The organism is Sphingobium sp. BYY-5 (genome assembly GCF_022758885.1).
GTDB lineage: Bacteria > Pseudomonadota > Alphaproteobacteria > Sphingomonadales > Sphingomonadaceae > Sphingobium.
The window spans coordinates 460,753-691,438 of sequence record NZ_JALEBH010000002.1; the positions used below are offsets into that span (position 1 = coordinate 460,753).

At 61.6% G+C, this 230,686-nt stretch carries 184 protein-coding genes, 9 pseudogenes, 2 riboswitches and 2 other annotated features (2 of these 197 running past the window's edge); of the genes and pseudogenes, 97 read left to right on the forward strand and 96 right to left on the reverse strand.

Going from position 1 to position 230,686, the window contains the following annotated elements; all coding sequences use genetic code 11:
* The 3 genes from MOK15_RS18140 to MOK15_RS18150 form a co-directional block, all read left to right on the forward strand.
* A protein-coding gene (locus MOK15_RS18140; protein WP_242933122.1) for an acyl-CoA dehydrogenase family protein crosses the window boundary here: on the forward strand, positions 1–1,014 show its 3' portion. 180 nt of this gene lie to the left of the window's left edge; 1,014 of the gene's 1,194 nt are visible here — the last part of the coding sequence; its start codon lies beyond the left edge, outside the window; the stop codon is at positions 1,012–1,014.
* The gene (locus MOK15_RS18145; protein WP_242933123.1) at positions 1,011–1,973 is read left to right on the forward strand and encodes an acyl-CoA dehydrogenase family protein; all 963 of its coding nucleotides are present in this window, start codon (positions 1,011–1,013) and stop codon (positions 1,971–1,973) included. Before MOK15_RS18140 ends, MOK15_RS18145 begins: the two co-directional genes overlap by 4 nt.
* Positions 1,974–2,093: 120 nt before the next feature.
* Positions 2,094–4,109, forward strand: coding sequence for a PKD domain-containing protein (locus MOK15_RS18150; RefSeq protein ID WP_242933124.1), 2,016 nt, complete (start codon positions 2,094–2,096; stop codon positions 4,107–4,109).
* Position 4,110: 1 nt separating this feature from the next.
* Here the strand turns inward: MOK15_RS18150 and MOK15_RS18155 are convergent, their stop codons facing one another.
* Positions 4,111–5,124, reverse strand: a complete 1,014-nt coding sequence (locus MOK15_RS18155) for an aldo/keto reductase (RefSeq protein ID WP_242933125.1) — start codon at positions 5,122–5,124, stop codon at positions 4,111–4,113.
* Between the two features lie 184 nt (positions 5,125–5,308).
* On the opposite strand from MOK15_RS18155, the gene MOK15_RS18160 reads away from it, so the two are divergent.
* Complete coding sequence (locus tag MOK15_RS18160; protein ID WP_242933126.1) at positions 5,309–6,181, forward strand: Rossmann-like and DUF2520 domain-containing protein; 873 nt, start codon at positions 5,309–5,311, stop codon at positions 6,179–6,181.
* 52 nt (positions 6,182–6,233) lie between these two features.
* Here MOK15_RS18160 and MOK15_RS18165 read toward each other — a convergent pair whose 3' ends face one another.
* Positions 6,234–7,220: a transketolase C-terminal domain-containing protein gene (locus MOK15_RS18165; RefSeq protein ID WP_242933127.1), complete on the reverse strand. Its 987-nt coding sequence runs from the start codon at positions 7,218–7,220 to the stop codon at positions 6,234–6,236.
* Positions 7,217–8,212 carry a thiamine pyrophosphate-dependent dehydrogenase E1 component subunit alpha gene (locus MOK15_RS18170; RefSeq protein WP_242933128.1) on the reverse strand — a complete coding sequence of 332 codons (996 nt, stop codon included), beginning with the start codon at positions 8,210–8,212 and terminating at the stop codon, positions 7,217–7,219. Before MOK15_RS18170 ends, MOK15_RS18165 begins: the two co-directional genes overlap by 4 nt.
* A gap of 215 nt (positions 8,213–8,427) precedes the next feature.
* Between MOK15_RS18170 and MOK15_RS18175 the strand changes: the two genes are divergently transcribed.
* Complete coding sequence (locus MOK15_RS18175) at positions 8,428–8,706, forward strand: hypothetical protein (protein WP_242933129.1); 279 nt, start codon at positions 8,428–8,430, stop codon at positions 8,704–8,706.
* On the opposite strand, the gene MOK15_RS18180 is transcribed toward MOK15_RS18175, so the two are convergent.
* Entirely contained in the window at positions 8,697–10,382 is a 1,686-nt protein-coding gene (locus MOK15_RS18180) for an FAD-dependent oxidoreductase (RefSeq protein WP_242933130.1), read from the reverse strand. The genes MOK15_RS18175 and MOK15_RS18180 overlap by 10 nt on opposite strands.
* A gap of 147 nt (positions 10,383–10,529) precedes the next feature.
* On the opposite strand from MOK15_RS18180, the gene MOK15_RS18185 reads away from it, so the two are divergent.
* Complete coding sequence (locus MOK15_RS18185) at positions 10,530–11,330, forward strand: enoyl-CoA hydratase-related protein (protein WP_242933131.1); 801 nt, start codon at positions 10,530–10,532, stop codon at positions 11,328–11,330.
* Between the two features lie 12 nt (positions 11,331–11,342).
* On the opposite strand, the gene MOK15_RS18190 is transcribed toward MOK15_RS18185, so the two are convergent.
* The 7 genes from MOK15_RS18190 to MOK15_RS18220 all read right to left on the reverse strand — a co-directional run bounded on the left by MOK15_RS18190 (position 11,343) and on the right by MOK15_RS18220 (position 18,497).
* Complete coding sequence (locus tag MOK15_RS18190) at positions 11,343–12,446, reverse strand: Gfo/Idh/MocA family oxidoreductase (protein WP_242933132.1); 1,104 nt, start codon at positions 12,444–12,446, stop codon at positions 11,343–11,345.
* Positions 12,447–12,448: 2 nt separating this feature from the next.
* The gene (locus tag MOK15_RS18195; protein ID WP_242933781.1) at positions 12,449–12,679 is read right to left on the reverse strand and encodes a lipoyl domain-containing protein; all 231 of its coding nucleotides are present in this window, start codon (positions 12,677–12,679) and stop codon (positions 12,449–12,451) included.
* Between the two features lie 115 nt (positions 12,680–12,794).
* Positions 12,795–13,448 carry a carboxymuconolactone decarboxylase family protein gene (locus MOK15_RS18200; protein ID WP_242933133.1) on the reverse strand — a complete coding sequence of 218 codons (654 nt, stop codon included), beginning with the start codon at positions 13,446–13,448 and terminating at the stop codon, positions 12,795–12,797.
* 33 nt (positions 13,449–13,481) lie between these two features.
* Complete coding sequence (locus MOK15_RS18205; RefSeq protein WP_242933134.1) at positions 13,482–14,816, reverse strand: MFS transporter; 1,335 nt, start codon at positions 14,814–14,816, stop codon at positions 13,482–13,484.
* Positions 14,817–14,854: 38 nt separating this feature from the next.
* A complete protein-coding gene (locus tag MOK15_RS18210; RefSeq protein ID WP_242933135.1) occupies positions 14,855–15,610 on the reverse strand; it encodes an SDR family NAD(P)-dependent oxidoreductase in 756 nt (251 codons plus the stop codon).
* A gap of 77 nt (positions 15,611–15,687) precedes the next feature.
* Complete coding sequence (locus tag MOK15_RS18215; protein WP_242933136.1) at positions 15,688–17,115, reverse strand: acyl-CoA reductase; 1,428 nt, start codon at positions 17,113–17,115, stop codon at positions 15,688–15,690.
* Complete coding sequence (locus MOK15_RS18220; protein ID WP_242933137.1) at positions 17,112–18,497, reverse strand: hypothetical protein; 1,386 nt, start codon at positions 18,495–18,497, stop codon at positions 17,112–17,114. Before MOK15_RS18220 ends, MOK15_RS18215 begins: the two co-directional genes overlap by 4 nt.
* A 69-nt stretch (positions 18,498–18,566) precedes the next feature.
* Between MOK15_RS18220 and MOK15_RS18225 the strand changes: the two genes are divergently transcribed.
* Entirely contained in the window at positions 18,567–19,214 is a 648-nt protein-coding gene (locus MOK15_RS18225) for a TetR/AcrR family transcriptional regulator (protein WP_242933138.1), read from the forward strand.
* 91 nt (positions 19,215–19,305) lie between these two features.
* Positions 19,306–20,169 carry an SDR family NAD(P)-dependent oxidoreductase gene (locus tag MOK15_RS18230; RefSeq protein ID WP_242933139.1) on the forward strand — a complete coding sequence of 288 codons (864 nt, stop codon included), beginning with the start codon at positions 19,306–19,308 and terminating at the stop codon, positions 20,167–20,169.
* Here MOK15_RS18230 and MOK15_RS18235 read toward each other — a convergent pair.
* The 3 genes from MOK15_RS18235 to MOK15_RS18245 form a co-directional block, all read right to left on the reverse strand.
* The gene (locus tag MOK15_RS18235) at positions 20,163–21,206 is read right to left on the reverse strand and encodes a dihydrodipicolinate reductase (protein WP_242933140.1); all 1,044 of its coding nucleotides are present in this window, start codon (positions 21,204–21,206) and stop codon (positions 20,163–20,165) included. The genes MOK15_RS18230 and MOK15_RS18235 overlap by 7 nt on opposite strands.
* Positions 21,207–21,231: 25 nt before the next feature.
* Entirely contained in the window at positions 21,232–23,418 is a 2,187-nt protein-coding gene (locus MOK15_RS18240) for a TonB-dependent receptor (RefSeq protein ID WP_242933141.1), read from the reverse strand.
* Positions 23,419–23,546: 128 nt separating this feature from the next.
* On the reverse strand, positions 23,547–25,184 hold the full coding sequence (locus MOK15_RS18245) for an MFS transporter (RefSeq protein WP_242933142.1): 1,638 nt from the start codon (positions 25,182–25,184) through the stop codon (positions 23,547–23,549).
* Positions 25,185–25,346: 162 nt separating this feature from the next.
* On the opposite strand from MOK15_RS18245, the gene MOK15_RS18250 reads away from it, so the two are divergent.
* Both MOK15_RS18250 and MOK15_RS18255 read left to right on the forward strand, forming a co-directional pair.
* Positions 25,347–26,603, forward strand: a complete 1,257-nt coding sequence (locus MOK15_RS18250; RefSeq protein WP_242933143.1) for an acetyl-CoA C-acetyltransferase — start codon at positions 25,347–25,349, stop codon at positions 26,601–26,603.
* Between the two features lie 85 nt (positions 26,604–26,688).
* Entirely contained in the window at positions 26,689–27,153 is a 465-nt protein-coding gene (locus MOK15_RS18255; protein WP_242933144.1) for a MarR family winged helix-turn-helix transcriptional regulator, read from the forward strand.
* Between the two features lie 65 nt (positions 27,154–27,218).
* On the opposite strand, the gene MOK15_RS18260 is transcribed toward MOK15_RS18255, so the two are convergent.
* Positions 27,219–27,521, reverse strand: a complete 303-nt coding sequence (locus MOK15_RS18260) for a hypothetical protein (protein WP_242933145.1) — start codon at positions 27,519–27,521, stop codon at positions 27,219–27,221.
* A gap of 179 nt (positions 27,522–27,700) precedes the next feature.
* Positions 27,701–28,492 (reverse strand): SDR family oxidoreductase, encoded by a 792-nt coding sequence (locus MOK15_RS18265; RefSeq protein ID WP_242933146.1) that lies wholly within the window; start codon positions 28,490–28,492, stop codon positions 27,701–27,703.
* 219 nt (positions 28,493–28,711) lie between these two features.
* On the opposite strand from MOK15_RS18265, the gene MOK15_RS18270 reads away from it, so the two are divergent.
* From MOK15_RS18270 to MOK15_RS18290, 5 genes are read left to right on the forward strand one after another with little or no spacing between them, the layout of a single operon-like run.
* Entirely contained in the window at positions 28,712–29,941 is a 1,230-nt protein-coding gene (locus MOK15_RS18270) for a CoA transferase (protein ID WP_242933147.1), read from the forward strand.
* Between the two features lie 36 nt (positions 29,942–29,977).
* Positions 29,978–30,268, forward strand: a complete 291-nt coding sequence (locus tag MOK15_RS18275) for a hypothetical protein (RefSeq protein ID WP_242933148.1) — start codon at positions 29,978–29,980, stop codon at positions 30,266–30,268.
* A 10-nt stretch (positions 30,269–30,278) separates the two neighbouring features.
* Positions 30,279–31,775 (forward strand): fatty acid--CoA ligase family protein, encoded by a 1,497-nt coding sequence (locus MOK15_RS18280; protein ID WP_242933149.1) that lies wholly within the window; start codon positions 30,279–30,281, stop codon positions 31,773–31,775.
* A 1-nt stretch (position 31,776) separates the two neighbouring features.
* Positions 31,777–32,946 (forward strand): CoA transferase, encoded by a 1,170-nt coding sequence (locus tag MOK15_RS18285; protein ID WP_242933150.1) that lies wholly within the window; start codon positions 31,777–31,779, stop codon positions 32,944–32,946.
* Entirely contained in the window at positions 32,940–34,331 is a 1,392-nt protein-coding gene (locus tag MOK15_RS18290; protein ID WP_242933151.1) for an amidohydrolase family protein, read from the forward strand. Before MOK15_RS18285 ends, MOK15_RS18290 begins: the two co-directional genes overlap by 7 nt.
* Here the strand turns inward: MOK15_RS18290 and MOK15_RS18295 are convergent.
* Entirely contained in the window at positions 34,293–35,237 is a 945-nt protein-coding gene (locus tag MOK15_RS18295) for an enoyl-CoA hydratase/isomerase family protein (RefSeq protein WP_242933152.1), read from the reverse strand. The two genes, MOK15_RS18290 and MOK15_RS18295, sit on opposite strands and share 39 nt — an antisense overlap.
* Before the next feature lie 125 nt (positions 35,238–35,362).
* On the opposite strand from MOK15_RS18295, the gene MOK15_RS18300 reads away from it, so the two are divergent.
* The 3 genes from MOK15_RS18300 to MOK15_RS18310 all read left to right on the forward strand — a co-directional run bounded on the left by MOK15_RS18300 (position 35,363) and on the right by MOK15_RS18310 (position 39,038).
* Positions 35,363–36,841, forward strand: coding sequence for a fatty acid--CoA ligase family protein (locus MOK15_RS18300; RefSeq protein ID WP_242933153.1), 1,479 nt, complete (start codon positions 35,363–35,365; stop codon positions 36,839–36,841).
* Between the two features lie 105 nt (positions 36,842–36,946).
* On the forward strand, positions 36,947–37,771 hold the full coding sequence (locus MOK15_RS18305; protein ID WP_242933154.1) for a helix-turn-helix domain-containing protein: 825 nt from the start codon (positions 36,947–36,949) through the stop codon (positions 37,769–37,771).
* Positions 37,764–39,038, forward strand: a complete 1,275-nt coding sequence (locus MOK15_RS18310) for an amidohydrolase family protein (RefSeq protein WP_242933155.1) — start codon at positions 37,764–37,766, stop codon at positions 39,036–39,038. Before MOK15_RS18305 ends, MOK15_RS18310 begins: the two co-directional genes overlap by 8 nt.
* A 45-nt stretch (positions 39,039–39,083) precedes the next feature.
* Here the strand turns inward: MOK15_RS18310 and MOK15_RS18315 are convergent, their stop codons facing one another.
* Genes MOK15_RS18315 through MOK15_RS18325 form a run of 3 tightly spaced genes read right to left on the reverse strand, consistent with a single transcriptional unit; the run spans position 39,084 to position 41,404 of the window.
* The gene (locus MOK15_RS18315; RefSeq protein ID WP_242933156.1) at positions 39,084–39,830 is read right to left on the reverse strand and encodes a DUF2889 domain-containing protein; all 747 of its coding nucleotides are present in this window, start codon (positions 39,828–39,830) and stop codon (positions 39,084–39,086) included.
* Between the two features lie 5 nt (positions 39,831–39,835).
* Entirely contained in the window at positions 39,836–40,996 is a 1,161-nt protein-coding gene (locus MOK15_RS18320) for a thiolase family protein (protein WP_242933157.1), read from the reverse strand.
* Between the two features lie 3 nt (positions 40,997–40,999).
* On the reverse strand, positions 41,000–41,404 hold the full coding sequence (locus MOK15_RS18325; protein WP_242933158.1) for an OB-fold domain-containing protein: 405 nt from the start codon (positions 41,402–41,404) through the stop codon (positions 41,000–41,002).
* 456 nt (positions 41,405–41,860) lie between these two features.
* Here MOK15_RS18325 and MOK15_RS18330 point away from each other — a divergent pair, with 456 nt between their 5' ends.
* From MOK15_RS18330 to MOK15_RS18340, 3 genes are read left to right on the forward strand one after another with little or no spacing between them, the layout of a single operon-like run.
* The gene (locus tag MOK15_RS18330; RefSeq protein ID WP_242933159.1) at positions 41,861–42,688 is read left to right on the forward strand and encodes a coniferyl-alcohol dehydrogenase; all 828 of its coding nucleotides are present in this window, start codon (positions 41,861–41,863) and stop codon (positions 42,686–42,688) included.
* Positions 42,689–42,704: 16 nt separating this feature from the next.
* Positions 42,705–44,915 (forward strand): acyl-CoA dehydrogenase, encoded by a 2,211-nt coding sequence (locus MOK15_RS18335; RefSeq protein ID WP_242933160.1) that lies wholly within the window; start codon positions 42,705–42,707, stop codon positions 44,913–44,915.
* Positions 44,916–44,925: 10 nt separating this feature from the next.
* Positions 44,926–45,726, forward strand: a complete 801-nt coding sequence (locus MOK15_RS18340; protein WP_242933161.1) for an enoyl-CoA hydratase/isomerase family protein — start codon at positions 44,926–44,928, stop codon at positions 45,724–45,726.
* Between the two features lie 27 nt (positions 45,727–45,753).
* Here the strand turns inward: MOK15_RS18340 and MOK15_RS18345 are convergent, their stop codons facing one another.
* Entirely contained in the window at positions 45,754–47,748 is a 1,995-nt protein-coding gene (locus MOK15_RS18345) for a M13 family metallopeptidase (RefSeq protein WP_242933162.1), read from the reverse strand.
* Between the two features lie 131 nt (positions 47,749–47,879).
* Between MOK15_RS18345 and MOK15_RS18350 the strand changes: the two genes are divergently transcribed.
* From MOK15_RS18350 to MOK15_RS18390, 9 genes are all read left to right on the forward strand, one after another.
* Complete coding sequence (locus MOK15_RS18350; protein ID WP_242933163.1) at positions 47,880–48,389, forward strand: hypothetical protein; 510 nt, start codon at positions 47,880–47,882, stop codon at positions 48,387–48,389.
* A gap of 144 nt (positions 48,390–48,533) precedes the next feature.
* Positions 48,534–48,956, forward strand: a complete 423-nt coding sequence (locus MOK15_RS18355) for a hypothetical protein (protein WP_242933164.1) — start codon at positions 48,534–48,536, stop codon at positions 48,954–48,956.
* Positions 48,953–49,681 carry an ATP-binding cassette domain-containing protein gene (locus tag MOK15_RS18360; RefSeq protein WP_242933165.1) on the forward strand — a complete coding sequence of 243 codons (729 nt, stop codon included), beginning with the start codon at positions 48,953–48,955 and terminating at the stop codon, positions 49,679–49,681. Before MOK15_RS18355 ends, MOK15_RS18360 begins: the two co-directional genes overlap by 4 nt.
* Entirely contained in the window at positions 49,681–50,349 is a 669-nt protein-coding gene (locus tag MOK15_RS18365; RefSeq protein WP_242933166.1) for a methionine ABC transporter permease, read from the forward strand. The genes MOK15_RS18360 and MOK15_RS18365 overlap by 1 nt, the downstream gene beginning before the upstream one ends.
* 8 nt (positions 50,350–50,357) lie before the next feature.
* The gene (locus tag MOK15_RS18370; RefSeq protein WP_242933167.1) at positions 50,358–51,158 is read left to right on the forward strand and encodes a MetQ/NlpA family ABC transporter substrate-binding protein; all 801 of its coding nucleotides are present in this window, start codon (positions 50,358–50,360) and stop codon (positions 51,156–51,158) included.
* Positions 51,159–51,356: 198 nt separating this feature from the next.
* A complete protein-coding gene (locus MOK15_RS18375; RefSeq protein WP_242933168.1) occupies positions 51,357–52,073 on the forward strand; it encodes a TetR/AcrR family transcriptional regulator in 717 nt (238 codons plus the stop codon).
* Positions 52,074–52,194: 121 nt separating this feature from the next.
* The gene (locus MOK15_RS18380) at positions 52,195–55,017 is read left to right on the forward strand and encodes a TonB-dependent receptor (RefSeq protein WP_242933169.1); all 2,823 of its coding nucleotides are present in this window, start codon (positions 52,195–52,197) and stop codon (positions 55,015–55,017) included.
* A 36-nt stretch (positions 55,018–55,053) separates the two neighbouring features.
* On the forward strand, positions 55,054–56,595 hold the full coding sequence (locus MOK15_RS18385; protein ID WP_242933170.1) for a hypothetical protein: 1,542 nt from the start codon (positions 55,054–55,056) through the stop codon (positions 56,593–56,595).
* Positions 56,596–56,680: 85 nt separating this feature from the next.
* Positions 56,681–58,252: a long-chain-fatty-acid--CoA ligase gene (locus tag MOK15_RS18390; protein WP_242933171.1), complete on the forward strand. Its 1,572-nt coding sequence runs from the start codon at positions 56,681–56,683 to the stop codon at positions 58,250–58,252.
* A gap of 77 nt (positions 58,253–58,329) precedes the next feature.
* On the opposite strand, the gene MOK15_RS18395 is transcribed toward MOK15_RS18390, so the two are convergent.
* Positions 58,330–61,677, reverse strand: coding sequence for a glycosyl hydrolase (locus tag MOK15_RS18395; protein WP_278254321.1), 3,348 nt, complete (start codon positions 61,675–61,677; stop codon positions 58,330–58,332).
* Between the two features lie 251 nt (positions 61,678–61,928).
* Between MOK15_RS18395 and MOK15_RS18400 the strand changes: the two genes are divergently transcribed.
* Together MOK15_RS18400 and MOK15_RS18405 are read left to right on the forward strand one after the other, a co-directional pair.
* Positions 61,929–64,364: a TonB-dependent receptor gene (locus tag MOK15_RS18400; RefSeq protein ID WP_242933173.1), complete on the forward strand. Its 2,436-nt coding sequence runs from the start codon at positions 61,929–61,931 to the stop codon at positions 64,362–64,364.
* Positions 64,365–64,390: 26 nt separating this feature from the next.
* Positions 64,391–64,702 carry a hypothetical protein gene (locus tag MOK15_RS18405; RefSeq protein ID WP_242933174.1) on the forward strand — a complete coding sequence of 104 codons (312 nt, stop codon included), beginning with the start codon at positions 64,391–64,393 and terminating at the stop codon, positions 64,700–64,702.
* A 90-nt stretch (positions 64,703–64,792) separates the two neighbouring features.
* Here MOK15_RS18405 and MOK15_RS18410 read toward each other — a convergent pair whose 3' ends face one another.
* Positions 64,793–65,110, reverse strand: a complete 318-nt coding sequence (locus tag MOK15_RS18410) for a 2Fe-2S iron-sulfur cluster-binding protein (RefSeq protein ID WP_242933175.1) — start codon at positions 65,108–65,110, stop codon at positions 64,793–64,795.
* 238 nt (positions 65,111–65,348) lie between these two features.
* Between MOK15_RS18410 and MOK15_RS18415 the strand changes: the two genes are divergently transcribed.
* The 4 genes from MOK15_RS18415 (at position 65,349) to MOK15_RS18430 (ending at position 69,912) form a co-directional block, all read left to right on the forward strand.
* Positions 65,349–66,011, forward strand: coding sequence for a TetR/AcrR family transcriptional regulator (locus MOK15_RS18415; protein ID WP_242933176.1), 663 nt, complete (start codon positions 65,349–65,351; stop codon positions 66,009–66,011).
* 358 nt (positions 66,012–66,369) lie between these two features.
* Positions 66,370–67,941 (forward strand): cytochrome P450, encoded by a 1,572-nt coding sequence (locus MOK15_RS18420; protein ID WP_242933177.1) that lies wholly within the window; start codon positions 66,370–66,372, stop codon positions 67,939–67,941.
* A 49-nt stretch (positions 67,942–67,990) separates the two neighbouring features.
* Positions 67,991–68,743 carry an SDR family NAD(P)-dependent oxidoreductase gene (locus tag MOK15_RS18425; protein WP_242933178.1) on the forward strand — a complete coding sequence of 251 codons (753 nt, stop codon included), beginning with the start codon at positions 67,991–67,993 and terminating at the stop codon, positions 68,741–68,743.
* On the forward strand, positions 68,662–69,912 hold the full coding sequence (locus tag MOK15_RS18430; RefSeq protein ID WP_242933179.1) for a dihydrodipicolinate reductase: 1,251 nt from the start codon (positions 68,662–68,664) through the stop codon (positions 69,910–69,912). The genes MOK15_RS18425 and MOK15_RS18430 overlap by 82 nt, the downstream gene beginning before the upstream one ends.
* A 47-nt stretch (positions 69,913–69,959) precedes the next feature.
* Here MOK15_RS18430 and MOK15_RS18435 read toward each other — a convergent pair whose 3' ends face one another.
* Positions 69,960–70,772 (reverse strand): SDR family oxidoreductase, encoded by an 813-nt coding sequence (locus tag MOK15_RS18435; RefSeq protein ID WP_242933180.1) that lies wholly within the window; start codon positions 70,770–70,772, stop codon positions 69,960–69,962.
* 299 nt (positions 70,773–71,071) lie between these two features.
* On the opposite strand from MOK15_RS18435, the gene MOK15_RS18440 reads away from it, so the two are divergent.
* Positions 71,072–73,192: a TonB-dependent receptor gene (locus MOK15_RS18440; protein WP_242933181.1), complete on the forward strand. Its 2,121-nt coding sequence runs from the start codon at positions 71,072–71,074 to the stop codon at positions 73,190–73,192.
* A gap of 28 nt (positions 73,193–73,220) precedes the next feature.
* Here MOK15_RS18440 and cobF read toward each other — a convergent pair whose 3' ends face one another.
* The 5 genes from cobF to cbiE are packed head-to-tail and all read right to left on the reverse strand — an operon-like array spanning position 73,221 to position 77,650.
* Entirely contained in the window at positions 73,221–73,988 is a 768-nt protein-coding gene (gene cobF / locus MOK15_RS18445; protein ID WP_242933182.1) for a precorrin-6A synthase (deacetylating), read from the reverse strand.
* Complete coding sequence (locus tag MOK15_RS18450; protein WP_242933183.1) at positions 73,985–75,298, reverse strand: cobyrinate a,c-diamide synthase; 1,314 nt, start codon at positions 75,296–75,298, stop codon at positions 73,985–73,987. Before MOK15_RS18450 ends, cobF begins: the two co-directional genes overlap by 4 nt.
* Positions 75,295–76,080: a precorrin-4 C(11)-methyltransferase gene (gene cobM / locus MOK15_RS18455; RefSeq protein ID WP_242933184.1), complete on the reverse strand. Its 786-nt coding sequence runs from the start codon at positions 76,078–76,080 to the stop codon at positions 75,295–75,297. The genes MOK15_RS18450 and cobM overlap by 4 nt, the downstream gene beginning before the upstream one ends.
* Complete coding sequence (locus MOK15_RS18460; RefSeq protein WP_242933782.1) at positions 76,077–76,445, reverse strand: cobalamin biosynthesis protein; 369 nt, start codon at positions 76,443–76,445, stop codon at positions 76,077–76,079. Before MOK15_RS18460 ends, cobM begins: the two co-directional genes overlap by 4 nt.
* Positions 76,442–77,650, reverse strand: coding sequence for a precorrin-6y C5,15-methyltransferase (decarboxylating) subunit CbiE (gene cbiE / locus MOK15_RS18465; protein WP_242933783.1), 1,209 nt, complete (start codon positions 77,648–77,650; stop codon positions 76,442–76,444). Before cbiE ends, MOK15_RS18460 begins: the two co-directional genes overlap by 4 nt.
* Between cbiE and MOK15_RS18470 the strand changes: the two genes are divergently transcribed.
* Positions 77,649–78,428: a cobalt-precorrin-6A reductase gene (locus tag MOK15_RS18470; RefSeq protein WP_242933185.1), complete on the forward strand. Its 780-nt coding sequence runs from the start codon at positions 77,649–77,651 to the stop codon at positions 78,426–78,428. The genes cbiE and MOK15_RS18470 overlap by 2 nt on opposite strands.
* Here the strand turns inward: MOK15_RS18470 and cobJ are convergent.
* The 9 genes from cobJ to MOK15_RS18515 all read right to left on the reverse strand — a co-directional run bounded on the left by cobJ (position 78,392) and on the right by MOK15_RS18515 (position 89,412).
* Positions 78,392–79,153: a precorrin-3B C(17)-methyltransferase gene (cobJ, locus tag MOK15_RS18475; protein WP_242933186.1), complete on the reverse strand. Its 762-nt coding sequence runs from the start codon at positions 79,151–79,153 to the stop codon at positions 78,392–78,394. The two genes, MOK15_RS18470 and cobJ, sit on opposite strands and share 37 nt — an antisense overlap.
* Positions 79,150–79,887, reverse strand: a complete 738-nt coding sequence (gene cobI, locus MOK15_RS18480) for a precorrin-2 C(20)-methyltransferase (RefSeq protein ID WP_242933187.1) — start codon at positions 79,885–79,887, stop codon at positions 79,150–79,152. Before cobI ends, cobJ begins: the two co-directional genes overlap by 4 nt.
* Positions 79,884–80,513: a precorrin-8X methylmutase gene (locus MOK15_RS18485; protein WP_242933188.1), complete on the reverse strand. Its 630-nt coding sequence runs from the start codon at positions 80,511–80,513 to the stop codon at positions 79,884–79,886. Before MOK15_RS18485 ends, cobI begins: the two co-directional genes overlap by 4 nt.
* Complete coding sequence (locus tag MOK15_RS18490) at positions 80,513–81,607, reverse strand: cobalamin biosynthesis protein CobG (protein WP_242933784.1); 1,095 nt, start codon at positions 81,605–81,607, stop codon at positions 80,513–80,515. The genes MOK15_RS18485 and MOK15_RS18490 overlap by 1 nt, the downstream gene beginning before the upstream one ends.
* A 247-nt stretch (positions 81,608–81,854) precedes the next feature.
* Positions 81,855–82,076, reverse strand: a riboswitch (cobalamin riboswitch).
* A 30-nt stretch (positions 82,077–82,106) separates the two neighbouring features.
* On the reverse strand, positions 82,107–83,696 hold the full coding sequence (locus MOK15_RS18495) for a PepSY domain-containing protein (protein ID WP_242933189.1): 1,590 nt from the start codon (positions 83,694–83,696) through the stop codon (positions 82,107–82,109).
* Positions 83,683–85,800, reverse strand: coding sequence for a TonB-dependent receptor (locus tag MOK15_RS18500; RefSeq protein ID WP_242933190.1), 2,118 nt, complete (start codon positions 85,798–85,800; stop codon positions 83,683–83,685). Before MOK15_RS18500 ends, MOK15_RS18495 begins: the two co-directional genes overlap by 14 nt.
* A 180-nt stretch (positions 85,801–85,980) precedes the next feature.
* A riboswitch (cobalamin riboswitch) is annotated at positions 85,981–86,229 on the reverse strand.
* A 258-nt stretch (positions 86,230–86,487) separates the two neighbouring features.
* Positions 86,488–87,117, reverse strand: coding sequence for a DedA family protein (locus MOK15_RS18505; protein WP_242933191.1), 630 nt, complete (start codon positions 87,115–87,117; stop codon positions 86,488–86,490).
* A gap of 172 nt (positions 87,118–87,289) precedes the next feature.
* On the reverse strand, positions 87,290–88,666 hold the full coding sequence (locus MOK15_RS18510; protein WP_242933192.1) for a HAMP domain-containing sensor histidine kinase: 1,377 nt from the start codon (positions 88,664–88,666) through the stop codon (positions 87,290–87,292).
* Positions 88,663–89,412: a response regulator transcription factor gene (locus MOK15_RS18515; protein ID WP_347567233.1), complete on the reverse strand. Its 750-nt coding sequence runs from the start codon at positions 89,410–89,412 to the stop codon at positions 88,663–88,665. The genes MOK15_RS18510 and MOK15_RS18515 overlap by 4 nt, the downstream gene beginning before the upstream one ends.
* A 165-nt stretch (positions 89,413–89,577) precedes the next feature.
* Here MOK15_RS18515 and MOK15_RS18520 point away from each other — a divergent pair, with 165 nt between their 5' ends.
* From MOK15_RS18520 to MOK15_RS18535, 4 genes are read left to right on the forward strand one after another with little or no spacing between them, the layout of a single operon-like run.
* The gene (locus MOK15_RS18520; protein WP_242933194.1) at positions 89,578–90,324 is read left to right on the forward strand and encodes a hypothetical protein; all 747 of its coding nucleotides are present in this window, start codon (positions 89,578–89,580) and stop codon (positions 90,322–90,324) included.
* A gap of 11 nt (positions 90,325–90,335) precedes the next feature.
* Positions 90,336–91,040 carry a nucleoside triphosphate hydrolase gene (locus tag MOK15_RS18525; protein ID WP_242933195.1) on the forward strand — a complete coding sequence of 235 codons (705 nt, stop codon included), beginning with the start codon at positions 90,336–90,338 and terminating at the stop codon, positions 91,038–91,040.
* 14 nt (positions 91,041–91,054) lie between these two features.
* A complete protein-coding gene (locus MOK15_RS18530) occupies positions 91,055–92,392 on the forward strand; it encodes a lipopolysaccharide biosynthesis protein (RefSeq protein WP_242933196.1) in 1,338 nt (445 codons plus the stop codon).
* Positions 92,389–93,231 (forward strand): hypothetical protein, encoded by an 843-nt coding sequence (locus MOK15_RS18535; RefSeq protein ID WP_242933197.1) that lies wholly within the window; start codon positions 92,389–92,391, stop codon positions 93,229–93,231. Before MOK15_RS18530 ends, MOK15_RS18535 begins: the two co-directional genes overlap by 4 nt.
* Before the next feature lie 75 nt (positions 93,232–93,306).
* Here the strand turns inward: MOK15_RS18535 and MOK15_RS18540 are convergent, their stop codons facing one another.
* Together MOK15_RS18540 and MOK15_RS18545 are read right to left on the reverse strand one after the other, a co-directional pair.
* The gene (locus MOK15_RS18540; RefSeq protein WP_242933198.1) at positions 93,307–95,403 is read right to left on the reverse strand and encodes an acylase; all 2,097 of its coding nucleotides are present in this window, start codon (positions 95,401–95,403) and stop codon (positions 93,307–93,309) included.
* 73 nt (positions 95,404–95,476) lie between these two features.
* Positions 95,477–98,311 carry a TonB-dependent receptor gene (locus tag MOK15_RS18545; protein ID WP_242933199.1) on the reverse strand — a complete coding sequence of 945 codons (2,835 nt, stop codon included), beginning with the start codon at positions 98,309–98,311 and terminating at the stop codon, positions 95,477–95,479.
* 190 nt (positions 98,312–98,501) lie between these two features.
* On the opposite strand from MOK15_RS18545, the gene MOK15_RS18550 reads away from it, so the two are divergent.
* The 4 genes from MOK15_RS18550 to MOK15_RS18565 are packed head-to-tail and all read left to right on the forward strand — an operon-like array spanning position 98,502 to position 102,915.
* A complete protein-coding gene (locus MOK15_RS18550) occupies positions 98,502–99,095 on the forward strand; it encodes an RNA polymerase sigma factor (RefSeq protein WP_242933200.1) in 594 nt (197 codons plus the stop codon).
* Entirely contained in the window at positions 99,025–100,053 is a 1,029-nt protein-coding gene (locus MOK15_RS18555) for a FecR domain-containing protein (RefSeq protein WP_242933201.1), read from the forward strand. The genes MOK15_RS18550 and MOK15_RS18555 overlap by 71 nt, the downstream gene beginning before the upstream one ends.
* 32 nt (positions 100,054–100,085) lie before the next feature.
* Positions 100,086–101,387, forward strand: coding sequence for an MFS transporter (locus MOK15_RS18560; RefSeq protein WP_242933202.1), 1,302 nt, complete (start codon positions 100,086–100,088; stop codon positions 101,385–101,387).
* Positions 101,388–101,406: 19 nt separating this feature from the next.
* On the forward strand, positions 101,407–102,915 hold the full coding sequence (locus MOK15_RS18565; RefSeq protein WP_242933203.1) for a CRTAC1 family protein: 1,509 nt from the start codon (positions 101,407–101,409) through the stop codon (positions 102,913–102,915).
* Positions 102,916–103,024: 109 nt separating this feature from the next.
* Here the strand turns inward: MOK15_RS18565 and MOK15_RS18570 are convergent, their stop codons facing one another.
* Together MOK15_RS18570 and MOK15_RS18575 are read right to left on the reverse strand one after the other, a co-directional pair.
* Entirely contained in the window at positions 103,025–105,415 is a 2,391-nt protein-coding gene (locus MOK15_RS18570; protein ID WP_242933204.1) for a glycoside hydrolase family 2 TIM barrel-domain containing protein, read from the reverse strand.
* A 247-nt stretch (positions 105,416–105,662) separates the two neighbouring features.
* Positions 105,663–105,995, reverse strand: a complete 333-nt coding sequence (locus tag MOK15_RS18575) for a helix-turn-helix domain-containing protein (protein WP_278254322.1) — start codon at positions 105,993–105,995, stop codon at positions 105,663–105,665.
* A gap of 156 nt (positions 105,996–106,151) precedes the next feature.
* Between MOK15_RS18575 and MOK15_RS18580 the strand changes: the two genes are divergently transcribed.
* Both MOK15_RS18580 and MOK15_RS18585 read left to right on the forward strand, forming a co-directional pair.
* Positions 106,152–106,571 carry a DoxX family protein gene (locus MOK15_RS18580; protein ID WP_242933205.1) on the forward strand — a complete coding sequence of 140 codons (420 nt, stop codon included), beginning with the start codon at positions 106,152–106,154 and terminating at the stop codon, positions 106,569–106,571.
* Between the two features lie 2 nt (positions 106,572–106,573).
* Positions 106,574–107,314 (forward strand): SDR family oxidoreductase, encoded by a 741-nt coding sequence (locus MOK15_RS18585; protein WP_242933206.1) that lies wholly within the window; start codon positions 106,574–106,576, stop codon positions 107,312–107,314.
* A 101-nt stretch (positions 107,315–107,415) separates the two neighbouring features.
* Here the strand turns inward: MOK15_RS18585 and MOK15_RS18590 are convergent, their stop codons facing one another.
* Complete coding sequence (locus tag MOK15_RS18590; RefSeq protein WP_242933207.1) at positions 107,416–108,291, reverse strand: AraC family transcriptional regulator; 876 nt, start codon at positions 108,289–108,291, stop codon at positions 107,416–107,418.
* Positions 108,292–108,458: 167 nt separating this feature from the next.
* Between MOK15_RS18590 and MOK15_RS18595 the strand changes: the two genes are divergently transcribed.
* The 4 genes from MOK15_RS18595 to MOK15_RS18610 are packed head-to-tail and all read left to right on the forward strand — an operon-like array spanning position 108,459 to position 112,519.
* Entirely contained in the window at positions 108,459–109,526 is a 1,068-nt protein-coding gene (locus MOK15_RS18595; RefSeq protein ID WP_242933208.1) for a phosphotransferase family protein, read from the forward strand.
* A 45-nt stretch (positions 109,527–109,571) separates the two neighbouring features.
* Positions 109,572–110,876: an acyl-CoA dehydrogenase family protein gene (locus MOK15_RS18600; protein ID WP_242933209.1), complete on the forward strand. Its 1,305-nt coding sequence runs from the start codon at positions 109,572–109,574 to the stop codon at positions 110,874–110,876.
* A 39-nt stretch (positions 110,877–110,915) separates the two neighbouring features.
* Positions 110,916–111,701, forward strand: a complete 786-nt coding sequence (locus tag MOK15_RS18605) for an SDR family oxidoreductase (protein WP_242933210.1) — start codon at positions 110,916–110,918, stop codon at positions 111,699–111,701.
* Between the two features lie 50 nt (positions 111,702–111,751).
* A complete protein-coding gene (locus tag MOK15_RS18610) occupies positions 111,752–112,519 on the forward strand; it encodes a glucose 1-dehydrogenase (RefSeq protein WP_242933211.1) in 768 nt (255 codons plus the stop codon).
* 54 nt (positions 112,520–112,573) lie between these two features.
* Here the strand turns inward: MOK15_RS18610 and MOK15_RS18615 are convergent, their stop codons facing one another.
* The 3 genes from MOK15_RS18615 to MOK15_RS18625 form a co-directional block, all read right to left on the reverse strand.
* Positions 112,574–113,539, reverse strand: coding sequence for a histidine kinase (locus MOK15_RS18615; protein ID WP_242933212.1), 966 nt, complete (start codon positions 113,537–113,539; stop codon positions 112,574–112,576).
* 333 nt (positions 113,540–113,872) lie between these two features.
* Positions 113,873–115,690 carry a cupin-like domain-containing protein gene (locus MOK15_RS18620; protein WP_242933213.1) on the reverse strand — a complete coding sequence of 606 codons (1,818 nt, stop codon included), beginning with the start codon at positions 115,688–115,690 and terminating at the stop codon, positions 113,873–113,875.
* 67 nt (positions 115,691–115,757) lie between these two features.
* Positions 115,758–119,063: an autotransporter outer membrane beta-barrel domain-containing protein gene (locus MOK15_RS18625; RefSeq protein WP_242933214.1), complete on the reverse strand. Its 3,306-nt coding sequence runs from the start codon at positions 119,061–119,063 to the stop codon at positions 115,758–115,760.
* A 397-nt stretch (positions 119,064–119,460) separates the two neighbouring features.
* On the opposite strand from MOK15_RS18625, the gene MOK15_RS18630 reads away from it, so the two are divergent.
* Positions 119,461–120,549 carry a histidine kinase gene (locus tag MOK15_RS18630; protein WP_242933215.1) on the forward strand — a complete coding sequence of 363 codons (1,089 nt, stop codon included), beginning with the start codon at positions 119,461–119,463 and terminating at the stop codon, positions 120,547–120,549.
* The gene (locus tag MOK15_RS18635) at positions 120,546–121,334 is read left to right on the forward strand and encodes a LytTR family DNA-binding domain-containing protein (protein WP_242933216.1); all 789 of its coding nucleotides are present in this window, start codon (positions 120,546–120,548) and stop codon (positions 121,332–121,334) included. The genes MOK15_RS18630 and MOK15_RS18635 overlap by 4 nt, the downstream gene beginning before the upstream one ends.
* Positions 121,335–121,423: 89 nt before the next feature.
* Here MOK15_RS18635 and MOK15_RS18640 read toward each other — a convergent pair whose 3' ends face one another.
* The 3 genes from MOK15_RS18640 to MOK15_RS18650 are packed head-to-tail and all read right to left on the reverse strand — an operon-like array spanning position 121,424 to position 126,323.
* Positions 121,424–122,635: a histidine-type phosphatase gene (locus MOK15_RS18640; RefSeq protein ID WP_242933217.1), complete on the reverse strand. Its 1,212-nt coding sequence runs from the start codon at positions 122,633–122,635 to the stop codon at positions 121,424–121,426.
* Positions 122,632–123,735: a Ca2+-dependent phosphoinositide-specific phospholipase C gene (locus MOK15_RS18645; protein WP_242933218.1), complete on the reverse strand. Its 1,104-nt coding sequence runs from the start codon at positions 123,733–123,735 to the stop codon at positions 122,632–122,634. The genes MOK15_RS18640 and MOK15_RS18645 overlap by 4 nt, the downstream gene beginning before the upstream one ends.
* The gene (locus tag MOK15_RS18650; RefSeq protein ID WP_242933219.1) at positions 123,735–126,323 is read right to left on the reverse strand and encodes a TonB-dependent receptor; all 2,589 of its coding nucleotides are present in this window, start codon (positions 126,321–126,323) and stop codon (positions 123,735–123,737) included. The genes MOK15_RS18645 and MOK15_RS18650 overlap by 1 nt, the downstream gene beginning before the upstream one ends.
* 504 nt (positions 126,324–126,827) lie before the next feature.
* Between MOK15_RS18650 and MOK15_RS18655 the strand changes: the two genes are divergently transcribed.
* Both MOK15_RS18655 and MOK15_RS18660 read left to right on the forward strand, forming a co-directional pair.
* Positions 126,828–127,670, forward strand: coding sequence for a hypothetical protein (locus tag MOK15_RS18655; RefSeq protein ID WP_242933220.1), 843 nt, complete (start codon positions 126,828–126,830; stop codon positions 127,668–127,670).
* 188 nt (positions 127,671–127,858) lie between these two features.
* Positions 127,859–127,999 (forward strand): annotated as a pseudogene (locus MOK15_RS18660) (IS110 family transposase); the annotation flags it as partial.
* Between the two features lie 218 nt (positions 128,000–128,217).
* Here MOK15_RS18660 and MOK15_RS18665 read toward each other — a convergent pair.
* Both MOK15_RS18665 and MOK15_RS18670 read right to left on the reverse strand, forming a co-directional pair.
* Positions 128,218–129,446, reverse strand: a protein-coding gene (locus MOK15_RS18665; protein WP_242931456.1) for an IS3 family transposase whose coding sequence is annotated in 2 segments (ribosomal slippage) — positions 128,218–129,158 and positions 129,158–129,446 — 1,230 coding nt in all. Because the reading frame shifts where the segments join, the coding sequence is not laid out codon by codon here.
* Positions 129,051–129,165, reverse strand: a sequence feature (AL1L pseudoknot). (Overlaps the previous gene by 115 nt.)
* A 68-nt stretch (positions 129,447–129,514) precedes the next feature.
* A pseudogene (locus tag MOK15_RS18670) lies at positions 129,515–129,868 on the reverse strand (transposase); the annotation flags it as partial.
* An 83-nt stretch (positions 129,869–129,951) separates the two neighbouring features.
* Here MOK15_RS18670 and MOK15_RS18675 point away from each other — a divergent pair.
* From MOK15_RS18675 to bktB, 4 genes and pseudogenes are all read left to right on the forward strand, one after another.
* Positions 129,952–130,224 (forward strand): annotated as a pseudogene (locus tag MOK15_RS18675) (tyrosine-type recombinase/integrase); the annotation flags it as partial.
* Positions 130,225–130,746: 522 nt separating this feature from the next.
* Positions 130,747–133,041, forward strand: coding sequence for a TonB-dependent receptor (locus MOK15_RS18680; RefSeq protein ID WP_242933221.1), 2,295 nt, complete (start codon positions 130,747–130,749; stop codon positions 133,039–133,041).
* 137 nt (positions 133,042–133,178) lie between these two features.
* Positions 133,179–134,813, forward strand: coding sequence for an NAD(P)/FAD-dependent oxidoreductase (locus MOK15_RS18685; protein WP_242933222.1), 1,635 nt, complete (start codon positions 133,179–133,181; stop codon positions 134,811–134,813).
* 97 nt (positions 134,814–134,910) lie between these two features.
* On the forward strand, positions 134,911–136,092 hold the full coding sequence (gene bktB, locus MOK15_RS18690) for a beta-ketothiolase BktB (RefSeq protein ID WP_242933223.1): 1,182 nt from the start codon (positions 134,911–134,913) through the stop codon (positions 136,090–136,092).
* A gap of 37 nt (positions 136,093–136,129) precedes the next feature.
* Here bktB and MOK15_RS18695 read toward each other — a convergent pair whose 3' ends face one another.
* The 3 genes from MOK15_RS18695 to MOK15_RS18705 all read right to left on the reverse strand — a co-directional run bounded on the left by MOK15_RS18695 (position 136,130) and on the right by MOK15_RS18705 (position 138,539).
* Positions 136,130–136,900 carry an SDR family NAD(P)-dependent oxidoreductase gene (locus MOK15_RS18695; RefSeq protein WP_242933224.1) on the reverse strand — a complete coding sequence of 257 codons (771 nt, stop codon included), beginning with the start codon at positions 136,898–136,900 and terminating at the stop codon, positions 136,130–136,132.
* Positions 136,901–136,999: 99 nt separating this feature from the next.
* On the reverse strand, positions 137,000–137,854 hold the full coding sequence (locus MOK15_RS18700) for an enoyl-CoA hydratase-related protein (protein ID WP_347567245.1): 855 nt from the start codon (positions 137,852–137,854) through the stop codon (positions 137,000–137,002).
* Positions 137,793–138,539: a glucose 1-dehydrogenase gene (locus MOK15_RS18705; protein WP_242933225.1), complete on the reverse strand. Its 747-nt coding sequence runs from the start codon at positions 138,537–138,539 to the stop codon at positions 137,793–137,795. The genes MOK15_RS18700 and MOK15_RS18705 overlap by 62 nt, the downstream gene beginning before the upstream one ends.
* 343 nt (positions 138,540–138,882) lie before the next feature.
* Here MOK15_RS18705 and MOK15_RS18710 point away from each other — a divergent pair, with 343 nt between their 5' ends.
* From MOK15_RS18710 to MOK15_RS18725, 4 genes are read left to right on the forward strand one after another with little or no spacing between them, the layout of a single operon-like run.
* Positions 138,883–139,965 carry a zinc-binding dehydrogenase gene (locus MOK15_RS18710; RefSeq protein ID WP_242933787.1) on the forward strand — a complete coding sequence of 361 codons (1,083 nt, stop codon included), beginning with the start codon at positions 138,883–138,885 and terminating at the stop codon, positions 139,963–139,965.
* A gap of 13 nt (positions 139,966–139,978) precedes the next feature.
* The gene (locus tag MOK15_RS18715; protein ID WP_242933226.1) at positions 139,979–141,232 is read left to right on the forward strand and encodes a cytochrome P450; all 1,254 of its coding nucleotides are present in this window, start codon (positions 139,979–139,981) and stop codon (positions 141,230–141,232) included.
* 7 nt (positions 141,233–141,239) lie between these two features.
* Entirely contained in the window at positions 141,240–141,731 is a 492-nt protein-coding gene (locus tag MOK15_RS18720) for a flavin reductase family protein (RefSeq protein ID WP_242933227.1), read from the forward strand.
* A gap of 35 nt (positions 141,732–141,766) precedes the next feature.
* Positions 141,767–142,084 (forward strand): 2Fe-2S iron-sulfur cluster-binding protein, encoded by a 318-nt coding sequence (locus MOK15_RS18725; protein ID WP_242933228.1) that lies wholly within the window; start codon positions 141,767–141,769, stop codon positions 142,082–142,084.
* A 55-nt stretch (positions 142,085–142,139) separates the two neighbouring features.
* Here MOK15_RS18725 and ribB read toward each other — a convergent pair whose 3' ends face one another.
* Together ribB and MOK15_RS18735 are read right to left on the reverse strand one after the other, a co-directional pair.
* A complete protein-coding gene (ribB, locus tag MOK15_RS18730; protein WP_242933229.1) occupies positions 142,140–143,276 on the reverse strand; it encodes a 3,4-dihydroxy-2-butanone-4-phosphate synthase in 1,137 nt (378 codons plus the stop codon).
* A 31-nt stretch (positions 143,277–143,307) separates the two neighbouring features.
* A complete protein-coding gene (locus tag MOK15_RS18735; protein ID WP_242933230.1) occupies positions 143,308–144,993 on the reverse strand; it encodes a class I adenylate-forming enzyme family protein in 1,686 nt (561 codons plus the stop codon).
* 291 nt (positions 144,994–145,284) lie between these two features.
* On the opposite strand from MOK15_RS18735, the gene MOK15_RS18740 reads away from it, so the two are divergent.
* From MOK15_RS18740 to MOK15_RS18755, 4 genes are read left to right on the forward strand one after another with little or no spacing between them, the layout of a single operon-like run.
* Positions 145,285–146,397 (forward strand): LLM class flavin-dependent oxidoreductase, encoded by a 1,113-nt coding sequence (locus tag MOK15_RS18740; RefSeq protein WP_242933231.1) that lies wholly within the window; start codon positions 145,285–145,287, stop codon positions 146,395–146,397.
* Positions 146,398–146,450: 53 nt separating this feature from the next.
* Positions 146,451–147,308, forward strand: coding sequence for a crotonase/enoyl-CoA hydratase family protein (locus MOK15_RS18745; RefSeq protein WP_242933232.1), 858 nt, complete (start codon positions 146,451–146,453; stop codon positions 147,306–147,308).
* 19 nt (positions 147,309–147,327) lie between these two features.
* Positions 147,328–148,263 carry an SMP-30/gluconolactonase/LRE family protein gene (locus MOK15_RS18750; RefSeq protein ID WP_242933233.1) on the forward strand — a complete coding sequence of 312 codons (936 nt, stop codon included), beginning with the start codon at positions 147,328–147,330 and terminating at the stop codon, positions 148,261–148,263.
* 56 nt (positions 148,264–148,319) lie between these two features.
* Positions 148,320–148,913 carry a TetR/AcrR family transcriptional regulator gene (locus MOK15_RS18755; protein WP_242933234.1) on the forward strand — a complete coding sequence of 198 codons (594 nt, stop codon included), beginning with the start codon at positions 148,320–148,322 and terminating at the stop codon, positions 148,911–148,913.
* Positions 148,914–148,962: 49 nt separating this feature from the next.
* Here the strand turns inward: MOK15_RS18755 and MOK15_RS18760 are convergent, their stop codons facing one another.
* Entirely contained in the window at positions 148,963–150,102 is a 1,140-nt protein-coding gene (locus MOK15_RS18760) for an LLM class flavin-dependent oxidoreductase (RefSeq protein ID WP_242933235.1), read from the reverse strand.
* Between the two features lie 322 nt (positions 150,103–150,424).
* On the opposite strand from MOK15_RS18760, the gene MOK15_RS18765 reads away from it, so the two are divergent.
* Positions 150,425–151,105: a TetR/AcrR family transcriptional regulator gene (locus MOK15_RS18765; protein WP_242933236.1), complete on the forward strand. Its 681-nt coding sequence runs from the start codon at positions 150,425–150,427 to the stop codon at positions 151,103–151,105.
* 323 nt (positions 151,106–151,428) lie between these two features.
* Here MOK15_RS18765 and MOK15_RS18770 read toward each other — a convergent pair.
* Positions 151,429–151,572: pseudogene (locus MOK15_RS18770) on the reverse strand (IS30 family transposase); the annotation flags it as partial.
* Between the two features lie 195 nt (positions 151,573–151,767).
* Between MOK15_RS18770 and poxB the strand changes: the two are divergent.
* The gene (gene poxB, locus MOK15_RS18775; protein WP_242933237.1) at positions 151,768–153,516 is read left to right on the forward strand and encodes a ubiquinone-dependent pyruvate dehydrogenase; all 1,749 of its coding nucleotides are present in this window, start codon (positions 151,768–151,770) and stop codon (positions 153,514–153,516) included.
* A 187-nt stretch (positions 153,517–153,703) separates the two neighbouring features.
* Here the strand turns inward: poxB and rutA are convergent, their stop codons facing one another.
* From rutA to MOK15_RS18810, 7 genes and pseudogenes are all read right to left on the reverse strand, one after another.
* A complete protein-coding gene (gene rutA, locus MOK15_RS18780) occupies positions 153,704–154,771 on the reverse strand; it encodes a pyrimidine utilization protein A (RefSeq protein WP_242933238.1) in 1,068 nt (355 codons plus the stop codon).
* A gap of 5 nt (positions 154,772–154,776) precedes the next feature.
* Positions 154,777–155,559, reverse strand: a complete 783-nt coding sequence (rutD, locus tag MOK15_RS18785) for a pyrimidine utilization protein D (protein ID WP_242933239.1) — start codon at positions 155,557–155,559, stop codon at positions 154,777–154,779.
* Positions 155,552–155,935, reverse strand: a complete 384-nt coding sequence (rutC, locus tag MOK15_RS18790) for a pyrimidine utilization protein C (protein ID WP_242933788.1) — start codon at positions 155,933–155,935, stop codon at positions 155,552–155,554. The genes rutD and rutC overlap by 8 nt, the downstream gene beginning before the upstream one ends.
* Positions 155,935–156,669, reverse strand: a complete 735-nt coding sequence (gene rutB, locus MOK15_RS18795; RefSeq protein ID WP_242933240.1) for a pyrimidine utilization protein B — start codon at positions 156,667–156,669, stop codon at positions 155,935–155,937. The genes rutC and rutB overlap by 1 nt, the downstream gene beginning before the upstream one ends.
* A gap of 99 nt (positions 156,670–156,768) precedes the next feature.
* A pseudogene (locus MOK15_RS18800) lies at positions 156,769–156,960 on the reverse strand (Ku protein); the annotation flags it as partial.
* A 249-nt stretch (positions 156,961–157,209) separates the two neighbouring features.
* A complete protein-coding gene (locus tag MOK15_RS18805) occupies positions 157,210–158,643 on the reverse strand; it encodes a PAS domain S-box protein (RefSeq protein ID WP_242933241.1) in 1,434 nt (477 codons plus the stop codon).
* Between the two features lie 401 nt (positions 158,644–159,044).
* On the reverse strand, positions 159,045–161,132 hold the full coding sequence (locus MOK15_RS18810; RefSeq protein WP_242933242.1) for a catalase: 2,088 nt from the start codon (positions 161,130–161,132) through the stop codon (positions 159,045–159,047).
* A 433-nt stretch (positions 161,133–161,565) separates the two neighbouring features.
* Here MOK15_RS18810 and MOK15_RS18820 point away from each other — a divergent pair.
* The 5 genes and pseudogenes from MOK15_RS18820 to MOK15_RS18840 all read left to right on the forward strand — a co-directional run.
* Positions 161,566–161,745, forward strand: a pseudogene (locus MOK15_RS18820) (transposase); the annotation flags it as partial.
* Between the two features lie 238 nt (positions 161,746–161,983).
* Positions 161,984–164,956, forward strand: a complete 2,973-nt coding sequence (locus MOK15_RS18825) for a TonB-dependent receptor (protein ID WP_242933244.1) — start codon at positions 161,984–161,986, stop codon at positions 164,954–164,956.
* Positions 164,957–165,017: 61 nt separating this feature from the next.
* On the forward strand, positions 165,018–167,510 hold the full coding sequence (locus tag MOK15_RS18830; protein WP_242933245.1) for a zinc-dependent metalloprotease: 2,493 nt from the start codon (positions 165,018–165,020) through the stop codon (positions 167,508–167,510).
* A 21-nt stretch (positions 167,511–167,531) separates the two neighbouring features.
* A complete protein-coding gene (locus MOK15_RS18835) occupies positions 167,532–169,334 on the forward strand; it encodes an amidohydrolase family protein (RefSeq protein ID WP_242933246.1) in 1,803 nt (600 codons plus the stop codon).
* Positions 169,335–169,412: 78 nt separating this feature from the next.
* On the forward strand, positions 169,413–172,169 hold the full coding sequence (locus tag MOK15_RS18840) for a M14 family metallopeptidase (protein WP_242933247.1): 2,757 nt from the start codon (positions 169,413–169,415) through the stop codon (positions 172,167–172,169).
* Between the two features lie 42 nt (positions 172,170–172,211).
* Here the strand turns inward: MOK15_RS18840 and MOK15_RS18845 are convergent, their stop codons facing one another.
* The 5 genes from MOK15_RS18845 to MOK15_RS18865 form a co-directional block, all read right to left on the reverse strand.
* Entirely contained in the window at positions 172,212–173,276 is a 1,065-nt protein-coding gene (locus tag MOK15_RS18845) for a FecR domain-containing protein (RefSeq protein WP_242933248.1), read from the reverse strand.
* A gap of 12 nt (positions 173,277–173,288) precedes the next feature.
* A complete protein-coding gene (locus MOK15_RS18850; protein WP_242933249.1) occupies positions 173,289–173,777 on the reverse strand; it encodes an RNA polymerase sigma factor in 489 nt (162 codons plus the stop codon).
* 58 nt (positions 173,778–173,835) lie between these two features.
* On the reverse strand, positions 173,836–176,205 hold the full coding sequence (locus MOK15_RS18855) for a TonB-dependent receptor (RefSeq protein ID WP_242933250.1): 2,370 nt from the start codon (positions 176,203–176,205) through the stop codon (positions 173,836–173,838).
* A gap of 560 nt (positions 176,206–176,765) precedes the next feature.
* Positions 176,766–177,635: an OmpA family protein gene (locus tag MOK15_RS18860; RefSeq protein ID WP_242933251.1), complete on the reverse strand. Its 870-nt coding sequence runs from the start codon at positions 177,633–177,635 to the stop codon at positions 176,766–176,768.
* 139 nt (positions 177,636–177,774) lie between these two features.
* Positions 177,775–177,915: a hypothetical protein gene (locus MOK15_RS18865; protein ID WP_242933252.1), complete on the reverse strand. Its 141-nt coding sequence runs from the start codon at positions 177,913–177,915 to the stop codon at positions 177,775–177,777.
* A 436-nt stretch (positions 177,916–178,351) separates the two neighbouring features.
* Here MOK15_RS18865 and MOK15_RS18870 point away from each other — a divergent pair, with 436 nt between their 5' ends.
* The 8 genes from MOK15_RS18870 (at position 178,352) to MOK15_RS18905 (ending at position 183,276) form a co-directional block, all read left to right on the forward strand.
* The gene (locus tag MOK15_RS18870) at positions 178,352–178,600 is read left to right on the forward strand and encodes a type II toxin-antitoxin system ParD family antitoxin (RefSeq protein ID WP_242933253.1); all 249 of its coding nucleotides are present in this window, start codon (positions 178,352–178,354) and stop codon (positions 178,598–178,600) included.
* Positions 178,597–178,902 carry a type II toxin-antitoxin system RelE/ParE family toxin gene (locus MOK15_RS18875; RefSeq protein WP_242933254.1) on the forward strand — a complete coding sequence of 102 codons (306 nt, stop codon included), beginning with the start codon at positions 178,597–178,599 and terminating at the stop codon, positions 178,900–178,902. Before MOK15_RS18870 ends, MOK15_RS18875 begins: the two co-directional genes overlap by 4 nt.
* 287 nt (positions 178,903–179,189) lie before the next feature.
* Complete coding sequence (locus tag MOK15_RS18880) at positions 179,190–179,519, forward strand: metalloregulator ArsR/SmtB family transcription factor (RefSeq protein ID WP_242933255.1); 330 nt, start codon at positions 179,190–179,192, stop codon at positions 179,517–179,519.
* A gap of 10 nt (positions 179,520–179,529) precedes the next feature.
* Entirely contained in the window at positions 179,530–179,943 is a 414-nt protein-coding gene (gene arsC / locus MOK15_RS18885) for an arsenate reductase (glutaredoxin) (protein WP_242933256.1), read from the forward strand.
* A complete protein-coding gene (locus MOK15_RS18890; protein WP_242933257.1) occupies positions 179,940–180,476 on the forward strand; it encodes a GNAT family N-acetyltransferase in 537 nt (178 codons plus the stop codon). The genes arsC and MOK15_RS18890 overlap by 4 nt, the downstream gene beginning before the upstream one ends.
* A 5-nt stretch (positions 180,477–180,481) precedes the next feature.
* A complete protein-coding gene (arsB, locus tag MOK15_RS18895) occupies positions 180,482–181,510 on the forward strand; it encodes an ACR3 family arsenite efflux transporter (protein ID WP_242933258.1) in 1,029 nt (342 codons plus the stop codon).
* Positions 181,507–182,253: an arsenical resistance protein ArsH gene (gene arsH, locus MOK15_RS18900; protein ID WP_242933259.1), complete on the forward strand. Its 747-nt coding sequence runs from the start codon at positions 181,507–181,509 to the stop codon at positions 182,251–182,253. The genes arsB and arsH overlap by 4 nt, the downstream gene beginning before the upstream one ends.
* Before the next feature lie 432 nt (positions 182,254–182,685).
* The gene (locus tag MOK15_RS18905) at positions 182,686–183,276 is read left to right on the forward strand and encodes a hypothetical protein (protein WP_242933260.1); all 591 of its coding nucleotides are present in this window, start codon (positions 182,686–182,688) and stop codon (positions 183,274–183,276) included.
* A 163-nt stretch (positions 183,277–183,439) separates the two neighbouring features.
* Here MOK15_RS18905 and MOK15_RS18910 read toward each other — a convergent pair.
* Positions 183,440–183,652, reverse strand: a pseudogene (locus MOK15_RS18910) (alpha/beta fold hydrolase); the annotation flags it as partial.
* A 328-nt stretch (positions 183,653–183,980) separates the two neighbouring features.
* On the opposite strand from MOK15_RS18910, the pseudogene MOK15_RS18915 reads away from it, so the two are divergent.
* Positions 183,981–185,219, forward strand: a pseudogene (locus MOK15_RS18915) (MFS transporter); the annotation flags it as partial.
* A gap of 56 nt (positions 185,220–185,275) precedes the next feature.
* Here the strand turns inward: MOK15_RS18915 and MOK15_RS22030 are convergent.
* Genes MOK15_RS22030 through MOK15_RS18925 form a run of 3 tightly spaced genes read right to left on the reverse strand, consistent with a single transcriptional unit; the run spans position 185,276 to position 189,917 of the window.
* Positions 185,276–186,253, reverse strand: coding sequence for a nuclease (locus MOK15_RS22030; RefSeq protein ID WP_347567234.1), 978 nt, complete (start codon positions 186,251–186,253; stop codon positions 185,276–185,278).
* Between the two features lie 14 nt (positions 186,254–186,267).
* Complete coding sequence (locus MOK15_RS18920) at positions 186,268–187,425, reverse strand: YdcF family protein (protein WP_242933262.1); 1,158 nt, start codon at positions 187,423–187,425, stop codon at positions 186,268–186,270.
* An 11-nt stretch (positions 187,426–187,436) separates the two neighbouring features.
* On the reverse strand, positions 187,437–189,917 hold the full coding sequence (locus tag MOK15_RS18925) for a TonB-dependent receptor (RefSeq protein WP_242933263.1): 2,481 nt from the start codon (positions 189,915–189,917) through the stop codon (positions 187,437–187,439).
* A 128-nt stretch (positions 189,918–190,045) separates the two neighbouring features.
* Here MOK15_RS18925 and MOK15_RS18930 point away from each other — a divergent pair, with 128 nt between their 5' ends.
* Positions 190,046–191,158 (forward strand): ROK family transcriptional regulator, encoded by a 1,113-nt coding sequence (locus MOK15_RS18930; RefSeq protein WP_242933264.1) that lies wholly within the window; start codon positions 190,046–190,048, stop codon positions 191,156–191,158.
* Positions 191,159–191,174: 16 nt separating this feature from the next.
* On the opposite strand, the gene MOK15_RS18935 is transcribed toward MOK15_RS18930, so the two are convergent.
* The 7 genes from MOK15_RS18935 to MOK15_RS18965 all read right to left on the reverse strand — a co-directional run bounded on the left by MOK15_RS18935 (position 191,175) and on the right by MOK15_RS18965 (position 201,145).
* The gene (locus MOK15_RS18935) at positions 191,175–192,296 is read right to left on the reverse strand and encodes an alkaline phosphatase (RefSeq protein WP_242933265.1); all 1,122 of its coding nucleotides are present in this window, start codon (positions 192,294–192,296) and stop codon (positions 191,175–191,177) included.
* Positions 192,297–192,310: 14 nt separating this feature from the next.
* Entirely contained in the window at positions 192,311–195,196 is a 2,886-nt protein-coding gene (locus tag MOK15_RS18940; RefSeq protein ID WP_242933266.1) for a TonB-dependent receptor, read from the reverse strand.
* 87 nt (positions 195,197–195,283) lie between these two features.
* Complete coding sequence (locus tag MOK15_RS18945; protein WP_242933267.1) at positions 195,284–196,195, reverse strand: FecR domain-containing protein; 912 nt, start codon at positions 196,193–196,195, stop codon at positions 195,284–195,286.
* An 8-nt stretch (positions 196,196–196,203) separates the two neighbouring features.
* Positions 196,204–196,713 (reverse strand): sigma-70 family RNA polymerase sigma factor, encoded by a 510-nt coding sequence (locus MOK15_RS18950; protein ID WP_242933268.1) that lies wholly within the window; start codon positions 196,711–196,713, stop codon positions 196,204–196,206.
* A 90-nt stretch (positions 196,714–196,803) separates the two neighbouring features.
* Positions 196,804–198,303, reverse strand: coding sequence for a PepSY-associated TM helix domain-containing protein (locus MOK15_RS18955; RefSeq protein ID WP_242933269.1), 1,500 nt, complete (start codon positions 198,301–198,303; stop codon positions 196,804–196,806).
* Positions 198,300–198,866 carry a hypothetical protein gene (locus MOK15_RS18960; RefSeq protein ID WP_278254325.1) on the reverse strand — a complete coding sequence of 189 codons (567 nt, stop codon included), beginning with the start codon at positions 198,864–198,866 and terminating at the stop codon, positions 198,300–198,302. Before MOK15_RS18960 ends, MOK15_RS18955 begins: the two co-directional genes overlap by 4 nt.
* On the reverse strand, positions 198,860–201,145 hold the full coding sequence (locus MOK15_RS18965) for a TonB-dependent receptor (protein ID WP_242933270.1): 2,286 nt from the start codon (positions 201,143–201,145) through the stop codon (positions 198,860–198,862). The genes MOK15_RS18960 and MOK15_RS18965 overlap by 7 nt, the downstream gene beginning before the upstream one ends.
* Here MOK15_RS18965 and MOK15_RS18970 point away from each other — a divergent pair.
* Together MOK15_RS18970 and MOK15_RS18975 are read left to right on the forward strand one after the other, a co-directional pair.
* Positions 201,108–202,334, forward strand: a complete 1,227-nt coding sequence (locus tag MOK15_RS18970) for an LLM class flavin-dependent oxidoreductase (protein ID WP_242933271.1) — start codon at positions 201,108–201,110, stop codon at positions 202,332–202,334. The genes MOK15_RS18965 and MOK15_RS18970 overlap by 38 nt on opposite strands.
* Before the next feature lie 411 nt (positions 202,335–202,745).
* Positions 202,746–203,459: an autoinducer binding domain-containing protein gene (locus tag MOK15_RS18975; protein ID WP_242933272.1), complete on the forward strand. Its 714-nt coding sequence runs from the start codon at positions 202,746–202,748 to the stop codon at positions 203,457–203,459.
* Here the strand turns inward: MOK15_RS18975 and MOK15_RS18980 are convergent.
* The 9 genes from MOK15_RS18980 to MOK15_RS19020 form a co-directional block, all read right to left on the reverse strand.
* Positions 203,434–204,765, reverse strand: a complete 1,332-nt coding sequence (locus tag MOK15_RS18980) for a glycosyltransferase (protein WP_242933273.1) — start codon at positions 204,763–204,765, stop codon at positions 203,434–203,436. The two genes, MOK15_RS18975 and MOK15_RS18980, sit on opposite strands and share 26 nt — an antisense overlap.
* Before the next feature lie 21 nt (positions 204,766–204,786).
* Positions 204,787–208,809 (reverse strand): amino acid adenylation domain-containing protein, encoded by a 4,023-nt coding sequence (locus MOK15_RS18985; protein ID WP_242933274.1) that lies wholly within the window; start codon positions 208,807–208,809, stop codon positions 204,787–204,789.
* A gap of 42 nt (positions 208,810–208,851) precedes the next feature.
* Positions 208,852–209,031, reverse strand: a complete 180-nt coding sequence (locus MOK15_RS18990; protein ID WP_242933275.1) for a hypothetical protein — start codon at positions 209,029–209,031, stop codon at positions 208,852–208,854.
* Positions 209,032–209,066: 35 nt separating this feature from the next.
* Entirely contained in the window at positions 209,067–209,693 is a 627-nt protein-coding gene (locus MOK15_RS18995; RefSeq protein ID WP_242933276.1) for an acyl-homoserine-lactone synthase, read from the reverse strand.
* A gap of 441 nt (positions 209,694–210,134) precedes the next feature.
* Positions 210,135–212,330, reverse strand: a complete 2,196-nt coding sequence (locus MOK15_RS19000) for a molybdopterin cofactor-binding domain-containing protein (protein WP_242933277.1) — start codon at positions 212,328–212,330, stop codon at positions 210,135–210,137.
* Positions 212,331–212,355: 25 nt separating this feature from the next.
* The gene (locus MOK15_RS19005) at positions 212,356–213,042 is read right to left on the reverse strand and encodes an Isoquinoline 1-oxidoreductase subunit (protein WP_242933278.1); all 687 of its coding nucleotides are present in this window, start codon (positions 213,040–213,042) and stop codon (positions 212,356–212,358) included.
* Positions 213,039–213,512 carry a (2Fe-2S)-binding protein gene (locus tag MOK15_RS19010; protein WP_242933279.1) on the reverse strand — a complete coding sequence of 158 codons (474 nt, stop codon included), beginning with the start codon at positions 213,510–213,512 and terminating at the stop codon, positions 213,039–213,041. Before MOK15_RS19010 ends, MOK15_RS19005 begins: the two co-directional genes overlap by 4 nt.
* Before the next feature lie 84 nt (positions 213,513–213,596).
* Positions 213,597–214,394, reverse strand: coding sequence for a MipA/OmpV family protein (locus MOK15_RS19015; protein ID WP_242933280.1), 798 nt, complete (start codon positions 214,392–214,394; stop codon positions 213,597–213,599).
* Positions 214,395–214,509: 115 nt separating this feature from the next.
* Entirely contained in the window at positions 214,510–215,784 is a 1,275-nt protein-coding gene (locus tag MOK15_RS19020; RefSeq protein WP_242933281.1) for an MFS transporter, read from the reverse strand.
* 27 nt (positions 215,785–215,811) lie between these two features.
* Between MOK15_RS19020 and MOK15_RS19025 the strand changes: the two genes are divergently transcribed.
* The 3 genes from MOK15_RS19025 (at position 215,812) to MOK15_RS19035 (ending at position 218,069) form a co-directional block, all read left to right on the forward strand.
* A complete protein-coding gene (locus MOK15_RS19025) occupies positions 215,812–215,967 on the forward strand; it encodes a hypothetical protein (protein WP_242933282.1) in 156 nt (51 codons plus the stop codon).
* Between the two features lie 34 nt (positions 215,968–216,001).
* Positions 216,002–216,937: an AraC family transcriptional regulator gene (locus MOK15_RS19030; RefSeq protein ID WP_242933283.1), complete on the forward strand. Its 936-nt coding sequence runs from the start codon at positions 216,002–216,004 to the stop codon at positions 216,935–216,937.
* Positions 216,938–217,133: 196 nt separating this feature from the next.
* The gene (locus tag MOK15_RS19035; protein WP_242933284.1) at positions 217,134–218,069 is read left to right on the forward strand and encodes an SDR family oxidoreductase; all 936 of its coding nucleotides are present in this window, start codon (positions 217,134–217,136) and stop codon (positions 218,067–218,069) included.
* A 56-nt stretch (positions 218,070–218,125) separates the two neighbouring features.
* Here MOK15_RS19035 and MOK15_RS19040 read toward each other — a convergent pair whose 3' ends face one another.
* The 3 genes from MOK15_RS19040 to MOK15_RS19050 all read right to left on the reverse strand — a co-directional run bounded on the left by MOK15_RS19040 (position 218,126) and on the right by MOK15_RS19050 (position 220,346).
* Positions 218,126–218,941, reverse strand: coding sequence for an NAD(P)-dependent oxidoreductase (locus MOK15_RS19040; protein ID WP_242933285.1), 816 nt, complete (start codon positions 218,939–218,941; stop codon positions 218,126–218,128).
* Positions 218,938–219,402 carry a MarR family transcriptional regulator gene (locus MOK15_RS19045; protein ID WP_242933286.1) on the reverse strand — a complete coding sequence of 155 codons (465 nt, stop codon included), beginning with the start codon at positions 219,400–219,402 and terminating at the stop codon, positions 218,938–218,940. The genes MOK15_RS19040 and MOK15_RS19045 overlap by 4 nt, the downstream gene beginning before the upstream one ends.
* A gap of 125 nt (positions 219,403–219,527) precedes the next feature.
* Complete coding sequence (locus tag MOK15_RS19050) at positions 219,528–220,346, reverse strand: helix-turn-helix transcriptional regulator (protein WP_242933287.1); 819 nt, start codon at positions 220,344–220,346, stop codon at positions 219,528–219,530.
* 98 nt (positions 220,347–220,444) lie between these two features.
* Here MOK15_RS19050 and MOK15_RS19055 point away from each other — a divergent pair, with 98 nt between their 5' ends.
* The gene (locus tag MOK15_RS19055; protein WP_242933288.1) at positions 220,445–221,347 is read left to right on the forward strand and encodes an SDR family oxidoreductase; all 903 of its coding nucleotides are present in this window, start codon (positions 220,445–220,447) and stop codon (positions 221,345–221,347) included.
* Positions 221,348–221,424: 77 nt separating this feature from the next.
* Here the strand turns inward: MOK15_RS19055 and MOK15_RS19060 are convergent.
* Positions 221,425–222,660: pseudogene (locus MOK15_RS19060) on the reverse strand (IS3 family transposase).
* Positions 222,265–222,379 (reverse strand) — a sequence feature (AL1L pseudoknot). (Overlaps the previous pseudogene by 115 nt.)
* Positions 222,661–222,904: 244 nt before the next feature.
* Here MOK15_RS19060 and MOK15_RS19065 point away from each other — a divergent pair.
* The 3 genes from MOK15_RS19065 to MOK15_RS19075 all read left to right on the forward strand — a co-directional run bounded on the left by MOK15_RS19065 (position 222,905) and on the right by MOK15_RS19075 (position 224,013).
* Positions 222,905–223,072, forward strand: a complete 168-nt coding sequence (locus tag MOK15_RS19065) for a hypothetical protein (protein WP_242933289.1) — start codon at positions 222,905–222,907, stop codon at positions 223,070–223,072.
* A 306-nt stretch (positions 223,073–223,378) separates the two neighbouring features.
* Entirely contained in the window at positions 223,379–223,675 is a 297-nt protein-coding gene (locus MOK15_RS19070; RefSeq protein WP_242933290.1) for a nucleotidyltransferase domain-containing protein, read from the forward strand.
* Between the two features lie 20 nt (positions 223,676–223,695).
* On the forward strand, positions 223,696–224,013 hold the full coding sequence (locus MOK15_RS19075) for a HepT-like ribonuclease domain-containing protein (protein WP_242933291.1): 318 nt from the start codon (positions 223,696–223,698) through the stop codon (positions 224,011–224,013).
* Positions 224,014–224,302: 289 nt separating this feature from the next.
* Here MOK15_RS19075 and MOK15_RS19085 read toward each other — a convergent pair whose 3' ends face one another.
* Positions 224,303–225,751: an IS4 family transposase gene (locus tag MOK15_RS19085; protein ID WP_242933292.1), complete on the reverse strand. Its 1,449-nt coding sequence runs from the start codon at positions 225,749–225,751 to the stop codon at positions 224,303–224,305.
* A gap of 236 nt (positions 225,752–225,987) precedes the next feature.
* Positions 225,988–227,445, reverse strand: a complete 1,458-nt coding sequence (locus MOK15_RS19090; protein ID WP_242933293.1) for an efflux transporter outer membrane subunit — start codon at positions 227,443–227,445, stop codon at positions 225,988–225,990.
* A 90-nt stretch (positions 227,446–227,535) separates the two neighbouring features.
* Between MOK15_RS19090 and MOK15_RS19095 the strand changes: the two genes are divergently transcribed.
* From MOK15_RS19095 to MOK15_RS19105, 3 genes are all read left to right on the forward strand, one after another.
* Positions 227,536–228,147, forward strand: a complete 612-nt coding sequence (locus MOK15_RS19095; RefSeq protein ID WP_242933294.1) for a TetR/AcrR family transcriptional regulator — start codon at positions 227,536–227,538, stop codon at positions 228,145–228,147.
* Between the two features lie 185 nt (positions 228,148–228,332).
* Complete coding sequence (locus tag MOK15_RS19100) at positions 228,333–229,310, forward strand: efflux RND transporter periplasmic adaptor subunit (RefSeq protein ID WP_242933790.1); 978 nt, start codon at positions 228,333–228,335, stop codon at positions 229,308–229,310.
* Positions 229,307–230,686 carry the 5' portion of an efflux RND transporter permease subunit gene (locus MOK15_RS19105; protein ID WP_242933295.1) on the forward strand. It continues 1,758 nt past the right edge of the window, so 1,380 of the gene's 3,138 nt are visible here — the first part of the coding sequence; it begins with the start codon at positions 229,307–229,309; the stop codon falls past the right edge of the window. The genes MOK15_RS19100 and MOK15_RS19105 overlap by 4 nt, the downstream gene beginning before the upstream one ends.

Consider the following 230,686-nt stretch of genomic DNA (forward strand, 5'->3'; position numbering starts at 1 on the left):
GGCAGCGGTCGCGGGCTGGCCGAGCAGAAGATCATCTATGAGGAATTTGCGCGGGCCGACACGCCACGCCTCCTCTTGTCCTTCATGTCGACCTATCATGCCGCCTCCACCCTGTTCGAATGGGGCAGCGACGCCCAGCAACTGCGTTACATCCCTCGCATCCTGGAGGGCGAAATCTGGTGTCAGGGCTTTTCCGAGCCCAATGCCGGCTCGGACCTTGCGGCCCTGCGCACACGCGCAGAACGGCGTGGCGACGTCTATGTGGTGAACGGACAGAAACTCTGGTCGACCATGGGCCAGTTCGCCGACAAATGCCTGTTGCTGGTGCGGACCAGCAGTGCAGGCGCGAAGCAGGCGGGCCTCACCTATCTGCTCCTGGATCTGAAGGCGCCAGGCATCACGGTACGGCCGATCCACCAGATCCATGGCGACGAGGAATTCGCCGAACTGTTCCTCGACAATGTCGAAATACCGGTGGGGGACAGGTTGGGCGAGGAAGGCCAGGGCTGGGCCGTCGCGCAATCGACCTTGGCTTCCGAACGGGGCCTGACCCTGCTGGAACTGAGCGCCCGGATGCGCGGCGCCCTGTGGCGGATCGCCGACCTCATCCGCGCCGCAGACCGGCAGGAGGATGCCGGCCTATTGCGTGATTTCGGCCAACTGGCAACGCGCGTGGACGCCACCTGCGCCGTGGCGGACCAGTTCTTGGCCAACCGTATCGCGGGCGAGGAGCGAATCGGCGACGCATCGATCGTCAAACTCGCCTATGCCCGCACGCTGCGCGCGTTCACCGACCTGGGCGTGCGGATCGGCGGGATCGGCGCGCAATATCATACCCCGATCACTTATGGCGGCGGCATGGAAACGGGCAACTGGATGGCCGATTTCATGAACAGCTATGCCTGGACCATCGCGGGCGGCAGCGATGAGGTGCAGCGAAACATCATCGCCGAGCGGCTTCTGGGTATGCCACGCGAACCGAAAAGCTGGGTGCTCAAGGAACAGGACGCATGAGCATGACCCGCGCCGAGCTGCAGGACGCCGCCGATCGCGCTTTCGCACCCGACGAGTTGGCGCCGGATGCCACGCAGAGCTGGAACCGGATCGCCGAGATGGGCTGGCTGATGATGGCGGTCCCGGAAGAACAAGGCGGCCTTGGGCTGGGGCTGGAGGCTGTGGGGGTCGTTCATCAGGCGCTCGGCCGCGCACTGGTGCCTGGCCCTGCTATTGCCCAGATGCTGGTGATCGAGGCGCTGAGCGCGAGTGGACGAGAGGACTTGCTGGCAAGCGCGATGGCTGGCGAGGTGATGACCGCATCGCTGGCGGAGGGATCGACCGCCATACCCGACGCCGACCGGGCAAGCCATGTGCTGTTGGTGGACGACACGCGCATCCGCCTGCTTCCAATCGAATCCTGCGCGATCACGACACGGCCGACCTGGGATCAAACCCGGCGGTTATTTGATGTCATAGCCGGCGAGGATGGCGCAATCCTGTTGGCCGAAGGAAGGTCAGCGGCCATTCTGGCTGACCGGATCATCGCCCTGCGAAGCCTGGCCATGGCCGCCGATTGTCTTGGCGGAGCCGGTGCCGTGCTGGCCCTGACCATCGACTATCTACAGACGCGGCAACAGTTCGACCGCCCTCTGGCCCTGTTCCAGGCGCTGAAACATCGCGTCGCGGACATGAAGACGGTCCTGGCGGCGGCCGACGCTCTGTTTTGGGCACGGGCGAATGATCCGACGGCCGATCGCACGGCAGCGGGAGCACTCAAAGTACATGCCGCAGGTGTTTATCGCCTGATAGCCGAGGAAGCGATACAGCTTCACGGCGGGATCGGCCTTACCATCGAGCATCCCTGCCACCTCTTTCTGAAGCGCTCGATGCTGAACGCCGCATTGGGCGGGGATGCCGATCATTGGAACGAGCAAAGAGGGCGGCAGGCGATGGTCGCAATGGCGCCCCTGTCCTGAGGGACGAGGAGAAGGTGGGACATGAAGAGCTTGGCGACGGTTGCGACTCTTGCGACATTATCCCTGCTGCTTGCGGCACCGGCGAACGCCGGTCCTGCACCTGATCGAACCGCTACCCCCATGACCGAAGATCCACTCTTCACCAAACCCTATATCGACAAAGACGAATGGCGCGACACACCCGTCCGCCACCGCTACGTTCATGGCGGCTTCACAGGCACGGATACGCGCTTTTCCTTCTATTTCCCGGAACAGGCCCGCTATCAGGGGCGCTTCTTCCAGCATATTACCCCCGTTCCCGACAGCGAGAACAACGCCCAGCTTCCTGGTGAAACCGAAGAAGACAAGATCGGTTTTGCGATCGCGTCGGGCGCCTATTTCGTCGAAACCAACGGCGGTGGTCGCAATCAAGTGGGGATGCCGGGCAAAGCCGTCGATCCGACCATCACCGCCTGGCGCGCCAATGCGGCGGCGGCCCGCTATTCGCGGGTGGTGGCGCAGCAGCTATATGGCGGCAAGCGGCCTTATGGCTATGCCTATGGCGGCAGCGGCGGCGGTTTTCGCACGATCGGATCGATCGAGAATAGCGACGGGGTCTGGGACGGGGTGGTGCCCTATGTGATCGGATCGACCATGGCGATCCCGAACATGTTCACCGTGCGTATGCATGCCATGCGCATATTGAAGAACAAATTCCCGCAAATCATCGATGCGGTGGAGCCGGGCGGCAACGGCGCCCCCTATGCCGGCCTGAACGCCCGCGAGGCCGATGCCCTGCGTGAAGTGACGCGCATGGGTTTCCCGATGCCATCCTGGTTCGGCTACCGGACCATGGGCATCCACGGCTTTGCCGCCCTTTATCAGGGCGTGGTTATGGCCGACCCGACATATTTCACTGATTTCTGGACGAAGACCGGCTATCTGGGCTTTGACGCACCACAGACATTCGACGGCGCGCGATTGCAGCACAAGACCAGCATCGCAACGCCGATCAGCGCGGCCGAAGCGGCGAGAATGGGATTGGAAACCAGCGTCATCGACGGCCGCAAGGATGGCGGCGTCGACAATGCCTTTGCCGCGCTGCAGGGCGAAGAAGCGCAGCATATCGTCGCCTATCGCCTGTCCAGCACACCACCCAAGGTCGATTTCCTTGGAGGCGACCTGATTATCGACTCTGGCGCGGGTCAAGGCCAGCGGCTGGCGCTGAGCCGGATCGAAGGCGACATCGCCATATTGGGCGTGGCCGATCCCGTCCTGGCAGGTAGCCTCAAGCCAGGCGATGCCGTGGAAGTCGACAACAGCAATTTCCTGGCCGTCCAGACCTATCACCGCCATCAGGTGCCGGGGCCGGACTTTCCCGTGTGGGATCAGTTTCGCAAACCGAATGGTCAACCTCTCTATCCGCAACGACCGGCGATCATCGGGCCATTTTTTGTCCAGGCTACCGCCGGATCGCAAATGACAGGCCGTTTCAAGGGCAAGATGATTATCGTCGAAAATCTGTGGGACCGGGAGGCCATGCCCTGGCAGGCGGACTGGTACAGACAGCGGATCGCGGCGCATCTGGGCGCGGCGACGGACGATCATGTACGGCTTTGGTATACCGATCATGCCCTGCATGGCGATAACAGCAAGCAGGAGGACCCGACCCGCACTGTCAGCTATCTCGGCGTGCTGCAGCAAGCCTTGCGCGATCTGGCGGCATGGGTGGAAAAGGACGTGGCGCCTCCCGCAAGCACGGCCTATCGCGTCGCCGACGGTCAGGTCATCGTCCCTGCCGGGGCGACCGCACGCAAGGGCATTCAGCCGGTCGTGACGATGACTGTCGATGGGGACGCCAAGGCAATCGCAAAGCCGGGTAAGAAAATCGGTTTCGCCGCGACGATTGCCGTCCCACCCGATGCCGGAAAGATCGTGTCGGCGGAGTGGGATTTCGATGGCGACGGTCAATTCCCGGTCAAAGCCACTCTACCGGATGGGCCAGCGCAGACCGTTCACCTCACCGCCTATCATGGCTTTCCCAAACCGGGCATCTACTTCCCGACGTTGCGGGTCGCGTCACAACGCGATGGCGACACGGCTACGCCCTTTGCCCGCATCCAGAATCTGGGGCGTGTCCGCGTCGTCGTGCAATAAGCTATTCCAGCGGTTCGCCCGGCCAGGTTTCCGTATCCACCTGCGCCTGGGCCGTCTTGGGATAGCGCGGTCCAGAAACCGCCTCGAAGGTCAGGAGGGTATCGACCGCCGCCAATGTCTCAACGGACAGAGGAAGCGTGAGCGTCGCCAGATTCTCATTCAGATGAACCTCGCTGGTCGTCCCCGGAATGACAACGATATTGGCGCGGCGCGACAAGACCCAGGCCAGACTCAGTTGCGCCATCGTACAGCCCGCTTGATCCGCGATCGTCTTGAACTGCGCAGCCAGTTCCAGATTGCGTTCGAGGTGCGGCGACTGGAACCGGGGCATCGTCGCGCGAATATCGCCTTCAGGCACGCCGTCCGGACCGACGCCCCCCGCAAACACACCGCGGGCAACCGGCGAGAAGGCGACGAAACCGACGCCCAGTTCAACGCAGGCGTCCAGCACGGCGACTTCCGCATTGCGCGTCCAGGGCGAATATTCGGTCTGCATTGCGGCGATGGGATGAACCGCATGGGCGCGTCGCAACGTCTTCGCCGACATTTCCGACAGGCCGATCGCACCGATCTTGCCGGCTTCGACCGCACGCACCAGCGCGCCGACCGACTCCTCGATCGGGACATTGGGATCGAGCCGGTGGAGATAATAGAGGTCGATATGCTCGACGTTCAACCGCCGCAGCGAACCCTCCAGCGTCGCGGCGATGGCCTGCGGCGAACCATCCAAACCGCGCTGACCACCCTTCCCGCCCAGCACGCATTTGCTGGCCAGCACAAATTCGTCGCGCCTCCCCATGAGGGTGTGGCCGAGAAGTTCCTCATTGGCGCCAAAGCCATAGAGCGCGGCGGTGTCGAAAAAATCCACGCCCTGGTCGAGCGCATGAAGCAGCAATTTTTTGGCCTGACGCGGTTCGGGACGCGGCAGATAAGCATGGCTCAGGTTCATGCAGCCCAGGCCGATGGGAGACACGGTGAAAGGACCGATATTACGGGGCGACGGCGAGACAGTCATAGGGGATGATGATCCTGTTTCTGGTCGAGGGGCAGGGAGTGTTCCGCCATAGCGAGGCTTGTCCCGCCGTGCCAGCCATGATGCGCAAGAGCGGCTATAGTTGATGTCTGCCGATTGACGTCAAGGTCATGATAGGCCTGCTTCGTCCATGGTGCATGTCCGGCGGATCGGATAAGGCAGCGTCATGAGCAGCAACCAACCCTATCATCGGATCGGTATCGTCGGTACGGGACGGGTGGCCAGCGCCATGGCATTGGGATTGCAGAGTTATTCGACCAGGCCCGCTATGCTCTGGGGCAGAAATACGACGACTCTTGAGGTAGCCGCCGACCGGATCGGCGACGTTGCGGCGACCACCGATCTGCGCACCATCATCGCGAGTTGCGACTTGATCGCCATTGCCGTTGCCGACGATGCGATTGCGCAGATTGTGGCTGACATGGCCCGCTTCTCACCGCGCGACGACAGGCCTTTCATCTTCCATGTCAGCGGACGCAGCGGCGCAACATTACTGGACCCTTTGCGCGACCGGGGCGCGCTCACCGCCGCGATCCACCCCGTCATGACGTTTACCGGCAACCCACGAACCGAAGTAGCACGCATGATAGGCGCGCATTTCGCGATTACCGGTTCCAGTAAACAGGCGAGCCTGGAAGCGGCCAGGCTCGTTCAACTACTTGGCGGTATCCCGACTCCCATCGCGGAGGAACATCGCGCAGTTTATCATGCGGGTCTCTGCCATGCTGCCAATCATCTCGTCACACTCATCGACGGAGCCTGCCAGGCGCTGACAATGGCAGGCGTCGGCGATCCCCATGCCCTGCTCGCTCCCCTGGTCAGGGCGACATTGGACAACAGCCTGGAGAAAGGCTTTGCCGCCCTTTCCGGCCCGATGCTGAGGGGCGATGGCGAAACCATCGCCAATCATCTGGCCGCGCTGGCCAAGGATTGCCCGCAATTATTGCCGGCCTATCGTGCCATGGCGATGGCCACGCTCGATCGGCTGGAACAGCCGGGCGATCAATCCTTATCAGCCATCCGGCAAATATTAGGCTGACCTGGACGGGAAAGACATGTCCGCCACCTACGCTACAGGCGGCAGACCCTCGTCAGACCATAAGACCCTTGATCGCCTCAACCACCCGTTCGGGCGAGACGATATAAGCGTCCTCCAGCACCTTGGCGAAGGGGACTGGCGAATAGGGTGCGCCCAGGCGACGAACAGGCGCCTTCAACTGACCGAACAATTCTTCCGCCACGGTCGAGGCGATCTCCGCGCCGGGACCGAAACTGCGCACCGCCTCATGCGCGACGAGCAGGCGGCCCGTCTTGGCAACAGATGCCAGCACGGCTTCCTTGTCCCAGGGCGACACGGTGCGCAAATCGACCAACTCGACCGAAATGCCGGCTTCGGCCAATGGCTGCAACGCCTGCTGGCAACGGATGATCTGCGATGACCAGGAGACGATGGTGACATCCGTTCCCTCCTGCACGATGCGCGCCTTGCCGAGGGGAATTGGTCCCTGATCGTCCGCAACCTCGCCCGGAATGAACAGGGAACCTGCGGATTCGATGAAGATACAGGGATCGGGATCCTGAATACAGGACAGCAGCAACCCCTTATAGTCCGCCGGGCTGGATGGCGCGACGACCTTGATCCCCGCACTATGCGCGAACCATCCTTCCAGATGGTCGGCATGTTGGCCCGCCGTCTGCCAACCGGCGCCGGTCAAGGTGCGGATGGTGATCGGCACCGTGCTCTGCCCGCCCGACATGAAGCGCAGCTTGGCCGCATGGTTGAAGATCATGTCCATGGCGACGGTGGTGAAGTTCATCAGCATGATTTCCGCCACCGGCTTGTAACCGCTGAGCGCCGCGCCGATGGCCGCACCGATGATCGCCTGCTCGGAAATCGGCGTGGACTTCACCCGATCGTCACCGAAGCGGGTCGATAGTCCCGCAGTGGCGCCAGTGACGCCGCCGCCTTCGCGATCGGCTACATCCTCGCCCAGCACCAGCACCTTGTCATCTTCGGCCATGGCCTGCACCAGGGCGGCATTGACGGCCTGGAGAGCATTCATCTTCTGCGCGCTCATGCGGCAATCTCCTGAGCAAAGACATCGCGGCGCAGTTCGTCGAGCGATGGCGGCGGACTGGCGAGGCCAAATTCCTGCGCATCCTCGATTTCCGCTTCAATCTCTGCCTGCAGCGCCGCCAGCGTGGCTTCGGTCGCATGTCCCTGAGCGATCAGCCACGCCTTGAAGGCTGGTAGCGGGTCCTTCTCGATCGCCGCCGCCTTTTCCTCTTTGGTCATATATTTATCGTCGTCGCCCAGCACATGGCCAAGAAAGCGGAAGGTCTTGCATTCCAACAGCGTTGGCCCTTCGCCATCCCGCGCGCGGGTGATGGCTTCATGCGCGGCGGTATACATGGCGAGCGGATCATTGCCGTCGACGGTATGGCCGGGCATTCCATAGCCGATCGCACGCTTGGCGATGAAATCGACCGACGTGCCATTTTCATAGCGCGTATGTTCGGCAAAGCCGTTATTCTGGCAGACGAAGATCACCGGCAGCTTCCAGACGGACGCCAGATTGAGCGATTCATGGAAGGCGCCGATATTCGACGCGCCATCGCCGAAATAGGCAACAGTCACCCGCTTGCTGCCGTCCAGCTTGGCCGCCCAGGCAAGCCCGTTCGCGATCGGCATGGAGGAACCGACGATCCCGGTCGTCACCATGACCCCGGTTTCGGGATGGGTGAGGTGCATCGGCCCGCCCTTGCCCTTGCAGGTGCCATCGACACGCCCGGCAATCTCCGCCCAGAGCGGGCGCAACGGCATATCCTTGGCCACCATGTCATGGATGCCGCGATAGATGGTGCAGATCTTGTCGTCCGCATTGAGCAGAGACGAGATGGCCGAAGGAATGACTTCCTGCCCCCGCGCCGAATAATAGGGCATGACAAGCCGCCCCAGGCGGATGGTCTTGCGGATCGCATCGTCGTTGCGCTCGATACGGATCATGCGCCGGTAGATATCGACCAGCACTTCTGGGCTTAGCGCCGCGGCGTTGCTCAGCTCTGCCATGATGTCCTCAAATGACCAATAGATTTGCCCTGCATTGGCCCTGACGAGATCATGGTCAACTCGCCGGGGCGATATGTGGGCGGGGTCATCCGACAGCCCCTGCAAGTCCGGGGACCAGCCCGTCCCGCAGCCGGGAACTTCGCCCCGCCGATATGCACGATATGGCCTTGCATCGATCGCCCGGCGGCCCATGCTGACGCGAAAGGGATGGTGGAATGAACAAGAAGAAGGACAATGTACGCGCGGCGACGGAGCGCGTGCTGCAACTGGAATCCGAACTGGAGGCCGAGGGCACGGCCACGACGGGCGACGATCCGATGATCGCCATGCGCGCAGCGCTGCATGATTGGGTCGATACGGTGGTCGCAGTGGTTGCATCCCCCGGTGTCGGCCGGGTCACGTTGATCCATGATGATGGCAGCGAGTCCCGGATCGCGTCACCCGACCTGCCGTTCCGCCTTTCCCGGCCCGCGCGCTTCGACGATCAGGGCTGATTGCCAAGCCCCGCCGCATGGCGCGCGGCGATATAGCCAAACGTCATGGAGGGGCCGATGCTCGCGCCCGCACCGGGATAGACATTGCCCATGGGCGACGCCGTCGAAACACCCGTGGCATAGAGGCCGTCAATCGGGCTGCCGTCGGCACGCACCACCCGGCTGTGCCTGTCGGTGACGGCACCGCCATAAGTGGATACGTCGCCCGGAACGACATTGACGGCATAGAAGGGCGCCTTTTCGATCCTGCCCAGCGCCTTGTTCGGGCCATGATAGGGATCGCCGAGCCAAGCGTCATAGGCCCGTTCTCCCCTGTGGAAATCCTCGTCCACGCCCTTGTCGACAAAGCCGTTCCAGCGATCGACGGTGGACCGCAACGTCGCCGGATCGACATCGATCAGGGCTGCCAGTTCCTCAATCCCGTTTGCCTGCTTCAGATAGCCTTCCCGCGTCCAGGCGTCCGGCTTGCCGCGACCGGGCATTGTCCCGCCGAGCATGTATTGATCGATATAGTCGGCATCGAAGATCGCCCAGCTAGGCACGGCCGGCACGGTCTGATTGCGCTTCAGCATGGTTTCGCAGAATAGTTCGTAGGAACCGCCCTCATTCATGTAGCGCACGCCCGACTGATCGACGAGGATCGCGTGGGGCTTGCCGGTAATGCTCTGCGCGGGCGGTACGGGGAACATTCTTTCCCAGCCCGGCACCAGGGTGCATTGATAGCCGACCATCTGATCCATTTGCGCCAGCACGCCGCCGATGCGTTCCATCTCGACATGCATGTCGCCCATGTCGCTCTCATTGGTTTGCGACCAGTCCGCCCGCGTACCGGGAAGATAGCGGTCGCGCATCGCCTGATTGCGGGCAAAGCCGCCCGCGTTCACCAGCACACCGAGCCGAGCGCCGATCCGCCAGGGCCGACCATCCCGGTGCGTGAGGACACCGGTGACGCGATCATCCTCCACCATCAGGCCCGAAACGGGGGTTTCGAGCCGGATGTCAGCCCCGGCCGCCAGCGCAGCCTTGAGCATCCGCCCCTGCAACGCCGCGCCGGCCGACACGATCTTCTTCCCTGTCAGGCGTGCGCCAATGGTGCGCAACGCGACCTTCGCGAACATGGCACGGCCCAGCCAACTCTTCTTATAATAGGGCAGCTTCATCCCCTCATCCAGCCGAGCGGGAACCGGCAGGAAACCGGGGCGCAGCTTTTCGCGCCATTCGCCCAGTTCATTGGTGTCGAACAACTGGGCCACGACGCAGCGCGTCGTCGCGCAGCCGCCCGGCAATTCGTCATAATAATCGGGCCAGACATCCGCGGCACGCTCCAGCTTCACGCCCTTGCCAACCAGAAAGTCGATCATGCGCGGCGCTTCGTCGACATAGGCGCGGCGTTTTTCCGGCGTCGATCCAGGCGCTTCGCCAGAATCCGTGGCCACCACGGCATCGAGATAGGCAATGGCCGCTTCACGGCTATCCTCGTCGCCCGCTGCTTTCATGAAGCGGTTGCCGGGTATCCACATGACCCCGCCCGACTTGGCGGTGGTGCCGCCCGCCCAACGCGATTTTTCGAGGATGACGACCGATCTGCCGGCATCGCGCATGACCAACGCCGAACTCATCGACCCGGCGCCATTGCCCACAATCACCCAGTCGAACGTCTCGTCAAAGCCGGCCATGCTGCGCTCTCCCTTGTCTATTGCTGAAGCTATAGCGCGATGGGGCGGGATGGCATCCCGCGCGACGGCGGCCGGCGGCGCTTATCGCCCCGGCGACGTTGGCGGTCATGCAATGCGTGATAAAGGGAGCGGTCAGGAGAGAATATCATGCCCCAAACACTGCCCTCCTTCCAGGCGATCCTGCTCGAAAGGCGCGGGCGGCTTCTGGTGGTGACGCTCAATCGGCCGGAAGCCCTCAATGCGGTGAACCTGACGCTGCATGACGAACTGCCTGAGGCTCTTATCTTTGCCGGTATCGATCCCGATTCCGATGTCATTCTCCTCACGGGCGCTGGGCGGGCTTTTTCCGCTGGGGGCGATATTGCCCATATGGAGCATAATGCCGCCCATCCCCACCTGTTCGATCATGAAGCGCGGCAGGCCAAGCGGATCGTCACCGCGCTGCTCGATATCGAAAAGCCGATGGTGTGCCGGATGAACGGCCATGCCATCGGCCTGGGCGCCTCGATCGCACTGCTGTGCGATGTCATCTTCGCGGCGGAAGGCGCGAAGATCGGCGATCCCCATGTCGGGATCGGGCTGGTGGCGGGCGATGGCGGCGCGGTCATCTGGGCGCAGCGCATTGGCCTGGCCAAGGCGAAGGAATATCTGCTCACCGGCGAACTGCTGGACGCACGCCGGGCGGCGGGCATCGGCCTGATCAATCATTGCGTGGCGGCCGCCGACCTGGACAGCGAAGTGGACAGCTTCTGCACAAAATTGCTGGCTGGCGCGCCGCAGGCAATCCGCTGGACCAAGCTGCTGACCAATATGGAATTGAAGCGGATCGCGGGCGCAGTGATGGAGGCAGGCATTGCCTATGAAACGCTGAGCGTGCGCAGCGCCGACCATCGCGAAGGGATTGCGGCATTGAAGGAAAAAAGACCGCCGCGCTTTACCGGGCGATAGGCGCGCGGAAGGTCAAACAATCTCCGCGACGGAAACCCAGCGCCGCTGCGCGCTCGATATCCTTATGGCTTCCTGAAGTCGTTCGATTTCGATCGCTTCCGCAAAATCGGGTGCGCCCGTGCCATGGCCATGAATGGCTTCGACCATGGCTTGCATGGACAAGGCCATCGGGAAACTGGGCTGCGGCTCGGACTGCCAGTCCAGCGCAATGCCGGGCACGGTCCGGAATGGGGCGGGGATCGTAACATCTTCCAGCTTACCCCCAATCTGCCCGGCGCGCAGCACGCAGTCACGCGCCGTGGGAAAGGTCGGAGAGGAAGCCACCAGCCGCCCTTTGCCGCCGAATACGTCGATGACCCAGCCGTCATGCAGAGCCATGCTCCAACTGATCTGCATTTGGAGGACCAGCCCGCTTTCGAAACGGAGGAGGACATTGGCAAGATCGTTGGTTTCCGGCATGATGCCGTCTCCCTCCGGGAAGGTCCATTGCTTCAATATCTGACGATCGTCCGCGACGAGTTCGGTGATCGGACCGAACAGATGGCGCAGCATATAGAGCGCATGGCTGCCATTGTTCCGTACCGCCGACACCCCCTGCCCCGCTTGCGCGAACCAGTTATAGGGAAATTGCCGGTTCGGCGCGTTGAACAGCGACAGGTTGAAATGGCAGGTGCCGCCCAACGGAGCGCCGATATGGCCGGCCGCCAGCATCGCCTTCATCTGCCGGTGCGCGGGTAGCCATTGGGCGAAGGCGTCGACGACGCCGATACTGCCCGTCCCGCGCCACGCCGCGTCGATCGCCTTGGCCCCGGCCCAGTCGGGCGCATGGGGGCTGGCATTGTAGATATGCTTGCCATGGGCGAGCGCAGCCAGAACCATGGGCAAACGAACGCTGGGCCGGGTGCCGAGATCGACGATGTCGATATCGGGATCGGCGCACATCTGCTCGGCATTCCAGAAGGCGCGCGGCAGTCCCAGCCGATCCGCAGCAGCGCGCGCGCTTTCCTCGCGCGACGTGGAGATGGCCGCCACTTCCACCCCGGCTATAGCGCGCCAGGCGGGAAGATGCGCGAAGGCGCCCCAGGCGGCACTGACGATGCCGACGCGCAGGGACATGGTTATTCGATGGTGCCGAGGATGGTCCCAACCTCATAGGTCTCGCCCGGCGCAGCGATGATGCGCAGCGTTCCGCTGGCGGGCGCCTCCACTTCATTGGCCGACTTGTCGGCTTCCAGCAGGAAAAGCGGCTGGCCCTCCGCGACCTGCGCGCCATCCTCCACCAGCCATTCGGCAATCTGGGCCTCGGTCATCGAAAAGCCGATTTTGGGCAGCAGGATATCGGTGGCCACGTTCAGTCCCTCTCGCAATGCGGTGTCGTCTGGCTTCTTCATGCCCGTGGCGAGGCGCCGGCGGCAATGCGCGACAGGGCCGCCCGGGCCGATATCGTCGCCACGATCGGGCGTTTCAGTAACCGCGACTGTCCGTCCAATCCTCGGTCTCGCCGGGCTTGTAGGTCTTCCCCGGCGTCTTGCCCGATGCCGTGCGGAGATCGAAGCCGATCGGGTCCGCGCCGCCCTCTATCCCAACGCCAAAGGCGGAGAGCGCCCAACTGGTCATGACATAGTGACCGATCGAGAAGACCAGATCCATTTTCTGCCTTGTGTCGAAATGGCCGTCCAGCGCGGCCCAGGTCGGATCGGCGATCGTGCCGTCGCGCAGAAGCTCATCGACCGATCGCAGGACTGCATTATCGGCCTCATCCCAGTTTCCGCCTTGCGGATAATCGCGGATTGCCGCGATATCTTCCAGCGTCAGGCCTGCGTTGAGTGCATAGCCGACATGATTATGCCATTCATAGGCGGACTTCACCAACCAAGCGACACGCAGGATCAGCAGTTCCAGATGGCGCACAGACAGCGTGTTGGACATCAACAGATGCCGACCCCAGATATTATAGACCTTCCCCAGATCGGGGTGGTTTGCCATCACCATCAGGACATTGGTCTTCGATCCCTCTTCCCAGGCATTGGGTTCACCCCAATAGGAAAAGACTTCGCGGGCATCGTCTGTCCATTCCGCGCGCGGCAAGGGCAGGATGCGGGGCGTGATCTGGGACATCAGGAAACCTCCTTGAGCGCGTTGCACGATGGATCAGTGCATCGCCGGTTTGGGGGCCGGACCATCCCATCCACCCGCCGCCTTGAAGTCGGCGCGGCAGTGGCGGCTGGCGATCCAGGCCAGGATCGTGCTGGGAATGCCGACCAGTAGCGCCCAGCGCATGGCCATGCCGAGCGACTGTTCGCCATAGACGGGACGCAGGAGGTCGCTGAGCCAGCCGACCAGCACCGGTCCGCCGCCCAGCCCTACCACCTGGATCGACACCATCAATATAGCGATGGCCGTGGCGCGCGAGCGGGACGGCACCAGTCCCGCCACCACCGCCATCAACGGCGCCGCCGACAGGCCGCCGATGAGCATGTTGAGGCCATAGAGGGGGAATACCCGATCACCGGGGCCGGTTAGGATCATCCAGCCTATGCCGGTGGCCAACGCGCCGCTCAGCATCAGCATCCAGATATACCAACGCATATCGCGCCGGCCGAGAAAGTCGGCCAGCGGCCCGCCGATCGTATGGCCGATCGCCGATCCGAAGAAGAGTGCTCCACCCATCTGCAACCCGGCCTGACTGGCAGGCATACCATGGGTGCGCTCAACAAAGGCGGGCGCCCAACTGATGAAGCCCATGGTCAGCAAGGCGTTGAGCGAAGCGGCCAGGATCAGCGGCGGCAAGGTCCGGATCGCAAGCAGTTCGCGCGCAGTCTGGAGAAAGGAAACAGGCGGCCCCTTCTCCAACGGCGCACCGTCAGCGAGTCCGGGCCGGGTGTCGCGCAGCGTAAGCCACACGATCGGCGCCAGAACGAACCCCGGAATGCTCGCGAAGATCAGCGTGTTGCGCCAGCCATATTCCTGAACCGCCAGGCCACCTATGGCTGGCCCCAGAAAGGTGCCGAGCGAGGCGCCGAGAAGGAAAATGGACAGAGCCGTGGCGCGTTGCCGGATCGGAAAGAGATCGGCCACCCAGGCCTGTGACGGCGGAGTGAAACCTCCTTCGCCGAGGCCAATCCCCGCCCGCCCGATCAACAGCACCCAAAAGCTCTTGGCCGCGCCGCAGACGATGACCGCGATACTCCAGACGGTGGCGGCGATGGCGACGATCTTGCGCTTCGACCAGCGGTCGGCAAGGCGCGCCAGGGGGATGATCGCCAAGATGTAGACGATAGCGATAATCATGTCCTTGGCCATGCCGATCGCCGCGTCGGACAGGCCCAGTTCGCGGCGGATCGGTTCGACCATCACCACCATCAGATACCGTTCGCCCTGCACCGAAGCGGACACCAGCACCATGATGAACAGGAACCAGGACCGATAGGCCATGCCCGGCAACTGGTCCGTGGCGACGGGTGAACGCGGTTCGCAGTCGGCCATGGATAGTCCTCACCTGTTGGAGTCGGCCTTGCCTGGCCTTACATCGCCGCCGTATCAGCGGTCGGGCGGATCAAGATTTGCGACACGTTCGCGCGTGCAGGCAATGAGGCGATGAAAAGGATCGCTTGCGCGATGTCGTCCGGCTGCATCGCGCTGTCCTTGCCGACATGATGCTCCATCGCCTGGCGCATGGCGGGATCGCTGATGCCGCCCGCCACCTCCGTCGCCGTCGCGCCGGGTTCGACGATGGCGACGCGGATGCCGGCACCGCCCACTTCCTGCCGCAGGCTTTCGGTCAGGCCGGTAAGCCCGAACTTGCTGGTGGAATAGGGGCCAAACAGTCCGGCGGCGCGCCGTCCGGCCGTCGATGAGATATTGATGATATCGCCGCCGCCCTGCACCTTCATCGGCCCGATGGCGGCCTTGCAGGTATAGAGGGTGCCGAGCAAGTTGATGTCGATCACGCGCCGCCATTCATCGAGCGACAGGCTTTCCACCCCGCCCGACTGGATGACGCCCGCGGAATTGACGAGAATATCGATACGACCAAACTGGTCGACGGTATCGGCCACGGCCAGGCTCGCTTCCGCTTCGACGGCCACATCGCCCGGCAAGGCAATCGCCTGCCCTCCCATAGCATGGATGTGATCGACCAGCCTGCCAAGGCGGTCGACACGCCGCGCCGACAGGGCGACCGACGCTCCGGCGGCGGCCAGCGCAAGCGCCGCCGCCTCGCCGATCCCCGACGACGCGCCCGTCACCAGCGCAACCTTGCCCGCAAGACTGCCCGCCATATCCGCTCCTCCTATTCTTGTGCGGCGATGATCGCCCGGCGACGGCTCGCCACACAAGACGGATGGGCAAATATCGCTCAGGCGTCCTCGTCGCTCATCCAGCGGACCAGATGCTGCATCGGGAACATGCCGTCATGCGTGCCGCCCGCGACATGCTTGGCCGCTCCGCCAAGCCGCACCACCCGCTGCGCGCCCGCATTGGCCAGCCGGTCGCGCAGGGCGCGCTTGCGCTCGGGCGGGTAGATACCGATCGTCTGGGTCGCCACATTCACATGACGCACGGCATCCTCCAGCGACGCGACATGCACGACATTGGCGGTCTTGTTGCTGGGGTGGAAGTCGACCGGCTCATTCGTCAGGATGACGAGGCCCCGGCCATCGGGCTTCCCCCAAATCCTGCAGTCGTCCCCCATCAGTTGCAGCATCTCTATCTCGTCGCGGACATCCATCGGGAGCGGCTGCGCCACCGCCGACGCGGTTTCCCGATCCACGCCAAGCCTTTCCTGCAACCGCGCGCAAAAGGCTTCGATCCCCGCACGATCGCCCTCGACGAACAGGAAGCGGCTGGCAAGGCACGCTTCTTGGTTCATCGTCGCGACATCGATCGCCGCCGCTTCCGCCACCTGCCCGATAACCTCCGGCGACATGAAGCCTTCGAGGCCGATCATGGAGATCGACGTCTTGGGATCGAAGGACACCATCTGCAGGCCAGGCCCGATATATTGGATGACGTTGCGAATGGCATCGCCGCCGCCCCAAGCGACGATCTTGTCGAAATATTGGGGGCGGTAGAGCGTTCCTTCGATCCGTGCGTCGCCGCCGCGCCAGTAGACCGCCGACATGGATCGAACGACCGGATGGTTCGGGTCGACATCGGCCATGGTGCGCAGCATGGCGACACAGGTGAAGGGATCGCTCGACGGCATCTTGAAGAGGTTGACCGCCTTCACCAGCGCGCCCTGCGCGATGGAAGAGATACAACCCGTCGGCGAATTGCCCGCCAACATATGCACCATCCGCGTCGGGAAGACGCGCAGCGCCCCGCGATTGCCATGGGCATCGGCGCGCTCCACCCATCCGTCCAGCGCGGCGGGATGCAGGAAACTCGTCTCTATGCTGCTCATCAGGCCATCGCGGGTCAGGAAATGCCGGGCGCGGCGGAAAAGATTTTCGACCACGCGGCGCGGCAACGGATTGACCTTGACCGTATGTTCGAGCGCCTGGGCAAGATAGGGATTGGTCTCGAAATCCATCCGCTGCCCCGCCTCGACCAGGAAATCGACGATCTCCGTGGTCGGCACGTCATAGAGCGGCGGCAGTTCCGAACGCGGCGTCACCAGCGCGTTGAGGTCGATCGCCGGCGTGGCGAAGTCCACGCCCAGGTCGCGCGAGCGATGCCGGACCGCATCGTCCTCGACCAGTCGCCCGCGCACGAAATGATCAACCTTGATGGGTTCGACGGCCGTGTCGCCTTCCAACGGCAGCTTCTTTTCCAGGACGGTCATGCCACACCTCGCACATAGGCATCGACCGTGCCCGCACAGCCGATCTTGTCGTCGCCTTCCATATCCGCGAAGCGGACGATCGTGTCGCTAATCGACGGCCCAGCATTGCCGCAGGCACAGGGCCGGTAATCCAGGGAAACCCTGTCGCCAGTAATGACGCCGCCCCAGCGGCCATCGAGCGACAGGTCGAAGAACGCGGCGCGCCCTTCCACCTCGCCATCGCAACTATGCTCGATCAGCGCATCGCCTTCCTTGTTGAGGATCATCGGCACGATCCAGGGCGGTACATGATAGCGACCGCCGCCCGGACATTTGGGCATACCGCTGTTCAGTTCCTGCATGGAATAATTCTGGAAATGCCGCCCTTCGGGAATATTGAACGTCTCATGCACGAACTGCTGATAATCATCGGGCAGTTGCGCGCGCTTCAATCCCCCTCCGATATAGATGCAGTTGTCCGGGTTGAAATCCTTGGCTGAATAGCCGCGTTCCCGAACTTCTTTTGCGACATGGTAGAGCGCGTTCCACATGCCAGCGATATAGAGCTTGTCGGCGCGATGCTCGATCATCGCGTCCGCCGCCACATGCCCGGCGCGATCCATCGCATCCTGCCGCACGCGCGATGTTTCTTCCAGCTCGGCGATGTCGCCGGGCAATGCCGTCCCTTCCGCGATCGCCTTCCGCAAAACGACCATGCGGGTCAACGACCCGACGGTGATCGGCGGAACCGGATAGTGAAACATCTCCTTGTCGGGATCGCCGAACGCCTCGCGCTGCGCCTGCCCGATAATCTCGTTCCTGGGCACTTTCGCCACCGGCGCGAGGCCCATGATACGACGGTCACGGGCCGGCTGTACTCCCGATCCCCAGGCGAAGACATTGACGGTATCGATCTTCGACCAGTCCATATCCTTTTGTGAGGCGATCAACATCGCCGACTTGCCGGTCGTGCCGCTGGAGCAGGAGACATAGTGGCCCGCGGCCTGGAGCCGATCGATCCAGTCATCCACATCCGTGATATTATCCAGATCAACCTCAGTCACTGGATAGGCCGAGATGGTGTTGAGCCATTGGGTCAACTTGTCCCAGCGTTCCTGCATCAGCCAGACTTCGGGATAGCTTTTATAGGCCGTGTGCGGAAAGAGCAGCTTCACCGCGTCGTCCAACGATCGCACCGCGTCGATGCCCGCCTCCCGCGCCCGGTGGCCCAGCAGGCGGATGCTGTCCTTACGCTCCTGGAAACGCTCGTCGAGGGCCGCGATTTGCACCGCGCGCAACTCTTCATACGGCATGTTGAACCTGTAGTCCAAACTGACGAGTCCGGTCAGGCGATCGGCCTGCACACCCATATCCTGCTCCTTGCCTTGGGATCGTTGGCGCATTAATAGCACCTAATACGTTTCATTATGCATGATTCGCAAAAACCGGCAAGGGCCATAATGATGCTGGTCATGAACAGCTTCTCATCGCAGCGCGCCGGTCGCGCAGGACGCCCCACCCGCGAGCAGGCGCAGGCGCGCCAAGGCGAACTACTCAACGTTGCGCTCGACATGTTCCTCGACAGGGGATTCGAATTGACAACGATGGAGGGCATCGCCGCCGCCGTCGGCATGACCAAGCGGACCATCTATGCGCGCTACCCGGAAAAATCGGCCCTATTTCTGGCGGCCGTGACGCGCGCGATCGAGCGCACGGCAACGGCGCCGGACGACTTACGCGCGGCGGAAAGCACGGACATCGAAACCACCCTGATCGCCGTGGCGCGGCTCCGCATCGCCGATCTTTCGACGCCCGAAGGGGTGCGCCTGCGGCGTATCGTCACAACGGAATCCTATCGGTTCCCCGAATTATTGATGCTGTCCTACGACCGGGGCGCGCGACCGATGGCGGAATATCTAGCCGATCTGCTCCGGCGTCACGATAGCGCCGGGGCGATTTGCGTGGAGCGGCCGGACATGGCAGCCAGTCTGTTCATGACCATGGTGCTCGGCGGGCCGGTGCGGCTGATCGCGTCACCGCAGGCCATGAGTCCGATGGAAGTCGACGAATGGGTGCAAGCCGCGGTGCGCCTGTTCCTGAACGGCGTAAAAACAAGATGATGGACAGGAGGCGAGGATGGGATCGGCCTATTGGGGCGAGCCTGTTCCTGACATTGGGGCGCGGCCCCCACAATATGGAGGTCATACGCCTATGAGCGAGCGCCAGAAGGTGGCCGTAGTCACGGGAGCGAGCGCCGGCATCGGCAAGGAAGCGGCGCGCGCACTGCTGGCCAAGGGATGGAGGGTGATTGGCGTCGGCCGCGATCCGGTGCGCTGTGCGGAAACCGAAAAGACGCTGTCGGCCACACCCGGCACGAACTTTCATATGATCCGGGCGGACATGATGCTGCTGTCGGAAACAGCACGGGTCGCACAGGAAATTGCCGCGCTGGCGCCTGAAATCGACGCGCTGCTCAACAATGCCGGTGGTGTTCATGCCGAGCGGATCATCACGCCGGAGGGGAATGAGGCAACCTTCGTTTCCAACCATCTTACGCCCTTCCTGTTGACGCAAAAACTGATGCCGCAGTTGCAAGCAGCGGCAACACGACAAGGAACGGGCGCCGTCCGAATCGTCGCGACATCATCGACGGGACATGAGCATTGCGACGGGATGCGCTGGAACGACCTGACCTTCACCGACGATTTTGTGGGCGGCGCGGCCTACTGCCACGCGAAACTGGCCAACATCCTCTTCACCCGCGAATTGGCGCGGCGAACGAGCGGCACCGGCATCGTCGCCCACGCCATGCATCCGGGGGTCGTGGCCAGCAATTTCGCGACCCACTGCGATGCACCGATGCGCGCCTATATGGAATCGATCGCCGATAGCGCCCTGTCACCGCGCGAGGCCGCCGACACGCTGGTCTGGCTGGCGAGCACAGAGGAGCCGGGCCGGTCGAGCGGACTGTATTTCCATCAGCGCACCGCCATCATGCCATCGACGGCCGCACAGGATGATGCCGCCGCCGCCCGGCTCTGGACCGTCAGCGAGCAGTTGGTGGCGGGCTACTGAAAACGCGCAATGACCTGGGGCAGGTCGGCCGTGGTGCGGATGCCCGGCGGAGCCTCGCACAGGGCCGCCACGGCATTGACGGCGCGATGCGCGGTCAGGCCCGGCGTGAAGGCGGCATAATCCTCCGGCGCGACGGGAAAGGAAATCGCCACGTCGAGCGGCGTGTCGCCTTCCACCAACATGTGCCAGCCCGAAGGCCTTAGCGCCCAGTCGGTCCGATCAATCTCCCGTCCGCAATACCAGTTGGCGCGAAAGCGAAGCGCGGCTCTGCCGCTCCTCAGGCCGGATACCGTGATCCGCTGCGCCGCCACGGTGCCGACGGGAACCGTGCCGGCCGCGATCCCGATATCCCGCGTGGCGATACCAAATTCCCCCATCGCCTCCCATTCGTCGATGGCGACGCCCGTCGCGGCGGCCAATTGTGCGAGCGATCCGGCGAAATCCTGCTTCACATGCGCGATCTGGCCGGGATCGAAGGATTGCGGCGCGCGGCCGAAACCCATGATATCGAACAGCAGCGCCGGTGAATTGCGGCTGGAGAGATCCGCATATTCGTCGATCGTCAGGCAATCGAGCCGCCGCGAAAGCGACAAAAGCGGCAGGGGCAACGCCTCCGTCACGAAGCCGGGACTGGAGCCTGTGCTATAGATGGAGCTTTTGCCGGCTCGACAGGCCGTCTCGATCCGGTCGCGCACTGTCGGCGCCATGCTCGGCGGGTGATGAAAATCGCCGCGCGTGGTCACGACATTCTTGCCGGATTCCAGCAGGCGGCACAATTCGTCCAGATCGGTGCCCTGCCGCATATAGAGGACGCAATCGGCCGGCGTATCGATCAAATCGTCGATCGACCGGGTCGCCAAAATGCCGCAGGGCGGCAAGCCTGCGAGCGTGCCCGCATCCTGACCGGCCTTGACATCCGAGCTGACCCATAGGCCGACCAGCTCCAGTTGTGGATGCTCGATCACCGTGCGCAACGCGCGCGCGCCGACATTGCCGGTCGCCCATTGAATGACACGATAGCGCCTGCCGCCGGTCATCACCCTCTCCTTCCGTCTTTTACCGTCAGAATTTCGTGCTGGCCTGCACTCCCCAGGTCGCGGGCGCACTCCAGACATTGCCGACGCCGAAATTATTATACTGGACCTGGGTCCGATATCGGTTGTTGGTCACATTGTCGCCGAAGACGGCGAGCGATATCCGGTCGCTGGGATCGGTCCATTCCGCGCGCAAGGCCAGCACTTCATACCCCTTTTGCGGGAATTGCGTGCCGGAAGGACCAAAGTAGAATTTCGACGTGTAATAGAGGTTGCCGGACAGGGCCAGCGATCCGCCGGCCAAGGCAAGCGTGTAGCGAGCGCCGACATTGCCGGTGAATTCCGGCGTGCGCTGCATCGGCACATCGCGCAACTGCGTCGGGATCACCAGGAAGGAAACTCCCTGTGCCGCGCAGGACGGCAAGGTGCAGCGGGTATAGACAGGCGCATCGACGAAATTGGTATAGCGGCCATGGGTGTAGGCCGCGCCCAGATTGACCTGGAAACGGTCGGTCAGGCGATAGGCCAACTGTCCTTCAAGCCCATATATTTCCGACGAGGCGGCGTTGATGATCTGGGCCGAGGGCGGATTGCCGCGATAGAGCGACACCTGCAGATTCTTGTAATCATAATAATAAGCCGACAGGTCGAAGGAGAGGCGCCGATCGTCGAATTTGAAGCCGACCTCATAGGCGTCGATATCTTCCGGCGCCACGCGGTTCCCCGTATTGCCCCCGACATCGAGGATGCCCGCCTTGTAGCCTTTTGAATAAGAAGCGTAGACGCTGGATTCCTCGCTGGGCTTGAAGCGCAGCACGGCGCGCGGCGTCACCTTGTCCCCCTTGAGCACCGGCACATAAGTGCGCACGCCTGAGAAGGGGACGATATAGTAAGGATCGCGCACTTCGTCATGGCTGTAGCGCGCGCCGACCGTCAGGAAGAGCCTGTCGGCGAGCGTATAGGTCGCATCGGCGAAGGCGGCATAGGAACGGGTGTCCGTACCCGATCCGCCCATCGCGATGCTGGCCAGCGGATCGGCAGCGCTGGGCTGGCCAAGGCGCGTACCCCAATGGTCCCTGTTGCGGAAATAGAAGAGACCCGCTGTCCATTGCAGCCGGCCGCCGGGTTTCGACGTCAGCAACAATTCCTGCGAGAACGTCTTGCTGCTGACTGGAATGTGCAACAGGAAAATCGGCGCGGCCGTATGGTCGAGATCCTCCACGATCAACGAGCGTTCGTCGCGATACTGGGTGTAGGAGGCGAGATCGGCAAAGCCCAGATCCGCCTTCAGGGTCGCCTGGACGACATCATTGTTCGATCGGAACACGGAAGGGCCGGACGTGGCGACCTCGTTCGGATCGGTTGCGTAGAAGCTGGATGGCAAGTTGGTGCCTGCGCCGCCAATATCCTTGCCGACATAGATGTTCGTGTTCATCAACGTCGGATCATTGGTGTCGCTATGCACGTAGCGCAGCAGCAGCGAGACCGCGTCGCTGAAATCGAACTTCAAACCCGTGCGCAGCGACCAGTTGCGATAGCGGCCGTCATTGTCGCTGCCAGTGGTGATGTTGTGGACGAAGCCGTCGCCACGCCGGAACATGGCTTCGACGTCCGCTGACACATTCTCCACCACGCCGAATGTGGCATAGCTCTGGAGGCCGATGGAATCGAACCGGCCATAGCTGACGCGAAACTCGCCATGGGCATCGGATGTGGGTTCGGCCGTGGTCAACAGGATCGCGCCGCCCGTGGTGTTGCGACCGAATAATGTGCCCTGCGGCCCCTTGAGCACCTGCACGCCGCGCAGGCTCATCAACTGAAAGTCGGCCGCCAGCGGATTGGGTGAATAAAAGCCGTCGATATAGATGCCGACATTGGCCCCGCCGCCCGAACTGGCGACGGCCGTCCCGACGCCACGAATGGTGGGCTGCACGAAGGTCGCGGCACTGTCGAACCGCAACGCCGGCGTCACATTGGCGATGTCCGACAGTTGATTGGCGCCCGCGCTGGTCAACTGGTCGCTGTTGATCGAGGTGATGCTGATCGGCACGTCGCGCGACAGTTCCGCGCGGCGCTGGGCAGTGACGACGATCAGATCGGACGCTTGCTCGGCGGCGGCATCGCTGTTTTGTGCGTGGGCTGCCTGCGGCAAGGCAGGCAGCATCAGGGCAAGCGCCAGTCGCGATGCCATGACCTGATATGTATGAACCCTCATAGTCACCTCCCCAGGGCGATGCACTGATTACCCCAGCGCTCACCAGTCATGTAGGATGGTGATATGTGATCCCGCCCCCATTTTCTGGAACCAGCCCGATTCTATCGCCCCCGCGTTACAGCGCCCGTTCAAGGGCCGATATAGCCCAGCCCTTCCTGCCGTGGATCGGGAGAGTCCGACCGCCAGCGCACCGATCCGAATGGCCGCTCCAACCTTCGCCGCACCCGCAATCCGCCCGGACTCCGATTGAAGGATCCTGCCCTGGACTGAACAGCTTTGTCAGCCTGAGTGAAGCGTTCGCGCATGTGAAGATAATCGCCCCAGGTCGGGCATTGATAGCGTTCGGTCCAGAGTGCCGGATCGGCGATGTCGCGCGCAATCGACCAGTTGAACCCGCCGTTGCGCAATCGGGTGCGTTGCACCTCCAGCATCGTTCCGTAGAAATCGCGGGCGCGGGCCGGATCGACATCATAGTCGATTTCTATGATGACCGGACCGGATCGGCGGGTCAGCGCCAACCCGACCTCCGGCTCATTGCCCAGAATGAAAGGTTCGACATCCGTCTCATCCAGCGCAGGCAGCGGGAACAGCCAGCCGATCAGCGGCATCACAGCCATTGCCACCCCCGACAGATACAAGGCCATGTCGACTGACAGGCGCACTGCGACCGCGCCCCATAGAGCCGCGCCGATCGCTATACCGCCCGTCAGCGCCGAGGAAAAAAGCGACAGCGCCCGGGCAGTCACCCAACGCGGCGCCGAAAGCTGCACAGATACGTTGAAAAGCGCGATGGTAAGGATGTTGGCGCCGCCCGCCAGCGCCAGCGCGAAACAGGTCAGCGGCAGGGCTCGACTGGCCCCCGCGAGCGCGAGCGCACCGCCACCCAGCAGCGACAGGACAGCCGTGATCCCCTGCGTTCCAAAGTGATCGCGCAGGGGACCAACGAGCAACGCACCTGCAACCGCGCCGACACCGCTGGCGCCCAGCAGCAATCCGTAAATGGCCGCATCCCCCCCGAGCAGGGTCTTCGCGATCAAGGGAGCCAAGGCCGCCGCCGACGCGCCTGCCAGGCCGAACAGAAAGGCACGCACCAGTACAATCCGGATCGGCGCGGCATGTAACGCATAGCGAATGCCCGAGACGATAGCTCTGTGCATTTGCTCGGGCGGCAACCGGGAAGGCAGCGGCGTCCGCCGCCACAGGAAGAAGGTCAACAAAAGCGGCAGATAGCAGAAGGCGTTGACGGCAAAAGCCGCCTGCGCACCGGCCGCCAGTACGATCGCTCCACCAAGCGCCGGCCCGAAGCTACGCGCGACATTATAGCTGATCGTGCCGAGCGCGATCGCCGCGGGAAGATGCGCCGCCCCCACCTGTTCGGTGATCGAGGATTGCCAGGCCGGCGAATAGAGCGCCACGCCGGACCCGATCAGGAAGCAGAAGGCCAGGATGAGCCAAGGCGTCGCGTGACCCGCGCTGCTGAGCAGCGTCAGCAGTGTGGCGCTGGCGGCGGAGAAGGCGAGACCGGTCATGGCGATCCGGCGGCGGTCGAACATATCGGCAAGCGCGCCGGCGGGCACGGCCACCAGCATCAGCGGCGCCATCAATGCGGTCTGGACCAGCGCCACCATCCCGGCAGACGGCGTCAGCCGCACCATTTCCCATGCTGCGCCCACGCCCAGGATCAGTTGACCGAAATTAGACAGCAGACTGGCCGTCCAGATGCGCCGAAAGACTGGTTCGCGCAGCGGCGCGAAGCTGCCTGCCATATTCTTCTCCTTCCGCGCCATCCTTGTGCCCGCGGCCCGTCCAGCGTCCATCCCAAGGACGCGCCCTCCTGCATCAATCGCCCGCGCGATAGGCTTGACGGTGGCCCCGCGCCTCCGATCCATGCGATAGCCGAACCAAGACAGAAGCATGGGAGATGAGCTTTGGCCGATGCCTTCATCATAGACGCCGTCCGTACGCCCCGCAGCATCGGCAAGGTCGGCAAGGGCGCACTTTCGCACATGCATCCCCAGCACATCGCCGCGAGCGTGCTCCGCGCGATCAAGGACCGTAATGCACTGGACACTGCCGATGTCGATGATGTGATCTGGGGCACGAGCGCCCAGATGGGCCTGCAGGGCGGCGACATGGGCCGGATGGCGGCGCTTGACGCGGGTTATGATATCCGGGCGTCGGGCGTCACGCTCGACCGTTTCTGCGGCAGCGGCCTGACCGCCACCAACCTCGCCGCCGGGCAGATCATGGCCGGCATGGAAGATGTGGTCGTGGCGGGCGGGACCGAGATGATGTCGCACGTCAATGCCTATGGCCAGTCGCTCCGGGAGGCCGGGATCAAGTCCGTTGGCGGCCTTGGCACGGGCAATCTGCGACTGCAGGCCAGGCACCCACAGTCGAACCAGGGCGTCGCGGCCGACGCCATCGCGGCCATGGAGGGGATTACGCGCGCGGAACTGGACGCCTATGGCGCGGAGAGTCAGCGCCGCGCTGCCGTCGCGATCGCGGAGGGCCGGTTTGCACGATCGACCGTACCGGTATTGGATGATGACGGCGCGGTGATCCTGGACCGCGAGGAATATCCGCGGCCAGGGACGACGGCCGAGCAACTGGCAGACCTCAAACCCGCCTTCGCCGCCTTCATCGACATGCCTTCAAGGCCTGAGGGACCGACATTCCGCCAGCTCATCAACCAAAAATACCCGGACCTGGCGATCGAACCGCTACATCATGCCGGCACCTCTTCGGGCGTGGTCGACGGGGCGGCGGCGATCCTGCTGGCATCGGGCGACTATGCCCGGCGCAGAGGGTTGAAACCCCGCGCCCGCATCGTCGCGACCGCCAATATGGGGGATTGTCCGACGCTGATGCTCAATGGTCCGGTCCCCGCAGCGCACAAGGCGCTGGCTAAGGCTGGCCTGACCAAGGACGATATCGACGTCTGGGAAGTGAATGAGGCCTTTGCCGTCGTCACCGAAAAATTCATCCGCGACATGAAGATCGATCGAACGAGGCTCAACCCCAATGGCGGCGCCATCGCGCTCGGCCATCCGATCGGGGCGACCGGCGCCGTGCTGATCGGAACCGCTCTGGACGAACTGGAGCGAAGCGGAGGACGCTATGGCCTCATCACTATGTGTGCCGCAGGTGGCATGGCTCCAGCGATCATCATCGAACGTGTCTGAACGACACAAGCCACAAATCCCCGACTGCGCTTTGCAGGACGAGCTTTCTTTCGTTTCGCCGCGATGGCGCTATGCTGCGCGCACAATGGCAAAACCGATCGACGACCTGCTGGCCGAAGACCCAACCGCCCTGATGCGCAATGCGTCACTCAAGCTGACGGTGATCGCGCGGCAATTGCGCGCGCATTTCGATCAGAGCGTGGCCCTATTGGACGTGACGCGATCGCAATGGACGGTGATCGCGGCGGTTGCCCGTTATCCTGGATCGACGCAACGCACGATTGCCAGCATGTTGGAAATTGCCGAAGCTTCCGCTGGCAGGCTGATCGACCGGTTGTGCGCTGACGGCCTGCTCGAACGACGCGCCAAGGATGACGACCGTCGTGCCCATGCCGTTTATCTGACCGACGCGGGCCAGGCGATCACGTCCAAGCTGGCAGGGATCGCGCGGGCCAATGAGGACGTCGCTTTCGCCGGCTTCGACCATGGCGACCTGCTGCGCTTCAACGCGCTGCTGGACACCATCTCCGAGAATATCTCAAAGAGCTGAAGCGAGACGCGAGAAAGGGCCGCCTTCCTGCGAAGGCGACCCTTTCTCCATTCGTGCGGAAAAGATCAGTGCGCGGCCAGCAGGTCCCGCTTGGAAAGGCTGGTCGTCAGCTTGCCGTCGGCAGCGGTCAGGCTTGCCGCCGGGACCGAGACCATCTTTCCGTTGAGGATGATCTGCGCCGCACCATCCTGACCGATGCGATATACGGCCGCCAGACGATCCCCTGCGGCGGTATAGAGCATCTTGCCCTTGTAATCTGCAGCGCTGAGCGATGCATTGGCAAGCTGCACTGTATCGTCAGCAAAAGCCGGAGCGGCAAGGGCCACGGAGAGCGGAACGATCAGCGCGAATTTGGCGAAACGGGTCATAACGGGCCTCTTTAAGAAAATGAGATCGACTCACTTAACACTAACCTAGGTTAGCTATTACTCCTTTAATGTCAAGCTAGCTTAGTATTATTTTTCGCACCTGCGAGACCGCAGGAGCGAAATAAAAAGGGCGCCTCGAACAACGAGACGCCCCTATCGGAGTGGCGAGATGAGCAGCGTCAGCGCGGAGGAAAGCGGATCGCACCGTCAATGCGGAAAGTCTGGGCATTCACATAGCTGTTGCGCGCAATTTCCATGACCAGGCTGGCAAACTCCTCCGGCTTGCCCAGCCGCCGGGGGAAAGGCACGCTGTTGTTGAGGCTTTCGTACATTGCGGGATTCATATCCTTGAACCGCAACATGGGCGGCGTGGCGAAGATGCCCGGCATCACGGCGTTAACCCGGATGCCCAGTTCCATCAGGTCGCGCGCCATCGGTAGCACCATGCCGTTGACCCCGGCCTTGAGCGATCCGTAGGCAACCTGCCCCACCTGACCATCCTGCGCCGCCGCGCTGGACGTGAGGATGATAGTGCCGCGCTCTTCATCTTCCAGCGGATCGAGCGCGGCCATGCCAAGGGCGGCGATCGACACCATGCGGTAGGTGGCGACCAGCACGCCATCGGCTGACAGCGCATAATCCTCGGTCGACAGCCGCTTGAAACCGCCCGTTTCCTTGTCCCGGCTGACGGTCTTCCCCCCCTTGGACACAACCGCGCAATGAACCAGAATGCGTTCCTGACCATGAGCGGCACGCGCCTTTTCGAAGCCGGCCAATGCGCTGTCCTCGGAAAGGATATCAACCTTGCAGAAAAGCGCTCCGACCTCCGCCGCCACGGCCTCACCCTGGCTTTCATTGATGTCGAAAATCGCGACCTGCACGCCGAGCGCGCGCAGCGCCTTTACCGTGGCAAGGCCCAGGCCAGACGCCCCACCCGTCACAATGGCAGAAAGCGAAGAGTCGATGTTCATGGCAGTCCTCCGGGATCCTTGCGCCCTTGCTATCGACCCGCCTCCTCCCCTTCTCAATCCCCCGTTCCCTATATCGTGGCGGCGTTGAGGGCTGCTGGCCCATCGCGCTAGCGATAGCCCGCGTCCGGCTGGCCTTCGGCTCTTGCGGCCACCGCCGCAGCTTCTACCCTTTTCCACGACCATGCCGGTTCGTGCGGCGAATGAGGGGATAGGGGTAAGATGACCCAGGTGATGCAAGGTATGCGCGTGCTGGAAGTGGCGCAGTTCACCTATGTTCCGGCTGCGGGCGCAATTCTGGCGGATTGGGGCGCAGACGTCATCAAGGTGGAGCATCCCGTGCGGGGCGATACGCAGCGTGGCTTCCTCAATATGGGTGGCGTGACGCTCGATCCGCTACGCCACACGCTGTTCGAGCATCCCAACCGGGGCAAACGCAGCGTCGGCATCGACTTGTCGAGCGCAGAAGGGCAGGAAGTGCTCTACGAGCTTGCCAGGACGGCCGACGTGTTCCTGACCAACTATCTTCCCCAGGTCAGGCAGAAGAACCGGTTCGATGTCGAACATATCCGCGCGGTCAATCCGAACATCATCTATGCCCGCGGGAGCGCGCTTGGCAACAAGGGGCCGGAACGCGAGGTCGGTGGCTTCGACGGCACATGCTTCTGGTCGCGCAGCGGCATTGCCTATGCGATGTCGCCCGAAGCCTTGCCCGGCCCGCTGACCCAGGGCATCCCCGCTTTCGGGGATTCGATCGGCGGCATGTTCATCGCGGGGGGAATTTCCGGCGCGCTCTATCATCGCGAAAAGACGGGCGAGGCCGTGGAACTGGATGTGTCGCTGCTGAGCGCCGCCTGGTGGGCGTCGGGCGCGCAGATTTCGCAGATCATGGAAACTGGCGTCGTCACCCGCAATGGTATGCCGGCGTCGGGAGGGTCGCTCCGCAACCCCTTCATGGGCAATTTCCACACCTCCGACGGCGGCACGATCAACCTGTGCATGGTGAGCCCGACGGGCTTGATCCGCGACACGTTCGAGCATGTCGGCGCGCCCGAAGCCGCCAACGACCCGCGTTTTCAGGATGTCCATGCGCTGATCGAAAATGCCGGCGCGGCGAGCGACATCTTGGTCAAGGCTTTCGCGCAAAAGCCCTTCGCCTACTGGCGGGAGCATTTGAAGACGCTGAAGGGCCAATGGGCGCCGATCCAGAGTTTCGCCGATCTGTTGACCGATGATCAAGCGCTGGCCAATGACATGATCGTCGAGGTCGAAGGCGCCGATGGCAGCGGCAAACCGCTAAAGCTGGTTCGCGGTCCCGTTCAGTTCGACGGTCAGCCGTTGGAAACTACGCGCGCACCTCAAGCGTCGGAACATACCGAACTCGTGCTCATGGAAATGGGCGTCGAATGGGATCGGATCGAACAATGGAAGGCCAGTGGCGCCATTGCCTGAAAAGGCAAGATGCTACGGTGAGGAAGGCAGATAGCAATGAAACCCGGAACGAAACTGAAGAGCGCGGTCTGTGACACCGAAGTCATGGTGATCCGCAGCGGCGAGGGCACGATCGAATGTGGCGGCGCGCCCATGGGTGAAGCCAAGGCCGAACCGCAAGGGGCACCAAACACGGATTTTTCCGCCGGTACTTTGATGGGCAAGCGTTATGTCGATACCGCTGGCACGTTCGAACTGCTGTGCATCAAGCCCGGCAAGGGATCGCTTTCGGTCGATGGGGTGGCGCTGAGCACCAAGGACGCCAAACCCCTGCCCGCTTCGGATTGACACGCATCCCATGAATATCGCCCTGTTCCTTGAAATGGCTGCGGACGCTGCGCCCGACCGGGTCGGCCTGGTATGCGATGGCAAGCGTTGGACCTATGCGGAGCTATTGGCCGGCGCACGCGGCGCGGCGGCGTTGATCCGCGCGAGCGGCTGCACCCATGTCGCCCTGCTCGACGAAAGCAGTGAGGCGGCGGCCATGGCGCTATTTGGCGCGGCCCTCGCCGGCATAGCCTATGTGCCGCTCAACTATCGTCTGGCCGACGCGGACCTGGCCGCCCTGCTCGACCGGATCAGTCCGGCGCTGATCGTGGGCGATGTCGACCGTGTCCGACGACTTAGCCCATCCCAGACAAACCAACCGCTCGATCGCACCGCCTTCGTTGCCGAAGCGCTGGCGCGCGCTGCCGATCCGGCAGTCGATGCCGACACTAGCGAGGACGTCGCCATCCAGCTTTTCACCAGCGGCACGACCGCCGCGCCGAAGGCGGCGATCTTGCGCCACGCAAATCTGCTGTCCTACATATTGGGTACGGTTGAGTTCGGCGCCGCGCCCGAAGAGGATGCCGCTTTGGTCAGCGTGCCTCCCTATCATATCGCGGGCATCGCAGCGTTGCTCAGTTCCGTCTACGCCATGCGGCGCATCCTGCTGCTCCCCGCCTTCGAACCCAAGGGGTGGCTGGACCTCGCCGCGATCGAGCAGGCAAGCAACGCCTTCGTCGTGCCAACCATGCTCGCCCGGATCATCGACGCGATGGACAAGGGCCATCGCCCCGATCTTTCCCGCCTGCGCGCCATCGCCTATGGTGGCGGCAAGATGCCGACCGAACTGATCCACCAGGCGCTGGACCTGTTCCCGGAGACGGGTTTCACCAATGCCTATGGGCTGACCGAAACCAGCTCGACCGTCGCACTGCTTGGCCCCGATGAACATCGTGCCGCCCATGGATCGAATGATCCGGCCGTGCGCGCGCGGCTGGGGTCGGTCGGGCGGCCGCTGCCGACGGTCGAGATCGAGATACGCGACGAGGAAGGCCATGTCCTGCCCGCCGGCAGCGCCGGCGAAATCTACGTCCGGGGCGACCAGGTGTCGGGCGAATATCGCGAACGCAGCGCATTGGACGCGCAGGGTTGGTTTCCCACGCGCGACGCGGGTTATCTGGACGCGGAAGGCTATCTCTTCCTGTCGGGCCGGGCCGACGATGTCATCGTGCGCGGTGGCGAGAATATCTCACCGGGGGAGATCGAGGATGTCGTCATCGCACATCCCGCCGTTGCCGAAGCTGCGGCTGTCGCCATCCCGTCGCATGAATGGGGCGAAGCGGTCGGCCTGATCGTCGTTCCCCGCTCCGGCCATGCGGCGCCATCGGACGAGGAGCTGAAGCAGATGGTGCGGGCGCGGCTGCGCTCCTCCCGTGTGCCGGAACGGGTGCTGTTCGCCGACGCCCTGCCCTATAATGAGATGGGCAAATTGCTGCGGCGGGAGATCAAGAAACTCTTCCTCGTCTGACATGGCCGGTCCACGCGCCCTTCCCCTCTCCCATTGGGCTGAGGCGGAGCTGCGCTCGATCGAGCGGCTGGGCGGCGGGACGGCCCTTTCTTCCCTGACGGCCACACAATTGATGGGAGAGCGAGCTGCACTCAACGGCTTTCGCATTCCTGGCCGCATCTCGGCCGGGGGCGGATGTCGGCTCTATGATACGCTGGACATGCCTGTCGCGCTGACCCTCGCGCGGCCCGATGACCGCGCGATGCTGCCCGCCTTGTTCGGAGAGAGCGGGATCGACGGAGGGGATGACGCGCAGTTGATCGCTGCCTTTGCCGCCCGGCGGAGCGAAGAGATGGTCGCGCAAGGCCGGTTGCTGGGCCTGGCCATTGCGCGAATTGGCGAAACGCCGGTCAGCCCCGTCTGCGCCATCACTGCGGAAGGAGAGATAAAGGCACGAACGGCGCCACCGCTTGTCATCGACCTGTCGGCGCTCTGGGCCGGGCCGCTAGCGGCGCATCTCGTCGGCCTGTGTGGCGCGCGCGTCATCAAGGTGGAGAGCCACACCCGGCCCGACCGGATGCGGGAAGGCGATCCCGCGCTCTTTGCCCGGCTGAACCAGGGTAAGGCCAATATCGCGCTGGACCTGCGCCATGGCGTCGACCGGGCGGCGCTGATCGCATTGATAAGCCGGGCCGATCTGGTGATCGAGTCGGCGCGGCCGCGCGCGCTCCGGCAATTGGGGATCGATGCCGATGCGCTGGTCCGCGCGGTGCCGGGGCTGGTCTGGATGACGATCACCGGCCATGGAACGAGCGGGGAAGCGGCCCATTGGATCGGCTTCGGCGATGATTGCAGCGTTACGGGCGGCTTGAGCAGCGCGCTTCTCGATGCCGGTGGGTCGGTTGGCTTCGGCGGCGACGCCTGTGCCGATCCGTTGATCGGCATCCGTGCCGCGCATCTGGCGCTGGCGCGGCTGCGCGATGGACGGGGCGCACGCATGATCCTGTCGATGAGCGCTATCATCGCCCATGCGCTGGCCAGCGAGACGCGGCGGGACGAAGACGCGCTGATGGCCGACCTGCGGTCCTGGAGCATGGCTGGCGGATCGTCTTTCCCAACGGTCGAACCCAGGCCATTCGGCGCGGTCGCCGCTCTGGGGCAGGACAATGAAGCCTGGCTCACGTCATGCTGATCCGTCGGGCCGAGATTGACGGGCATCTGGCCGATATACGCATCGCAAATGGGCGGATCGCGGCTATCGGGCTGCTTGAGCCAGATCCTGACGAGCAAGTGATCGAGGCGGGTGGAGGCGCGTTGCTGCCCGGACTGCACGACCATCATATCCATTGCGCCGCGCTGGCAGTCGCGCGCAACTCCATCGCCTGCGGGCCGCCGGAGGTGAGGGACGAAGAGGATCTCGCACGGATATTGGCGCAACCGGGAGCCGGCTGGCTGCGCGGCGTGGGCTATCATGAAAGCGTTGCCGGCATGTTGGACGCCGCGACGCTCGATCGCTGGACGGGCGATCGTCCGGTGCGGATACAGCATCGTTCCGGGCGCATGTGGTTCCTCAACAGCGCGGCGCTGGACCGTTTATTGTCTACAACCTCCCCGCCGGAGGGAATGGAGCGCAACGGCGGACGCTGGACGGGACGCCTGTTCGATGCGGATGCCTGGCTGCGTTCCGCGCTGGGCGGCACGCCGCCGGAGCTGGCAGCCGTGAGCGCGGAGCTGGCCTCGCTGGGGATAATCGGCATCACCGACATGTCGCCGGCCAATGACAGACGCATGGCGGCGCATTTCGCGGCGGAACAGGACGCCGAGCGCCTGATCCAGCGCATCGTGCTGGCCGGAACGCTGGCCCTGTCGGACACGCCGCCGCCTGCCGCCGTGACGATCGGCCCCGCCAAGCTGCATCTGCACGAACATCAACTGCCCGATTTCGACGCCTGCGTGGCCTTTCTGCGCAACGCGCATGAGCGGGGTCGCAATGCCGCCATCCACTGCACCACGGAGGTTGAGCTGGTGTTCGCGCTGGCGGCGCTGGAAGAGGCTGGCGTACAACAAGGCGGACGCATCGAACATGCCGGCATCACGCCCGACATATTGCTGGCGCGGATGGCCGATCTGGGCATCCGCGTCGTCAGCCAGCCGCATTTCATCGCCGAGCGTGGCGATCAATATCTTGCCGATGTCGATCCACGGGAGAGGTTGCTCCTCTACCGCCTTGCCGCCTTCCGTCGGATGGGCATCACGCTGGCGGCCGGCAGTGACGCGCCCTATGGCCGTCCCGATCCCTGGGCCTCCATGCGGGCTGCCGTATCGCGCCAAACCGCAAGCGGCATTTACGTAGGCGAGGATGAAGCCCTGACGCCGGAGGACGCGCGCGATCTGTTCCTGGCCGATCCGATGGAGTTGGATCGCATCCGCCGGATAACGAAAGGCGCGCCGGCAGACCTCTGCCTGCTCGATCGCAATTGGGCACAGGCCCGTGCGCGGCTGGATGCCAACGATGTGCGGACGACCATCATTGCCGGATCAGTCGTCTATAATCGCGTCGACAAGACCCCAATCTAGCGCCGTCCGCGCACCGATCCGCTTGCCCGACAGCATCATCAGGGCCGCACGCTGCCGACCGATCCGGCGGGCGACCGAAATACAGCCCCCCGCTCCCGGCAATATGCCCATGGCAAGTTCGGGCAACTGGAACCAGGCGAAGCGACTGGCGGTCAGCCGGGCGGCGAAGGCCGCCATCTCCAGCCCCGATCCCACGCAGGCGCCCTGCACATGCGCTTCCAGCCGATCCGCGCATTGTGCGATGGAATGGGCGGGCAATGCCGCCATGCGGATGGCATGGGCGGTAGCGGGATCGCGCGTCGTACCAAATTCGGCCAGGTCGGCCCCCAACGAGAAGCTTCGTCCTTCCGCGCGCAACCGGATATGCGCGACGTCCCTGTCCAGCGCGGCCAGATCGAAAATCTCCCGCAACGCATCGCGCATCGGACGGTCAATCGCATTGTCCGCATGGGGACGGGCCAGACAGATGTCGAGACGGTCATCGTCGCGTACAGCATGAACCGCGCCTGGAGAATGGAGCTGTGGCTTTCCCTGCATTACCAGCCAGGCCGAATGGCCAGCGCTGCCTTGAAGCAGCCCATAGGCCATGGATTCCGCAACCAGCGCCGCATCTATCGCCATGGTTTCGGTCAGACGCAGTAGCTGCACCAGAATGGCGGCAGCGTGCGGCTGGGCTTCGATCGCCGTAACGAGCGCGTCCAGCGACACCGGCGGTTCGACCAGCAGGTCGCAGCGTGACGCATGGGGATGGGCGCGGTCGCCGATACCGATTAACGGACAGGCAGGCAGATGCCATTCCGCATCGTCCGCCACGCCATCAAGATCGATGACTGCCAGCACCGCGCCGTCATGCTGAGACGGAAAGACGAGCGTCAGCGGATCGATGCGGGCGAACGGGTTGGCCATCGAGCCAATGTAGAGCGTAGCGAGCGCGAGGCCAAAAGCCAGTCCTCACTCATCGCCCAAGCGTTGCCCTTTACCGTTGGCGCGGACGAAACAACGACACAATATCCGGATGGGAGGAGAGATGCATGAGCTTGCAGGAGCGAAGCGCCAAAGCATTGCTGCATGATCCGGCACGACCGGCGATCGAATATGAAGGGCGCTGGCATGATTGGGGTGCGGTCGCCCGGACCGCCCGCGCCTTGCAGGCGGCGCTTTCAGCCGGTGGCGTTCGCGATGGCGCGCCCATCGCTTTCGTGCCCCGCAATCGTCCCGAAGCGCTGGCCGCCCTGCTCGGACTTGTCGCGCAAGGACGGACGATCCGCATGATCTATGCCTTCCAGGCTCCAGTCGGCATTGCTCGGAACCTGGCGGAGCGGGAAGCGGCAGCCCTTGTCGCTTCTGCAGAGGATTTGGCCCCGGAGGTTCTGGAAGCGGCAGCGCATAGGGAGATGGCAGTGGTTGCGCTGGACGGGATGGCGGTTCGCCTCCTGCAACCCGCGGGCGCCCCTGGATGCAAGCCTGGATCGACTGAACCACAGATCGAGATATTGACCAGCGGCACCACCGGCCCACCCAAATCCTTCGCCCTGCCGTACAGCTTGCTGGAAACCCATTTCCTGGGCAGCCCCCTGACGGAACGGGAGGGGGAGGATGCACGCACTGCTCCGCCCTTCCTGCTTTATTTCCCGATCGGCAATATCTCCGGCCTCTATTCGACGCTGCCCATGCTGATCCGCGGCCAGCGCATGGTGCTGCTCGAACGCTTCACCTTGCCGGCCTGGCGCCAGTATCTCAACCGTTACCGTCCGACCCATGCAGGCCTGCCGCCTTCCTACATCCGGGCCGTGCTCGATGCGCAGGTCCCGGTCGAGGAACTGGCGTCGCTACGCACAATCGGCACGGGCGCGGCGCCGCTCGATTCCGATGTGCAGCAAGCGTTCGAAGCGCGTTACGCCATCCCCATCCTGCTGTCCTATGGCGCAACGGAATTTGCCGGACCGGTCGCGATGATGACGCCGGCCCTGCACGCGGAGTGGGGCGAAAGGAAGCGCGGTACGGTCGGGCGCGCGATGCCCGGCGCACAGCTACGGATCGTGGATGCGGAAAGTGGCTCGATCATGCCTTTCGACAGCCCTGGCCTGCTGGAGGTGATTTCGCCCCGGATCGGGCCGGGCTGGATTCGCACATCGGATGTCGCGCGAATCGACAAGGATGGCTTTCTATTCCTGATGGGCCGGGCGGATGGTGCAATCATGCGTGGCGGTTTCAAGCTGCTGCCCGAAGCGATCGAACGGGTTTTGATGCAGCATCCCGATATTGCCGAAGCCGCCGTCACGGGCATCGATGACGACCGCCTGGGACAAGTTCCGGCCGCAGCGATTCGCCTGGCGCCAGGAGTGTCCCCACCCGACCTTGCCATGCTGGAGGCGCACGTCCGCGCCCATCTGCTTGCGCCCCATGTGCCGGCCAAATGGCTGTTCTGCGAGGAGTTTCCGCGCACGCCCTCGCTCAAGACAGATCGTCAGGCGCTCCGTCGACTCTTTCTGGAGGAGGTTATTATATAATTGAAATAGATAGATATTTCTCAAATAAACGAGAGTATCTCATTTTTTATTGACAGCTTCTCCGCGTTAGTGAACAACTATGTTCATAAACCGAAGGAGAGGACCATGGCTCAAGTCGAGTCCAACAAGGCTAAGATCGCGAAGCGCGTCATCGAAGTGCTAGAATTCTTCGATGAAAATCATCCGCAGGCCACGGTGATGGACATTGTCCGTCGTTTTGACCGACCCCAGTCCAGCACGTCCGAATTGCTGTCGAGCCTGGTCGATCTGGGCCTTCTGCATAAGGACCCTTGCTCGCGTTCCTATTCCCCCACGCCGCGTGCCGCGATGCTGGCAGCAGCCGTCCAGCCGCGACTGGTGCGTGACGGCGTTCTGACGGGACTGATCGACCGGTTGTCGGCCCAGACGGGTCTGGGCGTTGCCGTGTTCGGCATGGTCGGGCTGAAGGTTCAGGTGTTCAACTGGCGCGCCGGCAAGCGCAGCTTCCGCACCGCCGGGCCGGGCTTTTGCGGTGGACAGCAGGATTATCTGTCCGATTCCGCAGCGGGCTGGCTGATGCTGTCGACCGTGACCGAACCGCGCCGGGGCGGCATGATCCGTCGGCTCAACGCCGAGGCAAGCGAGGATCGCAAGTTCGCAACCGTCGATATGGTCGCGCAGATCCAGCGCTGCCGTGACGAGGGTCATGCAAGCGGCAGGGCCGGGTTCGGATCGCTCGCCGACGTGACGGCAGTGCTGCTGCCCAACATGCCCGAAAGTCAGCCTCTGGCGATCGGCTTCGTTTATGAACCGTCGGACCAGATCGATGCCGATAACCTGCTGGTGACGCTCCGGGACGCCGTGCGCCGTTGTGTCGAAGAGCCTGCACCGGCATCGGTGTCCGCCCTGTTCGATGCCCGCCAGCCGCAGTTCGAGGTCAGCCATGGCTGAGGTGAAGGACAACGACAAGGAACTCGCGCAAGCCGCGCGCAAATATTGGTCGGCTGAAGGTTATACGGCCGGCGGGGTGATCCGCGAAGTCGACTATGCATCGCAATCGGGTGGGCTGCACCCCTCGCTCGCGGGCATCAAGATCGTCGATACCGACACGCATATTACCGAGGCGCCTGACCTGTTCACGTCCCGCGCGTCCGCCAAATACAAGGCGAAGGTGCCTTATGTGAAGCTGGATGCCGACGGGGTCGAGCGCTGGTATGTGGGTGATCGCAATTTCGGATCGATGGGTGGCAATGTCATCCGTGCGGACAATAACAAGCTGCTCGGCCGCCTTGCCTTCCCCAAGCTGGCGCAGGCGCACCCCGGCGGCCATCTCATCAAGGAACGGTTGCAGGCGATGGACGATATGGGCGTCCATGCCCAGATCGGCTTCCAGAATTCGGGCGTGACCCAGGCGGGATCGCTGATGTCGCTGGGCGATCCCGATCTCGCCCTCGCCATCATCCAGATCTACAATGATGCTTCGGCTGAATATCAGCAGGAGTCGGGCGACCGCATCTTCAACATGGCGCATCTCCCCTTCTGGGATCAGAAGGCGCTGGAAACGGAGGCGCGGCGTTGCGTGGACATGGGCCTGAAAGGCTTCGTTCTGCCCGACACGCCTGAGCGCGTGGGTGTGCCGAGCTTCATGCACGATTATTGGACGCCGTTCCTGGAAATGTGCGAAGCCACGGGGATGCCGCTCAACTTCCACCTCAATGCGGCGATCGACCCCAATACGCTGACCTGGGAAGGGTTTGGTTTCGAACAGACTTTGGCAGTCGTCGCGACCATGTTCTCGATCGGCAACGCGGCGACATTGGGCAACTGGATGGTGTCGGGCCGGTTGGATCAGCATCCCAAGCTCAAGATCGGCCTGATCGAAAGCGGCGCTGGTTGGGTTCCGTTCGCCATCGAAGCGCTGGAACATCAGTTCGACGAGATGCTGCCCAGCAAGAAGGGCCTGTTGAACAAGCGGCCGAAGGAATATTTCCGCGACCATTTCTGGGTCACATTCTGGTTCGAGAAGGTGGCGCCCAAGCTGCTGCTGGAAACGATCGGCGTCGACAAGGTCATGTTCGAAACCGACTTCCCACACCCGACGTCCCTCTATCCTGGCGTCCAGGAGCATGTCGTCGATGTCCTGGGCGGCTATGATTTTGGAGTGAAGAAGAAGGTTTTGCAGACCAACGCCACCGGTCTCTACAACCTACCCTTCTGATCGAAATCCGGAGCGCTCCCGCCTTGCTGCGGGAGCGCTTCTTCCTCAACCTTCCGATGGACGAGGTTGATAGGTTGCGCCATCGAAATGGTCGAGCGGCTCCATCTGCGCTGCGCTGAAATCGATCACGCGCCCAACCCGCAGGGCGTTCACGGCATTTTCTGGCTGAAACGTGAAACAGTTGGGCGGCACCCGGCTGGCGGTGGACTGGCGTTCCATGGGGATCAGCCGGCCATTGGCGAGGATGGTCCCCCATTGGAGAAGCCGCGCGGCTTCCCGTTGCGGTTCGTCGAGCGCATCGATCCAGCCCCGCAATTTCATCAGCGAGAAATCCGCGATTTCGACGGGTTCAGTCATGACATGGCCGCGATGCGCAATCTGAAGGATCGGAATGCCATCGCGTCGAATCTCCGCCACGGCCAGGCCATCGACCGGATCACAAGCCAGAATCTCATAGCGGGTCGGGGCGATATCGCCGGCATGGGCCGCCGCCAGCAGCACCAGATCATGCAGATGCGTGCAGTTGGCCTTTTTCTCGCCTCGCCCCGCAATGTCGCCCGGCGCCACGCCGGTAAAGGTCGCCTGCAACACAGCGGGAGCACCCGGACAACTGGTCCAGGGCACGCGCTCCATGACCGAGTCCACGGCGGACACGACCGCGCCGTCATGATGCAGGGTGACGGCCATGCTGTGATAATCATCCTCGACGGCGGCAGTCACCTGCCCGGCCGTGGGCGTCACCAGGAAGCGACGGCGAAAGCCTGGCAGCACATCGAGCATGGCGCTATCCATCGCTCCTAATCCTTCGCCAGCAACAGCGCGGCCGCCATCGGCCCGCCACCGGAAGTGGCGACCGCGACCCTGGGATCGCCGGCAATCTGCCGCGCCCCGCCCTCTCCGCGAAGCTGTACCACGGCCTCATAAGCGAAGCCGAACCCGTGCAGACGCCCCCAGCCGAGCTGCCCGCCCCCGGTATTCATCGGCAATTCGCCGTCCAGGGCGATACGCTTGCCCCCCTCCAGGAACTGGCCACCTTCACCGATGCCGCAAAAGCCCAGCCCTTCCAGCCAGGTGATCGGCTGGAAGGCGAAGCCGTCATAGAGTTGGACGGTATCCACATCCTTGGCCGCATAGTCCGTGTTGGCCCAAAGGTCGCGGCCGGTGGGATAGGCGCCAGCCCATTCCGCCTGATCCCAGCTATAGCGTTCGACCGACCCGGCGCTTGCGGCAATGCGGACCGGCACGGCTTTCACTTCATCCAGCGCATCGCCGGCGGAGACAATGATAACCGTGGATGCATCGGTGAACCGGTCACAATCATAGAGGCAAAAGGGTGTGCTGATCAGACGCGTAGCCATGTAACGATCCATCGTCAGCGGCTCGCGGACGATCGCGCGGGGATTGCGGGCGGCATTGGCATGATCGTTAAGCGCGACCTGCGCCAATTGCTCGCGGGTCAGGCCATATCGCTTCATGTGACGCATCGCGAACTGCGCCGTCCAGTTCGCTGCGGAAAAGGCGCCGAAGGGGGACACCCATTGCGAGCTGCCCGAAACATCCTTGCGCCGTTCCAGCGGCGGAAATTCTTCCGGCCGGGCAAGGGCGGCCGCTTCATATACGGTACGAAAACAGAGGACATGGCGGGCCAGGCCTGCCTTCACCGCATTTGCGGCCTCCGTAATGGCCCCCAACTGCGCGGTCGCTTCGGCAGCCCCGATATGCCATCTGGTCTTCAGGCCGAGCACTTCGATCAGATCGTCGGCACTGACCGGCGAGAAGCCGAGGAAGCTCTGCATCTTGCCCGGATAGGTGGCGACACCATCGATTTGATCGAGCGTGAGACCGGCATCGGCAACCGCTTCGCGAACCGCATCGACCGTTAAGCCGAGGGGCGATCGGGTGAGACGCACGCCGACTTCGGACATGCCGATGCCGCTGATATAGGCTTCGCGCGCCATGGCTCAGTCAACCTTCTCGAACAGGGGATACCAGATGCCGTCCTGCTCCTCAAAAAGGACATGGACCCGATCATCAATGTCGACCGTATCGACCGGACAGTTGACGATGTTGGTCGTCAGATAGACCCCCGCCGCATCGTCCAGCCTTACCCGCGCGATGACGAACGGCACCTCCATATCCTTTGCCCAGGCCTGATGGTTCACCGTATAGGTGTCGACCGTGCCGGTGCCGGCTACCGCATGGGGGGCGACATTCTCCGATTGGCAATGACGACAGATTTCGCGTGGCGGATGCGTGAACTGACCGCAATCGCCACATCGGGTGATATGGAGCCGTCCTTCCGCTCCGCCAGTCCAGAAGGCGCGATTATCGCTATCGAGCCGGGGGCGGGAACGCTGCCACGCCATGTCAGTCGGCCCGGATTAGGGTGAGGCTTTCCAGCCCGATCACCGGGGCGGGCTTTGACACGACGGGGCTGAGGGCGGCATGAACCATGATGTTTCCGGTAATCCTGCTTGTTGTTTTGGCCGGTGTCGCCTGCCCGGCGAAGGAACGCAAACGGCTTGGCGCGACGCCGTCGAGATACCGCAGGGACGATTGCCACAAACGCCCGTCCTCTTGCGTATCGTGGCGGCGATTGAGCGCAGAGGCGAGTTGATCGCCATCCCAATCTCCTTTCTAAGGATGGCAAGTATCGCTGGAGAGGCGCCATGAAATCCGCATCGACGGGGCGGCGTGCGCGGACAATGTCCGTTGCCCGGTCGCACCCCTATCCGGGACGAATGATCCGCGCCGAAGAGGATGATGGCGTCATTGACGGGCGAGCGGCGGCCAAAGCCTGAAAAAACTTATTGGAGACCGGGATGAGCGACATGTTGGGCTATAAGGGCAAGCGGGTAATCGTGAGCGGCTGCTTCTCCGGCATGGGGGAAGCAACGGCGAAGTTGCTGCTTGATCTGGGCGCCGAGGTGCATGGTCTCGATTATAAGGACAGCAGCCTGCCGCTCGCCTCCTTCCACAATGTCGACCTGCGCGACCCAGCCTCGATCGACGCGGCCGTGGCGGGCATCGGCGGCAAGGTCGACGCGCTCTTCAACTGCGCGGGCCTGCCGCAGTCCTTCCCGCCCATGGATGTCATTAAGGTGAATTTCATCGGCCTGCGCCACCTGACCGAGCAGGTGCTGCCTCTGATGAGAGCGGGCGGCGCGATCGCGAGCATCGCGTCCACGGGCGGCCTCGGCTGGAGCCGCCGCATTCCCACCAATATGGAATTCGTCACGACCAAAGGTTTCGGCCCGGCCATCGCCTGGTGCGAGGCGAATATGGAAACGGTTCGGGAAGGCTACAGCTTCTCCAAGGAAAATGTGATCGTGTGGACCCAATATATGGGCGCACATCTCATCAAGCAGGGCATCCGTATCAACTGCACCCTGCCCTCGCCCACCCAGACGCCGATGATGGCCGCTTTCGAGGCGACATCGGGCAAGGAGGTGGTGGCCGCCGCCGCTGAACCGATGGGACGTTATTCCACGCCGGAAGAACAGGCCGCCGGCCTGATCCTCATCAACAGCGACCTAGCGAGTATCGTCAACGGTGTCGTCTTCCCGGTCGACGGCGGCTTCATGGGTGGGGTGGCGACAGGTCAGGTCGACCTCAGCGTCATGATGCGCCGCGCCGCGCCTGCGCAATAAGCCGGAGCATCGCGATATGAATTTCGACCTGACCGACGATCAGGAGATGATGCGGGACATGTTCGCCCGTTTCCTGGATGAACAGAGCAGCATGGCGCGCGTGCGCGCTGCGGCCCCGTCCGGCTTCGATCCCACTTTGTGGCAGGGACTGGCCGATCTGGGCGCGCTGTCGATCCGGGTGCCGGAAGAGGCGGGCGGCCTGGGACTGGGCCTGTTCGACGCCGCGCTGTTGATGGAGGAGGCAGGCCGTACGCTGGCCTCCGGTCCGCTGGCGGAAGCTCTGGTCAGTGCGCGCCTTCTGGCGCAACTGGGGGGCGACCACGCTGCCGGCTTGCTGGACCAGGTGATGACGGGCAAGGCCATCGCCAGCCTCGCCTTTGAAGATGTGGCGGTTCAGCCGGTGCAATGGATCGGCGGCGGGCAGGTGGCGCAGGCGGTGATCGCGCGGCGCGGCGCGGACATCATCCTGGTCGAGGTGCCAGAGGAAGCGCGCAGGGTCGAAGAAAATCTGGCGTCCACGCCACTGGCCGAGATCGACCTGGGCGTCCTGCCCCATGTCATGCTGGCAAGGGGAGAAGGCGCGCGGACGATCTTCGCGCAGGGCGTGGAGGAATGGAAGCTGCTGATCGCCGCCGGCCTTGCCGGGATCGGGCGGCAGGCGCTCAAACTCGCGGCTGCCTATGCCTGCGAACGCAAGCAGTTCGACCAGTATATCGGCCAGTTCCAGGGCATTTCCCATCCGCTCGCGGATCTGCTTTGCGACGTCGATGGCGGCAAGCTCCTGGTATGGAAGGCGATCCGCGACCTCGCCGATGGCCAGCCGCAGGCCGGCGCGGCCATATCCATCGCCGCCTGGTGGAATACCGACGCCGCGGCCCGCGCCGTGGCGCAGGCGCTGCACACATTCGGAGGCTATGGCCTCACTACCGAATATGACATCTTCCTCTTCAACCTGCGCGCCAAGGCATGGCCGCTGTTGCTGGGCGACCCCCAGCGCCTGATCGAGGAAGCGGGCCGTCGGCTCTATGGCGGCGAAGACGCCGCGCTGCCGGAGGCGGGCGGCGTGCCGATCGACTTCGATCTTGGACCGGACGCGCGGATCATCACGCAGGAGATCAACGATTTCTTCGCCGCTCACGTCACGCCGGACATGCGCGAGACGTTCCATTATAGCTGGGAAGGCTATAATCCCGCATTGAACCGCAAGCTGGCGGCGCAGAATCTCCTCTATCTGGGGTTGCCGGCCGATGTCGGCGGGCGTGGCTTGTCCGCCTATGAGAAGACGGCGGCAATGGATGCATTCGAAGCGCAGGGATATAATAATCCCGCCGCCAATGTGACCCAGATGGTGGCGCTCATCATCCATCGCTTCGGCAGCGAAGAGTTGAAGAACGCCATATTGCCGGAGATCATGGGTGGCGAGGTGATCTGTTCGCTGGGCTATTCGGAGCCGGGATCGGGTTCCGACGTCTTCGCTGCGCAATGCCGCGCAACGCAGGAGCCGGACGGCAGTTGGCGGATCGACGGCACCAAGATGTTCACCAGTGGCGCCAATCTGGCCACCTATGTCCTGATGCTGTGCCGCACCAACCCGAATGTGCCCAAGCACAAGGGCCTCACCATGTTCATCGTGCCGTTGAAGGCCGATGGGGTCACGATCCAGCCCGTCCACACTTTCCAGGATGAGCGGACCAACATCACTTTCTATGATGGCGTACGCATTGCCGACAGTTGGCGGCTGGGTGATGTCGATGGCGGCGTCCGCACGATGAGCGCCAGTCTGGAACTGGAACATGGCGGAGGCTTTGCGAAATATCAGCGCGCAATGCTGCAAGCCGCGGAAAGCCTGTGTCACGAGATTCAACGCAATGGCCGGTCGTTGGTCGAGGATACCGGCGCTCAGGTCCGTCTGGCGCGGACCACCGCCAATCTTTGGGTGTCGGAGCTTATCACGTACCGGTCGCAATGGGCGATCGCCGAGAAGAAACCCAACCATGCCTATGGCCCCATGGCCAAGATGTTCAGTTCCGAGAAGTTCCAGAGCGACGCGCGCGATCTGCTGGATCTGACGGCCCCATTGTCGCTATCAAAGCGCAGAGGCCCGGCCGCCGAGATCAACCAATTTTATCGCCACGCGCAGGGAGCAACCATTTATGGCGGGACAAGCGAAGTCCATCGCAGCATGATCGCCGAGCGTGCGCTGGGTCTGCCGCGTACGCGCGCCTGAGGATCATGCCATGAGCGAAGCACCGCATCTGTTGACCCAGGAGCAGGACGGCATCCTGATCGTCACGCTCAACCGGCCGGACAAGCTCAACGCCCTGTCCGGCGAAACCATGGCGCTGTTCGAAACCGCCCTGTTGCGCTTTCGCGACACGCCCGACCTGCGGGTCATGCTGGTTCGCGCGACCGGACGCTATTTTTCCGCCGGCGCCGACCTCAAGAGCGGTGATGCGCCAGCCTATCCGCGCACGCCGACCGGCATCCGCGAAAATCACCGCCTCAACCTCCATGGGATGCACCGCATCTATGACGAGATGGAGCATATCGAAAAACCGATCGTCTGCGCCATCCATGCAACCTGCGTTGGCGGCGGGCTGGAAATGGCGCTGTCCTGCGATTTCCGGCTGGCGGCGAAGAACGCGGCCTTTTCCTTTCCCGAAGGGCTGTTCGGTGTATTGCCAGCCTCCAACGGTGTCAGCCGATTGACGCGCATCTGCGGTCCGCATTGGGCGCGGTGGCTCATCATGGGCAACCAGAAGGCCGACGCCGATCGCGCTCTCATCATGGGGCTGGTCCATGACGTACTGCCGGACGAGGAGTTTGATGAGGCGGCGCTCGCCTTCTGCCAGCACCTTACCCGGCAGAATCCTGAACAGATGGGCGCGGCCAAGATCGCCATCGAACTGGCCAATGAGGTCGGTCCCTCCATGGGCCGGCATGTCGAGCGGATGGCGAACAGCGCCTTGATGCTCAACCCCGCGTATCTGGAAGGCATGGAACGCTATGTGAAGGGTGTCGGCGGGAAGAAGACATAGGGATTGCCGCCTTCATCCTCCGCGCGATTACCAAATTGCAGCGCGTTGATCTTCGGCAAGGAACATGGGATCGCCTGGCTTGACGGCAAAAGCGGCATAAAAGGCCGGCAGATGCACAACGATGCCATTCACGCGATAGCGTTCAGGGGGGTGCGGGTTTGTCTTGATGAGTGACAGCATGGCTTCGTCGCGCCGCTTGCCCATATAGCTTTGCGCATAGCCGAGGAAGAAACGCTGCGCGCCGGTCAACCCGTCGATGACCGGCGGCGTACGTCCCTGTAGAGTCCTGAGATAGGCCTGCCAAGCGATGGAAAGGCCCGCCAGGTCCGCGATATTCTCGGACAGCACCAGCCGGCCATCGACATGCTCGCCGGGCAAGGGTTCGAACCCGTCAAACTGCCGCACCAGCAACGCCGTTCGCGCGGCATATCGGACATGATCGGCCGGAGTCCACCAATCGCGCAAATTGCCCGCCGCATCGAACCGGCTGCCACGATTGTCAAAGCCGTGGCTCATTTCATGCCCGATCGTCGCACCCGTCGATCCGTAATTGAAGGCATCATCCGCTTCAGGATCGAACAATGGCGGCTGGAGAATGGCTGCGGGAAAGGCGATTTCATTGGTCTGTGGCGAATAATAGGCGTCGGGCGTCGACACCGTCATCTGCCACTCTTCCCGATCGACGAGCGCCCCGACGCGGCGATGCTGGCGGTCATAGTCGAACTGCTGCGCCCGGAGTATATTGCCGATCAGGTCATCCGGTCGGATGGTCAGGGCGGAATAGTCGCGCCAACCCTTGGGATAGCCGATTTTCACGTTCATGGCGGCCAGTTTGGCGAGGGCCTGCACCTTGGTCGCCGGGTCCATCCAATCGAGCGCCTGAATATGATCGCGATAGGCCGCGAACAAATTATCGACCAGCAGATCGGCATTCGCCTTGGCCTGCGGCGAAAAATAACGCGCGACATAGAGCTTGCCCGTTGCTTCACCGAGCAGGCGGTCGATGAGTTCGCATCCGCGTTTCCAGCGTTCGGCTTGCGCCTTCGTTCCGCGCAGCACGGCTTCATTGAACGCGAAATCCTCCGCTGCAAAACGCGCGGGCAGATAGCGCGCCGTTCCCGCGATGAGCAGGTAACGGAAATAGGCTTTCCAGGTTTCGAGCGGCACCGTCTCGGTCAGCCCGGCAACGCCGGCAAGATAGTCGGGTTGCCGCGCAATAGAGCGCGCCGACGCGGCAGGAGGCAGGCTCGAAGCGGCGAAATAGGCGACCCAATCGAACCGAGGCGCCAATAGATTCAGTTCGGCAAGCAATTTGGGATTATAGGTCTTGTCCGGATCGCGACGATCGACGGGAATCCATTGCAACCGGGCAATCGCAGTTTCCAGCGACAGGATGGCGTCGGCATGGCGCGGTGCGGCCACGTCCCCGGCCAGGGAGAGCATCGCCTCGACATGGGCGCGATATTTTGCGCGCTTATCCACATAAGTGGCCCCATCGCTGAGATAATAATCCTTGCCCGGCAAACCCAGATCATTCTGCGACAGCCACAAGGCATAATGTTGCGCGTCCCGCGCATCCGGCGCGACATAGGTGGAGATCGGCACGATCATCCCGATACGATCCAACCGCCCCATGATCGACGCCAGCTCATGCCTGTTGCTGATCGCATCGATCCGCGCCAGTTCAGGCTGGAGAGGCCTGATACCCGCCCGTTCGATACGGCTTTCATCCATGAAGCTTGCATAGAGCGCCCCTACCTTCCGCGCCTCCGGATCACCTGCGGTGCGCGCCGCTTCGGCAATGGCGCGCAGGCGCGATCGCGACTGGTCGATCATGATCTGCTGCACGCCATAGCTGGATCGGTCGGCCGGGATCGGAACCGTGCGGAGCCAACCGCCATTGGCATAGTCGAACAAATCGGCCCGTGGCGATACCGAAGGGTCCATGTTTTGCAGGATCACACCGCTATGGGATCGCGGCGGTTCCGCAGAGGCGACCATTGCCGATGTCAGAAAAGTCATGCCTATCCAGGCCATGTATGGCTTGCCGAAACGCCTCTTCCCTGCTCGGTTGCGTGAATGCATGGCCGCTCTCCAAATAGTCCGATTCGGACTATCAGAAGTCGAACGAAATGCAAGTCGGGAGGACGGGATTGCTGACGGAACTTGAAGGCGCGATATTGTCGGATATTCTCTATCGTGGCCGCGACACCGCGTTCCGCGTGCGCCGCGCCTTTGCGGATTCGCCCTCGCTCGAATGGAAAGGCAGCGCCGGCGCCGTCTATTCGGCAATCCAGCGCCTGGAGCGTAACGGGCTGGTGCTCGCCATACCCATCGGTGACGCGCGGTCGACGAAACGCCTGTCCGTGACCGATCACGGCCGGACTGCCTTACTCGAATGGGCTTGCGATCCCACCCGCTCCGCCAGCGTCGGCGCCGATCCGTTCCGGCTTCGCGCCGGAATCTGGCTGATGCTGCCCCCCGATCAGCGGCTGGAGGTCATCGCGCGGATCAAGGTGGAAGTGGCAGCGAGCATTACGGCACTGACCGTCTATTCACGCCTGAATGACGCCATCGAACGCGCCAGTGTCGATCTCAGCCTGCGCCTCCAGCATGCACGTCTGGAATGGCTGAGCGCGCTGGCAGAGGAGACGGCTGGGTAGTGACTGAGAGTTGATCTTGCCAGGCGTCAGACGATGACCTTCAACCTTGATAGCCGGGTGGTCAACGATCCGCAGGCCGCGCAGCGCTGACTCATGCAGACCTGACAAGCGGATATGACGCACCCGTCGCCAATCACTACTTGATTGGTTGATAATTCCGTCTACCGTCTCGCCATCGTGATGGACCTTGCTATTCCATATGGACATTCGCGCCTGTTTGCTCGGCTGGAAGCCGGGGGTGATCTCGATCCGGTCGTGTCGCGCGCCCACACAGCCTATCGCAAAACAAAGATATTGAAGGCGAACAGCGCCATCCGCTTTCCATCCGTGGCCAAAACCAATATCGGCGGCGTGAGGCTGCCGGGCGTTCGATTGATGCACGAATGCAGGTTTGCATCAGATGGTGGACATCGCGGTCTGCACTCTGATCTGAAGGGCATATCCGAACGGTTGAAGGAAAGGATCGCCGTCTATAAGGCAGCGAGCCTTGCTCGGCTCCTTCTTCGGACGGGCCTTCAAGCAGAAAAGATGAAGCGCGTCGCGGCGCAGGTGACAGGCATAGCATGATCGAACTACAATCCATATCAAAGCGCTTCCCTGATGGAACGGCGGCGCTCATCGACATCAGCCTGTCGATCCCGCGCGGATCGATCTACGGTATCATCGGTCGGTCCGGTGCCGGCAAATCCACCTTGCTGCGCCTCATCAACGGCCTGGAACGGCCGAGCGCAGGCGAGGTCGTCGTCGATGAGGCACCGCTCTCCACGCTTGATGCCACGGGCCTGCGGCGCCTGCGCCAGCGGATCGGCATGATATTCCAATCCTTCGGCCTGCTGGCCAATCGCAACATCGCCGACAATGTCGCGCTGCCCCTGGAACTGGCGGGCGTACCCAAGGCGGAACGCACGGCGCGCTGCGCCGAGTTGCTTGCTCGCGTGGGGATAGCCGACAAAGCCGACATCTATCCTGCCCACCTGTCCGGTGGACAGCGGCAGCGCGTGGGGATCGCTCGCGCGTTGGCCACCCGGCCGGACATATTATTATGCGACGAGGCGACCAGCGCGCTTGACCCGCAGACAACCCGATCGGTCCTGGCGCTGCTCGCCGACCTTAACCGGGAAATGAACCTGACCATCGTTCTCATCACCCATGAGATGGAGGTGGTACGGGCGATCTGCGACCATGTTGCGGTGCTCGACCAAGCTCGGCTGATTGAAGCGGGACGGGCGGACACCGTCCTGTCGGGATCACGCGAACAGGCGACCCTCGCCCTTTTGGGGGAGGAGCGGTGATGCAGGATGGTTTCTTCCAGAATATCTACTGGCCCGATATCGCCCAGGCTACGCTCGACACCCTGCTGATGCTGGGCTGCTCGTTGCTGCTGACGCTGCTCCTGGGCATACCCCTGGGCGTGCTGCTGTTCCTGACCGATCGAGGGCAGATCAGCGAGAGTCCCATAGCCAACCGGCTGCTGGGGCTGTTCGTCAACATCCTGCGCTCCATTCCCTTCGTCATTCTGCTGATCGTGATGATTCCGCTGACCCTGCTTGTCATAGGCACGTCCCTGGGTGTCTCCGGCGCCATTCCACCCCTCGTCGCGGGCGCCGCCCCTTTCTATGCCCGCCTGGTCGAAACCGCGTTGCGCGATGTTCCGCGCGCTACGATCGAGGCAGCGCAGGCCATGGGCGCAACACGATTACAGATCATCATCAAGGTGCTTCTGCCCGAAGCGCTGTCGGGCCTGCTATCCGGCGCCACCATCACCGCCATTGCCCTCGTCTCCTTCACCGCCATGGCGGGCGTCGTTGGCGCGGGGGGGCTGGGCGATCTGGCAATCCGCTACGGCTATCAACGTTTCCAGGCCGATGTCATGCTGGTGACGGTCGTGCTGTTGGTACTTCTCGTCCAGCTCATTCAATGGTCCGGCGACTGGCTGGCCCGCCGAACCGATCATCGTTAGGATATGTCATGAAGTCGCGTACGCTCCTCCTGTTTTCCGCCCTGCTCCTGGCCGCCTGCAGCGGCAAAGATCAGCAAGCGCAATCCGATCCCGGTACGTTGAGCGTTGCTGCGACCGCCGTGCCCCATGCCGAGATATTGGAGCATGTCAAACCGCTGCTGGAGAAGGAGGGGTTGAAGCTCAATATTCGCGTCTTCAACGATTATGTGCAACCCAATCTCCAGGTTGACCAAGGCAAGATCGACGTCAGCTATTTCGAGACTGGTCCCTATCTCGACGAATATAACAAAGCGCAACATAGCGATCTGCAAAAGATCGCGGGTATTCATATCGAGCCGTTGGGCGCCTATTCGCGCAAGTGGAAGAGTATCGCCGACCTGCCGGTTGGAGCGATCGTCGCCATCCCCAACGAGCCGAGCAATGGCGGGCGCGCCCTGCTGCTGTTGCAGAAGATGGGCCTCATCCAACTGAAGAATCCGGCCAATCCGCTCTCGATTCTGCATGATGTGACAAGCAACCCCAGGAAGATCGTCTTCCGCGAGCTGGAATCGGCCACGCTGCCGCGCACATTGGGCGAAGTGGACCTGGCCCTCATCAATACCAACTATGCGCTCGACGCCAAACTCAACCCGGTGCGCGACGCGCTGGCGATGGAGGATGGCAAGTCGCCCTATGTCAATTTCGTGGTCGGCAAGCCCGGCAGCGAAAAGGATTCGCGCGTTCAGAAGCTCGTCACCGCGCTCAAGAGTGACGACGTAAAGCGCTTCATGGCGGAAAAATATAAGGGCGCGGTACTGCCCGTCTTCTGAGTGCCGCCCGGCCAAAAGTGCGCCTGTACAAGCAAAGCGGGTTACAGGCGCACGGATAGGAGCTTGACTCCCCGGCCATTAAATTCTCTTTCCAGAAAAGAAATGGATAGCGCCCCGATTGGGGCCATGCACCGGCGCTTCCTCTCCGTGGGATGGGTTGCCCGTCGTGCAGCCCGCCATAATGCGAAAGAGTGCGACGTGAAGAGCAAGCAGAAAGAGAAGAAGCCCTCTGCAACCCGCCGGCCCAATGCCGAGCGACGGGAAGAATCCATGACCCTGATCCTCGATCATGCGGAGGCCGAGTTCGCATCGAAGGGCTATAATGGAACCACCCTGGCCAGCGTGGCTGCGATTGCAGGCGTCGACACCGCCCTCATGCGTTATTATTTCGGGGACAAGGAACAGCTCTTTGCCGCCGTCTTCCGTCGGCGAGGACCGCTGGTCAATGCCGCGCGGCTAAGGGCGCTGAACGATTATCGGACGCTTCATGGCAATGACGGTACGTTGGAAGGACTCATCGATGCCTTCGTACGTCCGGGTTTCGAATTCGCCATGCTTGGCGAAGGACATCGCAACTATGCTGCGATCGTCGCCTATGTGAACAGTTCGAAAGGGGCGATGCATTCGCTGATGTCGGAGGTCTTTGACGAGGTTTCCAACGTCCTGATCGACGATATGCAACGCCTGATGCCCGATGTCCCGCGCGAGACGCTATATTGGGGATATCATTTCCTGACGGGCGCCTTCACCTTCTCGCTGGGCCAGACCGGCCGTATCGATCGAATCTCCGACGGAGAAGTTCGGTCGTCCGACTTTGCGGGCATTGTGGATCGCTTGCCGACCTTTGTCGCTGCTGGAATCCGCGCGCTATGCGCCCTTCCTTCCCCCGGAGAGCGGCCGACCAAAGCGCATTGAATATATTTCTTTTCTAAGAAAGAAGTATATTGACTTGAATCGATAGCAGGCAGACATTCGGCGTCAGGAGAAGGACGGGCGACGGTAAAAAGCCGCAGGCCCGCAACTGAAAGGGCGGCGAATGATTCGTGAAATTCTGCTCGCATCGGCATGTCTGGCTGCGCTGAATGCGGAACCGGCTGTCGCACAGGAGGGGCGCGCCCGGGAAACGGCTGACGCCATACCAGAACCCTCGCAGGGCGAAGCGGCAACAGACAGCAACGTCATCGTGGTCACGGGATCGCGCGCGATACGGGACGGGTCTCAGGCACCGACCCCGGTCACGGTGGTCGCGGCCGAAGCGCTGACCAAGGCGCAGCCGGGCCTTATGGGTGAAGCGCTCAACCAGCTTCCCGCCTTTCGCGGTTCCACCCGGCCATCGGGAGGGTTTACCGGTGCGACGGGGCCGGGGACAGGCAGCTATCTGAACCTGCGCAATCTGGGGCCGCAGCGCACCCTGGTGCTGGTGGATGGCCGCCGCGCAGCGCCATCCGCGCGCGATGGTTCGTCTGACATCAATCTGCTGCCGCAGGACCTGATAAAGCGTGTCGACGTCGTTACCGGGGGCGCTTCCGCCGCCTATGGTTCCGATGCCGTGGCAGGGGTGGTGAACTTCGTACTCGACACCCGCTTCACCGGCCTCAAGGCGACGGTGCAATCGGGCATTTCCGATCAGGGCGATGTGCCCACCTACAAGGCCAGCCTGACCGCCGGCCACAGCTTCGCCGATGGTCGCGGACGGATCGTGGCGAGCGCCTCCTATCTCGACGTCGGAGGATTGCAGAGCGTCGCGGATCGGAGCTGGGGGGCACGCGGCACCGGATTCCTCAGCAATCCCGCGGTGCCCGGCCAGCTAATCTTTCGCGATAATCTGCGGGCCTCCACGGCGTCGCCAGGAGGCCTCATATTGAGCGGTCCGCTGGCCATGCGGCAATTTGCACCGGACGGCACGCTGGTGCCCTTTTCACGCGGTTCGCTCCAATCCGGCCTGATCCAGGTGGGCGGCGATGGCGCACAGGTGTTCAGCAACCTGTCCGCCGCCATTCGGACGCAAAGCTATTTCGGTCATGCGGAATTCGACGTCACGCCATCGCTGACACTGTTCGCGCAAGGTAATCTGGCGCTGGCCCGCAATCATTATACTCAGGTCCAGCAGTTCAATCTGGGCGGGTTCAACGGCTTTACCATCTATAGCGGTAATGCCTTCTTGAACCCGGCTGTGCAGCAGACATTGACGGCCACAAATACGCCCGCCTTTGCAATGGGTCGGATGAATTTCGATTTTGGCGACCCGGCCAATGCCACAACCAATGCACGAACAACCGACCTGAAAGCCGGTTTCCGTTTTTCGGGGCCGAAGGACCTGGTGGTCGAAGGCTATTATGGGCACAGCAAGAACCGGACGAAAATCCGCACCGACAATAATGTCGTGCTTGAACGCCTTTATGCAGCGGCGGATGCGGTTCGCGATCCTGGGAGCGGCAATATCGTCTGCCGCGTCACGCTGACCCATCCGGGGCTTTATCCGGGCTGCGTACCCATCAATCTGTTCGGATCGGGTGCGCCGTCACAAGCCGCTATCGATTATGTCGAGGGTACATCCGCCTATCGAACCGACATTAGGCAGGATGTAGCCGACCTGTCGCTTCGCGCCCAGCCCTTCTCGACCTGGGCCGGTCCCGTATCGCTTGCAGCAGGTGGGCAATATCGGCGCATCGAACTGGATCAGGCGTCGGACGATATCGGACCCAGCATCAATGATGCAACAGGCATTCGCGGCTTTCCGGCTGCCTATCAGAACCAGCCAGGCGGCTATCTGCTGACCAATGTCTTTCCGATATCGGGCGGCTATCATCTCTGGGAAATATTCGGGGAGGTCGCCGTGCCGCTGGCGCGCGACATGCCTTTCCTCCACTCGCTCGACCTCAATGCCGCCGTTCGTTACACCAACTACAGTACCAGCGGGGGTGTGACGACTTGGAAGGCCGGATTGGTATGGGAGCCGGTCGGGGGTGTCCGGCTGCGCGGCACCGCCTCGCGCGATATTCGCGCGCCCAATGTGCCGGAACTGTTTGCCGGCACCGTCCAGAACACCGGGTCGGTCATCGAAAACGGCACCACCATACCGATCATTCAGGTGACGCGCGGTAACACGGCCCTGAAACCGGAGCGGGCCAAGACCTATACGGCAGGCGTCATACTCACCCCCGCCTTCCTTCCGGGGCTGACGCTGTCCGCGGACTATTATTCGATCGATCTGTCGGGCGTGATTTCATCGCTCACCCCGCAGATCACCCTCGATCAATGTCTTGCGGGGGCCACCAACCTGTGCGCGAACATCACCCGAAACAGCGCGGGGCAGATTACACGGATCGAATCCCCGACGCTGAACCTCAATCGCCTGAAAAGCACGGGCATCGATTTTGAACTCGGCTATCGGCCCAGCGGCGAACTGTTGGGCGGCGCCATGCAGTTACGGCTGATCGCCAGCTATTTGCAAAAGCAGCGGCAGGACATCAGCAACGGCACATCGACCGATCGCGCCGGAGAAGTCGGCCTGACCGCCAATCCGCGTTGGACCGCCACGGCCAATATCACCTGGAGCCGGGGACCGTTCGAGCTGTTCGTGCAGGAACGTTTCATCAGCGCAGGCAAATATGACGTGACCCGTCAGGAACCGCAAAGGATCGAGGATAACAGCGTGAAGTCCGTTTTCTACACCGATGCGACAGCCTCCTATCGGGTCGATAAACGGTTCCGTCTGTTCTTCACGGTCAACAATCTGTTCGACCGGAACCCACCGCTGGCGCCCAACGGTACGCTTGTGACCTTCGTCCCGACCAATTCCCAGCTTTACGATGTCATCGGCCGCCAATTTACCGCTGGCGTGAACCTCAGCTTCTAACGTCAATCGACCACCGGTTTTCAGGAGATTTTCCTCATGTCCATTCCATCGCTCCTGTCCCGTCGGGCCGCGCTGCTGGCCGGAGCCTTTGCGGTCGCGGGTCTAAGCAGGCCTGGGCTGGCGTTGGGCGCAGCACGCGCAAACCCTGTGCCCCTGCCCTCTGCCGATCAGATCCGGCAGGACTATCAGCAGATGGTCGATTTCGGGCCTCGGCTGCCCGGCAACGCCAATCATGTGAAGTTCGTCGACTGGATGAAACGGGAATTTGTCGCGGCAGGATTGCGGCTCGGCCCATGCGAAAGCTACGCCTATCGGCGCTGGGAACCGAAGCGCTGGAGCCTCGACATCATAGATGGCGACCAGCGTCATGCCGTTCCGACCGTGGCCTATTTCGTCCGGTCGCAGCCGACCGGCCCGCAGGGCGTTACCGGGCCGCTGGTCTATGCCGGTCGCCTGAACCCCGATGGCCCGGCAAGCCTGCCGGATTTCCCGAAGGGCAGCATCCTGCTGTTCGACGCCGAACTGCCCAAAATGCATTTGCGGCAGATCGTGCATCCGCATTTCATTCATGTGCGGGGTGAGACAGACGCCGATGTGCTCGACTCCCTCTACCATCGGCTGTGGACCATGCCGTCCTTTCAGATGGACGATCTGGCCGCGCGCGGCGTGGCGGGCGTGGCGATCATCATCAATGCGTCCTCCGCCATGATCGCGGGCAATTTTTCTCCCCATGCCTCGCCCTACAAGCCGAAAGTGCCTGCCCTGTTTATCGGGCAAGATGCCGGTGATACGCTGCGCGCAGCGGCAAAGGCTGGCCGGGCGGCGCATCTGACACTGGACGCGCAATGGGTGGAGGGCGACGTGCCCCAACTGACTGCTGTCCTGCCGGGCGAGAGCGAGGAGGTCATGATCGTCGACACCCATACGGACGGCCAGAATTTCATCGAGGAAAATGGCTGCATCGCCCTGCTCCAACTGGCGCGGCATTTCGCCAGCCTTCCCGCTGGGCAGCGGCTGCGGCGGAGCATCGTTTTCGCCGGCTGGCCGGGACATATGAGCGGCGACATGCCCGAAGCGCCCGGTTGGGCGCTGGCCCACCCGGACCTGATGAAGCGCGCGGCGGCAGCCTTCACCATTGAACATCTGGGGGCCAGCGAATGGGCGGATGTGCCGGGCAAGGGCTATGCTGCAACCGGACATAATGAATATATGAACTGGCCGGCGACGGCGGGGCCGCTCAACGACTTCGTCATCGACGGCATCAAGCGCCACGACCTGCTGCGCCATGCGGTCGAACAGGGGCCGGGCTACACCACGGGACGGGTGTTCCATAATAGCGGCATCCCCCATGTCGCCTGCATAGCGGGGCCGAACTATCTGCTGGGCATCGTACCCAACGGACATATGGACAAGCTGGATGCCGATCTGGCCTCGCGCCAGACGGCGATGATCGCCGAAATCATCAAGCAAGCCGACCGTACGCCCATGGCGGACCTTAAAGGAAGCGATTCCAGTCTGGGCGCCGACCCCATAGCCGGGACCGACAGCAGCAAGCGAACCCAATGCCAAGCATCCTGATGGCCGTCATGGCCCCGTCATTCCCCTGTCGCGTCGAACGGGCGCAGATACGCTGCATCCTTTCCTTCCTGCTGGAGACGATCTGTTGAGTTCGCCGAAAATATTGTCGACACCGGCCGGGGCAGCCTATTCCTATCCGTTGTTGCTTCGTCATCTGCTCGCCAATGTTGCGGACCAGAGCACGGCCGAAATCGTCAGCGGCGACCTGCGCCTGAGCTATGCCGGTCTGGTCGATCGCGTGACGCGGCTCGCAACCCTGCTCGCGCAGCGGGGCGTCCGACCGGGCGATACGGTGGCCGTCATGGACTGGGACAGCCATCGCTATTTGGAATGCTATTTCGCCATTCCGATGATGGGCGCGGTGCTCCAGACCGTGAATGTTCGTCTTGCGCCCGCGCAGATCGCCTTCACCCTGCGGCAATCGGGCGCTTCCTTTCTTCTCCACCATGCCGATTTCGCGCCGATATGTACGGAACTGCTTCCCGGCCTGCCGCAGCTTTGCGGTACGATCGTCATGGAGGGTGAAACTGCGCCCGAGAACTATGAGACACTGATTGCCACCACGCAGCCTGATTTCACCTTCGTCGATTTCGACGAGAATGCGATCGCCACCACCTTCCATACCACCGGCACCACCGGCGATCCCAAACAGGTGTTCTTCAGTCACCGGCAGTTGGTCCTGCATACGCTGGCGCTCTCGTCCGCGCTGGCCAACCAGCCGACCGGGGAAGGTTTGCGCCGATCCGACGTCTATATGCCGATGACGCCCATGTTCCATGTCCATGCCTGGGGCATTCCCTATGTGGCCACGATGCTGGGCGTGAAACAGGTCTATCCCGGACGCTATGATCCAGCGACGCTGCTGATGCTGAAGCGACGGGAGGGCGTCACCTTTTCCCATTGCGTACCGACGATCCTTCGCATGTTGCTGGATGCCAATGGCGCGAGCGGGGACAGTTTGAAACCGTGGACGATCGTGATCGGCGGATCGGCGCTTCCGCCTGCGCTTGCGCAGGAGGCACAGCGGGCAGGCATCGCGACGCTTGTCGGTTTCGGCATGTCGGAGACCGGGCCAGTGATTTCGCTCGCCCGCAGCGTGGACGATAATAAGACGGGGCTTTGCCGGGCCGGTTTCCCCATACCGCTCGTTTACACGCGGACCGAGGGGGATGCTGGCGGTGAACTGGTGTTGCGCGCGCCCTGGCTCACGATGGGCCATGCCGACCAGTCCGCATCCGATGATCTGTGGGCAGGCGGATGGCTTCACACCGGCGATGTCGCCGAAATCGATGCCGATGGAGCGCTACGCATCGTCGACCGCCTGAAGGATGTCATCAAGACTGGCGGCGAGTGGGTCTCTTCCATCGAGATCGAGAATATTCTGGTCGAACAACCCACCGTGTCGGAGGCCGCCGTGATCGGCGTGCCAGACCAGAAATGGGGTGAGCGCCCTGTCGCGTTCGTCGTTGCCGCAGCCGGCGCGACACCGCTGGCCACCGAACATCTACGCGATCGTCTGGAGCAATATGTCGCCACCGGGAGACTGAGCCGTTACGCGGTTCCCGAAAAATTCATCCTTGTCGACGGACTACCGCATACCAGCGTGGGCAAGGTCAATAAAAAGGCCCTTCGGACTCTATTGGAAGAGCAGGCATAGCCTTTGGTTTGAACACCATCCTCTCGAAGCCGGATGCACGGAAGCGGCGCAGCTTTTGAAAGCATGAACGGCGCGCGCTATCGACCAGCCGGCTTATCCACGGCGATCAGGCGGACCGGCCCCAGCAATCCCGAAGGCAAGAGCGGGGAGCCCGCGCGATAGGGAGAAGAAGGCGCGAAGGCGATGGGCTTGGCGCCCGGCTGCTTGTCGCCGATCAGACGATTGGGCCAGAGATTGACCGTCGTAATTTCAAGGCGGTTATTGCCAGGTTTCAACGCTTGGCTGACATCCTGCCTATAGGGCCTATGCCAGAGAGGCTGGAAAGCCACTCCATTAAGACGAATGGTGGCCATTTCATGCACGCGGCCGAGATCAAGTTCAATCCGGCGGCCAGGGCGAAACCAGGACGGTTCCACATGGATGTCCTTCACATAACGGGCGCTGCCGGAGAAATATTTGATCCCCGGATCAGCCGATTCCGTCCAGGATTTCAAAAGGTCGAAACTCGCGATGGCCGGAGCACCGCGCCCCTGCTCGAAATATAGTTGCCACATCCCCTTTACATCGGACAAAGGGATTTCAATCGGTTCCGGCGCCAGCCAGGAGGCTGCATTTGTCGATCGACGAAACACCACGAAGCCGGACTCCTGGCCGTTCAGCCTGACATGGGTTTCGATACCCTCTGGCGTCTTTCGAAAACTGAGCGGCTCGGTTGTCCCCGTGTCCGCCTTCCACATTTCCGGCACACGACCTTCTACCCGGAAGCTTATCCAAAGATCCTTCGGCACCTCGTCCTGATTGCTGAGGAAATAGATATCGGTGTCGCCGTCTCTGCGGTGGAGCCATAATAGGTTCTTGTCCGTCTCGAAATCTTTGAACCTGACATCGCGCACGATAGGCCTGGACAGCAGCGCCTCGGCGATGGTCGGGTAAACGCGACCAGAGGCGGTTTCCGCTGATCTCCTCTTGCGTGATCCCCAAAGTCGGTCTGCGATGCGGTCTACTTCACCATCGGGACTGAGTACGCCAAGGCCTCCGATGGGACGGTGCGCCACCACGACGGCGCCTTCCTTCACCAGTTGCTCGATTTTTCGAAGCGTCGGCAGCGTATATCGCTTGATATGTTCGGGCACATATAAGAGGCGATATTCCATGCCGCTCGGCGTCACGATCCGGCCATCGCGCACGGACAGCAGGTTGAGCAGGGCTTCGGGATCGACATAGTCATAATCCAGACCCGCCGGGATATCCGTCTCCAACCGATCCAGATATTGTTCGGAAAGGCTGCGTTCCTCTCCATAAAAATAGGCGATGTCGGCGATCGGGCGCCCTTGCTGAAGCATGTAGGAGGTGCGGCTTAGGTATTTCACCCACGGTCCCGCCTGCTCTGCCCAAGTATCATTGCGGTTGAAATATTGACCAAAAATGAAAAGCGAAAGACCCGGCTTGGCATCGACAAGAGGCTGATGATGCGACTCATGCAGAAGCAGGCGATTTATTCCGCTGGCAAATATCCTGTCCGCGACCGGTCGCAACATGGCGGGAGAGAACGCCCATGGATCATTGATCGCGGCCACGGTAAGCGCCTCTGCCGCCGCCAATTTCTTGCCGTAGACATGAGCCACCGACGCACTTTCCTTGAGGTCCGCGCGGAGCGGCGGCTGGCCGGGCGCAGTCGCAAAGGGACGATACCAATATTCGGCTGTGGGGATATCGGCCTGGGCCTTGAGCGCCATGCCATCCGCAATTGCCCGTGGGAAATCCCCCTGCGCTTCGGAATAATAGACCATGCCTCGCGCCCGCAACATGCGGGCAAGGACCGCATGATGATTGTCGGCGACCATTTCCTTCAAGGTCTTGCGAAAGTCGAAGAGGAAGGCTTCGGAAAGCGCGCCGCTACCGACGACCCTGCCCGTGAGGACTGGCAGGAAAGGCGCGGGATCATAGCCTCTGCGAGTGCGGAATTCGATGAGCATCCTTGGCGTCCAGTTCTGAACCCCAGCCTCCCAACTGTCCGTCAGCATCGACTGGACGCCATTGGCGCCTATCCGGCCGCCGCTCGCACGGTCATATAATTGCAGATAATGATCGAGATAGCGCGCAACCGCATCCGGATCGAGCTTATCCACCTCCAGCCCTGTCGCGCTTGGCTCCGCAGGAGCATTGACCGCGCCGGTCAGCGACCAGCCGATGCGTAATATGGTCCAGCTTCCCGCTGGGGGTGTCCAGTCCAGCGAGCCGTCCGGCCGGAGGCGATCCGTCAGCACCACAATTTTGTCGCGCGAAACAGCATCGCGTAGCGCGACCGCGACGGGAAGTGCGGCGTCGTCGCTGATGGTCGACTGGAAACCGGCCTTTGCTTCAAATCCGTTCACCCTCCCGCCAGATAGCAATGCCAGTCGGGTAATGGTAAAAGCCTCGAAAGTCGGCTTGGGCAAATACTGTCCTAATGCGGATCGCGGCGTTGCCTCCACGGGCGTCAGCCTTAGCCTGAAGTGCTGGGCGACAACCGGTTCGAAGCCCATGGTTCCCTGCGGGGCAGGATGAATGAATCGATCGCCCACGGCATCGATCCTGGCGCTGGCGACCCTGAGCCATTGGCCACGCGATCGTTCAACTTCCAGCACGGCGAGGGCATTCTCACGCATTCCAATGGTAAGCGCGCCCAGCTTGACCGGGCGTGGATAAGAGGCTTCGAGCAGCAGGCCATTTTTTCCTTCAGGTGGCAGCTTGAGGGACGCCGTAGCCGACGATGGTGGAACAACAATGGACCGTTCCCCTGCAGCAACATGATTCCATGTCGCTGCAGGCATGTCCCGCTCCGCCGGAGGGGTGGGAAAGGCAATCACCGCAGCGTCCCCATAACTATGAAGATCGGTGCGCCCTTCCCTCACCTCCTGAAAGGGGCCGGTCACGTTCGGCGGTAGCGCAAGCCTGCCCTTGAAAGGCGCTCCACCTTTGATGATCGTCTCGCTCCAGACATATTTTTTCATGCCGTCGGCCGCTGTCACCCATGGCCCGCCGGTCTCGCTCCAGCCTGGAGAGCCGGCAATGCCGAATTCGAACCCCGCATCATGCGCCTGGGCGACCGAGCGACGAAAGATATCCTGCCACTCCGACGACATGAAGGGATGGAGCGGCTTAACCACGGCGGGGGTGGGCAACTTTCCACCGGAGAATGCGTGAACGCCGCCGATGCCAACCCTCTCCATCCATTCCAGATCAAGCTTCGCACCCTCGGCCGAAATATTGCCGCCCATCCAATGCCACCAAAGCCGGGGTCTCGCCTCGATCGGCGGATGCTCGAAACCCGCAAGCAAGGGATCATCCGACGGAGCCGCCCCGACGATCGGACCGGACAACCCACACAGCGCCAGAGCCAAAACCCCTAAACATGCCACGTAGCAGAATCGGATATTCGACATGCCGACTGATTTCCTCTCCGCAATCTATGCGATTATATATCGCATAGATGGAGATCGCATTGCCGGTCAAGAGGAGGGCTTGTCGTCTATCGCGCGCCTTTTTCATGGTTCGCTTGACAAGCGTGGCGCACCCAACTTATGCGATTACAAGTCGCATAAGTTGGGTGCGGGGTTCTCCCTCTCGGAGTCGACCTATGCGCAAAATCATCTCGAACGGGCAAACATAGCCCGTCACCGGAGGAGGGGAATTCATGAAAGCATTTCATGCCGCGCACCTGGGTGTCAGCCTGACCGCCATGCTGGTCGCAACGCCGCTCTTGGCCCAACCGGCGACACCGGAACCGGAGAGCGCCAGAGCACCAATAATGGCCGACATCATTGTGCAGGCCCGTCGGCGCGAAGAGGATGTTCAGGACGTTCCTGGCGTTATCGATGCCGTGACCGCCGCGCAGATCGACAAGCTCAACCTGCGCAGTTTCAACGACGTTCAGGCCCTGGTGCCGGGCCTGGAACTTTCCTCCAATGCAAACGGCATCGGCGCCAATGCCAAGCTGCGCGGCATCAATTTCGATATCAACGCCAGCGGCAATAATCCAACGGTGGAATTCTACTTTAACGACGCCCCTATTACTGCGGGCGCCATCATTCAGCAAATGTATGATATCGGGCAAATCGAAGTGCAGCGGGGGCCGCAAGGGACATTACGCGGGCGGGCCTCGCCTTCGGGTTCCATCACCGTCAGCGCCAGGAAACCCGATCTTTACGGTTACGGCGCCTATGTCGACCTGACAGCGAACGACATCGGCACGATGAATGCGAAAGGCGCGGTCAACATTCCGATCATCGAAGGCGTCCTGGGGCTTCGCGCAGCCGGTGTATGGGACGAGAATGAAGGCGATCGCGTTCGCGCCGCGCACAATCCGGACCCGCGTTCGACCACGACCAGCGGCCGGATCAGTGCCATCGCCAAACCTATCGACTGGCTCAGCTTCGAGGGCACCTATCAATATCTAAAGCGCAATGCGCAAAGCTATGACCAGGCGATATCCTTTAGCGAAGCCAATCCTGATGCGGTGCCCAGCCCAATACGCATCACTGCGGAAGATCGCCTGTCCCTTCAGGAACGCCCACGCCCTATCCATCAGCGCTTTGATATCTACAATTGGCGCGCGGAAGCCGGTCAGATAGGGCAGCGCCTGATTTATCAGGGACAACATTATACGCAAAAGCTCTATTCGGCGGACAATTTCGATGACGCCATTTTCTTCCCGGGAAGCGTTGTCGATCAGGTGACGCATACTCGCGCCAAGGCCACTTCACACGAAATCCGCCTACAGAACGAGGAGCGTGTTTTCGACTTCCTCGACTATGTCGTCGGTGTCTTCGACTATAAGAACAGATCACAAACCAATCTCACTACGCCCACGGTGGTGCGCCTGCCTGTCATCTTCGGTGGGGGAGTCGCACAGATCGTCAATACTCCAATCTCGCGCCCCACCGATGAGCATGAACGGTCCTTCTTCGGAAACCTCACCGCCCATATCAGCAGGAATACCGAGATTTCAGGCGGGCTTCGCCGGATCGATTATAACTTCACAGGCAATTTCAGTGTTGGCGGCCAGGTCATCGACGCACAGGAGCGCGACGAAGGGAAGTTGATCTACAATGCTTCCGTAAAGCATAATTTCACGCCCGATTTCATGGTTTATGCCAGCACGGGCAGTTCATGGCGGCCCGGCCTCACGGCCATAGGCGACTTCAATCTGGCGCCGTCCGCACTGGAGAAATCCTTCGTCCATGTGCCGCCCGAAAGCTCAAAATCCTACGAAATCGGCTTCAAGAGCACGCTTCTTGGCGGGCGGGCGCAGTTCAATCTAACCGCCTATCACCAGAAGTTCAAAAACTTCCCCTACCGCTCACCGACCGGCGTCTTCTACGTCAACACGGTCGCCGTGACCGATGCGTCAGGAAGCGTGACAGGCGTCAGCCAGCAAGTGGGACAATTCAACTTCGTGGCGCCGGTCCCCGTCGAAGTGAACGGGGTTGAGGCCGACTTCAATGTCGCAATCGGCAGCCGCCTGAACATAGGGGCAAATGCAAGCTATTCGCTCGGCAAGATCAAGGACGGCGTGATAGCCTGCAACGATCTCAACGGAGACGGCATTCCCGATGTAACCACAGGAACGCCCAGCCTCGCCGCGCTTCAGGCCGCCGTGGGAACCGACAATCTTTCAACCTGTCGTACGAACCAGCGTTCCGCCTTTCTGTCGCCAGCCAGCGCGACCCTCCAGACGGAATATCGCATCCCCGTTTCGACAGCGACCGAAAGCTATCTGCGCGGGCTATTCTCCTACAGTGGAAAGTCGCAGGGCGATCCCACAAATCCGTTCGACGATGTCCGCGACTATGGCCTGCTCAATCTCTATGCAGGCTTTCGGGGGAAGGACGGAATGTGGGAGATATCCTTCTTCGCCAAGAATATCTTCAATACGACCAAGGTGTCGGCACGTACCAACCCCTATTTCACCTCTTATCAACAGTTGGGCTTCGCGGGCCAGTTCAATAATGGCGTCCCGGTTTTCACCGGTCCAACTGGCGCTTCGGCCACGAGCACCTACACCGGCGGCACGTTGACGCCACCGCGGGAATTTGGGGTCAACTTACGCTTCGCCTTTGGAACCCGATAACCCATCACGAGACTGGATCAGATCCTATGCATCGCATTTTCATCACCGCCGGTCTGCTGCTGGCCACTTCGCTGCCGACCGCAACGGTCCATGCCCAAACATCGGAGACCGCGCCGGCTTACAACGTCGAAACAACCGATATTGGCACCTTGCTGGATGATCCGGCGGCCAGGACGATCCTAGACAAGCATCTTCCCGGTTTCTCGGCAAATGAACAAATCGGGATGGCGCGAGGCATGACGCTCAAGGCGGTCCAGCAATATGCGTCCGACATGGTGACGGATAAGGCTCTCGCCGCCATCCAGAACGACCTGAGCAAACTGCCTGCGTTGAAGTGACCGATCGGATTGGGCGGGAGGACCAGCGATGCATCGCTGGTCCTCCCGCCCAATCCGTCTGCACTGAACGGCGCAACGCCCTCTCGTCCATCAGTCCTCGGGAGCGATCGTCACGCGCAATCCGGACAGGGAGTCGGTCAGCTGTACCTGGCATGCAAGGCGTGACCGCTCATTACGATGTGGCGAGGTATCGAGAAGATCATTTTCGTCCTCGCTGATGGGGGCAAGCAGATCGATAAATTCCGGATCGACATAGACATGGCATGTCGCGCAGGAGCAGCACCCGCCGCATAAGGCGACCATATCGTCGAATCCGGCATCCCTGATTGTTTCCATCACCGTTCGGTCGGAGGTTGCGGCTATGGTCGCCTGCTTTCCCGCGCGATCGGTCACAATGATTTCCGGCATTTCCTACTCCTAAATGCTTGAGTATATTTGAGCTTTCCCGCCCATTTTTCTTATCCAGATGATCCATCCTCATCGAAAAGGATGACGGCACCCCGTCCAATCCCAACACCGAGCGCTTGTTCGTCAGTCCTCCTGTTTTGAGGTTTCGAACGCTGCATTCGCGGAGCCGGACTCGTTTTTTTATTGACGAATGGCGAAAGCTGCTCCTTCAAAACCGTAGGGCGCAGGAGAGATTTTCGTGAAAGCCAAGAAGACCATCCAGAAGGCACCTGCGAAGCGCGACTCGCAGTCGCACAATATAAGCGACACGGAGTCGCATAGATTTCCCGCAGTCCTTTCGTCAAGAGGCCTCGACCCTCGACAGGTTCGTAGCGCTGAGGCGCTGCGCCGGGCGTTGCTCGATCTGCTGGCGATGAAACCCTTCGACCAGATCACGATACGCGAAATCTGCGCCAGGGCTGGCGTCCATAATGCCACTTTCTTCCGGCATCACACCGACAAAGAAGCGCTGCTCAACCATATCGCCCAGGAAGAGATCGGCCATCTGGTCGCCTTTTCCCTTCCTGAAGGGCATCGGCTGGATGGCTATCGCGCCCTTTGCGAATATGTCGAAGCGCATCGATCGCTATGGCGCTCATTGCTGACCGGAGGGGCGGGCGGCGCGATGCGGGAGGAGTTGATGCGCGTCTCAAAGGCCCTGACTACCGACTTCCAGGCCTATCGAAGCTGGCTGCCACAAGAGCTTTCGATCATCTGCAGCACCACCCTTATCGTCGAAACCATTTCCTGGTGGCTCACACAAGATGAAAGCCGCTATTCTGTAGAACAAATTGCCGAAATTCTGGATGAGTTGGTCCAATCCGCAATCATGGCGCCACGAAGTTCCGGCTCAGATGTATAAAAAAACGGCGCACCGTAGATTAGTGATAATCAACGGTGCGCCGCAGTGATGCGCGCACTCTTGGGGAGGTTACGCGCAAATCGAATTTCACATCCTTCGGCGTCGAAACACATTCCCCGGCTGTCGCGTCCTTCACGAAAGTAGCACGCATTGCGATCTATGCGATATATAGTCGCATAGATCGCAATGCGTGCTCGCGTCAAGACGCATGGCAGTCCGTCCGCCAAAGACTATTTCTCCTGTCCCCACCCCAAGCCGCGCCGGCCAAAGGCGCCTTGACGGATGCGCCGCGCAGGGATTATGCGACTATATATCGCATAGATTCGCCGCTGGATCGGACGGCATGGGGAGTAGGAACATGAAAGCACTGGAAGAGCGCGACTATTTTACCGATTATGAGATATTGAAGGACCCTTATTCCTTTTTTGAAGCCGTCCGCGCTCACGGCCCGATCTATCAACCACCCGGCAAGGATTATCTGATCGTCACCGGCTTTGACGAGACGCTCGAGGTGCTGAAGAACACGACCGATTTCTCGGCGATCATCGGCTTGCAAGGCGCAGCAGCCCCCTTGCCCTTCGAGCCGGCGGGACCCGATATTGCCGCCCAGGTTGAAGCCCATCGCGACCGGTTCCTCGGCGGTGATCTCCTTGTCAATTATGATGACGAGATCCACACGAAGATGCGCTCGCTCCTCAATCGCTTGTTCACGCCATCGCGGCTGAAGGCCAATGAACAATTCATCCAGGCCTATTCCGACGAAATCGCACGGACGATCACTGCCAAGGGCGGATGCGAACTCATCAAAGAAGTCGCCACGCCGTTCGTCACGCTCGTCGTTGCAGATCTGCTGGGTGTTCCGGCTGCCGATCGCCAGATGTTCATGGATGTCATCGAAGCCGCGCCGCCGCCAGGAAGCCTTGAGGCGGGAGAAAATGATTTCAGTTCGCCCAACCATCCCTTGGTCGTGATGGGGAGCTATTTTGCCAATTATATCCAGGACCGCCGACAAAATCCGCAGCAGGATATCCTGACAGAATTCGCCCATTCGACGTTCCCGGACGGTAGCGAGCCGGACATGCTGGAACTGGTCAAGATGGCGACTTTCCTCTTCGGCGCGGGGCAGGACACCAGCGCCAAGCTTCTCGGCAACTCCATTCGCTTTATCACGGACCAGCCTGGCCTGCAGGATCGGCTCCGCGCCGATCCTTCCCTCATTCCCCAACTGCTCGAAGAAGTATTGCGTCTCGAAGGATCGACGAAACAGACCGCACGCCTGGCGCGCCGCGACACGCGCATCGGGGACAGGGTCGTTCCGGCCGGCACGAAGATCCTGGTGGCGCTGGCGGCAGCGAACAGAGATCCTCGCCGCTGGACCAATCCCAGCCAGTTCGAACTGGATCGCCCCAAGATCAAGGAACATGTCGCCTTCGGCCGTGGCAAGCATGTCTGTGCCGGCGCGCCATTGGCCCGCGTTGAAGTGCGGGTGATCCTGGAGAAGATCCTCGCCTATACCGCCAATATCGACCTTGACGAGGAGAAGCATGGGCCACGCGGTCAGCGCAACCTCGACTTCGAACCGAGCTTCATCATCCGGGGCCTGTCCGAGTTGCATGTCAAGCTCACCCCCGCTCCAGGGATAAATCTGGCGATCGACCATTCGAGCGCAATCATGGCTCCGCAATCAGCGCCGACTGCGACGCAGCCGACCGGAGCAGCCGCTTTCTCCACCGCCAAGACGAAGATTGGCGACCTGCTCACCAATCCATCGACATTGGCCGTCCTGGATCGCCATTTCCCGGGCATGAGCCAAGACAAGCGCATCGCCATGGCGAAAGGTATGACGCTTCGTTCCGTGCAGAAATTTGCCCCCGGCCAGTTCAGCGATGCGGCGCTGGACGCCGTCGATGCGGACCTTGCGGCCATCTAACGCCCGCATCCTCGAATACAGATCAGAAGATAATATGGCGGAGAGGGAAATGACCAAGGATAGAGTAGTCGTTGTGACCGGCGGAGCGTCCGGCATCGGGCTGGGGGTTTGCCGATTGTTCGCCCGAAAAGGGCATCCGGTTGCCATGCTCGATATACAGGAAGCGGCACTGGAAACGGAATCCGCGATCCTGCGCGCCGAGGGCGCGAAGATACTCACACGCAAGGTGGACGTCTCCGATCGCGAGAGTGTCGAAGAGGCCTATGCCGCGATCCGGCAGGAGTTGGGACCGATTGCGATCGTGATCGCCAATGCGGGCATATCGGAAGGCATTCCCTTTGACGATATATCGGTCGCAACCTGGCAGCGTATGATCGATATCAATCTGACCGGCGTGTTTCACACGGTACAGGCGGCCCTTCCCGACATGCGTGAGGCCAGATGGGGACGCATCATCACCATCTCTTCGCAGGCAGCCCAGTCGGGCGCCATGGATCGCGCGCATTATGCGGCGGCCAAGAGCGGCGTCATCGGCCTCACCCGATCGCTGGCACGCGAACTGGCGGCGCATGGCATCACGGTCAACACCATTCCCCCTTCCGTTGTCGCTACGCCGATGGCCGAACAGGGTATCGCTGCCGGAACCTTTCCGCCCCTGGACGTAATTTCCCAGCACATCCCCATTCCGCGTCCCGGTACGCCCGAGGATATCGCGGCTGCATGCAACTATCTGGCTTCGGACGGCGCAAGCTATGTGACGGGCCAGGTGCTGGCGGTGAATGGCGGCATGTTCATCGGCTGATACCGATTGCGACCGCCGCGCGGACGCAAGGCAAATCCGAAGCTGGCGACATTTCAGTCGCAAGCCTGCGCGATGCAATGGCGACGAGAATGGGGCAGAGATTCATGACAGCGATCAGGACACAAGCGCATATGGGAAGCAGGCCGATCCGGGTTGTCCAATGGGCGACAGGAACGGTAGGCAAGGCCGCAATGCGTGCCGTCATCACGCACCCGAAACTCGAACTGGTGGGCGTGAAGGTATATGCCTCCGCCAAGGAGGGCAAGGACGCCGGCGAATTATGCAACATGCCTGCCACGGGCGTTCTGGCGGTCAGCAAACTTGCTGATATCCTGGCCTTGAAACCCGATTGCCTCCTCTACATGCCTGAGAGCACCGATCTGGACGATGTCTGCGCGCTTCTGGAAGGCGGCATCAATATCTCTTCGACCCGAGCGGAGTTCTTCAATCCCGCAGCAATGGCGCCTGAAATGCGTGAACGCATCGAACGGGCCTGCCGGATCGGCCAAAGCTCCATTCATAGCAGTGGGAGCAGTCCGGGTTTCATCACGGAGGCGTTGCCTCTCACCCTTCTGTCCCTTTCTCGTCGCCTCGACCTTCTCACCATTGAAGAATTCGCCAACTGCATCGATGGCTGCTCCGAAGAAATGCTGATGCAGATCATGGGTTTTGGTGAGACGCCCGAGAATTTCAGGGCAAGGATATTTTCGGAGCGCGATCAGGTCTTCAATCATTCGCTGTCGGCGCTGGCCAAGGCCATCGGTATTGAGATCGATCGGTTTGAAGTGCGTTCGGAAATTGCGCTGGCCAGGGAGCCTACCAAACTGCACCAGTCAACAATCGCTGCGGGATCGGTCGGCGGGCAACGGATGATAACGACCGGCTATCGCAAAGATCGGCCCATCATGCGTTTCCAGTGCACCTGGTTCGTTACGCCGGACCTCCAACCCTCCTGGCCATTGCAGGCGGATGGCTGGCGCATAAATATCGAAGGAGATACGCCGCTCGATATCAGCATAGGCTTCCCGATCGCACCGGACCAGCGCGCGCAGATATTGCCCAACCTCACCGCCCATCGCCCCGTCAACGCGGTGGAGGCGATATGCGCCGCGCAGGCGGGCATTCTGACGACTGCGGAACTTCCTCAAATTCTCGCATATGTTGCATGAGACTCGTTCCCTCGACGGGCGGCTCGCGCTACCCGTCGACCACTTCGCTATGCCGCTATGCCCCCATCCAGCAGCAAAGTGCTGCCGGTCATGAAGAGCGACATGTCCGATGCGCAAAAAAGGACGGCGCGCGCAATATCATCGGACACGCCAACCCTCCCCAACCGGCTGCCGCCGATACCGGGGATGGGGATTAGACTCAGTGCCTCGTCATCCAGTTCGGTGAGAAACATCGTCTTTTCGGTTACAGAAAAACCAGGCGCCACCCCGAGCACCCGGATTCCATGGGGCGCCAGCTCAATCGACATCTGACGGGTCAGGCCCACAACCCCATGTTTCGAACCGCAATAGGCGGCCTGCCCAGGAGAAATCCCCATAACGCCAGCCAGGGACGCAATGTTGACGATCACGCCTGCCCGGCCGGCCTCGATCATGCAGCGAGCCGCCTCGCGAGCGCCGACGAACGTGCCCCTCAGGTTGATCGCCAGGACTCGATCAAATTCGGAATCTTCAAGGTCGAGCAGCGGCGTGAAGGAAGGGATGCCTGCGTTATTCACCCAGATGTCGATCTTGCCAAATTCCCTGACGGCCGTTTCCACCGCACTCCTGATAGCATCGGGATCCCCCGCATCCATTTGCACGGCCTTTACGCGGGTATCAAATTGCTCGCTCAATTCTTTGGCGGTGGCGGTAGCCGCCTCCCCGTCAATATCCGCAATGAGGACAGATGCGCCCGCTTCCGCGAGACGGCGCGCCGTCGCTTTGCCCAGTCCCCAAGCGGCCCCGGTCACGACTGCGGCGCGGTCAGTCAGAGAATATAGCGCCGGGAGAGAGTGCGCAGAGACGTCGGGAATTGCCATTTCATCATCCTCTTGAGGCCATGCGCGAAACTACGCCTGGGACCGGGCCGTCGACCTGCTCGGTCATCAATTCAGCCACTTACACAGGCACAATGCCATCTAAGCGATTAACTGTCGCATAATTGAGAAAGCGCGCTCCGGTCAAGGGCCGCAGTGGGTAGAAGCCGGATCGGCATACGCATGTCATTCGCTTTCGCCCCGGCGATGCGCGGCTGAGCGAAAGCGGCTTATATTCTATTGATAATCAATATTAATATTGTAGAGGGTGGCCAAACTCTGCTTCATTGGGAGAATCCTTGGTGCCTGCCCGTTACGTTACGCCGTTCCAGAGGAAGGGACGGCAGAAGCTTTCCCACGTCATCGCGACCGTCTTCGGCCTCGCCACAGCGCAGGCTCATGCCCAGGACCAGGCTCCGAACGCCATGCCGCAACGGGAAGACGCCAATATCGTGGTAACGGCGGACCGCACCGGCAGTTTCGGCGCCGATTATGTGCAGGCAGGCACGTTCCGCGATGCGCGGCTTTTAGACACGCCTTTGACCGTGGCGATCATGACCAAGGAGCTACTCGAAGCGCAGCAGGCCCAATCGATCCTGGACGCCGTCCGCAACACGCCCGGTGTCACGCAGGCGCAGATCAATTCCAGCATTTATTCCAATCTGGCGATCCGCGGCATTACGCTCAGCAATTTCACCAATGTCCGCTGGAATGGCATCCTGCCCGTAGTCAATCTGGTAGAGCAGCCCATTGAGAGCAAGGACCGGATCGAGGTTCTGAAGGGCGCTGCGGGGCTATATTACGGCTTTGCCACGCCTTCCGGCATCGTCAATCTCGTGACCGAACGGCCTGCCTCTGCCTCTATCACCCGCGTCGATATCCAGGGCGACAGCAATGGTTCGATCGGGGCTGGATTCGACATCAGCCGCCGCCTGGGGACGATAGGGCTGCGCATCAATGCAGGATCGTCACTGATCGAAACCGGCGTTCGCCGGACCAGTGGCGAGCGTAATTTCGTAACCGGCGCGTTCGACTGGAAACCCGTCGACAGTTTCGAAATCCTGCTGGACGCGGAATATATCTACAAGTCGATAACCGAACCAACCGAGTTCAGCCTGCCGGCCGCAGTCAACGGCGTAATCGCCATTCCACCATTACAATCTTCGTCCAAGAATCTGGGCGGTGAATGGATGCAGGGCAAGGGATGGGAAACCAACCTGCTGGCCCGCGCCAATTACGACTTCGCGCCCGGATGGCGCTTGTCCGCAGCGATCGGGCAATCCTATCTGACCCGCGATCGCAGCTATTCCTCCTTCGGCGGCTATGATCTGGCGACGGGCAACGGCACGGTTACAGTGGCGATGACCCACGGCAATGACTATAGGAATGTCATCTACCGGGGAGACATATCCGGTACATTCCGGACGGGGCCGATCGAGCATAATCTTCTGGTCGGCGTCTCCTACATTACGCGCGACAGCAATGTACCGACGGCCGTGCGGTACAGCTTCGCCCAGAACCTCTTCAATCCGGGCATCATTCCGCAGCGGCCCACCCCGCCGCGCATTATCGCCAATCCGTCGCGGGTCGAGGATCTGGGCATATATGTCTTTGATCGCGCGTCGCTCGGCGAATGGTTGCAGGCGACGATCGGCTACCGGAAGACGGATTATCGCGACGTAAGCCGCACCACCTCCTACCAGATCAAGCCCGGCACCTGGTCCTACGGACTGATGCTCAAACCCACCGCCTGGGCAAGCCTCTATGCCAATCATATCGAAGGCCTTGAGCCGGGGCCGATTGCCCAGCAGATCGCAAACAATGCGGGCGATATCCTGCCCGCCGCCATCAGCAAGCAGCAGGAAGCGGGCGTCAAGATTGAGGCAATGGACGGCCTGCTGCTAACGGGAGCATGGTTCCATATCAAACGCCCTTCCGCCTATCTCAACAGCGCCAATTTTTTCGTTCAGGACGCCGAAGCCGTTTATGAAGGCGCGGAGTTCAGCGCTGTGGGGGAGTTGACCCGGAACCTCTCCGTCACCGCCAGCGCCGTTGCGCTCAACGCCGAGCAGAAATCAGGCAATGCCGCGGTCATCGGCAAGAAGATCGAGAATGTCGCTAAATTCTCCGGTTCGCTTTTCTTCGAATATCGGGTGCCGATGGTCGAGGGGCTGCGCGTTTCGGGCGGGGTGTTCCATGTTGGCCGGCGGGCTGCGAATGCCCTCAACCAGGCCTTTGTACCCGGCTACAACATATTCGATCTGGGCGCGAGCTACAGCTTCGACCTGCTGGGCAGCCAGACGACGCTTCGGATCTATGGCACCAATATCACCGGCAAGCGCTATTGGGCATCGACCGGGTCGAGCTTGCTGGCGCAGGGGCTGCCTGCCTCGATCAAGATTATGCTATCGACCCGATTGTGAGCAGCGGCGCCATTTGCCGGATACAAGCTCATACTGAGATCGCGCCGCCTTTTCTCATCATGTAGATATCCATGATCCAACCATTCCGGTCCCGCTCGCGCGCGCGCAGCGCCGCGATATGGGGACCGGTCCGGTCCAGCGGCCCGGCGGCAAGCACCTCCTGTTTCATGCCGAGATAGGCGCCCCACCAGATATGGACGCCATCGGGAGCCAGCGTCTCAAACGCGCATCCTTCGTCCAGCATCACGGCTACGCTGTCCGCTCCGTCCGGCCACCCATGCGTCCGCAGCAACCGCCCTGTCGTGATGATGACCGGCGCACCCAGATTGTTGAGAGGAATGGCGTGGGCGGCGGTGAGCGCCTGGAGGCTGGTGATGCCCGGCACGACCTGTACCCGCCCGATCGCCAGGCCCGCGCGTTGCAGCCGCTGCGCGATGCGCAGGCTGCTGTCATATAGCGAAGGATCGCCCCAGACGAGCAGCGCCAGCCTGCCGCCATGGGGAAGATGGACCGCGATCTGATCCGTCCAGGCCCGCGCGATGGCATCATGCCAGTCGTTGACACCGCCCAGATAATCGCCGGACGCATCCCGCACCGGCAGGTCGAACTCCACCACCCGCACCGGCTGGGTCAGCACGGCCGTACAGATGGTGCGGCGCAGATCGATGAGATCGGACTTGGCGCTTCCCTTGCGGGGCAGGAGTATGAGGTCGGCCTCATTCATCGCCCGCATAGCCTGAACCGTTAGATGATCGGGATTGCCGGTGCCGATGCCGATGAGATGGAGATCGATCATTCCTCGCTCGCGATCATGTGGAAGAAGGTGCCGCTCACCGCGCCGCGCCGCGATCCGGTTTCAGCGATGACCGCGCCGTCCGCGTCGGTCACGCGCATCAACGGCGGATCATGCTGCTCGACGATGGTGGAATAGTGAAATTCGTGCCCGCGCAGCCGCGTCCCGGCTGGCAGGTCTGACAGTCCGGACAGCAATTCCGCCCGGCGGTAGCCGAGGTGCAACCTGCGCTGGGCATGACTGGTTACAAGGCCCAGCAAGCCCGCCATGCGGTGCGCGGTGCCGTCCCGATCGATCAACGCATCGCCCAGCACCATATAGCCCCCGCATTCGCCATGGACGGGGCGGTTGGCCGCATGGCGGCGGAGGCCGGTCAGAAAACGGTCGGCGGACGCGATCGTCCCAGCATGGAGTTCCGGATAGCCGCCTGGCAGCCAGACAAGATCGGCGTCGGCAGCGGGCGCCTCATCCGCCAGCGGGGAAAAGGGCATGATCTGCGCGCCCGCGCGCCGCCAGCCTTCCAGAAGGTGCGGATAGAGGAAGGAAAAGGCGACATCCTGCGCGATTGCCATGCGCTGCGCGGGCGGACGGGGCAGTCGCCCGCCGGCTGACCCCGCCAGCGCATTGGACCGTGCAGCATCGCGGATCGCGGCAAGGTCCACCCGCTCGCGCAACAAGGCGGCATAGGATGCGATGGCCTCGTCAAGGCGGGGATGTTCCTGTGCCTGCACCAACCCCAGATGCCGTTCAGGCAGGGCAAGATCCTCGCGCCTCGGCAGCGCACCGAAGACGCGAATCCCCGCCGCCTCCAGCCCCGCACGCGCCAATCGTTCGTGCCGGGGACTGGCCACCCGGTTGAGGATCACGCCCGCAAGGACCACATCCGGATCGAAGCGGCTGAACCCCAATGCGACGGCGGCGGCCGACTGCGTCTGCCCCGACACATCGAGTATCAGCAATATCGGCCATCCCGTGCGACGCGCGATATCGGCACTGGCGCCATGACCGGCGCTCCCCCGGCTCACCGCGCCGTCGAACAGCCCCATCGCTCCCTCGGCCAACGCCAGGTCGGCGCCGCCTGCCTCCGCCGCGATGGTGTCGATCATGGCCGCGTCCATCGTCCAGCTATCGAGATTGAAGGAGGCCCGCCCGCAGGCCGCACGGTGGAAAGCGGGATCGATATAATCCGGCCCGCATTTGAACGGCTGAACCACCACGCCATCTTCGCTCAGCGCGCGCAACAGGCCCAGCGTGACCATGGTCTTGCCCGCGCCCGACGCAGGAGCCGAAACGAGGATGCCCGACGGGCTCATTCCGACGACCCGGCGTAACGCGATCCGGCCTGTTGCGGCCGGAACCGCCGGTCATAATCCTGCGCATAGAGGCTGCTTTCGGAGAAGTCCTTCGCCGCCAACGTCCGCCCGACGAGGATGATGGCCGTGCGCTCCATGCTGCCCGCCACCGAAGCCTCTATGGTCGCGAGAGTCGCGCGCACGATCCGCTGGTCGGGCCAGCTTGCGCGCCACACCACGGCGACCGGGCAATCGGCACCATAGGCCGGGCTGAGGTCCGCCACCACCTGGGCCAGATTATGGATCGACAGATGGACGGCAAGGGTTGCGCCCGTCACGGCGAAATTCACAAGGCTTTCGGCGGGCGGCATCGTGCTGGCCCGGCCCGGCGTACGGGTCAGCACCAGGGACTGCGCGAGGGCAGGCAGCGTCAGTTCCACCTCCAGCGCGGCGGCGGCGGCTGCAAAGGCCGGTACGCCGGGCGTCACGGTAAAGGGGATGTCCATGGTGCGCAGGCGGCGGATCTGCTCGCCCATCGCCGACCAGACGGAAAGGTCGCCCGAATGCAGCCTTGCCACATCCTGCCCGGCGGCATGAGCGGCGGCGATCTCCGTCATGATCGCATCAAGATCCAGCGGCGCGCTGTTCACGATGCGTGCACCCGGCGGGCAATGGTCGAGCACCGCCGCCGGGATCAGCGATCCGGCATAAAGACAGACGGGACTGGCCGCGATCAGGTCTCGCCCGCGCAATGTCAGAAGGTCGGGCGCACCCGGTCCGGCACCGATGAAATGAACGGTCATGTCGATGTTCCTTGCGCGATGGCGCATGTCGCCATGCGATCCGGTGAAATGCTGCGCGGCCCCAGCAGTCTTGCGTCATCGATCCCGGCGGCTGCAAGGGCGCACGCCTCCGCCACGCTGCCCGTACCCCTTGCAGCCTTGGCCGCGAGGGATTGGGTCAGGGTGGGAAAGCCGATCACGCGCGCCGGCGCGACAAGAACCAGCGGCAGCGCCAGCAGGGACGCCAGCTCCACAAGGCCCTGCGCCTTATCCTCCAGGGTTGCGAGATGGGTGACTGGCTGCCCACCGGTGCGCGCCTGTTCGAGCGCGGCGCGCAGAGAAGCCGTTGTCGCCCCTGCACGGAAACCGAAACCGGCGACGATCACAGCGTGACGCTCCACTGAACCACCGGATAGCGGGAACGCCAGCCATGGCGACTGCCCAGCGGCACGGCGTCGGCCAGTTCGATGCGCAGCAGGCTACCGCCCCGTCGTGCATGCCAGTGGGCGAGCAGGCTTTCGGATTCCAGCGTCACCGCATTGGCGACCAGCCGCGTTCCGGAAGGCAGACGGTCGTCCAGCCTGTCGAGCAGATCCGGCGATAGTCCGCCGCCGATGAAGACAGCCTGCGGCACCGGACCGCTGGGCAGGACATCCGGAACCCGGCCAGTCAGGATTTCCAGACGATCCACACCCAGCGCAAGCGCATTGGCCCGTGCGCGGGCGGCGCGGGCCATATCGGCTTCGACGGCGCAGGCTTTGTTGGCAGGATGGGCCAACAACCATTCGATGGCGATCGAACCCGATCCCGCACCCAGATCCCACAGCAATTCCCCGGCACGCGGCGCGAGAGCCGACAGCGTCAGCGCACGCACCGGCCCCTTGGTGATCTGGCCGTCGTGATCGAACAATATGTCAGGCCGTCCGCTGGTCGTCGGGATCACCATACCATCCCCCAGCACGTCGATCCCCACCGTCACCGGATGGGCGATGTCGGCAGGGGTCATCGCCCCCGCCTCCACACTGCGCAGGCGTTCGTCCGGACCGCCCAGGCTTTCCATCACATGCAGGCGGGAGGGACCAAAGCCCGTCTCCACCAGATAGGCGGCCAGCATTGCCACAGCCTGCCCGTCACGCAACAATGCCAAAATGCGCTGACCCGGCGACAGATGCGGGCGCAATCGATCTAGCGGCGCGGCATGAAGGCCAAGGCAGCTAATATCCTGTATCGCCCAGCCTAAACGGGCCGCAGCCAGCCCAAAGGTGGAGGGCGCGGGATGAGCGACCCATTCATCCGGCTCTAGGCGGCGCGTAATGCTCGTCCCCGCTCCAAACCAGAAGGGATCGCCGGACGCCAGCACCACCACCCTGGCGCCGCGATGCGCGAGCAATCGGTCGATCCCGTCCGCAAAGGGCACTGGCCATTCGATGATATTGCAGCTAATCCTGGGCAACAGCGCAAGGTGCCGGGCCGGTCCCATGACCAACTCCGCCGCCGCCAGCGCCGTCCGGCTCGCTACGGACAGTCCGTCCATGCCATCTTCGCCGATGCCGATAATCGTCAACCAGCGCCGAGTCTTGCCCATTTCCATGTCCGAAACGTCAGCCACGCCGAACATCCTCCTGCTGGGCGGCACGACCGAGGCCAGCACGCTCGCCCGCCTGCTGGCGGAACGCGGCATGACGGCGACGTTCAGCTATGCCGGACGTACGGAAAATCCCCGACCGCAACCCCTGCCCCTCCGCATCGGCGGCTTTGGCGGGGTGAGGGGCCTGGTCGATTATCTGCGCGCGCACCGCTTCACCCATCTGGTAGACGCGACCCACCCCTTTGCCGCAACGATGAGCGCCCATGCGGTGGAGGCAGCACGGGCGACCGGCATCGCCCATGTAGCGCTGACGCGGGCGCCCTGGTCCCCCACGTCCGGCGACCGCTGGACCCATGTGCTGGACATCCCCGCCGCCGTGGCGGCGCTTGCCGGACCGGCCCGCAGGGTCATGCTGGCGCTCGGCCGCCAGCATGTGGAGGCCTTCGCCGCCCAGCCGCAGCATCATTATGTCCTGCGCTTCGTCGATGCGCCGGACATGCCACCCGCCCTGCCCGACCATCGGCTGATCGTCGATCGCGGTCCCTACACCGTGGAGGGGGACAGTCGCCTGATCCAGGACCATGCCGTCGATATCATTGTGAGCAAGAATTCGGGCGGCGACGGCGCGGCGGCGAAGCTGGCGGCGGCGCGGCAACTGGACCTGCCCGTGCTTATGATCGACCGTCCGGCGCTGCCCGATCGCACCGAATTCTACCGGCCGGAAGATGTGCTGGACTGGATCGGTCATGGCACCTCGCCTGTGGCGCAACGGGGCGTATAGAGGATCGGTCCCCTGGACCGTTCGATGATGCGGGTACGGCTGGACCCGACAATGACCATGGTCCGCATGTCCGCCATCTCCGCCTGCGCCTGACCGAGCGGGACGATATGCAGTTCCTCTTCCACCGTCGTCACGGCACGGGCAAAGAGAATCGGGCGATCGTCGCCGCAGACCTCGCGCAGCACTGCCAGCGCCCGCTCAAAACCTTCCGGCCGGGCCTTCGATCGCGGATTGTAGAAGGCCATGGCGAAATCCGCCTCGGCCGCCAGCCGCAGCCGCTTTTCGATCATCGGCCAGGGTTTCAGATTATCCGACAGGTTGATCGCGCAGAAATCATGGCCCAGCGGCGCACCGGCACGCGCGGCGGCGGCCAGCATCGCGGTGATCCCCGGCAAGATCCGCACGTCAAGGTCACGCCAGTCCGCCGGGCCTGCCTCCAGCGCCTCGAACAGGGCGGACGCCATGGCAAAAACGCCCGGATCGCCCGACGAGACGACAACCACCCGCCGCCCCTGCATTGCCAGCTCGAATGCGTGCCTCGCCCGGTCCAGCTCCAGCCGATTATCGGAAGGATGCAGGGTCAGTCCCGCACGCGGGGCAATCCGGGCGACATAGGGAATATAGCCGATCACATCCGTCGCCTCGGACAGCAAAGCGTACACCTCTGGCGTAATCAGCTTCTCATCCCCTGGCCCCAGGCCCGCAACAGCGACCCAGCCGTTCATGGCCGCCGCCCCTGACCGTGGATCAGCAGGATGGAGAAATAGGGCGTGACAGTGTCGACATCCGCCAACGGCGTGACGCGCTGCCCCGGCATGGCAGCGTGCTCCACCAGCCAGGCGGCGTCTGCCCGCCCGGCGGCGATCACCGCACGGCGCAGCTTGGGCAGGTGGCGGCCTATCTTCATAACGACCAGAGCGTCGGTGTCGCGGATGCGCCGGACCAGTTCTTCCTCCGGCAACGTGGCCATGGCGACCGTCAGAACATCATCGCCCCAGGTGATCGGCAGGCCCGTCGCGTTCCACGCACCCGCCATGCCCATGATGCCGGGCACCACCGTCACCGGGGCTATTCCCGACAGGCGGCTGTGCAGATGCATGAAGGAGCCATAGAAAAAGGGATCGCCCTCACAAAGGACCACCACATCCTCGCCTGTGCGCGCCACCGCCAACAACCGGTCTGTACAATGGGCGTAAAAGGCGGAAAGGCATTCATTATAACGCGGATCGGACAGCGGAATTTCGGTCGTCACGGGATATTCCATGGGCAACTCGACGGCATCCGCGCGCAACAGACCCTCGGCGATGCGCCGCGCCTGCCCCGGACGGCCGGCCTTGCGGAAATAGGCGACATGCCGCGCCCCACGAACCAGCCGGTCGGCGCGGACACTGAGCAGGTCCGGCGCACCGGGACCAAGGCCGACGCCATGGATCACACCCATTTGCTCCAAATCGCTCATTCGACGCAGCTCGCCAGCGCGTTGACGGCCGCCACCGTGATCGCGCTGCCCCCCAGCCGCCCTTCGACGATGCAACAGGGCACCGGCGGTTCCCGCCAGAGCGCTTCCTTGGATTCCGCCGCGCCGATGAAGCCGACCGGGCAACCGATAATCGCCGCTGGGCGGGGACAGTCGGGGTCTTCCAGCATGTTCAGCAGATGGAACAGTGCGGTCGGTGCATTGCCGATGGCAATCAGCGCCCCGGCGAGATGCGGGCGCCAAAGTTCCAGCGCGGCGGCGGAACGGGTGTTGCCCATCATCCGCGCCATTTCCGGCACGGCTTCATCATTCAGCGTACAGAGCACGGCATTGCCGACGGGGAGGCGCGCGCGCGTGATCCCTTCCGACACCATGCGCGCATCGCACAGGATCGGCGCGCCCTGTGCCAGCGCCTGCCGCGCGCCAACCGCAAAGCCGGGAGAAAAGCGAATATGCCGGGCGAGGTCGACCATCCCGGCCGCATGGATCATACGGACCGCGACAGGTTCCTCCTCCGCAGCAAAGCGGGCGAAATCGGCCTCGGCGCGAATGGTGGCGAAGGACTGGCGATAGATCGCCGCACCGTCCCTCTCATAATCATGGGGCATCAGGAGGCTCCGAAATGGGCTAGGACGTCGGCGGCGGAAAGGCCGGCCTTAACGGGTTCGGTTCCGGCGCGCGCGTCGAAGGACAGGCCATAGCGTCCATCGCGTCCGGTCAGGACCACGTCGGCAGGAGAAGAAGTAGCGCAGCCCTTGGCGCAGCCGGAGACGTGCAGGCGTCCCGTCACATGGGGCGCAAGGCGGCGGGCCAAATTGCGCGTTTCCACGCTGGCCTGCGGGCAATCGGGAGAGCCTGGACAGGCGTCGATGCGCAGCAACCGCTCAGCCGGATCGCTCGACAGGCCGGGATAGTCGGCGGGGGCGCCTTCGCCCTCAACAAGAAGGATACGCCAGGGGGTGATACGCACACCCTGCCCGCCTTGCCCATCCATCATACGCGCGAAGGTGTCCGCATTCAGGCGGCCGAACGCCACACCATAGGCCGCTCCTCGGTCCCAGCGTCCGGGGACCAAGGGCGGCAAAGAAGGGGCGGGCTTGTCCGTGCCCGCCGCCCATATGGGCAGCGGCTTATCATGCCGGGCCATGCGTCCCGCCTGCGCTCCGCCGCTTGCCGCGAACCAGTGGGCGAGCGCGATCAGGGCGTCCACTTCCCGATGCCGTTCCACAACCACCCCGTTCGTCCGGCCGTCCGCGCGCAGCATGATGGCGCCGTCCACTGTTCGTTCGAGCCGGAAGTCCCCCGGCTTACCGGTGAGGACGGGCGCTGGGCCAGTATCGATGACAAATCCGACCTTGTCCGGCAGTTCCGGCAGTTCCGGCAGTTCGTCCAACCGTTCGAGCAATTCGCAGCCGATGCGATGGCTGGCGTCATCGTCCTGCCAATCCGGCGCGATCAGGATATTGCGCACGCCTTCACGGTCGGCATCGCTATCGACCAGGTCGAGGTCCAGCAGGCATTCGAGCAGCTTGGGCCATGTCGCCTCGCTCACGCCCCGGATTTGGAGGTTGGCGCGGCGTGTCACATCGATCTGGCCATTGCCGTGGGCGATCGCTGCCGCGCACAGGCCAGCAACCTCGGCCTGTGTCAGGCGGCCCAGGCGCGGCTTCACCCGCATCAGCAATCCGTCGCCCGCCATCATCGGGCGCCAGGCGTTTGGGCACCAGCCCCTGACCGCCCCCTTGCCCCTGCCTTCGCCGTCCCGGCCCACATAGCTTCTCCGCGCGCCCGGACGCAAAATGGCGGGGCTTGCCGGCATCACCGGTCGACGCGCAACGGCGGGCAGGCGCGACAGGCACCCGTCACCACGCGACCGTGCAGCCCCAGCCGCACAGCTTCGTCGCCCAGACGGAGAAGGACCGTGCCATGACCAACCCCTGGGTCAGGGCAAGAGCGACCACGGCACCGGCCGGTCTCCTGGCTCGCGGGTCATGGCTTGATGCACACCTTCCCGGCCCGGCGATCCGCCTGCCCAGTGGTTGCCCCCAAGGGGCCGATGCATCGCACTATCCGCTCACAGTTGCAGGGACAGCCGCGGAATTGGGAGCAAGGCCCCCGCACCGCATTCCCGATTATGCCCCTTGCGGAGCACCGGTGCGTTCATGGAATGCCCGGATCGCTCCAAAGGCATCACAGCTCCACTAGTCGAAACTCACGGTCGAGCCAAGCTGGGACTGTTGGTTGAGATGGTGGGCCTGGCCTTTGCGCCCGTTCCCTCCTCTCTTCAGCGCGAATAGCCGCCGCCAGCCGATCACCATGCCGCTCACGGAAATGGCCACACCGGCAATGGACAGGAACCAGATCAAGACGTGCCGCATGACCGGCCAGATGAGCAGCCAAGGCAGGTCCAGGCTGTGCAACGCGTTGAACAGCCAACGATAAGAGCGACCCCCAGCCCCCAACTGCCCGAGCAACGCCCCGGTCGCCGGATCGATGTGCAACCATGTGCGCGCGGGATCGACAAACTTCAGGCGCAGGATCGGTAGAGGCCGACTGTCATCCCGCGGGTCCCCGGTCGAATACCAATATCGATCCGGCTGTTCCAACCGCTCGACACCGACCAGCCGGGCACCCGGCATCGCATTGCGCGCCATGGCCAGGATGCGTGGCTGGTCAAGTATGATGGGTCGGCCATTCCGTCCATCCAGCAGTTCGGCCGGTTGCGGCCCCCAAATGGTGATGATGGGCAGGCCGCCCAGATAGGCGAACCGTATTTCTCTGGCATCGTGCCCGCGCCGAAGAAATATGGCGGGGTCAATGGCCGGAAAGACAGGTTGGGCGCGGGCGTAAAGGCGCGGCACGTCCGCCTGCCCCTTGTCGCGCAGGCCGCCCCATGGGCTCATCGACAGCCAGCCGCTGAACACCCAACCCACAAGGAACAGGCCGCCCAACAGCCCGACGACATGATGCCACTTCATCCAGCCGCGATAGGGACTGACGGAACCTGACTTGTACCGCCGGTTCAGGCGGACACGCAGCACGCCGATCCAGAAACCTGCCACCGCGCCGAACATGGCGACGCCCGATATCCACAGAACGGTCTGGCGCCACGGTTCCTGGAACAGGCGCAGCGCTTCGAAATAGATCCAGTGCGGCACTGCGCCCAGCCAGTTCCAGAAACGCTCATGGGCGGTCGTATTCTGCACGACCTCGCCGGTTCGCTGGCTGACATAGATGTCGGTGGTGGCCCGATCGGCAAGCCGGACCCGCCAGAATGGCGCCATCGCCTTATAGGCGCGGGTAACGACCCATTGGTCATGATCCACCGGGTCGATCGACTGCACCGGTGCGCCGACCAGTACAGATGCGATCGCACCGGCGCGGCGCGCGTCGACAGCCTGAATTTCCCTGCCGGACCGCGCGGATATAGCGCGCCGGCCGTCCTTCATGACAAAGCGGTAGACCGGTTCGCCCCCCGTCATCCCAAGCCGCATTTCATTGGGAAATTCCGCTTCACCCAGGGTGGCGAGCGCCTGGTCAGGACCGACCCGGACCTGACGCCAGTCGATTGGCGCTGCGGTCGCCACCCTTTCCGATGCGCGGAAGGAGGGGAAGGAGACGTAGAGCATGACCAGTCCCGACAGGAACCAGATGGCGAAAAACAGGCACAGGACGATGCCTGTCCAGCGATGGAAGATGTAAAGCCAGCGCTTCATCGCCTTCCACGGGATGGCGGGGGCGAGGACCGATGGTCCTCGCCGCGTCGCTCGCGCGAGATCAGAAGCCGACATGGAGCGTTGCCTCCACCGTGCGCGGATCGCCCAGCACCCATTGCGAAGTGCCATAGGTGGCACGGGCATAGGTTTCGTTGAAGATGTTGCGCAGACGCAGCGCGACGCTCGCGCCCTCGACGAACTGCCAGCGCAATCCGATGTCGGTCAGTGTATAGGCGGGCACGATGCGGGTGTTTGCCGCATCCTGATAGCGCTTGCCGACATAGCTGACGCCGCCATCGGCAACCCAGCCCTTGGCGAACTCCCAGCTCACAAAGGCATTGGCGGTCCTTGCCGCCACATTGGTCGGCCGATTGCCGTCGCGTTGGAACAGAATGCCACCCACGGATTCCGCGAAATCATCATAGCGCGCGCGCAGTATTGCACCGTTCAGCGTGACGCTGAGATGGTCGACAGGCTCCAGGGACAGCGAGGCTTCGATGCCCCTGGACGATTGCTGTCCCACCTGCACCTGGATGGTCGGGATCAGCGGATCGGAGGTCAGCAGCCTTCGCTTGACGATATCATAAACGGCCAAGGTCCACTGGCCGCGCGTCCCCCAGAAGACATGCTTGATCCCGGCCTCATATTGCCGGCCGGTGGACAGATCGAACGCGCTCTGGGCGAGACTGGTGGAAACCAGCGCACCCACCGGATCAGCGGCGGTCGCATATTGGCCGTAGAGCGCCAGGTTTGGAACGGGGTTATAGACCGCGCCGACGCGCCAGGTGACGGCATCCGGCGTGGCGGTGAAGTTGTTGGCTGCATTCACATGGTCGGTCTTGGTGATTTCCGGTCGATCGTAACGCAGGCCACCCACCAGCGAGAATTGCTCGCTGAACTTCAGCCGATCCTCCGCGAAAATCGAATATTGCCGAATGCGGTTGGTATAGCGCGGCTTTGTCGGCGCGCTCGCCTGATGGATGAAGAGGCCCGGCACCGGATCGACGGCATCGACCAGCCGGGTCGCGTTATTGCCGCTGTTGCTGACATTCCTGTAGCTGATCCGGTTGATGTCGAAGCCCAGGACCAACTGATTTTCCAGGCCGCCAATCTCCTGCGTCAGATTTGCGGTGGTGCGGTTCCCGGTCTGTTTCTGGATATGGTAGAGATCAAGAAAGCTCGACTGCCGCACCTGTGCCGGGCTGCTGGCGGTCGCTGGAATGTAAGTCAGATTCTCCGCATTCTTCCAATATTTATTGGCCCATAGATGATAGACGGTGCTGCGGATGATGAGCGCATCGGATGGCGTCCATTCCACCTTCGCCTGGCTCCAATTGTCGCGGAAGCGCAGATTGGCGTCCGTGACATTGTAATTGTTGCGGCGAAGCGACCGGTCGAGCTTGCCGTTGACCAGCGGTACGCCGAACCAGATACGCGGACTTTGGCTGCTATAATCATGCGATAGGGTGAAGCTGAGATTTTCGGCCGGTTTCAGCCGGATCGATCCCGCAAGAGCCAGCGCATGGGAATCGCCGCGATCCATCCATCCTTCGGACCGGCGATAGCTGGCGTCGGTGCGAAAGCTGACTCCATCGGTGATGGGTCCACCCGCGCCCGCCGCGACATTCAGGCTGTCATAGGAGGCGATGCCGATACGGCCACTGACCTCCATCTCATCGGACGGCTGCTTGCGCACCACGTTGACCGCACCGCCGATCGCACCCTCGCCATAGAGGACCGAGGCAGGGCCCCGCAAAATCTCCACGCTCTGCGCCATCCACGGGTCGGCCGGGAAGGTCAGCGTGTTATTGTACATGCGCATCCCGTCATAGAGGGTCATCACCGAATTCTGGCCGGTGAAGCCGCGCGCCGAGAGACCATAACCGAACACGCCGGAGGTATTGACGATCCCGGTCGCGCGGGCGGCAGCATCCTGAACGGTCAGATCGCCGCGCAGACGAATTGCATCCCCGTCCAGCGTTTCAACGCTGGCGGGCATTTCCAGTGGTGTCAGGCCAAGACGGCTGGCACCCTCTGTCTTCAGGTTGAAGCGGAGCGTATCGACCGCGCCCGTGACGACGATCGCGGCATTTTCAGCCTCTGCGTCAGGTTGTGCATAAGCGATAACAGACGCAGCAAGAGTGAAGACCGCAACCGCAGCCGATGTGAACTTCAACATTATCTTCCCCCGTCGGCGTCGCACGACATCTGGACGGGGGCGTGCCGTTCACGAACGGTCGGCAGCCGGCGTCGGCCGGACGCCAGGGGCGACCGATACACGGCTTTCCGATGCGGCCCCAGCCGCTCGTTCGTCGCTCAAACGGAGTTCACCGTGCCACGGCCACACCCTGGACCAAGGCAAGAGCGACCAGACACCGGCAGGTCTCCTGGCTCATGGGTCATCACTTGATATACGGCCTTCCCAGGCCTTCGCTGAATTTAGCATCCGGCCCAGTGGCTGGCGGCTCGGGCGCAATGCCGTCCGCACATGTATATCGCGCTCGCCACTTACAGTTGCAGGGGCAGCTATGGATTAAGGCCCCGAAAGGCCCGCACCATATTCCCTTTTCATCCCCGTCTCCGGGGAACCGACGCGATCTTCGCCCCACCCGCACCTCAAAGGCGCAAGAAGGACAAGGCTCCTTATAATTCCGGTTTCGCACAGGCAAGCGCTATCCAGCGACATCCGCCTCGCGATGCTGCGCCCGGTTTCCCGTACGATATCCTATATGTCCGGGGTCCGGCCCCTAGGGCCGATCGACATTCACAGTCTTAGGCGCTTCCTACGCCGTCATGCCGGACTTGATCCGGCATGACGTTGAAAATGAGGCCGAGGCTTCAGCTTTAATCTGAATCTCGATCCGCCCTAATGTTGACGACAGGCGCGTTGTCGTGGCCGGTTCAGCATGGTGACGGCTATCCAGCCCAGACCCAAAGGGAGCAGGCACAGGCCGACGACTATCGGCAGCATATGTTCCACGCCGAACCCCCACCGCATGGCTTCCGACCCGGCGAAATAGCCCGGCGCCAGGAGCGCTGGAATCCATAGCAGCGCGGAAAGGATATTCGCAGCCTGGAACGGTATCTGCGGCATTTTCAGAACACCCGCGACCAGGGGAATGGTCGCACGGAGAGGCCCCAGAAATCGTCCCAGCAGCACCGAGATGAAGCCATATCGCCGAAAGGCCAGCCGCGCCCGCGCCAGTGCCAGACGATGGCCTTTCAGCCAGCGATGCCGATAAATGGCTGGCCCAAGGGCACGACCCAGCATGTAGGAGAGCCAGTCCCCCAATATCGCGCCGGCGAGCGCGCCGACAAGGATCGGCGCAGGATCGATCAGTCCCGCCCCGATCAGTCCGCCGACGGCGATCATGGTTGCAATGGCAGGAATGAAAAGGCCGATGACGACCATCGATTCGAGAAAGGCAAGAACGCCCACGATCAGGCCCGCCCAGCCAGCATATCGCGTAATGGTGTCGAGAATGAATTCGGACATTTGTGACATGTTACGCCAAAAATAATGTGGGCCGGGTCGTTTCCCACATGAAGGGAGACGGGCTTTTGGTCAACAGCGCCAGCGAGAGGTTGTTCTTAACGGCGCCGACAGACAAGCGACACGATCTTGCGGGATGACCGCCCAATAATGCTTGCCTCCCGTTGCGCGTTCCCTAATCCAGATCGGCCGGAAGCGTCAGTATGACGAGCAAGCCAACACCATCCTGTCGATTGTCCAACTGGATCATGCCACCGGCCAGGGCCATGGCCTTGACCGCGATGGAAAGGCCAAGGCCGCTACCTGGCGACGCCGATGTGCCACGCTCAAAGCGACGAAGCAGGCGATCGCGATCTGCCGCCTCAACGCCATGGCCCCGATCGCCGATGGTCAGGACAAGGCGGTCCATGCTGCGCATAATCGCAATATCGACTTGCCCGCCAGAGCGAGCGTGCCGCGTCGCATTGTCAATCACGGCCGACAAGGCGATCTTGAGCGATGCCGCATCGCACCGCCAGCGCACGATATGGTCTGGCGTTACAGTGAACTCCATTGCATCGGGCGGAAGGTTCATGACCGTTTCGGCCACCACCTCCGCCACCAGGGCGTGCACATCGACCGATCGCCTGGACACCGTCGTCGCATTCAGGCGCGCCATCACAAGCATCCCATCGACAAGGTCGTTGGCCCGGTCCACCACCTTAATCAACCGGCTGATGTCGTCGTTCGGGAGCGTCGGGGCGGTCCTGCTCAATAGCTGCGCCTGCGCCCTGATTGCCGCGAGAGGCGTGCGCAGTTCATGGGCGACATCGTCGGTGAATGCCTGCTCCTGTTCATAAGCCTCACCCAGCCGCGCAAACAGCTTGTTGAGCGCCACGATCAGCGGTTCAAGCTCGCTCGACCAATCCATGGGCGCGAGCGGTGTCAGGTCGGCCAATGAACGGTCATAAAGCGTGGACGTCAGCCGATTGACTTCGGACAGACTCCTCCGCAGCGTCCACCAGAGCATGAACATGCCCGCCGCCAGCAGCATCAGCAGCGGCAGCGCCAGTTGGCGCAGCACGGGAACGATCGAAAATTCCCTTATGCTGTGCCGTTCGGCAACGACGATCAGCAATTTGCGATCATGTCCCGGCAACCCATAGCTGCGCCAATGATCGCCGACGGCCGTAAAATCATGCAACCCCTGCTGGCGCGGGATGAGGCTTACCGGTGCGCCCCAGCCTGACTGCGCGACCACCTTGCCATCCCAGAACACCGCGAACATGCACCAGTCATAGGAGGCCTGGAACGCATTCCTTTCCTCAGCCGATAGCAACGGATCATCGGCATCTGACAGATGTTTTCCATGCGCAGTCAGGATGCCGGCCGCCAGTTCGTCCTGCATCATCATGTAGAGCAGGCGCGATGCGTTCACGAGCTGGGCATCGGATGCGCGGGCAATTTCGCGACTGGCAACGGTATAGAGGATAGCCCCCATCGCCAGGCCAGTCAGGGCCAGCAGCAACAGGACGCGCCTGTAGAGCCGGGTTGAAAGCGAGGAGCGCCTCATGTTTCCTGACCGCCGACCATATAGCCAAGCCCGCGCGCGGTCCGGATGAAGTCACGCCCCAATTTCCGCCGGAGGGATGAAATGGCGACCTCTACCGTATTCGATTCCACCCATTGATCCTGGTCGTATAATTCCCCCTCCAGATCCGCCTTGGAAACGAAGCGCCGGTTGCGCCGCATGAGCAGCGTCAGCAGCCGATACTCCTTGGCCGTGAGAGACACCGGATCGCCTTTGACGGTCACGATATGGCCGGCAAAGTCGAGCGTGACATCGCCCACGCTCATACTGTCGTCCTGACGCCGGTCCTTGCGCCGCAGTTGGGAGCGGATGCGGGCAGCCAGTTCTTCCAGCTCGACCGGCTTGACCACATAGTCGTCGGCGCCGGCATCCAGCCCCGCGACCCGATGCTGGGTACGATCAAGGGCGGTGATGATGATGACGGGCGTCGCATTCCGCTGCGAGCGAAGTTGCCGCAATATCTCGATACCCGATATGCGCGGCAGGCCGATGTCGAGCAGAATGACGTCATAGCTGCTCACGCTGGTCGCCGCCATCACCTCATCGCCATGGGTGTAAAGATCGACGACATAGCCATCCAGCTCCAGCGCCCGTCTCATCGCCGGACCCAGATCAGCGTCGTCTTCCGCAACCAATATACGGGGCAATGCGCAGCTCCACGCGTGAATGACCGGCCCTCGCCAAAGGTTGGAATAGGTCAGCGAACGGAGGGCGTCAAATCCGCACACAGATCATTCTGCGTGACGACGGCCCGTCATCAGCTTCGCATCAGCTTCGCGATCTAAAGCTCCGCCACGGACCGGTTTGCGGTCGCCTCTCCACAGGCATCGCATTTCGAGTCGGTGACAGAAACGGCTGACATTATTATGACAATCTACACTCCATCGCGCGAAATGACTCCCCTTCCATCGCGCAAGATCGCTTTCACCCAAGCCCTGCCCCGATCCCGCACCAGCCTTGCGCCATGCGTGGCCCTGATCGGCTGTGACGGATCCGGCAAATCGACCCTGGCGCGCGATCTGGTCGCGCTGCTCGATCGCCAAACCCCTACGCGGTCCATGTATCTGGGCCTGGGCACCGGCGATCTGGGTCGGCGGATCGCCGACATTCCGTTGATCGGCCGCATCGCAGAGCGTTTCCTGTCCGGGAAAGCCAAGAAGGCACATGACGGCCCCAAAAAGCGCCTGCCGGGACTGGCCACGGCGCTGGTGATGTTCGGATTCTCGCTCGCGCGCTATCATCGCTTCCGCAAGGCCCTGGGATATCGCGCGCACGGCATCCAGATGATAACCGACCGCTACCCCCAGGCAGAGATATCGGGGAGCTTTGATGGTCCAGGTCTGTCATGGACCCGCAAAGGGTCCACGCTGGTGGAGGCCATCGCATCGCGCGAGCGATCGCTGTACACCGGCATGGCAGCCTATCAGCCCACGGTCGTCGTCCGCCTGAATGTCGATGTCGATACGGCGTTGTCCCGGAAGGCGGATCACCAGCGGGACATGCTAGAGCGCAAGCTGGCGGTGGTGCCTACCTTGTCTTTCGGTGGCGCGAACATCGTCGATATCGATGCGACCCGCCCTTATGAGGAGGTGCTCGAAACCGTTCTAGCCGTGCTGCGGCGACACGGACTGGTCAGCTAGTGGAGCAAATCTTGCCGCCCCTGATCGCCGTCGTTGGTTGCGACGGCTCCGGCAAATCGACCGTGACGCAGGCGCTACAGGTCTGGATGAGCGAATGCGGCTCCACCCGCATCTGCCATCTGGGCAAGCAGTCCGGCAATATCGGCCGCAGGATCGCGCGGCTGCCGTTGCTGGGCCGGCGACTGGACAAGTCGATCCACGCGAAGGCGCAGAAAGCACAAGCCGGTCAGGGGCCGGGGCTGATGGCGGCGCTGGTGATCTATCTGTTTTCAATGCGCCGGGTATATCGTTTCCATCGCATGATGCGCCTGCGCCGGGAAGGTTATGCAATCATCGCCGATCGTTTTCCACAGGTCGGGATTCCGGGTCCGATGGATGGGTTGGGCCTTGCCAATGCCCGTCAGTCAGGGCTGATCGGCATGATCGCGCGATCGGAACGGCAACGCTATGAAGCCATGGTCGCCAACAAGCCTGACCTTGTGCTGCGCCTCAACGTATCGTTGGACGTCGCAGTCGCGCGGAAGCCCGATCATCGCTTCTCCTCACTCGCGCGCAAGATAGCGGATGTGCCGCGCCTGACATTCGAAGGCGCGCCCATCGTTGAACTCGACGCTGAACAGCCGCTGGAACAGGTGCTGGCCCAGGCGAAGGCCGCCATCGGTGATCGCTTCCCGATGATGGCGGCGATAGAAGCAGCGCCTTCGAGGGCCGCGTGATGAAAAGCGTGACGATGAAACACTGGTTCTCTGATGGCGTATTCCGGACGATCGTCCGCAATGCCTCCTATCTGGGGTCGGGCAAGCTGCTGGGTGCGTTGCTTGGCTTGATCGCGCTGGCCTGCGCTGGCCGTGGCATGACGCCCGCCCTATTCGGTACGCTGGTGTTGATCCATTCCTACGCCAATGGTGTCGGCGCGCTGGCGAAGTTTCAGACCTGGCAGTTCATCGTGCGCTATGGCGCGCCCGCCCTGGCCCGCGGCGACGAGAATGAATTGCGGGATGTCACGGGTTTTGCCTTTGGGCTGGACCTTGCCAGCGGCCTGGCCGGAATGGCCGGTGGCATCATCCTGCTGCCGCTCCTCGCGCAATGGGTGGGCATCGGCCACGACGATATCGGCCTGGCGCTTCTCTACTGCACGCTGATCCCAACGATGACAGCCGCCACGCCAACCGGCATATTGCGCGTGCTCGACCGTTTCGACCAGATCGCAGTGCAGCAGATCGTGACGCCCCTGCTGCGCGCGATCGGCGCGATCATCGCCTATTTCGGACATTTCGGTTTTCCCGGCTTCGTGCTGACCTGGTACGTCGCCGACCTGGCCGGAGACCTGTGCCTATGGTTCATGGCCGTGCAGGAACTGCGTCGCAGAAATATTCGCCATGCGTTGCGCCCCGGTCTGTTTGGCCCGGCCAGCCGACTGAAGGGAGCCTGGGACTTCGTGTGGACGACCAACATCGCCCATTCGATCTGGGCGGCGTGGGGTCCGGTCAGCAACCTGATCGTCGGCGCCATGCTGGGGCCGGCCAGCGCAGGGCTGTTCAAGATTGCGGCGACCTTCTTCGATTCCGCCAGCAAGCCCGCCGACCTTCTGTCGCGCAGCTTTTATCCTGAGATCATGCGCCTTGACCCGACCAGTCGCCACCCCTGGCAACTCGCCATTCGCAGCGCCATCATTTCCGGAGGCATGGGTTTTGCGATCCTGCTTCTGGTCATGTTGGGCGGTGCGCCGTTGATCGGCCTAGTCTTTGGCCAGCGTTATATAGAAGCCTATGATCTGTTGCAGCTCATGACCGTGTCGTTGATCGTCAGCATGGCCAGCTTCCCGCTCGAATCCCTGCTCTACATGGCCGGACGCCAGCGGGCCGCACTGGTGGCCGAAGGGGCCGCTGCGCTGGGCTATGCCGTGCTGCTGTTCGTTCTCATCCATATGTTCGGCATTGCCGGCGCGGGCCTGGCCTATGTCGCAGGGGTCAGTCTAAAGACGCTGACCATGCTGATGCCGACCATCTGGGCCTATCGCGACCGCGGCAGCCTTTCGCATATCATGACCAGGGAGGCGCATGGATGACCACGGCCACACCATCCCAGCCGACCATCTTCTCCGCCGACATTCTCGATGCGATGTTCCAGGCCGTGGAGATAGACGATGTGGTCGATCCCGTCGTCTGCCTGCCAAGCCCTATCCCGGTCGATTGCACCCAGGACGACATGCGCCGATGCCTGGACCTGTGCCGCCAATTCTGGCGGGAGGGGGCCATCCGCGCGGACATGCGCGACCTGACCGGTACGCTGCTGCTCACCGGCGAATTATCGCAAGACGCCCGTGTCCGCTACAAGCATATCCGCGCGCGCTACAAGCATCTACGCTTTGCCCTGGTGCTCTACGGTACGCGGCACAGGCCACCATTGCTGTTCGCCTGGACGGTTGCGACCATGGGGCATTTGCAGGATGCGTTTCGTCATCGGCAGCGTCTGGCCGTGTTAGGTTACGGCCTGATCCTGCGCCTGTTCCTAAGCTGGCCGTTGTGGATCGCCGTCCAGCGCGAGGTGCAGACGGTTCGACTTGACGATCCACAGGGGTTTCTCGCCTTCCGCAAAGCGGAATTTAGTCGCTTGAGAACATGGCTTCGGGCCGGCTCGCTGACCAGCCACAGATTCCATGCGATGCGCAAGATCATCAGCCGGCAGGTATCGTTCTACGACACCATGCGCACGCTGAAACCCGACGACCAGATGTATCGCATGTCGCGGTTCCTAAGTGCCATCAACGGCCTGATGGGCAGTATGCATGACGATCTTGTGGAGCAGGCAGGCACCGGGCATCGCAATTATCATCGTGATCTGGTCCCGCTGCCTACGGATATCCGACAACGGCTAGAGGCGATAACGGCGCACTATCCCGCTTAGGCCAGGATCGGGCGGAGGACGCGGCCAGGAATCTTTATTCGATGAACTCGGTTCCTGTCCATCAGGGCATGTCATCTAAAAGCCTATCTTCTCCTCAACATGCCGTTCCACATCCGCGCGGGTGATCCAGAGCGTGCGGAACTTCTTGTCGGCCAGTAGCTGCAACTGATCGCTATTATGCCGTGATCCCGGCTGACTGCTGTTGCCGTAGCTCATCAGGCCGACCGCCTTCATCGGCGTGCTAAATTCGACCATCGACACCCAGGTCTCGCCATGGACAGGTGTGCGCTCGCCATTCTTCATCGGACTCCAGGTGATCGTCCGGAACACGCCGGTATTGCCGAAGCCGCCATTGGCGGGCACGCTGACGTCGCCAATGTGGAAGCGCGATACCTCCCCATAGGGGCGGTCGACCGCGCCATAAAGGTCCTTCGTTCTGGCGATGGCCTGCTTCAGTAGGGTGACGGCGGCGACCGGGTCCTTCAGGCCGCGCGGCGTTTCCAGCGGATCGTCCAGCGTCCATTTGACGGCATAGTTGGACTGGTCTGTGAAGTTTTTCGGAGAGAAGAGCAATGCCCAGGTTTCGAACAACAGGGCTGCGCGGCTGTCCGGTTCGAAACGATGGTCCCAGCCCCTGAGCAGCGTCACGGCGGTCTGTACATCGGCATCGGTGGAGCCAGCGGCCGCAGCCAGCAGGTCGGGCAATATCCGTTCCGCCATCAGCGATGTCGTCGTCAACTTGCGCGCGATAAAATCGTCGAAGCCGATCTTGTCGGTCTTCGTCATCAGCTTGACCGACATCTGCGCGCGCTGGCTCATCGGCCCGACGGGCGCGACATAGGCGGGGAAGGCCTTGGGATCGAGTATGCGCGGCCAGGTGGCCAGCCATGGCGGGTCGTTGGCGTTCTGGACGAAGCCGCTGGCGGGATCGAGCACCTTGGGCATGTCGTCATAGCTGTGGACATCCTTCCACAGCGTCGCCGACGTATCGCCCGGCACCGGCGCCGACCAATATTTGAGGTCGCCGCCCGCATGTTTGGGCAGCAGGCCATTGTCGAGATAGAGGATATGTCCCGCGCGGTCGGCATAGATGATGTTGAACATCACCACCTGCATCTTGCGCAACGCCTTTTCGAACCCGGTCCAGTCATGCGCCTTGCCCATGTCCAGATATTGTTCCAGCACGCCCGGCCGATCCAGCCCGGCCACCTTGAGCGCGATGCTGGTCTTGCCGTCCGGCAGGGTGAAGACGGGACCGTGGACCGTGCTCTTCTGCACGAAGCTGACCGTCTTCACCGATCCATCGGCCTGTTTCACCCTGTAGCTTTTCGTGACCGACTTGAACGGCAGAATCTTGCCGTCGAAGCGATAGCCGTCGCCCTCCAGCGCGAGCTTGTAGCTGGTGAAGCCTTGCATGGTGTTGACGGTGTTGGTGAAGCCCAGATCATTGTTGAAGCCGAAGCGCAACACCGGCAGGCCGACCTGGGTCGCGCCATAGATGGCAAGGCCCGGCGAATTGATCTGCGCTTCATAATAAGTGAGCTGGCTGGGCGCCCAGGGCAGATGCGGATTGGCGAGCAGCATCGCCTTGCCGCTGGCTGAGCGGGAGGGCGCGACCGCCCAGGCGTTGGACCCGCCCGCTTCGTTGATCGACGGGTCGGCCAGCACCTTCCGGTCGGACGCGATATAGCCGAAGTTCATCAACCGCTGCGCATGGGCGATGATGTCGACGCCGGACAGTGGCAGCACGACCTTGACCTCCGGCGCGATCCTGTCGGGATGCGCGGCCGCATAGGCGTTCACGCCAGCGGCGAAGGCATCCAGATTTTTCCGCATCTGCGGCGTCTGCTGCTTGAACCACAGGATGGACCGTTCGGGCACGTCGTTGGCGACGAGCCATTTGTCCTGCGCCTCATATTTCTCGCCCCAATATTCCGCGGCACGGGCGCGGCTCTCACCATATATGCGCAACAGCAGATCGCCGTGGCTTTGGGCCTGGGCATAGCCGAAGCCGTAAAAGCCACCTTCTTCCGTCCTGGCGTAGATATGCGGCACGCCGAAGCTGTCCCACAATATCTCGCCGCCGCCCCATTTGGTCGAGGGAGCGGCGACCGAGGCCGTCATCGCCGTGGATGCGGCAAGCGCCGCCAGCCAGATCGTCATATGGCGCATCGCCAGCATCTCCTGTCATTGCAGAAGATGCGCCACCCCCTTGACGTGGAGGCGACGCATCATGGGTCATGGATTAGAAATTCAGCCCGACGCGGGCATAATAGAAACCGCCGGTAAAGCCGATCGGCGAGGTGCCGGGATAGGCGCCCTGCCCCAGCGTCGCGCTGATCTGGCCGGTCTCGTCGGGATAGACGTTGAAGATGTTGTTGGCGCCCACCGCCACATTGACCAGCGGCGTCACCTGCCAGTTCGCTTCAAGGTCCGTGATCCACTTTGCGCCATAGCTGCGGTCGTTCGGATAGGTGGTGACGCCACCGCTGGTGACGCCGTTCTGGTAGGATTTGAAGCCACCAAAGCGGGTCAGACGCGATGACAGGGTGAAGTCGCCCATGGTGGCAAGGTTGCTGATCGACAGCTTCGTGCGCGGCAGATTGTTGGTCATGTTGCTGCGACGCGCGCGATCGAACAGGACATAGTCGCTGCCCAGCGCGGCGAGTTCGGGCGGATTGTCGATGATGTGGGTGATCTTGGTCTTGTTGTAGTTGAAGCCCAGGTTCCACTGCATGTTCACCGTGTCGAACAGGCCATGCTTGTAGGATGCGACGACGTCGATGCCGCGGGTGCGGGTATCGATCGCGTTGGTATAATATTGTGCCGACAGAGTGTTCGCCTGCGATGCGGGAATACCGCTGGCGATCAGGATGTTCGATATCGCCGTGCCCGTCAGCGTGCTGGTGATGGTGATGCGATCATCGACGTCGATCTGATAGGCGTCGATCGTCAGGTTGAAGTTCGGCAAGGGCGTCAGCACCACGCCGCCCGAAATGTTGAACGATTTTTCCGGCTTGAGCGGCTTGGCACCCAGCGCGACCGCTGCCGGATCGTTGACGGCAAGCGTCTTGATCTGGAGCAGGACGTTGTTGACGCCATTGACCGTGCGGAACTGGTTGGTGGTCTGGGTGTAGATTTGCTGCGCCAGCGCCGGTGCGCGGAAGCCTGTGTTCGCTGCTGCACGCAAGGCTATCCAGGGGGCGACGGCGTAGCGGCCATTGACCTTCCAGATCAGCGTATTGCCGCTGCCGTCATCATAATGTTCGAAGCGGGTAGCCGCGCCGATCGTGATGTCCTTGTTCGGATCCCATGCGACATCGCCATAGACGGCATAATTGTCACGCGACATATAGGCCGCGTCGTCCGGCTGGAAACCCGCCGAGCTTTGTGCACCCGGCGTCATGCCCGATGTGATGAAGGCGCCGACCGCATAGCTGGAGGGATCGCCTGCAAAAGTCTGATATCGTTCGTGCCGCTGCTGCGCGCCGGCCGACACCTGAAGATTGCCGCCGCCGACATCATAGCCGCGCGTGAGGTCGAGCGAGGTGACGAATTCCGATGACTTCAGCGTGCCGATGTAGAACTCAGTCGGGCTGAGCAGGCCCAGCGTCGGGTTGACCGTGCCTTCGGAAGACTGGCGGGCGCGGTTGCGGCCATAGCCGGTCGAGAAGTCCCAGTCCCAGCCCGACAATTCGCCCTTGGCGCCGACGGTGAATTCGAAATCCTCCTCGTCGATCATGACATGGGGCCGGTAGCCATTGGGGTAGATGGCCATGACGTTGTTCACGTCCTTGGGATAGCGATAGCTATACCACAGGTCCGACCGTCGCTGGCTGTAGGTGCCGAAGGCATAGAGCTGGACCCCGCCCAGATCATAGCCGGCATTGAGCGCGGTGTTGATGGCGCGCGAGGGCATGACGCCGAAGCTGGTCGTCACGATCCGCTCCGTGCCGACGGCCGCCGCATCGCGCGGGTCGAGCGCGCCGCCCACCAGTGGATAGAGGCAGGTGGTGGTAGCCGTAACCGAACAGTCGGCAAGCGGCAGGGCGCGGTTCGACATCTCCTGCTTCTTGAGGTTGACAGAGAGGTTGGCGAAGCCGCCCTCGCCCAGCTTCATGCCGAAATTCAGGTCCGCCTGATACAGCTCGCCATCCGACCGGTCGAAATTCTGCCCGGCGGTGAAATTGGCCGATCCGCCCTTCGCATCGTCCTTCAGGATGATGTTGATGACGCCAGCGATCGCATCCGAACCATATTGCGCCGCGGCGCCATCGCGCAGCACTTCGATATGATCGACCGCTGCGGTCGGGATCATGTCGAGGTCGGCGGGAACCGACCCATTGTAGAGCGTCGACACTGCGTTGATGAGCGAGGTCTTATGGCGACGCTTGCCATTGACCAGGATCAGCACCTGGTCGGGATTGAGGCCACGCAGGCCGCCCGTCGCGATGACGGTGGAGGTCGCGCCGCCCGCCCGCACCGGCAGGTTGAAGGACGGCACCAGGGTATTGAGCGCCTGGAACACGCCCGCTTTGCCGGTTCGTGTAAGATCTGCGCCGGAAATGACGTCGATCGGCGTCGGGCTGTCCGTGACGGTGCGCGCCTGACCGCGCGATCCAGTCACGACGATCGCGGGACCGACCGACTCCTCGGCACTGGTCGCGCTTGCCTGGGGAACGATGGCTGCGCCGCTGGACTGGGCGGCAAAGGCCAGCCCGGTCACGCCCAGGCTGGCGACTTCGACCGCGCGCGCCTTCGGGGCGCGAGCGCTGAGCGACAGGGCGATGACATTATTGTTCGAAAGGGTGATCTTCAGGCCCGATCCGGCGATCAACCTTTGCAGCGCGACGTCCGGCGCCATCTTGCCATTGACCGACTGGGCGTGAAGCCCGGCGACCCCATCATAGGGAAAGAGGAGCTGGATGCCCGATTGCCTGGCGAACAGGGTCAGCGCCGTCTGCATCGACTGGGCCGGGATCTTGAACTTTGCCGGTTCCGCCGCGGCGGACGATTGCGCGCTCAGCGCAACAATCGCGCCAACAGCGCACAATGATAGGTTCCGAAAATTCTGCGTCATCGTGCCCCCTGTGAAATATTTGGATTGTCAGTAGTGGATACGGAGACCGATCGCGTTTCTGCTAACGACGCTTGAAAATATCTCATTTTTGTGAAGCCGGCGCTGCGGCTATCGGATGACGGCCTGCCTCGGCACCTTACAGGGATGCATGCGTGGGAGGCGGGAAACGACAGGAAGCGGGGGGAACAGCGTGGACGTGGAATCGATCAGGGCAAGGCTGGATTGGTTCAAGCAGGCCATCCTGCCACATGAGGGTGCGTTAAGGTCGCGGTTGCGCCGTGTCGTATCCCGCAGTCAGGATGTCGACGATCTCGTCGCCGAATGCATGACCCGCGCCTATGCCAGCGGGGATATCCATCGCGCGCATAGCGGCAAGGCCTTTCTGTTCCAGATCGCGCGCAACCTCCTGATCGACGAGGCGAGGCGGGAGAAGATCGTCTCCCTGGAACTGGTGGCCGAACTCGACGTCCTCCAGGTCGATAATTCTACCGAGGAAGCGCTGCAGGCGCGCGATGAGCTGCGCCATCTCCAGGCCATCCTCGATACGCTGCCCACGCAGTGCCGTCGCGCGTTCATCCTGCGGCGGGTCCACGGGAAATCTGTCAAGGATATAGCAGAGGAGATGGAGCTGTCCGTCTTTACCGTAGACAAGCATTTGACGCGGGCAGCCGTGAAGATAATGCAGGCCATCGGGCAGTTTGAGGGTTCTGGATTTGGTTGGTCGCTACAAAAGCGCGGAGGACATTCAGGCGATCGAAGCCGAAGCGGCTCGTCTGTACCTTAAGGCGCGGACGAGCGACGCCGCAGACCAGTGGAACGAAGCCTATGCCTGGGTGGCGCAGGATCCCGCCCATGGCTTTGCCTTCGCCAAGGCGGAGGCAAGCTGGGAACTGACTGAGCGGCTTCGTGAGCTGCCCGCAGGGCGGGAAGACGAGCCGACCCCACCTGTTGTTCCTCATGATGAGGCAGATCGGGATATTGCTGCGGAAGATATCCCCGCCCCCCTGTTCGGGCGGCGGGGCTTGTTCGTGGGCCTGGCGGCTGCGGCCGCATCGATCGGCGTTGCGGCCACAGTAGCGCTGCGATTGCTGGGCACGGTCGACCATTATCGGACGGCGCTGGGGGAGACGCGCGCGGTGCGGTTGGCGGACGGTTCGCTGGTTCACCTGAATACCAACAGTTCCATCGAAGTCGCCCTGCGCGATGATATCCGCTCGATCAAATTGCTGAAGGGAGAGGCGCGTTTTGACGTGGCCCACGACACCAAGCGCCCCTTCATCGTCGATGCGGACGGAACGCTGGTTCGCGCGGTCGGCACCATGTTCAACGTGCGTCTGCGGCCCGATGTCACCGAATTGACGGTCATCGAGGGCATCGTTGCGGTCCGCAACGGCGATTCCGCTGTTCGACGGATCGAGAGCGGACGCAGCGCGGCCGTGCGCAGCGGCAGCATTGCCGTCACGCATCTGGAACCCGCCAAGATCAAGCAGCGCATCGCCTGGCAGGAGGGCATGGTCGAGTTTGAGGGCGACACGCTGGCGCAGGCGGTCGAGGAGTTCAACCGCTACCGCACCACCCCGATGGTGATCGGCGATCCGGCGATTGCCAGCCTGCGCGTCGGTGGCGCCTTCCGGCTCGATCGATCGCAGGATTTCGTCGAAGCGCTGGAAAGCGGCTTCGGCGTGCGCGCCGTACCGGGCAGCGACAATTCGATAATCCTGGTTTCCGCTGACGGCGATTAGCAGAATGTGACGAGCCGTCCGTATCAACGGGGATGGAACATGTTTCGTCACTCGCCCCGGTCAGCATATCCCGACAGGATCGCCTGCGATCGATCCTGGGCGGATCGATCGGCAATCTGATCGAATGGTATGACTGGTATGTCTATTCAGCCTTCACCCTCTATTTCGCCCCGGTCTTCTTCCCGTCGGATGACAGCACCGCCCAGTTGCTGAACGCGGCCGCGATCTTCGCCGTCGGTTTCCTGATGCGTCCGATCGGCGCCTGGGTGATGGGCATCTATGCCGACCGCAAGGGGCGCAAGGCGGGGCTTACCCTGTCGGTGATGATGATGGCGGGCGGATCGCTGATGATCGCGGCGATCCCCGACTATGGGACGATCGGCGTCGCCGCGCCGGCGCTGCTACTGCTCGCGCGGCTGATACAGGGGCTATCGATCGGCGGCGAATATGGCGCGAGTGCGACCTATTTATCGGAAATGGCGCAGCGGGACCAACGCGGCTTTTTCTCCAGCTTCCAATATGTAACGCTGATCGCGGGACAGCTGCTGGCGCTATGCGTTCTGCTGCTGCTCCAGCTTTTCCTGACCGAGCATCAACTGGAAAGCTGGGGATGGCGCGTGCCTTTCGTGATCGGCGGATTGATGGCGATCGGCGTCTATCGCCTGCGCCGACGCCTCAAGGAAACCGAAGCATTCGAAGAGAGCGCGGCGGTGAAGGAGCATCCCCGATCGAGCGGATGGAACCTCATCCGCCAGCATCCGCGCGAAGTGCTGCTGGTGATGGCGCTGACCGCAGGCGGCACGCTCGCCTTCTATGCCTACAGTACTTATATGCAGAAATTCCTGGTGAACAGCGCGGGCTTTGGTCGCCAGACGGCTACCGCGATCATGGCCTCCGCCCTGTTCATCTACATGTTGCTACAGCCGCTGGCGGGATGGCTGTCCGACCGGATCGGGCGCAAGCCGCTGCTGATCGGCTTCGGCGTGAGCGGCGTGCTGTTCACCACCGCGATCTTCACCGCGCTGGAAAGCGTCACCTCTTCCTTCAGCGCCTTCCTGCTGGTGCTGGCGGGGTTGGTGATCGTCACCGGCTACACGTCGATCAACGCCATCGTGAAGGCGGAACTGTTCCCGGCCAATATCCGCGCCCTGGGCGTTGCACTGCCCTATGCGCTCGCCAACACGCTGTTTGGCGGCACCGCCGAATATGCCGCACTCTGGATGAAACATGCGGGGATGGAAGGCGGCTTCTACTGGTATGTCACCGCCATGATCGCCGTGTCGCTGATCGTCTATCTGCGTATGCCCGACACGCGCTCCACCAGCCAAATCTGACAAGAAGGGGAAGAAGCCCATGCCATCATTGAACCGGACGCTTTGCCATATCCTGCCGCTGATGCTGCTGTGCCAGCCGGCCGTGGCGCAGGACGCCGCGCCACCCGTCGAACCGGCCTTCACCTCCGTCCAGCCTGGCGATTTCGCCATTGCGGGGTCATTGTCCAACAGTTGGGCGGATTTCGACAATGATGGCGACCTCGACCTTGTCGTATCGCTCAAGGGCGGCGACATCCGCCTCTATCGCAACGACAAGGGCAAGTTCATCAATGTCGGGCCGCAACTGGGCCTCCCGACATCCGGCCCGGAAATGCGGGGTGTCGCCTGGGGCGATTATGATGGCGACGGTTGGGTCGACCTGCTGGGCGGGGCGACCATGCCAGGCGAGTTGAGCCTCGTCTTCCATAATGAGGGCGGGAAGAAATTCACCAACGTCGCTCCCGAACTGGGCCTGACCATCCCCAACCGGTCCGCGCGCCAGACAAGCTGGGTCGACTATGATAATGACGGCCACCTCGACGTCTATGCCGCCAACCGCATCGGCCCCAACAGCCTGTTCCACAACGAGGGCGGCAAGTTCGTGCAGGTTTCGGCCGGAACAGGCATATCCGATGTCCGGCCCACGGTCGGCGCCTGCTGGTTCGATTATAATCGCGACGGCTTCCTCGACGTCTTCCTCGCCAATCAGTCGGGCGCAACGGATGCGCTCTGGCGCAATAATGGCGACGGCACCTTCACCGATGTTGCGCCAGAACTGGGCATGGACAATCCGGGCCGCTCAAAGGAGGAAGGCGGCGTCGGTTGCGCTGTCGGCGACTATGACAATGACGGCTTCCTCGACCTGTTCGTGCCGAACTATGGCGTCAATGCGCTCTACCATAATAATGGCGATGGCACCTTCACCAACGCCGCCAAGCAAATGGGCGTGGGGATCGACAATCACGCCGTAGGGGCCGTCTGGGGCGACTATGACAATGACGGTTTCCTCGACTTTTATGTCACCTCCTATTACGGCCCGCGCGACCAGCAGCACCCCAGGGACAGCCTGTTCCACAATGAAGGGGGCAAGGGATTCCGCCAGGTTCTGACGGAAACGTCGAAGCTGAATGTCGGCGATCATGGCGTGCAGTGGGTCGATTATGACCGGGACGGTGCGCTCGATCTGTCGGTGATGCGCGGCTATACCGACAAGGGCGGGCATTTCCTGTTCCACAATGATCTGGATCGCGCGGCGGCCAAGCGCAGCCTTTCGGTCACGTTGCTGGATGCGAAAGGACGCTTCACCCGCATGGGGGCGGAGGTGCGCCTCTATGACAAGTCGGGCAAGATCCTGGCCACCCGCCAGCTCTCGACCGGCGACGGCTATAATTCGGAAAATGCGGCGCCGCTGCATTTCGGGCTGAGGTCGATGGATGCCGTGACGGTCGAGGTCACATGGATGAGCCGGTCCGGCCGCAAGCTACAGACCCTGCGCAATGTTCGACCAGGCCAATATGCGGGCAAGTCGCTTGTCATCAAGGAAAATTAAGGTCGTTCGTTCGAAGCGGGGGAGAAGGACGGTAGCAGGCATTCCCCTTCTCTCGCTTCGCATCGGTCCATCGTGACGATCACTAGGCCCAGCTGGATCACGACCACTCTTACTGCTTCGCGCGTAGCTGGACAGCGCCGGGATTCAGGCCTTCGGCCGTCACTGTGACGGTGAAGGGACCGGTGCCCGCCCCTCTCACAAGGGCGACGGCGATGCCATCCTGCGCGACACGGTTGGGCGAGGGAAAGGGCGTATGATCGACCGAGGAAGCGTTATCGGTTGCGATGAGTGAGCCTGCACCGCTCATGCCGAAGTGCAGACAATGCGTGGCGGAGGGTACCGTCACCCCCTTCGCATCGACCACCCGCGCGCGGACATATGTCATGTCGTCGAAGCCTGAACCTACAATTGGCTGGTCCGCCTGCAAATCTATGCGAACCGGCTTTCCTGCCGTCCGCAGAGTGTCCGAGACGGCGGCTACGCCCGAATCCCGACATATGGCGCGCACCTCACCCGGAGCATAACGCACGCCCCAACGTCGCGGAGACGCATCCTGATTGATCGGCAGCTTGCCCAGGGAGCGGCCATTGAGAAAAGCCTCGACCTGCTGGCAGTTGCTGTAAACCTCGATCGTTTCATCGTGCGGACGGCGATCCTCCGGCGTCCAGTCGTCGAACAGCGCGCCCTTGGGCCTGGGCGTCGCAACGGCAATCATGGTCGGCAAGGCCGGCTGGTTCGGTCCTCCCGCCCCGTCGGTCGCGGGACCGGCCGCCGCCGGATCGGCATTGCGGACAACATGCACGACCGGCCGGTCCGACCACCAGCTCTCCCGCTCCATGCCGGTGATCTTCTGACGGCCCGTGCGATCGAGCAACCCGGCCGGGTTCTGGATATTGGGCCAGCCGGAGCGGTTTGCCTCGCCGAGATAATCGACGCCCGTCCACAGGAACATTCCAGAGAATGGCGCATAATCGCGCACCGGCACCCAGTTGCTGCGATTATGCGCATTTTCTGTCCCCACTATGCTGCGCTTCGGGTTCTGCCGACTGGCCGTGATCAGTTCATTTTCGCGATAATTCTGGCCAACCACGTCCAGCATGTCGGCAAGGCCATTGTCATAGTCCTTGGTGACATTCGGGCGAAACAGCGCCATCGTCACCGGCCGCGACGGATCGGCAGCATGGACGATATCGAGAATGCTGCGAAGCGCCGCCTTGGCCTGGACCGGATAGGCGGTGTCGTGGATTTCGTTGCCCGCGCTCCACAGCACGATGCTGGGATGGTTACGATCGCGGCGTACCATGTCGAGCGTGTCGCGCTTGTGCCAGTCACCGAAGAACAGGTGATAATCCTCCGGCGTCTTGGCGACATTCCACTGGTCGAACAGCTCGTCCATCACGATCAGCCCCAGCTGATCGGTCAGGTCGAGAAATTCAGGGCTGGGCACATTGTGCGCGGTCCGGATCGCGTTAACGCCCTGCGCCTTGAGCGCAGTCAGGCGCTGACGCCACACGGCGAGAGGTACGGCAGCGCCCACGGCGCCGCCGTCATGGTGCAGCGCAACCCCCTTTAGCTTGAAGTTGCGGCCGTTGAGCCAGAAGCCGGTCGCAGGATCGAACCGGGCTTCGCGAACACCAAAGCGTACATCTTCATTGTCGAGTACGGAGCCATCGGCCGCAACTATCCGGATGGCCGCGCTGTATAACGCAGGATCGCGGATGTCCCAGCGCCGCGGGTTGGCCAGAGCGACTTCAGCCGGCATGACGATCGTGCGGCCCGCAGCCGCGCTGATGACGGGCGTTGTGGTGCGCGCGACTTCCCGTCCATCGGGACCGGTCAGCACCACCTCCATCTTCACATCCGCCGGGGCGGTGGCGTCATTGCGTACGTCCGTCGCAATCGCGATCGCCGCGCGATCGGCGGTGAGCGTCGCCGTCCGCACAAAGGCGCCTCCCTGCGGTATATGGACATCGCCTGTCTCGATGAGGCGCACGTGGCGGTAGATGCCCGACCCGGTGTACCAGCGTGACGATGGTGCCGCGGATGTATCGGCTCGCACCGCTATCATATTATGTCCGTCCGCACGAAGGTGGCGCGTGAGATCGTAGCGCTGACTGACATAGCCCATCGGGCGATAGCCGATATGGTGTCCGTTCACCCAGACGCCACTGCGTTCCATGATCCCATCAAATTCGATGAAATATCTGCGGCCTGGCTGCGGCATCACCTCCAGTGGCTTGCGATACCAGGCGACGCCGCTCGGAAGAAAGCCGTTTTCACCCGCAGCCCTAGCATCCGGATCGAAGGGGCCAGCAATTGCCCAGTCATGCGGAACGGATACTGCCTGCCACCCGGCATCGTCCATTACGGGCATTTCGGCCCCTTCTGGATCACCCTTGAGGAAGCGCCAGCCGTCATCCAATTGTGTCACCATGCGCGGTGCGGCAAGAACTGTTTCGATCGGCACCAGGCCAGCGATCAGCGCGCATAGGATAGCCATGGATCCGGCAAAAGCGTGCGGCGCAAGGCCCGATCGGATGCGCTTCGCTTCACATTTGGGCTTGCCGTACTGGTGATGCATAGATCCTCTCTGTCAGCCGAATTGCTTCGCGCTCCGGCTTTCAGTCCACACCCATGCAGTTGGATCCCGACTGAGCCAGGCCCGATGCACTATCATTAATTCCACTATTTACAATATGGTTTCAATATACGGACCTTATCGCTTCTTCCCCGTCCGGCTATGCATTTTATTTACGGCCCCGCCCCGCTGGTCTGGCTGGAATGGATTGACCATGTTCCGCCCACCAGGCGGCGAGCGCATCCATCGTCGGACCCAGTCCGCGTGCCTTGGCCGTCATCTCATATTCCACGCGAGGCGGCACTTCCGCAAAGACGGTGCGTGAAATCAGTCCATCGGCCTCCAGTTCGCGCAACTGCGCGGTCAGCATGTGCTGCGTGATGCCGGGAATGGCCTTACGCAACTCCCCGAAACGGTGGACCCGCTGGTGCAACAGCCACATGATTTCCAGCTTCCACTTGCCTGAGAGCATGGCAAACGCACGCCGCATCTCGTCCTGCATCGAAAAATCATTTTCTTCCATTAGTCATATATTCCATACTTACTGTTCTAAATTCATTCTACTTGCGCATAATGATCCAGCATAGCATTTCTCATACACGTTCCTTGTGACGTTGAAAATGACCAGCAGGCACAAGCTGACCCATGAGAAAGAACCATGACCGAAATATATATTTACTGGATCAGCACGACTTTATTGTCGTTGCTGTATCTGTCTTCCGCCCTGCTATATGTGACCAAGCGCGACTTTGTCAGGCAGGCCCAGGCCGATCTCGGCTATCACGCCACTCACCTCGTTCCCTTCATGATCGTGGTCAAGATCCTTGGTCCAATCGCGATATTGTCGCGTGTCAGCGTGCCGCTGAGCGACCTCGCCTATGCCGGCATCTTCTACCATCTGCTCCTTTCCGGAATGGCGCACCTGGGCGTTCGCAGTCCCAAGGGCGCACTGCCAGCGGCGATAGGCCTTGCTCTGCTGGCCGCTTCCTTCGCCTCGCAGAACGCCGCTCGCGAAACGCCGTCGCCTTACGCAGCGGCAATGGCGGAACATCCCATCACCCTCACCAAAAGGAACTGACCATGGGTCGTCTCGACGGAAAAATTGCCATTGTTACAGGAGCGGGCCGTGGCATCGGTCGCGCCACCGCCAAGCTCTTCGCGGCTGAAGGCGCAAAGGTCGCTGTCCTGTCGCTCACGCCTGTAAATATCGATGCGGTCGTCGCTGATATTGAGATCGCGGGAGGCACCGCACTCGGCATTCAATGTGATGTCAGCGATGCCGGGCAGATCAAGGCGGCGGTGGACAAAGTGGCCGCCACCTATGGCGGCATCGACATCCTTGTGAACAATGCGTTCGATCCATCCGCTGTTGCCTCTTCCGTGATAGACCTCTCCATTGAGCAGCTTCAGCGCAACTTTGATATGGGACCGATCGCCTATCTGCGCATGATGCAGGCCTGCTATCCGCACCTGAAGGCCAGCGGTGCGGGCCGCGTCATCAATTTCGGATCGGCCGCCGGTATCGTCGCGCTGTTGCCCTATGCGCCTTACAGCATGGCCAAGGAGGCTGTCCGCGCGTTGACCCGGACGGCCGCCCGCGAGTGGGGACCCGACAATATCACCGTGAACAACATGCTGCCGGTCGCGGACACATGGGGGGCTGTAGACGTGCCTCCGCCCAATGTGCCCCTGGGACGCTATGGCTCGCCAGAAGACGATATCGCACCTGTCGTTCTGTTCCTGGCGAGCAAGGATGCGCAGTTCATCACGGGCTACAGCCTGACGCCGGATGGCGGGATGATAATCGACAGCGCGCGCTGACGCGCCTTCGCATCGGTTTGAGAGCGTGTTTCCCATGATCGCTCATTTCATGGGAAACACGCCGGAGCGCCGAACTTTCCACGCTCCGCTACCTTCTACGATCAACCGCTTCCAATGGATCGCCAAATGCGTTGCTGGTAGCTTCGTGGCGTCAGTCCGGTCGACCGTCGAAATGCCTGAGCGAGGCTGGAGGTTGAGGAGAAGCCGACCGCGTCGGCCACGGATTTGATGCTCTCCTGTGTGGCGAGTAGCCGCTTGACGGCATCGATCCTGTTTTGGTGGACATATTGGCCCAACGTGCAGCCCCGGCTCTTCAGGAAACCCCGCGTCAGTTGCCGAACGGAAATGCTGCACAATTCCGCCAGTTCAACCAGGGTGGGTGGCGTAGTCTCCTTGTTAAGACGCTCGTCGATCAATCTCAGGCGCCAGGCCGCAAGACCACCATGCGCCATATCGTCGGTCACGCATTCGAGATAGCGGCAGATTTCGACCGTCAATTGTGTCGCGACGGCACCCACGAGCAACCTGGTATCGCGACGCGGGCTGCGTGCCTCCTCGGCCAGGCGCCGAAGCAGCAATCTGACCGGATGGCTGGATATGTCGAGCGAAGCCAGCAGGCGCGCGTCGGTCCAGTCCATCTGAGTGCGAAAGCGGTGACGGGCCAGCTTGCCGCGTAATGCACATCGGATGGAATATTGCTCGCCGCCGCCGTCCCATCGCAGATGAAGCGGATGGCTCGGCGGCACGAATATGATGTCGCCCAGCGTCTCGAAACGATGGCTGCCCCAGCTTTCGGTGAAAGCACCGCGCATATTTGCAGGGCGCGGTGTGACACAGAGATCGAGCAGAGGGTGATCGCTGCTGATGATAGCCTGTCCATCTGCGGCCATGTCCGTGTGCAACAGGCTGACATCGGCGGTCGAGAAACTGAAATCGGCACCATTCCGTCCATGGACCGCCTGTCCTGCTTCCTGCAATTGCCCATCCTTCCAGCCTGGCGATCCGCCATATGTCGGATCGCTTGCTGCAATTTGGCTAATATGCCGCCTTCTGTCCAGAATGGAACGTGGGTGGTTCTTGCCGAAGCGCGGCCGAAGGAACAGATTTGGCCGCATAGCAAAACAGGAAATGGCTGGAGGATGCGGTGCCCAATCATGGGATCAGCGATACGCTGGACGATTTTGGCGGACTGATAAATTGGGAGAATCTGAACGCCTGGCTCGATACTAGCGGAGCGCCGGGATATGGGCCTGTGACAGCGGCACGCAAGCTGGCTGGCGGGTTGCAGAATAACGTCTTCCTCCTCAGCCGGGGGAACCGGGATTTGATCCTGCGGCGCCCCGGCAAGCATCTTAAACCCAGGAGCAATGAGACGATGTTGCGCGAGGCGCGAGTGCTCAACGCGCTGGAGGGGAGCGCCGTGCCCCATCCCCGCATGTTAGCCCTGTGCGATGATGCCGACGTGCTGGGCGCCTGCTTCTACCTGATGGAACCGCTGGAAGGTTTTGCCCGGTCGGGAGACCTGCCCGGTCAATATGCCACCGATTCATCCTGGCGGCGCGCCATGGGTGTCGAACTGGTGAAGGCGGCATCCGCCCTTGGCAATGTGGACCCTGTGGCGGCCGGGCTGGAAGATCTCGGCAGGCCCGATAACTGGCACGAAAGGCAGGTCGAGCGCTGGCGATCGCAACTGGAAGGCTATGCGGCGACGCCGGGCTACAATCCCGCGGACTTACCCCATGTCGATGCCGTTGGTCGTTGGCTGGCGGATAATCTGCCGACCGATCGGCGCATCGGCCTGGTCCATGGCGACCTGCAATTTCCCAATGTCATGTTCTCCTTGCAGGCGCCCAGAATCTCCGGCGTGCTGGACTGGGAACTTGTGTCGCTGGGCGATCCGCTGCTCGACCTGGGATGGATATTGTCGAGCTGGTTCGAGGACGGCGATCCGGAGGGCAAGTCGCCGATGGTGAAGCCATGGGACGGCTTTCTATCCCGCGGCGAACTGAGCACGCTCTATGGCAAACAGAGCGGTCGGGATATGGCGCAGATGCCGTGGTTCTTCGCGCTCGCCTGCTACAAGCTCGCCTGCCTGCTGGAGGCGACCTTTGCAGCCTCAAAAGCCGGAAAAGTACCCGAACCGGTGGGGCGGTCGGTGCACGCCTATGCGACCTGGTTGATGACAAAGGCGCTGCAGATCATCGCGGGCTGAGGCCCGCCGCCAGGCAACATATGACAACATGGATGGGAATTTCACATGGATTTCTCGGTAGACACGGATTTTCAGCAGAAACTCGACTGGATGAACGCATTCGTTCGTGAGGAAGTCGAGGCGATGGACCTGCTTTTCCCGCGTGGCAGCGAACAATTCAACATTCGCAACAGGAAAGCCCGCACCATGGCCAGGAAATTGCAGGAAAAGGTCAAGGCGCAGGGGCTGTGGGCCTGCCATCTTACGCCTGACATGGGCGGGAAAGGCTATGGGCAGGTCAAGCTGGCCTTGATGAATGAAATATTGGGCCGCACATCCTGGGGACCGGTAGTCTTTGGCTGTGCCGCCCCGGACACAGGCAATGCCGAGATATTGGCGATGTTCGGCACGGCCGAACAGAAGGCGCGCTATCTCCAGCCGTTGCTGGATGGCGACATTTTTTCCACCTACGCCATGACCGAACCGCAGGCGGGCGCCGATCCCAAGGAGTTCACCTGCCGCGCATGGCGCGAGGGCGACGCATGGGTCATCGAAGGCGAGAAATGGTACGCTTCCAACTTCAAGAACGCATCCTTCGTCATCGCGATGGTCGTGACCAACCCGGACAATGCGCCGCATGAGCGCATGTCGATGTTCCTCATCCCCTCCGACACGCCGGGCATCGTCGATATTCGGGATGTCGCGGGGATGAACGATCCGGTCGACCATGGCCACCATGCCTATCTGCGTTTCGACAAGGTCCGCGTGCCGCTCGACGCCATGCTGGGCGATCCGGGACAAGGGTTCAAGCTGGCGCAGGCGCGGCTGGGTGGCGGTCGTATCCATCACGCCATGCGGGTGGTCGGCCAGTGCCAGCGGGCGCTGGAGATGATGCAGGAGCGCGCCGTTTCCCGCCGCACGCAAGGAAGGCAACTGGGCGACCATCAATTCGTCAAGGGCATGATTGCCGACAGTGCGATGGAATTGGAAATGTACCGCCTGCTGGTCCTCAAGGCGGCCTGGACTATCGACACGCAACCGCATGGCGCAGCGCGGATGCACATCGCGATGAGCAAGGTGGCCATGGCGCGCGTCTATCATGACATCATCCGCCGGGCGGTGCATCTGCACGGCGCGCTCGGAACCACGCATGAAACGCCGCTGGCAAAGATGTGGATGGGCGTTCCCATGCTCTCAGTCGCCGATGGTCCCACCGAAGTCCATCAGGTCCAGATTGCAAACCTGCTGCTCAAGGATGCGACACCGGCTCCCGGCCTGTTCCCCAGCGAACATATTCCGACGAGAACGGCGGAGATCGAGGCCCGCTATTCAAGAGAATTGGCCGAGATCGAACGGGAACTGGCCGCCTAGCCCGTTCAGGCGAACGATACGACAGCCAGGGAGACGGGCATGTCCATTTTCGATCTGACGGGAAAGGTCGTAGCCGCCACTGGCGGCATGAGCGGCATTGGTCTTGCTTTTCTGCAAGGATGTGCGCGGCAGGGTGCATCCGTTGCCATATTGGACCGCAAAGTCGATCAGGCCGCAAATGTCAGGGCCAGGCTGAAGGCGCTTGGGGCGCCGATTGTTCATGTCGAGCGATGCGATGTGTCGGATGACGAAGCCGTAGACGCGGCATTCATCTCCATCATTGGTGCGATGGACAGGATCGACTGCGTTTTCGCCAATGCGGGCGTCAGCCACCGCGCGCCGTCCTTCATCGATCTGACGAATCAGGATTATCATCGCCTGCTCGACATCAACCTGCATGGCGCTTTCTACACGCTTCGAGCCGCCGCGAGGCATATGAAGAGCCGTGCGCTTGGCGGCGACCCAGGAGGATCGATCGTAGCCTGCGGCAGTCTGTCGATTTACTACGGTCTGCCGGGCATGGAGCATTATGCCGCCGCGAAGGCCGCGCTTCAGGCTGCGATTAAGGGGCTTGCCGTGGAGATGGGGCCTTACGGCGTACGCGCCAACATGCTGGTTCCTGGCTTCATCATGACAGGGCTTACTGGCGGAAGCTCAAAGGCTCAGGAAATAGCCGAGCATTTTGCAAAGATCACACCGCTAGGCCGTCCTGGCGATCTTTCGGACATTGAAGGACCGGCGGCCTATCTGGCGTCGGATGCTTCGAAATTCCAGACGGGCGACACGATGGTAATCGATGGCGGCAGGCGGGTTCGCAATGCTTGACCACACAGCCCGGCTCGACCCGCATCTGTTGCAACTATCAGGTGGATGGCATGGCCATAACAATTGATCTGAGTGGACGTGTGGCGGTCGTAACCGGCGGGAGCCGGGGGTTGGGACGCGCGATCGTCCTAGGTCTCGCGCAAGCAGGCGCGCGCGTCGCCATAGCGAGCCGCCAAATTGCAAACTGCGAGGCGCTGGCGCAGGAAATCATCTCGGCCGGTGGCGAAGCATCGGCCCATGGCTTCGACGCATCCAGTTGGGAGGATTGCGACCGCCTGTTCGCCGAAGTTAATGCCCGTTGGGGCAGCGCCCAGATTCTCGTCAACAATGCGGGTAAATCGCCCGTCGAACCATCGTCCGTGGAAACCGGCCAGGCCGCATTCGACACTATCATCGCGATCAATCTGCGTTCTGCCTTTCGCCTGTCGGCGCTATTCGGCGCCTGCATGGTGGAAGGGGGCGGCGGCACGATCATCAACATCAGTTCGACCGGTTCACGCAAGCCCGAACCCTATTTCGCACCTTATGCCGCGGCCAAGGCCGGCCTCAACATAATGACCGAAAGCTTTGCCAAGGAATATGCTCCTACGGTCAGGGTCAATACGATCATGCCCGGACCGTTCCACACCGACGGCACCAAGGCATGGTCGCGATCTGAAGGGTTTGCCGATCATGCCAAAAGACATCAGCCCTTGGGTCGGGGTGGCGAACCTTCGGAAATCGTCGGCGCGGCGCTATATCTGGCCAGCGATCTGTCATCCTATGTGACAGGCGCCTGCATCGCCGTCGATGGCGGACACCTCATTTCCAGAGGCTAGAAATACTCTGCCAGCCTGCCGCGCCGGGCTGGCCTGGGTCGGAAAATATCGACTCTACGCGACCCGCAACGGCATGGTGAGGGTGGCGCGGAAATGGGCCGGGGCAATCTGTCCCGCGGTCAAGGAGCCGCCTTCCGGAAAGCGCGCCCTTATACGGTGCGCGACATTCGCAAGCCCCACACCCAGGCCGGGTTGGTCGACAATCTGGATCATCTCCGCAGTTTCGGAAACATTGTCGACGGACAGTTGCAACCAATTCTCGTCCCGCGACGCGATGATCGTGATCTTGAGATCGCCCGATGCGTATCGCAACCCATGTTTGACGGCATTTTCGATCAACGGTTGCAGGATAAGGCCGGGGATGAGCGCGTCTTCAAGCTCTTCGGGAACGTGCAGAACCACTTGAATGCGATCCGAAAACCGTTCCTTTTCGATCGCCAGATATTCGGATTGCAGCCTCAGTTCCTCGGCAAGCGTCAGATCGCGCAAGGGGTCTCTTTCGAGGGTTCTGCGCAGGAACGACGAAAGGGATATCACCATTCGGCTCGCCTGGGACGAAGCACCTTCTTCGATCAATCCGATAATTGAATTGAGAGAATTGAAAAGCAAATGTGGATTGAGTTGATAATATAAGGCCTGCATCTTCGCGGATACAACCTCTTCTTTTATTACAATCATGCTCCGGTCTTGAGATGTTATCTTCAAATTATACATATACGCAATAAAGAAGCAGAACCATCCAAAAAATAGAGATATGCCAAAGAAAAGAGAATAGCAGAAATTCTCAATATTGTACACGATGCCAACAGAAATATTAGCATATTTAAATAGAATGAAATCGATCGAATTTACTAAAAATGATGAAATAACAGATAATATAGCTGAACATAATAGCTGAAATGAAATATTCCTTAATCTCATCATCACGATGATATGCGACACCATGGCAGTCAAAAGCACGGACGCAAGCGAAACAGTCAGCTTTACGGGGATATATTGAATGGGATTAAATCCGATCAATACCCAAATAGAGCATGTTATTACAAACTCAGCAGTCCAGAAACCCAATATTAGCTTTATCACCCTGATGAAAAATCCGGATCCTTCCATGTCAGGATGATCTATTTCTAACAGATTTTGATAGATATTACTGACAGATATCATATAGAATATCTTCCCCGTTCTTCCGGATAACATACTTCAATATATTTGCATCATCCAAGGAAAATCGAGATGGGCGGCCGGACCGCGACAGGTTGCTGAGCAGGCGCCTCTCAACGCCCCACAGATCATGATGGCGCGGACATGAACAATGGACTGCCTCGCCCCATTGCGAAACCGGCCGCGCGCGCCTCAGACGGTTTGATAGGACTGGTATGTCGAGCAAAAATCGTTGTCGAACAGGAAGTTTGTGAACGTCACGGTCATGCTGAAATCCAGCGCGCGGACATGGTGCCACCATCCGACCGGAATGAACAGCAACTCTCCCGGCGCGAGATCGTGGCAAAAGATATCGACGTTCTGCATCCTTGGGAAACGGTCATAGTCGACCTTCTCAAGATCGACTTCGCTGTAGACATGGAGATGATTATACAGATTGGCGACCTGCAACCCGTCAGCCAGATGCACGCGCTTGCGCCCGGTGATCTGCGCCATGAAATTATTGGTCAGGTCATGATGCGTCGGCGTGACCGTGCCGGGCGGCCCGATCCAGAAGAAACCACGATTAGCCGGATTGCCGCCGTCGAGATATTCGGGGATCTGGACGATCCCGTCCCACAATTCGCTCAGGGCTGATGCATTGGCGCCGCCATTTCTGGCGGTCATGTAGATGTCGTTGCTTTCTCCCATGGCCATGATGCGCGCCATGAACGCATCAAAAGCCATCGTCGTGCCATGGCTGTCGGCCTGCATTTCATAATGCGGGTTGGCGCTGCGATTGACCTGAACCTCGACCTGGCGACCGGCAAAGGTGCAGACAAGCTGCTCAGGCGTCCAGCCGAGCGCCGGCCAGTCCTCCATCATCCCGGTGATGACCACCGGCCGGTTGGCGCTGTAATAGTCGTTGAGGAATGTCGCGCGGTCGAGCTTGTGACGGCGCTCGATCCCGGCGTTGTCGCGCGCGCCCATCGCACGCACTCTTTGCTGCACGTCCAGGGTCCAGTCGCGTTTGGCGACACGGCTGGCCAGACGCCGCGCCGCCTGCAGATAGGGGCTGCGATAGGCCTTGTCGATTTCGCGCCGCGCTTCGCCTGGATGGAAATTATGAGCGACCAGGGCCGGCAGCAGCCCTTCCGGCGAAGCGCCCAGCGCGAGATTCTCGCCGATCCAGGCCCGCCAGCCATCATTGAAAACGTCATGGACGACTTCCTCCGGCAAGGCGGCATCGCAGGACGGCATGATATTCCTGGGCCTTTCCCTTCCCGGATTTGCAACGGGCGACCACCATAGCAGAAGAATATTGTCCATATGGCCCGTGTCGATGAGCCATTTCACCACGGCATGGGGCGCTTCGGGGATTCGTTCGACAGTGACCCCCGCTATGCCGCTGAACCGGCGCGCATGAACCTCATCCATGTTGAGGCCACCCTCCGCCTCCGCGCCTGTACCGAACAGGATGTGGACAGGGGGATGAGGCAGACCGGCAAGCAAGGCGGTCAGGTCGTCATATCGCCTGGCAGGAGGATGACGATCGAGCGTCTCCATGACGCTGAGCCAGCGCAGGTCACCGTCGCGCCGCGCCCAGTCGCTGCGAAGATAGGATAGCGGGCCAAAGGCAAGCACCTGGTCCACGCCCAGCAGCGCGCCAAACAGGATCGCCGCATAGCCACCCATCGATTGCCCCACGGTGCAGATCGAACTGGGGCGCAGATCGGCAATGATATGGCGCAGCGATGCCGCGACCGCATCGACATCCCGTCCCAGTCCGTCCACCCCATGCTGATACCAGAAATTGGCGGTATCGCGGATCAGGATCAGGTTGAGCGGCTGGCCGGTCGTCGCCTCCAGCTTGCGGAGGCGGCCGACGAAATCGAATTTGGGAAGAGCTGCCCAATCGACGAAGCCGAAGGTGATGATGAGCGGCGCCCCTTCATGCGGGGCGTCGATGATATAGCCGATGTCGGGATCGGCTTGCGCATTCGCGAATTGCCTGTTGTCGGATCGTATCATCGTTCGGAACTATCAGCCGGAATGTGCCGGGAATGCGCCATGGACGCATTCCCGGCAGGAACCCCCGTCAGAAGCGGATGCTCAGCCGCCCCGTAACGCCATGGGCCGTTATGCCGGACCCGAAATCCCCATTATAGGAGATCGTGGCCGAAACATTGTCCGATGTCTGGAAACCCAGCCCGGCCCGCACGGTCGCCGCATCCTTGGCAATCGGCGCGCCCGCGATCAGGAACGATCCGGTGGTGTCAGGCAGGGTCATCGTCGCAAACGGCGTGGTGTCCTTGAAGGCATGGCGCCATCCCAGGCCGCCAAATGCGATCGCCTGCACATTGGCCAGGCTGAACTCGCTCGACCCGCGCATACCCAGGGTCGTGAATAGCGTGTTCATGCGCTGCGACTTCACGGCCAACGCGGCGGCCCCGCCATCGGTCACCACACTCTTCTCGGCAAAATCGTCGAGATCGAGCCGCACATAGGCGATATTGGCATAAGGCTCGATCGTGACGTTGCCTGTGCGATGCCGCCATGCAAGCTCGCCGAACGACTGGAAGCTGTTGCCCTTGTAATCCGCCTTCAGGCGATCGCTCAAGCCGGGGAAGGCCACGATCCTGTCGGTCGAAACATCATGCCATGTATAGGACAGGCCCGCGCGCAGCGACACATTGTCCCATTGCGCACCACCGTAAAGGCCAAGGTGGATATTATCGCTCTTGCCCTTCGATAACTGCCGCCGGACGTTGAAATCGTCACGGCTGTAGCCCGCAAACGCGCCCAGCCGCGCATTCGATCCAACTGCGCCATCAAGCCCCAGCAGCAGGCCGCCGGTAGAATTGCGCACACGGGTTCCATTTCCATCCTGGCCCAGGCGGCTCCAATTGCCCAGCCCCTGGCCCCATATGGCGAGTTCGGGCTGCGCTGCCTTGTCGCGCGCATAGTCGTTATAGCCATAGTCGAGCGCGGCGACTTCCTTCGGCTCGGCCTCTTCCAGCGTGCTGTGCAGCCGGTCGAACGCGGCTTCCCGCAGGGACTGGCTTTGCATCAGCAACGTCGATTGCGCCGAGGCATGGACACTGCCCGACAAGCTGTCGAACGCGGCACGCGCTTCGGACGCATCGAGCACAAGTAGGGCATTATACAGCGCAAGTGATGGTCCACTCTGCTTGAGCGTGTTGAGCGCGATGGCCGTGTTGTACTGGTTCGCCGTTTCCGCAACATCCTGGAAAACAAGCGGTGGTGTGGGCGTCGGAGTTGGTGTTGGCGTTGGCGTCGGAGTGGGCGTCGGTGTGGGCGTAGGGGTTGGCGTCGGAGTGGGCGTCGGAGTAGGCGTCGGAGTGGGCGTCGGAGTGGGCGTCGGAGTGGGCGTCGGAGTGGGCGTCGGAGTGGGCGTCGGAGTGGGCGTCGGAGTGGGCGTCGGAGTGGGCGTCGGAGTGGGCGTCGGAGTGGGCGTCGGAGTGGGCGTCGGAGTGGGCGTCGGAGTGGGCGTCGGAGTCACCGCGATTTTCAGGTCGACCTGGTTCGCCTGATGGTCAAGGCTTACGTCGAGAAATGCGGATTTGGACACCGCCTGCGCGAAGCTGCCTTCAATACCCCCCCCAGCCGTCAGGATGGTGTAGGTCTGACCGTTCTGATAGCTGACCGTTGGATCGAGCGCGGTCACTTCGACATTGACGCCGTTGCCGATCCGTACGCCACCCTGCAAGGGGCCAGGCGCGCTGGTGCCGACCGGAAGCACCCGGATGAGGTCGCTGCTGCCGTCGCCCCGAATATCGGCCTCGTAGATCGAATTGTCGCCGAATTCGAGTTGGCCCAGCACGGTCAGAGTGCCGATCCCATTGTCGCCAGGCGAGATGACAGCATGCTTGCTGCTGCCGGAGAACCGCCCGTAGAGCCGTACCGACCCCACGGTCCCGGTTCCCGCCAGACGCCCGAAACCGTTCGGATTCGCGTCGGTCTGGCCACCGACATAGACATGGCTGGTATAGTTCTGGTTGCCCAGGAAATTGCTGAAGACATGCCCGGTCTCGCCCTTGACGACGAGGGTACCGTCGTCGACGAGGATGAGCGAGCTGGGCCCGGTGATGCCATATCTGCCGTCATTGCTGGCGTCAGTTCCGAAATCGCTGTTGAAGACCAACCGGCTGCCGCCCTTCACGACCACGCCGCCGGTCACACTGTCGGTGCCCAGGAACTTGGTCATGTCACCCGACAGGATCGTCTCGCCGGCCAGGCTGACGATCGTTCCGTCGCCAGCGATGGCATTCTTGAATTCATAGCCGGTGGCCGTGTGGTTGAAGAGAAGCTGGCCATCCCGTCCCGCGAAGGTGATGCGCGCATCCTGGTTGAGCGTGCCCGCCGCCTCCGCCGCGACCGAGGTCGCCTCGTCGAAGACGTTGAACGTCACCTTGCCGCCAAAGGTGAGCGCGCCGAGGTTGACGCCGCTGAGCGGGCTGCCACCCAGCACGATCTCCTGCGCCGACAGGCTGGCGCCGTTCGCGATGACAAGATTATGGTTGCTGTCGTCGCCGATCGAAATCTTGCCGCTGGCCGTGAAGGACGAACCAGCGCCGGTGACATAGGTCGTCGCCAGCGACGTGGACATGCCGTGCAGTTCGGCATCCGCCGTGGTCAGCTTGCCGCCGTCCTGGATGGTCATGCTGCGGTAGTTGGTGAAAGTGCCGCTGTTCGCCCACAGCGAGCCTTGTCCGGTGATCAGCGTCTGGTTCGCCGTGCTCGAATCGTCCGCAGGCGCTCCGCCTATATCGACGGTGATCGTAGCGATCTTGCCGCCATTCTCGATCGTGATCGCGCCCGCGTCGTTGACGTCGTTGTCCCACGTGTTGTTGCGCAGCGTGTCGGCTGTGATCACAGAGCCGGCGCCGCTCACCTTGAGGATGCCGCCACTGTTGTCGACCGTCGCGGCGTTCCCCATGACGATGTCGCGCACCGAAACCTGTCCGCCGTTCTCCACGACAAGCGTGCCCAAGCCGCCTCCGCCGAGCACGAGCAGGTTGTTGAGGATGCTGGTGGTGCGCGTCACTTCCAGTTTGGAACCGACACCGGAGACGGTGATCAGGCCCGACGATCCGCCGCGCTCGCCGATCGTGACCGCCTTGGCCACCACGACGTCCGCGCCATCGTTGATCGTGAGCGAGACGTCGGGCTTCGTCTGCCCCACGACGAGCGCTTCGGCAACGCTGTGGTCCGTGGACCAGGTCGTGGAACCACTGTCGAGCACGGTGTTCTGCGCGATCGCATGGTTCGGAACCGCCATCAGAATGACAGGCAGCGGCAGCAGCGCCGCCAACACCAGTTCATTGCCAAGCGCCGTCGAGGCGCCAAGGGCTTGCCTAAAGCCCACGATCGTCCTGATCATTCCGAAATCCCCTTAATAATCGCTGTGAGAAGAAAGCCATCGCCCGACTGCGACGGAAGAAGCGCACTCAAATCACGACGCGCAGCCGTGGAGTGTCATTTGCCGAGGATGATTGCGCGGGAGGGCATATCCTATGCCGCGAACGCACTTGGATGGGGCGTTAAGCATTCGCTTCAAAACTGTGATGAAGGAAACAGGCATTTTCGCTTTTTCATCCCCGGCCATGGCAATCATCATTTGCGGATGATCGCCATCAAATGGCGCCGCTACCGATGAAAGCCTCATTCCGGCGAATGGCGACTGCCCCCTGTTGAAATGACATATTATTCTGCGAATGGCTCAAATGGCCTGTTGAACGGCACTCGACACAAATCGACAATTGGGGGAATGCTGGTTCATGGAAAAAGCAAATGAAAGGGCGCCATTCGGCGGCGACAAGTCCCGCATATGTCGTGCAACGCTTCGCCTCGGCCTCATTTACTGGGCGATCGTCTTCATTTCTTCGAGCATTCTTTGGGGCATCGTCGGCACTGACCCGATCAAGTCGGCAATGGGCAAGATCGAAGTGTATTCCATTAGTGCCCTGATAGGATTCGGCCTTGCCGCCTTGTTGTACCGATTGGGCAACTTGTCGGTGGTATGGAAGATGGTGCTATGTTCCGCACTATCGATCCTGATCGCCCCCGTTTATGCCCTTCTTGATTTTTGCGCATATGTCATTTGCGTTTATCCAACGCCCATATCGTTGGATTGGGAAGATTTCGGCTACACGATGGTCTACGGAGCTTCCCTGTTCTTCGGTTGGTTCTGCATGTTCCTGTGGCTTCTCTACAGTTTCGAGATCCGCGATCATGAACAATGGCTGGCGGCCGCGCGCGAAGAAAGCCTGTCCGCACAAATGCGAGCCTTGCGCTACCAGATCAATCCGCACTTCCTGTTCAACACGCTCAATTCCATCGCCGGGCTTGTCGAGGAAGGCGCCGCCACCCAGGCCGAACGCATGATATTGGCGCTGTCCGATTTCCTGCGCACCACCTTGACGCTCGATCCGTTTCATGACGTTCGTCTGGAAGAAGAGCTGGCGCTGCAGGCCGGCTATCTGGAAATCGAGCGCGAACGCTTTTCGGATCGCATGGACGTGAAGATCAACGTTGCCCCCGAACTGCACAACGCCCTGGTGCCAAGCCTGATTCTGCAACCGTTGATCGAAAATGCGGTGAAGCATGGGGTCGGCGGAGCACCGGGCAAAGTAGAGATCGTCATCCGCGCGACGTCCACGGGACAAAGCCTCAGCCTGTCCGTGGAAAATGATGCGCCTCCCCCCGAAACATCCCAGGCACGGCGTATCGAAAGCACGGGAATAGGGTTGAAGAATGTCGCCGATCGCGTCGCGGCGCGTTTTCCGGGGATCGGTTCCTTCACCGCCGCGCATACTTCATCGGGCCGTTTTCGCGCCTCGCTCGTCCTGCCGTTGAGGCTTGCATGAGCGAGATATCGATCCTGATCGTCGATGATGAGCCATTGGCGCGGCGACGCTTGACGCGGCAGTTGGCCAGGATCGACAATGTGCGGATCATAGGCGAGGCCGGCAACGCCGCGGAGGCTTACGACCTTGTCATGACACTTGGCCCGGATGTCCTGCTGCTCGATATCCAAATGCCTGGCGAAAGCGGTTTCGATCTGCTCGATCGGCTGAACGCCGCCATGCCCGTGGTGATTTTCGCTACCGCCTTCGATCATCATGCCATTCGCGCCTTTGACGCCAGCGCCGTGGACTATGTCACCAAGCCGATCGAGCCGGTCCGCCTGGAAGCTGCCATTGTCCGGGCAAAAACCGCCGTCGCGGCCAAGGCCAGGGACGAAAAGGTAGCGGAGCTGCACGAAACCGTCGCGGCTTTGCGCCATGCTCTACGAGCCCATGAAAATCGGACAATCGAATTCTGGGTAAAATCAAAAGAGGATTATCTTCGTATCCTCTCCGACCAGATCATCCGTTTTCAGGCCGAACGCGACTATGTCCGTATCCATAGCGGTGATGAATCCTATCTGCACCATGAGAGCCTGGCATCGCTGGAACAGCGCCTTGATCCGATGCAGTTCATTCGGATCCATCGAGGTGCGATTGTCCGCCGCGATTGCATCAAGCGACTGCGACAGGCGCCGTTTGCCTCGTTGATCGCTGTCCTGGCGGATGAAAGCGAAATCCGGGTCGGCCGAACCTACTCCAGTAAAATCCGTGCATTGATCTCACAAAAGCAAAGCTGGTTTTAGAAGGAAAGGTAAGCGCGCTTTTACAACGCGCATAATCTTCTTCCTTTGAGAACCTTCGATACCCTCGCTCTAGGCTTTTATCGTTCCCTCTATTCAACGCCGGAGATACGGGACTTCAACAGCCGTTCAAACTTCTCGATAGGGCATAATATTTTGCCGCATCCCGTGACCTTGAGGGGAGTGACGGACACAGCCGGTGAAAGATGGCGCAAGGCGTCAGGCGATTGGGTTCTGTAAGATACACGCGCGAAGGACCGCCCCGATCGCTGGTCCCTGATCCGTTCGAGGAGGAGCGCACCACCCGGCGGAACGTCATTGATGGCATAGCCGGGCGCGTCCAGTTCAACGCCCAAAGCGGCCGCCAGGGCCGTTACGTTGGTATCGTGCCCCATCACTATCTCAAACCGGTGTGGCGCCCCGGCATCCAGAGCATCCAGAACTTCGCGACCCAGCGCAGCGCTTTGATGCGCCGCCATGTAGGATGGCTTGGTATAAACCGCGAACAGGGCGGCATGGAGCGCGCCAAGGCGTCGAAGGCCGTCACTATCAACCCGCCCCCACCCGACATTGGCAAGCGGCATCCCTTCCACATATTCGAGCAGCAGCACCTGCGCGATCCCCGATGTTGCGCGAATGGCGCCGGACAGGGTGATATCGCGCCCGTCAGCGCTCGCGGTCAGAGCGGGATCGCCCGCCGGGACACACCCGGTCCCACGCGGCGTACATCCAAGCACCCGATCCAGTTCTGCAAGCGCTGCCCCGTGACGTTCGACCAGATGCGCCATGCCCCCGGTTTCGCGATTGATGGCGGTTACGGCTTCCTTCGCATCGAAATCCGTGGCGCGCGCCCGTAACGGTTCGAAGACGGGATCGGCCTCCCCGATCGGGCGATGCGCGATAGCGATGGTGCAACCGGGCGCGAAACCGCGGGCATAGGCATGACCGCTCGCGATCGTCCGGATCGAACTGTTCGTATGAATATAGGCGTCCGGACAACCGGTACGGGGCAACAGCCCCCGCGCTGCGAGCATTTGGCGGTCGGCTGCTGCAACGATCTCAAGCGCGCGTTCGCCATGCGGTGTTATCGCGCTCTGCGCCACCGGCCAGCTTACCCAGGGCTTGTCCGTGCGTGTATCTCTTGGCACTTCGCCGTCGAGCGGCGCCCTTATGCCATGGCGCATGACGAGCACCGCTCGCTCAACGATCAGATCGGTGCGCGGCGTCGCCATGGCGGTCGCGCCGGATGACATGGCTGCGATCCATATGAGCAGGCGGATGCCCCGCTGTACCCAATGCTTCATGGACGCAGCGAGCATGCGGCTGGCACGCGCACGGGGCTGCATCGCGCCATGGCTCCGTCAGGCAGCGTCACTTTGAAGTCGAGTTTCAGCGGATCGGGCGCGCCGGGATAATAATCGGTGCTGACCGCCTGCGCACCACTCGCCATCGCGGCTTCAGCCTTGGCATGGTCATGGGCGCGGGCCTCGACCGTGTTGGCATCGGTACGGGTACGAACGATCAAGCCCTGCTTCACCCAGTTTTGTATCTTCGCGCCATCGACCAGCGGGTCCTGGACGATCTGGATGGCGGATTCCGGCTGGTCATCCGGATACCAGCCGAACATCGCACGTCCGGCGAGCGAGGGATGACCGGCGCGATAAGCGTTCGAGACAGCGTCGCGGACATCAAGCAGGATGTATATCCGGCCGCGTGCCGCATCGAGGCTGGGCCAGCCATGATCGCGCACTGCATCGCGCAACGTCGCGGCATCACCGCGCACGTCGTCCGGGGTAATCAGCCGCTTGCCCGGCAGGACCGAGCGTATCTCTGTATCGAGGGCATCGAGCAGCCCCTTATCGTCGAGCGGCAGCGGATTGCTGATCCCCGGCCGGTTCGAGGGCATGTCCGCCGCGTTGATCGTAATCATGATCGGCAGATGATCGGGGTGCCCACGCGACCAGCGATCGACTTCGGTCAGACATTTGACCAACGTTGCGCCGCAGATGCTGAGATAGTCCACGTCGGGAATATGGAAGGTCTTGAAGCCCGGCTTCAGCATCGCCGCGCGATCGAAGCCGGTGACTTCTCCCGCTTCGCGCGCCCATTGCTCGCCCTTGGGGTCGGCATAGCGCCCGCCCTGCGGATCGGCGAAGATATCGAGCTCGATCTGCCGGACGCCGGCATCGAGTTGCCGGGTCAGGGGCAGATGATAATAATCAAGGCCATCGGCCAGCTTGGGTTCCATGGCCCGTATCCTGGCCATCACCGCCACGGGAATGCGGGCCTTGAAGCTGTTATGAGAGCCAACGACCTGAATGTCGTTCATCGCCACCGGCTCCGCCGCGCCGACCAGGGTCAGCGCGGCGGCGGCAACAGCGGCGGTCAGGGCGATCCTGCGCATCAGAACTCGGTCCGCACGCCGAACAGGATCGTGCGGCCATAATATTGGATTTCGTTATAGCGCTGCGTGATCCCACTGTAGGAATAGCTCTTGGCGCCCGCGATGTTGATCGCTTCCAGGCTCAGCATCGTATTGCGCATCACGCGCACCGAGAAGTTGCCGTCGAGCGATCCAAACGGCGCGGTATAAATTTCCGTCTGCGTGGTGCTGCCATTGCTCGACAGATATTTACCCCGCCAGACATAGGACAGCCGTGCCGAGATCGGCCCCTTGTCGTAGAAACCGACAAGGTTGTAGCTGTTCTTGGACAGACCGATCAACTCGTTGACGATCGGACGCGCGCCTGCGGTATAGCTCGATCGGACCGAGGTGTGCGTATAGGACGCCTGCATACCAAAACCGTCGAACGGCGCGGGCAGGAAATCGAATACCTGATTATAGGCCGCCTCGACACCATAAACCTTGGCGTCGCCGCCGTTCACCTGCGTGCTCAGGAGGACGGTGCCACGTCCCGGAATGTCGATATTGACGTTCTGCGCCGTGATATAATCGTCCATCTTCTTATAGAAGACAGCACCAGTCAGCGTGGCGTTCGGCCGGAAATACCATTCCAGCGATCCGTCGAACTGGGTCGCCAGGAACGGCTTCAGATCGGGGTTGCCGCCGCTTGCGGTGGGCGCGTCGGTCGACACGCTGATTTGCGGCGCGGTCTGCGTCATGTTCGGGCGGGTCAGCACGCGGCTGGCGGCGAGACGGCCGACCAGGTTGGGCGTCAATTCCGCACGCAGGTTGAAGCTGGGCAACCAGTTGTTGAACGTCTTGGGGAAGCTGGCAGGCGTAGGCGTCGTGCCCAGCGTCAGCGTGCCGCTCGCCACCTGATCGGTATGGACATAGCGCACGCCGACATTGCCGGTGATATCGACGCTGCCAAGCTGGAAGCCATAGTCGGCCCGCACATAACCGCCGAAGACCTTCTCCGTCACCACATAGGATGCGCGCATGTCGCCCGCGCTAAGCGGTGCATTGGCTACCGCATCCGTGAACAACTTGTCGTAGAAGGCGCTAGTAATCGGCACCGCCCAGGTGCGCGGGATGTTGCCGGATACGCCCGACAAAAAATCGTCGAACGGCAACGCCTCATAGCCGTTCGGCACGACCTGCGAGATAGGCGGATTGCCGGCGACGTTCACGGTGAAATCGCGACGCCAATAGTCGCGCTTGCGCCAGTGATATTCGCCGCCCGCCCGAATCTTGGTCAGGAAACCGTCGAGGTCGCGACCGACGTCCAGCCGCGCATAGCTATCCCAGTCCTTGCTGTTCTTGGGCGCGATGTTGAACGGATAGAAGATGTAGTTGGCGGGATTGTTGACATCCACCGGCGTGCTGATCGTCGGCGCGACCTTGTAGCCGCCCGAAGCGTCATAGGTCAGCGGCGCGATGATCTGCATCCGGCTGCGCACCGTGCCTTCGGCATAGCTGGGGTGGTAGCTGTGCGCGAACGACCAGTTCACATTGGCGGACACATGCCAGTCGCCGGGGTTCCAGACCTGCTTAAGCCCGACATTGACCAGATCGTGGCGGTTGAGGCTATATTCGCGCGACGCCATGAAGCGGACATTGTTAATGGTCGCCTTGGTCACGGTGTTCCCGTCCAGCGTCACCGATCCCGGCACGATGCTGGTGCCCGGATCATCTGGATAGATGTCGAGGCCGAATTCGTCATATTTGACGTCGAGGCGCGTCAGCGACACGTCCAGCGTCGTTTCCAGCTCGTTTGTAGGACGCCACTGCGCCGAGATGATGCCCGAGAGGCGCTTGCGGTCTTCGGTCTCAACGGTCGGACGCGTACGGGTCGGTGTATAATAACCGGCACCCAGCGCGGAGACAAACTTGTCGAGATTCCAGCCGGTATTGTAGAAGCGATCGTTGCGCACCGACTTTGCCCAATACTGCGCGCCGACCAGGAAACCGAACTGGTCGTCCTTGGTCTTGAAGCTGCTCAGCACCGTGGCGTTGGGCTTTACCTTGTCGGTCATCGTCGTGTAGGTGCCGCGCAGGTTCAGTGTCGTCTTGTTGCCGACATCCAGCGGGTGGAAGGTCTTAACGTCGATATTGCCGCCCAGGGCGCCTTCCGTCATGTCCGCCGTCGGCGTCTTAACGACATCGATCTGTGATACGAATTCCGCGGGCAGCATCTCGAAGCGGAACTGGCGACCAGCGGCGCCGCCATTTTCGATCAGGTCGTTGATGGCGACCGTCCGTCCGTTGACCAATGTACTCTGGAACTGCGGGCCGAGACCACGAACGCTGACATAGAGGCCTTCGCCGCGCGGACGGGTAATCGCGACGCCAGTGACCAGCTGCAATGCTTCCGCGACGTTTTGCGTCGGAAATTTACCAATGTCGGTGGAATTGATCGAATCGACCCCATAGGCAGCGCGACGCTTAGTTTCCGTCGCTGCGGCGAGACTGCGTGCATAGGTGCCGGTGACGACAATCTCGCCATCGCCCCGCGCGTCGGCAGCGGAGGCTTCATCAGCGACGGTCGGCGCAGCCGTCTGCGCAAAGCCGGGCTGCGAAAGGGCCACTGCAAAAATAGCGAGCGGAAGTGGCGCGCAAAGCAGGCGCGAATGAAGTCGCATATTGTGGATTCTCCCCAAGGCTCTAAGGCCAGTATGGGGCGGTTAGAATTTTGTTATTACATTATTGTGGCGCGCATATTTCAGATGAAATTTCCCGGGTCACAGACATCAGCATGGTCGGTGGCCTCTTCAAGATCGCCCCGAAGCTTACCCAAAAACTGTAAGGGTTTCGAGTAGTTGCAAGCTGCTCACCTCGCAAGGCAGCGCCATAAGGGCGGTGCCCGACCGTTCTACGACGATCGCAGGAGATAGGATCAAGCTAGTCGCACTCCCTTTCGAACCGGCTATGAAGAAGAACGCCGCCATCTTCGCGACGACATCGTCTAGGGGATGGACGCGTTCCCTTCCGCGCATTACGAGTGCACCTATACTCTGGTGTTTCATGACGCTGCGCGAGGCGGTTTAGGTTTTCGGTCCCGCCATGCCGAAATGTCGATAGGGAGTCTAAACATGTCCGACAACAAGTCCGCTGCAGAGACTGACGTCACCAAGGACTGGAAAGCGACGCAGGGCCAGGTGTCCGCCGCCAAGCGCCTTCGCATCTTCGCCGCGCTATCGTGGATCGTCGCCATCGGTGGCGAGATCACCGGTATCGTCCTGCTCTACAAGCACAAGTTCGATCACGGAAACCTTGCGCTACTGATCGGCATATTGGTTGGGATCGCAATCTTCGCGATTGCCGGCAGCCTGATGTGGAAAGCTGCCAACAAGCATGATCCGGCCAGCAGATCCGAACCGTTCAAATTCTTCGTCCAGAACCAGCTCGGTGCGATCGTCACGCTGGTCGCATTCCTCCCGCTGATTGCCTTGATCTTCCTGGACAAGGACATGGACCCGAAGAACAAGAAGATTGCGGGCGGCATCGGTGCCGCCTTGGCCGTGGTCGCCACGTTGTTCGGGGTGAGCTACAAACCGCCATCGGTCGAGCAATATACCCAGGACATGAATACATGCGCGGCCCAGATCAGAGCCAGTCAGCCCACCACTGCCTGTTCACCTGAGGTCGCCGCCCAGGCGCAAGATATCGCAAAGGACTCTGCAACGGTCGCCGACGCAACGAAGGATGCAGCCCACCCGGCCGGTCAGGATGTGGTGTATTGGATCGCGCCGGAAAATGGGGCCAAGAAATCTGCGACGCCGCATGTCTTCCATATCTGCGAAGGCGTGAGCCCGCTGCGCAACAAGGCCGTGAATCGCGGTTCTGTGACAGAAGCCTATGCGCAGAACGCCACGCGCATCACCAAACAGATTACGATGGAACAGAAGCAGTGCGGGTTCGCTGCTTCGAAATAGGAACGCCCGCACTCGTTTTTCGATACGGCCTATTGAATATGCAACCGCCGGTCCCGCCAAAGATCGACGGCGGTCCGGCTGTCGCTGAACAACTGACCGTCTGGCGCCGGTAGATCCCATGAAGAGTAGACAGCGGCTTGCGTGAGAGCAGAATCGGTTCGCTAACAACCCCTCTGAGGGAACATGCCATGTCAGCAGACCCAATCTCATCGCCTGCCGCCATCCGCCTTGATTTCGGCGCGATCTTCCTTTCATTGGAACTGTCAAAATCGACCTGGTTGGTGACATCATTGTCGCCTGGCAGCGAGAAGATGTCCCGCCACTCGGTGATATGCCTGCGATCTCCCGCATACTGGGAGGCACATCGATGTCGTCGTCGGCCATAGCCGCGGATTTCCTTCAGATGAGGAACGCCTTGGGGAAATACCAGGCCGAACTCGGCCAAGTGCCCTCGTAGGGCGTTGATAGTTTGCGTCCGCTGACTCACAAAACACTGATGGGTCCGATATGAAGCGTCCCGGGTTTTCTGGAGGCTGTGCAGTTTGACTCAGGCAGCCATATCGAGGGTCTCAATGGCCGCATAGTAGTTAGCTTCGGCCTCGGCGGGTGGGATGTAGCCGAGCGGGCCGAAAAGGCGATGGTTGTTGTACCAGTCGACCCAGCTCAGCGTCGCCATTTCCACCGCCGATGCGCTTGGCCAGGACCGCTGGCGCCAGATGACCTCGGCCTTGTAAAGGCCATTGATCGTCTCGGCCAAAGCATTGTCGTAACTGTCGCCGACGCTGCCGACCGAGGGCACGAGGTTGGCCTCCGCCAGGCGCTGGGTGTAGTTCATGGCGAGGTATTGCACGCCCCTGTCGCTGTGGTGGATCAAGCCGTCATCCGGGCCGGGTCTGCGCGCATGGATCGCCTGCTCAAGGGCATCCAGAACGAACCCGGCCGTGGCTGAAGTACTGACCTTCCAGCCCACGATGCGCCGCGCATAGGCATCGATCACGAAGGCCACGTAAACGAACCCTGCCCAGGTGTGGACATAGGTGAAATCGACTACCCACAGGGCGTTCGGCCGGTCCACACGAAACTCCCGGTTCACCTTGTCGAGCGGGCATGGCGCCTTGGGATTGCTGACGGTCGTGGTCGTCTTCTTCCCTCGACGAATACCGGCCAGCCGCATGCTACGCATCAGTCGCTCGACCGTGCACTTGGCGACATCAAGGCCCTCGCGCCGCAACTGATGCCAGACCTTGCGCGAGCCGTAGAGTCCGAAGCTGGCCTCGTGAACGCGCCGGATCTGCTCGCACATGTCGTCATCCCGGCGCGCACGGGCGGAACGCTTCGCCGGATCGGCAAGACGGGCCGCGTGTTCGTGATAGGAGGACGGGGCGATCGCCAGTTCGCGGCAGATCGGCTCGATACCCAGGTCCTCGCGATGGACGTCGATGAACGACATCATCATCTCTCGCGGCGGTCGAGCTCCGCCATCGCAAAATATGCCGACGCCTTGCGAAGGATCTCGTTGGCTCGACGGAGCTCCTTGACCTCGCGCTCCAGCAGCTTGAGCCGGGCCTTATCATCAACACCCTGCGCCGCTGGTGCCGCCCGTCGGCCTGCCTCCGTGCGGCACCAGCGGCGCAGCGTCTCGGCCGTGCAGCCGATCTTCGAGGCAATCGAACTCATCGCCTCCCATTCCGAGCCGTAATCCGCACGGTGCTCGCCAACCATTCGCACCGCTCGATCACGGACCTCAGGCGAAAATCTGTTTCCCATCTTGCTCATACCGGATGCTCCTTCTCACAGTTCGGAGCCTCCGGAAAACCCGGGACGCTTCAATACGCCACAGCCCGCGCCTGATGCTCAGCGCTTTTTACCGCGACGAAATGCAGGTTCAGGCGCACGGCGGCTTCGGCAATGGCCGCCGCGTCTGCGGCGTCGTTCTTCTGCCTCTTCACGAACGGCTTCACGTAGATCGGCGGGATCAGCCGAACCGCATGACCTTCAGCGCCGGCAAATCGGCCCCAGAAATGACTCGTCGCGCACGCTTCCATAGCAACGATACAGCGAGGATGCTCCTTGAGCAGTGCCTCCAGTTTAGATCGGGAGATCGTCCGATTATATAGAACCGACCCTGCTCGATCAGTCGCGCAGACTTGGAAGCTGCGCTTTGCCAGGTCCATCGACAGCATGTGTGCATTCGCCATATGCTCCTCCTTCACGCGTCGCCATGGCACCATTGAGCATCATACGATGCCCGATGAAGGGAGGCATCCACCGCATCAGTTCATTACGCCCGAGCCGCACAGACCATGCAGCCCACATTAGCGCCCGACAATATGCTCGTCTGGTTGATGAATGGGTCACAGGAACAGGCCTGCCTATCGAGGATTACGGAACCCACTCGCTGAGGCGAACGAAGCCATCGATTATCTACAAGGCAACCGGAAATCTTCGTGCCGTCCAGATACTGCTCGGACACACCAAAATTGAAAGCACGGTCCGATATCTCGGCGTCGATGTGGAGGGTGCTTTAACACTGGCAGAAGGTACGGAAATTTAAAGTCGGCTGACTCCTCGCGGTTGCGGCGGGCCACACCAGGTCAAAGGGCAACAGCGCGCCAATTCACGCCGTCCTGCGGCTCATTCCCAGATACCGAATGCGGTCATGTGCTTGGGACGCATCCCGTGGACGTAGCAAAGTAGCGCACACCGGGCGGTCCTTCCATCGCCACGCGTCTGTGCTGCACCCACACAAGCCTAATCACAATTTGTTTATGCACGACCTTAAAATGTCATGTCAGGAAAAAATATCTGAAACCTCGAGGCTATAATTTGATTTTGGAAAACTATTAAATATCTATTTTATATGATTAAATTATAAATTTTAATCTGGCTAATCCTAGTTCAGCATTGGCTTGTCCCCGAGACGTCATCGCACCTCCCATTGCCGGTTGACATTTCCCTAATCAGCGTTAGTCTGAAAATCGCAAGATGCCTGTAGGGCACGCCGACATGGGAGAGTGTTATGAGAGTGAAGCAACAATTGGCTTGCGGCATTGCTGCTATTGGGCTTTTGGCTGCCATGCCTGCATTTGGCCAGGACGCTCAGGCGCCAATAGATCCGCAAGCCAATGAAAAAATTGCATCGCCGGCCGACATTGTCGTCACCGCCCAGAGGCGGGAACAATCCCTTTCCAAAGTCCCGGTGGCTGTCTCGGCCTTCAATGCCGACACGCTTCAGTCGCGCAACGTGGCTAGTGAACAGGATCTGGCGGCGCTGGTCCCCGGCCTGGTGGTCAAGAGCGGTCAGAACTCCAACCAACTCAACTTCACGCTACGTGGTCAGACACTCGATCCATTTTCCGGCTCTAGCCCCGCAGTTCTGACCTATATCAACGAAGCGCCGGCTACAGAAGGCAACACATCGACGGCCTTTTTCGACTTCAGTTCAGTGCAGGTTCTGAAAGGACCGCAGGGCACTTTGTTTGGCCGCAACGCGACCGGTGGCGCCATCCTGTATGAAACGACCAAGCCAGGTGACGACTTCGGCGGATTCCTGACCGTCAAGGGTGGCCAGCGCAACTATATCCAGGTTCAGGGCGCTCTGGATATCCCGGTATCCGATATCATCAGGGTCCGTGTGGCGGGCGATTATAACAAGCAGAATGGCTATATACGCAACATCAAGACTGGCAGTACGCTCGGCGACACGGACTCGCTTTCCGGTCGTATCACGGTCGTCTTGGAACCAAGGGACGGCTTCAAGATGACGACCGTTGCGCAATATAGCGATTTCGGCGGATCAGAAGGCGCGGGCGGCCTTTACTCCTATCATATGGCCGGTGAGGTCAATAACGGCTATGTCCTCAACAGTACCCTCGACACCCTCTATGGCATGAACAGCCCCTTTGCCCCGCTGATCGGCGATGGGCCGCGTGGCGACGGCACATGGCCCGGCGCCGTGGCGGGCTATCTGGCCTGGCAACAGGCAAATCCCTACAAGGTCTGGCTGAGCTACGACCTTCCGCACAAGGCCCATACCGCGTTCATCACCAACACCGTCGAGGCGGAGATCGGTGACGACGTCGTCCTCAAAAACATCTTCAACTATGCCGATGCTTTCGCACGTACCCCAGGGATATTGACCGGTTCGCCCTTCGGCTCGTTGAGCCTCTACAATCGATCCGGCTTGGGCAACGGTCCTCCGGGTGGCGAGGAATTCAGCACGGAGCGGCTTTCGAACGAGCTGCAACTGCAAGGGAAAACGGGCGGTCTCGAATACATCCTGGGCGTCTTCTATTCCGATACGACGAAGCAGGAATATATTCCTGTCATCGTGGGCGCGGAGCTGCCGACACCACTGGCCGACATCGCTTACAATTATGAAGTCGGAAACGAATCGAAGGCAGTTTTCGGCCAGCTAACCTATGCGGTGACTGACAGGCTGAACGTAACCGCTGGCGGACGCTATAGCTGGGAGACGGTAAGCCTTCGCCAAAAAGCGGGAAGCCTCTTCAATTTGAGCGGCACCACACCACTCAAACAGGAAGCCAAGCTCCATGATCCGAGCTGGACGTTTAATATTCAGTATCAGATTAATTCGGGCAACATGGTCTATTTTGCGCAGCGCGGCAGTTTCCGTGCTGGCGGCTTCAACGGCGCTGTCGGGCCATTCAACAACGCCAATTTCTTCGACAACGAAAACACGTATGACTTTGAACTGGGCTACAAGTTCAACGACTATATCGGCTCCATGCCCACACGGATCAATCTGGCAGTCTATCGGCAGATCGTGAAGGATGCCCAGCATTCGCTGTTCGTTGATCTGGGGGCCGGCCCGTCGGCGTTCACGGTAAACGTGCCTGAAAAGCGCATCCAGGGTGTCGAGTTCGATGCCAATGTGAAGCCCAGCGACTGGCTGGAACTGGGCATTTCGGGCGCCTATACCGACGCGAAATTCACCAAGAATATCGTCGATCTTGCCCCGTTGGGTGGACCGATCATTCCCTTCGACACTTATTCCGATGCGCCCAAATGGGCGGGTTCGGTCTTTGCAGAAATCACCATGCCGCTGTCGGACGATGTGGGTAAGGTGAAGCTGCGTACCGATGTTTTTGGCCAGACCTCGACCCATTTTTCCAACAATGAGGGGTCGATAACGCCGCGTACCAAATTGCCGGGATATGCAACCGTCGACGTTCGACTGAGCTGGAACGACGTCATGGGCAGCAAATTCTCGGTCGCGGCCTACGCCAAGAACCTGCTCGATGAATTCTACTATAATTCAGGCTATGTCGAAGGCGGCAGCGGCGGCTTCAACACCGCGATCTGGGGCGAGCCGCAGACCTTTGGCGCTGAAGTCACCTACCGCTTCTGACGCGCAATTTGAGAGGGGCAGGGACGGCCTTGTTCCTGTCCGCTCAGCCACTCATGCCTCCGATCGCCTCCCAAGCACCCGAAATATAGCCTATTCCCGCTCGGGATAGGACCATCGGGTCAAGAAAGACACAAGACATGCCGTCAATTATCAACCCCGATTATGACGCAGTCGTGATCGGTGCGGGCGTCACCGGCATCTATCAAACCTATCTACTCGACCAGAACGGAATGCGCGTGCTGGGCGTCGATGCAGCCGGTGATGTCGGGGGCACATGGTATTGGAACCGCTATCCGGGCTGCCGGCTGGATACGGAAAGCTATGCCTATGGCTATTTCGCGTTGAAAGGCATCCTCCCCGAATGGCGGTGGAGTGAGAATTTCGCCGGGCAGCCTGAAATGCTGCGTTACGTCAATGCGGCCGCCGACAAAATGGATATCCGGCGATTTTACAAGTTCAACACGAAGGTCGTATCGGCCCATTATAATGACGAAGGCAATGTCTGGGATATCAGGCTGGACGATGGAACCGATCTGACCTGCCGTTATCTGATATCGGCCACTGGTCCTCTTTCGGCATCCAGCATGCCCGATTACATAGGGCTGGACCTGTTCCAGGGCGAGGCCTTCCATTCGTCGCGCTGGCCGACGGATGCGGAGGGAAAGCCCAGGAATATCGACTTTACCGGCAAGCGGGTGGGGGTGATCGGCACCGGCGCCACGGGCGTTCAGATCATTCCCATCGTCGCGGAGACAGCACAAGATCTGCTCGTGTTCCAGCGTACGCCCAACTGGTGCACGCCGCTTGGCAATTCAGCCTTGAGCGACGAAGAAATGGACCTTATCCGCACCCGCTACCCGACGATATTGGAATATGTGAAAACCACGCCGACTGCCTTTCCCTATCATCGCGACAACCGCAAGGCGAGCCAGGTATCGGAACGGGAGCGAACCGAATTTTTCGAGGATCTGTATGATCGGCCTGGCTACGGCATATGGTTAAGCGGGTTCCGGGATCTGCTGCTCCGCAAGGAATCGAATCAGTTCCTGGCTGACTTCGTGGCCGGCAAGATTAGGCAGCGGGTCCACGATCCTAAGGTCGCCGAGAAACTCATTCCCGTCGATCATCCGTTCGGCGCCAAGCGCGTTCCAATGGAAACCAACTATTACGAGGCCTATAACAAAGACAATGTCCACCTTGTGGACATCAAGGAAACGCCGATCGACGAATTTGTAAAGAATGGCGCGAAGATAGGCGTCCAAGTCCATGCGTTAGACGTCATCATATTTGCCACAGGCTTTGATGGTGTGACCGGATCGCTCGACAGGATCGACATCAGGGGCCAAGGGGGCCAGCGGCTTATCGATGCGTGGGCCGAAGGCCCTTCGACCTTTCTTGGTCTCCAGGCTCGCGGATTTCCTAATTTCTTCACGCTTGTAGGGCCGCATAATGGGTCCGCCTTCTGCAATGTTGGCGTTTGCGGGGCGCTTCAAGCCGAATGGGTCTCAAGGATGCTGGGCTATATGAAAGCGCGCGCGCTGACTTTTGCCCAACCGGAACAGGCCGCCGAGGAGGAATGGACAAATGCCGTCTACGCCGACTTTGCACGGACCCTGATGGCAGACACCAATGCTTGGTGGATAAAGGTCACACACCGACCTGACGGGACGGTGGTTCGCCGCACACTCGTCTATGTCGGCGGCGGCCCGGAGTATCGCAAACGGTGCGAGGAAGTCGCCTATAAAGATTATGCCGGTTTCGAACTTTCATAATCGGGCGGTCACTGACCCTCATATCGGGCCATCGCGCATGCGACGGGTTAGCCGGTTTCGAAATCCCGCATCTCGTGCCAAAATCTGAGGACCAGACATGAACCCCATATATATTCTGGCAGGCGTTCGGACGGCGATCGGCGATTTTGGCGGCAGTCTGAAAGATTATCGGCCAGCGCAACTGGGCGCAGCCGTCATCGCAGAAGCGATCGCGCGGGCGAGTGTCGCCGCCGATCAGATCGGCCATGTCGTCATGGGCAATGTCATTCCCAGTGAACCCAAGGACGCCTATCTGGCTAGGGTGGCGGCGGTCGACGCCGGCATTCCTGTCGAAGTGCCTGCCCTCACGCTGAACCGGCTATGCGGTTCAGGGGTCCAGGCGATCATCTCGGCCGCGCAGATGCTGGCGCTCGGCGAATGCGATTTCGCCGTCGCTGGTGGCGCTGAGTCCATGACTCGTTCGCCGCACCATGTCGCCGCGGCCCGGTTCGGACAGAAGATGGGCGACGTCAAAATGGTCGATGCGCTTATTGCGGTATTGAGCGATCCTTTCGAAGGCATCCACATGGGCGTGACCGCCGAAAATGTGGCCGCCGATCACGACATTTCGCGCGACGATCAGGACCGTCTTGCCGTCGAAAGTCATAGACGGGCGGCCCATGCCCAACGCGAAGGGCGTTTTGCATCCCAAATCCTGCCGATCGAAGTCAAGGATCGGAAGGGAACACGGATGTTCGACACTGACGAGCATGTTCGCGCCGAAGCCGGCATAGAGCAGCTTGCCGGGCTTCGGTCAGCCTTCAAGAAAGACGGCACCGTAACCGCGGGGAATGCTTCGGGCATCAACGACGGCGCAGCTGCGGTGGTCCTTGCATCCCGGACGGCCGTGGATGCCGGCAATCTGAAACCGCTGGCCCGTATCCTCAGTTGGGGTCATGCCGGCGTACAGCCCGATCGAATGGGCGTAGGCCCGGTCAAGGCGGTTCCCATCGCCCTTGCGCGCGCGGGCCTTGCGCTTAACCAGATGGATGTCATCGAATCGAACGAAGCCTTTGCGGCACAGGCTTGTGCCGTCGCCAAAGTCCTGGGCTTCGATCCGCAGAAGGTTAATCCGAACGGGTCCGGCGTGGCCCTGGGCCATCCGGTCGGCGCGACCGGCGCGATACTGACCGTCAAGACGATCTACGAATTGGAGCGGACTGGTGGGCGCTATGGATTGATCACCATGTGCATCGGCGGCGGACAGGGTATCGCCATGATCATCGAGCGGATGCAATAGTATATCCGCCGACGATGCCTGCCGATGCCCGTCAAGATCAACGGACGGAGATCAGTCCACCATCGACGGGGATGAGTTGCCCGGTGATGAAGCGGGAGCCGTCACTGGCCAGGAATAGCAGCACAGGTGCAAGATCGGTGTCGGCATCGCCGAACTTCCCACCCAGCGAGATCTGTTCCGCAGTTGCCTTGTCATGAGCGGCCAGATCCTCTGGCGACAGGGCCTCGCGAAAGCGCACGTACATCGGCGTTACTATATAGGGCAGCACCGCATTCAAACGGATGTTCCGCTTGCCCCACTCGCGTGCGACGCTGCGTGTCCAGGCGTGAACCGCCGCCTTCGATGCACCATAGACGGCATTGTTGATCTCGGCGGTCAGCCCGGATTCGGACCCGAAATTGATGATCGAGCCGCCGTCGGCCATGTGGCGATAGGCGGCGCCATTGGTATAGATGGTGCCGTTCACATTGACGTTGAAAAGCCAGGCCAGCGTCTCATCAGGGACATCGTGGGTAGGGGCGTGGCGATGGACGCCGGCGATATGAGCCAGCACGTCCAGGCCATTCAAACGTGCCGCAGCCGCATCGAAAGCTGCATCTACTTGTGCGCGATCGCCCACGTCGCATGAGATGAAGAAGGCCGAACCTGGTCCTTTAACGGTCGCAGCGGCTGCGATCGCCTCTCCCTGTGCCGCGTCAATATCCATCGCGGCCACATGCGCGCCTGCTGCCACATAGGCGCGCAGGGCGGATGCCCCAATGCCTTGGGCCGCGCCGGTTACGATGATCTTTTTGCCGTGCAGGTCCATGACGGTAATATCTTTCTATACGCAGCTAGGCTACACATGATTTTCTGTCGGGATCATGTCCCGCGTCTAAAGATTTTACGCCGCAAGGGCCCCTGGCTCTCACCGGCCTTGCCATTTTGGCACGCGCTTTTCCTTCCATGCCGACGCGGCTTCGCGGCAGTCTGCCGTCGCCGCGTGGGCATCGATGAGCGGATAGCGGCGACTGAGCGCCGTCTTCAATCCATGGTCCAGGCCCAGCAATGCAGCTTGCTTGCCAGCCTGGGACACCAAGGGGGCGCAGGCGAGGATCCTCCGGGTCCACCGTTCGGTGGTCGCGGCCAGATCCGCTAGGGGCGCGATTTCATTGACCAAACCAAAGTGCAAGGCGCGGGCCGCGTCAAGCGGTTCACTCGCGATGATCATCGCCATCGCCACATGATGCGGCAGTTGACGAATAGCGCGATGCACGACGCCGCAATGGTCGATAAGTCCTGCCCGTGCTTCTGGCAGGCGGAATTGCGTGTCGTCGGCTGCGATCAAGATGTCGGCGCACATCGCCATTTCGAATCCAAGGCCAAGGACATGGCCATGCACCACGGCGATCAGTGGCTTTTGAAGCGGCACAAGGCGACCGCCAATTCCTGTCAGTCCGCCGCCGAACGACAGTCCGTCCTGCGCGATGGGCGGATCAGAGATATCCGCCCCGGCGCAAAAGGCGCGATCTCCTGCGCCGGTAAGAAGCGCCACACGAATATCGGGATCGCTGTCTATTCGCGCCCATGCCTGCGCCAACGCCCGGTCCATCTCAGCATTGATGGCGTTGAGGGTCGCAGGCCGATTGAGCCGGACCTCGGCCAGGTTTCCCCGAACCGCAAAATCGATCAATGCCATGGGCGCTGGCTCCATCCGGCGCTTAATGTGCCAGCATGCCGGCATCGACGAGATGTTCGGACCCGGTGATGTAGGAGGATTCATCGGATGCCAGGAATAGGACGAGATTTGACACCTCGATCGGTTCAGCGATCCGCCCGAGCGGAATCTGGGCCAGCGCATCGCCGCCCACTTCATCGGTCGCCTCGACCATCATCGGCGTTTGGATGAAGCCGGGATGGACGGAATTGACCCGGATATTATGCTTGCCATATTCCATCGCCGTCGCCTTCGTCATGCCGCGGACGGCAAATTTGCTCGCGACATAGGCCAGACTGGGGAAACCGTAATTTGCGGCTATCCCAGCGATCGACGAGATGTTGACGATGGACCCGCGTCCGGCCTTCACCATGACAGGCAAGACTGCCTTCATGCCGTAAAAGACAGAATGCTGGTTGATCGCGCAAACCTGGTCATAGCCCTCTTCGGTCAGATCAGCGGTCGTCGCCATTGGACCCAATATGCCCGCATTGTTGACCAGAATGTCGATCGTCCCAAAGGCGTCGACAGCCGCCGCGATGACATTGGCCCAGGATTCCGGCGAGGTCACGTCATGAGGAATGAAGCTTGCCTGCTCGCCGAGTTCGGCCGCCAGCGCTTGCCCGCCTTCGACGTTGCGATCGGTAAGGATAACGTTGGCGCCTTCCTGCACGAACAGGCGGGCGTGCGACTCCCCCATGCCTCGCGCCGCGCCTGTGATGATGGCGGTTTTTCCTGTGAGGCGGCCCATAATCTCTCCTATATCTGCCCGTTCGGCATTCAGTAGCCTAATTTCTATTATTAAAAGCGTTGCTTGATTGGAATGTCAAGAACAGCTTGGAATCTTGGCTTGCAACCAGCATTTTGGATTCATTTTTATCGCAAATAATTATTATAATACATTGTATTACAACATAATAGCAGTTTTTCCACGCCGCCATTCCCGATCGCGTGGAAGGCGTGTAATCATTAGCTGTTGCATATTTTATCTAATTAAGATTAGTTTGATGAGATTGGACGCCGGTTTGAACTGGCGCGAACAATATGATGGCGAAATGGCAGAGCCAGATCGCGTCCTTATCGAGAGGATGGCCATGTACGGTAAAGCCGCAGTGCTCGTGGAAAAGAACCGCCTGGAAACATGGGATGTCGAGGTCCATGCGCCTGAGCCGGGCGGGGCACTCGTCCGCACGATATTGGGTGGCGTGTGCGGCAGCGACGTGCATATCCTGACCGGTGAAGCAGGTGAGGTGCCCTTCCCGATCATATTGGGGCATGAAGGCGTGGGCGAAATCACCCAGTTGGGCGCTGGCGTTTTCACCGATTATGCCGGAACGCCCGTCAAGGCTGGCGATCTGGTGATCTGGTCGCCAATCGCACTGTGCCATCGCTGCTATTCCTGCACCGTGCTGGAACAGACGCCATGCGAAAACAGCCAATATTTCGAGGATGCGGCAAAGCCCAACTGGGGCAGCTATTCCGACTATGCCTGGCTGCCCAACAACATGCCCTTCTATCGCCTGCCCGACGGCGCGCAGCCTGAAGCGATCGCGGCGCTTGGCTGTGCCCTGCCCACCGTCCTGCGCGGCTTCGACCGTTGTGGCCCTGTTCGTTTCGGCGACTCCGTGGTTGTGCAGGGCGCTGGACCGGTCGGCTTGTCCGCCATCCTGGTCGCGGCGCAGGCCGGCGCGCGGGAGATCATCGTCATCGACGGCGCGCAAGCGCGTCTGGACGCCGCCATGACATTGGGCGCGACAGCGACCGTGTCGCTCAGCCTGCCATCCGAAGAACGCAAGCGCATGATCTACGATCTTGTCGGCAAGCAAGGGCCGGATATCGTCATCGAGGCGGCGGGCGCACTGCCCGCCTTTCCCGAGGGCGTGGATATCAGCGGCATCCATAGCCGCTACATCATCCTGGGTCTGTGGGGCGCGATCGGTACCCAGCCGATTTCACCGCGCGACCTGACGCTCAAGAACCTGACGATCGGTGGCGCGTCCTTCCCGGCGCCCAAAAACTATTATCAAGGGATGCAGTTTGCGGCGCGAGTGCAAAATCAGGTGCCGCTCGCGGCGCTGGTCAGCCATCGGTTCAGCATCAGCCAAGCGGCCGAGGCGCTGACCGTCACGAAAAATGGCGTCGCCACCAAGGCCGTCATCGATCCCACCATCAGCTGAGAAGGACGCTGGCATGAACGTCGATACGATCGCCCCTCCATCGGCCAAGCACCGCATGCCGATTCCGGATTATGTGCCAAACAAGCTGGTGCGCGAAGTCGATATCTATGATCTCGATGGCATCGAGGAGGGCGTACATGAGGCGTGGAAAAAGGTGCAGCAGCCTGACACGCCGCCTTTGGTCTGGACGCCCTATACCGGCGGTCACTGGATCGCCACACGCGGCGCCCTGATCGACGAGATTTATCGCAGCCCCGACCGCTTTTCGAGCCGGGTGATATGGGTGCCGCGCGAAGCCGGTGAGGCCTATGAAATGGTCCCCACCAAGATGGACCCACCCGAACATACGCCATACCGCAAAGCCATCGACAAGGGCCTCAACCTCGCTCAGATTCGCAAGGTCGAAAGCGATGTGCGGGCGGTTGCGGTCGAACTGATCGAAGGTTTTGCGGGGCAGGGCCATTGCGACTTCGCCACGGATTTCGCGAACATCTTCCCGGTCAAAGTCTTTCTGGCGCTTGCCGGCTTGCCGATGGAAGACGCGGCGGGTCTTAATGCGCTGGCCAAGGAAATGACCCGTCCGTCAGGTCATACGCCTGAGGAACAGGGCCGATCTTTAAGAGAGGCGAATGCAGGCTTCTTCGCCTATGTCGCGCCCATCATCGCGGAGAGGCGCGGGGGCAGCGGCACGGACCTCATTACGCAGATGGTGAATAGTGAAATCAACGGCGCGCCGATGCCCGAAGACAAGATGCTGGGCCTTGTCTCGCTGCTTCTGCTGGGCGGGCTCGATACTGTCGTCAACTTCCTCAGCTTCATGATGATCTACCTCGCCCGCCATCCAGAGACGGTCGAGGAGATGGTGGCTGACCCGATGAAGCTGCAACGAGGGGTCGAGGAGATGTTCCGGCGCTTCGCGGTCGTGTCCGATGCACGTTATGTCGTAGCGGATATGGAATATTACGGCACGCAGCTCAAGGCGGGCGATCTTATTCTCCTGCCGACCACATTGCACGGTCTTGACGACACCCAACATGCCGACCCGATGAAGGTCGATCTCTCGCGCCGCAACGTGACCCATTCTACCTTTGCGCAAGGGCCGCATCGGTGCGCGGGCATGCATCTGGCGCGCCTAGAAGTGCTCGTTACCTTGCAGGAATGGCTGGCCCGGATTCCTCGCTTCGCCCTGAAGGAAGGCGCAGCGCCCATCTATCATGCAGGCATTGTGTCTGCGGTCGAAGATATCCCACTGGTCTGGAAGGTTTGAAGAAAGCATGTCCATAGTCGCTGATGCCACCTCCTTTCGGCAGATATTGGGTCATTATCCGACCGGTGTTTGCGCCATTACGGGCATGCAGAAGGACGGCATACCTGTAGCCATGATCGTGGGGTCGTTCACCTCCGTCTCGCTCGCTCCCCCGCTGGTCGCCTTCTTCCCGGACAAGGCCTCATCCAGCTGGCCCAAGATCGAAGCCTGCGACGGATTTTGCGTCAACATACTGGCGGACGATCAGGAAGGCCTGTGCCGCACGCTAGCGTCCAAAAATCCCAACAAGTTTGACGGTGTGCCGCATCATCTGTCGGCACGCGGCGCACCGATACTGGACGGCGCGCTGGCCTGGATTGACTGCTCCTTCCACGCCATTCATGAGGCAGGCGATCATTATATCGCTATCGGCGAGGTCCAGGCGCTCGACATCCATCACCCCGGCGCCCCTTTGCTGTTCCATAAGGGAAGCTACGGCAAGGTCGCCCCGCTTCTTTGAAGCAAGATCCATTAGAATTTGGAGAAAGCCGTTCCATGGGCAATCTGATCGTCATTGATCGTTCAGGACAGGAACATAGCCTGTCAGCCACCGAAGGCTTGTCGGTGATGGAGGCTATTCGCGATAACGGCCTGGACGAGTTGTTGGCGCTTTGCGGTGGCTGCTGTTCGTGCGCGACGTGCCATGTCTATGTCGAACTGGGCTATGAGCATCGATTTGGCCCCATGACCGACGATGAGAACGATCTGCTGGACAGCTCCGATCATCGCAAGGCGACCAGCCGTCTGTCATGCCAATTGGTTATGGATGGTGAACCAGGCTCCATCAGACTGGCCATAGCACCGGAAGACTGAAGCGGTCTGTGCATGGTTGAGGGCGGTGTCGTCACGACGCCGCCCTTTTCTCGTTCTACTCTGTCAGGATCGGCTCTGCATTGGCTACGGCATCGCGCATCGGCAACCGATTGATCACCGTGAGGCCAAATCCTTCGAGCGCAGCCAGCTTCGCCTTGCTTGATGTCAGCAGCGTCATCTGCCGCACGCCAAGGTCCAGCAATATCTGGGCGCCTATGCCATAGTCACGGGTCGCGTTTGTATCATGATAGGTTTTGCGCCCACCCTCGATCCGCTTGGAGATTGAGTCCGGGCTGGGATCGCGCACGAACACGGCGACGGCCTGCCCCTCATGCGCGGCGATTGCCTTGAGCGCCTGCGGCACATAGTCGGGATGCGCTTGCGACCAGCCGAGCATGTCGGTCGCAATGTCGACCTGATGCACCCGGACCAGCGTGTCGCGATCCGGGCGGATTTCGCCTTTGATCAGGGCAACGTGCTCACCGCCGTCGACTAGGTTGCGATAAACATGGATGGTCAGATCGCCGCCATAGAAACTGTGGAAAGGCGCGCTCGCGACCCGCTCGACCAGCTTTTCGAACCGCCGCCGATAGGCGATGAGGTCGGCAATCGTGCCGACTTTCAACCCATGCTCCTTAGCAAAGACCAGCAGTTCGGGCAGACGCGCCATGCTGCCATCGTCGTTCATGACTTCGCAGATGACGCCGGCGGGCGTAAGGCCGGCAAGGCGGGAGATATCCACGGCCGCCTCGGTATGCCCGGCCCGAACCAGAACGCCGCCGTCGCGCGCCGTCAGCGGAAACACATGCCCTGGCGACACGATGTCCGACGATATCTTGGTCGGATCGACCGCCACGGCAATGGTATGCGCACGATCCTGCGCCGAAATCCCGGTCGTGACGCCTTCGCGCGCTTCGATCGATATGGTGAAGGCGGTGCCATGACCGGACTGGTTGTTGGCCGCCATGGGCGGCAGCTTGAGCTGTTCGGCGCGCGCCTTGGTCATTGCGAGGCAAATCAATCCGCGCGCATGTTTGGCCATGAAGTTGATCTGACCCGGCGTCGCGAACTGGGCGGGTATGATGACGTCGCCTTCATTTTCGCGATCGTCGGCATCGACCAGAATATAGGGCAACCCGTTTATCGCGTCGTGAATGATGTCCTCTATGGACGAAATGCCTTCGCTACTCATCGATCCGTCTTTCCATATATTGGCGTCTCGTTCAGGCCGCGCCGCGTTGCGCGGCGAGGTGGGCCAGCGCCATCTCTTTCAATATGTTTTTCTGAACCTTGCCCGTGCCGGTCTTCGGCAGGTCCGCTTCCGCGATGAACCAGATGTCGCGCGGCAGCTTGTATCCGGCCACTTGCGGCTTCAACCAGGCCAGGATGTCGTCGCCGGACAGGATATGCCCGTCAGCGCGCACGATCCATGCGCAGCCGCATTCGCCCCAGCGATCGTCGGGCATCCCGATGAAGAAGGCCTGACCGATTGCCGGATGCGTGGTGACGAGTTGCTCCAACTCTTTTGGCGACACCAGTTCGCCCCGGCTCTTATATAATTCTTTCGACCGCCCCGTCAGGAACAGGTTTCCGTCAGGCCGGAATTGCCCCAGATCGCCCGTCCGCAGCCATCCATCCGCCAGAAACAGCTTTTCCGTTTCCTTCGGTCGGCGAAAATAGCCCAGGCTGTTCATCGGCCCGCGTGTGCAGAGTTCGCCGGCAGCGCCTGCCGGAAGATCAGCGCCGGTCACGGGATCGATCGTCTTGAATTCGCAGATCCGGCCGTCCTGCCCTCCGATGCCGGCCACGCCCGCCTGCACGATGCAGCCCTGCGTCTCCGCGACGATGTCGATCGGATCACCCGGCTGGGTGCAGATGATCGTCGCGGTCGCTTCGGTCTGGCCGTAGCTGGTAAAAATCTCGCTGCATCCTAGCGTCTCCTGAATGTCGCGCCAGACCCAGCTGGGCGTGGGCGCCGCAGCGCTATGGACCGCTGTGAGCGAACGCAGGTCATAGGTTTTGACCTTCGCCCGCTCCATCATTGCGATCGTCATTGTGGGCACGCCCATCAGATAAGTGGCGCGATGTCGTTCGGTCGCGGTGAGCAGCGCATCGGCATCGAACCGGAGCAGGGGGACGATCGACCCGCCCACGATCATGCCCGACAGCAAGCCCACGACCAGACCGAAGCCATGATAGAGCGGGAGCGAGAATACCGCGCGTCGCCCTTCATCGAACGCCTGATGGTAAGCCCCCGCATAAGCGGCCCGCAACAGATTATCATGGGTTAGCACGACCCCTTTTGGCGATCCGGTCGTACCCGACGTGAACATGATGACGGCGGGATCATGCGGCCCTGCGCTCTGGGCCGGCAAAGCGCCGTCCGGGAGGGAAGCGAGAAAGTCGTCCGGCGCCTCCGCGTCATAGACCAGACCGCCGCGCAGTTCCGGCAGGGCGGCGCAGGCGCCGGTCCGCCATCCGGGCGCCTGGGCGTCAAGCTCCAGATCATAGCGGCGCGAACCGAAGCGGGCCATGCCGATCAGAAAATTGCAGCCCGCCTCCCGGATCGCATATTCCAGATCCTTTGGGGCATAGAGGGTGTTGATCGCTACAGCGACGCCGCCGACACGCCAGATAGCAAACATCAACGACACCGTGATCGGGTAATTGGCCAGCAGCAGCCCGACGCGGTCGCCCCGCGCGATGCCAAGCCCTGAAAGCGCCGCGGCGAAACGCTCCGATTGCGCGTGGACCGCAGCATAATCGAGCGTTTCGGCGTCCGTGATGACCAGCGGCTTTGCCGCAAAATGATGCTGCGCGCGCGCCAGATAGGCGTCCAGCGTCATTTCCTCCCAGATAGGGTGTCGGTCCGATATCGCTTGCCGCCGTTCCTCTATGGCCTCGATCAACGCGGCTCTCCTCCTCTACCTAATAGAAATTAATATGCCTCCACTGGCAATTTGCGTCAAGCGCTGTCCTGCATGGCAAGGTAAGCCGGCCAACCGCCAAACGCTGCGTCAGCGGCCATATACTGACATTTATTGTTGATTATATTCGATTTTATGCGGCGCTCTATCCCTTCAAGCCGCCCATTTTCCAACGACGCTGCCATGGGGCGACCGCAAAGATCCGATCTTGAGCTTGCCAAAGAAGCCTAATTACGATTAGTTTGATTTAAACGAGGTATTTTGGAGGCACATATGGATGTAGGTTTGGGGCTGACGTTCCAGAATCTGAAGGAGCAGGTCAGCGACATCGAGGTTTTTCGGCATGAGCTGGCCCTCGCAGCCGAGGCGGAAGATCGCGGCTTCGACTCCGTATGGACCCCGGAGCATCATTTCACCGGTTACATGATGACGCCCAATGTCCCCCAGTTCCTGTCCTGGGTCGCGGCCAAGACAAAGAAGATCAAGCTGGGCACCACGGTTACCGTGCTACCGTGGCAGAACCCGGTCCGCATTGCCGAGAGCTTTCTGCTGCTCGACCAATTGTCGGAAGGGCGCGCGATTCTGGGGATTGGCCGGGGCCTGGGCAAGGGCGAGTTCGACGGCTTTCAGGTGCCGATGGGCGAAGCACGCCACCGGTTCCGCGAATATGCAGAAGCGTTGCTTAGCGCCCTGGAAACGGGCGTCATGGAATATGACGGCAAATACCTTCAGCAACCGCGCGTCGAACTGCGCCCGCGCCCCTATGCAAGCTATCGCGGTCGGGTGTTTGCATCGGCGGTCTCGCCGGAATCGGTCAAGCTGATGGCCAACCTCGATGTCGGCCTGATGATCATCGCCCAGAAGCCTTGGGATCGGGTTGCCGAAGATGTGACCAGCTATCGCGACCGCTTTTTCGCGATGCAGGGACGTCCAGCTCCCAAGCCCGTGGTCGTCGCCTTCGTCGCGGTGAACGAGGACGCCGCCAAGGCGCAGGAGATGCGCGACAAATATCTGGTCGAATATGCGCGGTCCACATCCTCCTTCTACCAGTTCGGGAACAAGGAGTTCGAGAAGATCGAGGGCTATGAATATTATGGCGCCCTGGCCAGCAGCGTCGAGAAGCATGGCATCGAAAAATTCAACAATTTCCTTGCCGATCTTCAGATTTGGGGCCATCCGGAAGAGGTCGTGGAAAAGCTGAAAGCGATGGTCGATCGCTTCGATGTCGGCAGCTTCATCATCTATACCCAGTTTGGCGACATGCCCTTCGAGGTCGGCCGCGACAATTACGAGCTTTTTGCCCGCAAGGTTCTGCCGCATCTCAAGGATATTGACGTTTCCACCCCGGCCGCGTCAGTTGTCAGCCCGCTGCAATCCATAGCTTGAACTGTTATCCTTCACTGCGGCGCGCAAGACGTCGCGGCGGGGGGGGAGAGAGGATGAACATGACAGATGCTGCGCAACCGGTGCTGTACGAAATCCGCGACGGGACGGCGTGGATAACCCTCAATCGTCCCGAAAAGCGCAATGCGCTAAGCGAGCCATTGCAGGAGCAGCTAAGCGCGCTGTTATGGGAAGCTGACGAAGATAATCGCATTCACGCGGTCGTCCTCAAGGCGGCCGGGCCGGATTTCTGCTCTGGCTACGACCTGCAGAAATACGACCAGCCCATCCCGGGGCAGGTCGATCACAAACGCGGTCGCGCAAAGTTCGACGACGACAGTTGGCACCAGGAAAAGGCGCAGCGGCTGCGCATGGCGCTCTTCGACATGCACAAGCCCGTCATCGCGCGGGTCCATGGCCGTTGCCTCGCAGGCGGAACCGACCTGGCGCTCCTGTGCGACATGGTGATCTGCGCCGACAATGCGCTGTTCGGATTCCCGCCGGCGCGATCGCAAGGCTCTCTTCCTAGCCATATGTGGCTCTATCTCGTGGGTCCGCAATGGGCCAAGCGGTTGTTGCTGACCGGCGATTCTATCCGTGGCGACGATGCAGCGCAGATCGGGCTGGCGCTCAAGGCGGTGCCTGCCAACCAACTCGATGCGGAAGTCGCGGCGCTCGCCGCGCGCCTTTCCCTTATCGACGCCGACCTGTTGAGCGCCAACAAGCGGATCGTGAACCTCGGCCTGGAACTGATGGGCGCGCGCACTTTGCAGCGTATGTCCGCCGAAATGGATGCACGCGGCCATCTGGCCGCCAGTCGCACGCAGTTCAACGAAACTGTACGCATCGAGGGATTGAAGGAGGCGGTGCGTCAGCGTGACGAGCCCTTCGGCGACCCGGTGATCAAACTATAACAGCAGATAGGATGAGGCGATGATGGAAGGCGAAGGCTGGCGGTGCCTGTGGGATGCCAAGGCCATATTGGGCGAAAGCACTGTCTGGGACGCGCGGGATGGCTGCATCTATTGGGTCGATATCGAAGCACCCAGCATCAATTGGTTTCATCTCGATAGCGATCGAACGGGGCGCTGGGACGCGCCAGGGTGGATCAGTGCGATCGCACCGCGCGCCAGCGGCGGCTTCATCGCTTCGTGCGCCGACGGCTTTGCCCATGTCGATCCCCACCGGCAAATCTACGCGCCGATCATCCACCCGATACCCAATCCCAAAATCGCGCGGCTCAACGACGGCGTGACCGATCGCAAAGGGCGCTACTGGTCCGGTTCGTGCGATTCCAGTCAGTGGGACGAAAGCACGACTGCGGACGACAAGGAAAGCACGCTCGGCAATCTGGATGTGCGCAATACCGGCGAACTCTATCGCCTGGATGCCGATGGCAGCGTGAGCACGCAGGAACGCAATATCGTGACCGCCAATGGACCCGCCTTCAGCCCGGACGGTCGGACCGCCTATGTGAACGACTCCATGCCGCTGGTCAGTTGGGCCTATGACGTGTCGGACGATGGCACATTGTCGAACCGCCGCGACTTCCTGAACTTCAAGCCGGAAGATGGATATCCTGACGGCATGGCGGTCGACGTAGATGGCTGCATCTGGATGGCCTTCTACGAAAGCTGGGTGTTGCGGCGGTTTGCACCGGACGCAACCTTGCTCGAGGAACGACGCTTGCCGGTGCGGCGGGGGCTTCGCCCCGCTTTTGGAGGAAGCGACCATGATCGCCTCTTCCTCATCACCGGATCGCAAGGCTTTTCAGCCGCGACATTTTCCGAACAGCCGCTCGCCGGCGGGCTGTTCGAAATACTCGATCCACCCGCGCCGGGGGTCCCTAATTCCCTTTATGCCGGGTAGTCAGAATCCGCTCCCGATGAGGCTGTCTTTCCCTTATAGTTTTGCTAAGGGACGGCATGGCACACGCAGATAATGGCCGAACGCGCATTTTAGACTCGGCCGCGACAGCCCTTCGCCAAAAGGGGCTGGCAGGCGCGAAACTCAGTGAGATCGCCAAGGGCGCCGGCATGCTGGCGCCCAGCATCTATCATCATTTCCCGTCCAAAGATCATCTGGTCGAAAATGTGATGATGGAAGGCATTTACCGCAACAGCCGCCATATCGTGGCACGCGTCGAGGTTTTGGGGCCAGACGCGACACCTCTGGTGCGCCTGCGCGCCGCGATCGTGGCCCATATCGACTTTCTGTTGTCGGGCGACGATTATTCCTCCGCCGTAGCGCGGGTGTTCGACGATCTGCCGGATGAAATGCGGCGGCGGGTTCTGGCTGCCTATTCCAGCTTTGACAATTATTGGCGCGACCTCATCGTCGCCGCGCAGGCGGACGGCAGTGCCAGTGCCGCGCTGGACCCGACCGTGGTCAGGAAATTTTTGATCGCTATGCTCGATTCCAGTTCATCCTGGTATCGACCGGGAAAGTTGGGACCAGCGCAGATCGCGGAGCAGGCAGCGGACTTGTTGCTGCATGGATTTGCCAGCAACCCTGCCTAGGACAAGCATATAGAAGGGGGGATGAGTACCCCCTTCTATATTCTGCTTGTCAGGCGGCGACCGTTTCTGCGGCGGCTGTTTTGGCACCCGGCAGCTTGACTCGCGGTGCCACTTCCTTGGCGATCAATTCCAGCGAGTTCCACCAGGGCGTGGGATCATCATAATAGTCATGCGATTCCACCTGCAGCGTGCCCCAACCGCCGGTCGCCTCGAACAGCGTGTTGAGCTTGTCGACGACCGTATCGGGCGATCCGACTACAAAGACGTTATCCACCAGGAATTCCAGATCGGCATCCGCCGGATCGATGCCTGCGTCTTTGGCAAAGCCGTCCATCATGCCGAAACGATGCCAGATCGGGATCAGATATTTGTTGAAACAATAACCGATCGGCCCTTCCATCACGAGGCACTTGGCTTCCGCGTCGGTATCGGCGCAGAATACGGTCTGCGATACCGCATGGCGCTGGCGGATGGGGGTGAAGCCCGCCTTGATATTGGCCTCAGCATAAATCTCCCAATGGCGCTTGAGCGCATCAAGGCCGGAGTAGATGGAGACCGGCTTGAAGTTCTTTTCGCCGGCAAGTTTCATCGATGGGGAGTTGGCGCTGAACCCGGTGACGGCGATTTCAGGGAACGCGCCGTCATAAGGCGCGAAATTCGCGAGCATGTGCTGCTCGTCATCCTCAGTCTCCGCCGGCGCCTCTTCGGGATAGCCAGCGTCCCAATATTTGCCTTCGAAGAAGAAGGGCTCGCGCTTCCAGATCTTCTCCATGATGCTCAGCGACTCGCGAACCATATCGTTCAGCATCTGTGGCTCGGCATCCTTGATGCCATGGATATAGGATGCTTGTGGATAAGCGCCCGCGCCAATGCCCAAAAAGTAGCGGCCCTCCAGAATCTGCGAGAGCCAGCCGACCATGATGGCCAGCTTTGCGGGATGCTGGTGCGGTAGAATATGCGCCATTGGTGCGAACTTGATTTGGCTCGTCTGCAACGCTGCGGCGGCCATGATCAGTTCGGGATTGGGAATATTTTCCCAGATCTGCGACGCATGTTCGGAGATCATCATTGAAGTGAAGCCTGCCTTGTCGCAGGCAACGCTATTCTGGACGCCCCACTCGAAAGTCTGCCGCGCTGTGCGTCCGGGACGCATATAGGGGTGAAAGATGAGGCCGGTTTCCATCGCCATGAAAGTCTCTCCTTAAGCGTCTGCCGCATTGCGCCGTTTTGCCATCTTGGTGCGGTGTCGGCTCGGCGTTGTCTAATGACGATTAGGGAATAATCTTTCCGCGAAGTTTAAGTCAAGTGTAAATTCACAAAATGACCGCTGGCAGCCCTTCGCGAACGATTCTGTGAAGCGGGTAAAATCGCCTGAAAATACACAGACTCTTGAAATTTTCTGGCAGGCCACGCAAACTGGCTGTAGCATCTGCCAGATGTTGACGCGTCAAGACGGTGCCTCGATCGCAGATTGCAACGAAAAAATATTACATCTGTTTTAGGATATTGCGGTGGCGAACGTTAAAATTGATCTGGAGGCGCTGCCGGCTGCTGAACCTACCGACGGAAAAACGCGCCTGATTTTGGCGGGGGAGCAGCTCTTTGCAGAAAATGGCATCAACGGTGCATCCATGCGGGAAATTGCGACGAAGGCCGGCCAGGGAAATCATGCTGCCGTGCAATATCATTTCGGTTCGCGTGAAGGCCTGGTTCGTGCCATTTTCGACTATCGGATGGAGCAGATGGAAGCGGAGCGTGGCGCCATGCTGGAGCGCGCCCGAGCGATGGATCGTCTGAAGGATGCACGGACCATCTTGGACATCATCCTGCTGCCTCAACTCGACCTGCATGATGCAGATGGCAACCATTCCTATGCGAGCTTCCTGAGCCAATATCTTCTGCAAAGCCGTTCGCCGGAGTTCGGCGATTTTAGCGGATCAGAACCGCCTCATTTGACCGAGGCGCTAAGATTGATGCGAGAACGCGTCGACTATCTTCCCCCTTACGTTGCGCAACGGCGGCTGATCAGTATCAGTCTTATGTTTCTCAACATCCTGATGCGCCATCATGGAACCGACGAAGTCGCGTTCGGTGAGTCTTTCCCGGATGCGCTGGAGGATACCATGGAGCAGATCGTCGGCAGCATGTGTATGCCGCTTCGATTGGCGCCGGCCCGAGGGGACTCCAATTGACTCATAGATTTGAGATAGGGTGCGTGCGAGACAGATCCAGAGCGGGGGCAGCTCCGATTTGCTGCCGTATTACGCGCACCCTCCTCGCCCTTGCTCCGGCAATGACCGAACGTATGGCCCGCGTCGAGCGGCGGGATGCTTTTCTGGAGGGCGTTCTGGAATGGCTGATCCGGCCGAACTGACACCGCAGCTTTAAGCGACACGTATTGGTTCGTCGGGCTGGGCGTATATTATCATGTCGGGCTGTGACAGCTGACCTGCCGGTTGCGACGGTGGGTTCAACGGGTGATGGCAACACATGCCTGAAATCGCTCGGCAGGGGTTTAGTAGTCGAGCGGTTTTCGTGGTCTTTCGTTGAGTTGCCGCGCGATGGCACTCAGCTTGACCTGGCTATATAAAGATAGATCGGTCCCTTTGGGGAAATATTGACGCAGCAGGCGGTTGGTATTTTCATTGGTGCCGCGTTTGTCCCCGCGTAGGGAAAATGGGCTGTCTGGGACTAATCCTCCGATATTTCTCCAAAGCCATATGCTTGGTATTTTGGTCATTGCTGTGCGAGTATGGCTGCATCTCTTGCATCCCGAATGCTGCAAAGTGCGTTTGCGTCCTGTCTGTCGTTGGTTCGACAGGAACTTGCTGCCGCCGTCGTTCGGAGAATTTGCATGACCAAGACCACCATTGCAGACCTGTTTGCCGAAACACTCCACCTAGCCGGGGTGGAGCGCATCTATGGTGTGGTGGGTGACAGTCTCAATAGCCTGACCGACAGTCTGCGAAGACAGGGGAAGATCGAGTGGGTGCATGTCCGCAATGAGGAGGCTGCAGCGTTTGCCGCCGGAGCGGAAGCGCAACTGACCGGGAAGCTGGCGGTCTGTGCCGGCTCGTGCGGTCCTGGCAACATGCACCTGATCAACGGGCTGTATGACTGCAACCGCACCCGGGCGCCCGTGCTGGCCATAGCGGCGCAAGTGCCCAGTGGCGAGATCGGCTCCAATTATTTCCAGGAAACGCGACCCGAAGCCTTGTTCCGCGAATGCAGCGTCTATTGCGAAACCATCTCGCATGGTGACCAGATGCCTCGAACGCTCGACACCGCGATCCGGGCGGCGGTTGGTCATCGCGGCGTCTCCGTCGTTGCGCTATCAGGCGATGTCGCGCTCCTCCCAGCCAGCGGACAGCTTGCCCGCTCGGCAGGTGGGCTGTTGCCACAACCGGCTGTGGTCGTCCCATCATCCGACGACCTGGAACGGTTGGCTGCGCTGCTCAATGGGGCGGGACGAGTCACCATCCTTGCCGGACGCGGTTGTCGTACGGCGCATGAGCCGTTGCTCAAGATTGCCGAACGTCTTCAGTCTCCGATCGTCCATGCCCTCGGCGGCAAGGAGTTTGTGGAATATGACAACCCCTATGACGTCGGCATGACAGGCCTGATCGGCTTTTCCAGCGGCTATGATGCAATGATGGGATGTGACACTTTGCTGATGCTCGGCACGGATTTTCCCTATCGCCAATTTTATCCGGTGAAAGCCAGGGTGGCCCAGATTGACCTGCGGCCCGAGAATCTCGGGCGGCGGACGGCCATCGACATGGGGCTGGTGGGAGATGTGGGCGCAACGATAAATGCGTTGCTGCCTTTGCTGACCACGGGCCGGGATGGGACATTTCTGGAAAAAGCCCGCGCCAATTATGCCGATGCCCGCAAAGGCCTCGACGATCTCGCCTATGGCAAGCCGGGCAGTGGGATAATTCACCCGCAGCATGTGGCGCGCATCGTCAGCGAATTTGCCGATGACGACGCGATCTTTACCTGCGATGTCGGTACGCCGACAATCTGGGCGGCGCGCTACCTGAAAATGAATGGCCGCCGCCGCTTGATCGGATCGTTCAATCACGGCTCGATGGCCAACGCGCTGCCGCAGGCGATCGGCGCGCAGTCGGCTCACCCCGGTCGGCAGGTGGTGACCTTGTCCGGCGACGGCGGGCTCGCGATGCTGATGGGCGAGTTGCTGACCCTCCGCCAGTTGGGACTGCCAGTGAAGATCATCGTTTTCAACAATGGCACATTGGGTTTTGTCGAGATGGAGATGAAAGCGGCTGGATTGATTGAAACCGGCGTTTCGCTCGACAATCCCGATTTCGCCGCGATGGCCCAGGCGATCGGTATGCACGGCGTACGTATTACGGATCCGGGCCAGATCGATGCCGGCGTCCGGGAAATATTGTCCCACCCGGGGCCAGCCTTGCTCGATGCGGTCACGGCACGGACTGAATTGTCCATGCCGCCCAAGATTACGTTGGAACAGATCAAGGGCTTCACGCTTTATATGGCCAAGGCAATCATCAGCGGCCGCGGCGATGAGGTGATCGAACTGGGTAAAACCAATTCTGGGCTGCTGCGACGTCTTTTCTAGCCGATGATTGGGGTGGTGAAATGTGATTGAAGGCCCCCAGCCTATTTTATGCTTGCGGGCAGTAAAGCGTCGGATCGTGCAATCTAATGAACAGGCACGCCAGGGTTCTAATTCGGAGCTGGCCGCTTGAAAGCGCGCGGAACGAGAAACGCCATTTTGATCACTTCATAAGTGCAGCAAACTGCCCTTACGGCCTCCCGACCCGGCTCTTCATCAACGGCTGGATGCGCGTGCCGAATGCCTCAACGCCTTCGAGAAAGTCGTCGAAGGTCAGCAGCACCCCGCCGGTATTCGGTACTTCGGCCATCTCGTCGAGCATGCGCGCGACGCTTTGGTAGCTGCCGACCAGCGTGCCCATGTTGATGTTCACCGCCCCTTCCGGCGCGGCGAGCTGGCGCACGTTGGTGTCGGTGTTGACGGTGTCCTTACCCCCCTGATCGGCCAGCCAGGCGATGGCTTCGAGATCGACGCCGTCATTATAGCTCTGCCATTTGGCCATGGCTTCCTCGTCAGTCTCGGCGGCGATCACCATCACCAGCACGAAGACCGAAACCTCCCGGCCCGTCTGCGCCGTGAACTTGGCGAGGCGGTCGTTGTTGAAGGCGAAGGCGGTCGGTGTGTTGACGCCCTTGCCGAGACAGAAGGCATAGTCCGCCCACTTCGCCGAGAAGGCGAGACCGGCATCGGACGAGCCGGCGCAGATGATCTTCATGTCCGCTTCGGGCTGGGGACGGACGAGGCAGTCGTCCATCTCATAATATTTGCCCTTGAAGTCGGACCGGCCGCTCTCCCACAATTCGCGCAGCACCTGCGCATATTCGTCCAGCACCTCGTAGCGGTTGCGGAAGTGCTCGTCGCCCGGCCAGAGGCCCATTTGGGTATATTCAGGCGGTTGCCAGCCGGTGATCAGGTTGAGCCCGAACCGGCCATGGCTGATGCTGTCTATGGTATTGCACATGCGCGCGGCGAAAGCGGGTGGAATGATCAACGTCGGACATGTGGCGAAGATTTTGATCTTCTCCGTCACCGCAGCAAGTCCGGCCATCAGCGTGAAGCTTTCAAGGCCATATTCCCAGAACTGCGTCTTGCCGCCGAAACCGCGCAGCTTGATCATCGATAGCAGGAAATCGAGTCCATATTGCTCAGCGCGCTGGGCGATTTCCTTGTTGAGATCGAAGCTCGGCAGATATTGCGGGGCGTTCTCGCTGATCAGCCAGCCATTATTGTTGATGGGAATGAAAATGCCGACCTGCATGGACTTCAACTCCTGAGGAATTCGAGGACGAGGCGATTGAAGGCGTCCGGATCGGTCACGTTGCAGGCGTGGCCGCCCCAATCGAACGTAGCGATCTGGGCCTTCGCGACCGGCTCGGCGAGATCGAGCGCGGTAGCGAAAGGCACGAGGAAGTCGTCGCGGGTGGCAATGACGAGCAGGTTTTCGAGCGCCGCCAGCCCCGCCGGATCGGGCGCATAGGCCTGCACGGCGACGATGCGTTTGGCGGTTGTCTCGACGCCGGGGAACGCCGCGCGGTGATGGTCGAGGTCTGCCGTCAGTTCAGTTTCGTGCGCGGCGATCCAGTCGGGGGGATAGAGAAAAAGCGGCTGCGCTTCGAGAAAGGCCCGCTCGCCTGCCCCATGCAGCAACGCCAGCCGCGCAGCAAAGCAGCGCCGGGTATGCGGTGAGAGCGTCCGCCAGCCGTTGATGACGACCAGTCGGTCGATCCGGCCAGTGCGGATGGCGGTTTCCATCCCGATGGCGCCTCCCAGCGCATGGCCGACGAAATGCGCCTGCTTGATGCCCAGCGCATCCATCAGCGCGATCACGTCGCGCGCCATGTCCTCGACCAACGTGACTTCCGGCAGCGCCCGGTCGCTGCGCCCGGTGCCGCGATGATCGTAAGCGATGATACGGAAATGCTCAGCCAGCGCCGGGAGATTCGGCACCCAGTAGCCCGCTGAGCCGCCAAGGCCGCTCGATAGGATCAGCGGCGGCGCATCCGCCGCTCCATGGGCTTCGTAGTAGAGTCCGGCTACCTCAGCCAAGATGGACGACCGAGGCGATCTCGACGAGGCAGTCCGGCTTCACCAGATCGCCCTTGATGCAGTAGCGCGCCGGTTTGTCGCCCGGAAAATACTCGGCGTAGACCGCGTTGAAGGCGGCGTAGTCATTGAGGTCTTTGAGGAAAATATGGTTCATGGCGATGTCTGTCATGGCGCCGCCCGCCGTCTCGACCGTGGTCTTGATGACCTCCAGCACATGGCGTGTCTGCGCGGCGGCATCGCCCACATGAAGTACCACGCCGCCCTCGCCCAGCGCCAGCACACCCGAGACATAGACCGTGCTGCCCGCCTTCGCCCCGGCCGAATAGGGCGCAATCGGGGTGGGGAATTGCGGCGGATTGATCGGTTCGAAAGGCATCATGGCTCCTTTGATGGAAGCTGGCCGACGGCGGTGCGAAAATCGGTGACGCTGCTCACCCAGCCGAAGAATTTCTCGACATTGTAGAGGCTAGCCTCGCGGATGAAGTCCGGCCCGAGGTGATGGACGGCATCTTCCAGCAACACGCCGAAATATTCGAGGTGGAACCCATCGCGCAGGGTCGATTCGACGCAGACATTGGTGGCGATACCCGTGAAGATCAGCGTGCGGATGCCGCGTGCGCGCAGCACGGAATCAAGCTGTGAGTTGAAGAACGCCGAATAGCGCGGCTTGTGCACGCGAAGGTCGCCCTCATGGACATTGAGGGTATCGACAAGTTCATAATCCCAGCCACCTCGCGCGAGGAACTTGCCGGCAAGCGCGGGCCGCGCCCGCATGGTCTTGAGCGCGTTGGACTTGTGCCAGTTAGGCGAAAGCGGCGTGCCCGCCTCGACATAGCCGGAGTCCCAGCCATTTTGCAGGAACACCACTGCTATCCCCGCTGCGCGCGCCACATCGACGACTTCGGCGATCTTCGGGATCACGCTGGCCGCCGGGCCGACATCGAAGCCGGCCTCGTCCACATAGCCGCCCTTGCTGGCATAGGCGTTCTGCATGTCGACGACGATGACCGCCGTCGTTGCGGCATCGAGCCGGATTGCTTCGGGCCGCGCCTGCAGCACCGCTGAGGGGCCGGAACGCGCGGGGGCGGGATCGACGATTGCTTCGCTCACTTGCGCAGGATTGTGCAGATGTCACAAATGGTCAAGCGGAAGGCGCCCATTGGCTTAAGCCAGATAAAATGACTGCCGTTTCCTATCCCTCGCCCAAAGCCGTAGGGCCTCTTCGCGGTCAACCGGGCCGATACCGTCCACGACCTTCTCATAGTGAATGCGCTTGCCTGACGGTTCGTGGATCTAGCGAAAGGATATGGTCATGCCGCTCTTCGTGGCGGAATAAATTTCCACCGGAATCGACACCAGAGCCAGCCTGATCTGGCCTTGCCAATAAGCGCGCGCGGGCATGTTCAACCTCTCTTTTTGCGGTTCGCTTGGCCCGGCATGATCCGACCGGTCGTCTTCACGGCGGATCATTTTCTCCGACTCATAGCTTTACTCCTGCGCTCACCAACGCATTACGTGCGATCGAGTTCAGCCACGCCGGGAGCAAGTCCGATCGCCTCAGCTTGGAGCATTGGCGGATCGGTCGCATGGAGCAGATGGTGAAGGCATTATATTTTGCAGGATTCGCCACGAATCCATGAAATAAGTGCTCTACGTACCAAGGCGATCTTTTGCAGCCATGAGGTGGATCGACAGACCCTGAGGTTTCCAATCACGAGAAATCTCACCGCCAAGCTGCCCTTGGACCGTGGCACTAACGAGGAGGGTGCCAAAACCATCATCCTGGGTTTGATGATCGGCGGTAGGCCCACCCCGTTCGCTCCAATCGAGGGTGATGTGGTCGCCCTCGTCGGCACAGGATATTTCTACCCGGCCTTCGGGCACGGAAAGGGCTCCATATTTGGCCGCATTCGTGGTGAACTCGTGAAGGAGCAGCGCCAAGCTGGTCAACGCGCCGCCCGCAATGGCAATATCCGGCCCGGAGATCGCAATGCGCGATTGAATGTCGACCTCATCATCATAGGGAGCGGTGATTGTCTTGATCAACGCGTGCAGGGTCGTTTGTTGCTCGCGCCTGTCCGTCGCTTCGGACTTTCGCGGAACGGTCAGCGAGTGAGCCTGACTGAGTGCGTTCAGACGCGCCGAGACTGTGAATGCGAGGTCGGCGGGCGTGGCCGCCGAGCGGGCACTCAAAGTCACCAGGCTTCCGGCGAGCGTAAACAGGTTTTTCACACGATGATCCATTTCGCGGATCAGGAGCTGTTGCCGTTCCTCCGCGCGTCGGCGTTCCGTAATGTCGCGAGCGATTTTCGATGCGCCGATGATGCGACCATCGCGACTTCTGATTGGTGAAACCGACAGCGAAATCTCGATCAGGCTGCCATCCTTGCGTCGCCGGATGGTTTCATAGTGATCAATGCGTTCGCCGCGCCGGATGCGAGATAGGATGTTCAGCTCTTCATTATGTCGGTCCATCGGAATGAGCATCGTGACGGGTTTGCCGATAGCTTCCTCCGCGGAATAGCCGAACAGGCGCTCCGCACCCTGGTTCCAGTTGACGATCCTGCCGTTCAAATCTTTAGCCAGAATGGCGTCGTCGGAAGATTCGACGATTGCCCGAAACCGCTGTGCCGCTTCGTCGGTTATGAGTTGCTCGGTCAGATCGACCAGCATGTTGACCGCGCCGATCAGGTTGCCTTCCGCATCGAAAACGGGTGTCGGGAAGGCGAGGAAGGAAACGCGTGTGCCGTCCGGTCGTTCAGCGACTACATCGAGGCCACGTATGGCTTTCCGTTCCCTGAGGGCCGTTGCCATCGGGCATTCATCGTGCGGCAGAGGCGTGCCGTCTGGCCAATAGAGTTTCCAGGAGCTGCAAAATTCGCTCATGCCGATTTGCGGGGCGATGCCCCACATCGCGGAGGCCGCCTTGTTATAGAAGGTGATGCAGCCCTTCGCGTCCGTCGTATAAACAGCCTCGGGCAGCGCCTCGAGGATATCCTGAGTCGTTAAATCACTTCTGGGTTCATCGAACTGCCGCTCCTCCTCTCCCGGAAAGTCGCCAGGGGTGGTGTCGGTATCTCGCATTGATCGGTGCTCCATGCGACATTCCGTCAGCAGGCAATGTTTCCAACGCCGGTTTTCCTCGCAATTCGGATGCCCGCGCGAGATAGCCGCCCGGACTTGGCCAGGGTCAAGACCTTCCCATCTTAGCGATGGGGACAATAGCGCAATGCGCCGGTCGATGATAGAGGTATGAGGTCGCAGACGCTCAGGTCCGAGCTACAGTAACACCTGTCTATCGAATGTTTATGCGCGATATCGCTCGCGTCGGCACGATGATGAGCTGTTTCGACGGGCGGATTGAGGATGGGCGCCGCGCATCATCGACCTGCCTTGGTTTCATACTCAGAGCCTTCCATGCCCTGGCCACTGGTCTCGCCTAAGTTGAACCAATCGCGCATTTTGCGGCCTTGACTAACGCAAAATCAGGCAAGGCTACGAATACCGGGTTCGCGATCGTAAAAGCGTCTCGCCGCCGCCTCGATAAAGCTGGCATCAAGCACCGACACTCCTTGATCGGGCTCGATTCCTGCCTTGTCGAGCAATGGCTTAACTGCTGCGCTTGCGCCGATCGCTTTCAGGTGCCCGAACGCATCCACGACAAACTGCACCGCGGCGCTTTCCTTGACCAACGTCTTGGCGCCTGCGTCCGAGAGGACGAGCGCCACCGCATCAAAAATTTGCGACGGAGAACCCATCAACTGGCCATCGGCCTTCTGCATGCTGCCATCCGAGAGTTTGGCGCCGCCGACCTTTGGCGCCACAATTATCGCCTTGCCCTTGGCCTTGGTGATTGCCGCGACCAATGTCTTGAGTTCGTTCGCATCCGTGCCGTCAGCAATGAGCACGCCAACCGCGCGACCTTCGAGCGTCAGTTTCATGTTCTTGTGGATCGACAGCGCATCAGACGGCGCCATGTCGATGGGCTCCTTCGCTGCTTTGGCTTTCTTTGGCAAAGGAATGCCGAGCCCGTCGGCAACGCGCTTGGCCAGTTCCTCATCGACGTTGCGCAGATTGGCCACCATACGGGGCGGTACCTGGTCAAGCAGGCCGACCTTCGACAGTTCGAAAACGAAGGATGAGGCGATATGGGCCTGTTCGCTTGGCGTTTGCGAACGAAAGAACAATCGCGCCTGGCTGAAATGATCGGCAAATGTGTCGGCACGCACCCGCAGTTTTTCGCCCGTCTCGTCGGGGCCGGTCGGCGACGTGGATGTCGTAAAGCCGCTTGTCGGACATTCGCGCGGTCCTCCTTCCTCACCGTGCGCGGCAAGGCTATTGGGTTCGTAATTGGCACGGCCTTTGGGCACAATCGTCTGCATCTGCCCGTCGCGCTGAAAATTCTGGAACGGGCAGCGCGGCGCATTCACCGGAATTTGGTGGAAATTGGCGGTGCCGAGCCGCGATTTCTGCGTGTCGAGATAACTGAACAATCGGCCTTGCAGCAGCGGGTCGTTCGAGAAGTCGATGCCGGGCACGATGTTGCCGGGGCAGAATGCGACCTGTTCGGTTTCGGCGAAGAAATTGTCGACGTTGCGATTGAGCACCATGCGGCCGATGATTCGGACCGGAATATCCTCTTCGGGGATGAGCTTGGTAGGATCGAGCACATCGTAGGGCTGCGCATCGGCAAACGCCTTGTCGAATAGCTGTATGCCCAATTCCCATTCAGGGAACGCTCCGGTGTCGATTGCCTCGAACAAGTCACGGCGATGATAGTCATTGTCCGCCGCCTGAAGTTTCAGCGCCTCGTCCCAGATCGTCGACTGCACGCCAAGCTTGGGTTTCCAGTGGAATTTGACGAAGCTGTTTTCTCCCGCCTCATTGACCAGCAGGTAGGTGTGAATGCCGAAACCCTCCATCATGCGGAGACTGCGCGGCAGCGCGCGATCGGACATCGCCCACATCAGCATATGGGTCGTTTCGGGCATCAACGAGGCCCAGTCCCAGAAGGTATCGTGCGCGCTCCCGGCTTGCGGGTAGGCGCGATCGGCCTCCATCTTCACGGCATGGATCAGATCGGGAAATTTGATCGCGTCCTGGATGAAGAACACCGGCATATTGTTGCCGACCAGATCCCAATTGCCTTCGGTGGTGTAGAATTTCACGGCGAATCCGCGCACGTCGCGCGGCGTGTCGACCGAGCCGGCGCCACCGGCGACCGTTGAGAAGCGGGCGAAGACCTCGGTCTTCTCCCCCTTCCGGAACAACGCGGCCTTGGTCAGATGGGAGATGTCCTCGGTGGCTTCGAAAAAGCCATGCGCCCCGGAACCCCGTGCGTGAACGATGCGCTCGGGAATGCGCTCGTGATCGAAGTGGAAGATTTTCTCGCGGAGAACGAAGTCCTCCAGCAGCGTCGGGCCGCGTGCGCCGGATCTGAGACTATTCTGATTGTCGGAGACGCGAATGCCCTGGTTGGTGGTCAGGATTGTGTCCGGGTTTGAACCCGTCACGGCCTGTTGGTGCGTCTCGCCTCCATTGCCGGTGATCGTCTTGCTGTCGTCGGTCGCCATGGCTCGTCTCCATTTTCGATATGGGGGTCGTCTGTTCAATCGACCCATTTTGCAGGCGAACAGTGCGCACATTTCGGCACGGTCGAAGCTTCAACGACTCGTCCCCGTTCAAAGTGCCTTTCACAGCAAATTATCTTCCGTGTGGCGCGAACTGCTCGGCGCCGAGCGCACCAGCGAGATAGCAATTGCGAAAGCCACCAGGGCAGTGGCGGGCAACCATTCGGGCCGCTGGCCGTTCTTCAATCATGCCCCAGTCAAGCAATGATGACGCGCATCCGCTCGCGAGTGCGTTCCGAGCCTTTATCGAGGCGCCTGCCTTTCCCTGCGTGGGCGCCAAGTCCGCGCTTGCAAAAGGCCAGATGCATTTTGTCGTGTGCCGTGACATCCGTTCCGTCTGATATTTTGACATGACACCGGTGCAGGGGACGGTGCGATGAGCCAGATCACAGTAATTTCGGGTCCAGAGCAGCAGCGGATATGGAGCGACCAGCAGAAGCAGGAGTGGGTGGCAGCAGTTTCGGCGCCCGGCGCGAACATGGCGGAGATAGCCCGCCGTGCTGATCTACGGCCGAACCAGATCTACAGGTGGCGTCGACAGATGTCGCCGCTGAAGTCGCCCGCATCAAGGCGTGCGGAGGCGGAATCTCCCCATCATCACAAAAGTGCAATTTTTGATGGGGGTTTCCCTCCCGTCCGCGTCTTCCGAAGCGAGAGGGTTATAGGCCTGACACCTGATGAAGGGAGAGGCCGCCTTTTGCATGTCCTTCCGCCACGAGCGGAAACAACGAAAATCGGGGGAATTGATGGGAGCGTATCGGAACAAGGGGGCTTGCGTAGCGAGCCTGATCGCCATGAGCTGGGCAGCGCTTGGCAGCGCGGGCATCGCGATGGCGCAGGAAGCGACCGAAGACGAAGCGTCGGCGGAAATCGTCGTTGTCGGATCGCAGATCAAGGGCGCCAAGATCAACGAAGCGCTTCCCGTTACGGTGGTGTCGACCGACGAAATCAGGAATTCGGCGGCCGTATCGGGCGACGAACTGTTCCGTTCCATTCCCCAGTTCGGTGACGTTCAGTTCAACAGCCAGTATCTGCCCGGCAGTTCCAACGGCGCGCGCGGCGACATCGGGTCGCTCGACCTGCGCAGCCTGGGCATCGGCAACACGCTGGTGCTGTTGAACGGCCGTCGTGTCGTCGCCCATCCGACCAGCCAGGCGAACGACCAGCTCGTGCCGGTGCTGAGCTACAACACCAATGCCATCCCCGTGAACGGGCTGGAGCGGCTGGAAGTGCTGCGCGATGGCGCGGCGGCGATCTACGGCGCGGACGCCGTGGCGGGCGTGGTCAACACCGTGCTCAAGACCGATTATCAGGGCGCCGAGCTGTCGCTGCAATATGGCGGCGCGGAAGGCACCGGCCTGCGCGAATTCAACGGCAATGGCGTGATCGGGACGAATTTCGCCGAAAATCGCGGCAACATCACCCTGTTCGGCAGCTACGACCATGGCACGGGCCTTGAATCGACCGAACAATATTTCACCGCCTCGTCCGACAAGCGCGACCTGTTCGATGGCACACGCTTCGAGGGGGCGACCTCGCTCGATGGCCGATCCACGACCACGCCCTTCGCGAACCTGCGCACCTATGGCAACAGGGCCGTTATCTACAACCGCACTGCGCTGACCAATGCGTCGGGCCAGTTCCATCTGCAACCGACCAGCAGCACAGGCTGCGTCGCGACGGTGGGCAACGACCGGTGCATCCAGAATGGCGCGATGGCGACGGCGGGCGCGGATCGCGATCTGCGCTATGACACCCAAGCGCAGGGCGTTTCGATCATGCCGCGCCTCAACCGCATCAACCTGTTCATGACGGGCCATTACGACCTGTCGGACGATGTCAGCTTCTTTACCGAAGCCGGCTTCTATCGCAGCAAGACCAAGGCGCAGCAAAGCCCGGTCGCGACACTTAGTTCGATCCCGGTCTATGTACCCGCCAGCAACTACTGGAACCCGCTGGGCCAGGCCGTATTCGCCAACGGCACGGCCAATCCAAACCGCCTGGCCGGAACCAATGCGCCGACTTCGGGCCTGCCCCTCACCATCAACAATTATCTGTTCGAAGACTTCGGACCGATGAACATCACCGTGACCAACCAGCAATTCCGCCTTCTGGCCGGTTTGCGCGGCGAGTATAAGGGGTTCAATTGGGAAAGCGCGGTCAGCTATTCGGAAGCCTGGGCGCGGGATGTCAGCGACAATATCAGCCGCACCAAGTTGCAGGAATATCTCGCGCGCTCGACACCTGATGCCTATAATATCTTCGGCACCTCGGTGAACAGTCAGTCGACCATCGATGCGATGCGCGAAGATTTGACCCGCTACACCAAGTCGACTCTGGCCACCTATGACTTCCGTGTATCGAAGGCCGACCTGTTCACCCTGCCCGGTGGCAATGTCGGCTTTGCCGCCGGCATCGAAGCGCGTCGCGAGACCCAGCTTGACGATCGCGATCCGCGTATTGACGGGACGATCACCTATACCGATCCGCTGACAGGTGCGGCGGCTGGCGATTTCGTCAACTCCGCACTCAACAGCGACACCAGCGGCCATCGCGAAGTGTTCGGCGCCTATGCGGAATTCGCAGTGCCGGTCATTTCGCCGGAAATGGAAATCCCGCTGGTCCAGGCCTTCAATGTCCAGCTCGCCGGGCGCTACGAACATTATAGCGACTTTGGCGATGTCGCCGTGCCCAAGGTCGCCGCCGCATGGGATGTCGTGCGCGGCATCCGTTTCCGCGGGTCGTGGGCCAAGTCCTTCCGCGCGCCGAACCTGGAGCAAACCAACGCGACGGTCGTGACCCGCGCCAACACCCGCACCGACTGGATCATGTGCGAAGCCGATGAACTGGCTGGTCGGATCACCAACTTCTCCCAATGTTCGCGCGCGCAGATTACGTCGGCACGCCGTTCCGGCAATCCCGACCTCAAGCCCGAACGCGCCAAGACCCTGTCGTTCGGCGTGGTGCTGGAGCCACCGCTGCCCGAAGGCGTGGGCAACCTGACCTTCACCGCCGACTGGTGGCGCGTGCGCCAGACCGGCCTGGTCGGCATCTTCGGCGAAGGCAACGCACTGATCCTGGACTATCTGCTGCGCAAGGAGGGATCGAGCAATCCCAACGTCATCCGCGCGACGCCCACGGCATCGGATGACGAGGCCTTTGCCGGCACCGGCCTGACGCCCGCGGGCGAGGTTCTCTATGTCCTCGACCAATATACCAATTTGCAACCGCAGACGGTGAAGGGGCTGGACTTCAACCTGACCTATCGCACGCCCGAAACGGGCATTGGCCGCTTCAACCTGGCGGTCAATGCATCGCACTTCCTGAAATATTATCAGGAACCCTCGCCAGGCATCGCCGCCCTGCTGGCGGCGCAGGATGCGGGCGACATTGATGCGGCTGTGAACATTTCGGGCGGCCGCAGCCTGTTGCAGTTGGACCGCAAACCCAAATGGCGCGGCTCCGCCTCGCTCACCTGGACGCTCAACAATGTGACGGTCGGCGCCTTCGCCCAATATACGGGCAAGGTCTATGACACGAGCCTGATCGATAGCGATGGCGACTATTGGGCGGTCAAGGCGACCACCACGGCGAACCTTTATGCTCAGTATCGCTTCACGCAGGGATCGCTGGACGGGACGAGCGTCCGCCTGGGCGTGCGCAATCTGTTCGACAAGGCCCCGCCTCTGTCGTCCAGCGGTTATCAGGGACAGCTTTATTCACCGCTGCGCCGTTATTGGTATCTGAACATCAGCCACAAATTCTGATGCCCTTGGGCACCGGTCTTTGGACCGGTGCCCATTTTTCTAGTTCAGGATCAATAGCTTCATGAAAGCCGTACGCGCCCTCCCCCTTGTTGCCCTGATGATCCTGAGCGCCCAGAGCGGCGCGGCGTCTGCCCAGGCGGCGATGGCTACTCCATCTGCCAGGACAGCAACCGCCAGCCTGTTCGGGCTGCTACCGGCGGAAAAGGGCGGTCAGCGCATAGTGTTGCCCGCCGCCGACCGGGACGGCGTAATCGCCCGCTATCTTTATACCCCGTCTATCGCCGGGGGCCTTGGCGCAGCGGAGATCGGTCTGGATCGCGCGCGGCTGGGCGAGACGCAGATTCTATTGTTCCGCAAGGTCGGCAACCGCGTGTTTGCAGAGTTCGAAAATCTGCGCTTCCGTGCGCTCAACGGCGATACGGGCGAGGAACAGGCGGTGCTCCGCTCCTTTTCCGGATCGCCGATCTGGTCGGGCGATATCGTCAGCGAGGATGGCAACGGAATCACTGTCGACCTGTCCGGTTTGTTGATGCGTGACGCCTTCGACGTCGCCGGACGGCTGAAGGCAACCAAGGCAGGCACCTACAAGGTCGCGACAAACCTGAGCTATGTCGACGCCGCGCAGACATTGGCTTTCCCGGACAATGTGGAGTTCGAGACGGCCCTGACCTTCACCAGCGACGATCCCAGCCGTGCGATCGAACGCGTGCTGCCCGATGCGCGCGCGCTGACCGTGCGGGTGCATCATAGTTTCATCCGCCTGCCCGACGATCATTTCCAGACCCGCGCGCACGACCCGCGCACCGGCACGTCGGTCCAGGTCATCCGCAACAATTATGCCGCCGCGCTGAACGAACCGATCGTCACTCGGCTGGTGCGACGCTTCCGGCTGGAAAAGGTCAATCCAAACGCGGAACGTTCGCGCGTGAAGAAGCCGATCATTTTCTACGTCGATCGTGCCGCCCCCAAGGCGATCCGCACCGCGTTGATGGAAGGCGCGCAGTGGTGGGCGCAGGCCTTCGACGCGGCCGGTTTCACCGATGCCTTTCGGGTCGAGGAACTGCCCGCCAACGTCAATCCGATGGATGCGCGCCACAATGTCGTCGCATGGATTCATCGCGAGACGCGCGCCTGGTCCACCGGCACGACGATCGTCGATCCCCGCACCGGCGAAATCGTACGAGGCGTGGTGCAACTGGGGTCACTGCGCGCCTGGCAGGACAAGCTGATCTTCGAAGGGCTGGTCGGCGCAGCGAAGGAAGGCACCGGCGGGCCGGACGATCCGATCCAGCTTGCGCGTGCGCGACTGCGCCAGCTTGCCGTGCATGAAGTGGGTCATGCGCTCGGCCTCTCCCATAATTTTGCCGGGTCCACCTTCGAGAACCGAGCGTCGGTGATGGACTATCCCGCGCCGCGCGTCGGCATTCGCGACGGGGCGCTCGACCTGTCGGACGCCTATGCGACGGGTGTCGGTGCCTGGGACAGGTTTGCGATCGACTGGCTTTACTGCCAGTTCCCCGCAGGCACCAACGAGAAAGCAGCGCTCGACGCCATGGCGCGTGCGGCGCAGGCCAAGGGCTATCGCTTTGTCGCCGATGGCGACACGCGCGGCGATGGCGATGCCCAGCCCTGGGGCAATATGTGGGATGACGGGGCGGATGCCGCCGCGCAACTGGACCACATACTGGCCGTGCGCAAAATCGCGCTTGATCGGTTCGGCCTCGACAATTTGCCTGCGGGTGCGGCGGCGGCTGACCTGCGCCGCATGATCGTGCCCATCTATCTTTTCCACCGCTATCAAGTGACGGCTGCCTCCAAGTTGATCGGCGGAGTCGATTACGCCTATGCAGTGAAGGGCGATGGTCATGAGCAAGCGCTGCCAGTCGATGCCACGCAACAGCGCGCCGCGCTCCACGCCTTGCTGGCTACGCTTGATCCTGCGACGCTCGATCTGCCCGATCGGTTGATCCCACTGCTCTCCTCGATCCAGTCGGGTACGCCCGACCGCCAGAGCGAGATCGAACTGCTGCCCGGCCGCACCGCCGCCGCCTTCGATTGGGCGCGCGCGGCCGAGGTCGCCGCGGACGCAAGCCTGATCGCGCTGCTCGCGCCCGAGCGACTCAACCGGTTGGTGGCGCAGCAGGCCTCCGATCCCGGCCAGCTATCGCTGGACGAACTGCTCGGCGCGCTCGACGATCGGGTCACGACAGCGGCATCGAGCGGGCGCCGAACGGAAATCGCACGGCAGATCCGCGCCCGCTATGCGCTGCGCCTCCTCTCCCTGGCCGATGACAAGGGCCTGTCCTCGACCGCGATCGCGATCGTGCGGGCGCACATGCAGAGCCTTGCCGGCCGTCTCGGCAAACGCGGCGGCAGCCCGGCCGACAGCGCGCACAACCAGTATCTGGTGGCGATGCTCACCGCCTCGCCCGAGGAACGGGCGAAGCGGGCCGAGCCGATCGCACCGCCACCCCCGATCCCGCCGGGCGCGCCGATCGGCAGCGATGCCGAATGCTGGTTCTGTATGCCCACCGCGCCCGTCACCGAAGAATGATCCGTTTCGAAGGGGAATCTCATGCGTAAGTCGTTGCTCACCGCCCTGCTCGCGACCGCCGTCGCGCTGCTGATCGCCTTTCACTCCGCCACCGCCTCGTCCGCACCTGCCGAAGAGGGTGTCATCGCGATCGTCGGCGCAACCATCTTCGACGGCACCGGCGCGGCCCCCCGTCCGGGCACGGTGCTGATCCAGGACGGCCGGATCGCGGCGGTGGGCAGCGACGTGAAGGTGCCGCGCGGCGCGAAAGTCATCAATGCCAAGGGCAAGGCGCTGCTCCCCGGCTTTTTCGACATCCACACCCACTGGACCGCGTCGGGTTTACCCGGCACCTTTCCGCAGATCGCCAACGCCTATGTCGCAGCGGGCGTGACCACGGTAAACGACTTCAACGAAGCGCCCGAAGCCTATGCTCCGCTGCGCGCGTGGCTGGGTCAGATGACGGCGCCGCACGTCCACTTCGCCGCGCGCATCAGCACGCCGGGCGGCCATGGCGCCGACTGGGCGGACCAGGCGACGACGCTCTGGGTCAATACGCCCGAAGCAGGCCGCGCCGCGATCGAGAGCCTGGTCGCTTACAAGCCCGACCTTATCAAGGTGTTCGCCGACGGCTGGCGCTATGGGGTGTCTCCCGACAATACGAGCATGGACGAATGGACGCTGCGGGCCGTGGCCCAAGCCGCGCACAAGCAGAACTGGCCCGTCGTCACCCATACGGTGACGGTCGATCGCGGTCTGGTGGCGGCGCGCGCGGAAGTGGATTCGCTCGCCCATGGCTTACAGGACCGCCCGATTGCGGCAGACGAAGTCGCCGCGATAAAGCAAAGCGGCATGGCGATGGCCCCGACGCTCGCCGTCTATGATCCCTATAAGCCGCGCGACACGCCGGTGAAGGCGGATGATCCGCGCCTGCAACAGACAGTGCGCAAGTTCGGCTATGCACTGGGCAATGTGAAGGCGATGTTCGACGCGGGCATCCCGATCGCGCTGGGCACCGATGCCGGCATGCCCGGCACGCCCCATGGCCCATCGACCCTGCACGAGATGGAATTGCTGGTTCAGGCCGGCCTGACGCCGACTCAGGCGCTGGTCGCTGGCACCCAGACCAGCGCGAAGATCATGCGGCTGGACAGCGACCGCGGCACCATTGCCGTCGGCAAGCGGGCCGACATCATATTGATCGATGGCACGCCGTGGAGCAACATCAAGGACGTCTACAAGGTGTCGCAGGTTCTGATCGACGGCAGGCTTGCCTATGGTACGGGCGCGCCCGCCCTGCCCGCCGCCAACAGGACCGATCGCCTGCCTTCGATCACCGTGCCGGCCCTGCTCGACGATTTCGAGCGCGACGATCGCCGCTCGTCGATCGACACGCTGCGGATCGACACGCCTGACGGCGGCATGGACCGGTCGGTCGAAATCACCCAGACCGTGCCGCGCGAGGGCGGCGGCAAGGCGCTGTCACTCTCGGCCCGCATGGCGGTGAAGGATAATGCCTATGCCGGTTTCGCCATTCCGCTGAGCCGGGGATCGATCACTCCTGTCCGGATCGCCAGCTATAAGGGGCTGCGTTTCGACCTGAAGGGCGATGGCCCCTATACCGTCCGCCTCAATGGTCTCGACGGCATCTGGGAGGCAACGGTTCAGGGCGGCGCGGACTGGGGTTCTCAGGATGTGTCCTTCGCCCAGTTCAAACCGGTGTCGCGACGCGGGAAAGCAAGTCCCGCCTTCACCGGCGACGGCATCATACAGGTCGAGTTTGGCGGATCGCGCGGCCCCGGCCAGCGCATGTGGTTGCAGATCGATAATGTCCGCTTCTACTGATGCCTGAAACGGAGGGGAGCGGCCGCCGTCGGCTGCTCCCCTCCCCCCCGATAACGACCAGTCCTCTGGAGAGAATAGATGAAACCGCACTGGCTCCTCCTGTCGGGTGCGTTGCTGTTGCCAGCATCGCCGATCGCCGCGCAAGGCACTACCGCGCCGACGCCGCCCGAACGCTTCTTCAAGCAACCGCCCGGCACCGACTATTATCTCGCCAACTATAGCGAATATGAGGCCTATCTGAAGCGGTTGGCGGCCGAATCCGACCGGATCAGGCTGGTCGACATCGGCAAGACCGCCGAGGGGCGGACCCAGTGGATGGCGATCATCTCCTCCCCCGCCAATCTGGCGAAGCTGGACGAGTATCGCGCCATCGCCGAAAAGCTGGCCCGCGCCCATGGCGTGGACGAAGCCGAGGCGCGCAAGCTGGCGGCGCAGGGCAAGGCGATCGTCTGGATCGACGCGGGGATGCACGCGACCGAGACGGTGACCTCACAGGGGCAGATTCAGGTCATTCACCGGATGCTGAGCCAGTCGGACCCGGAAACGCTGCGGATGCTGGACGATTGCATCATCCTGTTCGGGCACGACAATCCCGACGGCATGGAGTTGGTCAGCAACTGGTATATGCGTCAGGCCGATCCCAAAAAGCGGGAATTTGCCACCCTGCCCTGGCTCTATCAGAAATACGTCGGCCACGACAATAACCGCGACAGCTTCATGGCGGCCATGCCGGAGACGGAAAATGTCAATCGGGTGCTGTTCCGCCAATGGTATCCGCAGATCGTCTATAATCAGCACCAGACCGGGCCGGAAGGCATGGTGGTGTTCGTGCCGCCCTTCCGCGATCCGTTCAATTTCAACTATGACCCGATCGTCATGTCACAACTGAACGAAGTCGGCTTCTCCATGCATTCGCGGCTGATTGCGGAAGGCAAGGCGGGGTCGGGTACGCGCAGCGCAGCCCGCTATTCGACCTGGCACAATGGGATGGAGCGGTCGGTCGCCTATTTCCACAACAGCATCGGCCTACTGACGGAGGTTATCGGTGGGCCGACCCCGGCGAAGATACCCCTGGTGCCCGCGACCCAATTGCCGCGCGGCGACGAGATGATGCCGATCGCCCCGCGTGACTGGCATTTGCAGGACTCGCTCGATTATCAATGGACGCTCGATCGAGCGGTCATCGACTATGCTTCGCGCAATCGCGAGCGGCTGTTGTTCAACATCTGGCGCATGGGCGCGAACAGCATCGAGAAGGGCAGCAAGGATAGCTGGACGATCACGCCGTCAAAGGTGGATCGCCTGACCAGCGCCGCGCCGCTCAAGACGGAGGACAAGGATGCCCGGCCGGGCGGCCCGAAGAAGGTCGACCCGGCCCTCTACAAGGCGATGCTGCAAGCCCCGGCCGAACGCGATCCGCGCGCCTATGTCATCCCCGCCGACCAGCGCGACATGCCAACGGCAATCGCCTTCCTCAACGCGCTCATCAAGAATGGGATTGAGGTGGAGCGCGCAGATGCGCCGTTCCAGGCAGGCGGGAAAAACTATGCCGCCGGTTCCTATATCGTGCGTACGGCCCAAGCCTATCGCCCACATGTGATCGACATGTTCGAGCCGCAGGACCATCCGCACGACACCGACTATCCGGGTGGCCCGCCGACCGCTCCTTATGACATTACCGGCTATACATTGGCCTATCAGATGGGCATCGGGTTCGACCGCATTCTCGATGGCCTCGACCAACGCTTCGCGCCGGTGCCCGATCTGCTTGCTCCGCCACCAGGCCGGATTGTCGGTCAGGGGACGGCAGGTTGGATCGTCGGACATGAAACCAATAACAGCTTCATCCTGACCAACCGGCTATTGAAGGCCGGCATCCGCCCGGCCTGGCTGAAACAGGCGGTAGCGGCGGATGGCGAGACGATGCAAGCTGGCGCGATCTGGATTCCTGCTTCGGGCGAGGCGCGAACGCTCGTGGAGAAGGCAGTCACGGAGCTGGGCCTGACCGTTCATGCGGCGGATGCAGCGCCGCAAGGCGAGCGGATAGCGCTCAAGCCCCTACGGATCGGCCTGGTGGATCGTTATGGCGGGCTGATGTCGTCGGGCTGGACCCGTTTCCTGCTCGAACGGTTCGAATTTCCCTTCATGCAGGTCTTTCCCAAACGGCTGGACGCCGGCAATCTCGCCAGGGATTATGATGTCCTGCTGTTCACCGACGATGCCCTGCCGCCCAGCGGCGCCTGGGGATCGGACCGCCCGGGTAAGCAGCCCGAGTTGAAGGACACGCCCGCCGAATATCAACCGATGCTGGGCGAGGTAACGGATGCCAAAACGGTGCCGGCCGTGGCAGACTTTGCCCGCAACGGTGGCGCGATCGTCGCAATCGGCAGTTCCGCGCGCTTTATCGACCTGTTCCACACGTCGCTCAAGCCTGCCCTGACGCGGGAGGTGGATGGGTCGCTCAAGATGCCCGACACCAGGAGCTTCTACATCCCTGGATCGATCTTGCGCGCGCGCGTCGATAATCGCCAACCGCTGGCCTATGGCTTGCCCGATCAGGTCGATATCTTCTTCAACCAGTCCCAGACCTTCGTGTCCGTGACCAACGCCTCGCCCTATGGCAAGGCGAGCTGGTTCGAGGGGCGAGACCTGCTGCGTAGCGGCTGGGCCGTAGGGCAAGAAAAGCTGGCGGGGACGATCGCGGTCGCGGATGTCGATGTCGGCAAGGGCAAGCTGCTGCTGATGGCGCCCGAAGTGGCCCAGCGCGCGCAGTCCTACGGCACCTTCAAATTCCTGTTCAATGCCCTGCTCTACGGCGCTGCCAACCGGAAATAAGGATCATGGATCGGAGCATGATGTGATGCCCCGATCCCCTCATCAGCTATGGCCGGCGCAGTCGGCCTCGGCCGCATTGGCGCCGGGGGTCAGGATGATGCGGTCCGCGCTGCGATCGACATGGACCAGCCCCTGCTGCTCCAACGCTTCGGCCAACCCATCAGCATTATCGATCTCGAAAACGCCGCTGATGACGATGCGGGCTGCCATATCCGTCACCATCAACCGCCCAGGGGCGTAGCGGTTCATCTGTGCGGCAACATCGGACAGGCATTGCGCCGTGAATATGATGCGACCATCTCGCCAGGCGCTTTCGCGCACGGCATCCACAGCACCGACCGATACGAACGACGCATCCTGCGTCAAGCGCATCCCGGCCGGGATCATGGCCGTGTGATGGCCGTCCCGGCTCGCCATCTTCGTCACCACGCGGACAACACCCTCGGTCGTCGTCACCTGTTCGCGCCCCGATAGTCGGGAGACGTCGAATGCCGTGCCGACCGCCGTCGCCGTCAAGCGGCCAGCCGAGACGATGAAGGGCCAGCTCTTATCCCTGTGGACCGCAAAATAGGCACGCCCCCGTTCCAGATCGATCGATCGCTCTTTTGCGGAAAAGGCAAAACGAATAGCGCTATCGGCGTCAAGCACCACGCGAGAGCCGTCGGGCAGGAGGATATTGCGTCGGCGACCAGCCGGGCTGAACAGGCGCGTGCCTTCTTCCCGCGTCATCTGGCGTTCCGCCGGGGCGTCCTGCACCATGTGCTGGCCGGAATGCCCCATCAGCCAAATAAGCGTCGGTATTGCGACCAGCGCCGCAATCGACGCCGCCAACAGGCCGCTACGCCTCCACCGGCGTGATGCGGGCGCTGGCGCAGCCTTGTAACGCGCCTTCATCTGCGCCTTCATCTCCGATAAGGCAGGACTGTCCTGGAAACGGCCGGCGCTCTCCCATGCCGCCTTGACCGCGTCCATCGCGGCGCAATGCTCCGGTGCCTGAGCGCGCCAGCATTCCATGTCGGCCTCATCGGCGGACGTCGCCTTGCCCGATTGGAGCCGCGCCCAATAGGTGGCGGCGATATCATAGGGATCGTCCCCATCCGTAGTCATGCAACGATTGCCTTAACGGACCAGCCGCCGGGCGATATGAGCAACCGCCTTGGCGACATGCTTTTCGATCGCGCTCACCGAAATCCCGACCTTCTCCGCAATCTCGCCATAGGCCCATCCCTCATAACGTCGCATCAGGAAGATGTCGCGTGTCCGCTCGGGCAAATCCTCCAGAGCATGGACAAGGCGCGCAAGCTCCTCCTTTCCCTCTAAGACGCGATCGGCCGTACATTCCTCAGCAGGATGATCCTTTTCGGTCAATTCTCCATGGCTGGCCGCGTGCCGCGCCTTGTCACGCCGGGCTTGGTCGCGCAGCACGCTGGTGGCGGTTCGGAAAATATAGCCTTCCAGATTATCGATGCTGTCCTTCGCATCGCGCGCGTGCATACGCAGCATCACGTCCTGGACCAGGTCGTCCACCATTGCACCATTGCTCACCCGACGGGAAAAATACCGACGAAGCGCAGGCACATAAGACAGATAGTCCGGGCGCTGATCCATGTCGGTCCACAAACCGACCGTCGACGATTCAGATGAACAGTTCACTCCATATCCCCTGCTACCAACGCCTGTTCCAGCTCAGCAGGATCGTGCGTGGTCCATAGCTGAACGTTTGACCCACGCCGTATCCGTTAGTGACGGTGCGAAGATTCGCGACGCGATCGAAGATATTCCGGGCCTGGAGCGCGACGTCATTCCGATCCCAGCGATAGGAAAAGCTGGCACCAAAGAGCACAAAGCCAGACGTTGCGGTAAAATCCGGGTCGTTCGCGCTGAAGGTCGACCAGGAACCGGACTGATATTGCCAGTCCCCCTCGATCCTGAACCCGCGCCCGTTGCCAATACGCCAATCGCGCGCAAGGTTGAATTGCAGGCGATGGCGCGGCACGAAAGGAATATCGTCGCCAATATCGGCGCTGCCGACCAGAAGTCTGGCATCAGACACGCGGGACAATTGTGCGTGGATCAGGCTGGCTTCGAGCTTCGCGGTAAGGCTGGTCTCTGGCCGAACGATCAGCTCGATCTCCGCTCCCCGGATCGTAGCATTGCCGATATTCACCAGATAGGCGTGCGATCGATTTTCCGACAGCGCGCGATACTGCATGTTACGCCAGTCGTTCATATAGGCGGTGACGGTCATCTCCGCGACCGTTCCCCAGCGCAGGTTCAGACCCAGTTCCGCCCCCCAGAGGCTGTCACTGCCGTAGGTCAGGCGATCAGGCAGCAGGACAGACGCGGTGTTGACCCCGCCCGGCCGAAAGCTGCGCACCAACTGCGTGTGCCAGGTTACTCCCAGCACGATCGGCACATCGATATGAAAGCGCCCGCCAAGGCCCTGGCTTTTCTTGACTGTGAGCGGCCAAGACGCGATCGATCCGCTAAGAATGTTGGGCACGACCACGTCATTCTGTGACGAGACGCGATAGCGATCGTAACGGACGCCCACGGACAGAAGTAGCCCTTCCTCATCCCGATAGGCTATGTTGCCGAACAGCCCGGCTTGATCCTTGGAGATCGCCAGCCGGCGCTCCCCGAAAATAATTGGGACGGCATCTTCTTCCAGTGGGAAGGACGACAATTGGCTGCGCAGCTTTTCGGAGCGATGGTCGACGAGCAGACCGGCAACCCATGCGATGCCGTCCGCCTCTTCATTACCAAGGCGCAACTCTTGCCAGACCCGCGTCGACAGAATGGGGATATGCAGCAACGACGGTGCCAGGGACGCGACATGATCGGCATATTGCTGGCTTTGCCCGGCATCGCAGGACGGCGTTGCGAGATCGTAATAACGCTGACAGCCTTCCGAATCGCTTCCCTGTAGCAGGGTCGCGTTGGTGCGGTCATAGCGCCGGTCGAGCCTCCAACGATAGGCGGCCGATATACTGGTCAGCTTCAGCGCGCCTTGGTCATAGTCGATCTTGAGACGGCCGAGCAGGAAATCATGCTCTGTCGGAGCGGCGAAGTAGCGATCGGTGCGATATGGGCCAAGCGCCTGAAGCCAGGATGAAACATCGGAGACGCGCCGGTGCTGCCAGGCGAACATCAGCGACATGTCAAGATTGGACACAGGCACGGCCCGCGCCGTCAGGCGAAATCCAGCCATGTCGTCGTCATTGACGTTCCGCATACCCGTTCGGACATTGTCGATATAACCGCCATCCCGGCTGACATAGGCGGTCGCACGAAAGGCGGCGGCCGATCCCACGGGAACGTTGATGGTCGACGAGGCTGCGACATCGGCATCGCCGCCCTGCTGAACGCCCAAGGCGACTTTCGACCTCCCATGCCATTCGCCCAGCACAGGCTCCTCCGGCTCAATCTCAATCTCACCGGCAAGAGACCCCGCGCCATGTTCGCTATTGCGGGCGATACGGGATATCTGGACCCGGCGTATATCCACCAGAGCAAGGTCGCTGGCGGTGCGAGCGGCATCGCTGCCCGTTCCGGACGGCCCGGAAATCGGAACGCCCGCAAAATAGACGGGCGTGGTCGCCTCCCCTGCCATGCCGACTCCGCGTACGAGCAGTGCCTGCTGGCCCGAACCGGCCGGTTGGCTGAAAAAACTCGGACTGGCGTTCACCAGGGCGGCCATTGAAACCTCCTGCGGCCGCACGCGGATGTCGCTCATCAAACCGACCTTTTCCTGCCGTCGCTCTGCCGTGACGACCAGGGGTAAAAGGCTCATCGGATCGGGTGGAGCTTTCGGCACGGTCTCGGCATTCAATGGACCGAGCGCCTTCTCAATTATCGTCACCCCGCCCGCCGTCTCGCGCGACACCAGCCCCGATCCCTTGAGCAATCGCCGCAACGCCATGTCGAAGGTCATACGACCGGTGATGGATCGGGTATGCTTGCCCCCGGTCAGGGATGCGCGGAAAACGATCTGCCGTCCGCCTTGCAAAGCAAGTTGCTGAACCGCCGACACCATATCTTGGGGGGCGATGTCGAACCGGCTTTCGATCGATGGCCTGGCTGCGAGCGGTTGAAAAACGGATAGGGTAAATATCAGGGCCGACGCGGAACCCGCCTTCAACCCATATAATGATGATAGCCTCCAACGCGCGAACGACGAGGCAGACGCCGTTTCTCGCCCGCACACCACTCAAGAAGCCTTCGATATCAGGACCCAAGGGTCAGAACGAGCCGCGCGGCAATATCCATCAGCACATCATGAATCGATTGTGCGCCAGATGAATTTCCCGGCCACCGAACATTTCAAGCAACTATCCGGCGAAACCGGTGAAGGTTGAGAGAAAAATGGTTCGTCGAGATATTCCAGGCATCAACAATGGATTGTCCCTTTCAACGCAAAGGAAGGTCGTCAATGCTGGCGTGGACGCCTGGGCGGAATGGCTGACCGATCAGATCTGCATGCGCTCCTAATCTCTACTCATTTAGTAGTCAATTTTGAAATTTTGCATTGCGGTCACTGACCGAACTGGCGATGCGAACCGAAAGCTGGGGTGGGCAATGCCCACCCCATGCGTCTCACAGGCCGTCGAGGCCCTTGCTAACCAGGACATTCACCGCAACGCGGCGGTTCTGTGCCTTGCCTTCAACGGAGTCATTGCTCGCCAGAGGGTCGGCTTCGGCCATTCCGGTGGGGGTAAGCATACGATAGGGTTTCCAGCCGCAGGCCTGCTGAAGATAATTGACGACGCGACCGGCTCGCTTTTCGCTAAGCTCCTGATTGAGTTCTTCACCACCCGTAGAATCGGTATAACCTACCACAAGCAGCAGGGCGTTGCTCATCCCCTCAGCAGTGGTCGCCGTGGCGCAGAGTTCGTTTTTCGCCTGAGCGGACAGCACCGCCTTGCCAGTGTCGAAATTCACGTTGGTCGTGCTTTTGACATTATACTGGTCGATCTCACCCATACGACCACGCAGGGCCTCCGTTGCCGCGGTCTGCTCCTCGAAGCCCTGCGCGGTGCCGTTATGGATCATCGATGCGGTCTTGAGATCCTTATTCTGAAGATTGATCCGGCTCGCCACCAGGCCACCACCCGACTGCAATGTCTTGACGGTAACGGGCAGGCCATTGAGCAGCGATGTTGCGGCCAGCCTGCTGCGGTTGAGGCCGAAAAAGCCCTTGCTGGCACTGATCCGGGTGTCATCGTTGATGACGATGACGGACTTGGTGCCGTCGGCGGCCGTGACCTGCATCCTGTCACCGCTGCGTGCAGAAATGATGCCATTGATCTGCGGCCCTTCGGTCATCTCGGCTGGCGGCAAAGATGCGGTCGCGGAGACGTCGGCCGCAGGCGGATCCTGCGTCTGTGCAGCCAGACTGCCCGATGATGCCCCGGAAAGCAGGGCAAGCATCAAGAGACATTGTGAGCTTTTGGAAATGACACTCATCACGCTACTCCTTCAAAATTCGACCAGTCGGGCCTGCATGACCGCAGCTTCTCGTCCGACTGCCGCCCGCGTGGTGGCGTATTCAGCTGTCAGAACCCTCTCCATCTGGATGCTCTGCCTGTTCAGATTAACCTTTCTGTCACATGAACAGGCTGAGCCACATCGGCAGTTGTGCGGGCAATTGGAGCATATTGCGCGACGAACCGATCCACATCGGGTGACGAAAATGGACATCTGCATCCGGTTGATTTTTCCAATAGATTTTGGATAAACTTCCCATATTTTCATTTATTATTTCAATAATATAATGACTTATTTCATAGAGATAATTTAACAGCTCATTATTTATATTTCAGAAATATTCATTCAACGCCATATTCACATCTGCTTCCGGCAATCCTTGGGCCAGCCGTGAATGGCCGGGAATGACGCATGGCGAACGGCTTCGAAGCCGGCCCGTCTTAACCATTCAATGCCTGATTTTTACTCTCACATGCGGACGTCCGATGTTCTGACAACCGACTTCACGAGCGATACAATGCGGCCCCTCCTATTACCGAAGGGCCGGAAGGATCAGATACCTCCTGTATCCAAAGGTAAGCTGCCGGTCTGCTTTCCCATTCTGCGCGACCAGTCTGGTGCAGTACCGCTGACTAGCCACTAGCTTCCGCCTTAACGATACGATATGATAAAATCATATTGGAACGGAGGTAGGCATGGCTGCGAAAGCAATTACGGTAACGCTTGGCGAAATGTCATCGCACGCCGAGCGCCATCTGGCGTCTGGCCGATATGCGTCCATGAGTGAAGTGATGCGAGCGGGTTTGCGTGCGCTGGATCGCGAAGAAGCTGTATTGGATGAACTGGTGCGCGTCCGCGTTGCCGAAGCCCTAGCTGATCCTCGCCCCCCTATGCCGCTCGACAAGGCATTTGCGCAGGTTAGGGCTTCGATCGTCAAGAGATGACCTATGATGTTCAACTGTCGGCATTGGCGATCGAGGATTTGATTGCACTTCACCAATGGGTGAGCGTGGAAGCTGATATCTCCACGGCAGACGGCTATCTTGCCAGAATTGAAGAACGCATCGCGGCATTGGCCGATTTCCCTCATCGTGGATCCCCCCGCGATGACTTGGTCGCAGGTCTGCGGACGCTGACGTTTGAGCGCCGCTTATTGATCGCGTATAACGCGGACAGGAAGGTCGTAACCGTTCAACGTGTCATAAACGCGTTTCGCGACCTGGCACCGATTCTCCAAAACTCTTGAATTGCGCAGCGGTCATCGCCGCGAGAGTCCTCCGTGGCGCTGAGTTCGGAATTAGTGCATGGTTGCCGCTTCTGCCGTCGACCCATTATTGCCGCTCAAGGGGCAATTTTTGATCCCCAGGAGCGGACAGTCAGGTTTTCCGTTCCGGTCGCCCGCGCCAAGCCAATTTCGGAAAGGCAGCTTCCATTCAGCAGTTGGTCCAAGCTGCCTTTGTTTCTGAGGACTAAAGCATCGGGAATTATCGATGATTTATTGACGAGTTAATTCGCATCGGATAATCACGATGCATGGACACCGATGACGCGCTCTCAATCCTTTCCGCTCTCAGCCATCCCACACGGCTCGAGGCGTTTCGGCTGCTGATCCGACATGAGCCTGATGGCTTGTCGACCGGCGAATTGGTCGAAGCGTCGGGACTGACCCAGAGCACATTCTCGACGCATCTGGCCGTGATGGTGAAGGCCGGCTTGGTGCTTTCCGAGAAGCGTGGTCGCCAACAAATCCAGCGCGCCAACCTCGCCGCGCTACGCAGATTGATGGTCTATCTGGCCAAGGATTGCTGCCAAGGGCGCGCCGAACTGTGCGAGCCGCTTCTGGCTGAACTCACCTGCTGCTGAAGAGGCGATAATGACCGATATCGTGATCTACCATAACCCGCTTTGCGGGACTTCTCGTAATGCCCTGGCCATGATCCGCAACGCAGGCATCGAGCCCCATGTTGTCGAGTATCTGAAGACGCCGCCAAGCCGTGCGCTGCTGGTCGGCCTCATCGAGCGGGCCGGCATTACCCCACGCGCTTTGCTGCGCGAGAAGGGCACGCCTTATGCCGAACTGGGCCTCGGCGACGAGACCTTGACGGACGAGGTGCTGATCGACGCGATGATGGAGCATCCCCTCCTCATCAATCGGCCGCTGATCGTGTCGCCGTTGGGCGTGAAGCTCTGCCGCCCGTCCGAAGCAGTATTGGATTTGCTGCCGACCGAGCAGCGCAGCACTTTCGTCAAGGAAGACGGCGAAGTCGTGGAAGCGACCCGGCGATGACGCTTTCGGTTCGCAGCGCAACGATCGGCGATGCTGAGGCCATTGCCGCCATCTATGCGCATCATGTCCTGAATGGCACGGCGACCTACGAGGTGGTGCCACCGACCGAGGCCGAAACCGTAGAGAAGATACGGATGGTGACCGGGCGGGGCTGGCCGTTCCTTGTTGCCTGTGATGGATCTGCGGTGGTGGGCTACGCTTACGCCACGCAATTCCGCGATCGACCAGCTTACGCCTATGCCTGCGAGAACAGCATCTACGTGGCGCACGACCGGCGCGGCGGCGGCATCGGCAAGCTGCTGCTCAAAGCATTGCTGGATGCCGCTGAAGCCTATGGCTTTCGACAGATGGTCGCCGTTATCGGCGGCGGCGAACCTGCCTCGGTCGCGCTCCACGGCTCTTGCGGTTTCGAGCAGGTCGGTCGTTTGACTGGCATGGGTTGGAAGGCCGACCGCTGGCTCGACACGGTTTACATGCAGATTGCCTTGGGTGGCGGCACCGCGACCGCGCCTGTCGCTTCCGAGAAGGGCTGACGACCATGTCGCTGTTCGAACGCTACTTCTCGCTGTGGGTGGCCCTGTGCATCGTGATCGGGATCGGTCTCGGCCATTTGCTCCCCGGCGCCTTCGAGGCCATTGCAGCGCTGGAGATCGCCAACGTCAACCTGGTGGTTGCGGTGCTGATCTGGCTGATGATCATCCCGATGCTGCTGCGGGTCGATTTCGGCGCGCTCCATAGCCTTCGGCAACACTGGCGGGGAATCGGCGTCACGCTCGTGGTGAACTGGGCGATCAAGCCCTTCTCGATGGCGCTGCTCGGGACGCTCTTTCTAGGCTATCTCTTCGCGCCGATACTGCCTGAAGGCGCATCGTCGTCCTACATTGCCGGACTGATCCTGCTCGCTGCAGCGCCATGCACGGCGATGGTCTTCGTCTGGTCCAACCTCGTCGACGGCGAGGCGAACTACACCCTGAGCCAGGTGGCACTGAACGACCTGATCATGGTCTTTGCCTTCGCGCCATTGGTGGGCTTGCTACTGGGCGTGGCATCGATCACCGTGCCGTGGAGCACGTTGGCGCTGTCGGTCGGACTCTACATCGTCGTCCCGGTCGTCATCTCGCAACTGCTCCGCCGCGCGCTCCTTCGCGGCGGCGAGAAGCGGCTTCAGCGCTTTCTGTCCGCCATTGGCCCGATCAGCCTTGCCAGCCTGCTCTTGACGCTGGTGCTGCTGTTTGGCTTTCAGGGTGAGCAGATCGTCCGGCAACCGTTGGTGATCGCGCTGATTGCCGTGCCGATCCTGTTTCAGGTCTATCTCAATGCCGGCATCGCCTATTGGCTCAGCCGCCGTTTCGGCGTGGCATGGTGCGTCGCCGGTCCTTCCGCCCTGATCGGTGCCTCCAACTTCTTCGAACTGGCTGTGGCCGCCGCCATCAGCCTCTTTGGCTTCAGTTCCGGCGCCGCGCTGGCAACGGTTGTGGGCGTGCTGGTCGAAGTGCCGGTGATGCTGTCGATCGTCGCCTTGGTGAAGCGGACCCGCCCTTGGTACGAGAAAGGACTTTCCGCATGAGATTGCGCGAACTTACTGCCCCCGATGATCTTCCCGCTTTGGACAAGGCCTTCGCGCTTGCACGTCCCGCCAGCGGCCTTGGTCCGGACCAACCGCCTCCGCGGATTCTGTTGCTCTACGGATCCCTCCGGGAGCGCTCATTCTCGCGGCTCGCCGTGGAAGAGGCTGCCCGCCTGCTACAATTCTTCGGTGCCGAGATACGGATCTTCGATCCCAGTGATCTACCGCTGCCCGATCAAGTGGCGGGGGACGATCACCCTGCCGTTCATGAGCTGCGCGAGCACGCGCTGTGGTCGGAAGGCATGGTCTGGTGCAGCCCGGAACGACACGGCCAGATCAGCGGCATCATGAAGACGCAGATCGATCATCTGCCACTCCAGATGCGCGGGATGCGGCCGACGCAGGGACGCACGCTTGCAGTCATGCAGGTGTCCGGCGGCTCGCAATCTTTCAATGCCGTCAATTCGCTGCGCCTGTTGGGGCGCTGGATGCGGATGTTCACGATCCCCAACCAATCGTCGCTGGCGATGGCTTACAAGGAGTTCGACGAAGAGGGCCGGATGCGGGCGTCGAGCTACTACGAACGCATCGTCGATGTGATGGAGGAGCTGGTGCGCTTCACTGTGCTGATGCGGCCACACGCGGCGCAGCTTGTGGATCGGTATTCCGAGCGGAAAGAGGCGGGGATTCCGTTGGACGCGACTGCGGACTATTCCGCGATCGCGATAGCGTCGCAATCCTGATTGGCGGCCAGCAGCAACGCACGGCGAAAATTGGAGTCAGCCAGCGTCCGACTGTAAGACCTGATGGCCGATTTCGGAACGGCCGCTTTTATCTTCCTTGATGGCAGAAGCAGACATTCTATGGCTAATTCTTCCCTCTGGCCGCGCGCTTCAGCCATGTAATGCATTGACTGATCTCCCGACCTCGCCTCATCCTGAAATACGCCAAACTAATAATCTGACGCGCTTGCGCTCAGATTACATGGCTTATTCTTTTGCGGAGGCCCCCGGAAAAACGGACGTGATGCAAAATTATATATTTAGTTAAGTTTCTACGGACAGGCCTTATGGTCAATTGTTTTAATAATTCCTACTGTTGCTATCAAGTAACAGACTCAGGCACGTTATGGTAGTATTAAGGAGGAAATTAAACAATTTCGGGATCATATATCGATGAAAAATATGAATGTTGTAGACTTCTTTGCGACCAATGCTTTCGTAGGAGGTATGAATCGGCTTGAGAACGCTTTTGGCCGTGCGATTTCGGAGATGGGCAAGGCGAAGTCTGTTGCGAATGCCGATTCTGCTGAAGCTTGCGCATCGGAGATTTTGGACGAACAAGCCAAAATGAATATTTTGATGGAAGAGGTGCAACTCGGTCTTGAGGGTGAGGCGCTCTGTGAAGCTTTCATCATGGCAGCTTTCCATTTCTGGGAAAAAACCGCGCGTAACCTCGATCCCGCCGTCCGCTTTAATGGTGCCTATGGTGAGATGGTAAATTCGATGGAGCGGCGCTATGCCGTTCACGCGCGCCTCTTGGTGGTCAACTTAATGGTGAACGCGATAAAGCATCATAATTCTAAGAAGGCCCGCAAGCTGTATGAAATTTGGCCCGATGCTTTCAAAGAAGAACCCCGCCACATTCGATATGATCATTGGCACTGGGAATTAAAGATGGACCAGCAGCTTGTGAAAGAGGTGTTCAACATTGTTCGGGCGTCAGGGCCAACAATGAACCGCTATGCGGATATCGAGCCTGTGTAGGTCATATTGTCCGCTTTCAAGCGGATGGGAAGCGTCGCCGAACGGCAAAGAGTGGCGCGCAACGGCCATCTCGGCTGTCGACCCATCCCAGCCGCTCGGCGTCGATTTTTCCGTTCTTAGGTGCAGTCCGGCCGCCTTTCCGATCTGGGCGCCAAGACGTCCCATCATGACCAAAATCGACCTGTGCGGACCGGCCATGTCCGCGGCGATCGTGGGCGACCATTCGGTAGCCATGGCTCAGGAAGAACAGCATCTGCGTCCCAATCGTCCGACGACAGCGGCCAGCCATGGTGGAACATGATAGGCTGGGCGCCTTTGCTGCCCAATCCTTGTAAAAGATATCGACGCCGTCGGCGGTGGTGATGAAATTGCTCATAGGGAACCTTCTGTTTGAAATCCGTCACCCGATATATTCGGGCTGATCGAAGGTTTAGGCGGGTTGCCTTGTGCGAAACAGACCGATAAATTAATCCAGCATGTTCGATATTTTAGAAAATTTGCTCAATCTCTGTTTCTTGGACAGCCGCTTCCGTCAGGCCCGCCTTTCGTCTCTCATGAAGAAACAGGACAAACATGGTATATCTCGGTCCGCCTTTGTCGCGGAAATGAAAGAATAGGTTTCTACGCGCATCACGTCCCGCAGAACCCATGCGGTCGCGAATGCACGGGAAGCTCAGGTGATCCAGAAACTGGCAGAGGGCCGAATGCTGGCCTATGCTTCCGGCAATTTCGGCAAGGCGCTGGTGTTCGGCGGCGCGGACCTGACGATCCTGTTCCTGCTGACCGACGTGCTCGGCCTGGGCGGCACGACGGCGGGATGGTTGATGCTGGCGGCATTGTGCGGCGACCTCGTCTTCGACCTGGTAGCGGCCCGGCTGGTCATTCGTCTGCGACATGCGGGCAAGGGCTATCGCTGGATGGTGGCGGTCGCGGCAACGCCGTGCGCGCTGGCCTTCGCTCTTCTCTATGCGATGCCGGCACTGGGCGCTCGGCAGCTATGGATGTTGGCCGCTGCGCTGCTGGTGTTCCGCGGGGCCTATGCGGTCATCGACGTGCCCCATAATGCGCTGATGGCGCAGATGACCAGCGACAGCCGCGCCCGGGGGCGCGTGTCCGGCTACCGATTGCTCTTCAGCACGGCCAGCGCCCTGATCGTTGCGACGATAATGGCGCCGCTGGTGCAGCGGGCGGGGAGCGATCAGGCTTTCGACCGGCTGGCGTTGACCGGCGCGATCGCAGGCAGCCTCTTTGCGCTGACCATGATCCTGTGCGCCTGGACCTCCGGCAGCAGCACCGGCCGATCCGCGCAACGAAGGTCCGGAAAGGATGGCATCCGCGTTCCGCTGCGCGATCCCATGGTGATCGGCATGGGACTTCTGGCCTTGCTGACCGGTTTTGCGGCCCCGGCCTTCGGACGAATGCTGCTCTATATGGGCAGCTACGTCGTCCATCGTCCCGACCTGGTCGCGACATTGCTGCTGGCGTTGACGATAGGGCAATTTGCAGGCGTGATCCTGTGGACCGCCATGACCGGCCGGTTCAGCAAAAGCGCGCTGCTCGCCATGGGCCATGGCGTGAGCGCGACCGGCCTGGTTGCCTTCAGCCTCTGCCTGTCTTCGCCCACCGCGCTTACGGTCTGTGCGGCTGTCATCGGCTTCGGCCTAGCCAGCGTTTTCATGCTGCCATGGGGGCTGCTCGCCGACGCCGTCGATGTGGTGGAATGGCGGCATGGCAGGCGTTTCGAAACGGGGCTGTTCGCCTTCTACCTCGTCGTGGTGAAGGCAAGCGGGGCCGCCTCGATCAGCCTGATCGGCTGGACGCTGGGCTGGCTTGGCTACGCGCCGGGCAAGGCACAGGCCGTCGCGGTCCAGACTGGGATACTCGGCCTGGGGCTGGGCGTCCCGCTGATCGGCAGTTTTGCCGCGATCCTGTTGATGCGTCGCTTCGACTTAAGCCATGTCCGGCATGACCGCCTGCTTGCCGTGCTGAATCGACGCCGTCAGTCGGGCGCCGACCCGGTTTCGGGGTTGAAGCGGGGATTGCTGAAATCGAGTGGCGATGGCGTGACCTTGGTCGGCGGATGGGCGCTTTCCGCCCAGGCGCGGCAGAGCATGTCGCGCAGCATGGAGGCGCCCGCAGCCGTCCGTTCATAGATCATGGCCCGTACCTCCTTGTCAGCGAAGTCGGCGAAACCGTTGCGCTTCTCCAGCGTATAGACCGCCCTGACCTTGTTCCCTGCCTCGTCCAGATAGGCGAGAACCGCGTCAAACATGTCGCCGTTGCGATGGCCGGGTTCGCCGATGCGCGGCGCGATATCGGCTACCGTCAGTTTCATGCCGTCGACGAACTGGCCTTCGAACCGGCCATGGACGCTGCGGTCGGTCGTGAAGCCCTCGGGATTGTCGCCCCGCCAACCGTCCGAATGAACCGAGTCATGCATGGGCTGCGCGCCATCGCCGATATAATGGCCCAGGCGAATGGTGTCGAAAGCGCAATGCTGTTCGGGCACGGATGCGTCGCCGCCCTCGACCTGCGCTTTACGCACCTGACGCATACAGACGATCAGCCGGTCATAAGCCTCGATCGCGGCATAAGGCAGGGTGCCGGTCCAGCGCACATTGGTGCGCGCGGCGGTCGCGGGATCGCTGTCCTTGATCGTCTCGTAGCGCTTGTAGAGGGCGATCACGAACTCATAACGCGAGCGCGGAATGGGTTTCAGGAAAGTGAACTGCTCCCGGAACCAGCCATGATTGGGATCTTCCTCGATCTTCGAGAAATTCTCCGAATCCCCGCGCCAACTGTCCGGCAGTGTCGCCGAGGCCGCAATATAATCCACATAGTTGCGCAGGAATATCGGACCGTCATCGGGGATGGCCTCGATCGCGGCGCGATCGATCGCGCTATGGGCAGTGCCACCCCAGGCGTGAGCCGCCGTCGGCAACAGGGCAAGGGCGGCGGCGAAAGCGAGGGAACGCATAAGGCGGCTCCGAATCAGGGGTCGAGCGGATCGCGCGGATCGATCCGCGCGGACGTGCGGTTGGGTCGGAAGGCGAGTTCCGTGGACGAGAAACGGCGACCGATCTGGCCAGGCTGGTAGCCCAGCTCATCGGCATTGCGCTTCGTGAACTGCACGCTTTCGATCATGGCGCTTTGCTGCGGATTGCAGACGATCAGCGCATATTCGTCCAGCGGCGCACCCATGGCGATCAACAACCGGGTCGCGTTGCGCAAATTGGTCGTCGTGTGCCGGGCATAGGGCTCGATCAGGATCGCATCGGCGGGCACGCTATAACGCTCGATCAACGCCCTGCGCATCTCTTCCGCCTCGGCAAAACGGGTTGCGCGCGGATGGGCGCGGCCACCGGTGACGATGATGAAGGGAATATCGCCCTGCGCAAAGCGGTTGGCAGCCAGGCGCAGATGATATTTGCCGTAGGGGCTGAGCGGCATGTCGTCGATTTCCGGACCGACGCCGGTCAAGATCATGGCGCTGAAGCGATAGCGGCTCCAGTCGAGCGTCTTCGTCCGCGCCATGGCGGCGGCGTTGGCCCCACCCATCAGCGGCTCATAGCCGATCGCGTCAGTGCGGTCGCTGACGTCCAGCAGGGCGAGCGCATAGTCGACGCTGGGGTCCAGCGCCTGCACCGACCGGTCGCGGGGTGTGTGCGACAGCCAGTCGGCGGCCTGAAGCCGCGCCTGTCGCTCTTGCGGGTCGATCATGCCCGCGCCGTCAATCTGCGGATAGGATGGAACCTGTCCCAGCCCATAGGTCCGCACGATGGCGTTGACGCCCTCGATTTCACGCCGGATCTGCGCGGGCGCGCCGTCATCCGCCGCCGGGAAGTTGGTCAGCGTAGCCACGGCGCGGCCCATCGCGTCAGCCTCCGCCGGCGTCCAGATCATCGCCTGCGCCGCGCAGACCAGATCCTGCCCGCAGGCTGCGCGCCGGTCCTGACGCGCGCGGAGCAGGGTGGAGATACCGGAGCCGGCCTTGAGCCGATCCAGCGTCGCCGGATCGCGCCCCGCCGCATCGAGAAGCGGGAAGAGGCGCTGCGACAGCTTTTCGATTATCGTATCGCGGGCTGCCCCGGCCGAAGCCGGGACAGAAGCGACCGCAAGCGCTGCCGCCGTGACGAGCAGACTTGCCATGTTGGGCCGCATCACCAGGACTTGCTGATGACGAGGCGGAAGTTGCGGCCGAAGATGGGGCGGCCGTAAATCGCCTCCGAACTGCCCTGACCACTCAGCGAGTCGGTGCGGGTATTACCTTCGGTCAGGCCGTGGGCGTTGAACAGATTGTCACCCACGACCTGCATCTGCCAACTGCCCCGGCGCGCCGTGATGCCCGCGCCAACCGTGCCATAGGTAGGCAGAGCGGTGTTATTGTAGAGGTCGACGAAACGCTTCCCCATATAGGTGTAGCGACCATAGACGGAGATATCCGTACCGCCCGTCTGGAAGTCGAAGCTGGGGCGGATATTGCCGTAGACCTTGGGCTGGCGGACGATCTGGTTGCCCTCTGCCTGTTCCGGATCGGCACCGGTGGTGCTTTGGAAATTCTTATACTTGGGATCGCTGATGGTCAGCGCGCCGTTCAGCGAGAACCAGTTGGTCAGCGCCAGCTTGCCGTCGAACTCCACGCCCTTGACCTGCGCTTCGCCGATGAAAGGTATGTTGACGTCGTTGCGGCCCGTGGTCGGATCAAAGGCAAGGAAGCTGGCGTTGAGCGGATCGAAATTGGTGTAGAAACCGGTGACGTAGAGATAGGAGCGGCCGAAGGCGAGCTTGAGGCCCGCTTCGAACTGGTCGGCCTTGGTCGTGATGATGGTCGGGTTGATGCTCATCACCGTCTGGACATTGGGCGGCGTTTCCAGATGCGAGGCGCGGCCATAGATGCCGACATGGCTGGAAAAGTCGTAATTCACGCCGACCGTCCAGTTGGTGACGTTGGGCTTCAGCGTCTGGTTGATGATGACCCCGGTGAAGGCGCGGGTGCTGTCGTCTGCCAGCGTGGTGGCGTCGCCCAGATTGGCGGCCTCGGTCAGCGCGGCCCAACCCTTGTAGCTGTAGCGTTCATGGCGGATGCCCGCGTCGATGCGCAGACCCGGTATGATTTCCCATGTGTCGTTGGCATAAACCGCAAACATCTTCGCGTCGCTGTCACCCTGGTTCAGCGTCGCGGCATAGTTGATCACGCCATTATCGGTCACGCGGCCGATCTCCGTACCGGCGGCGTTATAGGCAACCAGGTCGAGCGTACGCGGCTTGCCCGCAACCTCGATCAGGTAATTCTGGTAGAGGGTGCGGCTGCTTTCGCCATAGAGGCTGCCGTAGAGGCCGAGCTTCAGATCATGGCTGCCGATGCCGGTTTCGAACTTGCGGGCGACGGACAGGTTGGCCTGGCCCGAATAGAATTTCGAATGGATGTCGCGATACTGGCCCTGCATGACCAGGCCAGACGCGGAATTTGGGTCATAAACGGTGTTGGTGCCGGCCAGCGTATAGCCGAAATGATCCACGGCGCCGAAGGCGGCGGTAGCGCGGGTGAGGTAGCCGGCCGCGAAGCTGTTGCCGTCGGCCGGATTGGTGGTCGAATAGAAGGCCGTGAAATCCAGCTTGCCCTGGGTGTAGCCCGCCTTGGCGGAAACCAGCCACTCGCCGAACTCGCCCTCATATTGCGCGCCGAAATTGATCATCTGCATGTGACGACCGTCGGACAGATCGCTGTTGCGGCTCTGGATCTGGCCGGTGCCGTCGCGATACATCAGGTTGACGTTCCGTAGCGCCGGCGAATTCATCGTGCCGTCGAAATAGTCGATATATTTGTCGAGCGAGACGCTGGGATTGCGCGGATCGGCGGTCGGGATCGGCAGATAGAAGACGTTGTGATCGTTGACATAGTTCACATTGAACTTGATCGATCCATTATCGAAATCATGCTTGATGTTGGCGCGGATCTGGCCGCCCTTGTCGTTGGGGAAACCATTGTCGCGATAGCCGTCATGCTGGCGGATGAAGCCGCCGATCGCATAATAGGTGTCCTTGCCCAGCGGACCGGCCTGATAGGCGTCCAGGCGGTAGAGGCCGGTGTCGCCCAGCGTCACCTGCGCCTTGCCGCGGGGCGTGTCGCTGCCTGTGACGGTGATCGCGTTGATGATCGCGCCCGAATAGCTGGCATAGACCGGTGCCGGGCCGCCGCGCACCACCTCGACATGGTCGGTCATCAGATCCTGCTTCAGGATCGCGTCACCCCGGAAAAAGACGCCGTCATTTTCGTGGAACAGCGGCAGACCGTCCTGCTGGAAGCTGACAAAGCCACCGTCATTGGGCAGGCCACGGATGCGGTAGATATTCTGCACCTCGCCGCCGGTGATTTCGGTCTGGAAGCCCGGCAACTGGCCGATCAGGTCGGCGAAGTTCACCGGTGCGATCTTTTCAACATCCTCGTTCGAGATGGTGTTGATCGCATAGGATACGTCGAACCGGCGCTGGGCGCGGGTGGAGCCGGTGACGATGATGTCGCCCGGCCCGCTGCCGGTGTCCGCAGCCTGTCCGTCAGGCGCATTGTCCTGCGCGAAGGCGGGTGTGAAGGAACAGAGCGCCGCAAGGGCGGTGCCGGTGGCAAGAACGGTCTTGAACATGGAGAGCCCCTTTTCCGATTGGTTGGGCGCTCCCCTGACCGTGCCATGTGACATTTTTAATTATTGTTGCGAAAATAAATAAAGCCGCATACCGGGTCGTCGCTTTTCATCGGCGGCAGGGGTCGGCCATGCAGTTTCCCACATTGGACAAGGATCAACGGCGCATCCTCCAGATGCTGCGCAAATCCGGCCCATTGTCCCGGTCAGCGCTGGCCACCGGACTGGAAATCAGCGGCACCGCGCTGACACGCCTGTCGCGCGACCTGCTCAGCCTGGGACTGGTCGAGGAAGTGCCGGGGGCGGAAGCGCAGGGCCGGGGGCGTCCCGCCATACCCCTGCGACTGGCAGGGCATGGCGGCTATGCGGTTGGAGCGACGGCACACAAGGGCTTTCTCGATATCTCCCTGGTCGATTTCACCGGCGCCACGATCGCCACCCATCATGAAGCGGTCGAGCCGATCGATCCTCACGGCTTCGCGCAAAAGGTGCGGCGTATCACGCATGAGCTGGTCGATCGTCACGGCCTGCTGGGCCGGCGCATGTTGGGCCTTGGCGTGGCGGTGCCAGGTCCGTCCCTATCGCCGGCGGGCGACCGGTGGAGCGTTGTCGACGTCCTGCCCAATTGGCGGGATGCACCGCTGCGCGACATTCTCTCCGCCGAAATGGACTGGCCGCTCTGGATCGAGAATGACGCCAATGCGGCGGTCATCGCCGAATATTATCTTGGCGGCCTGCTCAGGGATTTCACAACCATAGTCGTGATCCTGCTGGGCTTCGGCATTGGCGCAGGCGTCATTGTCGATGGCCGACTCGTGCGCGGCCAATATGGCGTGGCCGGCGAAATCGGCTGCCTGTTTCCAGGACATCTGCCGCGCCCCAGTCCTCTGGACCTGTTATCCGCACTTCGTAACAATGGCTGCGATCTGTCCTCGGTCGCGGATATCGACTTCAACGCCACGGACCAAGCACCCACGATCGAAGCCTGGCTCGACCGGGCGGCTGGGCAATTGGAGACGGTGTGCAACACGGCCTTCGCCTGGCTTGACCCAGGGGCAATCGTACTGGCCGGCACCTTGCCGCCGACCATTCTGCAGCGACTGGCGGATCGCCTGCATCAGGCCGATCTCGTGACGACGGTTCATCAGCGCCAGCCACCCGTACGGATATCCAATCTCCATGGCTCACCGATCACCTTCGGCGCAGCCCTTTTGCCAATTCATGTCTTGTCCGCAGAGGTGTGAACGATCTGACCCCCGATCAATCCTCCTTCTTCCATCCCATCGCATTCAGCATGACGTCGAACAGCCGGGTATTGGAGAAAAAGCCATGTATCTGCTGCGCGCCGGGACCGCTGGCAGCGGCAATCACTTCTTCGCCGGTATGCCCATCCTCGACACCGATGACCGGGTTATTGGCGATAGTGGCGCCTGGCTTGGCGGCTTCGGCGGCATATTGCTGCGCCAGCGGAGCATTGCGTTTGCCCCCGCCCATGCGCAGGCCGAAACTATGGTCGGCAGTGAACAGGATGAGCGTGTCCTTGCTGGCAACGGCGCTGATGCGACGGATCATATCGTCCATTTCGATGACATGCTTCAGACCCTTTTCCGGGTCATCGGTATGCATGTCCCACTCGACCATCAGGAAATAGCCCTTGGGATTGCGCGCAAGCTGCCCGATCGTCGCCTCGACGGCCGGGATCGGCGCGAAATCGCTGTCGCGCAGCACCGCTGCACGGGCCGCGTTGCGGATGATGGCCGGATCATTGCCGAACCGGTATCCGGCCTTGGCAAAGGCCTGTTCGGGTGTAATCCCGTCCTTGGCAAAGGAAGCTATCACATCCGCCTGCCCCTTGCCGATCACGATATCGACACCGTCGCCGAAGCGGGGGCTGAGCAACTGGCGGAAAATCTGGTCCTTGTCCTTGCGCGAGGCGACATGGGCGTAGCAGGCGGCCGGAGTCGCGTCCCAGATCGGCATGTTCGTGACGACCCCGGTCGAAAGCCCCCGCTGCTCGGCATATTCCAGGAAGGTCTTGACTGGCGTGACCGCACCGCCCGACCCCGACAGGAGGACCGACACCATCCCGCTGTCGGTCTTGTGCCCGGTCATGATCGCGGTCATGCCCGCCGCCGAATCCGTAACCCAATTGTTCAGCGCCGACGTGTCCGACAGGCCGACATTGGGCATGGAGTGGATGAAGAGCGACTGCGGCCGGTCGTGCGCCATGATGCCCGCTGCATTGAGCGTCGGCACGCCGCCCGCATCCCCCAGGAAGAGGATGATGTTGCGCGCTTCCTGTGCCCCGGCCGGGACGCTGAAAAGGGATGTGACCGCCAGCATAGCCGCCGCCAGCGTCGCCTTCCGGGACAAGTTCGTCATTGCCATTCCTTCTGTCAGAAACGTGCGCGCACGCCGGCCATCAGCGTGGTGCCATAATCGGTGTAGCCGGCGAACCGGTTGTCGCGGACATATTGCCATTGTACGCCGCCCGCCACGTTGATCCCCTGGACGACGAATGTGACATTGGGCGTCACCTTGTAGGAAATATCGAAGTCGAGGCTGCCGAAGGCGGAGTCGTTGTTGGCGGCGAGGCCCGCGCCACCCACATCGCGCAGCACCTTGCCCCGCCAGCTATAGCTGGCGCGCGCACCGATCGGCCCCTTTTCGTAAAAGGCGGTCAGGTTGAAGCTGTCCGACGCCACATCGGTCAGGTCGTCGCGGAAGGTTGAGCCGTCCGACATCGCATAGGTGCCCTTGCTGGCGGTATGGGTGTAATTGGCCTGAAAACCCAGGCCATCGAAGGGCGCGGGCAGCATCTTGAACAATTGCTGATAGGCGATTTCGACACCGGCGACATAGGCATTGCCGCCATTTTGCGGCGCGGTCAGCCGATAGACCTGTCCGTCCAGGTTGAAGTTGCGGGTCTGCTGGAAGACGAAACTGGTGATGTCCTTATAAAAGGCGCCACCGATCAGCGCGCTGCCCGGCGCGAAATACCATTCGATCGTGCCGTCATATTGCCAGGCTTCAAACGGACGGAGTTCCGGGTTGCCGCCCACCGCCGTCAGCACGGTCGGGTTGGAATTGATCGTCAGCCGGGGCGCAAGGTCGGCCAGCGACGGCCGGGTGATGACCTTGGACGCGGCGAAGTGCATTTGCAGGTTGGACGTGAACTCGGCGACCAGGTTCAGCGAGGGCAGGATATTGTCATAATTGCGCTCGTACCGGACCGGCAGGGCTGCGCTGCCATTGTCGGCATAGCCCGAAGAAGTCTGACGGGTATGCGCATAGCGTACGCCCGCATCGCCACGGATGGTCACGCCGCCCAGGGGGAAGCTGAACTCCGCCAGTCCGTAGCCGCCCAATATCTTCTCATCGATGGCGTAGCTGTTGCGGCGATCGCCGCGCGCGAGATCGGCGTTCAGCAGAGCGTCCTTGCCGGTCGCGGCCTCCCAGAAGCGATCGGGATCGGGCATGACCCAGTTCCTGGGCAAATCGCCGCCTACGCCCTTGAGGAAGTCGTCGACCGGAAACGCCTCGAAATAGCTGTCGTCGAAACGCCGACCGGATATGCCGCTGGTGAAATTGATATCGCGGCGATTGTAGGTCCGGTCGCGTTTTTCATATTTGGCGCCGAAGCGCAAACTGCGCAGCGCACCGTCCAGTTCGCGCGTCACATCGAAGGTCGCCGCCCGCTGTCGGTCGAGCGAGTCATTCACGCGATACTCGATCCGCCGCCCCGGCAGGGTTGTCGATTGGGTAAGATCAGCAGAAAGAAAGCGCAGGTTAGGCAACCGCTCCCCGACCTTGCCATAATCGAACGCGACCTGACCGACCGGTCCCAGCAGACGGGTACGATAGATGGGGGTGGGCGTGTTGGAATAGGCGCGGCCCAGGCTGGCGTCAGCCGCCAGCGTCCATCCATTGGCCGACCATTTGGCATTGGCGCCGACCAGCCAATTCTCATATTCCAGGCGCGAGGTTTCACGGCCGATCTGGGTCGAGGTCGTGACCGTAGCGGCGGTCAGCACGCCATTTTCGATCACCGCCGTCCCCGGCACGATCGCGCGTGGTGTCGTCGCCGAAAAATCGGTGGAATAGGTCAGTTCGTCATAATCGATGTTGAGGCGGCTCCACAGGCCATCGACATTCAGTGCAAAACGATCGTCCGGCTTCCACTGGATCGCGCCGTTCAGGCCGATGCGGTCGCGATTTTCCCGTTCCAGCGTCGGGCGCGTGCTGGTCGGCACCAGTATCGTGTCGCCATCGAGCGCGCCGTTGCCATCGCTGTCGATCCGCCCGTCGGCCCAGCCCACGCCGGTGATGCGGTCCTGCCGGGTCGTACGTTCGTCATAGACCGCTGCGATCAACGCACCGAACGTGCCCTCATCATTCACCCAGCTCGCCATGCCGGAAATGCGGGGATTGACAGCGTCGGCCAAGCGCGGCGAACTGGCAGTGGCGGAGAGGGCCAGCACCGGCTTCTTGAGGTCGATCGGACGAAAGGTCTGGAGGTTGACGATACCGCCGATGCCGCCTTCGGCTAGGTCAGCGCGCGGGCTTTTGATCACTTCCACCGCCGACATGAGTTCGGACGGCAGCGTATCGAAGCGGAACTGTCGCCCACTCTGGCCGCTATCGCGAACATTCTCGTTAACCGCGGCAGCGCGGCCATTGAGCGTCACCACCTGGAAATTGGCGCCCAGCCCCCGGATGCGGACGAACACGCCCTCGCCACGATCGCGCACGATCGATACGCCCGGCACACGCTGAAGCGCTTCGGCGATGTTCTGGGCCGGGAACTTGCCGATATCCTCGGCCTTGACGACATCGACCACATTGGTCGCCTTCCGCTTCTCGGCGAGCGCGCTGGACAGGCTGGCAGCATAGCCGGTGACGATGATCTCCGATGCGACCTCGGCCGCGCCATCCGCCGCCATGTCCTGGGCCGAAGCGGGTGTCGGGACGATCAGCAGCGCTCCGTTCGCCTGGCGGCGCACTGCCAGCGGCTTGCCCTGGATCAGTCGTTCGACCGCCATCATCGCGTCCATCCGTCCGCTGAGCGCAGGACCGCTCATGCCGGCGACAGCCTGCGGGGCGAACAATATGTCGGTGCCGGTCTGCCGCGCAATCGCCTCAAATGCCTGATTCAACGGCTGCGCCGCGATCTGGACGGAAGTGGAACGTTGCTGTGCCTGTGCCGGGACGGCGCACAAGCTGGCCAGAGCGGCGCCCAGCGCCAGCGAACGGCGCAAATTGCGCGAAAAATGAACGGTCACGAAAATCCCCCATGGACTGCGGCAGAGGCGCCGCGCTTCCCCGACGCGCAAGGGCCGCTTTACCCCACCCCGCTCGACAAGTTTTTTTCAGCCGCCCAGCAGAACCCGGTCGTCGACCTGCCGAACCGGGATCGACAGCAGTTGCGACAACGCCTGACCCAGCGCGACATTGTCCCCCATGCGATACATGCCGCTGACCCGCAGGTCGGCCGTGCGCGGATCGGCGATGACCAGCCTGGTCATGCTGTAGCGATTGGCCTCCGCCGCGACCGCGTCCAACCGATCCTCGTGAAAGGCTGCGCGGCCGCTTTCCCATGCCTGCGTTGTCTCGGCATCTGGACGATCGATCTGCACGCCATGCATCCCATCGGACCGCAGGCGCTGCCCAGCGGCGATGGTCCGCCGCGCTCCTGCTATCGCTACATTCGCCTGCCCGGTCATCGCCGTCATCGCCAGCCGATCGCCCATATCCCGCCGCACGTCGAAACGTCCCCGGTCGGCAACGAAAGACCCACTGCCCGCTTCCACTGAAAAGGGAACCTCCATTGGCGCGATGAAAAGGGCGATCCGTCCCTGCCGCAGCCACAGATTGCGACGCTTGGCTGTCGCAACCACACGGACCCGCGTGTCGGTGTCCAGAAGCAGGGACGATCCTTCACCCAGGACGATGCGGCGCTGCTCGCCAACCCCGGTTTCATATCCCGTACCGGCATAGGCGGCCTGCAACGTCACTATCCCGCCGCCAGCGGCGATCGTACCAGCACAGGCGACCAACATCCTGCGCCGGGACAAGATGGGCTGTACCCGGCGGTCCGGGACGACATCGGCACCGGGCACCAGCGACCAGATATCCGTCGCCCGCTCGAACGCGGCCGCATGGGCCGCGTCGGCGGCGATCCAGGTGCGAAAGGCCCGTTCGTCGTCGTCCGTCCTGCCATCCGCATTGAGCCTTGCGATCCACTGCGCGGCGGTCCGGGGTAAAGGGCGCTCACCGGACATGTCGGGGCTCACCAATCCTTCGTCCAATCGTCAAGGAACGTCATCGCCCTGGCCATATGTTTCTCGACCGCGCTTTGGCTTATTTCAAGCCGCTCGGCAATTTCGCGATATTTCAGATTGTCGATGCGCTGGAGCAGGAAGACTTCGCGTGTGCGGGGCGGCAGTTTGTCTATCCCTTCGCGCACCCGCTCCAGCCTTGCCCGAGCCATCAGTGCTTCATCCTGCATCGGTGCGCTGTCGCGCACCATGTGGAGCGCATCCTCACCGATGCTGGGTCCGCGAACCTTTTCCCGACGATAGACATCGCGTGCGCGGTTGATGGCTGCTCGAACAAGGAAGGCCTCTTCGTTGTCCGGCCGTTCCGTCCGTGTCGCCATTCGCACATAGGCGTCATGCAACAGGTCTTCCCCATCGTGTCTCCGCGTGAGACGCTCGACCTGCACAAGCAAGCTGGCCCAGCCAGCCCACAGGCGCCCGGACGATGTCCTGCATGTCTGTTCGAGATTGTAATCGCCCATGAGTGAGGCGACCTAACCGACCCCACAGACAGTTTAATGACCGAGTGGTTTCAATTGGATGACGTCCGCTTATGGATCGTCTCCTAAGAACTACACTCCAGCCGATCGATCTCCACGAAAATACTGCAGGGCAAACAGGCCGCAACCACTGACCAGGAGAAACAAATCTATCGGTGGCAGCGCCTCATTCCTTAACATGGCATATCCGCCATGCAGCAAGGCGAGAAGGATGAAGAGGAGAGCCAGCGACCAGCGCAGGATGTGCGACAACGCCGGTCCGGGTATGGCCCGCGCCAATGCCGCTGCTGCAATCGAGCCAACGGTAAGGCCGAGCCAGGCCGGAGCAAGGGGCACGTATGGCAGGGCAAAGGCAATCAGTGCGGTGAGGGTGAGCATAACAGGCTGTCCCCAGCATATGATCGCCCAGATCCGTTCCCATCCTGGCGCGGGCCGCCCCTTGTCGCGACGACGGGCAAGCCAGATGGTGACGCCGCTAGATGTTACGACGCACAGGGCGATGCCGAGCAGGCCATAAGCCAGCCGCACCGGCAGTCCCCCGAACCAGCCGAAATGCAACTGGCCGATGCCGTTCAAGATGCGGGTGCCGGCGACCAGATCCTCCGGCCGCTCGACATGGATCATCCGCCCCTGCGCATCGAACTGCACCTCGTCCTGCTGCGCCAGCAAATGGGGCCGCCCGCCATGGATGGAAATGCGCATGTCGGCGCGACCATAGCGTTCCACGATCAGATTTTGCGGCGTCGCGCCGGGCGACTGGGCGCGTGCTCGCGCGATCAGGGCTGACAGGTCCGGCACCGGTACTGCGCGGGCGTCGACAGGCGGGGGCGGATCGAGGAACAGTTCATAGACCTTGCCCATGTCGCCCCGAAAGAACAGCAGCGATAGCATCGCGACGATGATGGTGCTGAGGCCCAGCAGCGCGCCGGTCAGCGCCAGGGTGAAATGAAAGGGCAGCGCCCAGATGCCCAGCCGGTTGTGCAGGTCCGCCTCCTGCAACCGGCGCGAACCGCCCAACCGCAGATGGAAGGCATCGCGGAGCACGCGTGGATGCGCCAATATGCCCGACACCAGCGAGGAGAGCAGCGCCACGCCCGTCAGCCCGACGATGAATTCGCCCCAGCTGCGCGGCAGATGCAGATTGATGTGGAGGTGAAGCAAGAATTCGGTCCAGGCCGCTTCCAGCGCCGACAGGCTGCCATCGACGGCAACCGCCCATTTTCGTTCGAAACCAGCAGCATTATAGGCGATCAGCGTCGCCCCGTCGCGCGCCGGTGTCGGCAGGGTGAGATAGAGGCTGGCGTCGGCTGGCGCCGATTTTGCGCCCGCGGCGATGGCCCGCGCGGCGGCATCGTCGGACAACGTCTGCACCACCGGCGTCGCCGGTATCTCCCACCGTTCAAGGTCCGGCGCGAACACCGCGAGGGTGCCGGTCAGGCAGACGAGATAGATGATAGCGGCAAAGGCGAGACCCAGCACCGAATGGCTGCTGAGCACCGATCGTACCGTTTCCGGCGAAATTGGCCAGCGCCACTTCTTCGCCCGGCTGTTCTGGCTGCTCATTTCGGTCATACCGCCCCTCCCAATGCCGCAAGGCCAAAACCGATGATGCTGGTCCCGACCAGCATCACGGTCGCGCGCAACAGACGGCGATCGGCCAGCGTCCAGGTCATGGCGAACCCCCACAGCACCGGCATCAACATCCCGCCCAGTACGATCCGCGTGCGCGGATCGCCCGGCAGATAGACGGTGATGCAAAAGGCCACTGCAATCGCTGCGGTCATGCCAAGCGGCCCCGCGAGCAGCGCGCGCAGCACGCCGCGACCGAACCGCCCCGGCTCCTCAAGCGGTTCCGGTGCGACATCGCCCGCGCGCAGGCGTGCCGCCTTGCGCTGCACCCGGCCGGACCAGACCACCGCCAGTGCGCCGATCCCCTCCATCACCAGCGCCAACGCAAGCCCTTTGACCGGTCCCACCAGCAGGACGGCCGCAACCATCAGCCCGATCAGCACCGTCCAACCGGCCAGCAGCAGGCCCGGCAAGGCGCGATCACGCCGCAGCCAGGAGCGACGCAACATGGCAGCGCCCAGGGCGCCGCCCGCGATCAGCAAGGGAGCGGCCAGCGCGATCACCAATGGATGCTCGCGCCTAGGCCGAAGGTCTGGGGTTCGCCCAGGATCGCCTGATGGATCGCCGCATATTCATATTGCCTATATTCCTCGTTCAGTATGTTGCGGGCGAAGATGAAGAGCGACCAATGGTCGGTTTCATAACCGATCTTGCCGTTCACGACCGTACGCGCGCCAACCTTATACTGGTCTTGATCCTGGCCGACACCGGTGAAGACCGACGTGCGGTAGTTCGCGTTGAGATTGGCAACGAAACCCGGGCCGAACTGGGCATTGATACCGCCCGCCAGCGTCCAGCGCGGTGCATAGGGGAATTGCGTGCCGTCAAGGTCGACAGTGCTGGTCGCGCCAGCGGGCAGGTCGAAATCGGTGAACTTCGTGCGGACATGGCCAACCGAGGCATAGAGGTCGATGCCGCGTGCGACATTGGCATTGGCCTCCACCTCGAAGCCGTAGAGCTGCGATCCGGCCGCGTTCACCGTATTATAGTCATAGGCGTTCCGGCCGAAATAGGCCGTGACCTGTTGGTCCTTCCACGTCATGTAGAAGATGTTGGCGTTGAGCGTCAGATGACCGTCCAGCCATTTGGAGCGCAACGACCCTTCATAGTTCCAGCTATATTCGGGATCATAGGGGACCAGTTCGGCGCGAGCCGAATTCTGGCTCGATCCGCCGGATCGATAAGCGCGCTGCACGGTGAAGGCGGTGGTCAGGTCTGGCGTCCAGTCCATGCTGATCCCGGCCTTGGGCAGGAAGGCGTTAAAGGTGCGGCTGTTGATCGCCGAGGGAGAGGATGCGTCATCGACCAGGCCCAGCACGCCCTGGTTTATCAAACCGATGATCGGGGCATAGGCGGCGCCAAGGAAACCGGTGCCGGGCAGCGTGCCGTTGAAGGTCGCCACCGTCTCGGCAGCGTAGCGATTGCGCTCATGATCGAAACGGAAACCGCCGATCAGAGTGAGCCTCTCGGTCAGCTTGAAACGGCCATCACCAAACAGCGCCACCGTCTCAACCTTGTCCGGCTGGCTGGCGATGTAACGTACGGGAATGACCGGCATCTGTGCTGCATAGGCGTTGCTGATGAACTGGGCCTGCGCCGCGGTAGCGCCATTGGCCCGCAGCAGGGCGGCGATAGTGGCGGTCGGCGTCGCGATATTGACGCGGCTATTCTGGTTGATACTGCCGGAGCGGCGATAATACCAGGCGCCAAGCAGACCGCTCAGCCGCTCCCCATCATAGTTGAGACGGAATTCCTGGGTCAGCGTCTTGTAGAGATAGCGATTGTCGATCGCCTGGATATCCTGCGCCGTGCCATCGGTGTCGATCTGCGAATGGACCTTCGACCGGTTCCAGGATGTGACGCTCGACAGCTTCAACTGGTCGGCCAGCGGATAGCTGATGTTGAATATCGCGATGTCGCTATCGATCCTGCCGCGACTTGGCTGGTCGCCGGTCGAGATGCGGCGGTTGAAATAATTGGGCACGTCGGTACGTACATATTCGTAGAGATAGCCGCCATCGCGCCGCACCCGGTTATAGCTGGCGACCGCTTCCAGGTCCGGGATCGCCTTGGGCGTCCACTTGATCTTGCCGCGCAGATTGAGCGACTTGAGTTCATCGTCATACTCGTCGCGGGTGACGTTGTAGATCAGGCCACGATCGTTGCGACGCTCGGCCGACAGCCGCACACCTAGTTCATCCTCGATCAGCGGGCCACCGATCGCCGTGGAGAAGGTGCGGTCATTATATTCGGTCCACAACAGGCGCGCATCGCCACCCCAGCGCGTAAGCGAAGGGTCCTTGCTGGTGATGACGATGCCGCCGGCCAGCGCGTTCAGGCCCTGGATCGTTGATTGCGGCCCACGCAGCACTTCAACCTGCTGCACGTCCCACATGTCGGTCGGACCGCCATAGAGCGCCCATTTGGGGATCGGTGCGCCGTCGACATAGACGCTGGCGGCGTCCGCCTGACCGCCAGCCCCGACGCCGTTGTTACTGACGCCACGGATGGTGAAGCCCGCCGCACCATAGGTTTCCGACAGATTGGCGGTGCGGTTATAGACATCCTGGATAGTGATCAGCGTTTCCCGCGCGATCTTCTCGGGCGTTACGACGGCGATGCTGGTGGGCGTCTGCTGTAGCGTGCGGGCGCTCTTTTCGCCGGTGACGATGATATCGGCACGCACGCCCTCTTCCACGTCCGCCGTCGGCCCTTGCTGCGCGCAAACCGCTGGCGCCAACGCCGTCATGGCCACGCTTGAAAACAACAGCGACAGTCGGATCATGAAGTCCCCCAAATCTATCTTGGCGGCTCCATATTTTACTACGCTAACGCGAGTCAATTGCATGTTTCTTATCATTGATCAGATTGGAAACTATCCAGTTCCAATCATGAGGTTGCGCTTCGGGCATGAGAGGGCCAGCTCATATCCCAGATATCCAGTTGGAAGGCATGTGATGAAGAAGATCGGTTTCCTCTCCTTCGGGCATTGGTCCGAAGCGCCATATTCCGCCACCCGTTCGGCAAGCGACGTCTTACTCCAGTCGATCGACCTGGCGGTGGCTGCCGAGGAACTGGGGGTGGATGGCGCCTATTTCCGCATCCACCATTTTGCGCGCCAACTGGGCTCTCCCTTTCCGTTGCTCGCGGCGATCGGCGCGAAGACCAGCCGCTTGGAGATAGGGACGGGCGTCATCGACATGCGGTACGAGAACCCGTTCTACATGGTGGAGGATGCTGGCGCGGCCGACCTGATCAGTGGCGGCCGGCTGCAACTCGGAATCAGCCGTGGCTCGCCCGAACAGGTGATCGATGGCTGGCGTCATTTTGGCTATGTTCCGCCCGAAGGGCAAAGCGATGCGGATATGGGGCGACGCCATGCCGAAGTGTTTCTGAACCTGCTCAAGGGCGAGGGCTTCGCCAAGCCAAATCCCAATCCCATGTTTCCCAATCCGCCCGGGCTGCTTCGCCTTGAACCTCATTCGCAAGGGCTGCGTGAACGCATTTGGTGGGGCTCCGCGTCCAACGCGACGGCCATCTGGGCCGCGGAGATGGGCATGAACCTGCAAAGCTCGACCTTGAAGGCCGACGAAACAGGCGAACCGTTCCATGTTCAACAGGCAAAACAGATCAGGGCTTACAAGGACGCATGGAAAGCCGCCGGCCACGCGCATGAGCCGCGTGTATCGGTCTCCCGTTCGATATTCGCCCTGACGAACCAGGAGGATCACGACTATTTCGGGCGGGGCGACAGCAGCGACCATGTGGGCATCATCGACAATATGCGTGCGGTCTTCGGACGATCCTATGCCGCTGAACCCGATCAACTCATCGAACAGCTCAAGGTCGACGAAGCGATCGCCGAGGCCGATACGCTGCTTCTGACCCTCCCAAACCAGCTGGGTGTCGCCTATAACACGCATATACTCGAAGCTATCCTCAAGCATGTGGCGCCCGCTCTGGGCTGGCGCTAGGCATTGCGGATAGTTCCGTGCTCAACCCATCCTGACATCATCTCAAGATGGCCGTTTTTTTGGCCATCTGCGTCGGCGCGTCTGACTCGCGGCAATATGCGAAGCATTTCAGCCAAAATTCACTCCGCACCAAATATATGGCATCTTAAACAATAACTTATTAACCAACTTAAAATTTTGCACTGCACAATGAAAAGGCCTATCTTTATTGCGAATCGATGGCATTTGAGAGGCTGGCACGATGGGGTATCACCCCGTCGATGGACCATATTGAGTGTCACTCTCGCGATCATGATGCCGAAAGGTCCAGGTCATGCTCATATTCACAACCTCGGTTCGACATCATGGTGTCGACTGCCAGAGTGATCCGTCTGGCGCGCAGGTCAATATTGTGTCGGGGAGCCCGGGTCCATGACGGCGATAGCTGTCTCAGATGAACTGCTCGCAATAGCCGAAAAGTTCGGCACCGCGCAGAATGTAGATCAACTCTGCGACAGATTTGGCGCTGCCGTGGGGGAAGTGGGGGATTTTCATTACGCAATCGGCCGTTTTCGGCCTCACATGCCTCGCGACCAGGGAGTAATATCGGTGCACTATCCCGAGGCCTGGCAGCAACATTATCGCTCCAATCGCTATATCGAGATTGACCCCACTATCGATGCGATAACCCACCGCAACGCGCCCTATGCCTGGGATCAGCTATCCAGCCTCGATGCGCAGCGGCGGCAATTATTCGATGATGTGCGGGACCTTGGCATCGAAGGAGGGTTGACTGTGCCGATCCACATGACGGGCGGAATGACCTTTCTGGCCAGCTTCGCCACGCACGCACCCGACACCGCCCAACGCTTTCGACCGCTGTTGAGCATGGTTTCCGCGCAGTTCCTCGAACATCATACAGCACTCTCGGGCGCGCCGGAACCGCCTGTCCAACTCACGTCACGCGAGCGGGATTGCCTGACCTGGACCGCGCGCGGCAAGAGCGCCTGGGAGATTGGCGTGTTGCTCAACATCAGCGAGAATACGGTCAATTTTCACATCAAAAACGCCTGCGCCAAACTCGCCAGCAATGGACGCATGTTGGGCGTCGTCAGAGCGATCATGCTTGGCCTGATCTCGCCCTGATATCTGAAATCAAGGGCGGTTGGGACAATATCGTCGCCTGCGGCCTGACGCCCCATCGTTCCAGCGCCTCCATGGCGTTGGCCACACCATCCTCCGTGCGGACAAGCGCCCCCAGCCTCTGCGCCGTGGCACCTACGTCCCCGCCGCCAGCCAGCGAGATGGCATCGGCCAGATCCTGCGCGGTCATTCTTTTCCGGTCGAGCAGCATCGGATTCAGCCCTATGCGCTTTAGCCGCCACGCCCAGAAAAATTGATCGGCTACGAAGGGCACCACCACCTGCGGCAGCCCCGCCCGCATCGCCGCTGCCGTCGTTCCCGCCCCGCCATGATGCACCGCGAGCTCAACGCGCGGGAACAGCCAATCGTGGGGAACATTGTCGATGAACAGCACGTCGTCCGGTGCGTCCGCGCCTTTGGGTTGCAGGGCCCCCCATCCGGTCGCGACGATGGCCCGTCTGCCACTCCGGCGGATCGCCTCCAGCACCAGTTGCGTCAAACTGTCGGTACGACCGGTCAGCATACTGCCGAACCCGACATAGATGGGCGGCGGCCCCGCCGCCAGAAAGTCACGCAACTCGGGCGACGGCGTCCAGTCCTGTGCCTGATCCAGCGACCAGAATCCGACCACCGCCGCCCGTTCCTTCGGCCAGTCGATGGGCTGGGGCTGGAGGTGCCGGCTGAAGGCGTAAAGCACCGGCTTCGGTCGCGCGCGTTGTTCGGAGCTGTACCATGGCCCTCGCCACGGGAAGGGCGAAAGTCCGAACGACCTCCTGATCGCCTGTGACGGTTCGGCCAGCAGCCGCCACGTCGCCACGCGCAGGGCGTGCGACAAAGCCAGGTTCGCCACGCCGGGCAGCGCACGGCGCGGCGCGGGCCAGAGCGGCGGAATATACCGGGACGGCGTAAGCGGCATGAACTGTGCCTGCACGAACGGCAGCCCCCGCTTTTCCGCCACCGCGTCGCCCAATATGGTGCCGGAGCCGGAGCCCAACACCAGATCGGCATCCTGCGTCGCATCCATCCCCTGTTCGGCCCAGCGAGGCATCCAGTCCGTCATGGCGCGCGCGACCGCTCGCCCGACCTTCAACTGGTTGCCGCTATCCAGCAGCGCCTGCTCACGCGTCATCAATTCGGCAAAGTCCGATTCGATCGCGACATGCCCCAGCCCGGCCTGATCGATCAGAGCGCGGTGGCGATCGCTGGTCACGATCGTCACATCATGCCCCAACGTCCGGAGGCGGCGACCCAGAGCCGCAAAGGGGCGCACGTCACCCTGCGTGCCGATGGTGAAGATGCAGATACGCATGATTGGCTCCCCGTCGGTGGATCAGGCCGACACCCGGTCGACCGCCCCATGATCGCTCTGCATGGCATTGAGATATCGCGTGATGATCGCGCCAAGCTGGGCCGCATGAACCGGCAACAGCATATCCTGATGGCGACAATCGACATCGTGAATGGTCAGGCTGCCGCCCAGATGGCTGCGCCAAACTTCGGGCGTATCATGCACGATTGCGTCCGCGCCGTCGCCGCCGCGACTTGCGGCGCGCAGGAAAAGCGCGTTCGCATCGGCATGACCCAGCCGATAGCGCCGGGCGAGATTGAGATTTTGCAGCGTCACCTCGCGCAACCGGGCGATGAAGTCGGGGATGCTGCCAAACTCCGAACCTAGCGTCGCGGGCAAGGCGCTGAGATCGGCAACCTCGGCAATACGCTCGGCAAGGGCATCGATACTGTCGGGCATTCCCTTTTCTTCGTTGGGTTCCAGCTTGAGGAAATCCATGGTGGCCCGGATCAGGACGGCATCTTCCATATCTTCGGGCGCCGCCACGGTGCCAAGGAAAGGGTAGGAGTCGAGCAACGCCAGCAGCGCCACCGTCTCCCCCTCCTCCCGCAGGCGGGAAGCAAGACCATGCGCGATCAGCCCACCCATCGACCAGCCGACCAGATGATAGGGGCCGGACGATTGCACGGACCGTATCTGATGCAGATAGCTGGTGATCAGCGCCTCCATGGAGTTTGGTGCGGCGTCGTTCATGAACAGGCCCGCATCCTGAAGCGCATAGATCGGGTGACGCTGCGGCAGATGCGGCGCCAGCGTCGCGAAGCTCCAGCCCACGCCCAACACCGGATGGATGCAGAAGATCGGCGCGGCATCCCCCTCAGCACGGATCGGCAGCAATTCCCCCAAGGAGTTGGAAGCCTGTGTGGTCCCATCGAACAGCGGCACCAGCCCGGCGATCGTCGGCACCGAGAATAAATTGCCCAGCGACAGGTCCGCGCCCTTTTCCGTCAGTGCCGCGATCAGCTGCACCGCGCTCAGGCTGTCGCCACCCAGATCGAAGAAATTGTCGTGAATGCCGACATCCTCTATCCCCAGCACCGTTTTCCAGACCTCCGCGAGCATCCGTTCCGTTGGCGTCCGGGGTGGCACATGAGCGGAACCTTGCCCCACCAACACCTCAGCCTCCGGACGCGGCAACGCACGCCGATCCAGCTTGCCATTGGGCGTTCGCGGCAAGGCGTCGAGATAGTGGAACCAGGACGGGATCATCTGAGGCAGCAACATCGTCGAAAGCGAACGGCGCAGGGAGGCAGTGTCTATGCGCGTTGCTGCATCGCTGGCGACCAGATAAGCCACCAGACGGGCGGACGGCATCGACGTGTCGGCAGTCCTTTCCAACACGACCGCGGCCTGGGCAATTCCGGGCTGTCGGAGCAGCGCTGACTCTATCTCCGCCGGTTCGACCCGTACCCCCTTGATCTTCACCTGATCGTCGCACCGGCCAAGCGTGCTCACCAGCCCTTGCGCATTCCGTACGGCACGATCACCCGTGCGATAGAGCCGCGCACCGCTTTCCCCGGAAAACGCATCCTCAGGAAAACGTTCGGCGGTAAGGCCTGGCTGGCCGAGATAGCCGGTCGCAACGCCATCCCCGGCGATCGCCAGCTCACCCACCACGCCATCGGGCAATTCGACGCCATAGGGGTCCAGGATGTGAAGCCGCGTGTTGGCGATAGGATATCCGATCGGCGGTAGAGCCAGGTCCGCCTCCGTGATGCGCTGCGCCGTCGACCAGATGGTCGTCTCGGTCGGCCCGTAAAGATTGAACAGCGCATGGCCGAGATGGAACAGGCGTTCCGCAAGCTGCGGCGGCAAGGCTTCACCACCGGTCAACAGCAGCAGACCGCGCAGCGCCTCCGCCTCGCCCGCGCCCAGCAAGGCTTGCCAGAGGGTCGGCGTGGCTTGCAGGGCGGTTACGCCGTGTCGGCCGATCGCAGCGGCCAGCAACTTCGGATCGCGCCTTTCCTCACGGGTCGCCACGACGACTGAAGCGGCGCTCACCAGCGGCAGGAGCATTTCCAGCACCGCGATATCGAAGGTCAGCGTAGTGACCGCCAGCAGCCGCTCGCCGGGACCGAATTCCAGAATCTCGCGCATCGACAGCAGGAGATTGGTAAGGTTGCGATGCGAAACCACCACCCCCTTGGGGCGTCCGGTCGTCCCCGACGTATAGGTGACATAGGCGGTCCCGTGCGGGACGCTATCGGACTGGCTGTCCACGCTGCCTTGCAGCGCCACTTCTCCATCGCTGCCCGCCAGCACCAGCCTTGGCAAGGCGGCGGGAAGGTCGATTTCGCCCTGACCGTCGGTAATCAGCAGCGCCGGCCGCGCATCGTCAAGAATGGCGTGTACGCGCTCGACCGGCCCGTCGCCGTCGATCGGTAGCCAGGCGGCGCCGCTTCCGGCGATCGCAAGCAACGCCGTGACAATGCGTCGATCGCGAGGCAGCATCACCGCCACGAGATGACCAGCGCCGATCCCCGCTTCGACCAGCCGGTCGCGCAGGCGCGCCGCATCCGCTGCGAGTCCCGCATAGGAAAGCGCGCCGAAGGTGTCGATGACCGCAGTGGCGCCGGGACGGTCCAGAACATTGTCGCCAACAAGGGCGGTCACATCCTTGGCCGGCCAGTGACGCACGGCATCCCCTACCTGCCGGGTCCGACGCAGGCGCTCGTCGGCGTTCATCAGGTCGTGCGTGCCGATCGCGGCCTCCGGCTTCTCGATAAGCGCCGATGTGAGGCGCTCGACCCGTCCGAGATGCTCATCAAGTTCCGACAGCGTGTAGAGACTGGGATTGGCATCAAAGTCCACCCGCAGCCCCTTCCCGTCCTGCCGGTCGAACACGAAGACGGTCAGGTCCTCCATCGCGCCGTTGCTCAGATTATGACTGCGCGTCGGCGCGCCCGCAAAGCGCAATGCGTAATCGAAAGGCTCGATATTCACGCTGAAGCGGGCCAGATGCTGGTCCATTTCATAGAAGCCCAGATCCCGCCGCAAATCTTCATAGCGGAACTGCTGGTGGCGCAACGCGCCCTGGATGGCGCGCCTTGACTGCGCCAGAAGATCGAGGAAGCTGGCTTCCGGAGTAGGCCGAAAGCGCAACGTCACGACATTCGCCGCCAGCCCCGGCACCTGTCGAAGGATGCGGGTGGCGCGCCCGGTAAAGGGCATACCCAGCACAAAATCCTGCTGGCCGGTCATCCGGAACAGATAACCGGCAAGGATGGCGGTCAGCCCTTGCGGCAGAGTGGCGCCATGACTGCGCACCAGGCTGGTCAGTCGCGCGACCGTCTCAGGCGGCATCGTCCACGACCGGCGGATGAAACCACCTTCCGCGCCGTTGTTCCGCCGATCAAGCCGCATCGAAAGCGTCGGCGCTTCCGGCGCCTCATGCAATTGCTCCAGCCAATAACGCCGGTCGGTCTCGCGGCGCTCGGATGCGCGATAGCTCTGCTCCTGCTCCAGCAAGGTGGCGATCGGCAAAAAGCCATGCGGTTCCGGCTCCCGCCCCTCGACAAACGCGGTATAGAGCGTGGCCAGGCGCGCCGCGATCATGCCGGCTGAAAAGCCGTCCAGCACGATATGGTGGCTGCACTGGAACCACATGAAGCGCTGGGCGTCGAGCTTGAGCAGCGCGCCGATCCAGAGTGAATCATGCTCAAGGTCGACCCGTTGCAGGACGCGCGCGCGCATCCAGGCGAGCGCCGCAGCTTCGGGATCGGCTTGCGCCGTCATGTCTATTACCGGAAATTCGGCGCGAACGGACGGCACCACCTGCTGCATCGGCCCATCGGCGGTCATGAGGATGCGTATGCGCGTCGTCTCCGCCTCCGCGGAAACCTGGGTGAGCGCACGGACGAACAGATCCGGCTCAATCTCTCCCGTAATCTCCACCGCCTCCGCAATGTTGAAGGTGGAGCCCGGCGGCGCAAGCTGGCTGCCCATCCAGAGGCCGCGCTGCGCGGTGGTCAGCGGCAATAATTGATCGGATCGATCCTGCGTCATTTCGAACCCCCCATTTTGGCGCCAGCGGTGGCGCATTGTGCCTCACGAATTAGCTGGTCGAATCTCCGCCGCCTCTTTGTCCGCGCTCGGCAGCGGCGCCTTCTGGTAAATGAGGCTGACGGACCGTTCGGCATGACCGATGACGATGGCGACATCATCCAGCGCGGCGGCCGTCGCTTCGCCCCGCAGATAGGCCAGAGATTGAGCGATCCTGCGCGTCATGGAGAGTTGGCGGGACTTACAGGCCGGCATAGCGCCTACGCCGCCCGAGCGGCCTGATGGCCGCTGTCGCACACCCTGTAATGGATGCCGATATGCTCCCGAACGGTCGACAATATCTGTTCGGACACCGGCACATAAGCGCTCGCGACCGGCCAACGCCCAAGCGCATCGGTCTGTCGCAGCATTCGATGTGGCAGACCGGAAGCAGCCAGAGCGCCCCGGAGCACCCAGAGCGGTGAAATCAGCAGATATCGCTCGATACCGCGCGACAGCGCGAATTCCAGTGATGCGAGAATGAGTTCGCCGGTTACTTTCCTGCGAAGCGGGGCGGCCAGATCGCGGTCGACGGCGAAGCGCGTATTTTCCCACACATTGTCGGCGTGCGGCAAACCCTCTTCGGGGGCGAGTTCCGGCCAAAGCGTGTCGGTCATATAGGGGCGCGTGGTGGGAAGGAGGCGCACCATCCCTTTGACCCGCGCCGCATGATCCCGCCACAGCAGATAGACTGCGGCAGGCGTATCGAACTGATCATATTCCATGTCGTCGAAATGGGGAACCGCCCAACCGGCTCGATCCACAAATTGCTGGTATCGGAAGCGATGCTGGTCGGCGAGCGCATCGCCAAACAGATGCGCCGATTGGAGTGTCACCGTCTCGATCATGATGCAGAAACCTCATCAAGAGATTGTTCTTGCTACATAATCTTGGCTATACGTCGCCCCGTCAACTACCAGATCTGGTGGGTTTGACTCAAAGGCGACTAAGCCGAGGCTTCCGACAGCCGTATTTTTCACATCAGCCTCGGTGTGGCGCTGTTCCCCCCAAATACATCTACGGGTTAGTCGCCATCGTCACACAGGAAGACCTTCGACGATGACCACGCGCCAGTCCGCTGCGTCCTTCCTGAATGCAATTGCTTCCTGATAGGCCGGACTCTCGTACCAGGCTTGGGCGTCTTCGAAGTCGGGAACTGCAGCATCACGATACCGTCTGGATTAGCGCCCTCGGGCGCTTCGGAGCGCCCATAGACGACCTCGGTCAAAGATTCTATCGCGAGAAGCTAGCGCAGTATATGTCTCGAGTAGCGCGGCGCTCCGAGCCTCTCAGCCCCGCAGCCCGGCACTGCTGGCCTGCGATCCAGCGAGGATCGGCAGCGCTCTGATCGGCTTTCCGGTCAGCGCCAGTATCGCATTGGCGACGGCGGGCGCGATCGACGCGACCCCGGGCTCACCCATGCCGGTGGGCTTATTGCGAGACGCGATGATATGTGTTTCGACGTGCGGCATCTCGTTCATGCGCACCACCGGATAGCTGTCGAAATTGGTCTCCTGGACGATCCCGTCCTTGAGCGTCACGGCACCGAACAACGCTGCCGAAAGCCCGAACCCGATGCCGCCCTCCATTTGCGCGGCGATCTGGTCGGGCGCGACCGCGATGCCGCAATCAACGACGGCGATGACCCGGCGCACAACCGGACGACCGTTGTCGAGCCGGACTTCCGCAACCTGCCCGACGAGCGTGCCGAACGCCTCATGGACCGCCATCCCGCGCGCCCAGCCCCTCTCGATCGGCGTATCCCAGCCGGCCTCCCGACGCAGCCTGTCGAGTAGCGCCAGCCGGCGCTGGTCTTTCGCCTGGCGGTAGAGCGCGCGCCGGTAATCGGCGGGATCGCGCCCGGCACGCCGCGCGAGTTGATCGATGACATGCTCCATCACCATAGCGGTGTGCGAATGGCCGACCGATCGCCAGAACTGGACGGGAACCGGAAAGGAAGGCGTGAAGATCTTTCCATCGACCGTGGACGCCATCGAAAAATAAGGCGAATCCGTAATTCCCTCGGTCGCCAGGAAATTCGGTCCTGCCGGCAGTAATGACTGACACACGCTGTGGAACCGCCACCGGGCCGGAAAGCCATTAGAGCCAAGTTGCACCCATACGCGATGATGCGACATCGGCCGATAGTAGCCGGTCGCCATCTCGTCCTCGCGCGTCCACATCAGCTTGACAGGTCGGCCATCGGTGCGCTTGGCGATACGCACGCATTCGACGACATAGTCCGATGAAAAGAGGCCGCGACGGCCGAATGATCCGCCGGCAGGGACGACCTCGATATCGACTTTGCCGGGAATAGTTCGTGCGGTTAGCGCGGCCTGGACCTGGTCGACGGTGACGAGATGCGCGCCTGAGGTGATCGCCACATCCCAGCCATCGACCCGGGCGACGCAGTCCATCGTCTCCATCGGTGCGTGGGCGAGATAGGGAAAGTCGAAAGCAAATTCGGCAACGTCACCGGTGAAAGGGGTTTCGGGATCATCGCCTTTCATCGCGAAATCGCCCGAATCGATATCGCCGCGCCCGGCCGCGATGTCGTGATACCAGCGGACGAGATCGGCGGTGGACCGCTTCTCGGCTGCGCTGTCGTCCCATTCGATACGAAGCGCATCGCGCCCACGGCGCGCGGCGACGGTGGTCTGCGCGACTACCGCGACTCCGGTCTCGATCGCGAAGACGTCAACGACGCCCTTGATCTTGCGCGCGTCGCTGTCGTCGAACCGCGCGAGCCGGCCGCCGAAGCGCGGACTGTGCGCGACCATCGCGACCAGAATTCCGGGTCGCTGGATGTCCTGGGCATAGACCTGCGCGCCGGTGCTCTTGGGCAGGCTGTCCTTGCGCCGAACGCGATCGGTGCCGACGAGGCGATAGTCCTCGGGCCGCTTGAGGATTGGTTCCTGCGGCGGGGTCTGGCGGGCGGCGTCGCCAAGCAGTTGTGTGAAGGTCGCCGACCGGCGCGAGCCGGGATGCGAGACAATGCCGTCGCGGACCTCGATCTGGCTGTGCAGGACCTGCCAGCGCAGCGCGGCCGCGGCGACGAACATGGCACGGGCGCCGGCGCCGGCGGTCCGCATCGCATCGAAGTTGGAAGCGATCGCGTTCGATCCCGCGGTCATCTGGATGCCATAGGCCCGGAAATTGCCGCGCGAGTCGATCACCCTGACGCGATCCCAGTCCGCGTCGAGTTCCTCGGCGATCAGCGCGGCGAGGCCGGCATGGATGCCCTGGCCGATCTCTTGCTGCTTGTTGACGATCGTCACCCACCCGTCGGGCGCGAAACGGATGAAAGGACCGAAGGCGCTCGGTTCGGGATCGGTGCCGCCACCGCTCAGCAAGGCGCCGCCGACGTCCATCGGATGGGTGACGCCATAGCCCACGATCAGCGCACCGCCGACCAACGTCCCGCCCAGGATCATTCGGCGGCGCGTCATACGGAAACGGCGGCCCGGCGCCTCTTGCTCGGTCATGCCCGGCTCCTTGTGCGAGGACTGGTCAGGCGGGGCATTGCGCGCCCGTCTCGATCCAGGATTTGATGAGATTCCCGAACTGGTTCTGCGTGCCCGGTGCCGGCGTGCGCTTGTCCCCTGGATGCCAGGCCCAGCCGACCAGTCCGTCCTGCGCCATGTGATGCAGCAGTTGCTCGCGGGTCATATGCGAGCGGGCGGGATCGAGCAGTTGCCGGCAGATGTCGCCAAGGCTCTTGCCCTGCCAGGCCATTTCGAGCGGAGCGAGCGCCCACTTCGGATTGCCCGGAACGCCCGACGCCTGAGCATTCTGTGCATGATGACAGGTCGTGCAGCGCAATGTCGGGAGGCCATGTCCGTCCTCGCCACGCAGCACCGCGGGGCTGTGGGGGCGCATTTCATCGGTCTGGGTCGGACGGTCGCTGCGCGGGTGGCAATTGAGGCAACGCGGGTGCTGGATCACGCGGCCGGCTTCCTCGAACAGCGCCACCGAGCGCTCGGCCGGGTCGGCAATGGCGGCGAAGTCCGAGACCGGGCGAAGGTCGACCCGCTGGGCCGATGTGCGAACCGATGGCAGTGGCTCACCCTGCGGCAATGCCCGCGGGCGCAGAGCGGTCGCGGCCAGCAGGACTATGGCGGCGAGCGTCAGCGCGAGGATCAGCAGGCATCCGAACCGCCGACGACGCGGCTCGTGGCGAGGCCGGCGCCATCTCATGCGCCCGCACTCCCGTTCTCCCTGGCGGCGGCGTCGTGGATCGCTGCGCGGATGCGGTTATAGGTGGCGCAGCGGCAGATATTGCCGCTCATGGCCTGGTCGATGTCCGCGTCCGACGGCGCAGGAATTGTCCGCAGCAGCGCGAGTGCGCTCATGATCTGGCCCGACTGGCAGAAGCCGCACTGCGGCACGTCGCGCGCGACCCAGGCGTTACGAAGCGCGTCGGCCTGCGGGCCGCTGATTGCTTCGATGGTCGTGATCCGGGCCGCTCCCACGGCTTCTAGCGGCAGCGAGCATGAGCGCACCGGCTTGCCATCGAGATGCACGGTGCAGGCGCCGCACTGGGCGGCGCCGCAACCATATTTGGTCCCGACCAGCCCCAGCGTATCACGCAGGACCCAGAGCAGCGGCGTATCGCCGTCGTCTTCGACGCGATGCGCGCGGCCATTGACGGAAAGAGCAAAAGTCATCGACCTGAACCTATCTTTCGCCGCGCGCCCTGCAAACGCCCGATCCTTCAGAAAACCTGCCCGATTCTGCGGCAAGTGCGTCGTTCAGAAGCGATAGGAGAGCATAAGCCCGGCGGCGGGCTGCCAGCGGCTGCCTTCCTCGACGATCGGGCTGTTGGCGACGTTTCCAACGAGATAGGTCGCGCCGGCACGGGCGATCACGCCGAACTGCTTGCTGAACCAGTAGCCCGCCGTCACTCCGCCGCCCACGTCGCGGAGGCCCGATCCTGGCGCATAGGCGGCAAGTCCGCTGGCTGCGGCCCCGGCCTGGTCGATTCCGAAATAGGTACGGCTGTAATCCGCATTGGCCCAGGTCGTCTGAAGGTCGAACGAGACGAACATGTCGCGATTCTGTATGGCCGAATAGCTGGCGCTGCCGGTCGCCAGCAGGCCATTGTGCGTGTTGGAAATGTCGTGGACGAGCGACAGTTCAAGCTGGACCGCGCCCTGACCGAGCTGGTTTCCACCAAGGCGATAGCCAACGAAGCCGCCAGCCTCGATGGCTGTGCCGATTTCAGGGAGGAGGCCAACGCGGCCATCGGCGTCGCGCCGTGGCAGACGCGGGCCGATGACGGGGCCGATCGCAAAGCGTGGGTCGGACACGAGGTCGACGCGCGCTCCGGCGCCGCGGATTTGGAAATTGACGCCGCCCCAGCGAATGTCAGCGGTAGCGAAAGGAAACGGTCGGACATCGCCCGATCCGTCGAACTCCGGGACGACGCCCACGCCGATGGCGACCATGCCGTGGGGGGCGCCGTCGTCCAGCGCGGCTTGTTGGGCTTGCGCGGTGGTAGCGGCAACGGCCGCAATGCAGACGAGCGGGATCGAAATGAGAAAACGCATATGGGTTCCTTCTGGTGACGTGGATAAGGCGGCCACCGAAGGTGCCCGTTGACCGGGCTACTCCTCGGCGGCCTGGTCGAGGCCGTCCGGGCTGGGGTATGACGGCGGCCTCTGGTCAGACCGATGGGCGGGGGCGGCCCTGGTCCGATCTCGGCAAACTGGTTGCGATGTCTTGTCCGATCCGCTGATCGGCGACGCGCATCGCCAATCCCGCCAGGACGCTCGCGACGGGCGCGATCAGCAGGCCAAGTCCAAGACCGTTCGGTATGTCGTTGGCATACGCCCAGTCGCTCATCATGCCGACGAACAGCGGCGCAAGGGCAGGACCAAACAGGCCGGAGGCGATCAGGAGCATACTCGATGCCGTCGCCTGGTGGCCGGCCCCGGCGACAAGATGCGCCGCCCCGAACGCGCCGGGCAACAGGAAGGCGAAGGACAGCATGCCGGGCACGAATAGAGCGACCGACAGGAGACCGGTGGACGCGAAGAGCGCGGCGGTGGTCGTGGCGCCGGCAACGATGAGGATGACGGATGGCGGTCCCAGCAGGCGGTTACTGCCGGCCTGCACCGCGCGGTCGAACAAGCGCCCGCCGGCGAGGGTGCCGACAATCCCCATCGCACCCTGCAGCAACCCAAAGGAAAGGCCCACCTCGCTGGCGCTGTAGCCATGGGTGCGCATGAGGAACGGCGCCGTGAAGGCGTAGAAGGACGCCGAGGCGAAGCCGAGCGCCACACCCCCCAGCATCAGCCAGCGAAAGGCCGGTATGGCAAGTAGCCTGCGACTGGTCTGAAGCGCCGGCTCGGTGCTGGCGGCAGCGGGAGCAAGCGGCGGCGTCGGGCCGATGATGGGCCAGGCGAAGCATGCGAGCAACCCACCGGTCGCGCCGGCGCCGAGAAGGGCAACGCGCCAACCCACGCTATCGGCCATTGCGCCACCCGCCGCGAACCCAACCATCGTTCCGACCGGAATACCCATCGAAAAAATAGCGATGGCCATGCCACGCCTCCTCGGGCCGATCCGGCGGGCAATGAGCGCGTGCGCCGACGGAATGGCGCCGGCTTCGCCCAGCGCGACGCCGAACCGGGTCGCGGCGAGAAGGCCGAAGCTGCCGGCAAGGCCGCCCATCGCGGTCATCATGCTCCAGACCAATATGCACGATACGAGTACGAGGCGTGGCGAGCCCCGGTCTGCGGCACGGGCGAGCGGTAACGACAGCAGCGTGTAGCAGACCGCGAAAGCGATGCCTGTCATCAGGCCGATTTGTGTATCGCTGAGTGCCAGATCTTTCTTGATTGCCTCTGCCAGGATGAATGGAAGAATCCGGTCGACCTGGCAAAGGACGCTGAACAGAAATAATATAGCAATAAAGGCCGCAGCGCGCAGTTTCATTGGGAGTAGAGTGCTGTACGGCGCGATATGACCCTGCCTCCTCGTGAATTTGTCTATTGCATCCGTAGTGGAGACTGGCATGATAAGCGCGCTCCTGAGCTGATTGGCACCATCACGCTAGAAGGAGTGTCCGATGAGCAGAATGCCGGAAACCGCAAGAATTTTGCCTTTTCCTACAAATGACGATAGGCCTGTCGTACCGATGCGCGCTCAGCCATTGCCTCCTTCCCCGCCGGAAACCTGTGTGCCGGCCGCGCTGCTCGACAGCGTGCGCGCGCATGTCGATGCGCTTGGCGGCGGCGAAGGCCTGTTCCCCTTGCCCATGAACGGCGTCAACGTGATCCGCGCGATGCGCCACGTTCCGGCCAATCCGCAGTTGTACAAGCCATCCTTGTGCATTGTGCTCGAAGGCCTCAAGCAGATCGAGTTCGGCGGCCAGTCGCTTGAATATGGCGTGATGGAATGCCTGATCGTCAACATGGAGATAGCGGCGACAGGGAGTATCGTCGGAGCGAGCCCGCAAGAGCCCTTTCTCGGCATGATCGTCGAACTGGACATCGATCTGCTGCGCAGTGTCCTCGAACAACTGCCGAACACGCCAGCGCCAAAGGGCCATGAAGGCCCGAGCCTGTTCGTCACCAGGGTTGGCGATCATCTCGCCGACTGCCTCGTGCGCCTGGTGCGCATGGCGCAGACGCCGCAAGCCATTCCCATCCTCTTTCCGTCGGTGATGCGCGAGATCAGCTACTGGCTGCTCACCGGCCCGCATGGCGGCGAGATCTGCAAGCTGGTCATGCCCGAAACCCATCTCGAGCGCATCACGAGAGCCATCCGGCTCATGCGGGAGAATTTCGCGCAGACGTTGCGGATCGAGCAGTTGGCAGACGTCGCGAGGATGAGTCCCTCCTCGTTCCACCAGCATTTCAAGGCGCTCACCCTGATGACGCCGGTTCAGTTCCAGAAGCAGTTGCGCCTGCTCGAGGCGCGGCGGCTGATGATCGCCGACGCTGCCAACGTGACCGAGGCCGCCTATCAGGTCGGCTATGAAAGCGCCTCGCAGTTCAGCCGCGAATATAGCCGCGCCTTCGGCATGGCGCCCAAGCGCGACGTGATGGAACGCAAGGCGCTGCTGGTCGAAGTCGGCGCCGCGTAGCGAGCTTTTCCAGGGGCGGCCGGCCAGCGGCCACCGGTTTGACTGTGCGCCATTTGACGATGCCAGTCGCCGGTGTTCGCTGTCGTGACCAAATTCGTAGAATCAGGCAGGTTTTTCCCGGGTTCGGGCATGCGGTGGTGCGCTATGCGACCTACCTCTTCGATCAGACAACCGCACTGATGAAGAGGTACGTCGCATGACCCCCTGGACTTCCGCTGATATCCCCCCGCAGCATGGCCGCTGCGCCGTCGTTACCGGCACGGGCGGGCTTGGCTTCGAGACGGCGCTGGCGCTCGCAAGCGCCGGCGCGGAGGTGATCGTCGCCGGCCGCAATCCTGCCAAGGGCGCCGAAGCGGTCGACAAAATCCGCGCTGCGGCGTCTGCGGCGAACATCCGGTTCGAACTGCTCGATCTCGCGAGCCTTGCGTCCGTCGCCGATTTCGCGGCGAGGCTTTGGGACCAGCGGGTCAGCCTTGATATCCTCGTCAACAATGCCGGAATCATGCGCCCGCCGACATGGCAACCGACCACCGACGGGTTCGAACTGCAACTGGGCACCAACTATCTTGGCCATTACGCGCTCACCGGGCTTCTGATGCCTTTGCTCATGAAAGGCCGGAAGGCGCGGGTCGTCACACTGTCGAGCGTTGCCGCGCGGCAAGGCCAGATCAACCTCGACGATATCAATGCGGAGAGCCGATACGACCCGATGCCGGTCTACTGCCAGTCCAAGCTCGCTTGCCTGATGTTCGCGTTCGAGCTAGAGCGACGGAGCGTGGCAAGTGGCTGGGGCGTCGCGAGCATGGCGGCGCATCCCGGCGTCTCGCGCACCGACCTGCTCCACAATGCGCCGGGGCGGCGCAGCGCGATCGGCATCACCCGCTCGCTGCTCTGGTTCCTCTTCCAGCCCGCGGCGCAGGGAGCCCTGCCGACATTGTTCGCGGCGACCGCACCCCAAGCAAAGGGCGGTGGCTCTTACGGCCCCGACGGACTGGCCGAGATACGCGGCTATCCGGCCCCTTCGAAGATCCCGGCGCAGGCCCTGGACCAGACGGTAGCTACGCGGCTGTGGGAGATTTCGGAGGAGCTGACAGGCAACCCCTTTGCGAACACCACGGCTCCCTCGACATAGCCGGCAGTGTCCACGACGCGGGCAAAGCCGTCGCGCACATCGGCGGCCGCTCCCCGTTACATCAGGCCCTCTTGCATGGATTGGTGAACCGTCCGGATGGTCGGCCGGAAGCCGAGGCTTCGTGCGCGCGCGCCGTCCGCCTGCATGTACCAGGGGTTTGCGAGGGACTCCGACGAAGGCGGCATCGCCTCGCCGAGCAGATCGCAAAGCTCGTGGAGCGACGTCGGTGCCTCGTCGACCAGATTGACGACATGACCGTCCATCACCCCGTCCATCGCCAGCGTCACGGCGACGGCGATGTCGCGATGATGGATCATGCTCATCCGCTGTGCGGGGTGAAAGCCCGCGTTCGCCGCCAATTTCGGCAAGGTTTCGAGATGCCCGTCGCCATCGCCATAGACGAAGGAAAAGCGCAGGATCGACCAGGTGAGGCCGCTTTGCCGCAGGGCGGCTTCGGCGGCGAGCTTGCTCGCCGGATAGGCTTGCTTGGGTTCGGGTAGATCGTCTTCGCGTCCGGGGCGCGAGGCGTGCATGTCGTAGACGAGGCTGGTGCTCGCCATGATGAAGCGCGCATCCGGGGCATGGGCCTTTGCCGCCGCGATCAGGTTGCGCGTGCCGTCGAGATTGCTCTTCCAGATCAGGTCGGTGTCGGGCGTACGGAACACCGCCGCGAGGTGGATGATCGCGCTGACGCCTGCCAACGCGTCGTGCAATGTCGTGGGATCGAGCAGATCGCCCTCAACCACGGAAACCTCGATGGGAGGCGCTTTGCCCGCGCGCAGCAGCGCCCGGCAATCGACCCCTTTCGCGACGAGGCGGGGAAGAAGGCGCGCGCCAACCAGGCCAGTCGCGCCGGTGATGAGGACGGTCATTCGTTGTTTCCTTTCCGGGACAGCGCGTCGAGCCGCTCGGTTGCGGTCCGCAGGACACGCGCCGCGGTTTCTAGGTCAGCATCGTCGATGCCGTCGAACGCGGCGTGATGGATGAGGGAGATGGGATCGGGAAGCATGGCCCAAAGTGCTGTCCCTGCCGTAGTCAGTTGCAGCCGTTTCTGACGCTGGTCGACCCGGTCCGCGATCTGCTCGATCAGTCCGTTCCGGACCAAGGCTCCCACGACGCCGCTGAGCGTCGCGCGCTCGACCTGCAGCAAGCGCAACAGGTCGCGCTGCATCGTCGGACCGTCATGCGCCAACTGGTAGAGCACATACCACTGGGTGGAGCCGATGCCGTAAGGACGCAGCAGCGTCTCCAGCACCGCGCGGCCGGCGAAATAGCTGCGCTTGGCCCATGCTGCGACGGCGCCATGTTTCGAATTGTCAAGTTTGTTAGCCACCTGACAATATTGTTAGGTTCCATACAAAGAGTCAAGGAGATTGCATGGCTTTCTGTACCAATTGATCCTGCCAGCCAGAAAATAGCTGAACATCAGCCTCATTTTGCAGCATCCGGTGCGGGCCATCACCCGGCCAGATAAGCGGCGATGCGCCGGGCAGTTTCGGACGTTACCGGATTATAGACGACCATCGCGAGGTCCGTGCGCCCATCAACCGCGAAGGTGGAGAATTCGAGTTCGATCGGTCCGATCTCCCCATGGTTGAGCTTTTTGAGGCCATCGTCCTGACCGGCGATATCATTGTCATTCCACAGCGCAGCGAACTCGGGACTCGTGCGCGAGAGTTCCTCTGCGAGCTGTGCGACCTCGGCACTGGCACCAGCCCGGACCGCGTCGGCCCTCAGCCCCCCGACGACGAACCGCGCGACGCTCTGCCAGTCGTCCTGAGCTGCGCGAACGCTCGCATTATTGAACATCAGGCGAAGGACGTTCCGTTCCCCGACCGGAATTTTCGCATAGTCAGTCAAGAGCAGCGCCGCTGCCCTGTTCCACGCCAGAACGTCCCATGTGGGTGTCTTGACGATCGCGGGGCTTGTGGAAAGCGCATCGAGAACGCGTTGTAGCCGCGGCGAAACGCCGTCCGCCTGCCGATAGCGTACTTCCGGCGGGCGGCCCAGCCCCAGCATGAAGAGATGCTCGCGCTCGGCCTGTGTCAGCATGAGCCCGGTGGCGATACGGTTGAGCGCATCGGCTGAGGGCGCACCGCCGCGTCCCTGCTCCAGCCAGGTATACCAGGTCGGGCTGATGTTCGCGCGCTGGGCGACTTCCTCGCGCCGCAGGCCGGGGGTGCGCCGACGGCCCCCAGGCAGGCCGAAGCTCGCCGGGTCGATGCGCGCGCGTCGATCGCGCAGGAAGGCGCCCAAGCTGTTCGTATCGTCCGCCATGCTCGTCCTGTTGGAAATTATACCATGATAATATCACTAATTTAACAGGATAATGAAAGCGCCGAAATAGCTCGGACAGCAATGACGGAGATATTGATATGCGAGTCTTTCTGACGGGCGCTACCGGCTTCATCGGCTCGCAAGTAGCGCGAGAACTTGTTGGCGCAGGACATGCAGTTTTGGGCATGACACGATCGGATGCGGGCGCTGCGGCGCTCGTGGCGATCGGAGCCGACGTCCATCACGCGGATCTTGGAGATCTTGAGGCGATGAGGGCTGGCGCCGCCCAGGCGGATGGCGTCATCCACACAGCGTTCGACCACGACTTCAGCAAATATGTCGCCAGCTGCGAGCAGGACCGGCGCGTGATCGAGGCGCTGGGCGCCGAGCTCAAGGACTCGAACCGGCCGCTCATCATTACCTCGGCGGTTGGAATGGGCGAACGCGGAAAGGGCGAGCCCGCAATCGAGGCTGTCCTCAACCGGGATCATCCCGTGCCGCGGATCGCCTCCGAACTCGCCGGCAACGACATGCTGGACGCCGGCGTCGATGTTCGCGTCGTTCGCCTCCCCCAGGTTCACGACACCATGAAGCAGGGACTGATCGCGCCCTATGTTGAGTTGTGTCGCAGCAAAGGGTCAGTCGCCTATGTCGACGAAGGGCTAAACCGCTGGTCGGCCGCACCGGTCGCCGACGTGGCCCGGCTGTTTCGCTTGGCGCTCGAAACGGGACAGGCCGGAGAGCGCTACAACGCCGTGGCGGAGGAAGGCGTGCCGTTTCGTCATATCGCAGAAGCCGTGGGCCAAGGTCTCGACAGGCCGGTCCAAAGGATTATCCCCGAGCAGGCGCAGGATTTTTTCGGCTGGTTCGCGATGTTCGCGGAACTCGACATGAGCGCTTCCAGCGACTGGACCCGCGCGCGCCTTGGCTGGGCGCCGACCGGGCCGGGATTGATCGATGATCTGGAGCGAATGGATTATCAGCCGGGTCGATCATCGTAGCGGCATTCCAGCGCTTCTATGATGGCTTCCGGCATAATTTGAAGCGTCCCGGGTTTTCGGAGGCGGTTTCATTTGAGTCATGCAACCATATCGAGGGCCTTGTTGGCTGCATAGTAGTTGGCCTCGGCTTCCGCGGGCGAGATATGCCCGATGGGGCCGAAGAGGCGATGGTGGTTGAACCAGTCGACCCAGCGCAGGGTTGCCATTTCCACTGCCGACGCGCTTGGCCATGACCGCTGCCGCCAGATGACTTCGGCCTTGTAGAGGCCGTTGATCGTCTCGGCCAAGGCACAGTTGTAGCTGTCGCCGAGGCTGCCCACCGACGGCACGAGGTTGGCCTCGGCGAGGCGCTGGGTGTAGTTCATGGCAAGGTATTGGGCGGATTCAATTGGTCGTCGCTATGGTGGATCAACCCGTCATCAGGGCCAGGTCTGCGGGCATGGATCGCCTGTTCCAGAGCATCCAGCACGAAGAGCCGGCGGTAGCCGACGTGCTGACCTTCCAGCCCACGATGCGCCGGGCATAGGCATCGATCACGAAGGCCACGTAGAGGAACCCTGCCCAGGTGTGGACGTAGGTGAAGTCGACCACCCACAGGGCATTGGGCCGGCTGACGCGGAACTGGCGGTTGACCTTGTCCAGCGGGCACGGCGCCTTCGGGTGGCTGATGGTCGTGACCGTCGTCTTGCCCCGCCGGACACCTGCCAGCCCCATGGCGCGCATCAGCCGCCACCGTGCACTTGGCGATCACTACACCTTCACGCCGCAGTGGGTGCCAGACCTTGCGCGTGCCGTAGAGACCAAAGCTGGCTTCATGGACACGCTTGATCTGTGCCCGCATTCATCATCGCGCCGAGCACGGACAGGACGTCTGCCAGGATCAGCAAGCCGCCTGGTGTGTTCATGATAGGAGGACGGGGCGATCGCCAGTTCACGGCAGATCGGCTCGATACCCAGGTCCTCGCCATGGGCGTCGATGAACGCCATCATCATCTGCCGTGGCGGTCGAGCTCCGCCATCGCAAAATACGCAGACGCCTTGCGCAGGATCTCGTTGGCCCGTCGCAGTTCCTTGACCTCGCGTTCCAGCAGCTTGAGGCGTTCCCCGTCACTGGCGGCCTGCGCCGCTGGTCCCGCTCGTCGGCTCGCCTCTTCGCGGCACCAGCGGCGCAGCGTCTCGGTCGTGCAGACAACCTTCCCGGCGATCAAGGTCATCGCTGCCCACTCCGACCGGTAATCCCCTCGATGCTCATCCACCATCCGCACGGCACGGTCGCGAAACTCAGGCGAAAACTTGTTCCTTGCTGCGCTCATCACAGCTCCTGCTCACAGATAGGAGCCTCCGAAAAACCCAGGACGCTTCACTACTATGCATCAACAATCCGCAAATTGTATGTCGCCTGACAATCCCAACCGTCTCGCGTTTGCTTGGGGCATAGCAGATAGCCCCAACCTGTTCGGGCTTTTTGCGCTCATATGAAAATTCGGTGGTATCCTGCAGAACAAGGATGGGTCCATCAACGGCTGCAACACGCGATGCTGTAGATTGGAAATGGCCATGCAGAATTTTGCCTTCGCTAACATCGGCATTCGAAAGAAAGCGATAGGCAGCTTTGGTGTTGGCCCAATCCTGACAGGCGAACGGAATTCGACCACCTATCGCGCCCGCCATTTGTGTCACCAATTGTCGCAGACGGCGACCAAGCCGCACATCGCCGAAACGTGACCCCGCGAGTTCATCATCTATCCAAGCCTGAGATTCCGTGCTCCCGTCTACCATCGTGCACCTCGCCAACGCGATCCTGTGCGCGAACATGAATCACAGCCGATTCCGCTGCCGCAATGCCGCTGCGATCAGCGGAATCTGGCATCCGACCAGATGTGGGTAATTGAAAGCTTCCGTCGGCGCTTACCATAAATCGTACCCAGAAGCTGCCTCCTCGACCCGACCCGTCCATTTTTCCGAGCAGGCGCAGGACCGTCAGGCGGTTAGCAAATTGCGTGTTGAAGAAGGCTGGTGCATAATGGCGCCATGAAAAAGGCAGAAGCGATCACCCGGTTGAAGCCCTTTGAGCGCCGCTTGCGCGAGCGCGGCATCAACGCGCTTTATCTGTTCGGATCGACGGCCAGGGATGAAGCCAGCGCGGCTTCTGACCTTGATTTGCTCTACGAGTATGACCCGACGCGGCAATTCAGCCTGTTTGATCAGGCTGGAGTGATGCTGGAATTGTCCGATGAACTTGAAACCAGGGTTGATCTGGTGTCCCGCATCGGTCTGCGTCCTCGCTTGCGAGCGCGTGTTGAGGGCGAGATGGTCCGGGTTTTTTAATGGCTGGGTTGTTGGACACGTTGGACGATCTCGCATTGCTGATCGCACGGGCCGAGAAATCGGTGAAAGGACGGACATTTGATGAGTTGGTGGCCAACGACGAAGCGTATGACGCTTTGACCTATCGCCTCGCCATGATTGGCGAAACCAGCAAGAAGCTGCCTGACGAAATCAAGGCACGCCATCCCCATCTGCCATGGCGCGAAATGGCGACGTTCCGCAACTTTGCGAGCCATGATTATTTCGGTGTCGATGCTCATTTGGTTTGGCAGGCGGCGATGAGCCTTGAGCCGATCAAAGCAATGGCGGCCGAAGAAACCGCCCGCTGTTCGGAATAGATAGGCACCAGAAATGCGCGCCGAAGGCATCGATTGTCGGCAATCGCCTGTTTGTCGTACAACAGGAGGCGTCACGACACATACGAGATCGCTTGACGGGTACAACGGCACAGTCATATCCCGGTCGCCTTGTGCGATTGTTTCACGGCAGTGAGGCGAGACACGCAACGAAAGCCAACATGACAGGCGATGGTGTCGATGGGTTGCGGATGACGCGCAGCCGGGCGGTAACGTCGGCAATATGATTCCGCGCACAAGAATGAACGTAAGCGCCGACGGAAGCTTTCAATTACCCATAATTGCGTCCGGCGAGTTCTGCCCCGAGTTTTATGTCCATAAGGCGGGACCAGCCACGCCATATGACGATGTTCCCGGGAGGCGGGTCACGCTCGCGAGCAAGGTAACCGCCGAGCTTTGCTATCAGTTTCAAATAATAGGATAGCATCTGAGGTGGGGGCTGCCCTGTCCGGGTTATTGAAATGCGGTCGATGAGATTGATTTCATCTTGGGTCAGCACGATAGTTGGCGATGCCATGGGCGCGGTGCGGTTGATCATGGTCATCCAGAATATCCGCCAGCGCAGAACGCAGTAAATCGCGAGCAGATTCACAAGCCGCTCAGCGGTGCGCAATTTAGCATCTTCTGCGCGACATCCAGATTTAAGGATCTTGTGGAAAACCTCTATCTTCCAGCGCAGCGCATACCATTCGAGCTTTTCGACCGCCTCTTCCAGCGACACGACGGGCAGATCAGTGATCAGCTTCCAGTCGATAGGAGAGCGGTTCTCCGGGGCATCCTGTTCCTGAGCGTGGACGATGGTAAGATCGAGCGCGGGGTAGCGCTTCTGCTTGCCAATTGGCGGCAAAACCCGGATCCGCTTATATTTCACCGCCAGACGGGCGGTCACGCCATCGGCAATTTCAACCATATGGCGACCTGTCACGGGTGCATCCGCCATTTCAGCAGCGATGGTGTGCTTGCCATCGCCCGCCAGACGATCAACGCATGTCCGTACCAAGAAATGGGTGCCGGCTTCGCGCGCAGCACAGAAAAACTCATAAATGTCGTTTTCGCGATCTCCGATGTGGATCAGGCGCTGGCCTTCGCCCAGCAGGGCGGTGGAGGCGCGCATATTCTCCAGCCAGCGGATGCTCTCCTTGGCTTCGATCGGTACCCTCGTAGGATTTATATGACGCTTAAGCGCCGAGGTGCCTTTGAATTTGCTACGTGACCAGAACTTGATCGCCGCCAGACCGAGCGGCAAACCTTCGGTCGTCACTGCCAGGCTACTATGCATCAACAATCCGCAAATTGTATGTCGCCTGACAATCCCAACCGTCTCGCGTTTGCTTGGGGCATAGCAGATAGCCCCAACCTGTTCGGGCTTTTTGCGCTCATATGAAAATTCGGTGGTATCCTGCAGAACAAGGATGGGTCCATCAACGGCTGCAACACGCGATGCTGTAGATTGGAAATGGCCATGCAGAATTTTGCCTTCGCTAACATCGGCATTCGAAAGAAAGCGATAGGCAGCTTTGGTGTTGGCCCAATCCTGACAGGCGAACGGAATTCGACCACCTATCGCGCCCGCCATTTGTGTCACCAATTGTCGCAGACGGCGACCAAGCCGCACATCGCCGAAACGTGACCCCGCGAGTTCATCATCTATCCAAGCCTGAGATTCCGTGCTCCCGTCTACCATCGTGCACCTCGCCAACGCGATCCTGTGCGCGAACATGAATCACAGCCGATTCCGCTGCCGCAATGCCGCTGCGATCAGCGGAATCTGGCATCCGACCAGATGTGGGTAATTGAAAGCGACGGAACGCGACCTTGTTGCCGGCACCGGAATAGGAAAGCTCGCGGTGTGATCCGAGCTAGCCCGTAGCTATCTATCACTGCCGATTTGAGACTGTTTGCTACCCCAGCCCGTGCAGCATCTCTGGGCATGATCATGCTTCTGAAGAAAGGGTGTCACGCGCCTGCGGAGATGACTTGCGGCTCCCAGCCGCCACCCAGCGCCCGGAAAGATGCGATGGCGCCTCGGGTTGCCGCGGCGCGCGCCTGGATCGCGCCGTCGCGTGTTTCCAGCAGGCGACGGTCGGCATCGAGCACCTCGATCAGGCTTGCCATACCGCCCTTGTAGGCGGCCATGGACGCGTCTCGCGCACGCGACAGCGAAGCCTCGCCCTGGACGAGAGCCGTCGCGCGCGCTTCCTGTTGTACCAGCGTGGAGAACGCGTCCTCGACATCCTGGGAGGCACGCAGAACCGTCAGGCGGTAGGCCGCCAGCGCTTCTACATTTCTGCCCTTGGCGGCCTTGATCTCGGCGTCGACCCGCCCAAAGTCGAACAGGCGCCAGCGCAGGCCAAGCACGCCATTGGCCTGCGTTGCATTGCCCGTAAAAAGGCCGCCCGCGGCCGTCGTCGCCGTTCCCAACAGACCGCTAAGCGAAAATTTCGGATAATATTCCGAAACCGCCACACCAATGCGTTCATTGGACGCAGCAAGCGTGCGCTCCGCCGCGATGATGTCGGGACGGCGGCGCAGCAAGGCGGCCGGCCCTCCGGCGGTCGAGATCGCGGGCGGTGCTGGGACAGGCGTCAATGCTGCGAGTTCGGGGCGCGTCGTGCCGGGCTGAACGCCGATCAACACGTCGAGTGCGTTCAACGCCATGTCGAGTTCATTCTGCAGCGCCGGGACGGAGGCGCGGACCTGTGCCAGAGCACCTTCTGCCTGCCTCAACTGCAATTCGGCAGCCACACCCTTGCGAAATTGGAGCGCCACAAGGTCGACCAGCCGCTGCTGGGTGTTGAGTTGCGAGCGCGCGACTTCGAACCGTGCCTGCAGCATCCGGATGGCAACATAGGTGTCGGCGATTTGCGCCGCGACGGAAAGGCGCGCGGCAACCGCGCCGGCTTGCGACGCCTGCCAGTCGGCGCGCGCCGCGTCGCGAGCGGCGTCTCGCCCGCCGAACAGGTCGACTTCCCAGCTGGCGCCGAGGTTCAACTCATAGGTCTCGGTCGACCGCTCGAACTGTGGAAAAGCCCTGCCGATCCGTCCGATGGGCGTCTCGCGGGACTGATAGACCTCGCCGGCCTGTCCGCTGACCTGACCCGAGGGCATCAGCGCCGCATTCGAGCCCTTGAGTGCCGCGCGCGCCTGGACGACACGCGCACTCGCTTGCTGGAGATCGAGATTCTGCGCCAGTCCCCGTTCGACAAGGCTGGTGAGAAGCGGATCATTGAACGCCCGCCACCATGAGACCAGGTCCGCGGTTTCCGTTGTGGATAAGCGGGTCTCGACCGCCGGTTCACCCTGAAAGGCGGGCGGCTGGATCGACACCGGCGGTACATAGCGTGGCCCGACCGCGCAGCCGGCAAGAAGGACGGAGCCGCCGATGACGGAAAGGATCGAATTCAGGGGACGCATCGCTTCCTCAGGACGCAAATGGTAAGATGTGACCGATATATATCATGGTTACTCGTTGTCAATCCTGCCCAGTGTCATTATGCTTGAGCGATGAGCAACAGCACAGATGCCCCGAGCCGCGGCCCCGCCGAACATGCCGTCCGCGATCAGATCATCGCGGCCGCGCACGAATGTTTTGCCCGCTACGGCTATGCCAAGACGACCGTGGCCGATCTCGCCAAGGAGATCGGCTTCTCGAAAGCCTATATCTACCGCTTCTTCGAGTCGAAACAGGCGATCGGGGAAGCGATCTGCGGCTCGCACCTCGAGCAGATCGTCACCGAAACCCGAGCGGCCATCGAGGAAGGCAACACCGCGACGGATCGTCTCCGGCGCATGTTCAGGAGCTTGACGACCCGGAGTGTCGACCTCTTTTTTCATGATCGCAAGATCTATGACATCACCGCCCATTCAGCCTCCGAGCGGTGGGGCTCCTCGCAGGCCTACAAGGAGACCATCAGGGAAATCCTGGCTGAGGTCATCAAGGGCGGCCGAGAAAGCGGCGAGTTCGAGCGCAAGACGCCGCTCGACGAAACCTGTCGTGCAATCCTGTACGCCATGATGCCGTTTGTCGACCCGCTTCATCTCGAACGCAACCTCGACCTGCTTCCAGAGGCGCCGCAGGAAGTCACGAGCCTCATTTTGCGCAGTCTCGCACCATGATAAAATAACCAGTGACCTATTGACATAATAGTCACAAGGAAACAATAATCTCCCAAAGTTCGGAGGATCCAGCCTTGTCGAGTCGTTTTCTTGGAGTGGGTCTTTGTGCCCTTGCTCTCTCCCTTCCCCTCGCAGCATGCAGCAAAGCGGATGGTGATCCGCGTACGGAGCCGCCCTTGGTAAGGGTGATGACGTCCGCGACGCAGGGCGGGACCAATCGCGAATTCACCGGTATCGTCGCAGCCCGCGTGCAGAGCGATCTGGGCTTCCGGGTAGGCGGCAAGGTGATTGAACGCCTCGTAAATGCCGGGCAGGTCGTACGGCGTGGCCAACCGCTCATGCGGATCGACCAGACCGATCTTGCGCTTGCGACCCGGGCGTCTCAGGAAACGGTCCAGGCGGCGCGCGCTCGCGCGGTGCAGACGGTGGCTGACGAGAGGCGCCTGCGCGATCTGGTCGGCGCAGGGGCAGTGTCCGCTTCCACCTATGATCAGGCCAAGGCCGCGGCGGATTCCGCCCGTGCCCAGCTTGCGGCGGCGGAAGCGCAGGCTCGGGTTTCGCGCAACGAAGCGAATTACAGCATTCTTGTGGCCGATGCCGACGGCACCATCGTTGAGACGCTCGCAGAGCCCGGGCAGGTGGTGGCAGCCGGCCAGATCGTCGTCCGGCTGGCGCGCTCTGGTCCGCGCGAGGCGCTGGTGCAGTTGCCCGAGACGATCCGTCCAGCCGTCGGCTCAACCGCCCGCGCCAGCACCTATGGTGGCGAGACAGGACCGGCGCGCCTGCGGCAGCTTTCCGACGCCGCCGATCCGGCGACGCGCACGTTCGAAGCACGCTATGTGCTCGAAGGCGTACCCGCGCGCGCGCCGCTGGGGTCGACGGTCACTGTTTCGCTGGCGCAACCCGGAGAAGCGGCATCGACGGTGGTGCCGCTCGGCGCGATCCGGGACGAGGGCAAAGGTCCCGGTGTCTGGGTGATCCGCTCCGGCTCGCCCGCGAAGATCGCGTGGCGGCCTGTTCGTATCGCATCGGTCAGTGAGGAGACCGCGACGATCACGTCTGGCCTTAAAGCTGGCGAGCAGTTCGTTGCGATGGGCGCCCACATGCTGCACCAGGGCCAAGCCGTCCGCATCGCCGCCAATGTGCCGGGAGCGGCACGATGAGCGAGCATGCCCCTGATAAATCCGAATCCGAGAAGCGAGGCTTCAATCTCTCGGCGCTGGCCGTGCGCGAGAGATCCGTCACCCTGTTCTTCCTGATCGCAATCGTCGGTGCGGGTATCTTCTCCTTCCTCAGCCTTGGCCGGGCGGAAGATCCCAGCTTCACCATCAAGGTCATGACCGTGGTCACCGCGTGGCCTGGCGCGACTGCACAGGAGATGCAGGACCAGGTCGCTGAACCACTGGAAAAACGGTTGCAGGAACTGCGCTATTACGACCGCAGCGAAACCTTCACGCGGCCCGGCCTTGCCTTCACCACGCTGACCCTGCGCGACCAGACGCCTCCCAAAGACGTGCCCGAGCAATTCTATCAGGCGCGCAAGAAACTGGGAGACGAGGCCGCCAGGCTGCCCCAGGGCGTGATCGGCCCCTTCATCAATGATGAATATGGGGACGTCAGCTTCGCGCTCTATGCGTTGAAGGCAAAGGGCGAGCCTCAGCGGCTGCTTGCACGCGAAGCGGAGAGTCTGCGCCAACGATTGCTCCATGTTCCCGGCGTCAACAAGATCAATATCGTCGGCGAACGCCCCCAGCGCATCTATGTTGAGTTTGCTCAGGAGCGGCTCGCAACATTAGGCGTGTCGCCGCGCGATATCTTCACGGCGCTCGCCAGTCAGAATCTGATCACCCCTGCCGGCGCGATCGAAACCAAGGGCCAACAGACCGTGGTGCGTTTGGATGGGGCGTTCGATGACCTGTCGAAGATCCGTGATGTCCCGATCGTTGCCAACGGCCGGACGCTGCGCCTGTCCGACATTGCAAGTGTGACACGCGGCTATGAGGATCCGGCGACATTTCTGGTTCGCAGTGAGGGCGAACCCGCCATTCTGCTTGGCGTCGTCATGCGCGAAGGCTGGAATGGCCTCGACCTTGGCAAGTCGCTCAAGGCCGAGATCGAGAAAATCTCAGCCGAATTGCCGGTGGGCATGAGCCTGACGCCGGTCACCGATCAGGCCGTGAACATTAGCGAAGCCGTCGACCAGTTCATGCATACCTTCCTGGAGGCGCTTGCGATCGTGATGATCGTCAGCCTGATCAGCCTCGGCTGGCGGGTGGGCATCGTCGTCGCCGCCGCCGTGCCGCTGACCCTTGCGGTCGTCCTGGTGATCATGTGGGCGACGGGCCGGGTCCTCGACCGCATCACGCTAGGTGCGCTCATCCTCGCGCTTGGCCTTCTGGTCGACGACGCGATCATCGCCATCGAGATGATGGTCGTGAAGATGGAGGAAGGCTACGATCGCATCAAGGCCTCGGCCTATGCTTGGAGCCATACGGCCGCGCCCATGCTCGCGGGTACGCTGCTGACGGTCATCGGCCTG

What these genes read in the sequence shown, in the direction of transcription:
- MOK15_RS18335 (WP_242933160.1), top strand. Translation starts at nt 42,705, where the DNA reads ATGAATTTCGACCTGACCGACGATCAGGAGATGATGCGGGACATGTTC.
- cobJ (WP_242933186.1), bottom strand. Translation starts at nt 79,153, where the DNA reads ATGAACGGCTGGGTCGCTGTTGCGGGCCTGGGGCCAGGGGATGAGAAG.
- MOK15_RS19015 (WP_242933280.1), bottom strand. Translation starts at nt 214,394, where the DNA reads ATGCGTTTTCTCATTTCGATCCCGCTCGTCTGCATTGCGGCCGTTGCC.
- MOK15_RS18560 (WP_242933202.1), top strand. Translation starts at nt 100,086, where the DNA reads ATGGAACATGTTTCGTCACTCGCCCCGGTCAGCATATCCCGACAGGAT.
- MOK15_RS18300 (WP_242933153.1), top strand. Translation starts at nt 35,363, where the DNA reads ATGAGCTTGCAGGAGCGAAGCGCCAAAGCATTGCTGCATGATCCGGCA.
- MOK15_RS18955 (WP_242933269.1), bottom strand. Translation starts at nt 198,303, where the DNA reads ATGACCGAAATGAGCAGCCAGAACAGCCGGGCGAAGAAGTGGCGCTGG.
- MOK15_RS18340 (WP_242933161.1), top strand. Translation starts at nt 44,926, where the DNA reads ATGAGCGAAGCACCGCATCTGTTGACCCAGGAGCAGGACGGCATCCTG.
- MOK15_RS18185 (WP_242933131.1), top strand. Translation starts at nt 10,530, where the DNA reads ATGCCCCAAACACTGCCCTCCTTCCAGGCGATCCTGCTCGAAAGGCGC.
- MOK15_RS18405 (WP_242933174.1), top strand. Translation starts at nt 64,391, where the DNA reads ATGCATCGCATTTTCATCACCGCCGGTCTGCTGCTGGCCACTTCGCTG.
- MOK15_RS18240 (WP_242933141.1), bottom strand. Translation starts at nt 23,418, where the DNA reads ATGAGGGTTCATACATATCAGGTCATGGCATCGCGACTGGCGCTTGCC.
- MOK15_RS19050 (WP_242933287.1), bottom strand. Translation starts at nt 220,346, where the DNA reads ATGGCGGACGATACGAACAGCTTGGGCGCCTTCCTGCGCGATCGACGC.
- MOK15_RS19095 (WP_242933294.1), top strand. Translation starts at nt 227,536, where the DNA reads ATGAGCAACAGCACAGATGCCCCGAGCCGCGGCCCCGCCGAACATGCC.
- MOK15_RS18545 (WP_242933199.1), bottom strand. Translation starts at nt 98,311, where the DNA reads ATGACGCAGAATTTTCGGAACCTATCATTGTGCGCTGTTGGCGCGATT.
- MOK15_RS18380 (WP_242933169.1), top strand. Translation starts at nt 52,195, where the DNA reads ATGATTCGTGAAATTCTGCTCGCATCGGCATGTCTGGCTGCGCTGAAT.
- MOK15_RS18755 (WP_242933234.1), top strand. Translation starts at nt 148,320, where the DNA reads ATGGCACACGCAGATAATGGCCGAACGCGCATTTTAGACTCGGCCGCG.
- MOK15_RS18495 (WP_242933189.1), bottom strand. Translation starts at nt 83,696, where the DNA reads ATGTCGGCTTCTGATCTCGCGCGAGCGACGCGGCGAGGACCATCGGTC.
- MOK15_RS18245 (WP_242933142.1), bottom strand. Translation starts at nt 25,184, where the DNA reads ATGGCAGGCAGCTTCGCGCCGCTGCGCGAACCAGTCTTTCGGCGCATC.
- MOK15_RS18450 (WP_242933183.1), bottom strand. Translation starts at nt 75,298, where the DNA reads ATGAGCCCGTCGGGCATCCTCGTTTCGGCTCCTGCGTCGGGCGCGGGC.
- MOK15_RS18420 (WP_242933177.1), top strand. Translation starts at nt 66,370, where the DNA reads ATGAAAGCACTGGAAGAGCGCGACTATTTTACCGATTATGAGATATTG.
- MOK15_RS18575 (WP_278254322.1), bottom strand. Translation starts at nt 105,995, where the DNA reads ATGCAGGACGAGATGCGGCGTGCGTTTGCCATGCTCTCAGGCAAGTGG.
- MOK15_RS18570 (WP_242933204.1), bottom strand. Translation starts at nt 105,415, where the DNA reads ATGGCTATCCTATGCGCGCTGATCGCTGGCCTGGTGCCGATCGAAACA.
- MOK15_RS18365 (WP_242933166.1), top strand. Translation starts at nt 49,681, where the DNA reads ATGCAGGATGGTTTCTTCCAGAATATCTACTGGCCCGATATCGCCCAG.
- MOK15_RS19065 (WP_242933289.1), top strand. Translation starts at nt 222,905, where the DNA reads ATGCAGAATTTTGCCTTCGCTAACATCGGCATTCGAAAGAAAGCGATA.
- MOK15_RS18580 (WP_242933205.1), top strand. Translation starts at nt 106,152, where the DNA reads ATGACCGAAATATATATTTACTGGATCAGCACGACTTTATTGTCGTTG.
- MOK15_RS18430 (WP_242933179.1), top strand. Translation starts at nt 68,662, where the DNA reads ATGCAACTATCTGGCTTCGGACGGCGCAAGCTATGTGACGGGCCAGGT.
- MOK15_RS18995 (WP_242933276.1), bottom strand. Translation starts at nt 209,693, where the DNA reads ATGATCGAGACGGTGACACTCCAATCGGCGCATCTGTTTGGCGATGCG.
- MOK15_RS18200 (WP_242933133.1), bottom strand. Translation starts at nt 13,448, where the DNA reads ATGTCCCAGATCACGCCCCGCATCCTGCCCTTGCCGCGCGCGGAATGG.
- MOK15_RS18320 (WP_242933157.1), bottom strand. Translation starts at nt 40,996, where the DNA reads ATGGCGCGCGAAGCCTATATCAGCGGCATCGGCATGTCCGAAGTCGGC.
- MOK15_RS18635 (WP_242933216.1), top strand. Translation starts at nt 120,546, where the DNA reads ATGAGCGAGATATCGATCCTGATCGTCGATGATGAGCCATTGGCGCGG.
- MOK15_RS18625 (WP_242933214.1), bottom strand. Translation starts at nt 119,063, where the DNA reads ATGATCAGGACGATCGTGGGCTTTAGGCAAGCCCTTGGCGCCTCGACG.
- MOK15_RS18170 (WP_242933128.1), bottom strand. Translation starts at nt 8,212, where the DNA reads ATGGCAGAGCTGAGCAACGCCGCGGCGCTAAGCCCAGAAGTGCTGGTC.
- MOK15_RS18180 (WP_242933130.1), bottom strand. Translation starts at nt 10,382, where the DNA reads ATGGCCGGCTTTGACGAGACGTTCGACTGGGTGATTGTGGGCAATGGC.
- MOK15_RS18330 (WP_242933159.1), top strand. Translation starts at nt 41,861, where the DNA reads ATGAGCGACATGTTGGGCTATAAGGGCAAGCGGGTAATCGTGAGCGGC.
- MOK15_RS18395 (WP_278254321.1), bottom strand. Translation starts at nt 61,677, where the DNA reads ATGTCGAATATCCGATTCTGCTACGTGGCATGTTTAGGGGTTTTGGCT.
- MOK15_RS18345 (WP_242933162.1), bottom strand. Translation starts at nt 47,748, where the DNA reads ATGACTTTTCTGACATCGGCAATGGTCGCCTCTGCGGAACCGCCGCGA.
- MOK15_RS18655 (WP_242933220.1), top strand. Translation starts at nt 126,828, where the DNA reads ATGTCCGACAACAAGTCCGCTGCAGAGACTGACGTCACCAAGGACTGG.
- MOK15_RS18505 (WP_242933191.1), bottom strand. Translation starts at nt 87,117, where the DNA reads ATGTCCGAATTCATTCTCGACACCATTACGCGATATGCTGGCTGGGCG.
- MOK15_RS18230 (WP_242933139.1), top strand. Translation starts at nt 19,306, where the DNA reads ATGAGCGAGCGCCAGAAGGTGGCCGTAGTCACGGGAGCGAGCGCCGGC.
- MOK15_RS18920 (WP_242933262.1), bottom strand. Translation starts at nt 187,425, where the DNA reads ATGGCAAGTCTGCTCGTCACGGCGGCAGCGCTTGCGGTCGCTTCTGTC.
- MOK15_RS18490 (WP_242933784.1), bottom strand. Translation starts at nt 81,607, where the DNA reads ATGATGGCGGGCGACGGATTGCTGATGCGGGTGAAGCCGCGCCTGGGC.
- MOK15_RS18865 (WP_242933252.1), bottom strand. Translation starts at nt 177,915, where the DNA reads ATGGGAAGTTTATCCAAAATCTATTGGAAAAATCAACCGGATGCAGAT.
- MOK15_RS18370 (WP_242933167.1), top strand. Translation starts at nt 50,358, where the DNA reads ATGAAGTCGCGTACGCTCCTCCTGTTTTCCGCCCTGCTCCTGGCCGCC.
- MOK15_RS18640 (WP_242933217.1), bottom strand. Translation starts at nt 122,635, where the DNA reads ATGAAGCATTGGGTACAGCGGGGCATCCGCCTGCTCATATGGATCGCA.
- MOK15_RS18645 (WP_242933218.1), bottom strand. Translation starts at nt 123,735, where the DNA reads ATGCGCAGGATCGCCCTGACCGCCGCTGTTGCCGCCGCCGCGCTGACC.
- MOK15_RS18695 (WP_242933224.1), bottom strand. Translation starts at nt 136,900, where the DNA reads ATGGACCTGCACGGCAAAAAGATCATCGTAACCGGCGCGGCCCAAGGC.
- MOK15_RS18990 (WP_242933275.1), bottom strand. Translation starts at nt 209,031, where the DNA reads ATGACGCGCAGGATCGCTCAATCTCTGGCCTATCTGCGGGGCGAAGCG.
- MOK15_RS19085 (WP_242933292.1), bottom strand. Translation starts at nt 225,751, where the DNA reads ATGTTCGCGCACAGGATCGCGTTGGCGAGGTGCACGATGGTAGACGGG.
- MOK15_RS18325 (WP_242933158.1), bottom strand. Translation starts at nt 41,404, where the DNA reads ATGGCGTGGCAGCGTTCCCGCCCCCGGCTCGATAGCGATAATCGCGCC.
- MOK15_RS18400 (WP_242933173.1), top strand. Translation starts at nt 61,929, where the DNA reads ATGAAAGCATTTCATGCCGCGCACCTGGGTGTCAGCCTGACCGCCATG.
- MOK15_RS18930 (WP_242933264.1), top strand. Translation starts at nt 190,046, where the DNA reads ATGCAGTTTCCCACATTGGACAAGGATCAACGGCGCATCCTCCAGATG.
- MOK15_RS18745 (WP_242933232.1), top strand. Translation starts at nt 146,451, where the DNA reads ATGAACATGACAGATGCTGCGCAACCGGTGCTGTACGAAATCCGCGAC.
- MOK15_RS18565 (WP_242933203.1), top strand. Translation starts at nt 101,407, where the DNA reads ATGCCATCATTGAACCGGACGCTTTGCCATATCCTGCCGCTGATGCTG.
- MOK15_RS18585 (WP_242933206.1), top strand. Translation starts at nt 106,574, where the DNA reads ATGGGTCGTCTCGACGGAAAAATTGCCATTGTTACAGGAGCGGGCCGT.
- MOK15_RS18160 (WP_242933126.1), top strand. Translation starts at nt 5,309, where the DNA reads ATGAGCAGCAACCAACCCTATCATCGGATCGGTATCGTCGGTACGGGA.
- rutC (WP_242933788.1), bottom strand. Translation starts at nt 155,935, where the DNA reads ATGCCTTTCGAACCGATCAATCCGCCGCAATTCCCCACCCCGATTGCG.
- MOK15_RS18425 (WP_242933178.1), top strand. Translation starts at nt 67,991, where the DNA reads ATGACCAAGGATAGAGTAGTCGTTGTGACCGGCGGAGCGTCCGGCATC.
- MOK15_RS18715 (WP_242933226.1), top strand. Translation starts at nt 139,979, where the DNA reads ATGAACGTCGATACGATCGCCCCTCCATCGGCCAAGCACCGCATGCCG.
- cobI (WP_242933187.1), bottom strand. Translation starts at nt 79,887, where the DNA reads ATGAGCGATTTGGAGCAAATGGGTGTGATCCATGGCGTCGGCCTTGGT.
- MOK15_RS18875 (WP_242933254.1), top strand. Translation starts at nt 178,597, where the DNA reads ATGACCTATGATGTTCAACTGTCGGCATTGGCGATCGAGGATTTGATT.
- MOK15_RS18215 (WP_242933136.1), bottom strand. Translation starts at nt 17,115, where the DNA reads ATGACCGTCCTGGAAAAGAAGCTGCCGTTGGAAGGCGACACGGCCGTC.
- MOK15_RS18725 (WP_242933228.1), top strand. Translation starts at nt 141,767, where the DNA reads ATGGGCAATCTGATCGTCATTGATCGTTCAGGACAGGAACATAGCCTG.
- rutA (WP_242933238.1), bottom strand. Translation starts at nt 154,771, where the DNA reads ATGCAGGTCGGCATTTTCATTCCCATCAACAATAATGGCTGGCTGATC.
- MOK15_RS18310 (WP_242933155.1), top strand. Translation starts at nt 37,764, where the DNA reads ATGGCTGAGGTGAAGGACAACGACAAGGAACTCGCGCAAGCCGCGCGC.
- MOK15_RS18845 (WP_242933248.1), bottom strand. Translation starts at nt 173,276, where the DNA reads ATGACTACGGATGGGGACGATCCCTATGATATCGCCGCCACCTATTGG.
- MOK15_RS18825 (WP_242933244.1), top strand. Translation starts at nt 161,984, where the DNA reads ATGAGCTGGGCAGCGCTTGGCAGCGCGGGCATCGCGATGGCGCAGGAA.
- cbiE (WP_242933783.1), bottom strand. Translation starts at nt 77,650, where the DNA reads ATGGAAATGGGCAAGACTCGGCGCTGGTTGACGATTATCGGCATCGGC.
- MOK15_RS18205 (WP_242933134.1), bottom strand. Translation starts at nt 14,816, where the DNA reads ATGGCCGACTGCGAACCGCGTTCACCCGTCGCCACGGACCAGTTGCCG.
- MOK15_RS22030 (WP_347567234.1), bottom strand. Translation starts at nt 186,253, where the DNA reads ATGCGTTCCCTCGCTTTCGCCGCCGCCCTTGCCCTGTTGCCGACGGCG.
- MOK15_RS18145 (WP_242933123.1), top strand. Translation starts at nt 1,011, where the DNA reads ATGAGCATGACCCGCGCCGAGCTGCAGGACGCCGCCGATCGCGCTTTC.
- MOK15_RS19000 (WP_242933277.1), bottom strand. Translation starts at nt 212,330, where the DNA reads ATGACCGAGCAAGAGGCGCCGGGCCGCCGTTTCCGTATGACGCGCCGC.
- MOK15_RS18285 (WP_242933150.1), top strand. Translation starts at nt 31,777, where the DNA reads ATGGCCGGTCCACGCGCCCTTCCCCTCTCCCATTGGGCTGAGGCGGAG.
- arsC (WP_242933256.1), top strand. Translation starts at nt 179,530, where the DNA reads ATGACCGATATCGTGATCTACCATAACCCGCTTTGCGGGACTTCTCGT.
- MOK15_RS18710 (WP_242933787.1), top strand. Translation starts at nt 138,883, where the DNA reads ATGTACGGTAAAGCCGCAGTGCTCGTGGAAAAGAACCGCCTGGAAACA.
- MOK15_RS18220 (WP_242933137.1), bottom strand. Translation starts at nt 18,497, where the DNA reads ATGCGCCAACGATCCCAAGGCAAGGAGCAGGATATGGGTGTGCAGGCC.
- MOK15_RS18600 (WP_242933209.1), top strand. Translation starts at nt 109,572, where the DNA reads ATGGATTTCTCGGTAGACACGGATTTTCAGCAGAAACTCGACTGGATG.
- MOK15_RS18855 (WP_242933250.1), bottom strand. Translation starts at nt 176,205, where the DNA reads ATGGTGTCGGCGGTTCAGCAACTTGCTTTGCAAGGCGGACGGCAGATC.
- MOK15_RS18950 (WP_242933268.1), bottom strand. Translation starts at nt 196,713, where the DNA reads ATGGGCGATTACAATCTCGAACAGACATGCAGGACATCGTCCGGGCGC.
- MOK15_RS18970 (WP_242933271.1), top strand. Translation starts at nt 201,108, where the DNA reads ATGGCCACGCTTGAAAACAACAGCGACAGTCGGATCATGAAGTCCCCC.
- MOK15_RS18280 (WP_242933149.1), top strand. Translation starts at nt 30,279, where the DNA reads ATGAATATCGCCCTGTTCCTTGAAATGGCTGCGGACGCTGCGCCCGAC.
- MOK15_RS18530 (WP_242933196.1), top strand. Translation starts at nt 91,055, where the DNA reads ATGAAACACTGGTTCTCTGATGGCGTATTCCGGACGATCGTCCGCAAT.
- MOK15_RS18410 (WP_242933175.1), bottom strand. Translation starts at nt 65,110, where the DNA reads ATGCCGGAAATCATTGTGACCGATCGCGCGGGAAAGCAGGCGACCATA.
- MOK15_RS18935 (WP_242933265.1), bottom strand. Translation starts at nt 192,296, where the DNA reads ATGACGAACTTGTCCCGGAAGGCGACGCTGGCGGCGGCTATGCTGGCG.
- arsB (WP_242933258.1), top strand. Translation starts at nt 180,482, where the DNA reads ATGTCGCTGTTCGAACGCTACTTCTCGCTGTGGGTGGCCCTGTGCATC.
- MOK15_RS18985 (WP_242933274.1), bottom strand. Translation starts at nt 208,809, where the DNA reads ATGACGCAGGATCGATCCGATCAATTATTGCCGCTGACCACCGCGCAG.
- MOK15_RS18385 (WP_242933170.1), top strand. Translation starts at nt 55,054, where the DNA reads ATGTCCATTCCATCGCTCCTGTCCCGTCGGGCCGCGCTGCTGGCCGGA.
- MOK15_RS18210 (WP_242933135.1), bottom strand. Translation starts at nt 15,610, where the DNA reads ATGGCGGGCAGTCTTGCGGGCAAGGTTGCGCTGGTGACGGGCGCGTCG.
- MOK15_RS18805 (WP_242933241.1), bottom strand. Translation starts at nt 158,643, where the DNA reads ATGCGAGATACCGACACCACCCCTGGCGACTTTCCGGGAGAGGAGGAG.
- MOK15_RS18840 (WP_242933247.1), top strand. Translation starts at nt 169,413, where the DNA reads ATGAAACCGCACTGGCTCCTCCTGTCGGGTGCGTTGCTGTTGCCAGCA.
- MOK15_RS18275 (WP_242933148.1), top strand. Translation starts at nt 29,978, where the DNA reads ATGAAACCCGGAACGAAACTGAAGAGCGCGGTCTGTGACACCGAAGTC.
- MOK15_RS19010 (WP_242933279.1), bottom strand. Translation starts at nt 213,512, where the DNA reads ATGACTTTTGCTCTTTCCGTCAATGGCCGCGCGCATCGCGTCGAAGAC.
- MOK15_RS18255 (WP_242933144.1), top strand. Translation starts at nt 26,689, where the DNA reads ATGGCAAAACCGATCGACGACCTGCTGGCCGAAGACCCAACCGCCCTG.
- MOK15_RS18630 (WP_242933215.1), top strand. Translation starts at nt 119,461, where the DNA reads ATGGAAAAAGCAAATGAAAGGGCGCCATTCGGCGGCGACAAGTCCCGC.
- MOK15_RS18705 (WP_242933225.1), bottom strand. Translation starts at nt 138,539, where the DNA reads ATGGGCCGCCTCACAGGAAAAACCGCCATCATCACAGGCGCGGCGCGA.
- MOK15_RS18225 (WP_242933138.1), top strand. Translation starts at nt 18,567, where the DNA reads ATGAACAGCTTCTCATCGCAGCGCGCCGGTCGCGCAGGACGCCCCACC.
- MOK15_RS18290 (WP_242933151.1), top strand. Translation starts at nt 32,940, where the DNA reads ATGCTGATCCGTCGGGCCGAGATTGACGGGCATCTGGCCGATATACGC.
- MOK15_RS18540 (WP_242933198.1), bottom strand. Translation starts at nt 95,403, where the DNA reads ATGCGCCATATGACGATCTGGCTGGCGGCGCTTGCCGCATCCACGGCG.
- MOK15_RS18740 (WP_242933231.1), top strand. Translation starts at nt 145,285, where the DNA reads ATGGATGTAGGTTTGGGGCTGACGTTCCAGAATCTGAAGGAGCAGGTC.
- MOK15_RS19040 (WP_242933285.1), bottom strand. Translation starts at nt 218,941, where the DNA reads ATGACCGTCCTCATCACCGGCGCGACTGGCCTGGTTGGCGCGCGCCTT.
- MOK15_RS18270 (WP_242933147.1), top strand. Translation starts at nt 28,712, where the DNA reads ATGACCCAGGTGATGCAAGGTATGCGCGTGCTGGAAGTGGCGCAGTTC.
- MOK15_RS19025 (WP_242933282.1), top strand. Translation starts at nt 215,812, where the DNA reads ATGACCCTGCCTCCTCGTGAATTTGTCTATTGCATCCGTAGTGGAGAC.
- MOK15_RS18305 (WP_242933154.1), top strand. Translation starts at nt 36,947, where the DNA reads ATGGCTCAAGTCGAGTCCAACAAGGCTAAGATCGCGAAGCGCGTCATC.
- MOK15_RS18965 (WP_242933270.1), bottom strand. Translation starts at nt 201,145, where the DNA reads ATGATCCGACTGTCGCTGTTGTTTTCAAGCGTGGCCATGACGGCGTTG.
- MOK15_RS18975 (WP_242933272.1), top strand. Translation starts at nt 202,746, where the DNA reads ATGACGGCGATAGCTGTCTCAGATGAACTGCTCGCAATAGCCGAAAAG.
- MOK15_RS18830 (WP_242933245.1), top strand. Translation starts at nt 165,018, where the DNA reads ATGAAAGCCGTACGCGCCCTCCCCCTTGTTGCCCTGATGATCCTGAGC.
- arsH (WP_242933259.1), top strand. Translation starts at nt 181,507, where the DNA reads ATGAGATTGCGCGAACTTACTGCCCCCGATGATCTTCCCGCTTTGGAC.
- MOK15_RS18360 (WP_242933165.1), top strand. Translation starts at nt 48,953, where the DNA reads ATGATCGAACTACAATCCATATCAAAGCGCTTCCCTGATGGAACGGCG.
- MOK15_RS19005 (WP_242933278.1), bottom strand. Translation starts at nt 213,042, where the DNA reads ATGAGATGGCGCCGGCCTCGCCACGAGCCGCGTCGTCGGCGGTTCGGA.
- MOK15_RS18850 (WP_242933249.1), bottom strand. Translation starts at nt 173,777, where the DNA reads ATGGATCAGCGCCCGGACTATCTGTCTTATGTGCCTGCGCTTCGTCGG.
- MOK15_RS18175 (WP_242933129.1), top strand. Translation starts at nt 8,428, where the DNA reads ATGAACAAGAAGAAGGACAATGTACGCGCGGCGACGGAGCGCGTGCTG.
- MOK15_RS18510 (WP_242933192.1), bottom strand. Translation starts at nt 88,666, where the DNA reads ATGAGGCGCTCCTCGCTTTCAACCCGGCTCTACAGGCGCGTCCTGTTG.
- MOK15_RS18720 (WP_242933227.1), top strand. Translation starts at nt 141,240, where the DNA reads ATGTCCATAGTCGCTGATGCCACCTCCTTTCGGCAGATATTGGGTCAT.
- ribB (WP_242933229.1), bottom strand. Translation starts at nt 143,276, where the DNA reads ATGAGTAGCGAAGGCATTTCGTCCATAGAGGACATCATTCACGACGCG.
- MOK15_RS18890 (WP_242933257.1), top strand. Translation starts at nt 179,940, where the DNA reads ATGACGCTTTCGGTTCGCAGCGCAACGATCGGCGATGCTGAGGCCATT.
- MOK15_RS18500 (WP_242933190.1), bottom strand. Translation starts at nt 85,800, where the DNA reads ATGTTGAAGTTCACATCGGCTGCGGTTGCGGTCTTCACTCTTGCTGCG.
- MOK15_RS19070 (WP_242933290.1), top strand. Translation starts at nt 223,379, where the DNA reads ATGAAAAAGGCAGAAGCGATCACCCGGTTGAAGCCCTTTGAGCGCCGC.
- MOK15_RS18880 (WP_242933255.1), top strand. Translation starts at nt 179,190, where the DNA reads ATGGACACCGATGACGCGCTCTCAATCCTTTCCGCTCTCAGCCATCCC.
- MOK15_RS18485 (WP_242933188.1), bottom strand. Translation starts at nt 80,513, where the DNA reads ATGCCCCATGATTATGAGAGGGACGGTGCGGCGATCTATCGCCAGTCC.
- cobF (WP_242933182.1), bottom strand. Translation starts at nt 73,988, where the DNA reads ATGATCGATCTCCATCTCATCGGCATCGGCACCGGCAATCCCGATCAT.
- MOK15_RS19020 (WP_242933281.1), bottom strand. Translation starts at nt 215,784, where the DNA reads ATGAAACTGCGCGCTGCGGCCTTTATTGCTATATTATTTCTGTTCAGC.
- MOK15_RS18925 (WP_242933263.1), bottom strand. Translation starts at nt 189,917, where the DNA reads ATGTTCAAGACCGTTCTTGCCACCGGCACCGCCCTTGCGGCGCTCTGT.
- poxB (WP_242933237.1), top strand. Translation starts at nt 151,768, where the DNA reads ATGACCAAGACCACCATTGCAGACCTGTTTGCCGAAACACTCCACCTA.
- MOK15_RS18260 (WP_242933145.1), bottom strand. Translation starts at nt 27,521, where the DNA reads ATGACCCGTTTCGCCAAATTCGCGCTGATCGTTCCGCTCTCCGTGGCC.
- MOK15_RS18810 (WP_242933242.1), bottom strand. Translation starts at nt 161,132, where the DNA reads ATGGCGACCGACGACAGCAAGACGATCACCGGCAATGGAGGCGAGACG.
- MOK15_RS18700 (WP_347567245.1), bottom strand. Translation starts at nt 137,854, where the DNA reads ATGAATCCTCCTACATCACCGGGTCCGAACATCTCGTCGATGCCGGCA.
- MOK15_RS18155 (WP_242933125.1), bottom strand. Translation starts at nt 5,124, where the DNA reads ATGACTGTCTCGCCGTCGCCCCGTAATATCGGTCCTTTCACCGTGTCT.
- MOK15_RS18610 (WP_242933211.1), top strand. Translation starts at nt 111,752, where the DNA reads ATGGCCATAACAATTGATCTGAGTGGACGTGTGGCGGTCGTAACCGGC.
- MOK15_RS19035 (WP_242933284.1), top strand. Translation starts at nt 217,134, where the DNA reads ATGACCCCCTGGACTTCCGCTGATATCCCCCCGCAGCATGGCCGCTGC.
- MOK15_RS18235 (WP_242933140.1), bottom strand. Translation starts at nt 21,206, where the DNA reads ATGACCGGCGGCAGGCGCTATCGTGTCATTCAATGGGCGACCGGCAAT.
- MOK15_RS18860 (WP_242933251.1), bottom strand. Translation starts at nt 177,635, where the DNA reads ATGAGTGTCATTTCCAAAAGCTCACAATGTCTCTTGATGCTTGCCCTG.
- MOK15_RS18835 (WP_242933246.1), top strand. Translation starts at nt 167,532, where the DNA reads ATGCGTAAGTCGTTGCTCACCGCCCTGCTCGCGACCGCCGTCGCGCTG.
- MOK15_RS18870 (WP_242933253.1), top strand. Translation starts at nt 178,352, where the DNA reads ATGGCTGCGAAAGCAATTACGGTAACGCTTGGCGAAATGTCATCGCAC.
- MOK15_RS18680 (WP_242933221.1), top strand. Translation starts at nt 130,747, where the DNA reads ATGCCTGCATTTGGCCAGGACGCTCAGGCGCCAATAGATCCGCAAGCC.
- MOK15_RS18470 (WP_242933185.1), top strand. Translation starts at nt 77,649, where the DNA reads ATGTCCGAAACGTCAGCCACGCCGAACATCCTCCTGCTGGGCGGCACG.
- MOK15_RS18535 (WP_242933197.1), top strand. Translation starts at nt 92,389, where the DNA reads ATGACCACGGCCACACCATCCCAGCCGACCATCTTCTCCGCCGACATT.
- MOK15_RS18150 (WP_242933124.1), top strand. Translation starts at nt 2,094, where the DNA reads ATGACCGAAGATCCACTCTTCACCAAACCCTATATCGACAAAGACGAA.
- MOK15_RS18620 (WP_242933213.1), bottom strand. Translation starts at nt 115,690, where the DNA reads ATGATACGATCCGACAACAGGCAATTCGCGAATGCGCAAGCCGATCCC.
- MOK15_RS19090 (WP_242933293.1), bottom strand. Translation starts at nt 227,445, where the DNA reads ATGCGTCCCCTGAATTCGATCCTTTCCGTCATCGGCGGCTCCGTCCTT.
- MOK15_RS18265 (WP_242933146.1), bottom strand. Translation starts at nt 28,492, where the DNA reads ATGAACATCGACTCTTCGCTTTCTGCCATTGTGACGGGTGGGGCGTCT.
- MOK15_RS18165 (WP_242933127.1), bottom strand. Translation starts at nt 7,220, where the DNA reads ATGAGCGCGCAGAAGATGAATGCTCTCCAGGCCGTCAATGCCGCCCTG.
- MOK15_RS18605 (WP_242933210.1), top strand. Translation starts at nt 110,916, where the DNA reads ATGTCCATTTTCGATCTGACGGGAAAGGTCGTAGCCGCCACTGGCGGC.
- MOK15_RS18685 (WP_242933222.1), top strand. Translation starts at nt 133,179, where the DNA reads ATGCCGTCAATTATCAACCCCGATTATGACGCAGTCGTGATCGGTGCG.
- MOK15_RS18190 (WP_242933132.1), bottom strand. Translation starts at nt 12,446, where the DNA reads ATGTCCCTGCGCGTCGGCATCGTCAGTGCCGCCTGGGGCGCCTTCGCG.
- MOK15_RS18520 (WP_242933194.1), top strand. Translation starts at nt 89,578, where the DNA reads ATGACTCCCCTTCCATCGCGCAAGATCGCTTTCACCCAAGCCCTGCCC.
- MOK15_RS18760 (WP_242933235.1), bottom strand. Translation starts at nt 150,102, where the DNA reads ATGGCGATGGAAACCGGCCTCATCTTTCACCCCTATATGCGTCCCGGA.
- MOK15_RS18295 (WP_242933152.1), bottom strand. Translation starts at nt 35,237, where the DNA reads ATGGCCAACCCGTTCGCCCGCATCGATCCGCTGACGCTCGTCTTTCCG.
- cobM (WP_242933184.1), bottom strand. Translation starts at nt 76,080, where the DNA reads ATGACCGTTCATTTCATCGGTGCCGGACCGGGTGCGCCCGACCTTCTG.
- MOK15_RS18750 (WP_242933233.1), top strand. Translation starts at nt 147,328, where the DNA reads ATGATGGAAGGCGAAGGCTGGCGGTGCCTGTGGGATGCCAAGGCCATA.
- MOK15_RS18980 (WP_242933273.1), bottom strand. Translation starts at nt 204,765, where the DNA reads ATGCGTATCTGCATCTTCACCATCGGCACGCAGGGTGACGTGCGCCCC.
- MOK15_RS18905 (WP_242933260.1), top strand. Translation starts at nt 182,686, where the DNA reads ATGAAAAATATGAATGTTGTAGACTTCTTTGCGACCAATGCTTTCGTA.
- MOK15_RS18315 (WP_242933156.1), bottom strand. Translation starts at nt 39,830, where the DNA reads ATGGATAGCGCCATGCTCGATGTGCTGCCAGGCTTTCGCCGTCGCTTC.
- MOK15_RS18945 (WP_242933267.1), bottom strand. Translation starts at nt 196,195, where the DNA reads ATGTCCGGTGAGCGCCCTTTACCCCGGACCGCCGCGCAGTGGATCGCA.
- MOK15_RS18435 (WP_242933180.1), bottom strand. Translation starts at nt 70,772, where the DNA reads ATGGCAATTCCCGACGTCTCTGCGCACTCTCTCCCGGCGCTATATTCT.
- bktB (WP_242933223.1), top strand. Translation starts at nt 134,911, where the DNA reads ATGAACCCCATATATATTCTGGCAGGCGTTCGGACGGCGATCGGCGAT.
- MOK15_RS19055 (WP_242933288.1), top strand. Translation starts at nt 220,445, where the DNA reads ATGCGAGTCTTTCTGACGGGCGCTACCGGCTTCATCGGCTCGCAAGTA.